General features: G+C 57.0%; 200 protein-coding genes, 4 tRNA genes and 1 pseudogene (2 of these 205 cut by a window edge). 104 read left to right on the plus strand and 101 right to left on the minus strand.

Features of this window, described 5'->3' with window-relative positions; all coding sequences use genetic code 11:
• The 17 genes from rpoB to mnmG all read right to left on the minus strand — a co-directional run.
• On the minus strand, positions 1-2,822 hold the 5' portion of the coding sequence (gene rpoB, locus ACU6HM_RS14040; protein WP_022983337.1) for a DNA-directed RNA polymerase subunit beta. 1,291 nt of this gene lie to the left of the window's left edge; only the first 2,822 of its 4,113 coding nucleotides appear in the window; its start codon is at positions 2,820-2,822; the stop codon falls past the left edge of the window.
• A 162-nt stretch (positions 2,823-2,984) separates the two neighbouring features.
• Positions 2,985-3,362 carry a 50S ribosomal protein L7/L12 gene (gene rplL / locus ACU6HM_RS14045; protein ID WP_003800851.1) on the minus strand — a complete coding sequence of 126 codons (378 nt, stop codon included), beginning with the start codon at positions 3,360-3,362 and terminating at the stop codon, positions 2,985-2,987.
• Positions 3,363-3,441: 79 nt separating this feature from the next.
• Positions 3,442-3,966, minus strand: coding sequence for a 50S ribosomal protein L10 (gene rplJ, locus ACU6HM_RS14050; protein WP_009464320.1), 525 nt, complete (start codon positions 3,964-3,966; stop codon positions 3,442-3,444).
• A 233-nt stretch (positions 3,967-4,199) separates the two neighbouring features.
• Positions 4,200-4,895 (minus strand): 50S ribosomal protein L1, encoded by a 696-nt coding sequence (gene rplA, locus ACU6HM_RS14055; RefSeq protein WP_026484874.1) that lies wholly within the window; start codon positions 4,893-4,895, stop codon positions 4,200-4,202.
• A 3-nt stretch (positions 4,896-4,898) separates the two neighbouring features.
• Positions 4,899-5,333, minus strand: a complete 435-nt coding sequence (gene rplK, locus ACU6HM_RS14060; protein ID WP_009464323.1) for a 50S ribosomal protein L11 — start codon at positions 5,331-5,333, stop codon at positions 4,899-4,901.
• Between the two features lie 67 nt (positions 5,334-5,400).
• Entirely contained in the window at positions 5,401-5,934 is a 534-nt protein-coding gene (gene nusG / locus ACU6HM_RS14065; protein WP_009464325.1) for a transcription termination/antitermination protein NusG, read from the minus strand.
• Between the two features lie 9 nt (positions 5,935-5,943).
• Complete coding sequence (gene secE, locus ACU6HM_RS14070; RefSeq protein ID WP_009464327.1) at positions 5,944-6,324, minus strand: preprotein translocase subunit SecE; 381 nt, start codon at positions 6,322-6,324, stop codon at positions 5,944-5,946.
• Between the two features lie 45 nt (positions 6,325-6,369).
• Positions 6,370-6,445, minus strand: a tRNA-Trp gene (locus tag ACU6HM_RS14075).
• 95 nt (positions 6,446-6,540) lie between these two features.
• Complete coding sequence (gene tuf / locus ACU6HM_RS14080) at positions 6,541-7,731, minus strand: elongation factor Tu (protein WP_009462422.1); 1,191 nt, start codon at positions 7,729-7,731, stop codon at positions 6,541-6,543.
• Positions 7,732-7,774: 43 nt separating this feature from the next.
• Positions 7,775-7,849, minus strand: a tRNA-Thr gene (locus ACU6HM_RS14085).
• A 37-nt stretch (positions 7,850-7,886) separates the two neighbouring features.
• Positions 7,887-7,960, minus strand: a tRNA-Gly gene (locus tag ACU6HM_RS14090).
• A gap of 56 nt (positions 7,961-8,016) precedes the next feature.
• Positions 8,017-8,103: transfer RNA gene (locus ACU6HM_RS14095), tRNA-Tyr, on the minus strand.
• A gap of 132 nt (positions 8,104-8,235) precedes the next feature.
• Positions 8,236-8,538, minus strand: a complete 303-nt coding sequence (locus tag ACU6HM_RS14100) for a hypothetical protein (RefSeq protein ID WP_128831707.1) — start codon at positions 8,536-8,538, stop codon at positions 8,236-8,238.
• Positions 8,539-8,694: 156 nt separating this feature from the next.
• A complete protein-coding gene (locus ACU6HM_RS14105; RefSeq protein ID WP_009462421.1) occupies positions 8,695-9,633 on the minus strand; it encodes a ParB/RepB/Spo0J family partition protein in 939 nt (312 codons plus the stop codon).
• 29 nt (positions 9,634-9,662) lie between these two features.
• Positions 9,663-10,478 carry a ParA family protein gene (locus ACU6HM_RS14110; protein WP_021447168.1) on the minus strand — a complete coding sequence of 272 codons (816 nt, stop codon included), beginning with the start codon at positions 10,476-10,478 and terminating at the stop codon, positions 9,663-9,665.
• Positions 10,479-10,480: 2 nt separating this feature from the next.
• The gene (gene rsmG / locus ACU6HM_RS14115; protein ID WP_137431130.1) at positions 10,481-11,152 is read right to left on the minus strand and encodes a 16S rRNA (guanine(527)-N(7))-methyltransferase RsmG; all 672 of its coding nucleotides are present in this window, start codon (positions 11,150-11,152) and stop codon (positions 10,481-10,483) included.
• Positions 11,149-13,065: a tRNA uridine-5-carboxymethylaminomethyl(34) synthesis enzyme MnmG gene (gene mnmG, locus ACU6HM_RS14120; RefSeq protein WP_250756341.1), complete on the minus strand. Its 1,917-nt coding sequence runs from the start codon at positions 13,063-13,065 to the stop codon at positions 11,149-11,151. Before mnmG ends, rsmG begins: the two co-directional genes overlap by 4 nt.
• 888 nt (positions 13,066-13,953) lie before the next feature.
• On the opposite strand from mnmG, the gene ACU6HM_RS14125 reads away from it, so the two are divergent.
• Both ACU6HM_RS14125 and ACU6HM_RS14130 read left to right on the plus strand, forming a co-directional pair.
• Positions 13,954-15,126, plus strand: a complete 1,173-nt coding sequence (locus tag ACU6HM_RS14125) for a methionine aminotransferase (RefSeq protein ID WP_254500154.1) — start codon at positions 13,954-13,956, stop codon at positions 15,124-15,126.
• A 207-nt stretch (positions 15,127-15,333) separates the two neighbouring features.
• Positions 15,334-15,693 (plus strand): hypothetical protein, encoded by a 360-nt coding sequence (locus tag ACU6HM_RS14130; RefSeq protein WP_446763961.1) that lies wholly within the window; start codon positions 15,334-15,336, stop codon positions 15,691-15,693.
• Between the two features lie 601 nt (positions 15,694-16,294).
• On the opposite strand, the gene ACU6HM_RS14135 is transcribed toward ACU6HM_RS14130, so the two are convergent.
• A complete protein-coding gene (locus ACU6HM_RS14135; protein ID WP_446763962.1) occupies positions 16,295-17,353 on the minus strand; it encodes a metallophosphoesterase in 1,059 nt (352 codons plus the stop codon).
• A 1,520-nt stretch (positions 17,354-18,873) separates the two neighbouring features.
• On the opposite strand from ACU6HM_RS14135, the gene ACU6HM_RS14140 reads away from it, so the two are divergent.
• The 3 genes from ACU6HM_RS14140 (at position 18,874) to ACU6HM_RS14150 (ending at position 22,512) form a co-directional block, all read left to right on the plus strand.
• On the plus strand, positions 18,874-20,241 hold the full coding sequence (locus ACU6HM_RS14140) for a diguanylate cyclase (protein WP_009458322.1): 1,368 nt from the start codon (positions 18,874-18,876) through the stop codon (positions 20,239-20,241).
• A gap of 220 nt (positions 20,242-20,461) precedes the next feature.
• Complete coding sequence (gene asd / locus ACU6HM_RS14145) at positions 20,462-21,310, plus strand: archaetidylserine decarboxylase (RefSeq protein WP_009458320.1); 849 nt, start codon at positions 20,462-20,464, stop codon at positions 21,308-21,310.
• Between the two features lie 200 nt (positions 21,311-21,510).
• Complete coding sequence (locus tag ACU6HM_RS14150; RefSeq protein ID WP_446763963.1) at positions 21,511-22,512, plus strand: Lnb N-terminal periplasmic domain-containing protein; 1,002 nt, start codon at positions 21,511-21,513, stop codon at positions 22,510-22,512.
• 217 nt (positions 22,513-22,729) lie between these two features.
• On the opposite strand, the gene ACU6HM_RS14155 is transcribed toward ACU6HM_RS14150, so the two are convergent.
• The gene (locus tag ACU6HM_RS14155; protein WP_009458318.1) at positions 22,730-23,647 is read right to left on the minus strand and encodes a pyridoxal-phosphate dependent enzyme; all 918 of its coding nucleotides are present in this window, start codon (positions 23,645-23,647) and stop codon (positions 22,730-22,732) included.
• A 562-nt stretch (positions 23,648-24,209) separates the two neighbouring features.
• On the opposite strand from ACU6HM_RS14155, the gene ACU6HM_RS14160 reads away from it, so the two are divergent.
• The 4 genes from ACU6HM_RS14160 to ACU6HM_RS14175 all read left to right on the plus strand — a co-directional run bounded on the left by ACU6HM_RS14160 (position 24,210) and on the right by ACU6HM_RS14175 (position 27,838).
• Positions 24,210-24,563, plus strand: a complete 354-nt coding sequence (locus tag ACU6HM_RS14160) for a MarR family transcriptional regulator (RefSeq protein ID WP_021447165.1) — start codon at positions 24,210-24,212, stop codon at positions 24,561-24,563.
• A 269-nt stretch (positions 24,564-24,832) separates the two neighbouring features.
• A complete protein-coding gene (locus ACU6HM_RS14165; RefSeq protein ID WP_060186807.1) occupies positions 24,833-25,621 on the plus strand; it encodes a PhzF family phenazine biosynthesis protein in 789 nt (262 codons plus the stop codon).
• Positions 25,622-25,779: 158 nt separating this feature from the next.
• A complete protein-coding gene (locus tag ACU6HM_RS14170; protein ID WP_446763964.1) occupies positions 25,780-26,805 on the plus strand; it encodes a hypothetical protein in 1,026 nt (341 codons plus the stop codon).
• A gap of 280 nt (positions 26,806-27,085) precedes the next feature.
• The gene (locus ACU6HM_RS14175) at positions 27,086-27,838 is read left to right on the plus strand and encodes a DUF4880 domain-containing protein (RefSeq protein WP_250756353.1); all 753 of its coding nucleotides are present in this window, start codon (positions 27,086-27,088) and stop codon (positions 27,836-27,838) included.
• A gap of 27 nt (positions 27,839-27,865) precedes the next feature.
• On the opposite strand, the gene ACU6HM_RS14180 is transcribed toward ACU6HM_RS14175, so the two are convergent.
• Positions 27,866-31,168, minus strand: coding sequence for an autotransporter outer membrane beta-barrel domain-containing protein (locus tag ACU6HM_RS14180; RefSeq protein WP_446763965.1), 3,303 nt, complete (start codon positions 31,166-31,168; stop codon positions 27,866-27,868).
• A gap of 280 nt (positions 31,169-31,448) precedes the next feature.
• On the opposite strand from ACU6HM_RS14180, the gene ACU6HM_RS14185 reads away from it, so the two are divergent.
• Entirely contained in the window at positions 31,449-31,871 is a 423-nt protein-coding gene (locus ACU6HM_RS14185) for a hypothetical protein (RefSeq protein ID WP_250756355.1), read from the plus strand.
• Between the two features lie 126 nt (positions 31,872-31,997).
• Here the strand turns inward: ACU6HM_RS14185 and ACU6HM_RS14190 are convergent, their stop codons facing one another.
• The 4 genes from ACU6HM_RS14190 to ACU6HM_RS14205 form a co-directional block, all read right to left on the minus strand.
• A complete protein-coding gene (locus tag ACU6HM_RS14190) occupies positions 31,998-32,387 on the minus strand; it encodes a DUF6180 family protein (protein ID WP_137431124.1) in 390 nt (129 codons plus the stop codon).
• A gap of 189 nt (positions 32,388-32,576) precedes the next feature.
• A complete protein-coding gene (gene dinD, locus ACU6HM_RS14195; protein WP_009461412.1) occupies positions 32,577-33,452 on the minus strand; it encodes a DNA damage-inducible protein D in 876 nt (291 codons plus the stop codon).
• Positions 33,453-33,553: 101 nt separating this feature from the next.
• Positions 33,554-34,927 (minus strand): tRNA uridine-5-carboxymethylaminomethyl(34) synthesis GTPase MnmE, encoded by a 1,374-nt coding sequence (mnmE, locus tag ACU6HM_RS14200; protein ID WP_336973753.1) that lies wholly within the window; start codon positions 34,925-34,927, stop codon positions 33,554-33,556.
• A gap of 252 nt (positions 34,928-35,179) precedes the next feature.
• A complete protein-coding gene (locus tag ACU6HM_RS14205; RefSeq protein ID WP_022983402.1) occupies positions 35,180-35,782 on the minus strand; it encodes a helix-turn-helix domain-containing protein in 603 nt (200 codons plus the stop codon).
• Between the two features lie 109 nt (positions 35,783-35,891).
• On the opposite strand from ACU6HM_RS14205, the gene argE (ACU6HM_RS14210) reads away from it, so the two are divergent.
• Genes argE (ACU6HM_RS14210) through ACU6HM_RS14225 form a run of 4 tightly spaced genes read left to right on the plus strand, consistent with a single transcriptional unit; the run spans position 35,892 to position 40,102 of the window.
• The gene (gene argE / locus ACU6HM_RS14210) at positions 35,892-37,088 is read left to right on the plus strand and encodes an acetylornithine deacetylase (RefSeq protein WP_324577809.1); all 1,197 of its coding nucleotides are present in this window, start codon (positions 35,892-35,894) and stop codon (positions 37,086-37,088) included.
• A 30-nt stretch (positions 37,089-37,118) separates the two neighbouring features.
• On the plus strand, positions 37,119-38,093 hold the full coding sequence (locus tag ACU6HM_RS14215) for a threonine ammonia-lyase (RefSeq protein WP_446763966.1): 975 nt from the start codon (positions 37,119-37,121) through the stop codon (positions 38,091-38,093).
• Between the two features lie 2 nt (positions 38,094-38,095).
• Positions 38,096-39,100 (plus strand): ornithine cyclodeaminase family protein, encoded by a 1,005-nt coding sequence (locus ACU6HM_RS14220; RefSeq protein ID WP_446763967.1) that lies wholly within the window; start codon positions 38,096-38,098, stop codon positions 39,098-39,100.
• A 30-nt stretch (positions 39,101-39,130) separates the two neighbouring features.
• Complete coding sequence (locus tag ACU6HM_RS14225) at positions 39,131-40,102, plus strand: tripartite tricarboxylate transporter substrate-binding protein (RefSeq protein ID WP_254500147.1); 972 nt, start codon at positions 39,131-39,133, stop codon at positions 40,100-40,102.
• Positions 40,103-40,271: 169 nt separating this feature from the next.
• Here ACU6HM_RS14225 and ACU6HM_RS14230 read toward each other — a convergent pair whose 3' ends face one another.
• The 6 genes from ACU6HM_RS14230 to rpmH all read right to left on the minus strand — a co-directional run bounded on the left by ACU6HM_RS14230 (position 40,272) and on the right by rpmH (position 45,124).
• Entirely contained in the window at positions 40,272-40,661 is a 390-nt protein-coding gene (locus ACU6HM_RS14230; protein ID WP_250756358.1) for a VOC family protein, read from the minus strand.
• A gap of 105 nt (positions 40,662-40,766) precedes the next feature.
• Positions 40,767-42,209, minus strand: a complete 1,443-nt coding sequence (locus ACU6HM_RS14235) for a catalase (protein WP_009461427.1) — start codon at positions 42,207-42,209, stop codon at positions 40,767-40,769.
• Between the two features lie 331 nt (positions 42,210-42,540).
• On the minus strand, positions 42,541-44,208 hold the full coding sequence (gene yidC, locus ACU6HM_RS14240) for a membrane protein insertase YidC (protein ID WP_009461429.1): 1,668 nt from the start codon (positions 44,206-44,208) through the stop codon (positions 42,541-42,543).
• 107 nt (positions 44,209-44,315) lie between these two features.
• Complete coding sequence (gene yidD / locus ACU6HM_RS14245) at positions 44,316-44,558, minus strand: membrane protein insertion efficiency factor YidD (protein WP_021447161.1); 243 nt, start codon at positions 44,556-44,558, stop codon at positions 44,316-44,318.
• A complete protein-coding gene (gene rnpA, locus ACU6HM_RS14250; protein ID WP_009461433.1) occupies positions 44,555-44,920 on the minus strand; it encodes a ribonuclease P protein component in 366 nt (121 codons plus the stop codon). The genes yidD and rnpA overlap by 4 nt, the downstream gene beginning before the upstream one ends.
• Positions 44,921-44,989: 69 nt before the next feature.
• Positions 44,990-45,124: a 50S ribosomal protein L34 gene (gene rpmH, locus ACU6HM_RS14255; protein ID WP_003800771.1), complete on the minus strand. Its 135-nt coding sequence runs from the start codon at positions 45,122-45,124 to the stop codon at positions 44,990-44,992.
• Between the two features lie 224 nt (positions 45,125-45,348).
• On the opposite strand from rpmH, the gene dnaA reads away from it, so the two are divergent.
• The 4 genes from dnaA to ACU6HM_RS14275 all read left to right on the plus strand — a co-directional run bounded on the left by dnaA (position 45,349) and on the right by ACU6HM_RS14275 (position 51,529).
• A complete protein-coding gene (gene dnaA, locus ACU6HM_RS14260; RefSeq protein WP_009461437.1) occupies positions 45,349-46,746 on the plus strand; it encodes a chromosomal replication initiator protein DnaA in 1,398 nt (465 codons plus the stop codon).
• Positions 46,747-46,748: 2 nt separating this feature from the next.
• Positions 46,749-47,858, plus strand: coding sequence for a DNA polymerase III subunit beta (gene dnaN, locus ACU6HM_RS14265; RefSeq protein WP_009461439.1), 1,110 nt, complete (start codon positions 46,749-46,751; stop codon positions 47,856-47,858).
• Between the two features lie 76 nt (positions 47,859-47,934).
• A complete protein-coding gene (gene gyrB, locus ACU6HM_RS14270) occupies positions 47,935-50,388 on the plus strand; it encodes a DNA topoisomerase (ATP-hydrolyzing) subunit B (protein ID WP_009461441.1) in 2,454 nt (817 codons plus the stop codon).
• A gap of 439 nt (positions 50,389-50,827) precedes the next feature.
• Positions 50,828-51,529 carry a pseudouridine synthase gene (locus ACU6HM_RS14275; protein WP_009461443.1) on the plus strand — a complete coding sequence of 234 codons (702 nt, stop codon included), beginning with the start codon at positions 50,828-50,830 and terminating at the stop codon, positions 51,527-51,529.
• A 170-nt stretch (positions 51,530-51,699) separates the two neighbouring features.
• On the opposite strand, the gene ACU6HM_RS14280 is transcribed toward ACU6HM_RS14275, so the two are convergent.
• The gene (locus ACU6HM_RS14280; protein WP_254500144.1) at positions 51,700-52,167 is read right to left on the minus strand and encodes a GNAT family N-acetyltransferase; all 468 of its coding nucleotides are present in this window, start codon (positions 52,165-52,167) and stop codon (positions 51,700-51,702) included.
• Between the two features lie 238 nt (positions 52,168-52,405).
• Here ACU6HM_RS14280 and ACU6HM_RS14285 point away from each other — a divergent pair, with 238 nt between their 5' ends.
• Entirely contained in the window at positions 52,406-52,861 is a 456-nt protein-coding gene (locus ACU6HM_RS14285; protein WP_254500143.1) for a GFA family protein, read from the plus strand.
• A gap of 46 nt (positions 52,862-52,907) precedes the next feature.
• Here ACU6HM_RS14285 and ACU6HM_RS14290 read toward each other — a convergent pair whose 3' ends face one another.
• The 3 genes from ACU6HM_RS14290 to ACU6HM_RS14300 form a co-directional block, all read right to left on the minus strand.
• Positions 52,908-53,600: a GntR family transcriptional regulator gene (locus ACU6HM_RS14290; RefSeq protein WP_324577794.1), complete on the minus strand. Its 693-nt coding sequence runs from the start codon at positions 53,598-53,600 to the stop codon at positions 52,908-52,910.
• A gap of 68 nt (positions 53,601-53,668) precedes the next feature.
• Positions 53,669-54,766 carry a porin gene (locus ACU6HM_RS14295; protein ID WP_446763968.1) on the minus strand — a complete coding sequence of 366 codons (1,098 nt, stop codon included), beginning with the start codon at positions 54,764-54,766 and terminating at the stop codon, positions 53,669-53,671.
• Positions 54,763-56,121 carry an MFS transporter gene (locus ACU6HM_RS14300; RefSeq protein WP_052159254.1) on the minus strand — a complete coding sequence of 453 codons (1,359 nt, stop codon included), beginning with the start codon at positions 56,119-56,121 and terminating at the stop codon, positions 54,763-54,765. The genes ACU6HM_RS14295 and ACU6HM_RS14300 overlap by 4 nt, the downstream gene beginning before the upstream one ends.
• Positions 56,122-56,378: 257 nt before the next feature.
• Here ACU6HM_RS14300 and argE (ACU6HM_RS14305) point away from each other — a divergent pair, with 257 nt between their 5' ends.
• The 11 genes from argE (ACU6HM_RS14305) (at position 56,379) to ACU6HM_RS14355 (ending at position 68,069) form a co-directional block, all read left to right on the plus strand.
• Positions 56,379-57,548, plus strand: a complete 1,170-nt coding sequence (argE, locus tag ACU6HM_RS14305) for an acetylornithine deacetylase (protein ID WP_446763969.1) — start codon at positions 56,379-56,381, stop codon at positions 57,546-57,548.
• 58 nt (positions 57,549-57,606) lie between these two features.
• Positions 57,607-58,788 (plus strand): pyridoxal phosphate-dependent aminotransferase, encoded by a 1,182-nt coding sequence (locus tag ACU6HM_RS14310; RefSeq protein ID WP_446763970.1) that lies wholly within the window; start codon positions 57,607-57,609, stop codon positions 58,786-58,788.
• A 337-nt stretch (positions 58,789-59,125) separates the two neighbouring features.
• A complete protein-coding gene (locus tag ACU6HM_RS14315; protein WP_009461449.1) occupies positions 59,126-60,283 on the plus strand; it encodes an ABC transporter substrate-binding protein in 1,158 nt (385 codons plus the stop codon).
• A 79-nt stretch (positions 60,284-60,362) separates the two neighbouring features.
• Positions 60,363-61,208 (plus strand): branched-chain amino acid ABC transporter permease, encoded by an 846-nt coding sequence (locus tag ACU6HM_RS14320; RefSeq protein ID WP_021447158.1) that lies wholly within the window; start codon positions 60,363-60,365, stop codon positions 61,206-61,208.
• Entirely contained in the window at positions 61,205-62,185 is a 981-nt protein-coding gene (locus ACU6HM_RS14325) for a branched-chain amino acid ABC transporter permease (protein WP_021447157.1), read from the plus strand. Before ACU6HM_RS14320 ends, ACU6HM_RS14325 begins: the two co-directional genes overlap by 4 nt.
• Complete coding sequence (locus ACU6HM_RS14330; RefSeq protein WP_446763971.1) at positions 62,182-63,789, plus strand: ATP-binding cassette domain-containing protein; 1,608 nt, start codon at positions 62,182-62,184, stop codon at positions 63,787-63,789. The genes ACU6HM_RS14325 and ACU6HM_RS14330 overlap by 4 nt, the downstream gene beginning before the upstream one ends.
• Positions 63,782-65,299, plus strand: a complete 1,518-nt coding sequence (locus ACU6HM_RS14335) for a class I adenylate-forming enzyme family protein (protein ID WP_446763972.1) — start codon at positions 63,782-63,784, stop codon at positions 65,297-65,299. Before ACU6HM_RS14330 ends, ACU6HM_RS14335 begins: the two co-directional genes overlap by 8 nt.
• Complete coding sequence (locus tag ACU6HM_RS14340) at positions 65,299-65,670, plus strand: hypothetical protein (protein WP_021447155.1); 372 nt, start codon at positions 65,299-65,301, stop codon at positions 65,668-65,670. Before ACU6HM_RS14335 ends, ACU6HM_RS14340 begins: the two co-directional genes overlap by 1 nt.
• Positions 65,671-65,672: 2 nt before the next feature.
• Positions 65,673-66,473 carry an alpha/beta fold hydrolase gene (locus tag ACU6HM_RS14345; protein ID WP_115634699.1) on the plus strand — a complete coding sequence of 267 codons (801 nt, stop codon included), beginning with the start codon at positions 65,673-65,675 and terminating at the stop codon, positions 66,471-66,473.
• A gap of 12 nt (positions 66,474-66,485) precedes the next feature.
• Positions 66,486-67,253 (plus strand): GntR family transcriptional regulator, encoded by a 768-nt coding sequence (locus ACU6HM_RS14350; protein ID WP_446763973.1) that lies wholly within the window; start codon positions 66,486-66,488, stop codon positions 67,251-67,253.
• A 27-nt stretch (positions 67,254-67,280) separates the two neighbouring features.
• The gene (locus tag ACU6HM_RS14355) at positions 67,281-68,069 is read left to right on the plus strand and encodes an enoyl-CoA hydratase/isomerase family protein (RefSeq protein ID WP_021447154.1); all 789 of its coding nucleotides are present in this window, start codon (positions 67,281-67,283) and stop codon (positions 68,067-68,069) included.
• 389 nt (positions 68,070-68,458) lie between these two features.
• Here the strand turns inward: ACU6HM_RS14355 and ACU6HM_RS14360 are convergent, their stop codons facing one another.
• The 3 genes from ACU6HM_RS14360 to ACU6HM_RS14370 are packed head-to-tail and all read right to left on the minus strand — an operon-like array spanning position 68,459 to position 70,978.
• A complete protein-coding gene (locus ACU6HM_RS14360) occupies positions 68,459-69,214 on the minus strand; it encodes an arylmalonate decarboxylase (RefSeq protein ID WP_446763974.1) in 756 nt (251 codons plus the stop codon).
• 17 nt (positions 69,215-69,231) lie between these two features.
• Entirely contained in the window at positions 69,232-70,200 is a 969-nt protein-coding gene (locus ACU6HM_RS14365) for a Bug family tripartite tricarboxylate transporter substrate binding protein (RefSeq protein WP_446763975.1), read from the minus strand.
• 49 nt (positions 70,201-70,249) lie between these two features.
• On the minus strand, positions 70,250-70,978 hold the full coding sequence (locus tag ACU6HM_RS14370; RefSeq protein WP_009461474.1) for a GntR family transcriptional regulator: 729 nt from the start codon (positions 70,976-70,978) through the stop codon (positions 70,250-70,252).
• A gap of 209 nt (positions 70,979-71,187) precedes the next feature.
• Here ACU6HM_RS14370 and ACU6HM_RS14375 point away from each other — a divergent pair, with 209 nt between their 5' ends.
• Entirely contained in the window at positions 71,188-72,114 is a 927-nt protein-coding gene (locus tag ACU6HM_RS14375; protein WP_257723313.1) for a DMT family transporter, read from the plus strand.
• Between the two features lie 28 nt (positions 72,115-72,142).
• Here ACU6HM_RS14375 and ACU6HM_RS14380 read toward each other — a convergent pair whose 3' ends face one another.
• Complete coding sequence (locus ACU6HM_RS14380; protein WP_009461478.1) at positions 72,143-73,024, minus strand: LysR family transcriptional regulator; 882 nt, start codon at positions 73,022-73,024, stop codon at positions 72,143-72,145.
• A 120-nt stretch (positions 73,025-73,144) separates the two neighbouring features.
• On the opposite strand from ACU6HM_RS14380, the gene ACU6HM_RS14385 reads away from it, so the two are divergent.
• The 6 genes from ACU6HM_RS14385 to ACU6HM_RS14410 all read left to right on the plus strand — a co-directional run bounded on the left by ACU6HM_RS14385 (position 73,145) and on the right by ACU6HM_RS14410 (position 80,306).
• Entirely contained in the window at positions 73,145-74,128 is a 984-nt protein-coding gene (locus ACU6HM_RS14385) for an ABC transporter substrate-binding protein (protein ID WP_250756389.1), read from the plus strand.
• A gap of 11 nt (positions 74,129-74,139) precedes the next feature.
• On the plus strand, positions 74,140-75,204 hold the full coding sequence (locus ACU6HM_RS14390) for an ABC transporter ATP-binding protein (RefSeq protein WP_021447151.1): 1,065 nt from the start codon (positions 74,140-74,142) through the stop codon (positions 75,202-75,204).
• The gene (locus tag ACU6HM_RS14395; RefSeq protein WP_446763976.1) at positions 75,201-76,859 is read left to right on the plus strand and encodes an ABC transporter permease; all 1,659 of its coding nucleotides are present in this window, start codon (positions 75,201-75,203) and stop codon (positions 76,857-76,859) included. The genes ACU6HM_RS14390 and ACU6HM_RS14395 overlap by 4 nt, the downstream gene beginning before the upstream one ends.
• The gene (locus ACU6HM_RS14400) at positions 76,856-78,082 is read left to right on the plus strand and encodes a pyridoxal phosphate-dependent aminotransferase (RefSeq protein WP_009461480.1); all 1,227 of its coding nucleotides are present in this window, start codon (positions 76,856-76,858) and stop codon (positions 78,080-78,082) included. The genes ACU6HM_RS14395 and ACU6HM_RS14400 overlap by 4 nt, the downstream gene beginning before the upstream one ends.
• 20 nt (positions 78,083-78,102) lie before the next feature.
• Positions 78,103-78,981: a phosphonopyruvate hydrolase gene (locus ACU6HM_RS14405; protein WP_009461482.1), complete on the plus strand. Its 879-nt coding sequence runs from the start codon at positions 78,103-78,105 to the stop codon at positions 78,979-78,981.
• Positions 78,982-79,049: 68 nt separating this feature from the next.
• Positions 79,050-80,306: a CobW family GTP-binding protein gene (locus ACU6HM_RS14410; RefSeq protein WP_446763977.1), complete on the plus strand. Its 1,257-nt coding sequence runs from the start codon at positions 79,050-79,052 to the stop codon at positions 80,304-80,306.
• 214 nt (positions 80,307-80,520) lie between these two features.
• Here the strand turns inward: ACU6HM_RS14410 and ACU6HM_RS14415 are convergent, their stop codons facing one another.
• The 3 genes from ACU6HM_RS14415 to ACU6HM_RS14425 form a co-directional block, all read right to left on the minus strand.
• Complete coding sequence (locus ACU6HM_RS14415; protein ID WP_009463834.1) at positions 80,521-81,498, minus strand: tripartite tricarboxylate transporter substrate binding protein BugD; 978 nt, start codon at positions 81,496-81,498, stop codon at positions 80,521-80,523.
• A 222-nt stretch (positions 81,499-81,720) separates the two neighbouring features.
• Positions 81,721-83,241, minus strand: coding sequence for an MFS transporter (locus ACU6HM_RS14420; RefSeq protein ID WP_021447148.1), 1,521 nt, complete (start codon positions 83,239-83,241; stop codon positions 81,721-81,723).
• A gap of 84 nt (positions 83,242-83,325) precedes the next feature.
• Positions 83,326-84,027 (minus strand): glutathione S-transferase, encoded by a 702-nt coding sequence (locus tag ACU6HM_RS14425; RefSeq protein ID WP_031232823.1) that lies wholly within the window; start codon positions 84,025-84,027, stop codon positions 83,326-83,328.
• Positions 84,028-84,154: 127 nt separating this feature from the next.
• On the opposite strand from ACU6HM_RS14425, the gene ACU6HM_RS14430 reads away from it, so the two are divergent.
• A complete protein-coding gene (locus tag ACU6HM_RS14430) occupies positions 84,155-85,156 on the plus strand; it encodes a 5'-nucleotidase (RefSeq protein WP_115634711.1) in 1,002 nt (333 codons plus the stop codon).
• A gap of 35 nt (positions 85,157-85,191) precedes the next feature.
• Here ACU6HM_RS14430 and ACU6HM_RS14435 read toward each other — a convergent pair whose 3' ends face one another.
• Entirely contained in the window at positions 85,192-85,932 is a 741-nt protein-coding gene (locus ACU6HM_RS14435; protein ID WP_031232822.1) for an IclR family transcriptional regulator, read from the minus strand.
• 253 nt (positions 85,933-86,185) lie between these two features.
• On the opposite strand from ACU6HM_RS14435, the gene ACU6HM_RS14440 reads away from it, so the two are divergent.
• Positions 86,186-87,781 carry a sulfatase-like hydrolase/transferase gene (locus ACU6HM_RS14440; protein WP_446763978.1) on the plus strand — a complete coding sequence of 532 codons (1,596 nt, stop codon included), beginning with the start codon at positions 86,186-86,188 and terminating at the stop codon, positions 87,779-87,781.
• A gap of 62 nt (positions 87,782-87,843) precedes the next feature.
• A complete protein-coding gene (locus ACU6HM_RS14445) occupies positions 87,844-88,827 on the plus strand; it encodes a Bug family tripartite tricarboxylate transporter substrate binding protein (RefSeq protein WP_009463828.1) in 984 nt (327 codons plus the stop codon).
• Between the two features lie 227 nt (positions 88,828-89,054).
• On the opposite strand, the gene ACU6HM_RS14450 is transcribed toward ACU6HM_RS14445, so the two are convergent.
• On the minus strand, positions 89,055-89,513 hold the full coding sequence (locus tag ACU6HM_RS14450; protein WP_009463827.1) for a MarR family winged helix-turn-helix transcriptional regulator: 459 nt from the start codon (positions 89,511-89,513) through the stop codon (positions 89,055-89,057).
• Between the two features lie 200 nt (positions 89,514-89,713).
• On the opposite strand from ACU6HM_RS14450, the gene ACU6HM_RS14455 reads away from it, so the two are divergent.
• From ACU6HM_RS14455 to ACU6HM_RS14545, 19 genes are all read left to right on the plus strand, one after another.
• Positions 89,714-91,924, plus strand: a complete 2,211-nt coding sequence (locus ACU6HM_RS14455) for a thiamine pyrophosphate-dependent enzyme (protein WP_009463826.1) — start codon at positions 89,714-89,716, stop codon at positions 91,922-91,924.
• 23 nt (positions 91,925-91,947) lie between these two features.
• The gene (locus ACU6HM_RS14460) at positions 91,948-93,453 is read left to right on the plus strand and encodes an indolepyruvate oxidoreductase subunit beta family protein (RefSeq protein WP_009463825.1); all 1,506 of its coding nucleotides are present in this window, start codon (positions 91,948-91,950) and stop codon (positions 93,451-93,453) included.
• Between the two features lie 230 nt (positions 93,454-93,683).
• Positions 93,684-94,199, plus strand: a complete 516-nt coding sequence (locus tag ACU6HM_RS14465) for a MarR family winged helix-turn-helix transcriptional regulator (RefSeq protein ID WP_009463824.1) — start codon at positions 93,684-93,686, stop codon at positions 94,197-94,199.
• A 95-nt stretch (positions 94,200-94,294) separates the two neighbouring features.
• Entirely contained in the window at positions 94,295-94,738 is a 444-nt protein-coding gene (locus ACU6HM_RS14470) for an acyl-CoA thioesterase (protein WP_009463823.1), read from the plus strand.
• Positions 94,739-94,868: 130 nt separating this feature from the next.
• Positions 94,869-97,205 carry a bifunctional salicylyl-CoA 5-hydroxylase/oxidoreductase gene (locus ACU6HM_RS14475; protein ID WP_250756398.1) on the plus strand — a complete coding sequence of 779 codons (2,337 nt, stop codon included), beginning with the start codon at positions 94,869-94,871 and terminating at the stop codon, positions 97,203-97,205.
• Between the two features lie 21 nt (positions 97,206-97,226).
• On the plus strand, positions 97,227-98,351 hold the full coding sequence (locus tag ACU6HM_RS14480) for a cupin domain-containing protein (RefSeq protein WP_083055160.1): 1,125 nt from the start codon (positions 97,227-97,229) through the stop codon (positions 98,349-98,351).
• 95 nt (positions 98,352-98,446) lie between these two features.
• The gene (locus ACU6HM_RS14485) at positions 98,447-99,370 is read left to right on the plus strand and encodes a fumarylacetoacetate hydrolase family protein (protein WP_009463820.1); all 924 of its coding nucleotides are present in this window, start codon (positions 98,447-98,449) and stop codon (positions 99,368-99,370) included.
• A 15-nt stretch (positions 99,371-99,385) separates the two neighbouring features.
• Positions 99,386-100,414, plus strand: coding sequence for a carbon-nitrogen hydrolase family protein (locus ACU6HM_RS14490; protein ID WP_009463819.1), 1,029 nt, complete (start codon positions 99,386-99,388; stop codon positions 100,412-100,414).
• 188 nt (positions 100,415-100,602) lie between these two features.
• Complete coding sequence (locus tag ACU6HM_RS14495; RefSeq protein ID WP_009463818.1) at positions 100,603-101,391, plus strand: cyclase family protein; 789 nt, start codon at positions 100,603-100,605, stop codon at positions 101,389-101,391.
• Between the two features lie 330 nt (positions 101,392-101,721).
• On the plus strand, positions 101,722-102,690 hold the full coding sequence (locus ACU6HM_RS14500) for a PDR/VanB family oxidoreductase (RefSeq protein WP_009463817.1): 969 nt from the start codon (positions 101,722-101,724) through the stop codon (positions 102,688-102,690).
• A gap of 23 nt (positions 102,691-102,713) precedes the next feature.
• Positions 102,714-104,048, plus strand: a complete 1,335-nt coding sequence (locus ACU6HM_RS14505; protein WP_009463816.1) for an aromatic ring-hydroxylating dioxygenase subunit alpha — start codon at positions 102,714-102,716, stop codon at positions 104,046-104,048.
• 2 nt (positions 104,049-104,050) lie between these two features.
• The gene (locus tag ACU6HM_RS14510; RefSeq protein WP_009463815.1) at positions 104,051-104,533 is read left to right on the plus strand and encodes an aromatic-ring-hydroxylating dioxygenase subunit beta; all 483 of its coding nucleotides are present in this window, start codon (positions 104,051-104,053) and stop codon (positions 104,531-104,533) included.
• A gap of 19 nt (positions 104,534-104,552) precedes the next feature.
• Positions 104,553-106,184, plus strand: a complete 1,632-nt coding sequence (locus ACU6HM_RS14515) for an AMP-binding protein (protein WP_021447146.1) — start codon at positions 104,553-104,555, stop codon at positions 106,182-106,184.
• A 4-nt stretch (positions 106,185-106,188) separates the two neighbouring features.
• A complete protein-coding gene (locus ACU6HM_RS14520; protein ID WP_083055163.1) occupies positions 106,189-107,373 on the plus strand; it encodes a thiolase family protein in 1,185 nt (394 codons plus the stop codon).
• Positions 107,370-107,771: a Zn-ribbon domain-containing OB-fold protein gene (locus tag ACU6HM_RS14525; RefSeq protein WP_026483927.1), complete on the plus strand. Its 402-nt coding sequence runs from the start codon at positions 107,370-107,372 to the stop codon at positions 107,769-107,771. Before ACU6HM_RS14520 ends, ACU6HM_RS14525 begins: the two co-directional genes overlap by 4 nt.
• Before the next feature lie 21 nt (positions 107,772-107,792).
• Entirely contained in the window at positions 107,793-108,524 is a 732-nt protein-coding gene (locus tag ACU6HM_RS14530) for an SDR family NAD(P)-dependent oxidoreductase (protein ID WP_009463811.1), read from the plus strand.
• Between the two features lie 772 nt (positions 108,525-109,296).
• Positions 109,297-109,800, plus strand: coding sequence for a TRAP transporter small permease (locus ACU6HM_RS14535; protein WP_009464436.1), 504 nt, complete (start codon positions 109,297-109,299; stop codon positions 109,798-109,800).
• 15 nt (positions 109,801-109,815) lie between these two features.
• Positions 109,816-111,105 carry a TRAP transporter large permease gene (locus ACU6HM_RS14540; RefSeq protein WP_021447142.1) on the plus strand — a complete coding sequence of 430 codons (1,290 nt, stop codon included), beginning with the start codon at positions 109,816-109,818 and terminating at the stop codon, positions 111,103-111,105.
• 141 nt (positions 111,106-111,246) lie between these two features.
• Positions 111,247-112,284 (plus strand): TRAP transporter substrate-binding protein, encoded by a 1,038-nt coding sequence (locus ACU6HM_RS14545; RefSeq protein WP_250756400.1) that lies wholly within the window; start codon positions 111,247-111,249, stop codon positions 112,282-112,284.
• Positions 112,285-112,694: 410 nt separating this feature from the next.
• Here the strand turns inward: ACU6HM_RS14545 and ACU6HM_RS14550 are convergent, their stop codons facing one another.
• Entirely contained in the window at positions 112,695-114,083 is a 1,389-nt protein-coding gene (locus ACU6HM_RS14550; RefSeq protein WP_446763979.1) for a DUF6056 family protein, read from the minus strand.
• Positions 114,084-114,413: 330 nt separating this feature from the next.
• On the opposite strand from ACU6HM_RS14550, the gene ACU6HM_RS14555 reads away from it, so the two are divergent.
• The 5 genes from ACU6HM_RS14555 to ACU6HM_RS14575 are packed head-to-tail and all read left to right on the plus strand — an operon-like array spanning position 114,414 to position 119,638.
• Positions 114,414-115,301 carry a SphA family protein gene (locus ACU6HM_RS14555; protein ID WP_035269964.1) on the plus strand — a complete coding sequence of 296 codons (888 nt, stop codon included), beginning with the start codon at positions 114,414-114,416 and terminating at the stop codon, positions 115,299-115,301.
• A gap of 22 nt (positions 115,302-115,323) precedes the next feature.
• A complete protein-coding gene (locus ACU6HM_RS14560; RefSeq protein WP_009461225.1) occupies positions 115,324-116,106 on the plus strand; it encodes an SDR family oxidoreductase in 783 nt (260 codons plus the stop codon).
• 56 nt (positions 116,107-116,162) lie between these two features.
• A complete protein-coding gene (locus ACU6HM_RS14565) occupies positions 116,163-117,407 on the plus strand; it encodes a styrene monooxygenase/indole monooxygenase family protein (protein ID WP_009461224.1) in 1,245 nt (414 codons plus the stop codon).
• A gap of 25 nt (positions 117,408-117,432) precedes the next feature.
• Complete coding sequence (locus tag ACU6HM_RS14570) at positions 117,433-118,044, plus strand: flavin reductase family protein (RefSeq protein ID WP_026483919.1); 612 nt, start codon at positions 117,433-117,435, stop codon at positions 118,042-118,044.
• Position 118,045: 1 nt separating this feature from the next.
• The gene (locus ACU6HM_RS14575) at positions 118,046-119,638 is read left to right on the plus strand and encodes a phytoene desaturase family protein (protein ID WP_009461222.1); all 1,593 of its coding nucleotides are present in this window, start codon (positions 118,046-118,048) and stop codon (positions 119,636-119,638) included.
• 22 nt (positions 119,639-119,660) lie between these two features.
• Here ACU6HM_RS14575 and ACU6HM_RS14580 read toward each other — a convergent pair whose 3' ends face one another.
• Positions 119,661-120,638, minus strand: coding sequence for an AraC family transcriptional regulator (locus tag ACU6HM_RS14580; RefSeq protein WP_254500122.1), 978 nt, complete (start codon positions 120,636-120,638; stop codon positions 119,661-119,663).
• Between the two features lie 161 nt (positions 120,639-120,799).
• On the opposite strand from ACU6HM_RS14580, the gene ACU6HM_RS14585 reads away from it, so the two are divergent.
• Positions 120,800-121,417: a flavin reductase family protein gene (locus ACU6HM_RS14585; RefSeq protein ID WP_446763980.1), complete on the plus strand. Its 618-nt coding sequence runs from the start codon at positions 120,800-120,802 to the stop codon at positions 121,415-121,417.
• Between the two features lie 134 nt (positions 121,418-121,551).
• On the opposite strand, the gene ACU6HM_RS14590 is transcribed toward ACU6HM_RS14585, so the two are convergent.
• The gene (locus ACU6HM_RS14590; RefSeq protein WP_009461219.1) at positions 121,552-122,331 is read right to left on the minus strand and encodes an ABC transporter ATP-binding protein; all 780 of its coding nucleotides are present in this window, start codon (positions 122,329-122,331) and stop codon (positions 121,552-121,554) included.
• Here ACU6HM_RS14590 and ACU6HM_RS14595 point away from each other — a divergent pair.
• Positions 122,330-122,509: a hypothetical protein gene (locus ACU6HM_RS14595; RefSeq protein WP_021447139.1), complete on the plus strand. Its 180-nt coding sequence runs from the start codon at positions 122,330-122,332 to the stop codon at positions 122,507-122,509. The two genes, ACU6HM_RS14590 and ACU6HM_RS14595, sit on opposite strands and share 2 nt — an antisense overlap.
• A gap of 83 nt (positions 122,510-122,592) precedes the next feature.
• Positions 122,593-123,153: an aspartate 1-decarboxylase gene (panD, locus tag ACU6HM_RS14600; RefSeq protein WP_009461218.1), complete on the plus strand. Its 561-nt coding sequence runs from the start codon at positions 122,593-122,595 to the stop codon at positions 123,151-123,153.
• Between the two features lie 241 nt (positions 123,154-123,394).
• On the opposite strand, the gene ACU6HM_RS14605 is transcribed toward panD, so the two are convergent.
• The 8 genes from ACU6HM_RS14605 to ACU6HM_RS14640 all read right to left on the minus strand — a co-directional run bounded on the left by ACU6HM_RS14605 (position 123,395) and on the right by ACU6HM_RS14640 (position 133,525).
• Positions 123,395-125,932 carry a TonB-dependent siderophore receptor gene (locus ACU6HM_RS14605; RefSeq protein ID WP_446763981.1) on the minus strand — a complete coding sequence of 846 codons (2,538 nt, stop codon included), beginning with the start codon at positions 125,930-125,932 and terminating at the stop codon, positions 123,395-123,397.
• Between the two features lie 255 nt (positions 125,933-126,187).
• The gene (locus tag ACU6HM_RS14610) at positions 126,188-127,195 is read right to left on the minus strand and encodes a FecR domain-containing protein (protein WP_446763982.1); all 1,008 of its coding nucleotides are present in this window, start codon (positions 127,193-127,195) and stop codon (positions 126,188-126,190) included.
• Positions 127,196-127,213: 18 nt separating this feature from the next.
• The gene (locus ACU6HM_RS14615) at positions 127,214-127,774 is read right to left on the minus strand and encodes a sigma-70 family RNA polymerase sigma factor (RefSeq protein WP_035269335.1); all 561 of its coding nucleotides are present in this window, start codon (positions 127,772-127,774) and stop codon (positions 127,214-127,216) included.
• Between the two features lie 142 nt (positions 127,775-127,916).
• The gene (locus tag ACU6HM_RS14620) at positions 127,917-128,921 is read right to left on the minus strand and encodes an ABC transporter ATP-binding protein (RefSeq protein ID WP_446763983.1); all 1,005 of its coding nucleotides are present in this window, start codon (positions 128,919-128,921) and stop codon (positions 127,917-127,919) included.
• Positions 128,918-129,892: an ABC transporter ATP-binding protein gene (locus ACU6HM_RS14625; RefSeq protein ID WP_250756410.1), complete on the minus strand. Its 975-nt coding sequence runs from the start codon at positions 129,890-129,892 to the stop codon at positions 128,918-128,920. Before ACU6HM_RS14625 ends, ACU6HM_RS14620 begins: the two co-directional genes overlap by 4 nt.
• A gap of 3 nt (positions 129,893-129,895) precedes the next feature.
• Complete coding sequence (locus ACU6HM_RS14630) at positions 129,896-130,810, minus strand: ABC transporter permease (protein ID WP_009461211.1); 915 nt, start codon at positions 130,808-130,810, stop codon at positions 129,896-129,898.
• A gap of 1 nt (position 130,811) precedes the next feature.
• Positions 130,812-131,798 (minus strand): ABC transporter permease, encoded by a 987-nt coding sequence (locus tag ACU6HM_RS14635; RefSeq protein ID WP_009461210.1) that lies wholly within the window; start codon positions 131,796-131,798, stop codon positions 130,812-130,814.
• A gap of 155 nt (positions 131,799-131,953) precedes the next feature.
• Complete coding sequence (locus ACU6HM_RS14640) at positions 131,954-133,525, minus strand: ABC transporter substrate-binding protein (RefSeq protein WP_446763984.1); 1,572 nt, start codon at positions 133,523-133,525, stop codon at positions 131,954-131,956.
• A 214-nt stretch (positions 133,526-133,739) separates the two neighbouring features.
• On the opposite strand from ACU6HM_RS14640, the gene dinB reads away from it, so the two are divergent.
• Positions 133,740-134,909: a DNA polymerase IV gene (gene dinB / locus ACU6HM_RS14645; RefSeq protein ID WP_276607168.1), complete on the plus strand. Its 1,170-nt coding sequence runs from the start codon at positions 133,740-133,742 to the stop codon at positions 134,907-134,909.
• 273 nt (positions 134,910-135,182) lie between these two features.
• Positions 135,183-136,373, plus strand: a complete 1,191-nt coding sequence (locus tag ACU6HM_RS14650; protein WP_035269332.1) for an acetylornithine transaminase — start codon at positions 135,183-135,185, stop codon at positions 136,371-136,373.
• Between the two features lie 116 nt (positions 136,374-136,489).
• On the opposite strand, the gene ACU6HM_RS14655 is transcribed toward ACU6HM_RS14650, so the two are convergent.
• From ACU6HM_RS14655 to ACU6HM_RS14665, 3 genes are read right to left on the minus strand one after another with little or no spacing between them, the layout of a single operon-like run.
• Positions 136,490-136,816, minus strand: coding sequence for a helix-turn-helix domain-containing protein (locus tag ACU6HM_RS14655; RefSeq protein ID WP_250756412.1), 327 nt, complete (start codon positions 136,814-136,816; stop codon positions 136,490-136,492).
• Positions 136,800-137,063 (minus strand): type II toxin-antitoxin system RelE family toxin, encoded by a 264-nt coding sequence (locus tag ACU6HM_RS14660; protein WP_446763985.1) that lies wholly within the window; start codon positions 137,061-137,063, stop codon positions 136,800-136,802. Before ACU6HM_RS14660 ends, ACU6HM_RS14655 begins: the two co-directional genes overlap by 17 nt.
• 30 nt (positions 137,064-137,093) lie before the next feature.
• A complete protein-coding gene (locus ACU6HM_RS14665) occupies positions 137,094-137,390 on the minus strand; it encodes a hypothetical protein (protein ID WP_446763986.1) in 297 nt (98 codons plus the stop codon).
• A gap of 8 nt (positions 137,391-137,398) precedes the next feature.
• Here ACU6HM_RS14665 and ACU6HM_RS14670 point away from each other — a divergent pair, with 8 nt between their 5' ends.
• The 10 genes from ACU6HM_RS14670 to ACU6HM_RS14715 all read left to right on the plus strand — a co-directional run bounded on the left by ACU6HM_RS14670 (position 137,399) and on the right by ACU6HM_RS14715 (position 148,122).
• On the plus strand, positions 137,399-138,226 hold the full coding sequence (locus ACU6HM_RS14670; protein WP_446763987.1) for a MetQ/NlpA family ABC transporter substrate-binding protein: 828 nt from the start codon (positions 137,399-137,401) through the stop codon (positions 138,224-138,226).
• On the plus strand, positions 138,226-139,068 hold the full coding sequence (locus ACU6HM_RS14675) for a MetQ/NlpA family ABC transporter substrate-binding protein (RefSeq protein WP_254500115.1): 843 nt from the start codon (positions 138,226-138,228) through the stop codon (positions 139,066-139,068). Before ACU6HM_RS14670 ends, ACU6HM_RS14675 begins: the two co-directional genes overlap by 1 nt.
• Position 139,069: 1 nt before the next feature.
• Positions 139,070-140,275 carry a methionine ABC transporter ATP-binding protein gene (locus ACU6HM_RS14680; protein ID WP_446763988.1) on the plus strand — a complete coding sequence of 402 codons (1,206 nt, stop codon included), beginning with the start codon at positions 139,070-139,072 and terminating at the stop codon, positions 140,273-140,275.
• Positions 140,247-140,909, plus strand: coding sequence for a methionine ABC transporter permease (locus ACU6HM_RS14685; protein WP_026483900.1), 663 nt, complete (start codon positions 140,247-140,249; stop codon positions 140,907-140,909). The genes ACU6HM_RS14680 and ACU6HM_RS14685 overlap by 29 nt, the downstream gene beginning before the upstream one ends.
• Positions 140,910-140,987: 78 nt before the next feature.
• Positions 140,988-142,253: an SfnB family sulfur acquisition oxidoreductase gene (locus ACU6HM_RS14690; RefSeq protein ID WP_446763989.1), complete on the plus strand. Its 1,266-nt coding sequence runs from the start codon at positions 140,988-140,990 to the stop codon at positions 142,251-142,253.
• Positions 142,254-142,257: 4 nt separating this feature from the next.
• Positions 142,258-143,457 carry an SfnB family sulfur acquisition oxidoreductase gene (locus ACU6HM_RS14695; protein WP_446763990.1) on the plus strand — a complete coding sequence of 400 codons (1,200 nt, stop codon included), beginning with the start codon at positions 142,258-142,260 and terminating at the stop codon, positions 143,455-143,457.
• Between the two features lie 165 nt (positions 143,458-143,622).
• Positions 143,623-144,447 carry a MetQ/NlpA family ABC transporter substrate-binding protein gene (locus ACU6HM_RS14700; protein WP_009461199.1) on the plus strand — a complete coding sequence of 275 codons (825 nt, stop codon included), beginning with the start codon at positions 143,623-143,625 and terminating at the stop codon, positions 144,445-144,447.
• Positions 144,448-144,463: 16 nt separating this feature from the next.
• Positions 144,464-145,891: an LLM class flavin-dependent oxidoreductase gene (locus ACU6HM_RS14705; RefSeq protein ID WP_060186585.1), complete on the plus strand. Its 1,428-nt coding sequence runs from the start codon at positions 144,464-144,466 to the stop codon at positions 145,889-145,891.
• Between the two features lie 71 nt (positions 145,892-145,962).
• Positions 145,963-146,808 (plus strand): MetQ/NlpA family ABC transporter substrate-binding protein, encoded by an 846-nt coding sequence (locus tag ACU6HM_RS14710; RefSeq protein ID WP_446763991.1) that lies wholly within the window; start codon positions 145,963-145,965, stop codon positions 146,806-146,808.
• Between the two features lie 12 nt (positions 146,809-146,820).
• Positions 146,821-148,122 (plus strand): acyl-CoA dehydrogenase family protein, encoded by a 1,302-nt coding sequence (locus ACU6HM_RS14715; RefSeq protein ID WP_446763992.1) that lies wholly within the window; start codon positions 146,821-146,823, stop codon positions 148,120-148,122.
• Positions 148,123-148,245: 123 nt separating this feature from the next.
• Here the strand turns inward: ACU6HM_RS14715 and ACU6HM_RS14720 are convergent, their stop codons facing one another.
• The 6 genes and pseudogenes from ACU6HM_RS14720 to msuE all read right to left on the minus strand — a co-directional run bounded on the left by ACU6HM_RS14720 (position 148,246) and on the right by msuE (position 151,985).
• A complete protein-coding gene (locus tag ACU6HM_RS14720) occupies positions 148,246-148,803 on the minus strand; it encodes a recombinase family protein (RefSeq protein ID WP_009461194.1) in 558 nt (185 codons plus the stop codon).
• Positions 148,797-148,982: pseudogene (locus ACU6HM_RS14725) on the minus strand (HepT-like ribonuclease domain-containing protein); the annotation flags it as partial. The pseudogene ACU6HM_RS14725 and the gene ACU6HM_RS14720, both read right to left, overlap by 7 nt.
• Positions 148,983-149,014: 32 nt before the next feature.
• Complete coding sequence (locus ACU6HM_RS14730; protein ID WP_250756423.1) at positions 149,015-149,305, minus strand: nucleotidyltransferase family protein; 291 nt, start codon at positions 149,303-149,305, stop codon at positions 149,015-149,017.
• A gap of 84 nt (positions 149,306-149,389) precedes the next feature.
• Entirely contained in the window at positions 149,390-150,244 is an 855-nt protein-coding gene (locus ACU6HM_RS14735; protein ID WP_446763993.1) for an amidohydrolase family protein, read from the minus strand.
• Entirely contained in the window at positions 150,241-151,401 is a 1,161-nt protein-coding gene (gene ssuD, locus ACU6HM_RS14740; RefSeq protein ID WP_021447128.1) for an FMNH2-dependent alkanesulfonate monooxygenase, read from the minus strand. The genes ACU6HM_RS14735 and ssuD overlap by 4 nt, the downstream gene beginning before the upstream one ends.
• Positions 151,398-151,985 (minus strand): FMN reductase, encoded by a 588-nt coding sequence (gene msuE / locus ACU6HM_RS14745; RefSeq protein WP_429587726.1) that lies wholly within the window; start codon positions 151,983-151,985, stop codon positions 151,398-151,400. The genes ssuD and msuE overlap by 4 nt, the downstream gene beginning before the upstream one ends.
• A 432-nt stretch (positions 151,986-152,417) precedes the next feature.
• On the opposite strand from msuE, the gene ACU6HM_RS14750 reads away from it, so the two are divergent.
• Entirely contained in the window at positions 152,418-152,930 is a 513-nt protein-coding gene (locus ACU6HM_RS14750) for a 2,4'-dihydroxyacetophenone dioxygenase family protein (protein ID WP_009461189.1), read from the plus strand.
• Here the strand turns inward: ACU6HM_RS14750 and ACU6HM_RS14755 are convergent.
• Positions 152,927-153,934, minus strand: coding sequence for an AraC family transcriptional regulator (locus tag ACU6HM_RS14755; protein WP_250756427.1), 1,008 nt, complete (start codon positions 153,932-153,934; stop codon positions 152,927-152,929). The two genes, ACU6HM_RS14750 and ACU6HM_RS14755, sit on opposite strands and share 4 nt — an antisense overlap.
• A gap of 328 nt (positions 153,935-154,262) precedes the next feature.
• Between ACU6HM_RS14755 and ACU6HM_RS14760 the strand changes: the two genes are divergently transcribed.
• On the plus strand, positions 154,263-154,811 hold the full coding sequence (locus ACU6HM_RS14760; protein ID WP_446763994.1) for a LysR substrate-binding domain-containing protein: 549 nt from the start codon (positions 154,263-154,265) through the stop codon (positions 154,809-154,811).
• Between the two features lie 247 nt (positions 154,812-155,058).
• Here ACU6HM_RS14760 and modD read toward each other — a convergent pair whose 3' ends face one another.
• The 4 genes from modD to ACU6HM_RS14780 form a co-directional block, all read right to left on the minus strand.
• A complete protein-coding gene (modD, locus tag ACU6HM_RS14765) occupies positions 155,059-155,961 on the minus strand; it encodes a ModD protein (RefSeq protein ID WP_446763995.1) in 903 nt (300 codons plus the stop codon).
• Positions 155,958-156,611: a molybdate ABC transporter permease subunit gene (modB, locus tag ACU6HM_RS14770; protein ID WP_446763996.1), complete on the minus strand. Its 654-nt coding sequence runs from the start codon at positions 156,609-156,611 to the stop codon at positions 155,958-155,960. Before modB ends, modD begins: the two co-directional genes overlap by 4 nt.
• Before the next feature lie 11 nt (positions 156,612-156,622).
• Positions 156,623-157,333, minus strand: a complete 711-nt coding sequence (gene modA / locus ACU6HM_RS14775) for a molybdate ABC transporter substrate-binding protein (RefSeq protein ID WP_446763997.1) — start codon at positions 157,331-157,333, stop codon at positions 156,623-156,625.
• Between the two features lie 271 nt (positions 157,334-157,604).
• Entirely contained in the window at positions 157,605-159,770 is a 2,166-nt protein-coding gene (locus tag ACU6HM_RS14780; protein ID WP_009461182.1) for a malate synthase G, read from the minus strand.
• Between the two features lie 1,001 nt (positions 159,771-160,771).
• Here ACU6HM_RS14780 and ACU6HM_RS14785 point away from each other — a divergent pair.
• Both ACU6HM_RS14785 and ACU6HM_RS14790 read left to right on the plus strand, forming a co-directional pair.
• Positions 160,772-162,274, plus strand: coding sequence for an AMP nucleosidase (locus ACU6HM_RS14785; protein ID WP_026483878.1), 1,503 nt, complete (start codon positions 160,772-160,774; stop codon positions 162,272-162,274).
• Between the two features lie 147 nt (positions 162,275-162,421).
• Complete coding sequence (locus tag ACU6HM_RS14790) at positions 162,422-162,880, plus strand: PaaI family thioesterase (RefSeq protein ID WP_203145230.1); 459 nt, start codon at positions 162,422-162,424, stop codon at positions 162,878-162,880.
• A 291-nt stretch (positions 162,881-163,171) separates the two neighbouring features.
• Here the strand turns inward: ACU6HM_RS14790 and ACU6HM_RS14795 are convergent, their stop codons facing one another.
• The 4 genes from ACU6HM_RS14795 to ACU6HM_RS14810 all read right to left on the minus strand — a co-directional run bounded on the left by ACU6HM_RS14795 (position 163,172) and on the right by ACU6HM_RS14810 (position 167,191).
• Positions 163,172-164,197, minus strand: a complete 1,026-nt coding sequence (locus ACU6HM_RS14795) for a DctP family TRAP transporter solute-binding subunit (protein ID WP_009461178.1) — start codon at positions 164,195-164,197, stop codon at positions 163,172-163,174.
• A gap of 45 nt (positions 164,198-164,242) precedes the next feature.
• Positions 164,243-165,544 (minus strand): TRAP transporter large permease, encoded by a 1,302-nt coding sequence (locus ACU6HM_RS14800; protein ID WP_009461177.1) that lies wholly within the window; start codon positions 165,542-165,544, stop codon positions 164,243-164,245.
• Positions 165,541-166,062, minus strand: coding sequence for a TRAP transporter small permease (locus tag ACU6HM_RS14805; protein WP_009463614.1), 522 nt, complete (start codon positions 166,060-166,062; stop codon positions 165,541-165,543). Before ACU6HM_RS14805 ends, ACU6HM_RS14800 begins: the two co-directional genes overlap by 4 nt.
• 328 nt (positions 166,063-166,390) lie before the next feature.
• Positions 166,391-167,191, minus strand: a complete 801-nt coding sequence (locus ACU6HM_RS14810; protein WP_035269291.1) for an SET domain-containing protein — start codon at positions 167,189-167,191, stop codon at positions 166,391-166,393.
• 56 nt (positions 167,192-167,247) lie between these two features.
• Between ACU6HM_RS14810 and ilvB the strand changes: the two genes are divergently transcribed.
• The 5 genes from ilvB (at position 167,248) to ACU6HM_RS14835 (ending at position 172,429) form a co-directional block, all read left to right on the plus strand.
• Entirely contained in the window at positions 167,248-169,017 is a 1,770-nt protein-coding gene (ilvB, locus tag ACU6HM_RS14815) for a biosynthetic-type acetolactate synthase large subunit (RefSeq protein WP_324577719.1), read from the plus strand.
• Between the two features lie 110 nt (positions 169,018-169,127).
• Complete coding sequence (locus ACU6HM_RS14820; protein WP_446764026.1) at positions 169,128-170,093, plus strand: TRAP transporter substrate-binding protein; 966 nt, start codon at positions 169,128-169,130, stop codon at positions 170,091-170,093.
• Positions 170,094-170,105: 12 nt separating this feature from the next.
• Positions 170,106-170,603, plus strand: a complete 498-nt coding sequence (locus ACU6HM_RS14825) for a TRAP transporter small permease (RefSeq protein WP_009463607.1) — start codon at positions 170,106-170,108, stop codon at positions 170,601-170,603.
• An 84-nt stretch (positions 170,604-170,687) separates the two neighbouring features.
• A complete protein-coding gene (locus tag ACU6HM_RS14830; RefSeq protein WP_083055207.1) occupies positions 170,688-171,965 on the plus strand; it encodes a TRAP transporter large permease in 1,278 nt (425 codons plus the stop codon).
• A 29-nt stretch (positions 171,966-171,994) separates the two neighbouring features.
• Positions 171,995-172,429, plus strand: a complete 435-nt coding sequence (locus ACU6HM_RS14835; protein WP_009463604.1) for a CopD family copper resistance protein — start codon at positions 171,995-171,997, stop codon at positions 172,427-172,429.
• Between the two features lie 972 nt (positions 172,430-173,401).
• Here ACU6HM_RS14835 and ACU6HM_RS14840 read toward each other — a convergent pair.
• Positions 173,402-175,993: a DNA topoisomerase III gene (locus ACU6HM_RS14840; RefSeq protein WP_446763998.1), complete on the minus strand. Its 2,592-nt coding sequence runs from the start codon at positions 175,991-175,993 to the stop codon at positions 173,402-173,404.
• A 113-nt stretch (positions 175,994-176,106) separates the two neighbouring features.
• Between ACU6HM_RS14840 and ACU6HM_RS14845 the strand changes: the two genes are divergently transcribed.
• Complete coding sequence (locus ACU6HM_RS14845; RefSeq protein ID WP_446763999.1) at positions 176,107-178,617, plus strand: GDYXXLXY domain-containing protein; 2,511 nt, start codon at positions 176,107-176,109, stop codon at positions 178,615-178,617.
• 245 nt (positions 178,618-178,862) lie between these two features.
• On the opposite strand, the gene ACU6HM_RS14850 is transcribed toward ACU6HM_RS14845, so the two are convergent.
• The 8 genes from ACU6HM_RS14850 to ACU6HM_RS14885 all read right to left on the minus strand — a co-directional run bounded on the left by ACU6HM_RS14850 (position 178,863) and on the right by ACU6HM_RS14885 (position 189,096).
• A complete protein-coding gene (locus tag ACU6HM_RS14850; RefSeq protein WP_009463598.1) occupies positions 178,863-179,321 on the minus strand; it encodes a DUF494 family protein in 459 nt (152 codons plus the stop codon).
• Between the two features lie 341 nt (positions 179,322-179,662).
• Complete coding sequence (gene gluQRS / locus ACU6HM_RS14855) at positions 179,663-180,571, minus strand: tRNA glutamyl-Q(34) synthetase GluQRS (RefSeq protein WP_250756438.1); 909 nt, start codon at positions 180,569-180,571, stop codon at positions 179,663-179,665.
• A 110-nt stretch (positions 180,572-180,681) separates the two neighbouring features.
• Complete coding sequence (locus tag ACU6HM_RS14860) at positions 180,682-182,694, minus strand: acetyl/propionyl/methylcrotonyl-CoA carboxylase subunit alpha (RefSeq protein ID WP_009463593.1); 2,013 nt, start codon at positions 182,692-182,694, stop codon at positions 180,682-180,684.
• Between the two features lie 14 nt (positions 182,695-182,708).
• Positions 182,709-184,316 carry a carboxyl transferase domain-containing protein gene (locus tag ACU6HM_RS14865; RefSeq protein WP_446764000.1) on the minus strand — a complete coding sequence of 536 codons (1,608 nt, stop codon included), beginning with the start codon at positions 184,314-184,316 and terminating at the stop codon, positions 182,709-182,711.
• Positions 184,317-184,388: 72 nt separating this feature from the next.
• Positions 184,389-185,570, minus strand: coding sequence for an acetyl-CoA C-acyltransferase (locus ACU6HM_RS14870; protein WP_446764001.1), 1,182 nt, complete (start codon positions 185,568-185,570; stop codon positions 184,389-184,391).
• Positions 185,563-187,374, minus strand: a complete 1,812-nt coding sequence (aceK, locus tag ACU6HM_RS14875; protein ID WP_446764027.1) for a bifunctional isocitrate dehydrogenase kinase/phosphatase — start codon at positions 187,372-187,374, stop codon at positions 185,563-185,565. Before aceK ends, ACU6HM_RS14870 begins: the two co-directional genes overlap by 8 nt.
• Positions 187,375-187,443: 69 nt before the next feature.
• On the minus strand, positions 187,444-188,622 hold the full coding sequence (locus ACU6HM_RS14880) for an isovaleryl-CoA dehydrogenase (protein ID WP_009463589.1): 1,179 nt from the start codon (positions 188,620-188,622) through the stop codon (positions 187,444-187,446).
• A gap of 81 nt (positions 188,623-188,703) precedes the next feature.
• The gene (locus ACU6HM_RS14885) at positions 188,704-189,096 is read right to left on the minus strand and encodes a MerR family transcriptional regulator (RefSeq protein ID WP_009463587.1); all 393 of its coding nucleotides are present in this window, start codon (positions 189,094-189,096) and stop codon (positions 188,704-188,706) included.
• A gap of 115 nt (positions 189,097-189,211) precedes the next feature.
• Between ACU6HM_RS14885 and ACU6HM_RS14890 the strand changes: the two genes are divergently transcribed.
• Both ACU6HM_RS14890 and metC read left to right on the plus strand, forming a co-directional pair.
• Positions 189,212-190,288, plus strand: a complete 1,077-nt coding sequence (locus ACU6HM_RS14890; protein WP_035269270.1) for an MBL fold metallo-hydrolase — start codon at positions 189,212-189,214, stop codon at positions 190,286-190,288.
• 113 nt (positions 190,289-190,401) lie between these two features.
• On the plus strand, positions 190,402-191,598 hold the full coding sequence (gene metC / locus ACU6HM_RS14895; protein ID WP_254500097.1) for a cystathionine beta-lyase: 1,197 nt from the start codon (positions 190,402-190,404) through the stop codon (positions 191,596-191,598).
• 16 nt (positions 191,599-191,614) lie between these two features.
• On the opposite strand, the gene ACU6HM_RS14900 is transcribed toward metC, so the two are convergent.
• Entirely contained in the window at positions 191,615-192,523 is a 909-nt protein-coding gene (locus ACU6HM_RS14900) for a LysR family transcriptional regulator (protein WP_250756445.1), read from the minus strand.
• Between the two features lie 107 nt (positions 192,524-192,630).
• Here ACU6HM_RS14900 and ACU6HM_RS14905 point away from each other — a divergent pair, with 107 nt between their 5' ends.
• Positions 192,631-193,809: an MFS transporter gene (locus tag ACU6HM_RS14905; protein ID WP_250756447.1), complete on the plus strand. Its 1,179-nt coding sequence runs from the start codon at positions 192,631-192,633 to the stop codon at positions 193,807-193,809.
• A 117-nt stretch (positions 193,810-193,926) separates the two neighbouring features.
• Here the strand turns inward: ACU6HM_RS14905 and ACU6HM_RS14910 are convergent, their stop codons facing one another.
• The 4 genes from ACU6HM_RS14910 to ACU6HM_RS14925 form a co-directional block, all read right to left on the minus strand.
• Complete coding sequence (locus ACU6HM_RS14910) at positions 193,927-194,568, minus strand: thiol:disulfide interchange protein DsbA/DsbL (RefSeq protein ID WP_009463582.1); 642 nt, start codon at positions 194,566-194,568, stop codon at positions 193,927-193,929.
• An 89-nt stretch (positions 194,569-194,657) separates the two neighbouring features.
• On the minus strand, positions 194,658-195,401 hold the full coding sequence (locus ACU6HM_RS14915; RefSeq protein ID WP_021447119.1) for an SPOR domain-containing protein: 744 nt from the start codon (positions 195,399-195,401) through the stop codon (positions 194,658-194,660).
• A 14-nt stretch (positions 195,402-195,415) separates the two neighbouring features.
• Positions 195,416-197,101, minus strand: coding sequence for an arginine--tRNA ligase (gene argS, locus ACU6HM_RS14920; RefSeq protein WP_446764002.1), 1,686 nt, complete (start codon positions 197,099-197,101; stop codon positions 195,416-195,418).
• A 121-nt stretch (positions 197,102-197,222) separates the two neighbouring features.
• Entirely contained in the window at positions 197,223-200,978 is a 3,756-nt protein-coding gene (locus ACU6HM_RS14925; protein ID WP_446764003.1) for a phospholipase effector Tle1 domain-containing protein, read from the minus strand.
• Between the two features lie 97 nt (positions 200,979-201,075).
• Between ACU6HM_RS14925 and ACU6HM_RS14930 the strand changes: the two genes are divergently transcribed.
• From ACU6HM_RS14930 to ACU6HM_RS14940, 3 genes are all read left to right on the plus strand, one after another.
• Positions 201,076-201,423 (plus strand): DUF1840 domain-containing protein, encoded by a 348-nt coding sequence (locus ACU6HM_RS14930; protein ID WP_009463576.1) that lies wholly within the window; start codon positions 201,076-201,078, stop codon positions 201,421-201,423.
• Positions 201,424-201,508: 85 nt separating this feature from the next.
• Positions 201,509-201,829: a hypothetical protein gene (locus ACU6HM_RS14935; protein ID WP_009463574.1), complete on the plus strand. Its 321-nt coding sequence runs from the start codon at positions 201,509-201,511 to the stop codon at positions 201,827-201,829.
• Positions 201,830-201,964: 135 nt separating this feature from the next.
• Entirely contained in the window at positions 201,965-202,729 is a 765-nt protein-coding gene (locus ACU6HM_RS14940; protein ID WP_446764004.1) for a YwqG family protein, read from the plus strand.
• Positions 202,730-203,116: 387 nt separating this feature from the next.
• Here ACU6HM_RS14940 and leuA read toward each other — a convergent pair whose 3' ends face one another.
• From leuA to ACU6HM_RS14955, 3 genes are all read right to left on the minus strand, one after another.
• On the minus strand, positions 203,117-204,811 hold the full coding sequence (gene leuA, locus ACU6HM_RS14945; protein WP_031232806.1) for a 2-isopropylmalate synthase: 1,695 nt from the start codon (positions 204,809-204,811) through the stop codon (positions 203,117-203,119).
• A 138-nt stretch (positions 204,812-204,949) separates the two neighbouring features.
• Positions 204,950-205,102, minus strand: a complete 153-nt coding sequence (locus ACU6HM_RS14950) for a hypothetical protein (RefSeq protein WP_155624357.1) — start codon at positions 205,100-205,102, stop codon at positions 204,950-204,952.
• 39 nt (positions 205,103-205,141) lie between these two features.
• Positions 205,142-205,696, minus strand: coding sequence for a hypothetical protein (locus ACU6HM_RS14955; protein ID WP_009460264.1), 555 nt, complete (start codon positions 205,694-205,696; stop codon positions 205,142-205,144).
• A 16-nt stretch (positions 205,697-205,712) separates the two neighbouring features.
• Here ACU6HM_RS14955 and rpoN point away from each other — a divergent pair, with 16 nt between their 5' ends.
• Positions 205,713-207,098 (plus strand): RNA polymerase factor sigma-54, encoded by a 1,386-nt coding sequence (gene rpoN / locus ACU6HM_RS14960; protein ID WP_009460262.1) that lies wholly within the window; start codon positions 205,713-205,715, stop codon positions 207,096-207,098.
• A 147-nt stretch (positions 207,099-207,245) separates the two neighbouring features.
• On the opposite strand, the gene leuD is transcribed toward rpoN, so the two are convergent.
• From leuD to ACU6HM_RS15000, 8 genes are all read right to left on the minus strand, one after another.
• Positions 207,246-207,884, minus strand: a complete 639-nt coding sequence (leuD, locus tag ACU6HM_RS14965; protein ID WP_250756455.1) for a 3-isopropylmalate dehydratase small subunit — start codon at positions 207,882-207,884, stop codon at positions 207,246-207,248.
• Positions 207,881-209,293 carry a 3-isopropylmalate dehydratase large subunit gene (gene leuC, locus ACU6HM_RS14970; RefSeq protein ID WP_446764005.1) on the minus strand — a complete coding sequence of 471 codons (1,413 nt, stop codon included), beginning with the start codon at positions 209,291-209,293 and terminating at the stop codon, positions 207,881-207,883. Before leuC ends, leuD begins: the two co-directional genes overlap by 4 nt.
• Positions 209,290-210,195, minus strand: coding sequence for a hydroxymethylglutaryl-CoA lyase (locus ACU6HM_RS14975; RefSeq protein WP_021447115.1), 906 nt, complete (start codon positions 210,193-210,195; stop codon positions 209,290-209,292). The genes leuC and ACU6HM_RS14975 overlap by 4 nt, the downstream gene beginning before the upstream one ends.
• Positions 210,192-211,403 (minus strand): CaiB/BaiF CoA transferase family protein, encoded by a 1,212-nt coding sequence (locus ACU6HM_RS14980; RefSeq protein WP_254500093.1) that lies wholly within the window; start codon positions 211,401-211,403, stop codon positions 210,192-210,194. Before ACU6HM_RS14980 ends, ACU6HM_RS14975 begins: the two co-directional genes overlap by 4 nt.
• Before the next feature lie 127 nt (positions 211,404-211,530).
• Positions 211,531-212,829: a TRAP transporter large permease gene (locus ACU6HM_RS14985; RefSeq protein WP_021447114.1), complete on the minus strand. Its 1,299-nt coding sequence runs from the start codon at positions 212,827-212,829 to the stop codon at positions 211,531-211,533.
• Position 212,830: 1 nt separating this feature from the next.
• Positions 212,831-213,349, minus strand: coding sequence for a TRAP transporter small permease (locus ACU6HM_RS14990; protein ID WP_250756457.1), 519 nt, complete (start codon positions 213,347-213,349; stop codon positions 212,831-212,833).
• Positions 213,350-213,407: 58 nt separating this feature from the next.
• A complete protein-coding gene (locus ACU6HM_RS14995) occupies positions 213,408-214,409 on the minus strand; it encodes a TRAP transporter substrate-binding protein (protein WP_009460256.1) in 1,002 nt (333 codons plus the stop codon).
• 35 nt (positions 214,410-214,444) lie between these two features.
• Complete coding sequence (locus ACU6HM_RS15000) at positions 214,445-215,065, minus strand: isochorismatase family protein (RefSeq protein WP_009460255.1); 621 nt, start codon at positions 215,063-215,065, stop codon at positions 214,445-214,447.
• Between the two features lie 173 nt (positions 215,066-215,238).
• Here ACU6HM_RS15000 and ACU6HM_RS15005 point away from each other — a divergent pair, with 173 nt between their 5' ends.
• From ACU6HM_RS15005 to bfr, 3 genes are all read left to right on the plus strand, one after another.
• Positions 215,239-216,123, plus strand: a complete 885-nt coding sequence (locus tag ACU6HM_RS15005; protein ID WP_009460254.1) for a LysR family transcriptional regulator — start codon at positions 215,239-215,241, stop codon at positions 216,121-216,123.
• Positions 216,124-216,254: 131 nt separating this feature from the next.
• Complete coding sequence (locus ACU6HM_RS15010) at positions 216,255-216,524, plus strand: (2Fe-2S)-binding protein (protein WP_009460253.1); 270 nt, start codon at positions 216,255-216,257, stop codon at positions 216,522-216,524.
• A 270-nt stretch (positions 216,525-216,794) separates the two neighbouring features.
• Complete coding sequence (gene bfr, locus ACU6HM_RS15015) at positions 216,795-217,271, plus strand: bacterioferritin (RefSeq protein ID WP_009460252.1); 477 nt, start codon at positions 216,795-216,797, stop codon at positions 217,269-217,271.
• Between the two features lie 136 nt (positions 217,272-217,407).
• Here the strand turns inward: bfr and ACU6HM_RS15020 are convergent, their stop codons facing one another.
• The 4 genes from ACU6HM_RS15020 to ACU6HM_RS15035 all read right to left on the minus strand — a co-directional run bounded on the left by ACU6HM_RS15020 (position 217,408) and on the right by ACU6HM_RS15035 (position 222,002).
• Positions 217,408-218,031, minus strand: coding sequence for a hypothetical protein (locus ACU6HM_RS15020; RefSeq protein WP_250756458.1), 624 nt, complete (start codon positions 218,029-218,031; stop codon positions 217,408-217,410).
• A gap of 108 nt (positions 218,032-218,139) precedes the next feature.
• Positions 218,140-219,753: a peptide chain release factor 3 gene (locus ACU6HM_RS15025; protein WP_009460250.1), complete on the minus strand. Its 1,614-nt coding sequence runs from the start codon at positions 219,751-219,753 to the stop codon at positions 218,140-218,142.
• A gap of 97 nt (positions 219,754-219,850) precedes the next feature.
• A complete protein-coding gene (locus ACU6HM_RS15030) occupies positions 219,851-220,474 on the minus strand; it encodes a LysE family transporter (RefSeq protein WP_009460249.1) in 624 nt (207 codons plus the stop codon).
• Positions 220,475-220,538: 64 nt separating this feature from the next.
• Positions 220,539-222,002: a DEAD/DEAH box helicase gene (locus ACU6HM_RS15035; protein WP_009460248.1), complete on the minus strand. Its 1,464-nt coding sequence runs from the start codon at positions 222,000-222,002 to the stop codon at positions 220,539-220,541.
• Positions 222,003-222,428: 426 nt separating this feature from the next.
• Here ACU6HM_RS15035 and ACU6HM_RS15040 point away from each other — a divergent pair, with 426 nt between their 5' ends.
• The 5 genes in view from ACU6HM_RS15040 to ACU6HM_RS15060 are tightly spaced (at most 20 nt apart) and all read left to right on the plus strand, a layout consistent with a single transcriptional unit that may run on beyond the window.
• Positions 222,429-223,049 (plus strand): LemA family protein, encoded by a 621-nt coding sequence (locus ACU6HM_RS15040; protein ID WP_009460247.1) that lies wholly within the window; start codon positions 222,429-222,431, stop codon positions 223,047-223,049.
• A 20-nt stretch (positions 223,050-223,069) separates the two neighbouring features.
• The gene (locus ACU6HM_RS15045; RefSeq protein ID WP_009460245.1) at positions 223,070-224,029 is read left to right on the plus strand and encodes a TPM domain-containing protein; all 960 of its coding nucleotides are present in this window, start codon (positions 223,070-223,072) and stop codon (positions 224,027-224,029) included.
• Between the two features lie 17 nt (positions 224,030-224,046).
• Positions 224,047-224,544, plus strand: coding sequence for a TPM domain-containing protein (locus ACU6HM_RS15050; protein WP_021447113.1), 498 nt, complete (start codon positions 224,047-224,049; stop codon positions 224,542-224,544).
• Between the two features lie 15 nt (positions 224,545-224,559).
• The gene (locus ACU6HM_RS15055) at positions 224,560-225,966 is read left to right on the plus strand and encodes a DUF2868 domain-containing protein (protein WP_021447112.1); all 1,407 of its coding nucleotides are present in this window, start codon (positions 224,560-224,562) and stop codon (positions 225,964-225,966) included.
• A protein-coding gene (locus ACU6HM_RS15060; RefSeq protein ID WP_250756461.1) for a DUF3482 domain-containing protein crosses the window boundary here: on the plus strand, positions 225,963-227,354 show its 5' portion. It continues 57 nt past the right edge of the window; the window shows 1,392 of its 1,449 coding nt (coding positions 1-1,392); its start codon is at positions 225,963-225,965; its stop codon lies off the right edge, out of view. The genes ACU6HM_RS15055 and ACU6HM_RS15060 overlap by 4 nt, the downstream gene beginning before the upstream one ends.

The raw sequence follows: 227,354 nt of genomic DNA on the forward strand, positions 1-227,354 counted from the left end.
GTAAAGACTTGAACGTCGATCACCGTACCGACCATGCCCGAAGGCACGCGCAGGGAGGTGTCTTTAACGTCAGAGGCTTTTTCACCAAAAATGGCGCGCAGCAGCTTTTCTTCCGGAGTCAGCTGAGTTTCACCCTTGGGTGTCACTTTACCGACCAGCACGTCGTCGGCACGCACTTCGGCACCGATGTACACAATGCCGGAATCGTCCAGACGGTTCAGCTGAATTTCGGACAGGTTGCTGATATCGCGGGTGATATCCTCAGGTCCCAGCTTCGTGTCACGGGCAACAACCGTCAACTCTTCGATGTGAACCGACGTGTAGCGATCGTCAGCCACGACCTTCTCGGAGATCAGAATCGAGTCCTCGAAGTTGTAGCCGTTCCAGGGCATGAAGGCGATCAGCATGTTCTGACCCAGAGCCAATTCGCCCAGGTCAGTCGATGCGCCGTCAGCCAGCACGTCACCACGAGCCACGATATCGCCACGTTTGACGATAGGACGCTGGTTGATGTTGGTGTTCTGGTTGGAACGGGTGTACTTGGTCATGTTGTAGATATCTACACCGACCTCGCCAGCCACGTTCTCGTCATCGTGTACGCGAATAACCACGCGCTGTGCGTCAACGTCTACAACCACACCGCCACGACGGGCCTGTACGGTGGTACCCGAGTCAACAGCAACAGTACGTTCGATACCGGTACCGACCAAAGGCTTCTCAGGGCGCAGGCACGGAACTGCCTGACGCTGCATGTTGGCGCCCATCAGTGCTCGGTTGGCGTCATCGTGCTCCAGGAACGGAATCAGCGAAGCAGCCACAGACACGATCTGCGAAGGAGCAACGTCCATGTAATGGATGTTCTCTGGCGCAGTCATCATGGTTTCGCCAGCTTCACGGCAGGCAACCAGATCGTCAGCAAAGGCACCGTCTTCGGTCAACTCGGCGTTAGCCTGAGCGATGACGTAATTGCTTTCTTCAATAGCCGACAGGTAATCGATCTGTTCACTGACCTTGCCGTCAACAATCTTGCGGTAAGGCGTTTCCAGGAAACCGTACTCGTTCAGACGAGCGTACAGCGCCATGGAGTTGATCAGACCAATGTTTGGACCTTCAGGCGTTTCAATCGGGCACACGCGACCGTAGTGGGTTGGATGCACGTCGCGCACCTCAAAGCCCGCACGTTCACGAGTCAGACCACCAGGGCCCAGTGCCGAAACACGACGCTTGTGCGTGATCTCGGACAGCGGGTTGGTTTGGTCCATAAATTGCGACAGCTGGCTGGAACCGAAGAACTCCTTGACAGCCGCAGAGATGGGCTTGGAGTTGATCAGATCGTGCGGCATCAGGTTTTCGGTCTCGGCCTGGCCCAGACGTTCCTTGACGGCACGTTCCACACGCACCAGACCGGCGCGGAACTGGTTTTCAGCCAATTCGCCCACGCAACGAACACGACGGTTACCCAGGTGATCGATATCGTCGATCTGACCGCGGCCGTTACGCAGATTCACCAGCACCTGAATGGTGTCCAGAATGTCTTCGTCGGTCAGGGTCATGGGACCTTCAATGCTGTCACCACGGCCCAGACGGCTGTTCACCTTCATGCGACCCACGCGCGACAAGTCGTAGGACTCTTCGCTGTAGAACAGACGGTTGAACAAAGCCTCAACCGCTTCTTCGGTTGGTGGCTCGCCGGGACGCATCATGCGATAGATCGCGATGCGGGCAGCATTGGAATCCGCTGTTTCGTCCGTGCGCAGGGTCAGGGAGATAAAGCCGCCCTGATCCAGTTCGTTGACGTACAGGGTCTCGAAATCACGCACATTGGCTGCGCGCATTTCAGCCAGAATGGATTCGGTAATTTCGTCGTTGGCGTTGGCAATCACCTCGCCGGTTTCGGCGTTGATGATGTTCTTGGCCAGCACACGACCCAGAAGGAAATCTTCCGGGATGGAAATGTATTCGATCTTGGCTGCTTGCAGGTCGCGCAAATGCTTGGCATTGATACGCTTGTCCTTTTCAACCAGTACGCGACCATCACGGTCGGTAATGTCGAAACGGGCAACCTCGCCCTTCCAGTGTTCTGGAACGAATTGCAGCTTGCCACCTTCCTGGTGCAGTTCGATGTGATCGAACTCGAAGAAGTGGGCCAGGATCTGTTCTGGCGTCAGGCCAATGGCCTTCAGCAAGATAGTCACAGGCATCTTGCGACGACGGTCGATACGGAAGAACAGAATGTCCTTGGGATCGAACTCGAAGTCCAGCCAGGAACCACGGTAAGGAATCACGCGAGCCGAGAACAGCAACTTGCCCGAGCTGTGCGTTTTACCGCGGTCGTGTTCAAAGAACACGCCGGGGGAACGGTGCAGCTGGGAAACGATGACTCGTTCGGTACCGTTGATCACAAAAGAGCCGTTATCAGTCATCAGGGGCATTTCGCCCATGTAGACTTCTTGCTCTTTTACTTCCTTGACGGTAGGCTTGCTCACCTCGCGGTCCATGAGGACCAGACGAACCTTCGCCCGCAAGGGGGAAGCATAGGTCAAACCACGAAGTTGACACTCTTTGACGTCGAACACCGGCTCGCCGAGCGTATAGCTCACGAACTCTAGCCGCGCCATTTGGTTATGGCTTACTATTGGAAATATGGAACTGAAAGCTTCCTGCAAGCCTTCAACCTTACGCTGAGAAGGCAGCGTGTCCTTCTGCAAGAAGGTTCTGAAAGAATGCAGCTGGGTAGCCAACAGGTAAGGAACCTGCTGTACGTCTTCACGTTTGGCGAAGCTCTTGCGTATGCGCTTTTTTTCGGTGTACGAATAAGGCATGAGCACTCCGACTCAAGGGTTACACGGACCGTCAACCACGGCCCTGGTTTACGACTCTAAAAAACCCGACTTTCTACAATACTAATTAAAAATCATGGGTTTTCTGGAAACGCAAAAGCCCGGGAAGGCTTGAAACGCATTCCCGGGCATCTATCGATACTCTTACTTGAGCTCGATCTTGGCGCCAGCTTCTTCCAGCTTCTTCTGAGCGTCTTCAGCATCAGCTTTGGACAAGCCTTCTTTAACAGCCTTAGGAGCACCGTCAACCAGGTCTTTGGCTTCTTTCAGGCCCAGACCGGTGATTTCGCGCACGACTTTAATGACGCTAACTTTGTTTGCGCCAACGTCAGCCAGGAACACGGTGAACTCGGTTTGCTCTTCAGCGGCAGCAGCAGCGCCACCAGCAGCAGGAGCTGCAACAGCAACAGCGGCGGCAGCAGCCGACACACCGAATTTTTCTTCCATTTCTTTGATCAGCTCGGACAGTTCGAGCACGGACATTGCGCCGATGGCGTCAAGGATTTCAGCTTTAGTAGCCATTTTTAAGAACTCCAGATATTAGGTAAATGCCAGGTTTGGTTGTCGTTCGCAACGACGAAGTTTCCTGAAGGAAAACTGCTTACGCAGCTTCTTTCTGATCGCGCACAGCCGCCAGGCCGCGAACAAACTTGGTGGGAACTTCGTTAAGCGTACGCACAAAAGTAGCGATAGGTGCTTGCATGGTGCCCAGCAGTTTCGCCAGCAATTCTTCGCGCGAGGGCATTGTGGCCAGAGCCTTAACACCATCAGCATTCAGAACGCTATTGGGCAGCGCACCGCCCATGATGACCAATTTGTCATTGGTCTTGGCAAAATCTGCAACGACTTTCGCCGCAGCAACGGGATCTTCACTGATGGCGTACATCAGAGGACCCACGAGCTGGCTGGAGATACCGTCAAACGAGGTACCTGCCAACGAACGACGAACCAGGGTGTTTTTCAACACACGCAGGTAGACGCCAGACTCACGCGCTTTTTTGCGCAATACGGTAGCAGAAGCGACGTCCAGACCACGGTACTCGGCGATAATGATCGATTGGGCCTTTGCCAGTTCGGCAGTGACTTCTTCGATGACTACCGCTTTCTCTTCACGATTGAGACTCACGGTTGAACACTCCTTCAAACGATGTCGGGAAGGCTTCCCAACATCAACCGAATGCGGCGCACCTGGACGAGTTCTATAACGAATTCTTCCACGGGCGCCGTCTACGTTGGATGGGACGTTCTGCCCCGATTAAGCAGTGAGATGACAAGTCAGCCAACTGCTCCAACGGTCTTTGACAGCAGTGACCCTGTAAACAGGATCACAGCCCAAAGTTCTTTTTTTCTAACTGTTGATTAAACAGTCAGAGATGCAATTTCAACACGTGCACCGCCACCCATGGTGGAGGACACGGCAACCTTGCGCAGGTAAACACCCTTGGCAGCGGCTGGACGAGCCTTGTTCAAGGCGTCAACCAGGGCAACCAGGTTGGTCTGCAGCTGTTCAACGTTGAACGAAGCGCGACCAATGGTGCTGTGAATGATACCGGCCTTGTCAGTACGGTATTGAACTTGACCAGCCTTGGCGTTCTTAACAGCCGTAGCAACGTCAGGAGTCACAGTACCAACCTTGGGGTTTGGCATCAGGCCACGAGGACCCAGAACCTGACCCAGGGTACCGACAACACGCATGGTGTCAGGCGAAGCGATCACAACGTCAAAGTCCATTTGACCGGCCTTGATTTGCTCAGCCAGGTCGTCCAGGCCCACGATGTCAGCACCCGCTTCACGAGCGGCGTCGGCTTTTTCGCCTTGGGCGAAAACGGCAACACGCACGGTTTTACCGGTACCAGCAGGCAGAACCACGGAACCACGGACCAGTTGGTCGGACTTACGAGGATCGATGCCCAGCTGAACAGCGATATCGATGGATTCGTCGAACTTGGCAGTGGCAGTATCTTTCACCAGGGCCAGAGCTTCGGCCACAGGGTAGAACTTGTTGCGGTCGATCTTGGCAGCAATAGCGGCTGCGCGTTTGCTTACTTTAGCCATGACTTACACCACCCCTTCAACGTTGATGCCCATGCTGCGAGCGCTACCAGCGATGGTACGCACAGCGGCGTCCAGATCGGCAGCGGTCAGGTCGGGTTGTTTGGTCTTGGCGATTTCTTCAGCCTGAGCGCGGGTCAGCGTACCGACTTTATCCACGTTAGGACGTGCAGAACCGGATTTGATACCAGCAGCCTTTTTGATCAGGATGGTTGCTGGAGGAGTCTTCATGATGAACGTGAAGCTCTTGTCAGCAAAAGCGGTGATCACCACAGGAATTGGCAGACCGGGTTCCAGACCCTGTGTCTGGGCGTTGAACGCCTTGCAGAATTCCATGATGTTCAGACCGCGCTGACCCAGCGCTGGACCGATTGGAGGGGATGGGTTTGCCTTACCAGCTGGGACTTGCAGCTTGATAAAGCCGACGATTTTCTTCGCCATGCTTAGCTCCTTGCGGGTGATGACGCCTGGCACATGATGCGACAGGCTTCCCGGGGGTTGTAATTAATCAGGTCTTTTCGACTTGATCGAAATCGAGTTCAACGGGGGTGGCGCGACCGAAAATAGTAACGGTGACACGAACCTTGTTTTTCTCGTAGTTAACTTCTTCGACGTTACCGTTAAAGTCTGCAAACGGACCGTCCTTGACGCGTACCAGTTCGCCAACCTCGAACAGCACTTTGTGCCGTGGCTTCTCAACGCCCTCTTCCATTTGCGACAGGATTTTTTCCACTTCGCGCTCGGAGATGGGAGCGGGACGGTTACCGGAACCGCCCAAAAAGCCGGTGACTCGCGGCGTACTTTTTACCAAGTGCCAGGTTTCGTCGGTCAAGGCCATCTCGACCAGAACGTAACCAGGGTAAATACGTCGCTCTGTAATTGATTTCTTGCCGTTCTTTACTTCAACGACTTCTTCCGATGGAACCAGAATGCGACCAAACGCTTCTTGGAGATCAGCGCGTTCAATGCGCTCCACCAGAGCCTTGTGCACGCTTTTTTCCATGCCGGAATAAACGTGAACCACATACCAGCGTTTGCTCATGTGTGCCCTTTATTTCCAGCCCAGCAACAGGCCATAAATGATCCAGCCGAGCCCTTTGTCAATCAGCCACAACAAGATGGCCATAACGGCAACAAACACAAAGACGATACCCGTCATTTGCGTTGCTTCTTTACGGGATGGCCAGTGAACGCGACGCACTTCCGTGTAGGCATCACGAGAAAAAGCGACCAGGCGGCGGCCTGTATCGCTAAACCAGATGATCAATACGGCGACGATTAAGCTGGCAACAAATACCCCAGCGCGAACCAGTGAATTTTGGCCATCCAGAACGGAATAGCCAACAATACCGGCGGCGACGACTAGGACCGCTAGGCCCAGCTTGATGCGCTCGGAACCTCGGTTAACGGTTTCTACGTTGGTATTCGACATATTCCGACGAGTGACGCCACGCGAGGTGGTGGCGAGTGACTGTGGTGGCAGGGGCAGAAGGAATCGAACCCTCAACCTTCGGTTTTGGAGACCGACGCTCTGCCAATTGAGCTATACCCCTATACCTTGACAAACCGTAGCGCGCTACTTTGCTACGTTTGGCTTTTAGGCAAAAGAGGATATTAACCTCTTTCGCCCAAAATTACTACTCTTTTTTTACTTGATGATTTTTGCAACCACGCCAGCGCCAACGGTACGGCCGCCTTCGCGAATAGCGAAGCGCAGACCTTCTTCCATGGCGATAGGAGCGATCAGGGACACTTTCATCGAAATGTTGTCGCCTGGCAGAACCATTTCCTTGTCTTCTGGCAGCTCGATGGTGCCGGTCACGTCAGTCGTACGGAAGTAGAACTGAGGACGGTAGCCCTTGAAGAAAGGAGTGTGACGACCACCTTCTTCTTTGGACAGAATGTACACCTCGGCATCGAAGTCCGTGTGTGGCTTGATCGAGCCTGGCTTGGCCAGAACCTGACCACGTTCCACGTCTTCACGCTTGGTACCACGCAGCAGCAGACCGACGTTATCGCCAGCTTCGCCCTGGTCCAGCAGTTTGCGGAACATTTCAACGCCGGTACAAATGGTCTTGACCGTGTCTTTGATACCCACGATTTCGATTTCTTCGCCGACCTTGATGATGCCGCGCTCAATACGACCGGTCACAACCGTACCACGGCCGGAGATCGAGAACACGTCTTCAACAGGCATCAGGAACGTACCGTCAACGGCACGCTCAGGCGTAGGAATGTAGCTGTCCAGCGCTTCGGCCAAAGCCAGAACGGCTTGGCTGCCCAGTGGGCCTTCGTCGCCTTCCAGAGCCAGTTTGGCCGAACCCTTGATGATCGGGGTGTCGTCGCCAGGGAAGTCGTACTTGGACAACAGTTCACGAACTTCCATTTCAACCAGTTCGATCAGCTCTTCGTCATCAACCATGTCGGCCTTGTTCAGGAACACGATGATGTAAGGAACGCCAACCTGACGGCTCAGCAGGATGTGCTCGCGAGTCTGGGGCATTGGGCCGTCAGCAGCCGAGCAAACCAGAATAGCGCCGTCCATCTGGGCAGCACCGGTAATCATGTTCTTGACGTAGTCAGCGTGGCCGGGGCAGTCAACGTGAGCGTAGTGACGGTTAGGCGTTTCGTACTCAACGTGCGACGTGCTGATGGTGATACCACGTGCTTTTTCTTCAGGGGCGTTGTCGATCTGCGAGTAATCGCGCGCTTCGCCGCCGTATGCCTTGGACAGAACCGTGCAGATTGCAGCGGTCAGAGTGGTTTTACCGTGGTCAACGTGACCGATAGTACCGACGTTGACGTGCGGTTTAGTCCGTTCAAACTTGCCTTTAGCCATGGCAGACTCCTGAAGGGATAGAACGATATAGAGAAGAGAGATGTGGTGCCCATGACGCGGATCGAACGCGTGACCTCTCCCTTACCAAGGGAGTGCTCTACCACTGAGCCACATGGGCATTCAACTTCAGCCGAGAGTGGCTAAAGATTTTTACCTGGAGCGGGTGAAGGGGATCGAACCCTCGTCTTAAGCTTGGAAGGCTTCTGCTCTACCATTGAGCTACACCCGCAGACTTTTCTTCACCCTCTCCTAAAGTCGCCTTGCTGGCTGACTCTAGAAAAGTGCTGGTGGTGGGAGTTGGATTCGAACCAACGTAGGCGCAGGGCCAACAGATTTACAGTCTGCCTCCTTTAACCACTCGGACATCCCACCCGAAGCGAAAATCGAATTATGGACATGTTTTAAGAGGTCGTCAAGCCTTTTGGGAATAAAACTGAATAATTCGATGAATTTTTTAAAAAAACTGGATTTTGGGTGCTTTTCTTACTGGTTTTGTCACTGTTTTCAGGCGTCAGACATGCCGCTTTTGAATGCTTTCAAAACTGGGAAATCACGGTGAAATACGGGTAAACACATAGATTTTTTTCTGTTTTCAGCGCTTATTTTTGTAAGCAAAAGATACGAAACCGGATTTTTCACTTTTAATCCGGCTCTCGGACGTCTTCCCTGCTCTGTTCCCTGACTTGCTTGGAGTTCCTCTTGCTGTTTTCCACTGGCCGGGGCACAAGCACCATGCAGCCATGAACTACCTCCAGAAAGAAGCTTGGATTGCTGATGAACTTTACTTAGGAAGGAGCAATCCATCATTCCAGAAGTTGTTCCAGTTCAGCTCCCACCAACTGCTTCTTTTTTTTCAGCCAAATACTGCTCAGTAGCAGAACACGGGGCATGGCAAAGAAAAAGCCGACCTCAGGTCGGCTTTCTACATCAACTGCATCGCTTTCAGCGTGGCGCGGGCCTGACTTAATCGTCCGTTTGCTCCAACAAAGACGACAGCCCCTGCTTTTCCAGCAAAGCATTCAAATGCTCCCAGCCATGGAAAGCAATCTGCAACTGGCCCTTGTCCTTGGCACCGACCTTCAAGGTCACCTTGGTACCCAGGTGGTCAGACAGCACCTTTTCAAAGCGCTGTACGTCGCCATTGCGGTTCGCCTTGCTCTGGGCCTGCTTGCTGGCAGGCTCGTCATCCTCGTGCAAAGCACGGGCGACCAGCTTCTCGGTTTCACGCACCGACAGACGGCGGGCAATCACCTCGTTGGCCAACATGATCTGACGGGCAGCGTCCACAGCCAGCAAGGCACGAGCGTGACCCATATCGATGTCGCCGGCCAGCAGCATGATCTGCACAGGCTCTGCCAGGTTGATCAGACGCAGCAGGTTGCTGGTAGTCGAACGCGAGCGGCCAATCGCCTGAGCCGCCTGCTCATGAGTCAGACCGAACTCGTCCAGTAAACGCTTCACACCTTGCGCCTCTTCCAGCGGATTCAGATCTTCACGCTGGATGTTCTCGATCAGTGCCATGATGGCGGCGTTCTCGTCGCCTACCTCGCGCACCAGAACGGGCACTTCTTCCAGACCAGCAATTTGCGACGCACGGAAACGACGTTCACCGGCGATGATTTCGTATTTGCCCTTGTCCTTACCAGACAGAGGACGCACCAGAATAGGCTGCATCACGCCTTGTGCGCGAATGGACTCGGCCAGCTCGTTCAAGGCGCCCTCGTCCATGCGAGTACGCGGCTGATACACCCCAGCCTTGAGCAGTTTGACGGGCAGGTTGGAAGGTGGGCCATCGCTCACCGTCGCTTCGCCCTTTTTCCCGATGGTTGCGATAGCGCCTGCGTCTGCGCCGAGCAAGGCATCCAAGCCTCGACCTAGACCTTTTGGTTTTCGTGTAGCCATGCTTACATTCCTATTGATTCTTGTGTGCCTTATGCCTTGTCGCTGCGGGATTCTTTCTTCAAGCGCTTGATCAGCTCTTTACCAAAGTCCATATAGGCCTTGGCACCCCGGGAGTTCTTGTCATACACAATACCTGGCATACCGTGGCTTGGCGCTTCAGCCAAACGTACGTTACGTGGCACCACCGTCTTGAACACCTTATCGCCAAAGTGTGTCTCGATCTGATTGGAGACTTGCTGCTGCAAAGTTACGCGGCCATCAAACATCACCCGCAGCAAACCAATCAACTCCAAATCCGGGTTGATATTGCGATAGACCCGTTTAACCGTGTTGACCAGATCCGACAGCCCTTCCAGCGCAAAGTACTCGCACTGCATGGGGATGATGACCCCGTGAGCACTGGCCAAACCATTTAACGTCAGTAAGGACAAGGTAGGCGGGCAGTCGATCAGCACAAAATCGTAATCGTCCAACACCTGAGCCAGAGCCTGTTTAAGTTGTTGCTCACGCTCTTGCATCTGGATCAGGTCGATTTCTGCGCCCGACAGCTCCCTATTGGAAGGCAAGACGTCATAGCCACCTGTTTCTGAATGTATCTTTACGTTAGCAATGCTTTCGTCGCCAATCAGCACTTGGTACAAATTACCAGACAGGCTGTTTTTATCAATACCACTACCCATGGTGGCATTGCCCTGAGGATCCAGGTCAATCAATAAAACCTTTTTCTTCAGCACAGCAAGAGCAGCTGCCAAATTAATTGCTGTGGTCGTCTTGCCAACCCCGCCCTTTTGGTTCGCAATACAAAACACATAGGCACGGGGAGATTTATCGTCTTTTTTACTCATGATTATCCTTGCTGCACCAACCACACTAGACAACGCTGTGCCTCTAGCTCCGGTACGGTTAATGATTCTATTCGTTCGACCCGCCAGTTACTTTCAGATTGCAATGCCGCTATTTCTTGATCAGGTTCTTTACCCTTCATAGCCGCAATGCGTCCACCTGGACGAACATGCCTGCCTGCCAAATTTACGAAATCAAGCAGCGAAGAAAAAGCTCGGGAAACCACAATATCTGCCTGCATGGGTTCCAGCTGCTCTACACGCACATGCATCGCCGACAAATTGGGCAAGGCCAAAGCACCAACCATTTGTCGAACAAATGCCATTTTTTTCTCGACAGCATCAATACAGCTAATGTTCCACGTGGAACATGATGCTGCCAAAACAACTCCCGGCAAACCTGCCCCTGAACCTACATCTACAATCTTTACCGATTCTTGTGTCTGTGTATTGTTGCCGGCCAGATAGTTCTGAAAAGGACGGACAATCGACAGGCTATCAAAAATGTGTTGCACCAGCATTTGATCTGGGTCACGCAGGGCGGTCAGATTATAGGTACGGTTCCAACGCTGCAACTGATTTATATAATCCAGTAGCTTGCGTACCAGGACAGGGTCCTGATCCAGACCCAAATCCAGCAGGGCCTGATTCAGGCGTTTTGAAAAAATATCGCTCATGCCGTTTGTTTGTTCTTTTGCTTGCGCTTCAGGTGTACCAACAATAAAGAAACCGCCGCAGGTGTCACACCTTGAACACGCCCGGCCTGGCCAATGGTTAAAGGCTTGGCAGCCTTCAAGCGTTGGCGCACCTCAATCGACAATCCCTTGATGTCGTCGTAATCCAGGTCCTCTGGAATGGCTTGCTCTTCCAGTGCTGCCTGACGAGTCACCTCATCCTGCTGACGCGCCACATAGCCCGCATACTTCACCTGAATTTCCACCTGCTCAACATGCACCGGATCTTCCAGACCTGGGCCTGCTACAGGCATGCCTTGATCATTCAGCACGGCCATCAACTTGGCATAGTCCACTTCGGGACGTTTGAGCAAATCGAAGAAGGAGTACTCCCGTTCGATACTTTTACCTAACAGTGCATTTGCTTGTTCGGCAGGCAAATTGCGGGGGTTCACCCAAGTGCCCTTCAAGCGTTCAATTTCACGTGCAACCGCATCGCGTTTGCGATTGAAATGATCCCAACGGGCATCATCCACCAGGCCCAACTCCCGGCCAATTTCAGTCAATCGCTGGTCGGCATTATCCTCCCGCAGACTCAAACGGTATTCGGCACGAGACGTGAACATACGGTAAGGCTCGGTCACCCCACGGGTAATCAAATCGTCTACCAACACACCCAGATAGGCTTCGTTGCGACGTGGATACCACTGCTCTTTCTCTTGTGCCAAACGCGCTGCGTTCACCCCGGCCAACAAGCCCTGAGCGGCGGCTTCTTCATAACCTGTCGTGCCATTGATCTGACCGGCAAAGAACAAGCCACGAATCTGTTTGGTCTCCAGCGTGGGGTACAGGGATCGAGGGTCGAAATAATCGTATTCAATCGCGTAACCTGGACGCATGATGCGGGCATTTTCCAAACCAGGCAGGCTGCGCACCATAGCCAACTGGATATCGAAAGGCAAGCTGGTCGAGACACCATTAGGGTAGATCTCGGTCGTGCTCAAACCTTCAGGCTCCAAAAACACTTGATGGCTGCTCTTGTCCGCAAAGCGATGAATCTTGTCTTCAATAGACGGGCAGTAACGCGGACCAATGCCCTCGATAGTGCCCTGGTCGCTATACATGGGCGAGCGATCCAGCCCGGAACGGATGATGTCGTGGGTACGCTCGTTGGTATGCGTAATCCAGCACGGCATCTGTTGAGGATGCATGGAAACATCGCCCATATAAGAGAACACCGGAATCGGATCGCTGTCGCCAGGTTGGACTTCCAGGCGGGAGAAATCGATGGTGTTGGCATCAATGCGCGGAGGGGTTCCTGTCTTCAACCGCCCTTGCGGTAACTGCAGTTCCCGCAAACGATGCGCCAAGCTGATGGACGGCGGATCCCCTGCCCGGCCCGCAGAATAATTATTCAGGCCTACATGGACCAGACCATTCAAAAAAGTTCCTGCTGTCAGAACCACAGATTTGGCTTTGAATTCCAAGCCGATCTTGGTCACAGCACCCACAACCCGATCTCCTTCCACAATCAAGTCTTCGACTGATTGCTGGAACACCATCAGGTTGGCTTGGTTTTGTAGAACCTCGCGAATAGCCTTGCGGTACAAAGAGCGGTCCGCCTGAGCACGAGTGGCGCGCACGGCCGGGCCTTTGGAGCTATTCAGAGTACGGAATTGAATACCGGCGTGGTCGGTAGCCAACGCCATTGCCCCGCCCAGCGCATCCACTTCCTTGACCAAATGCCCCTTCCCAATCCCCCCAATAGAAGGGTTGCAGGACATCTGCCCCAAGGTATCCATATTATGGGTTAACAATAAGGTAGACACGCCGGTTCGAGCTGCCGCTAAAGCCGCTTCGGTACCAGCATGTCCGCCGCCTATGACAATAACGTCAAACTCTTCGGGATAAATCATGTCAGAACAGCTAAAAAATAAAAATCAATTATACGATTACCAGCGGAGTATGTTCCACGTGAAACACATGGAACCAATATCTGTTCCACGTGGAACACAGTTTTTTGCGTAAATACCACTGTGGATAACTTTGTGGAGAAAGGGACGCTTTTTTATCCCCAGGCCACCTTGGGAAGCACAGGCAGCGCTTGCAAAGATTTTCTTCAGCCAGAAATCCCTAGGGAGCGAAGCCATAAAAGGCGCGCTTATCACTCTTAAATCCCCTAAAAGGGGCTATCTAAGCCAGTACCTCACAACAGGTGGATAAAAGCAGCCCAAGCAGGCAGCAAAATTGTGGATAACAGAGCAATAAAAAGAAATACTGCCCGAGGACCACATCCACCGTTCTACGGTGTGGCGATAAGGAAATTTCCGCTGGCCTGCGGAGAATATAAGGTGTCGATTATGTAATCCGACTACCTTGGCTACAAGAAAAAAGTGTCCTATGCGCAAAAAGACAGCTACCCAGATAGAACAGGATTTACTTGAGACGACAGATACTTTGAAGAAACAACAGCAGCACCTTTAACGCCTAGCTTAAAACCTGGGACTTAATCGAGAGGCCGAAGTTAAGACACAGGTCTAGCCAGAAAACTCCCGCAGCTACAACACGAACCTGCAGCGCGAGAGCTGAGGAAGGAAAACAGCAGGAGAAGCCGGGCTCGGAACCTATATAGGCAATAGATATATCAATGTAAGAAACCGATCCTGAGTGCTCAGTTCCACGATCAACAGATACGCGCAGAATCTATGGTATTTTCGACAAGAATTTGTCTGATACTTCGCCACCCAACTTTTTACTCAAATCTGAAGCGCGGGTGCATTTTTATTATTCATATCAGTAGACCCATGCAGATCACATCCAAGCTCCCTTCTGTGGGCACCACCATCTTTACAACCATGAGCCAGCTGGCTCTGGAGCATAAGGCCATTAACCTGGGACAGGGCTTTCCAGACTTCAATCCGGATCCAGCCCTGATTGAGGCTGTGCACCAGGCCATGCTGGATGGCATCAACCAATACCCTGCCATGGCTGGTTACCCTGCCCTGCGAGCCGCCATTGCAAGCAAGACGCAGGCTCGGTATGGCCACCTTTACAACGTGGATACGGAAATCACCGTCACCAGTGGCGCTACTGAGGCCTTAATGGCCAGTTTCCAGGCCTTTGTGCACACAGGCGATGAGGTCGTCGTAATCGAGCCCTTCTACGATCTGTATATCCCCGCCATCGAGCTGGCCGGAGGTACCCCTGTTGCTGTCCCCATGACAGCACCTAGCGAGGCTGTACCCTACTACCGCGTCGACTGGGACCGTGTGGAACAAGCCATCACCAGCAAGACCCGTATGCTGGTAATCAATTTCCCACACAACCCAACCTGCACCATCTTGCAGCCCCAGGATCTGGACGCGTTAGAGCAGATTGTAGAAAAGCATCCTTCCTTGATCATCTTGTCCGATGAGGTCTATGAACACCTGACCTTCGATCAGAAAGAGCATCTGAGCCTTGCTACCCGCCCTCTCCTGGCAGAACGAGCAGTAATCGTTTCTTCCTTTGGCAAAACCTTCCACGCCACAGGTTGGAAAGTAGGCTACTGCTGTGCTCCTGCCAGTCTCAGCACGGAAATTCGCAAGGTCCACCAATACACCGTCTTTACCGTTCCTAGCCCCTTACAGGCTGGTTTAGCCACCTATATGCAGGATCCAGCCACCTGGGAGAGTCTGCCCGCGTTCTACCAGGAAAAACGCGATCATTTGCATCAAGGTCTGCAGAACACCCGTTTCACTCCTATGCCCAGTGAAGGGACTTTCTTCTTGCTAGCCAGCTACGAACACATTTCGGAGCTGTCCGAGCTGGATTTTGCCAAGCATCTGAACCAGAACTATGGCGTAGGCGCGATCCCCGTGTCTGCCTTCTACCTGAATCCCAATTCTGAGCAGGCTAACCATCGTTTGCTGCGTTTTTGCTTTGCCAAGCAGCTCAACACCCTGGACCAGGCTATTGAACGCCTGAAAAAGGTCTAAAGGCTCTTTTCCCTACCTTCATCAAACCGCCGTCAGGCGGTTTTTTTGTGTCCTGATTTTTGTGGACAAGTGCAGTCGTCGCAATCTTGCCTAAATCTGTCACACAAGCCCTGCAACGGCGACGTAAAACAGCAAGCATTGTCCGAAGCACAAACCATCTGCCGTAAACCACAAAACCCGCACCTTGTGCCCCACAGAACACCAAACATGAAACAGGCAATACAGCCTTCCAGCGCTGTCCTGTTGATAACTTTGGGGGTAAACCTGATTTTTTGCCCAGTTATCGCTTCTTTTCCTTTAAGAAAAGTAAAAATCAGCCAGCTCGCAGGCCTTCCTGTTTCAGTTCATGTGGCTTGCAAAAAAACAGGCCTCAAAGTTAAAACCACAAAAAATATAAATATAAAACAAGGACTTATTTCAATATCACAAGCTTCGAACAGACTTTGCAACTGTGAAAATACACAGGTCACCAAGCCTCTTCGAGCACCACAAGATACGAGCAAGCACAAACCAACGCTTTACCCACAAAATGTGGATAAGTCAAAAATTCAAACAAGATTGACCTAGTACAAGCTCCAGGCGCAACAATCCCTGCAGCCATAGCAAACTCTTGGCCAAACATGTTGTCCAGGTAGAACACCCCTCTTTTGCCACCCCGTTCCTTTGTTTGAGTTTTTCTCATGTTGAAAGAAAGCTCTGGGAACAGACGACAAAGTCGATCTTGTATGGTTCTGAAAATAAATTTTCAGCCTTTACCGCTCATATTTCTGTATGCAAAAGCCGCATAAGCCAGCTTTGAGAGAGATCGTGATTTTTGTTCATGGACTGCATCTTAGTCGAGAACTTTTAGCTTGCAAAGGGCATGGAGCTGGCCTGCAGAGAGTTGAACTTATCTTATATAACAAGCACTTAAATCTTTTATTGGAATTATTGGATGGAGCCCTGTTGATAAGTCGAACAAGTGTCTTTAGCAGCGTTAAAACAAGAGCTTAGCGCTTTTTTTTCCGGGGATAGATCTAACGCTTACCGGTGGATGGTTTAGGTACAACTTTTAGACTTCACAAAGAAGTACCTACTTATGCCTTATGTATCCACACCCTGTTCACAATGCTCTTCCTAGAGCTTATCCACAGCAAAGAAAATTGTAACAGCGGAATATAAAGTGAATTTATCGGGTTGCTTGGGTAAATCCGGTGTCTGTCATGATGATTTTCTCTGGCCAACGCAAAGCGGCCAGGTGAAAAGCGGAGCCTTCAGGTGCCTGGTCCTTGCGGCGATCGCGCCAACGAGCCCCTACGGAAAAATCCACGCAAAACGTGTTTTTCTTTGCTCCATGCCAGGAAAATGGATCTATATCCTTGAATAATAAGGAATATTTAGACATTTTCGCTGTTGGTTGAGGGAAAAGCTGGCGCCAATAGTGGCCAAAAACGACAGGAATATCGTCCTGGTAGCTGTTCCACCAAGGAGTTCGGTCGGAAAAACGCCAACGGTTGCCAGCAAAAAACGGACGATCTGCGGGTCCTTCAGTGCCGGAAGTCAGCAAACGGATGGGGTTGAAGTCATTTTTGACCAAATCGTAGTCAATGTAGGCCTGCAACAAAGGCATCAAGGCCTTTGGGTCTTCAATTTTTTCTTTCCATTCTTGTTTTGCCGCTAGATATTTATTCAGAATTCCTTTTTTTTCTGCATACGTATCAGCTTTACGCTCACATTCAAAGAAAAAATCAAGAAAATCTTCGCTTTTAACCGATCTAATTGCATCAATAGCAGGATTATTCCAGGCTGCATGCACAATTCTCAGATCATTTCTTTCCAATGCAATGGGTAGTGAGCTTAAAAACTTCCGGATTTTATCTCTATTTTGAGGTTTTGCACGCGTAAATGGAGAGTAATTCTTTAAATCTGATTGATAACGCTGATCAAAATACCAACCTGATCCATCTTTTGCATCGTCTATCAGTAGATTGATTTCATGATTACCTAATATTCCTTTTGCTTTATTATTATTTATCAAGTACTTAAGGTATTCAATTACAGCAGGGCTATCAGGACCTCGGTCACAATAATCTCCCACAAATATCAGGCTACGTTTCTCTGGATGAGAGCCATCTTCCTGGTAACCCAAATTTTGGATCAGTTGTTGCAAGGCCTGGAGCTCTCCGTGTACATCACCGATGATGTCTAAAGAACCAGCAGGTAAAGGCTGTACAAGAAAGTTGGGCATGGGTGAAGAGATCTTTATTTAATAATAACTATATATATAACTGGTAATGGATAATGGGTGTCTGTGGATAAGTGGCATAGATAGAAATTAACCTTTAATTTCAGCAACTTATTGATTACTTCTGCCTGTGCACCACCCCGATGGAGTCGGTGGACCGAAACTGGACAAGATTTGAGGCCTGGCCAGACAGGCAACTTATCCCCCTTTCATCCACAGCAGGTCCACAGCAGGCCTTCTTGGAGCTTATCCACAGGGGCCCAGAGCCAGTAGCTGCCTCAAATATAGCTTTTTTGCCCAGTCCCTGACCGATTTTCTGGCCGGATCTCGCCCGCCTGGAGCATCTGGATGAGCGGATGTCGGTGTTTGCACCAACATCATGTTGAAGTGCGAATTAAGCCCTTATAATATCCACAAATTATTCACTTTCTTATTAACCGCTGATTTCACCAGGTTTTATATTTCCATTTCTGGTTTAATCTGTTTTGTTAATAAAATTGTGGATTTCTTTGTTATCCAAACCCTGTGGATAAGTTTGATTATCACGATTGTTATCTGCTTTCTCGATCTAAACAAAACCCTGTTTTTGTAATTCAATATCGTGGTTTTGTTTTTATTTCAGTCTTTATTTCTTTTTTCAAATAATAAAAAATTATCAATCCGAATTTTTAATTTTTGTCTGGATTGCTTTCTCCTTATTTATCTATCTTTTATTTGGAATGGCCTCTTTTTTTATTAATGGGCTTCCTTAGAAAAAACAGAAACTAATCAATCATTTGAGTCTGTTTATCTCTATTCTCCAGTCGCTTTCTTTAAGTGTTTCTTGATTCCTTCCCGAGTTTTTTAGCTAAAGTTTGCTTATTTTTAATAAAAAATGACTTCAAGCAGAGTAATAAGTATTGAATGATCGGGTTTAGCGGTGGAACCTATCTGCCGACCCGACCCGACCCGACCCGACCCGACCCGACCCGACCCGACCCGACCCGACCCGACCCGACCCGACCCGACTGCGGCGGCCAGGCTGTCTTATGGAAGTCTGGGTATTTGCTCAGTATTGGATATAAACCCAGTCCTATGTGCCTGTTTCCCGGCACTCCCTCCCCTGCCCAAGCACTAGCACGCTTTATTGATCGTTCTCTGTCCGTATGCCAAACGTGGCTTTTTGGCGATAGTGGGCAATTCGTTTTGTCAGCTATCGACTTTGATAGGACAATCTGCTCACCGTGGAACTTTCGGGGCGTTTAGGTCGACAAAGCCATGGGTTTGAATCGCAAACTGCTGTCAAAGTGAGGCGAAACCGGCACTTGCTTCAGTACATGGACAACGTAATTCTGCCTTGGCCCGTGGAATCACCCACTTATCTTCAAGGGGTATGTTTTTTCCTTGTGGGCAGCAAGGGTATTCTCCTGCTAGCCCGTGGCTTGTATCGCTATAAGAAATAGCGCGAAATCTCCCCTCATGTAACAATTGCCGCCAAGGCTGTTTAATCCTTAAGTATCGTCTCGCTACTCTCCCTGTACTTCATGTCTCAACCGAATATCGAAGAAGCCGCTCAGGACTGGCACGGCTTGCTCCAGAAAGTGCCCCTGGCGGTCCGTGCTCATGTGCTGACTATCACTCAAGATAATCAGGACGAGCTTGCGACCCACTTTTATACGCATATGCTCAAGCACCCTGCCGCACAGGTGTATCTCTCGCATGATCAGGTACACAAGCGCTTGCATCGCTCCTTGCGCAGTTGGTTGGTACAGCTGTTTTCGGTGGATGAGCACAGTGATATGCAAGATCAGGTCAAGCTGCAAAATCAGGTTGGCGAGGTCCATGCTCGGGTTGGGGTGCCGGTTCACCTGGTGCTGCGTGGTGCACGCTTGCTCAAGGGGCGTTACGCCCGCTTCCTGTTTGAATCTTCGACTATTAGTTCCGAGCAGGCCTGGGAGTGCTATCGCTACATTCAGAACTTCATTGATCTGGCGATGGAGCTGATGAGCCATGCCTATGCCAATTCGCGTGAGCGTAAATCCCGTGCTGAAGAGTCCTATCGCCTGTTTGCCATTGTGCAGAACGTAGCGGCCGAGCGTGGTCGACAGCGAGCCGCGCTGCTGGATTGGGAAAATCTCTTCATGTTTGCGATGGCGGTCAACAATGGTGTGACGCCTGCCCCGCGAATCGGAGATTCGGACTTCGGTATCTGGTTCAAGCACAAGGGCGCGCATGCCTTTCAGGGCACGGTAGAGAGTCGTGAGATCCTGGACTTGATGAACCTGATTGATACCGAGCTGATGCCGGCTTTCGAGCAAGGGGACGCGAAAGGACAGGTTCTACGCTTGCATGAGCTGCGTGATCGAACCCGAGCCATTGGTTTGCACCTGGATCGCTTGTTCGAGCAGCAAAACGAGCTGGAGTCGGGCCGGGACGTGCTGACCCGCCTGTTAAGCCGTAAATACCTGCCTGTCGTGCTTAGCCGTGAAGTGGGCTATGCCCAGCAGCGGGGATCGCGTTTTGCGCTGCTGGCCGTGGATATAGACTTCTTCAAGCGGGTTAATGATACCCATGGCCATGATGCCGGTGATCGTATCCTGCGTCAGTTTGCTGAACTGCTCAGCAATAGCGCGCGTGCCGGTGACTACGTGTTCCGCCTTGGGGGCGAAGAGTTCCTTCTGGTCTTGGTCGACGTGGATGCGGATGGTGCGATGCGTGCCGCCCGTAATTTGCGTCTACGTATTCATGCGGAGACCTTCCGGGTTGTGGATGGCGAAAGCATGAGTATCACCGCCAGTATTGGTGTGGCCTTGTACGACGGACACCCGGATTACGAGCGTACGCTGCGCCGGGTTGATCGCGCCTTGTATCAGGCCAAAGAAGAAGGCCGCGACCGGGTTGTATACGTCTGATGGGACGGGCTTGCCCGCCCTTTTATGTCGTATGGCGGCAACCTGTGCTACAAGTGCGTATTGTTTTGTTCCTGCCAGTGTTTGGTGCCTGATTCCTGACAGTTGCGCGGCCTTTGAAGTGGTGGCCCCGGCCGGATGTGGCGCGTGAAACACAATTACATTGAATGGCATAAACGCTTTGGCCCCAGGCTGAAGCAGGATTTGTTTGCGAGCTGATTTTATGCATCCCCGTTTGGCTGTTCTTCCCCAGTACCTGCTCCCTAAACAGGCTCTGACCCAGTTTCTAGGCGGTTTGGCCTCCAAGCCCATGGGCGGGCGCACGACCTGGGCTATCAAGCGTTTTATCGACCGTTATCAGGTCGACATGAGCGAGGCAGAAAACTCCGACCCAGCCAGCTACGCCACCTTTAACGAGTTTTTTGGTCGTGCCTTGCGTCCTGGTGCCCGCCCTATCGCGGAGACGGCCTTGGTCAGCCCGGTTGATGGTGCCATCAGCCAGTTGGGGCCTATCCAGGGTGCCGAGGTGTTCCAGGCGAAGGGGCATAGTTACTCGACGACGGCTTTGGTAGGCGGAGACGCTCAGGAGGCTGCCCGCTATCAGGATGGGCTGTTTGCGACCCTGTACTTGAGTCCTAGCGACTATCACCGGGTACATATGCCTTGTGCGGGTGTGCTCAAGCGCATGATTCATGTACCGGGCGATTTATTCTCGGTCAATCCGACGACGGCGCGCGGTGTTCCCGGCCTGTTTGCCCGTAATGAACGTGTGGTCTGCTTTTTTGACTCCGAGCAAGGCCCGTTCGTGTTGGTGCTGGTGGGGGCGACGGTGGTGGGCAGTATGGTCACGGTTTGGCATGGTGTGGTAAATGCCTCGCGTGACGGCAAGATCCACGAGTGGAACTACGAAGGTCAGAATATCGCCTTGCAAAAGGGGCAGGAAATGGGCCGATTTCTGCTGGGTTCCACGGTGGTGATGCTGTTCCCCAAAGAAAGCGCCTATCGTTTTGATCCGAGCTGGCAGCCGCAAGGCGTAATCCGCCAAGGTCAAGCGATGGGCTATCAGGGCTAAACCCTGTTTTCTAATGAATAAAACCTGTGTTCAAGTGGACACAGGTTTTTTTTTGTCGTCGGGTCGCCTAAAGGCTCGGCGCCTCCGGCAAAAATTCCCCCTTTTTTGGGGGGGCAGCAAGCCGAAGGCGTTGTGCGGGGCTTTTTTTGACGGTTCAGCGCTTAAAAGTAATCTGTATTCAAGAGGTCTGTGGAGTGAGTATGAAAAGGTGGGGGGCGATAGTGATCAAGATTTTGGTCCTGTTATTGGTCTTGGCGGTAGCGGCCTGGGGCGCGCTGGCACTACAGTTTCAGTTGTCAGCAGGTCTGGGGCGCTGGCTGGCATTGGCTGGCTGGGTAGCGGTGGCTGGATTGAGCCTGTATGCCTTGAGCAAGGGCAAGAACTGGCTCTTTGCACCCCAGGCGTTGGGCTTTCTGGTGCTGGTAGTCTGGTGGAGCAGTATTGCGCCCAGCAACGACCGGGAATGGGCGCCTGATGTGGCCAGAATGAGTTACGGCGAGGTAAATGGTTCCGTGGTGACTCTGCACAATGTGCGTGACTTTAACTGGCGCAGCGAGACCGATTTTGATGAGCATTGGATTAGCCAGGACTACGATCTGCAGACGCTCAAATCGGTAGATATGTTCCTTTCGTACTGGATGGGCCCGGTGATCGCTCATACCCTGGTGTCTTTCGGGTTTGAGGATGGCCGCCATGTGGTGTTTTCGGTAGAAATACGCAAGGAAAAGCACGAGGCATTTTCTGCGATAGGCGGTTTTTTCAAAGAGTTTGAGTTGAGCTTGATTGCGGCAACAGAGCAGGACATTGTGCGTACCCGTAGCAATGCGCGCGGCGAAGACGTGTATATGTACAGCGTTGAATTGGCAAAACCTGCCATGCAGGCCTTGTTCTTGTCTTATGTGGAGCAGGGCCAGCAATTGCAGACTACTCCCCGTTTCTACAACACCTTGACGGCTAATTGCACCACCATTGTTTACGACATGGTCTCCAGGATCGTGGACGGCATACCGTGGGACTGGCGTGTGCTGGCTTCGGGCTATTTGGCCGAGTATGTGTATGGTCTGAATGCTTTGGCACCAGGCCATAGTTTCCAGGAACTGAAGCAACTGGGCTACATCAACCCGAGAGCCTTGTCGCAGCAGGAGGGGCAGGATTTTTCTGCTTTGATTCGAAAGGATTTGCCTCTCGTAAAGCCTTTTTAAGGCTGTTTTAGGCGCTTTTGTTCCACGTGGAACATATGTTTTACTTTATACGCTCTGAAAATTAGAGCGTATCAGGAATAAAAATAATAAATAAAAACCCCATCATATGAAAATCATGTGATGGGGTTTTTTAATCCCTGTACCCTGTTTTCCAGATTGCAGATGCGATAGAAAATAATTATTTTTGCCAAATGCGTCAGGGCCGTTCATGGACAGCTTAAGGAGTGGCCCGCCACTGCACCAACTGCTCCAGCGTCGTGGTGTTGCCACCACACACAACGACCAGAATGTTGCTGTACGGAGCCAGGGCCTCATGATCCAGGTAGAGAGTCGACAAAGCCGCGCCACATGCGGGTTCCACCAGAACGCGATGATCGGTCAGAAAGCGCAGGCATGCGCTGACGGCCTGAGCATCGCTGACCTGAACGCAGGTGGTGGGATGAGATTGGCTAATGGCGTAGGCCTGATCGCAGACGCGTGGTGCAGCCAAGGAGGTGGCAACCCCACTGACTTCGCCAAGTGTGATGTGCTGGCGCTGCCTTACCGACTCGCCCAGGCTGGCGGTGCCCTGGGTTTCTACCGCAATAATCGGGGTTTTGTCCCAACCCTGCTCCCGCAGGCCTTGGGCCATCCCGCATAGCAAGCCACCTCCGCCTACAGCCAGCAAGACGGCATCCGGCTGTACGCCCATTTGGGCCACTTCTGCGATCAGGCTGGCGTGGCCTTCCCAAAGCAAGGGGTCATCAAATGGGTGAATCAGGGCGTCGTCTTCTTGCACCAGGGTCAGCGCATACTCATGAGCTTCCTGCCAGTTCTTGCCGATTACGTGCAGCTCGGCTTTTTCCCGTTGAATCAAGCGTCTGGCGTGTTCGCTAGTGGTTTCGGGGACGACAACAAGGGTGGGCATGGTCAGGCGGCGTCCGGCATAGGCAACGGCAATTCCGGCATTGCCTCCCGAAGAAATGATAAAGCGCTTCTTTCCTTGCTGGGCATGGTGCTGACACAAGTGGCCAATACCGCGAATTTTGAATGATCCGCTAGGTTGCAGCGCATCCATTTTTAACCAGATTTGTTTGCCAAGCTGCTCGCTCAAGGCGTGTGAAAAAATGAGCGGTGTCTCAAGGTGAAGAATCATTTCTTATCGTTCCAGATTTTATAGTGATCTGAGGGGGCGCGTTAGGCGCTCCGAGCGCTGTTCACCACATTTTATCGGTCTGAAACACGTGTGGCTAAAGATCCTGGGCACGGTTTTGTGACGACCAGGACAAGCGGGCGGAAAATTGTTTGGAAAGGATGCTTATATCATCGGGCCTGGATTTTGTAACTGTTCTTGTTCTCTGCGCTAAGTCCCTTTATTAGCGTTTAATGTGAGGCAGCTTACTAACTAACTACGTGTCTGCACCTACTTACAATTTTGCTTCGTCTGGACTGTAGTGTTCAAGCTAAATCAAGGGCTTATCTGATAAAATTCCAGATAAATCGCCCGACTCAAGACCCCTTTCCGTACGGAATTCAGGCCCGGTCTTAAGCGTTTAATTTTAAGTGCATGATAAGCACCGAAACTCATTCCAATCACTCGGGCCATAAAGCAGTGTTGTTTTTTGCTTTACCTGGGCGGAATAAAAACAATAATAACCAGAACTTATTTCTAGAAAGGACGCTGTGGTAGCGGTTCTTAAAGGAATAAAGATTTTGTTATGAAAACTGCCACCAGACCTGCTGATATTTATATGCGTTTTTTGCAGCTCGCCGATTCGCTGCATACCCTGCCTTGCTTACCTTGCCTGGACCCTCTTGAAGAGCGGATCCTGGTGCTGGTTGCCAAGGCATCGAAAGACTGTTTGCGTTTGTCGGTGCGCGATGTCATGGCCGTAGAACGGCTGGGATCGCCCGCGACTATTCATACCCGCCTCAAATCCATGCGCGAGAAAGGCTGGATCGTCCTTAGTGATACGGAGGACACTCGCCGCAAACAAGTGGACTTGAGCCAGGCTGCCCTGCTGCATTTTGATCGTCTTTCCGCCTGTCTTTTAGAGGCGGCAAATGTTTGATTGATCAAATGGCGCGGCCTTGCACCCGATGTAATTGCTGAATCCGCAAAAAGAAGCGTGTGGCATCAGGTAAATAAGCGGGAAGCGCTCGGGTCCAACTAATGGAATGCAAACAGGCGTTTGCAAAAAGCGCTCGCGTGTCTGGTGCTTTAAAAATGGAAAAGATAGGCGGCATTAAAACAATGCCCTGTTCCGCGGATTTACCTGCCTTCAAAGAGTCTATTTTTCTATACTGGGGACTCACCTTGAATTCCATGCCTGGAGGCAGAATGCGCTTACCCATCTATCAGCTTGATGCCTTTACTGACACCTTGTTTGCAGGCAATCCTGCCGCCGTGGTGTTGTTACCCGAGTTCCCTGACGATGCCTTGATGCAGTCGATTGCGCAGGAGAACAATCTTGCCGAAACCGCCTTTCTGGTGCCACAAGGCCAGGACTTTCGCCTGCGCTGGTTCACCCCTACGGTAGAAGTGCCCTTGTGTGGACACGCAACATTGGCCAGCGCCGCCGTTGTGCTGCAGCATGTGCGTCCCCAGGACAGCCAGGTGGTGTTCCATACGCTAAGTGGTGCTTTGACGGTGCGTCGTGACCAAGACAGCTATGTCATGGATTTGCCTGTGCGCCCGGTTCACCGTGTGGATGACAATCCTTTGCTGGAGCAAGCCTTGGGCACCAAGATTACGCAACTGTGGCGTAATGACTTCACCCATCTGGCTGTATTGGAAACGGAAGAGCAAGTGCGACAGCTGCAGGTGGATGCGGCAGCCATGCTGGCCAGTGGCTGTGACGGATGCATTGTGACAGCGCCGGGCTCGGGCCAGTTTGATATTGTCAGCCGCTTTTTTGCTCCTGGTCACGGTATTGAGGAAGATCCGGTTACGGGCTCGGCCCATTGTGCTTTGCTGCCGTACTGGGCTCCTATCCTGGGCAAAACTCATTTGCTGGCGTATCAGGCTTCTGCCCGTGGTGGTGTATTGGATTGCACCTTAACGGGTGACCGCGTGTTCTTGAAAGGCCAGGCCGTCCTGTATATGGAAGGACACATCCAGATCGCCTGAGACGATGCCAAGCGGTTTAAACGGGCATGGCGGTGCCGTGCCTGTATTGGTAACTCCCTTCCCTTGTTTTTGGCCGATCAGCGCAGTAGTCAGCAAGACAGGCTGTACATTTTTTTTGGCCTTCTTTATTGCGACTTTTTATGGTTTTTTGATCTCTTATGATTCCTGTCGCTCCATTTTCTTTGCTGTTTCTGCTGATTATTACGCTCGGGCCGCTTGCCTTGATTATTGTGCTGGTCTGGGTGGTTTTGCTTTTAGTACAGCCACAGAGCCGGGCAAACTTTAAGAAAAACCCCTGGCCACGCGTACTTGTTTTGCTTCCTTTGCTTGTATTGGCGCTCTATTACAGTTATTTCCAATGGGAGGTCTATCAGTTCGATAAACGTCAGGCACAGGAGCTGGCTAGTCGGCAGCATGTTTTAAAAGAGCCTGGCCGTTTTGCCGGAATTGATATGCCAGCCGGAACAGAGCTGGAGTTGAGTGTGTGGGGCGACCCGGACAGCGTGTCCTGGGCTCGTTTCCCGGAGGCGGTCATGGTAGGCAATGCTCCAGTCCTGTCTTTCAAGCGCCTCCGGCCCGATTTGCAGAACTCCAGCTGGAAGCTGCATCTGGCAGGCGATACGGAATTGGAGGGCTGGCAATGTGATGGCAGCCAAGTGCTTGAAATGGAACAAGATCCCATGGCAGAGCACGGTTTTCGTTTTGTCAGCTGCTTTTTGGCTAAAGGGAATCAGATCAGGGGCTGGAGTCCCTATGCGGCGGCTTCCAATATGAACACAGCCCCGGATTTTGTTCTGGATCTACCTGCCGGCACTTTGGTTCAGGCAAGGCCGGATGGGACTTTGTATGTCAACGGTGAGCGGGATCAGGACCGTTGGATGGTACGTGTAGAGGAAGAGGGTTTACAGGTTCAGGCATGGAATCTGCCTTTGGAGCGTGCTTATTTCTCAGTCGATAAAAATAAAGATCTACTTTATCTCTCGCATGCTCAATTGGCTCGAGAATTTCAATTCGGCGGATTTAGTTATCCAGCCGGTACGCGTGTGTCGACGCCCAACTATCGCTTTTACCCGCAGTGGCCACTTTTATTGAGAATGGTATTGCCTGCGGATGACGAATCGGATCAAAGAAAAGAACAGGTTCATGACCTGCTTAGTGGCCAAGTTTTGGACGGTTTTCACTAGTTAACGACCTGATTCCGGCTTTTTTTACCTGTAATCTGCAGTTTTTCTGTGGTGAGTGTAATTAAATAAGGCGAATTTGTTTGGAATGGGTCAATTTGAGTTAATGTAAGCATTTGAAGCGAATGTATAAAATAAAAACGTATCGTTTTCAAAGGTGGAATTTAGAGGGTTGGTGGCTGCTGGTTTCGTTTTTTAAGGTTTTGGCCTTGAGCGGAAGGGACAATCCGTCGGACTGAAACCGCCCTATTGCTGGCTTAACTGAACAAGGTTAGATGCCGCTATGACGACATATCAAGGGGAACTGCTGGAGCATACGCAGGCCCACGCACAGGCTGCTTACTGGTTTACTCGCTTGAACTCGGGCGAGGCTACCGCAGCTGAATTACGGGAATTTGAGGATTGGCGCCGTGACAATCCTGAAAACGAACGTTCATATCGATATATTTGCTATTTTTGTGACGCCAGCCTGGATGCGCCCGAGCATGAGATACGCCGTTTATTGGCTGGCTCGGGGGAAAAGCCAGCGTTGCTCAAGCCCTATCACCGTGGTTTGCTGGCGGGTTTACTGGTGTTGGCCTTGGCGCTGACCGTGTTTTTCTCCTGGCCCGAGCCGATATTGCGAGAAGAGCACCTGGTATCGGGGGCTCAAATGCTGGAGCAACGGTTTGTTGATGGGGCCGTGCTGCGCTTGGGCCCGGATTCAGCCCTTGAAATCCGTGAATACGAGGACAGATTGAATCTGCAGCTTTTACGTGGACAGGTCACGCTGTTGCTGGCTGATCCCACACCAAAGAGTGTGACGGTCTTTTCCAGCTTTGCGCAGGCTCGCAGTAACAAGGGGCAGTTTTCGGCTTTTCTGGACAGCGATCAAATGAAATTTGCTGTGGATACTGGATCGGTCGAAGTATCTAGCGGGACATGGTGGCGTCGACAGACTCGGGTCTTGATTCCCGGTCAACATATTGATGTGGATCGATGGTCTGGAATGAAACGGGTTCAACCCGCTCCTGTATCTCCGAATGAGGCCGACTAACAGTCGGCCTCTTACGTTTCAGAGCGTTTAGAACATCCAGTTCAGGAATAATTTACCGTTTATATCGGCACGGCTATCCCCTAATAAACGGGTACTGGCCGACAGACCTAAACGCAGACGCTCGGATTGCTGCAAGCTGATGCTGGTGCCCAGCGCCAAAGCATGGCTATCTACCCGCGCGTAACGACCATCAAAACTCACGGATTGGGCACTGGCAAAGGCCGCTTCCTGGGTCTGGTTACGGCTTAGCAAAGCCTGCTCCCAAGCAATCGATAAGGACGTTTGCAGTTGGCGATCCTGGCTTAAATTCCAGTTTTGACGCAGGGCCAGGCCAATGGAAGCCTGCAAGGCATTTTGGCGGCTGGCGTCCAGGCGCAGACGGCTGGCGGCATCGCCGCTCTCTTCCAGTCCAGGGCGCCGGTAATGGAGGTAATCCAGAGCCAGAACCGGCCCGATGCTGCCGTTCTCGCCCAGCGTCCAGTTGTAGCCAGTCTGTACACCGAGCGAGAAGGTATGCCCTGTCCAATCCGAGGAGGGACGTGCTTGATAGCCCGCAAAGCTGATGTTGCGGTTCATCTTGCCCTGTTCGATACCCAGACGTAGTTGGGCCAAGCCATTCCAGCCTTCCTGGCTGTAGCCACGGTAGCGGGCATGCACCCCCAGGCCCAGACCGGTCAGCTTGCTCTTGGCCTGGAAGGGGGCGTCTACGTTGACGCGCTGCTCGTTGGCATTACCATGCACCCCCAGGCTCCAGTCACTGCCTTCAGCCCGGTGTTCCGCCCCCAGCATTACCCCATAGGTCTCGCTGCGGTGGTCAACATCGTTGTTACCCAGTTGCCAGTGGTAGCGGCCCCCATAGGTCTGGATGAAGCTTTGCCAGCCGCTCTTGTTGATACCGTCGGTTTGGCGCAATTGTTCGGATACCAGTTGTTCGCGACGCAAGGCGGCAGCGGTTTGGGCAGCGTAAGATCCTGCACTTAATTGGTCCAAAGCCAGGCCAATATCGCTGCCATCAGTCCGAGAGAAGTCCATGGCCTGATACACCGCTGCCAGGGACTGATTGCCCGAGGAGGCTTGTGCCAGGCTGGTACCTACCGAGGCTGCATTGGGCGAAGCAGCATATTGCGCATAAGCGTCCTGATTACGGCTGACGGACCAGCCATTGCCCGTGCTTTGTACATTCAGGGTGGGCGATGCCAGCGTGGCATTGAGCGCAGCAAACTGCCCTTGTGTTTGGCTGGCAGTGAACACCTTGTCCTGGTTCAGTGTCCAGCCGTTCTGATACCAGTCTGGTTGCAAGTCCACGTGCAGTTCACCATCCAGCTGCGCCAAACCTTGCACATCAATATGATCGTTCTGCGTGGTCGAGGCCTCCACCAGAATCCGGCCATCGGCACCTTGGACAAAGTTGCCCTTGATCGTCATGTTCCCGTAGGAATTCCCAGGGCTGAGTGTGCCGTTATTGGTGAAGTTGTATTCAGGGTTGATCGTGAATTCGCTATTGCCGTACAGGGTGGCACCCCGATCTACTCGCAAGCCATACAACTCGTGTTGTCCATTCAAGGAGGTTGCGCCCCCGGCAATGACAACAGCCAGATTGTTTTGACCTTTGATATTGCCGTCATAACGCATCTGGAAGTTAGGATCAGCCGCCTTGGTGGCACGACCGTTTTCATCGGCCTTTTGACCGAAGCTGATGCGGGTCAGGAGCAGTTGCTGGTCAGAGTCGCGACGGTTGTAGTCCGAGGTGATGTCACCAGTAATTTGCGCGCCCTGCAAGATATTGATGTTCTGCACCCAGGCATTGTCTGCGATATGGATGGCTGCTTTCTGGCCCGACAAGGTGCCGGACAGATCGTAATTGCTGATCAAGGCACCTTGCAAAATGGTCGGTACAGCTTGTAGCTGGCCATCCACTACGACTAGCCAGGAGCCGTGATACTCATCGTCGCTACCCATGGCGTTCTGGCCGAAGTCAAACAGGGCTCCGATGCCAGCTTGGCCATCTGCCCGGACCTCACCTTGCTGAACAATATTGTGATGACGACCATAGCTGAATTGCAGGCCGCGGCCATACCAGCCCTGGGCATGAACACGCGTGGCTTCGGGGATAAGGAGAGTGTTTTCGCTACCATCCACACGTACGCCTACGCCTCCTGGCCCGGCTGTCAGTAAATCCGCCGCCTGGGTAATGATGTTGCGTTCGCCATAAATGTGCAGCCCCAAGCCTTGCGTGGCCATATTGTATTGACCGGGCAGGTAGGCCGTGCCGTTTGCATTGCGGGCAAAGTAGCCATTGGTATTGTTCAGGGTGACACCGTCCCCATAGACCGAATAGCCAAAGAAGTTGCGACGATCAATGCTCAGCCCAATATCCTGCAGGGCGGCAAGCTCGGCTTCCATCAGATTCACATAGTTGCGATAGGTCTGATGGCTCATCAAGCTGTTGCGCAGCTCGGTGTGGCTCATGTAGTTGCGATCCACTCCGTATCGCGGTTGGTCATGAACGTTCAGGATGCTGACGGGGATGCCCGGCATGGCGCCATTCAGGACTTCCTGTACATGATCTCCAGTGAAGTAGCCCTTGTCTTCGCGCAGGTCAAAAGCGGCAGGATCATATGGGTTGGTGCAGACCGAGCACAGGATTTTCTGTCCAGGGCTGGGGGCTCGACCCTGGTCATCGCGCAAGCCCAAGGCCCAGGGGCTAAGGTCATTCAGGAAAAAGGGATCGGGTGGATCAAAGCTGTTTTCAGGCAGGTTGTCGGTGACTGTATTGCTGATGCCCAAAGCATGCGCCAACTCGTGGAAAATGACTGCGTTGTAGTCCGCCTTGCCAGTTAAGGGCAGTTGGCTTGGATTGACGGGGGCGGTATCCAGATCCAGCTTTCCGACGCTGATAACCGCATCGGGGTTGTTTGGGTCACCCTGGAAGATTCCGTGCAAGCGTGCTTGCAAGGCCGACAGGACGAAGTTGGGATGATCAGGGTTACTTAGTTGGGCACCATAGGCATTGGCGTTCTTGTCATTCATGGTGCCCAAGTTGATCACAGCCGGTGTGTAGCCCGCCGGCAGGTCAAGGATTTCGGCCCAGCGCTCCAGGGCGGCACGAATTTTCAGCCGACCATTCTCGTCAATATTCCAGGGGGAAACGCGTGGATTGGATTGATCCGACGTATCGTAACCGCCATCATCCGGCCCATAGATCCGCAACTCAAAGGCTTGTTGACCTTGTTTGTTCAGAATGAATTCTGTCTCGTAGGCATAAGCGCTGCCGGCCCAGCTCAAGGCCAACAGGGTGTGGCCTAGTAGTGCTTTGATTTTGAAGTCCATGGGGTTCAGATAAAGAGAAGACAATGGTTAGGAGGCACTTTTCGTATAAAAGTAAATAAAAGTGTCTTTTCTTGCTACTTATTTCTGAGTTGTGCCGAACAGCTGAGTAAAAGGCGCAACACTTGGTGAACACATCACGGTAAAGAACTACCGGGTTTCAGCCGTAACCCTCTAGGGGATGATGTGTACAAGAGAGGAAAGTATGACCATAGAGATCAGTGGACAGGGTTTAATACATAAACAAACTATGCCCGTGGCTGAACCATTAAACGCGTCGGCCATGACGCCCCCTGTGGTGCCCGAGCAGGAAGAGTCTGGTTCCATAGACTCGTCGGGACGTATCAAGGTGCACCTGTCTCCCATGGGAAAAGATCTGTCGTTGACCAGTCAGCAAGCTCAGAAAAAAGGCCGCGACAAGGACATTGATGACAGCTCTTTGCCTGACGGAGTCAAGGACATACTTAAACGTATCCGCGACCTGAAAGAGCAAATTCAGCAAAAACTGATGGAGTTGCAGCGTATCCAGGCCAGCGACAAAGGTAGTGAAGCGGAAAAGAAACAGGAGCTGGAGCGCGTGCAAGGCGAGCTGACCAGTTTGAACGGTGCTCTGTCCAGTGCCCACGCCATGTTGAACAAGGTTATGGACGACATTGAGCTGGATGGAGATAGCCGTATGGAAGTGGCAGATTTGTTGATGAAGTAAGAAGCCGTTCGACTGGCTTCGGGAGTCCTTGGGGGCGCGGGCGGTTTGTTCGGGCGCAAGCCTGTATGAACCAGTGACTGCGCCCTTTTTTGACTCGGGACAGTCTGGGGCTGCCGTCACTGATACTCAGGGCTGGTTTGCCACCGTCAAGGCCTGCGTAATTTTGTGGTTGAGCTGATGTGGAGACATCAAATCCGCCGTGACCTGTGCTTTGGTGCGAATGATGTAGGCAGTCGATGGATTCAAATCAATGCAATACACCACCAGCGATCCGCCCCCTAGGGGAGCCGCACCAATATAAACCCCTAACTGTTCGCTGGCTGCCGAGTCATTGCGCTGCTGGTAGCCTTCGCCCGCGGCGGTTTGCTGAACGGTATCCAGGCACTGGGCCACGCTGAGACGGGAGATGGAGCGCTGTTCCGCCTCCAATTCCAGAGGCATCCATTCTTGAGCTTGTGCTGCCCAAGCGCCATGAAGCAAAGCTGCCATCAAAACCCACTTGTTGAGTGTGTGCATGATGTCCTCCCGCAGGAGACGATGGAATACCCAGCATAGTCCTGATCGATGAGGACGAGCTTTGATAGGGCTTAATTCAGGGATGAATTTCGGGTTTTTACTGAGGTGGGGGCCTGCTCGCAGTAGTAGGGGTAGGCAAGTATCCGGCAGTCGGCTTGAAGAAGGTTCCAGGCCTTCTTCCTTTAGCTGCTAGTGTGGCTCTTGGTCTTTCTGCTTGTGGGCTGGAAGTTTCCCTGTTTGTTTCAGCAGTTTCTTTTCTTCTGTTTTGACGCGACGTTCCAGCTTTTTAATATCTTCCTCGGCAGGGAGCTGCTCAGGCTGGATACCGCGCTGACCCAGCATATCGCGCACGCTGCGGTTGTTCTGTTCATGCTCGCGGGTGATCGACGTCTCGCCATGTAGCTGCTCTTGCGTGACGTTGTGATTCGTCATTTCCGTGGCGAGGTTCTTGGCGGCAATGGTTAGCGTAGGCAGAAAGTCAGCCAAGGGGCGGGTTTGAATAATGCCGTAGCGGTCTTTCATCATCTGGGTGGTGTGCCCACCAAATAGCGCCGCATCCCCTTTTGATCGGATGCGGCCAAAGCCTTTGTCGTCTACCCCATGTTCATAGAGGTTTTGCGATAGTGTCCTTTCGGACTCGCGAAGGCGTTCGCGGGCATCCAGTCTGGCTTGCAGACGCATGCGATCTTCAATCAGCTCCTGCTTGCGGGTCTGGATGGCGAAGTAGCTTTGAGCAAAGGCAATCGCCGGCTTGCGTGGGTCGCCGTTCTGGGCGATGAGGTAACAGGCATAGCGGGTGAGCATGATGTCTTCTATCGAACGATCTGCTCCGCTGCCAATCTGGACCATTTTCGTGACGCCACGAAAATGGTCCCCTTCTTCGTAACCCGTTGTTTTACAAGACTCTACCGCCCGGTCGATCGCCGTCTTGAAGTTCTCCCAACGCACATAGCCTAAAGGCTCCATCAAGTCGCGGGCGAACCAGAACTCCACGCCCTCTTCTGGGATGGTGTGGCTCAAGCCGTCGAACTGGTTTGTTAGCTGCGTAATGTCTTGAGATTCCACTTGATGTCTCCGGGTTGTATGACACTTGCCATCACGTCGCCAAAAGCCTTGTCTGGTTCTGGGGCCAGTGCGATGAGACACCGAGGACGTTCAGGCCTGCATCACTTCCCAATACAAAAACTGGAGAAAATCTCCCCCAGCAAATCATCGCTGCTGAACTCGCCGGTAATCGAGCACAGATCCAGATGTGCCAGGCGGAGCTCTTCTGCAAACAGATCCAATACCTGATCGCTGTGTGTGGCGTGTTCCGCAGCCAGGCCCAGGTGGTACTCCGCGCGCTCCAAGGCCCGCAGGTGTCGTTCTCGTGCCAGCCAGGGGGACTCACTGCCGGGGTTCCAGCCTGCGATATCCAGCAAGGTGCGGCGCAGCGTGTCCAGACCGATGTCCTTACGGGCAGAAATCGGCAGCACGGTGGCGCCGCTTTCTTGTGCCGGCAAGGCCGCCTGTTGCTCAGCTGTCAGCAAGTCTATCTTGTTATAGACGCGCAGCACGGGTACGTGTGATGGCAGGCGAGTGGTAATGGCACTATCGAGCTCGTCTTGCGGGTTGCGAGCATCGAGCAGGTGCACGATCACGTTCGCCTTGGCGATTTCGTCCCAGGTTCGGGCGATACCGATGCGCTCTACGGTGTCCTCGGTTTCACGCAGACCAGCGGTGTCCACGATATGTAGCGGGATGCCATCGATGTGGATCAGCTGCATGACGCGGTCGCGGGTGGTGCCGGCGATGTCGGTCACGATGGCCACATCTTCACCGGCCAGGGCGTTGAGCAGGCTGGATTTACCCACATTGGGCTGGCCTGCCAGTACAACGTGCAGGCCCTCGCGCAGGATCGCCCCTTGACGCGAATGCTGCAGGATGCGTTCCAGCTCGTCCTGTATGCCTTGCAGGGTGGCCGCCGCCTGATACTTTTCCAGGAAGTCGATTTCTTCTTCGGGGAAATCCAGCGTAGCTTCTACCAGCATGCGCAGGTGAATGATACGGTCGGCCAGGGCGTTGACGTTGTTGGAAAACACGCCGGATAGGGACGCGACGGCACTGCGGGCCGCGGCTTCCGATGAAGCGTCAATCAAGTCGGCCACGGCCTCGGCCTGGGCCAGGTCCAGTCTGTCATTCAAGAAGGCGCGCTGGGTGAACTCGCCAGGCTCGGCCAGGCGCAGGCCCTGATCTTTACCCGCTTCCAGGCAGCGATCCAGCAGGCGGCGCAGAACAGCCGGGCCGCCGTGGCCCTGCAGCTCCAGCACATCTTCGCCGGTATAAGAATGCGGGCCTTTAAAGAACAGCGCGATGCCCTCGTCGATTGCCTCGTCTTGTGCGTCCTTGAAGGGCAAAAAGTGCGCATGACGCGCTTGCAGCGTACGGCCAAACAGGGTCTGGATCAGAGCATCAAGCTCCTTGCCGGACACACGGATGACACCAATACCACCCCGGCCGGGGGCGGTGGCAATAGCCACAATAGGGGAAGAGCTGGACATGGGCAGATCGATCAAAGAGGCAGAACAGAGCCGTATTGTAATGGAGCAGGTGGATGGTTCGGACTTGGAGCGTTAGCCCTTGTTGGTATCTGAAACGCTTGTGTTTATCTACTTGTGGCCCAGGGTCTTGAGAATCAGGCAATCAGGCAATCAGGCAGGCATCTGGGTTATCTAACCGGGGCCAAAGCAAATAAACAAGCTCTTGGGTATGTCACCACAGCGGCAAAAGTTAGCTGTCTACGCCTCTTGAGCCTAATGATTGTTCACACAAACCACCAAGATCTCCACGCTTTCCCCGTGTTCGCACAGGTACAAGTGGCCCAGATTGCTTTTGAAGTAGATGCTGTCGCGCGCCTGCAGCACGTGGCGGCGCCCGTCCTGAAACTGCATGGTCAACTGCCCTTCGATCACAAAAATAAATTCTTCGCCTTCGTGCTGGCTGAAGTCGCTGGCATCGCGTGGTTTACCGGCCAGGACACGCCCGTGCATGGGCGTCATTTTCTTGTTGATCCATTCTGATGCCAGCATGCCGTATTCATAACGATGCGCATGGTAGGTCACGGTACGTGAAGCCCGTCCCACCAGAATATCCATGCCGGATTCATTTTGATCGCGAGGTGTCTTGAACAGGTCGGACAAATCCATCTTCAAGGCCCGGCTGACGGCCAGAAATTTTTCGTAGCTCAGGCCAATCAGGCCGCGCTCTGCCTTGGACAGGGTGGACAAAGACACATTGGATAAGCGTGCCAACATCAGCAGGGTCAGGCCCTGTCGTTTGCGTTCATCACGTATGCGCGCCCCCATGGCTGTTTTGCTCAATAAGTTGGGGGCGGTGTTGGCTAAGTCTTTTGTCATAACCTAAAGAAGTAAAAAGCCATCTTCTTATAAATAATATTAATTTTCTTATAGGAAAACTCTGTCCTATTGTATAGAACTACACGTTTTACGCTGGGAGAAAGAAGGCATGACTGCGTTGTTTGATCCTACTGCTTATCCCTCTACCTCGGTGGAATGGATACAGAAACTGATTGCTTATGATACGACAAGCCGGGAATCCAACCTGGAACTGATTCATGACGTGCAGGCCTATTTGCAGCAGCAAGGGCTGGAAACTGTGCTGACGCATGACGCCGGCGGCCGCAAGGCCAATCTGTTCGCTACGATTCCGGCTGCTGATGGCACGCGTACTGGTGGCATTGTTTTGTCGGGCCATACCGATGTGGTGCCTGTCGATGGCCAGAACTGGAGCAGTGACCCTTTCAAAGCCGAGATTCGCGACGACCGCCTGTATGGCCGCGGTACTTGCGACATGAAAGGCTTTGTCGGTGTGACCTTGCAATTGGTTCCTGAAATGCTGGCGACCAAGCTGTCCAAACCCATCCACCTTGCCTACTCCTACGACGAAGAAGTGGGATGTGTGGGCGCGCCAGTCATGATTGATGACTTGGTCCGCCGTGGCGTGAAACCGGAAGGTTGCGTGGTGGGTGAACCCACCAGCATGCGCACCATCGTGGCGCATAAAGGCATTAACGCCTATCGCTGCCGGGTGCACGGTCATGCCGCGCACTCCTCGCTGACCCCCAAGGGTGTGAACGCGATTGAGCATGCCGCCCGCATCATTACCGCCATCCGTGATCTGGCCGACGACTACAAGAGCATGGGCCCTTATGACCATGATTTTGACGTGCCCTTCACCACTTTGCAGACCAGCATGATTCGTGGCGGTATCGCCTTGAATACCGTACCTGACCTTTGCGAGTTTGAATTTGAATACCGCAATCTGCCCGGCGTGGACCCTGAGCCGATCTTGCAGGAAATCCGTGAGTTCATTGACCTGAAAGTCCTGCCTGCCATGCGCCGCGAGCATCCGGATGCTTTGGTGGAGCTGGAGAAACTGGCCAGCGCTCCCGGCCTGAATCCTGAAGAACAAGCAGCCATTACCAAGCTGGTGCGTGAACTGACGCGGGACGACACGGTGCGCAAAGTGGCCTATGGCACCGAGGCAGGTCTGTTCCAGCAAGCCGGTATCCCTTCGATTATCTGTGGTCCCGGCAATATCGAGCAGGCCCATCGTCCCGACGAGTACGTAGAACTGGCGCAAGTGGAGCAGTGCGAGCAGTTCTTGCGCGCTCTGATTCGCAGCCAGGCTGTGGCCTCTTAAAAATAGACAAACAGGTTTCAAGGCAAACCCATGACAACAGAAAAAGTTACCAAGGAAAATGTGGTGCAGGCGCATGAGCGTCTGCGTCCCTATGTGCACCAGACGCCCGTGTTCGATTACCAGACCGGGCGTCTGGACAGCGCCGTCAATTTCAAGTTCGAGCATTTGCAGGCCTCGGGCACGTTCAAGGTACGCGGTGCTTTCAACAACTTGTTGAGCTTGTCCGAAGAAGCACGCCAGCAAGGGGTGACTTGCGTTTCTGCAGGTAACCACGCCGTGGCCGTGGCCTATGCCGCCCATCAAATGGGGGTGAAAGCCAAGACCGTGATGATCAAGACGGCCAGCCCGGCGCGCGTAGCGCTGTGCCGCGAATATGGGGCCGAGATCGTCTTTGCTGACAATGGCGAGCAGGCGTTTGAACTGGTGCGTCATATAGAGAAGAACGAACAGAAGACCTTCATTCATCCGTTCAGCACCTACCCCACCGTGCTGGGAACCGCCACGCTGGGCTACGAATGGTTGCAGCAAGCGGGCAAGCTGGACGCGGTGCTGGTGCCCATTGGGGGCGGTGGCTTGGCCGCCGGTGTGTCGGCTGCCGTCAAGCTGTGGCAGCCTGATTGCGTGGTCTATGGCATCGAGCCTGTGGGAGCAAACGTCATGGCGCTTAGCCGCCAGGCTGGCGAGCCGCAAAAAATCGGCGCCATGCAGTCCATCGCAGACAGTCTGATGGCTCCGCATACTGACGAGTTCAGCTTCCGTGTGTGTCAGGACAATATCGATACGCTGGTGACCGTCAACGACGACCAGATCCGTGCAGGGATGCACTTCCTGTTCAACGAATTCAAGATGGCCACTGAACCGGCTTGCGCTGTGGCAACGGCTGCCTTGATGTTCCCCTTGCGCAAACATCTGGCCGGGCAACGAGTGGGCGTGTTGTTTTGCGGCTCCAATACGGATACCGACACCTTTATCCGCCATATCACCACGCCACTGGCGCAAGGCTAATCATGCAGCTAAGCGTTTATGTAGCAAAAGCCCAGGAAGTGTATGAAGGGTTGGATATGGGGGCGGCGATTGATCTGATGCGCCAGGGTTTTATCGCCATGCAGCAAGGGCGTATTGACCAGCCCTTGCGTACGATTGTGCGCAGCCATTTGTCCAGCGGCTTTCTGGGCATGATGCCTGCCTGCATCGACATGCCGGAGATTTATCCCGAGCCTTTGTACGGTGCCAAGATGGGCACCCTGTTTCCAGACAATGTGCGCTTGGGTAAGGACCCCCATCAAGGCTGCGTGCTCTTGATGAGCGGCTTGACCGGCGAAACACGTGCCATTCTGGATGCCAGCAGCGTGACGGCCTTGCGTACCGCAGCGGTCAGTGGCCTGGCTACCGACATGCTGGCGCGCCCGGATGCCAGCGTGCTGACCTTGTTTGGTGGCGGGCATCAGGCCTTGTGGCAGTTGCGTGCCGTGGCGCAAGTGCGTCGCTTGAGCAACGTATTTGTGATTACCCGCTCCGCACAGTCGGCTCAGCATTTCATTGAAGAAGCCCAGGCGTATCTGGATTGCCCCTTGATAGCCGGAGTCTCGGCCCAGGAAGCCGTGTCCCAGTCGGATATGGTACTGACGGCCACCAGCTCTGCCACGCCTGTCTTGCAGCGCGAATGGCTGCGCCCTGGCACGCACATCACCGCCATGGGTTCCAGCATACCCGCCAGCAGTGAACTGGATGGCCCCACCATGACGGCAGGCCGTTTGTTTGTGGACCGTGCGCAATCCACTCGTAACGAGTCGGGCGAGTTCTTGAATGCGTGCAAGCAGGGCTACTTGTCGGCGGATACCGAGCTGAACGAGCTGGGCGCCGTTCTGGAGGGGCAAGCCGCAGGCCGCATCAACAATGAAGAAATCACGATTTTTAAATCCTTGGGCTTGGCATTCGAGGACGTATTGACGGCGGCCGCCTTGTTAAGCCGTCATGCCGCACAAGGAAATGGACGAGTAGTAGAACTTTAATAGCGTCATCAAGAGGTAGGGAGACAAGTAATGAAAAAGAAATGGGCGCAGGTGTTGCTGGGAACGGCGTTGGCCTTGGCAACAGGCATGTCTGTTGCCAGCAAGTTGCCGGACACCATACGTTTGGTCGTAGGTTATCCGGCCGGAGGAACAGCGGATGCCGTCGCGCGGGTGTATGCCGAGCAATTACGTGAAAAGCTGGGTGTGAATGTGGTGGTGGATAACCGCGCAGGCGCGGGCGGGCAGGTTGCCGCTCAAGGCTTTTTGCGCTCGCCTACCGATGGCTCGGTGCTGTTGGTCGCCAATAATCACATGATGACCACCCTGCCCCTGACCGTAAAAACGGTCAGCTACGATCCAATAAAGGATTTTGCGCCGGTAGCCGTGATCGCCAAGTTCGAACATATCTTTGTGGTCGGTAAAACCACGCCTGCCAATACCTTGCAGGAGTACGTGGAGCTGGTGCGCAAAGAACCGGAAAAGTACGGCCACTATGGCATTCCCGCCCCCGGCAGTGCCCCTCAGTTCATTGGCTACAGCATCGCCAAGAAGAACGATATCCAGATGTCCCCCGTGCCTTATAAAGGGGGTGCCCCTTTGATCAACGACCTGCTGGGTGACCATATACCCGCTGGCGTGGATGCGGTGGGCATGATTACCGAACACGTTGCCGCCGGTTCGGTGCGGGTGCTGGGGATTACCGGCGCGGAACGCCTGCCTATCTTGAAAGACGTGCCCACCTTTGCAGAAATGGGCTATGGCGACCTGAAAGCGTCGGGCTGGATGGGGATTTTTGCCCCGCTGGGCATGGAGCCGGAGATGGTCAAACAGTTCCAGGACGCCTTCAATGAAGTGGCCAAGCTGCCACGCATTGAAAGCGCGATTGTGCCCATCGGCTTCCGACCCGAGTCGGGCGATGCGCAGGAGCTATCGCGCATTGTTCAGAACGACCTGGACACTTGGGGACCCATCATCAAGGAGTCGGGGTATTTGCAGCAGTAAAACTCAAGGATGTGGAAAAACGCCCCGCAAGTTTGAGTGTGGGGCGTTTTTGCTTCTACGTGTAGTTTTCTAACCGCTCTGAACAAGTCGATGTTAGCAAGACCCGGACACGCCCCTGTCAGATTGCGCTTGAGGTGCACGGAATGCATATCCCGAATCCAGCACAAACTTAATTAACCGGCGTACACAACTCCACCACAATGCGCTCCGGTGTTTGCACATAAGACACCACCTGTCCCCAAGGCTTGTCCTGCGGCGGTGCCAGTTCCGTGCCCCCTTCTGCCAGCGCCTTGGCATGAGCGGCAGGTACATCATCGCAGACCAGGGCAACTTCGATGCCCAGCGGCACTTCTGACGCGTGCGGTGACAAATGGCCTTTTGGGTAGTTCATGTAGGCCAGCATTTCCCCCGCAAAGGCCAAGGTGGTTTGGCCGGTTTCCAGCTCGCCGTACAAGCCGGTTTCATGCAGCATTTTGGTGGTCAAGCCAAACGCGCGGTTGAAGTAATCCAGTGCCTGGCCGACGTCGGGAACGTAGATGATGGTGTAGCCAAATTTCATGGTGGGGCTCGGTAGGAAAACGCAGGGCCAGTGCAAAAAAAAATCGGCTCCCCGATTGTAGATGGGGAGCCGATTCTTTGATGGCTTAAACAGCCCAGTCAGGGTTTAAAGCTGACCGCGTTTTGTCAGTTCTGCTTTGACACCTGCACCGTAGGCAGGATCTGCCTTGGTGAAGTGACCCAGCTGACGCTCGATGATTTCCTTGGGAACACCGGCCATGGCGTCGGCAATATTGCTGAACAGACGCTGCTTTTCTTCGTCGTTGAACAGGCGGAACAGATTGCCGGGCTGCGAGTAGTAATCATCATCCACGCGGTGATCCCAGTGATCTGCCGGCTGGCCGTCCAGCGCCAGAGGCGGTTCGCTACGGGGAGCCTGTTGCCATTCGCCCTGGCTGTTGGGCTCGTAGTTGATCGTGCCGCCGTTATTGTCGCCAGTACGCATGGCGCCATCGCGGTGGTAGCTGTGGAACGGGCAACGCGGTGCGTTCACTGGCAGCAGCCCGTGGTTCACGCCCAGACGGTAACGCTGGGTGTCGCCGTAGGAAAAGATACGACCTTGCAGCATGCGGTCGGGCGAGTGACCAATGCCGGGCACCAGGTTGGCAGGCGTAAAGGCGGCTTGCTCCACTTGGGCAAAGTAGTTGGTGGGGTTCTCGTTCAACTCCAGCATGCCCACATCGATCAGCGGGAAGTCGCCATGTGGCCAGACCTTGGTCACGTCAAAGGGGTTGATGTGGTAGGTGCGCGCCTGCTCTTCGGTCATGATCTGAATGCGCAGCGCCCAGCGTGGGAAGTTGCCCTTTTCAATGTTCTCGTATAGATCGCGCTGCGAGCTCTCGCGGTCCTGGCCCACGACTTTGGCGGCTTCTTCATTGGTGTAGTTGGCAATGCCCTGCTGGGATTTGAAGTGGAACTTCACCCAGTGGCGCTCGCCCTTGTCGTTGATCAGGCTGTAGGTGTGCGAACCAAAGCCGTGCTGCTGACGAAGGTTACAGGGCAAACCGCGGTCGCTCATCAAGATGGTGACCTGGTGCAAGGACTCGGGCGACAAGGACCAGAAATCCCAGGCGGCGCTCATGTTGCGCAGGTGGCTGCGCGGGTCGCGTTTCTGTGTGTGGATGAAGTCGGGGAACTTCAGTGGATCCCGTATAAAGAAGACAGGAGTGTTATTGCCCACGAGGTCCCAGTTTCCGTCTTCTGTATAGAATTTGAGGGCAAATCCTCGAACGTCGCGTTCTGCATCGGCGGCTCCTGCTTCACCTGCTACGGTGGAAAAACGTAAGAAAACGGGTGTCTTGCTGCCTGGCTTGAAGACCTTGGCCATGCTGTACTTCGTGATGTCGTGCGTGACGGTAAAGGTACCGAAAGCGCCCGAGCCTTTGGCGTGTACGACACGCTCCGGGATGCGTTCTCGGTCAAAGTGAGCCAGCTTCTCCAGCAGCCAATAATCCTGCATCAGGACGGGACCACGAGGGCCTGCCGTCATGGAGTTCTGGTTCTCCTCAACCGGGCGGCCAGCGGCGGTTGTCAGGGTTTTGTTGCTCATTGTGTTTCTCCGTTGAAGCTGACCCGAACCGAGGGGGCGGGTCGTTTTAAGAAGTTGAGATCAGTCTACTTGCCTTGGTCGAAATAGTTAAATCAAATGATTTTAGTGAACAAATAGCTTTTTGCTATCAAGACGGTTTTCATCCCGATCATAGCGGTAAGTAGAAACGCTGCGCATGAATTTTCTATGAGCAGAATCTGAAAAGTTAATCAATGTTTGTAAATACGGGTCTTTAGCGAGGTTGGGCAGGATCGTTCCGAGTGATCTGGCATGGGTAGCAGGCAAAAAAAAACCCCGCTAAACGTAGCGAGGTTTTTTGTGTCAGAGCGAATTAGCTGTTGGCTGCTTTCGCGCTGTTCTTTTCGATCTGCACCATGATGTAGCGCTGCTGGGCAATGGACAGGATGTTGTTCACGCACCAGTACAGAACCAGACCGGCGGGGAAGAAGAACATCATGCCACCAAAGACCAGAGGCATCAGCATCATGACTTTGGCTTGCATTGGATCAGGCGGGGTGGGGTTCAGCTTGATCTGCAGGAACATGGTACCCATCATGATGGCGGGCAGAATCATCCATGGGTCGCGTGCGGCCAAGTCGTGAATCCACAGAATCCAGGGTGCACCGCGCATCTCGACGCTGCCCAGCAGCACCCAGTACAGTGCAATGAACACAGGGATCTGAACCAGCATGGGCAAACAGCCACCCAGCGGGTTGATCTTCTCGGTGCGGTACATCTCCATCATGGCGGCGTTCAGCTTGGCCTTGTCGTCGCCGAACTTCTCGCGCAGGGCTTGCATGCGTGGCGCAAATTGCTTCATCTTGGCCATGGAGCGGTAGCTGGCGGCCGACAGCGGGAAGAACACCAGCTTGATCAGCACGGTCAATGCCACAATGGCCCAGCCCCAGTTACCCAGCAGGGAATGCAGCCAGGTCAGCAGCTTGAACAGCGGCTTGGAGATGATGGTCAGCCAGCCGTAGTCCACCACCAGATCCAGACCGGTAGCCAGTTGCGACATGGCTTTCTGGTCTTGCGGGCCTACCCACAGGGAGGCGTCCACAGCCTTGCTTTGGCCAGCGGCGATCGAACCGACCGATTCCAGCGTGCGCACGGCGTACAGATTGTTGCCCAGCTTCAGGATTTCGTTGGTGCGTTGCAGATCCTGGGCAGGAACCCAGGCGGTTGCAAAGTAGTGCTGCACCATGCCGATCCAGCCGTTATCCACGCTGCGCGCGTAGGTGGCCTTGTTCTTGTCAATGTCCGAGAAGGTGATCTTCTGGAATTTGTCGCCGCTGGAGTAAACCACAGGACCGGTAAAGGTGCTGTACAGGCGGGAAGAGTCGGGTGGGTTGTTGCCGTCGCGAGTCAGTTGCAGGTACAGGCGTGGGTCAATCGCGGCGCCGGTATTGTTCTGGATGTCGTGACGAACCTGGATGTCGTAGCGACCCTTGTGCAGCGTGTAGGTCTTGGTGACTTTCACGTCGTCCGAAGTCGCTTCAAACACCACGTCCAGCGTATCGCCCGTCATGCTGCGCTGGCTCGAGACCAGGGTGAACGGGGTCAGGTGGTTGGGCAGGTTCTGGCCAGAGGCACCCACAATACCGGACTGGGCCAGGTAGGTGGAGGCGGGCGAGTTATCCAGCAGCACCATGGGCTGCTCGGGGTTCTCGGGCGAACCGTACTTCAACAGCTCGGCCTTGATCAGCTGGGCACCTTCGGTGCTAAAGCCCAGCTTGTAGACGTCTGTCGTGATGTCGATAGTTTGCGCTGTGGCAGACACCGCGCTGTTGCTCGAAGGCAAGGCAGCAGACGCAGTCGGCTCTTGAGCAGCGGGAACACCACCGTTTGCGGCAGGTTCGTCGGAGGCTGCTGGCGCTTGTGTGGTGGCTGGGGTGGAAGCGAACAGCGATGGTTTGCCGTTGTATTCCTGCCAGTTGTTCCACAGCAGCAGCAGTGCAAAGGAGAAGATCATCCATAGGATGGTGCGTCGGATATCCATAGCGCCTGTATCACATTTATAAAGCTGAGCAAAAGCTTAGCAGTTTAACGTAGCTGGTCAGCAAACAGGGGGTTGCCTTGAAAAACAAGGCGCAGACCAGGACGATTTCAGAAAGTGTTGCGGTCTTCGGGCGTGCGAGCGGGCACAGGATCATGCCCTCCCTTGCACCAGGGATTGCAGCGGCAGATGCGTACACCACCGAGCCATAGCCCTTTGAGCGGGCCATGAATTTCAATGGCCTGCAAGGCATAGTTGGAGCAGCTGGGAGTAAAGCGGCAGTTTCTACCGATCCATGGACTCAGAAAAAACTGGTAAAAGCGGATCGGTGCCGAAGCCAGTTTGCGCATCATGGCCGTACCTTGGAGAACAAGGTGTCGGCCTCGGTGCGAACCAGTTGCTTCAGGGCAGTCAGCGACACCTGGGGTACCTTGCTGTGCAGCCTAAAGACATAGGCGGCATTGGGCAAGCCTTCACGTTTGTGGCGGAAGGTTTCGCGCAAGATACGCTTGATGGTGTTGCGGGTGACGGCACGGTTGGCAAAGCGCTTGGGGACGATCAGTCCCAGACGGGCGCCTTCGGTCTGGTGTGGATCTTCGCCACGAGAGCGAGTGACCACGAACAAAGCCCCGCGACCTACGCGTTGCCCTTTAAGAGACTGTGCGTATTCGGTGGGGCTATGTAAGCGAGCCGTAGCTGGAAAGGAGGCACGCATGATGCGTATCGTGGGAGTCGGGCTTTAGATAATAGATCCATCACCCTGGGCCCCGCATCCCGACATGGCTTATACAGCCAGACGTTTGCGACCTTTAGCGCGACGTGCGTTCAAAACAGCGCGGCCACCGCGAGTTTTCATGCGAACGCGAAAACCGTGGGTACGCTTGCGACGGGTAACAGAGGGTTGGTAGGTGCGTTTCATGGTGTATCCAAAAAAATGAGCCGCCAGAAATCGCAGAAAATCTCCACCCCGACAGCGCAAACGCTTGGGATCTGGCAACAGAAAATCGTGTTAAGCCCGTCATTTCAGCAAATTCTTTCTGTTGTGTCAATTATTTAGCCCGATATTACGCAACTAAATTTGTTAGCCTGTGGATAACTTGGCACAGCTCAGGGTAGAATCGAGGTTTACAGAAGTGATGACCGATGAATGAATTCTGGCAGTCCTGCGTTCAGAAATTGGAGCAGGAGCTTCCCCCCCAACAAATAAGTGCGTGGATACGTCCACTGGTTCCCCTGGACTTCGACAGCGAAGCCGGGGTGTTGCGCGTTTCTGCTCCTAATCGTTTCAAACTGGATTGGGTCCGCAAGAATTTCGCCACTCGCATAGAGGAACTGGCTTCGGATTTCTACGAATGTCCCGTAACGGTTCAGTTCGAGCTGCCCTCGGCCAGCGCGGCGCCTCGTCGCGCCCTGGCCGATCGTGCCGCTCCTGCGCCTGCAGGCAGCCCCGCCGGTGAAAACCTGGCCCCTCCTGTTGCCAACCCGGCCATGACGGCGGTGGTGGATGCGGTACAGGATCGTTCGCGCCTGAACGCCGAACTGACTTTCGACAACTTCGTGACGGGTAAAGCCAACCAGCTGGCACGCGCAGCGGCCTTGCAGGTGGCCGAGAACCCCGGTGTCTCCTATAACCCACTCTTTCTGTATGGCGGTGTGGGTTTGGGCAAGACCCACCTGATTCACGCGATCGGCAATGCGCTGGTCGCCAATGGCAATGGTGTGCGGGTACGTTACGTCCATGCCGACCAATACGTGTCGGACGTGGTCAAGGCATACCAGCGCAAGGCGTTTGACGAGTTCAAGCGCTACTACCATTCGCTGGACTTGCTGCTGATTGACGATATTCAGTTTTTCGCCGGCAAGAACCGTACGCAGGAAGAGTTTTTCTACGCCTTTGAAGCGATGGTGGCTCAGCGCAAGCAGATCATCATCACCTCGGATACCTATCCCAAAGAGCTGGCCAATATTGATAGCCGCCTGATCTCGCGCTTTGACTCCGGCCTGACCGTGGCCATCGAGCCGCCCGAGCTGGAAATGCGCGTGGCAATCTTGTTGCGCAAGGCTCAGGCCGAAGGCATTGCCATGCCCGAAGAAGTGGCTTTCTTCATTGCCAAGCATCTGCGCAGCAACGTGCGCGAGCTGGAAGGGGCGCTGCGCAAGGTTTCGGCCTACGCGCGTTTCCATGGCCGCGATGTCTTGACGGTGGAAGTGTGCAAGGATGCACTGAAGGATTTGCTGTCGGTCTCCAATGGGCAGATCACAGTGGAAAATATTCAGAAAACCGTGGCCGATTTTTATAAAATCAAGGTCGCGGATATGTACTCCAAGCGCCGCCCCGCCAATATCGCCATGCCGCGCCAGGTGGCCATGTATCTGGCCAAGGAACTGACCCAAAAGAGTTTGCCGGAAATTGGCGATCTTTTCGGTGGTAGGGACCACACTACGGTGCTGCACGCGGTGCGCAAAATCTCGGATGCACGCACCAAGCAAGCCGAACTGAATCACGCATTACACGTACTGGAACAAACTCTCAAAGGATGACCATGCAACTCGTTCAAGCTACTCGCGACGCATTGCTAAAGCCCTTATCCACAGTAGTTGGCATTGTGGAGCGCCGCCATACTTTGCCGATTCTGGCCAACATCCTGCTGCGTAAAAACGGCTCTGATGTCTCTTTCCTGGCAACCGACCTGGAAGTGCAGATCACCACCAATGCCGACTTTGGCGTGGGTGAGGACAATGCAGCCACCACGGTGGCGGCCCGCAAGCTGCTGGACATTCTGAAAGCCCTGCCCGACTTTGGCGATGTGCGCCTGGGCCTGGACAGCGGCAAGCTGACCATCCAGTCCGGCAAGAGCCGCTTTCAGTTGCAGACTCTGGAAGCCGCTGATTTTCCAGTGCTGAACCTGCCAGAGCAGTGGGACGTGTCCTTGAGCATGCCTCAGCGCACTTTGAAGCACCTGTTCAATACGGTGCACTTTGCCATGGCGCAGCAAGACATTCGCTACTACCTGAACGGTATGTTGCTGGTGTTTGAACCCGGCCTGGTACGTACGGTTACCACGGACGGTCACCGTCTGGCTCATAATGCCACCGCAATTGACGGCGTGCAGGAGCGTCACGACATCATCGTGCCGCGCAAGACGGTGCTGGAAATGCAGCGTTTGCTGGGCGATACCGACGATCTGGTCAACATTGATGTGTCCAGCCGTCAGATTCGTTTCCGCTTTGGCGATGTGGAGTTGGTCTCCAAACTGGTTGAAGGCAAATTCCCCGACTTTGCTCGTGTGATTCCTTCCAACTACACCCGCCACTTCGATGTCAGCCGTGAAGTGCTGCAAGGCAGTTTGCAACGTGCTGCCATTCTGACCACCGACAAACTGCGTGGCGTGCGACTGCAACTGTCGCAAAACCAGCTCAAGATCTCCGCCTCCAACGCTGAACAGGAAGAAGCCGTCGAAGAGCTGGATATTGATTATGAACACGAAAGTCTGGACGTTGGCTTTAACGTCAGCTACCTGCTCGATGTGTTGGCCAGCATCAAGGACGAAACGGTCCGCTGGTCTGTGCAGCCCGATGCCAACGCCTCTGTGTTGATGACGCTGCCCGAGCAAGAAGACTTCAAGTACGTGGTCATGCCGATGCGCATTTAATGCAGCATGTTTGACCGGTATGGCCCGCCGGGCCATACCCGCTTGAAGCAGACAGGCTATTACAAGGTTTTATGCTATGACCGATCAAACCACGACCACCCAGCCAGCCGATTACGGCGCTGATTCCATCAAAATGCTCAAAGGCCTGGAGGCCGTGCGCAAGCGTCCAGGCATGTACATCGGGGACACCTCCGATGGCACCGGCCTGCACCACATGGTTTTCGAGGTGGTGGATAACGCGATTGATGAGGCCTTGGCCGGTCATTGCGACGATATCGTCGTCACCATCCACTCCGACAACAGCATTTCGGTGTGCGATAACGGCCGCGGTATTCCAACCGATATCCACAAGGACGACGAACACCAGCGCAGCGCCGCTGAAATCGTCATGACCGAACTGCACGCCGGCGGTAAATTCGACCAGAACTCCTACAAGGTGTCTGGCGGTTTGCACGGTGTGGGTGTGTCTTGTGTGAACGCCCTGTCCGAATGGCTGTTGCTGACCATCTGGCGCAATGGCAACGAACACCAGGTCGAGTTCCGCCGTGGCGAGCGCACTGCGCCCCTGGCGGTGACCGGTCCTGCAGAAGGCCGCACGGGTACTTGCGTGCGTTACCTGGCCGACGTGGAAATTTTCAGCAATATCGAATACCACCACGAGATCCTGGCCAAGCGCCTGCGCGAGCTGTCCTTCCTGAACAATGGCGTGAAGATCCGCCTGGTTGACGAGATTCAGGGCAAGGAAGAAGACTTTGCCTTCCTGGGCGGCGTCAAAGGTTTTGTGGACTTCATCAACCGCAACAAGACCCCGCTGCACCCTAACGTGTTCAGCGTGGCAACCGAGTCCAATGCCGGTGGTACGCCAGTATCGGTTGAAGTGGCCATGCAGTGGAACGACAGCTACGCCGAAACCGTGCTGTGTTTCACCAACAATATTCCCCAGCGCGACGGTGGTTCCCACCTGACCGGTCTGCGTGCGGCCATGACCCGCGTGCTGAACAAGTACATTGCCGACAACGAACTGGCCAAGAAAGCCAAGGTCGACACCTCCGGTGACGACATGCGCGAAGGCCTGGTCTGCGTGCTGTCGGTGAAGGTGCCCGAGCCCAAGTTCAGCAGCCAGACCAAAGACAAGCTGGTGTCCAGCGAAGTGCGTCCCGCCGTGGAAGAAGCCGTTGCCCGCACCCTGGAAACTTGGCTGTTGGAAAATCCGAACGACGCCAAGGCCTTGTGCGGCAAGATCGTGGAAGCAGCCCGTGCCCGTGAAGCGGCCCGTAAAGCCCGCGAAATGACACGTCGCAAGAGCGTGCTGGAAGGCGCTGGCCTGCCCGGCAAGCTGGCCGACTGTCAGGAAAAAGACCCGGCCCTGTGCGAACTGTACATTGTGGAGGGTGACTCCGCAGGCGGCTCGGCCAAGCAAGGCCGAGACCGTAAATTCCAGGCCATTCTGCCGTTGCGCGGCAAGGTGCTGAACGTAGAAAAAGCCCGTTTCGATCGTCTGATTTCCAGCGAGCAGATCACCACCCTGATCACCGCCCTGGGTACCAGCATCGGCCCGGACTTTGATATCGACAAGCTGCGTTACCACCGCATCATCATCATGACTGACGCGGACGTGGACGGTGCTCACATTCGTACCCTGCTGCTGACACTGCTGTACCGTCAGATGCCCGAGCTGATCGAGCGTGGCTATGTGTACATCGCGCAGCCGCCCTTGTTCAAGGTTAAGGTTGGGCGTGAAGAGATGTACCTGAAGGACGAGGCCGAGGAAGCGGAGTTCATGTTGAAGCTGGCCCTGCGCGATGCAGTGCTGACGCCATCTGAAGGTGCAGCTCCCATCACAGGCGAAGCCTTGTCCGACTACGCTCATCGCTACGTGAAGGCCAAGGCCGTGATTGAGCGCCTGTCGCGTCATATGGACGGCGATGCCCTGTCAGCATTGGCTGAAGGCGTGAAGTTGAACTTGGACTCGCAGGAAGCCGCCGAACAAACTGCTAAGGATTTGGAGAAGGCCCTGTTCGACGAAGCTGCCCCCACCGTCGTCAAAGTCTTTGCCGCCTTTGATGAAGGGAGCGAGTCCTGGCGTGTGGTGGTGCAGCGTCTGCACCATGGCAACATCCGTGTCACGGTGTTTGACCGCAACTTCGTGCGTGGTGGCGATCACCAAACTCTGGCCCGCGCTGGCGAGACCTTTGCCGGTCTGATCGGTGATGGCGCCATGGTGGCTCGTGGTGAAGGCGAGAAGCGTCGTGAAACCGCCGTGGATGACTTCCGTGAAGTCATGCAATGGCTGTTGACCGAAGCTGAACGCGGGCTTAGCAAGCAGCGCTACAAAGGTCTGGGTGAGATGAACCCCAGCCAGCTGTGGGAAACGACCATGGACCCCACTGTACGTCGTTTGCTGCGTGTGCAGATTGCTGATGCTATCGATGCGGATCAGATCTTCACCACGCTGATGGGTGATCACGTTGAGCCACGTCGTGCCTTTATCGAGTCCCATGCCTTGCAGGCGGGGAACCTGGATATTTAAGGCTGTCGGTGTTCACAGTTCCTGAAAGCTGTTCGGTTTGATGAAAACTGATCTCAGAAATTTGTGGAAAACCTCGCAGTGATGCGGATAAGAAAAATGGGCTCCGGCGTTCTTGCTGGGGCTCATTTTTTTGGTGATGACTGATGAGCTCTGAGTCTTAAAGATTCAGCGTCTTTCGGCAGGCTTAATTAATTTTTGTCAGTAGACACTGACTGATCAATTGCCAGGTGGGTTGGTGGCAATGGCGTCACGCGCCAGGAATGGAAAGGTGCGGAATCAAGCTGATGTGGTCTACTTGCAGTGATAACCCTGCTTCAGAACGAACTAAAAGAAGGGGCGTGGGGATCTGATGGTGGTACCTGACGTCGGCCTTGCAAGGCCTCTTGATCGATCGTAAAGACGCTGTAAATTATTCAATAATTCTTTGTTTGGAAATGGAATGCGACTGGACAAGTTTCTTGGTGAGAGCACGGATCTGAGTCGCTCAGATGCGCGTAAAGTGCTTAAAAGCGGAGAAATCACCGTCAATGGCGAGGTAGTGACCAAAGGCACTCACGTTGTACAAGAGGGTGATGTAGTGTGCTGGGATGATGAGCCGCTTGCCCTGATTGGCCTGCGTTACATCATGCTCAACAAGCCCGCCGGTTACGAGTGCAGCCTAAAAAATAGTGCTTACCCGTCTGTGATGATGCTGATCGATGTAGAAAAGCGCGAGCGCTTGCACACCGTCGGTCGATTGGATGTGGATACCACCGGGCTGATTTTGATTACGGATGATGGCCAGTGGACGCATCGTATTATTTCGCCCCGCCATCAATGCGATAAGGTCTACGTGGCGACCTTGGCAGAGCCTTTGCCTGATAATGCAGAAGAACTGTTCAAGGCCGGTATCTTGTTGAATGGCGAGGACAAGCCGACGCTGCCAGCCGTGCTGGAACGCATTGATGAACGTACCGCAAGGCTAACCATCCAGGAAGGGAAATACCATCAGGTGAAGCGTATGTTTGCTTCCCTGGGGAATCTGGTTCAGACCTTGCATCGCGAGCGTATAGGCTCCCTGTCCTTGGACGACAGCCTGGAGCCAGGCGAGTCGCGCTACTTAACGCCTGCCGAGGTGCAGCAGTTTGTAGAAGAGGGCTGAACTCCTGGCCCTTGGGTCTGGCTTTGATAAGTCAAAGGTGTATCAAGCCCAAGGCTTTGATGTCCTGACACTGGGAAACCAGTCAAAAAAAGCGCTCAAACACATTCTGTTTGAGCGCTTTTTTGTACCTGAATTAATTGTCAAAGTGGCTGGTGGCGCGGTGTCCTGCCTTATTTAAGCGCCTTGCGCATGATGCTGGTGTTGTGTTCATAACCCAGTTGCTCATACAGAGCGATAGCACCCCGATTATTGCTCAAGACTCCCAGCTCGATGTAGTCCAGTCCACGCACTTGTGCCCACTCCTGGGCGGTCTGCATCAGCAGTTTGCCCAGTCCCATGCCTCGTGCCGATTCCGTCACGACAAGATCAATCACATAGGCAAAGTCATGCGGCGTGATGCAGTTGTACGGCGGGGTCTTTTGCTGCTGAACAATAATAAAACCCAGCGCCTGATCGTCCTTCTCGGCCACAAACAAGGCTGCCTGGTCCGACTCGATCATGGACTGGATAAAGCCCTCGTCCTGCCGTGCTTGCAGGTAGTAGTGCGGCTGCAAATGATGCATGTGGGCGAATAGCTCGGCGTACATATCTCCAATCTTGCCAATGTCAGCAAGTTGGGCGGGACGTAGTGTGGGCATGGTTCGGGCTTGTGATAAGTAGGAAAAGACAGAAGTGCTTCAATGCTAGGTCGACAAGAAAAGAGGGGCAAGTCTTATGGTCATGAATATCCTCGTAAGGGCCAAGGCTAATTAACGTTGTTCCTGTACTGCTTGCCCTCGGGGTGGCGTTTGACAGCGTGGTCTTTGTAGCCATCTTTAGAGCGTTGATTTAGCATAGTGCTTGTTTTATACGAATCTACTTAGCGTGAAATTGACCATGACTGAAAGTGCGACCGATGCCCGTCGTGTTTACAAGGCCGCCTGCCATTGCGGTACGGTTCGTTTTATGGTGAAGTTAAGTGATGGGTTGCGTTCCGCACGTCGCTGTAATTGCTCTTATTGTCGTATGCGAGGTGCTGTGGCGGTATCGGCCGATTTGGCGGATATTCAGGTCGAGCAAGGTCAGGATGCGCTGACGCTTTATCAGTTCAACACGGCGCAGGCCGAGCATTTTTTCTGTTCGCATTGCGGCATTTACACCTTTCATCAGCGTCGCTCGAATCCTGAGCAATACGGTGTCAATGTTGCCTGCATTGAAGGTATGAGTCCTTTTGATTTTGCAGAGGTGCCTGTCAATGAAGGGCGCAGTCACCCTAAGGATCGTCCGGGCGGTGGCAGCCTGATCGCAGGGTGGTTACGCTATGAGGCCAACCCAGACTTGCCCGAGGGCTGATCACCCACCCCTACCTGTGCGGGTGTTTCGTCACGGCATAGGTCTTTCAGGCCGCAGGCAAATCCATCTGCTGCCTACGCAAGAAATACGAAGCCTCCGCCAGTTTCAGGAACCCCACCATCTCATTACGCGCATACTCCGGATCCCCGCTGGTCAGGGCCTTGCCCAGCTTTTCCAGCGCCTCTACCGTGACCTGATAGTTATCGGTATCGCTGGTATTGGCAAAGCGCACCTGGTTGGCGTGGTCGGCGGACATGGCGATGGCGTCCAGCAGGCGCTCGTTGTGTACGCATTGCAGCCAGGCTTGGCGAAAGCTGGCGTTGGCACTGAACATTAGCGCTGCGTCTTTGTGCACCATGGCCACTTTGGCCAGATCAATGGCTTTGCTAAGACCGGCATGGAGCTGATCGCGGTCGGCAATGTTGACGGCCAGTGCGGCAGCAGCCGGCTCCAGAATGCGGCGTAACTCAAAGATGTCGCGCACCATGGCGTCGGTCAGCACCGGGACCTGAAACCCCCGTGTGGTGCTATTCAATAAACCTTCGTTGACCAGTCGCAGCAGGGCCTGGCGCACGGGCATGCGGGTGCAGCCAAAGCGCTCGGCCAGCTCGTAATCCAGCAGGCGGTCGCCGGGGTGCCAGTCGCCTGCATTCAAACGCTTGCGGGTGTCCCGGTAAATGGTGTCTACCAGCGTTTCCGCCTTGCTTGCCTGTGTGGATTTACCAGTCGAAGTCGCCATACGAAACCGATCAGAAAAGAATGGATGATTGTATCGTACAGACCCTGCTGCGCTGATCGGGTTTGTGCCTAGAACTTGGTTCGTATCCCCACCCTTAACAAGGTCTGGTTACGCCCCGTGGAGCTGGGCATGCTGATTACGTTGGCCGTCGCGCCCTCGCCTTGCGCGTGCTGGATGATGGCCTGGGTATAGATATCCGTACGCTTGGACAGGAAGTAGTCGGCCGTCAGGTTTAGTTGGTGGTATTTGTTCGATCCCAGGGTGGTCAGCCCATAGCCCGGTCCCAGTACCAGATTGGGTGCCGCGCGCCAGGCAAAACCCAGCTGATAGTTGCGGAAGGTATGGTTCTTTTGCTGGCCATCGGGAGCCACGTACAGGGCTTGTGAAAACACACCGTAGATAGTCACTTTATCGAAGGCGTAGTTTGCTCCTATGCCCCAGTCGCGCAGGTAACGGCCACCAACTCGATTGGGTGCACCACCGCCTGTCAGCGGGCTGATGTCCAGGCTGGCTTCCTGCACTTCGGTATAAGCGGCACCGGTCGCAAAGTTGCCGTTCTTGTAGTTGGCCGTAAAGCTGATGGTGCGCCCGGTTTGTGCCTGCCCTTCGCGTCGTTCCGGGAAGCCGTACATGGCACCCAGTTCAACACCGGCAAAGGAAGGCGTTACGTATTTCACCGATTGATTGACCCGCTGGCCGCTCATGCGGTCGTTGTCCAGAGGGCTATTGGAATAGCCGCCTGCCGACCAGGTGGGGGTGTAAAAGGCCTGCAAGGTGTCGGTGAAGAAATCGTATTGTCTGCCGAGCTTGATGCTGCCCAGATAATCGGATTTCAGGCCCACCCAGGCTTGTCGGCCCCACAGGGCGCCGCCTTGCCCTGCTTCCCCAGTCGCCACGGAAAAGCCGTTTTCCAGTTGAAAGATGGCAGTCAAACCATTGCCCATCGACTCGGAGCCACGCAGACCCAATCGGTTGCCTTGCATGACGCCGGTATCCAGCGTGGTTTTGGAGGGGCCGTTGGCATTGCTGATCCAGGTCAGGCCCGCATCCAGAATGCCGTACAAGGTGACGTTGTTGCCGGTTTGTGCCGTGGCGCTGGAGCTGGCGATCAGCGTAGCCAGTCCAACACAGCCAGCCAAGGCGATTTTGACGTGACGGCGCATCATTGGGCACCGCCTTTGCTGGGGACAGCGTGTAATTTAGCGGCCTGATCCAGGGCGTTTTGCTGGCGGGCAGATGGCAGGGCAAAGACGCACAAGCCACCCAGCACGGCCAGACCGGCAATGGTCAATACAGCGGTGCTGGTGCTGCCGCTCATTTCTTGTGCCAGACCCATGGCGTAGGGGCCAAATAAACCGCCCAAGGCTGCTACTGCATTGATCAGGGCATAGCCGGTTGCAGCGGCGCGGCCACTCATGAAATTACCGCCCAAGGCCCAGACCAGGGGTGTGCCGCCAATGAACATGGCCGTGGCGATGATGACGCCAATAATGCGCACGGTCGGGTCCGGTGCCAGGGCAGTCATCAGCAGGCCGATAGCACCGCCTGCGCAGGCAAGGGCCAAGTGCCAGCGACGTTCCCCAAAGTAGTCGGAAGAGCGGCCCAGAATCAGCATGGCCAGAGCCGAGGCAGCATAGGGCAAGGCGGCAATATAGCCAATGTGGGTCAGGTTCTTGATACCGGCTTCCTGAATGATGGTGGGCGTCCAGAAGATCACCGCATAAATGCCCAGGTTCAGGGACAGGAGCACGCAGGCTAGCCACCACACATTGGGTTTGCCCAGCACTTCAGCAATTTTGTCCTTGCGTGGCAGCTCGCGTTGCGCGTCCTGGTTCAGGGTGTGCAGCAAGGTTTTTTCTTCCTGGCTCAACCATTTGGCGTCTTCAGGGCGGTTGGGCAAGGTCGCCCATAGCAAGGCCGCTACAAAGACAGCGGGCAGCCCCTGCAAGAGGAATAGCCATTGCCAGTTATGCAGGTGCTGGGACTCCGAAAACACATCCATGATCCAGCCCGAGAGCGGGCCTACGATCATGCCGCCCGCAGCAGCGGCAGTAACCAAGGTCGCCATGACGCGGCCCTGGCGTTGTGGGGGGAACCATTGCGCCAGGTAATACACCACGCCAGGCAGAAAGCCGGCTTCCGCCACGCCCAACAGGAAGCGGACGATATAGAACTGTGTGGGGGTGGTGACGAACATGGTCAGCACGGACAGGATGCCCCAGGTAACCATGATGCGTGTCAGCCAGGCGCGGGCACCAAAGCGGTACAGCAAGAGGTTGCTGGGGATCTCGAACAACAAAAAGCCCACAAAGAAGATGCCCGAACCCAGGCCATAGACCTCGGCCGAAAAATTCAGGTCTTGCAGCATTTGCAGCTTGGCAAAGCCCACGTTGACGCGGTCGATGTAGGCAACGATGTAGCTGATGAACAAGATGGGCATCAGCCGCCAGAGGATTTTGCCGAAAAGCAGATCCTCGGCCTTGGAGGGAGCCGGGTCCGCGGGGCGCGATTGTTGTCTCATGATAGTCCTTATTGGTAATCGCAGTAAGTGAATTCAGTTGAACTCATTTTTTGTGAATATATTCATTTTCATACTTGATGGTCAATAAGTGCTATAGGTATAAAACAAGTTAGAAATTATTTAATTTATTGAAATTAAACGAATTTATAAAAATTAAAAATCCAATTTCTAGTACAAACACCTAGACTCGTTGACAGCGATATACCCGCTCTATAAACTGAATTCAGTTTTGAATAATAGCAATAAGGAGCTGGCATATGAGCAGGCAGGAGGCCCTTTCGGCCCAGGTGATCGAGCATGTTTCGTCCCTGATTGGCTTTGATACGGTAAGCAGAAACTCCAATCTGGCATTGATTGAATGGGCCGCCAACCGGCTCGAAGCGGCGGGCGCGCAAGTGCGTTTTGATTACAACGAATCGCGCTCCAAAGCCAATCTGCTGGCAACCTTCGGTCAGGGGCCGGGGGGCGTGGTCTTGTCTGGCCACACCGATGTGGTGCCGGTCGACGGGCAGGTATGGTCCAGTGATCCTTTTGAAGCCCAGATTCGTGATGGCCGCTTGTTTGGCCGTGGCGCTTGCGACATGAAAGGCTTTATCGGCGTGGCCATGGCGCAGGCGCAACGCCTGGGTTCCATGACACTGCGCGAGCCCGTGCATCTGGCCTTGAGCTACGACGAAGAAGTGGGCTGTCTGGGCATTCCCGGCCTGATCGAGGAAATGCGTAAAGCCGGCATCCAGCCCAGCGGCTGCATTGTGGGTGAACCCACCAGCATGCGCGTTGTGGCGGCCCATAAAGGCGGCCGCATTTATCGCTGCCGCGTCAAAGGCTGCGCCGCCCATTCTTCTTTGACACCACACGGTCTGAACGCAATCGAGTACGCCGCCAATCTGGTTTCGCACATTCAGCATCTGGCGGATGAAGAGGCCCAGGTCGGCAAGCGCATTGAAGGCTTTGATGTGCCTTTTTCCACCATTTCCACCAACACGATTTCCGGTGGCAATGGCATGAATATTATCCCGGCCCATTGCGAGTTCTCCTTTGAATACCGCTATCTGCCTGGCGTGGACCCGGATGGCTTCATCGGCAATTTGCGCCGCTTTGCCTATGAGCAGGTCTTGCCGCGCATGCAGGCACGCCATGGTGATGCGGCGATCGAGTTCGAGTGTCTGGGCAGCATTCCTGCCCTGGATGACGAAGACAGCCAGGAGCTGAAAAAAATGGCGCTGGCTTTGCTGGGTGAGTCCGCCGCACAGCGTGTGGCCTATGGCACCGAAGCCTCGTTTTTCCAGGAAGCGGGCGTGCCCAGCATTGTCTGCGGGCCTGGCTCCATCACCGTGGCACACAAGGCCGATGAGTACGTCAGCCTGGAGCAGTTGGCCGCCTGCGAGTCCTTTCTGGGCAAGGTGATCCAGTCCTTGGCTGCTTAGGGCGGGATGGTTTCCGGCAGGTCTGGGGGCCTGTCTTATTTTGAAGGAATAATTTTTCATGAAGCTAGCAAAACGCATTACCGGCACCTCCCAAAAATCCTTTGGCATGTACGAGCAGGCGGCTCGCCTGCAAGGCGATACCTCGGACCTGATTCATCTGGAAGTTGGCCGCCCGGACGCGGATACGCCAATGGCGATCAAGCAGGCGGCAGCCGATGCCTTGATGCGCGGCGAGGTGCATTACAGCGATCTGCGTGGGGTGCCCGCCTTGCGTGAAGCCTTGGCCGCCAAGCTGCGCAAGCAAAACAAGCTGGATGTCGGGCCGGATGATGTGCTGGTCACCAATGGGCTGACGCATGCTTCCTTTGCCGCTTTCTGCGCCATTCTGGACGAGGGTGATGAGGTGATTTTGCTCTCGCCGCACTACCCGCAGCACATAGGCAAAATCGAGCTGGCCGGGGCGCATCCGGTGCTGGTGCCGCTGAACAAGGAACAGGGTTTTGCCATTGATGCGCAGGCCATCGAAGCGGTGATTACGCCCCATACCCGTATGGTGGTGCTGGTCAATCCGGCCAACCCCACGGGCCGTGTGTATCGCCGCAGCGAGCTGGAAGCTCTGGCGCAATTGGCGATCAAGCACGATCTGATCGTGGTCTCTGATGAAGTCTACGAGGACATTACCTACGACGATGCCGAGCACATCAGCATTGCCTCCCTGCCCGGCATGCAGGAGCGCACCGTGTCCATGTTTGCCTTCACCAAGTCCTACGCCATGGATGGCTGGCGCATTGGGTATCTGGCTGCGCCTGCCTGGTTGATGCCCGGCTTGTTGAAGATCACCGCTAACGATGTCACCCATGTGAATACCTTTATTCAGGCGGGCGCGCTGGAAGCCGTGGTCGGGCAGCAAGAAGCCTTGCGCGGGATGATTGCGGACGACGATGCCAAGCGCCGCCTGATGCTGCAACGTCTGAATGCCATGGCGAATGTCAGCTGCGCCCATGTGGAAGGCACGATTTATGCCTTTGCCGATGTACGTGCTACGGGTGTGCCTTCGCAGGAACTGGCTGAGCGCTTGCTGAAGGAAGCCCGTGTGGTGGTCGAGGCAGGCAGCTTCTACGGTCCGCAAGGTGAAGGTTTCTTGCGCCTGTGTTTTGGTTCTGCCTCGTATGAGCAGATCGAACAGGCCATGGATCGCTTGCAGGTATTCTTTGCTCAATTGGAGACTCAGGCCAGCTAAACCGCCGCTTGATCGGGTGAACTGGCAGGACCTCGGGGCCGCTTTCTGTTATGGAAAGCGGCTTTTTTTGTGTCTGGGAGCAGGTGGTTTCAACCCCACTATTTAGCGGAATACATGCCCAGGCCATGATTTTTTTATATAAATGTATAGATTAACGTCCGTACAAATAAACCGACAGACTGCGTCGGTGTTTTCCCTTAAATTCAGGCGTATTCCCCTGTGGGCGCTGGTTATAAGGTCATTATCAATCCATATTTCCATAGACAAGTATCGGCTCCTTATTATATTGTTCGTATCAAACAACAATTATGTCCGGTCAATTAATAGGAGCAGGTCCATGAAAAACGGGATACGGGGTGTACTGGCAGCAGCAGGGATGGTGGCCGCGCTGGGCGCGCAGGCTCAAACGCTCAAGCTGGGTGTGGTAGGAGGCATGACAGGTCCAGGCGCGCCCTGGGGGCTGGCTATTGATGGTGGCGTGAAAATCGCCGTGGATGAAATCAATCAGGCCGGTGGCCTGGAAGTGGGCGACAAGAAGTACAAGGTTGAAGTGCTGACTTACGACGACCACTACAAGGCAGCGGATGCAGTAACCGCCACCAACCGTCTGATCGATCAGGATGAAGTGAAATACATTATCGGTCCTATTGGCTCGGCCTCGGTCATGGCCATGAAGCCGATTACCGAGCGCAACAAGGTCATCATGCTGTCCAACAGCTACTCGACCGAAGTGCTGGATGCGAACACGCAATACATGTTCCGCGTGCTGCCTACGCAGTACGAATACAACCGTCAGCTGATTGGCTGGTTGAAGCAGGAGCGCCCCGAGCTGAAGCGTCTGGCGATCCTGTCGCCTAACGATGCGACCGGCTGGAGCACGCAAAAGATCCAGACCGCTGCCTATAAGGACGCCGGTTACGACGTGGCTGAAACCAAGTTCTTCGAGCGCTCGCAAAACGACTTCCGCACCTTGCTGACCAGCATTCTGGCCAAGAACGTGGACTTCATCGAACTGGACACCGTGCCACCCGGCCCGGCCGGTATTGTGATACGTCAGGCACGTGAAATGGGCTTCAAGGGCCAGTTCACCAAGTTTGGCGGCAATAACGTGGCTGAAACCGTGAAGTCTGCCGGTGCGGACAATGCGGAAGGAACCTTGGTGTATTTGTCTGCCGATCCGTCCAGCGAGCCCTACCAGAAGCTGAGCCAGGCTTACGCCAAGGTCCACAGCAACAGCATGGATGACTTCGTTTTCTACTTCTACGATGCCACCCGCCTGCTGTTCAAGGCCATTAACGAAGCTGGCACCGTGGACGATACCGATGCCGTGCGTGCCCGCATTGAAGCCAATAGCAGCTTTGACGGTATTCAAGGCGCGATTGTGTGGGGCGGAAAGGATGTCTATGGCGTGAACCACCAGATCGCCACCCCGGCCTACCTGGGTGTGATCGAGGGCGGCAAGGCCAAGGTCATCAACAAGTTCGACGCCCGCTAATTACCGGTTTTGTTTCAGTACGCACTCCGCCACGGCGGTGGAGTGCACCTTGATACGGTTAGCAATTATGCAGATCGCAATGCAAATCGCCATCATCGCCCTGATGTCCACGTTCGTGTACGCCCTGGTTGCCCTGGGTTTCACGCTGGTGTTTGGCATCTTGCGGGTGGTGAACTTCGCTCACGGCGAGTTCTACATGCTGGGCGCTTACGCCATGTATGTGTTTTATGGTCAGTTTGGCTGGCCCTACCTGCCCTCTATCGCGGCCGCTGCCGTGCTGGTGGGATTTCTGGGCTTACTGGCTGAACGCGGCCTGTTCCGTCGCTTTGTGGGCGACGAGATGGGCGGCATGATCATGTCCCTGGCTTTGGCGATTACCTTGCAGGCGGGGATCTCGCTGCTGTTCTCGGTGGACGAGCAATCGGTACGCCGTCCGGTGGAAGGTGCATGGCAAATTGGCCAAGCCTTTTTCGCCAAGGATCAATTGCTGATCGTAGGCATGAGTGTGCTGGCGCTGGCCGCCTTCTATTTTCTGATCGAGCGCACCCGTATCGGCATGACGATACGTGCGGTGGCGCAGGATCGGGAAGTGGCACGTCTGCAAGGCGTCAGTTCCTGGAAGATCATGGCCTTCACCTTTGCCTTGAGCTGCGGCCTGGCCGGCTTGTCGGGTGCCCTGATGGCGCCGGTTTACACCGTGCACCCCTATATGGGCGAAGCCGTGGTGGTGAAAGCCTTCATTATTGTGGTTCTGGGTGGTCTGGGCAGCTTGCCCGGTGCGGTGGTTGCCGCCCTGATTCTGAGTGTTACCGAGGCCGTGGCGTCCACCTTCTATAACGCGACCGTGGCCACCATGCTGTCCTTCCTGATCGTGATGGCCGTGTTGCTGGTCAAACCCAGCGGTTTGATGGGGAAATCGTCATGAGCGCGATCAAAACTGCTTCTTTCTATCCGCGTGATGGCGCCCTGCAATGGGTCTGGCATGCCGTCGTGGTCGCGGTGCTGCTGGGCTGGCCCGTGTGGGCCGGACAGCCTCGCTTTGCCCTGCATCTGGCCATCATGGTGTCGCTGTACGCCTGCCTGGCCATGAGCATGAATCTGGTTTTGCGCATCGGCCAGCTCTCGCTGGCGCATGGCGCCTTGTTCGGGCTGGGGGCGTATGCCTCGGCCATTTTGAGTCGAGATTATGGCTGGTCCTTTCCAGCCGCATTTTTGGGCGCCGGAGTGCTGACGGCAGCATTAGCTGTGATCACCGGCCCTATTTTTATGCGTATCAAGGGTGTGCATTTCGCACTCTTGACCTTCGCCCTTGGCGAAGCCGTGGTGCTGTGCTTTATCGAGTTCCACGAACTGTTTGGCGGCAATAACGGCTTTGGCCAGATTCCGGCCCTGCAAGCCAGTTTGCCGATTCCTGAAGGGCGTTACGGCGTTTATCTGGTGACGGTCAGCTTTGCCTTGGTGGTGTATTTCGTGCTGCGGGCCTTGTACCGCCGCGAATGGGGCATGGTGGCGGACTCTTTGCATCAGAACGAGCAGTTGGTGCGCTCCGGTGGTTTGAATGTGCTGCGCTTTCGGGTCAGTGTGTTTGTCCTTAGCGCCCTGATTGCCGGCTGGACAGGCAGCTTGTATGCCCACTACCAAGGCTATATCTCGCCTGATTCCTTCGGTTTCTGGACAGCGGTGAATGCCGTCATCATGAATGTGCTGGGTGGTGTGGGTGCCCTGGCTGGTGCCGTGGTGGGGGCCGCAATCCTGATCCCCCTGCCCGAGTTGCTGCGCGACTTGCAGCAGTATCAGCGCCTGATCTATGGCCTGACTTTGATTTTGCTGCTCTTGTTCATGCCGCAAGGTTTGGCGGGTCTGTGGCGTAAGTGGCGCGGCGCGCGCAAGGAGGCAGCATGAGCGTGCAATTGAATGTTCAGGGTCTTAGCCGACATTTTGGTGGGATCCGCGCGGTGGACGAGGTGTCCTTCAGCACGGCTCCCGGTCAGATTACCGGCGTGATCGGCCCCAACGGCGCCGGTAAAACCACGCTGTTCAATCTGATTGCCGGTACGACCAAGCCCAGCGCGGGTGCTGTCACCATGGATGGTGCCGCGATTACGGGTCGCCCGGCCGCGTCCTTGGCGCGCCAGGGTCTGGTGCGTACCTTCCAGATGACGCATGTATTTGCAGGCCACACGGTATTTGAAAACCTGTATCGCGCGGCTCTGTTCCGTCAGTTTCCTTCGCCCTGGTCGCTGTTCAACCCTTGGGGTGTGCGTCGTGGCCGCGAAGAGGCCGCGCGACAGGCAGAACAAGCCTTGGCCTTGATTGGCCTGGAGTCTGTAGCGGATGAGCAGGCCGATTCGCTGGCCTATGGCTTACAGAAGATTTTGGGTGTGGGTATGGCCCTGACAGCCATGCCCCGCCTTCTTTTAATGGATGAGCCCGCTGCTGGCCTGAACCCGGTGGAAACCGTGGCTATGGCCGACCTGATTGAACGCATCCACGCCAGTGGCATTGATGTGGTGGTGGTCGAGCACGATATGGGCCTGGTGATGCGCCTGTGCCAAAAGCTGGTGGTGCTGGTTAACGGTCGTTTGCTGGCCGAAGGCCCGACCGCACAAGTGCGTCAGGACCCGCGGGTGATTGAAGCCTATCTGGGTGCGGATCTGGATAAGGAACCTGGTCTGGAGCCAGCCGTGGAAGCCCGCGCAGCGCAAAACGGGAAGGGACACTCGGCTTCGGTCTCTACGACTGGTCAGGGAGCTGCCAAGGTCAGCAAGCCTGCGCCCATGCTGGAAATCAAGGACTTGAGCGTGTCCTATGGCGCAGTACGGGCCTTGGACAAGGTCAGTTTTGCGGTGGAAGAAGCCAGTGTGTGCGCCGTGATCGGAGCCAATGGAGCGGGTAAATCGACCCTGATGAAATCTATTAGCGGTCTGGTGCCGGTTGCTGGGGGAGAAATCCTGCTGGAAGGCCAGCCTATCCAGAACTTGAGCGCAGAACGCCGTGTGAATCTGGGTATTGCCCTGTCGCCTGAAGGTCGTCGCCTGTTCCCGGAACTGACGGTACGCGAGAACCTCTTGATGGGGGCCTATCTGCGTCGCGATCAGGTCGACATTACGGTGGATCTGGAGCGTATTTATGGCTACTTTCCGCGCCTGTTGGAGCGCGAGCAAAGCCAGGGGCGTCATCTCTCGGGCGGCGAGCAGCAAATGTGCGCGATTGGCCGTGCCTTGATGTCCCGGCCCCGCCTGCTCTTGCTGGATGAACCCTCCCTGGGTCTGGCCCCGGCGGTCACTTTGGAAGTGGCGCGCGCAATTCGCCAGATCAGCCAGGACGGCACCACGATTGTGCTGGTGGAGCAGAACGCTCGCCTGGCGCTGAAGTTGTCGAATCACGCCGTTGTGCTGGAAACCGGGCGTTTAAGCCTGGCGGGCGACAGCAAAGACATCATGAATAACCCACAAATTGCAGCAGCCTATCTGGGCCACGCCGCAGAGGCTTCGCATCATGCCTAATATTTACCAGGTCGCCATGTTCAATGCCGAGCGCTACCCCGACAAGGTAGCGGTTTCGGACGAGCGCCAGGCCTTGTCCTTTGGCCAGTTCTGCGCTCGTGCGCGCGCCTTGTCGGCTTATTTGAAAGGTTTGGGCGTACAGCCGGGGGATCGGGTGGCCATCATGACGCCCAATTCCATCGACTATCTGGCCTTGCTGCATGCCACAGCCGTAGGCGGTTTTGCTTTGGTGCCAGTGAACACCCGTTACGGTGCTGCTGAATTGCGCTACTTGCTGGACGATGCCCAGCCTACCGTGTGTATTGTGGACCCGGCCTACCGTCCTTTGCGCGAGCAGATCGAGTCCGAAGGTGGTTTGAACAGTGCTGTGCAGTGGCTGGAGCATTTGCCTGAGTCCTTGCCCGATCACCGTGCGGATGATCCGGTGCAGCACCGCTTTGGCCGTGTGGGGGATGAAGATGTAGCCATTATCATGTACACCTCGGGTACGACCTCGGCCCCCAAGGGAGCCATGCTGACACACGGCAATCTGTCGGCCAATGCGGTGAACTACATCATGGAGCTGGGCATTGATGCCAACAGCCGCTCCTTGCTGGCGACACCCTTGTTTCACATTGGCGGCTTCGGGGTGGTGAATGGCCCCATTCTGTATGCCGGTGGCAGCTTGCACGTGGTGCCACGCTTTGAGGCCGATGCCGTCATGGACGCGCTGCGTCTGTACCAGCCTACGCATGTGTTCCTGTTGTCGGCTATGTGGGTAGGCTTGACCGATCACCCTGAGTTTAAAGAGCTGTCCCTGCCCGGTGCCCAGTTTGTGCAAACTGCGGCTGCGCCTTTGGGCCAGTGGCGTCAGGACTTGATCCGAACCGTGTTTCCCAATGCTGAATTCAGCTGGGGCTTTGGCATGACGGAAAGCTGTGTCACCACCATCAAGAATCGCTACACGCAGGAGATTCTGGAGCATCCCGGTTCCATCGGTTACCTGTGGCGGCATGTGCAGTATCGACTGGTTGATGCCGACGGCAAGGTGCTGCACGATCAGCGCGGGCCGGGCGAAATGCAGGTGCGTGGCCCGACTGTGTTCAAAGGCTATTGGCGGCAGCCCGAGCTGACCGCCCAGGTGTTGGATGCCGATGGCTGGCTGCACACGGGCGATTTGATTCGGGTGGACGATGAAGGCTTTGCCTATTTCATGGGCCGCAGCAAAGATATGATCAAGACAGGTGGCGAGAACGTGGCCGCGCTGGAAGTGGAAAACTGTCTGGCCAGCCACACCGATGTGCGCGAGGCCGCCGCCTTTGGCCTGCCCCACGAGTATTGGGGCGAAGAGCTGGTTGCCGCGATTGTGCCCGCTAATGGCCGTGAGCCGGATGTGGAAGTCTTGCGCGAGTTTTGTCGGGAAAAACTGTCCGGCTTTAAAGTACCCAAACGCATCTTTATTGTGGATTCCCTGCCCCAGTCCTCGTCGGGCAAAGTGCAGAAGTTCCTTCTTCGACAAAGGTATGTCTGATGCTGACTTCTTTATCTCTGTTTGACCCTGCCGTGCTGGCTGCCTGGGCCAAGCGCGCCCGCGCCGATGATTTTGTACGGCAGCACAGTGTGCTGGCCGATGTTTGCGTGGCGCTGCGCAATACCGACACCGGCGAGCATAGTTGGCTGGCCGTGTCAGAACAGGATGTGCAGGCGGGCACAGGCCCGCGTGAGGTGCCGTTCTGGCTGGAAGGCGATAGTGCTGCCTTTGCGGATCTGGCCCAGGGCTTTCCATTTAACCGCTTGGTGCGTCAGCACCGTCTGGTTGTGGGAGGCGATTTGCGCGCCTGCGTGCAGAACTGGATGTTGTTGTACGCCCTGACCCGCCTGACGGGCGAGCTGGAGGTCTGAGCATGCCTTATGTGACAACCGCGGATGGTATCCGCGCCTATTACGATCTGGCTGGTTCCGGTCCGGCCTTGGTGATGGTGCACGGCGCCAGTCAGGACAGTCTGTCCTGGCAATATGTGCTGGACCACTTTGCGCCCTTTTACACGGTGTATGCGCTGGATTTACCCGGTCACGGCAAGAGCGGCATGCCATTGGGTGGCCCTCATACTGTCACCCCGCAAAATGCTCAGTATTTGCTGCAGTTTCTGGATGCGGCAGGTATCCAGAATCCGGTCTTGATGGGACACTCCATGGGCGGGGGTGTTGTCGCCCAGGCCGCTGCCATGGCGCCCGAGCGTATTCGTGGCCTGGTGCTGGTCGATGGCGCTTCGGTGAACGTAGTGAAATCCTCCGGCTATAACCCGCGCATTCTGGAGATGGCGCGTATCAATCCGGGCGACTGGTTTGAAGTGACCTTTCGCACCTTGATGGGCACCCTGTCCGACCCGGCCCGTGCGCTGGAAGTGGTGACGGATGCCCGTCGTTGCATTCCGGCGGTGGCCTTTGCGGATATCTGCGCTTTTGGTGGTTTTCGCATGGAACAGATTCTGGACGATATCCGCTGCCCGGTGGTGATCGTGGAAGGCAGCGAGGACTGGTCCGTGCCGCCAGAGTCCGCCAGAGAGGTCGAACGCTTGCTGCGAGAAGGCAAAGTTCCGGTGGAATATATAGAATGGCCGGGCATCGGGCATTTTCCCCAAAGTGAATGTCCTGAGCAGTTCACCCGCGACACCCTGGCTGCGATGCGCCGCCTGTCTCTTTAAGCTGAAAACCGTATGGCAAACACCGAATCCCAGTCCAGCGCCAAGCCAACCCTGTATCAGAACATGAGCGATCGCTTGTTGGAGCTGATCCGTTCGGGCTATTACCCCGTCGGCTCCAAGCTGCCCACCGAGATGGAGCTTTGCGAGATGTACGGGGTCGGTCGGCACACGGCGCGTGAAGCCATACGCAAGCTGACCGATCTGGGTTTGATCGAGCGGCGTCGCCGTGCCGGTACCACCGTGATACGCCAGCATCCCAAGCCGCAATTTGGCCTGGCGCTGGACACCACGGACCAGTTGCAGCGCTATCTGGAATTTACCGATTTGCACGTGCATAAAAAGGCGGTTTGTGTGGATAAGCAGCCGCCTGAAACCGCGCTGGACGGTGAGCCGGCAGATTGGGTGAAGGTGGAAACCTACCGTAGTGTGCCGGGCAGCAAGCGCGGCATTTCCTGGACAGATATTTATCTGCGCAAGGAATACCAGGCGGTGGCTGACCTGATTTCCACCCAGCCCGGTGGTGTGTATCCGCTGTTGGAGGAGCACTGTGGCGAAGTGGTGGAAACCATCGAGATGGAAATCTCCGCCTCGCGCTTTCCCCCGCATGTTGCCCGCTTTCTGGGCTACGAGGACTCCGACCCGGCGCTGCTGATTATTCGTACCTTCCGCAATCTGGCGGGCAAGGTCATGGAAGTGGCGGTCAGCTTTTACCCACCTTATGAATTCCGCTACGTCACGCGCCTGTCGCGCAGTGATGGGAGCCACCGCTCGCAGAGCTGATTTTTCCGAACCTTTGGGGAGACATTCATGAAACGCAAATATGGCCGCAGTGTGACGGTCAAGGTGACGGGCGACCATGCGCTGGTGCGCTTTGATCGCGGCGTGAACCGCAATGCTATTGATCAGGACACCTTGCTGGCCTTGACGCAGGTGGCGCAGGATCTGGCCTTGTCGCTGGAGATTCACACCGTGGTGCTGACCGGGGCCAAGGATATTTTCTCGGCCGGGATTGATCTGAAAGACCCGCAAAAGTGGAACGACGAGCAGGCAGGCTTGCTGGAACGCCGTGATGTGGCCCAGCGTGGTGCACGCTTGTGTCGCCTGTGGGAGGAACTGCCTCAGTTGACGATTGCCGCCATTGAAGGCGCCGCCGTCGGTGGTTCGGTTGCTCTGGCGCTGGCGTGTGATTGGCGTGTGGCATCGCAGTCATCCTTTTTGTATCTACCTGAAGCCAAGGTGGGCCTGAACATGGGCTGGGGCGCCATTCCACGCATGGTGAACATGCTGGGTGCCGCTCGCACCAAACGTGCCATCTTGCTGGCCGAACGCTTCGGTGCTGAACAGGCGCTGGACTGGGGCCTGCTGGATGAGGTCTGCGAGCCTGGTCAGGCCGTGGCGGTGGCACAGTCTTTGGCCAAGCGGGCTTCGGAGTCGCCTGCGGCGATTATCCGCATGACCAAGGAGTCGGTGAATCAGGTCGCCAATGCCATGAACCGTCTGGGCATTTATATGGATGCCGATCAGGCGCTGGTGTGTCGCGACAGTGTAGAAGGAGCCCAGGCGCGTGCGGGTTTTTTGTCCGCTGGTCGAGCCTAGATAAAACGGCTCTGCTTGGGGGCGGTCAGCGGACCGGCGACCAGGGCGGGAGAAGGTATTTTGTCGGACCGCGCTTGAGTGCGCTGCGGGCGCATCGCTTTTGATGTTGCAGAGGTCTGAACAATAAGTCCCACACCCAGCTTGGCTTGCAACCCAGAAGTTGGAGACTGCTCCAACCTTTGGGGGGGCATGACTACGTATGATGAGCAACATAAGCTGGACGTGGCCCAGCCCGAGCCTTGGTGAGACAGCCCTTTGCCTTGTTTTGATGCCAAACAGGTCACGACGGCCTGTGGGGCGGCACAATCTGCGTGGCGTTACTGTGCGCAAATAGTGTGTTACGTGCCCCTATCCGCGTTTGCGGACAAGGGGCTATCTACATCGAGGTATCAGGCGGTTTGACGCTCTTGTGCCAGTCGTCCCATCCCTTGCGGAAATAAATCCAGGCCAGCTGTCGCCACCAGATCCCAGAAGCCAGCAGGCGAGCTGGACACGACAGTGACGCCCAGTTTGTCCTCGACCTGACGTACGGCTTCCAGCGATACCAGGCCTCCGCAAGACAGCAGCAAACCTTGTGCCTGACCGGGGGCCTGCTCTTGGGCGATGTCCCACGTCTTCAGACACAGGTCTACCAGCTCCTGCGTGCGGATTTTCGACATGGCCGTGACGTCGTTAACGCCTAGTCCATAAGCGCAGACGGCCTGGATCTGGTTCTGGCCCAGAAATCGGACCAGGCGCTGGTTTACGTCATCAATATAGGACGAGGCCACCGCTACCCGTTCGATGCCGCTGACACGCAGACCGCGCAAGATGGCATGGCTCATGGTGGAGCATGGCAAGCCGGTGGATTCATGCAGGCGGGCCACCAGTTCTTCGTTAAAGTCCGAGCCACGGTAAAAGCTCAGCGATGTTCCCATCAAGGACACGGCCTGGGCGCCACGGGCAGCCAGTTTCTGGGCTGCTTCCACCACCTGGTCAATAACCTGGTCATAGCCTTCCTTGTCCACCGAACTGAGCGCCAGACCTTGGGCGATGAAATCGATTTCCGGGTACATTTCCGGACCTTCCGGAGGCACCAGACCGGCGGCTGGCGGCACGATCAGGCCAAGTACGGGGCGCTGGGCGCCAGAGTTGTCAGTCGTCATAACAGTAGCTGCTTGTTTCATTGTTTAAAGTCGAGTTGGGCGGTCTTGATGACATTGGCCCAGCGTTCTGTTTCTTCACCCAGCCATTTTTCGGTGGCCTGGGCATCTTGATAACCGGCTACCGAACCTTGGGCCAGAAAGGCATCCTGTACTTGCTTTTGCTGCATGCTGTTTTCCAATGCCTTGCTGACGGTGGCGATCAAGGCCGGGTCCACGTTTTGTGGGGCCAGCATGAACAGCGACGGTGTCACGCTATAGCCAGGAATGGTTTCCGCGACGCTGGGCAGATCGGGCATGCCGGGGAAGCGGCGTTCGGACAAGGTGGCCAGCAGACGAATGCGGCCGGAGTTGGCCAGGCCAATCGAGGAAGCCAGGCTGGCAAAGGACATGGATACTTCACCGGATGCCAGAGCCTGACTGGCGGGGGCGCCACCGCGGTAAGGAACGTGCACCAGTTCGGTTTTGGTCTGCAAGGCGAACAGTTCACCACCCAGATGGTGCACCGAGCCTACGCCCACCGAGGCGAAGGTTTCTGTTTGAGGAGGTGCCTTGCGAATGGCTTCGATCAACTCGGCCACGGTTTTGACAGGGCTGTCACCCGGAACGGCCAGCGCCAGATCAGACTGGCCCACCATGCCGATAGGGGCGAAGTCACGCTGCAAGTCGTAGCGCAGCGCCGGGTAAATATAGGGGGCGACCAGCAAGGAGGTATCGGCAAACAGCAGCGTGTTGCCATCGGCCTGGGATTTGGATACGTAGTCGGCAGAAATGGTGCCGCCTGCGCCGGATTTGTTTTCCACAATCACGGTGCGGTCCAGCTCCTTGCTTAGCGCCTGAGCGGTGACGCGGGCCAGGGTGTCGACCCCGCCGCCGGGGGCAAAACCCACGACCAGGCGAATGGGTTCGGCAGCGTGTAAAGCGGCCACAGGGCTTAATGTCAGGGCGAGCGCAGCCAGCGCACGCCGTGTGAAACGGCTTGCAAACATGAGAAAGTCTCCTCGGTATGAGTGGTAGTTTTTTTAGCTAATTATTAATTCAGTGCCGCATATAAAACCCGGCTAAAGGGTTGAGCTGGGCGTTTAGCCAGCTATAGCGCTCGCGCTTGTCGAACTCCCATTTCTCGGGATGGGCTTGGGCGACACGACGCAGGGATTCGGCCCCGGACAGCACATGGCTGGCCGCTGCCTGCATGGCGCTGGGGCCGTCACGTTGGGCCAGGGCCTGGGTCAGTGCCTGATGTTCATGCCAGGACTGCTCCATGCGGTTTTCCTGATCCAGATGGCGGTGGCGGTAAGGGTTGGTCAGACGGCGCAGATGTTCAATTTGCTGCACCATGAAGGTATTGCCGGCAATGCTGTGAATCAGGGCGTGCAATTCGGCGTTGTACGTGGCGTAGTCAGCCAGGCTTTTGTCCTGCAGGGCCTTGGCACCGCGCTTTTGCAAACGCTCCAGTTCGCGAATCTGGGCATTGCTGATGCGGTAGGCCGCCAGTTGCGTACAGGCACCTTCCAGCAAGGCCAGGGTTTCCAGCATTTCTTCCAGTTCTTCAATGGTGTGCTGGGTGACAAAAATCCCGGCGCGCGGGGCGATGCGCACTTGCCCGGTGGCCGCCAGTTGCAGCAAGGCTTCGCGCACCGGGGTGCGTGATACCCGGAAAAACGTGCACAGCAAGGATTCATCAATGGCGCTGCCCGGCGGCAGATCACCGCTGGCAATGCGGTGCTCCAGTTCGATTCGTACCCGGTCGGTATTGCTAAGCGTCATGTCTGTCTCCCAAGCCTTTTCCTGTTTTTTAGGCTTAAATGATTCTAGGGAGGGGTTTTTGATATATCAATTAAGGCTTATCCGAGGGTAAAGAAAGTTTTGCCCCGTTTTGATTCGGGAAAATTTCACGGATAATCATTTTTTGCCCCCCCCCCTCTGCCCCTGTTCGGTCATAGGGGAAAGCACGCTATTTTTCGGATAAAAAAACCATGAGCGAAGAACGGAAACCGCTGGATGCGTTGGCCAGCGGCGCCATGCTGGTCCTGTGCCTGATCTGGAGCTTTCAGCAGATTTTGCTCAAGGCCACGGCCAATGACATGGCGCCTATTTTTCAGATCGGTTTGCGCTCGGGTGTGGCCTGTGTGCTGGTGGCTTTGCTGGTTCTGGTGCGCACGCACAAGCTGGCCTTCACCGAAGGGGCCTGGAAGCCGGGGCTGATGGCCGGTTTGCTGTTTGCGCTGGAGTATTTGCTGCTGGGTGAGAGCCTGCGTTTTACCTCCGCAGCGCACGTGGTGGTGTTTTTATATACCGCGCCCGTGTTTGCGGCTTTGGGCCTGCATATTCTCTTGCCGTCCGAGCGTCTGGCCCGCTTGCAATGGGTAGGGATCGGGCTGGCGGTGGCGGGCATTGCCATTACCTTTCTGGGGCCAGCCAGTATGGATGGGGCCAATCTGGGACGCATGTTGATCGGGGATTTGATGGCCTTGGCCGCCGGAGCCTTGTGGGGCTTTACCACCGTACTGATCCGCAGCACGCGCCTGTCTGCTGTGCCGCCTTCGGAAGCCTTGCTGTATCAGCTATTCAGCGCTTTTGTGATTTTGATGGTGGCCGCTGTCGTGACCGGGCAAACCGATATTAATTGGTCCGGCTTGCTGGGCGCCAGCCTGGTGTTCCAGTCTGTGGTGGTGGCGTTCTTGAGTTTTCTGGTCTGGTTCTGGTTGCTGCGTAATTATCAGGCGTCGCGCCTGGGGGTGTTTTCCTTCGCAACCCCTTTGTTCGGTGTTTTATTCGGCGCTTTCCTGCTGGGCGAGGCCATAGAACCCCGTTTTGTGATGGGCGCTTTACTGGTGTTGATGGGCATTACCCTGGTCAGTGCCTATAGCTGGATCAGTCAACTGCGACGTCGCAGAGCCTGATTGAAGCAGCGAAATGATGCGAACGGTCTCAAGGCGCAATGCGTTGTCGCAAGCTGCTCTTTAACCATCGGCAAAACTGGCGGGCCTCACTTTGCTGTGGTGATTGTGCGTTGACATAGGCCATGTAGCTTGCGCCCGTGGCCACCTGGCCAGGGCCGAATTCTCGCAGGACGCCATCGCGTAGATGATCCATCACCAGTAAACGCGGCACAACCAGAAATCCGGAACCGGCAATGGCCCCGGCAATCGCGAAAAACAGGTGATCGTAGGTGGCGCTCATCAGTAGCCGCGAAGGCTCAATACCCTGATCCAAAGCCCATAAACCCAACATGTCCGGTCGTGAGCGCGCGGTCACCATAGGCCAGTGTTCCCAGGCCTGCCCGCTGTGCTGCTGGATCAAGGCAGGTGCTGCCACGCATACCAGCTCTTCGCGTATGAGCTCCCAGCTTTCGCTGTCGGGCAGGCTCAAGTCACGGCTGATCAACACATCAAACTCTTCATTAGGACGGGGTGGCGACAGATTGGTGATCAGATCAATTTGCATATGGTGCTGGGCGGTGAACTGGCCAAGCATGGGCACCAGCACCGTCATTGAAAAGCTGGGCATGGAGGTGCGGACTCGCAGCCTTTCATGCTGATCCTGTTGATGGGTGATTTGCTGAATGGCCATCTCCAGGGTAGCCATGGCATCTTTGACCGTGTCATACAGCTGCAGGCCGGCTGCCGTCAGCTCAATATAGGGGCCGCGCCGAATGAACAGAGCCTGTTTGCTGACTTTTTCCAAGGTGGCGATATGTCGGCTAACTGCGCTTTGGGTGATCCCCAGGCTTTGGGCCGCTCGGGTGAAATTGCCTTGTCGGCCCACCGCGACAAATACGCGCAAGGGAACCAGAGGAACATTCTCAAGCATGATTAAAACTCATGATAGGGTCACGGTTAGCAGGGGGTGGAAGTAGGGTGTAACAGAACGGTCATCTAAGATAAATACCATGATTTTCATGCAATTTTATTGAAATTACAGGAAATAATCATGCAAAACCGTTTCCCTTATCTATCCGCTTTGCTCATGCTTTCCTGCTTGGGTACGGGGGCTGCCAAGGCGGATGAAGTGGTGTTGTACTCCTCCAATAACATCGATGTGGTGAACACGGTGATCGAGCAGTTCCGTCAGGTTCACCCCGAGATATCGGTGTCCGTGGTGCGGGCTGGTTCCGGTGCCTTGATGCAGCGTATCAAGGCCGAAGCAGAGCAACCCTTGGGCGATTTGTTCTGGTCCGGTGGGTTTTCCACCTTGTCGCAGTATGCCGAGTACCTGGCGCCCTATTCGTCGCCCGAGGCCAGTGCTGTAGGTGCCCAGTATCAGGGAGCTGAGCAACGTTGGTTGGGTACCAATACCCATGTCACGGTGTTGATGCTTAACGAGCGGCAGTTGGGCAAACTCAAGGCGCCTGACAGCTGGGCGGATCTGGCTGATCCGGCCTGGAAGGGCAAGATCGTGATTCCAGATCCGGAGCGCAGCAGCTCTTCTTATGTTGCCTTGTATGGCCTGCAGGATTTGATGGGCCAGGAGGTGTTTGAGAAGGTTGTGCGCAATGCAGTGGTGGTCGGAACCACCTCCGGTGCCTACGAGGGCGTTGCCAATGGCGAGTTCGCGGTTGCGGTAACGATGGAATATGCCGCCTATCAATATGTGGCCGGTGGTCTGGATACGATTGACCTGGTCTACCCCAAAGAGGGCACTTTCCTGTCGCCGGAAGGCATGGCCTTGATCAAGGGCGGGCGTAACCCCGAATCCGCTCGCAATCTGTATGACTTCCTTGCCTCCCGCCCTGCGCAGGAAGAGGTGTTCAAAAGCGCGTTCCGTCGCCCTTTGCGCAGCGATATTGCCGTCAATACGCTGACAAGCTTGCCTGCCATGGATCAGATCCGTGTGCATGCGCTGGATGATGATCGTATGGGTGCGGATCGTGAAGACTTCCTGGCACGTTGGCGTGCACTGGTTTCCCAACGCTAGGCGGGACTGGTATGCAGATACATCTATCAGGTATTGAGCAAAGCTACGGCTCGCAAACTTTGTTTCACGGCTTGGATCTGGACATCCCCAGTGGCTCCTTGTTTACCCTGCTGGGGCCATCGGGTTGTGGCAAGACGACCTTGCTGCGCATGCTGGCCGGGTTTGTGCGCCCTGATCATGGCAAGGTGCTGTTCGGCCAAACAGACATGACGCGAGTGCCTGTGCATAAACGCAATGTGGGCATGGTGTTTCAGGATTACGCGCTGTTTCCGGATCGCAGCGTGCTGGATAACGTCAGCTACGGTTTGCTGGCGCGTGGCCAGTCTCGCTCCCAGGCTCGTGTCCCCGCGTTGGAAATGCTGGCGCGCGTGGGCTTGAAGGACAAGGCAGATGCTTTGCCGTCGGCCTTGTCCGGTGGGCAGCGACAGCGAGTGGCCATGGCACGCGCTTTGGTGATCAAGCCCGATCTGCTCTTGCTGGATGAGCCCTTGTCTGCCCTGGATGCAAAGCTGCGCACCGATCTGCGCGAGATGCTGCGGGACCTGCAGCAGGAAGCCGGCATTACTACCGTGTTTGTGACGCATGATCAGGAAGAAGCGCTGAGCGTGTCTGATTACATTGCCGTCATGGATAGAGGCTGCGTCCGCCAGGTCGGGACGCCCGAGCAGATCTACCGCTGCCCTGACAACAGTTTTGTGGCTGATTTTGTGGGAGGGGCCAATCTGATCGAGCTGCAGGAGGAGCTCGGCCAGGCTGCAGATGGCTGCCGCCGGTTCCGTACGGCGGGGGGCATTGTGCGTATTCAGTCTGTCGGACGTTTTACCGAGCGGACGATGTTGGCCTTGCGGCCTGAAACTCTGAGTGTGGATGCTGTGCGCCCGCTGGGCGAGGGTGACATTGCGGCGCGGATTGAGAGCGTGGATTACCGGGGTCCCAGCACGGCTTATCAATTGCGCACGGAGTTCGGTTTCCTGAGGGCAGTGGTCTGGAATACCGGTGTCAGTCAGAGTTGGGCCCGGGGCGATGCGGTGGTATTGCGCGTTCCCGAATCGGCTCTCTTGGTGGAGCGCACATGATGCTGGGTTCTTTGCGACGCGATCCAGCCTGGCTGATGCTGGCCCTGGGTGCAGTGGCTTTGCTGGGCTACTTTTTGCTATGGCCAGTCCTGTCCATGCTGACCAGCTCCCTGTTCAACAAGGAAGGTCAGTTTGGTTTGCACGGCTACGTGCAGTTTTTCTCCGAGCCTGCTTATCGGGAGAGTTTGTTCAACACCTTGTGGCTGGGTGGGGCCGTAACCGTGTTTAGCCTGGTGCTGGGCGCTGGTTTGGCTCTGGCTGCGGCTCGTTTTTCCTTCCCCTTGGCTACTTGCCTGGGCGTCTTGCCTTTGCTGACCTTGGTCATTCCGGACGTGGTGGTTGCAGCAGCCTGGATTGTGGTGCTGGGTAAACAAGGCGTGCTCAATAGCGTGCTGGCTCCTTTGGGCCTGGAGCTGCCTTCTTTGTATTCGTGGTGGGGTCTGGTGTTTGTGATGACCTTGAACAACTACGTGTACGCCTATGTCGCTGTGCTGGTAGGGTTGAAGTCCATGGACCGCAACCTGGAAGAGGCGGGGCTTAGTCTGGGTAGCTCCCCGGCTCGCACCTTGCGCACGGTGACCTTTCCTTTGATGATGCCGGCTTTATGCGGTGCAGCGGTGCTGGTCTTCATGCACGTTATTGGGGATTTTGGCGTTCCGGCCATTTTGGGAGCCCGTACCCCCGTGCTGGCGGTCAAGACTTATAACGAATTTGTCAGCGAAATGGGCGGTAACCCGCAAATGCAGACCACCATGGCTTCTTTGCTGGTGTTTCTGGGTTTGGCCTTGCTGCTGATTCAAAAGTGGGTTGTAGCCCGACGCACCTACCAGATGGAGTCTGGACGAGCTCCGGAGCGCGTGCCCTTGCGTGCCTGGCAGGCCGCTGTGTGCGCCTCTTTGGTATCGATCCTGATTTTGCTGTCAGTGCTACCCGTGATGGTGGTGATTGTTACCGCATTTACGCCCTCTATTGGACCGGTGCTGAAGTATGGCGGCTTTACCTTGAGCCATATGCAGCAAGCTTTGGTGCAGGCACCCGGGCCTTTGTACAACTCCTTGTTGCTGGGTGCTGCGGCAACCAGCGCCGGTGCTGTGTTTTCCATCGTGGCCGCCTATCTGATCGTAAAGCGTCCTTCCGGTCTGAGTACAGGTCTGGATGTGCTGGTCATGTTGCCCTTGACGATTGCGGGCACCGTATTGGGCATTGCCTTGATCAATGTGTTTAACAGTGGCTGGCTGGTGCTGACCGGCAGTTGGGTCATTATGGCGCTGGCTTACTTTTTACGCCGGGTGCCCACCAGTGTGCGGGCGGCCATGGGGCCTTTGCATAACTTGCGTAGCTCCATCGAAGAGGCTTCCATCAGCCTGGGCGTAGCGCTGATGCCAACCTTTGCGAAGGTCGTTTTGCCGGTGGTATGGCCTGCCGTGATTGCCGCCACGGTGTTGATGTGGATCACGACCCTGTCGGAATTATCCGCCACGGTGGTTCTGTATTTTGGCGGGATGAGCACCCTGCCTATCGAGGTTTTTCAATTGGTGGACAGTGGGCGTTTGGCACAGGCCAGTGCATATAGCCTGGTGCTGTTGATGGCGATATTTTTGCCGTTGCTGCTGACCCGTTTCATTTTCAAAGTAAAAGTAGGATGGACACAATGAGCTCTGTGCAATGTCAGGAAGAGATCGCGCTAGCCCAGCGCGTGTTGGGAGCCAAGGCATCGGCCACCAAAGAGATGACGCGTCTGGCCAATCAAATGCGGCAACAGGGGCAGTCTGTGATTACCCTCAGTCAAGGCGAGCCGGACTTTGCGACCCCCGAGCATGTGCGTCAGGCGGCTAAAGAAGCAATTGATCGTAATGAGTCCCGCTATACCGAGGTCGCTGGCACCCTGGCCCTGCGTGAGGCCGTGGTGCGCAAGTTCGAGCGTGACAATGGCCTGCATTTCAGCCCGGATCAGATCCAGGTGGGTTGCGGGGCCAAGCAAGCCTTGTATAACGCCTTGCAGGCCACCGTGCAGGACGGGGATGAGGTCATCATCCCTACCCCTGCCTGGGTGTCTTACCCTGAAATGGTCTTGTTGGCAGGTGGCCAGCCGGTCATTGTGCGTTGCAGTGCCCAAGCCGGTTTCAAGCTGCAAGCCGACCAGCTTGAACGTGCCATCACCCCCCGTACCAAATGGCTGATGCTCAATTCTCCCTCCAATCCCAGTGGTGCCGTGTATTCACGCCACGAACTGGAAGCGTTGGAGCAAGTGCTGTTGCGCCATCCGCATGTCTGGGTGATGGCTGATGATGTATACGAAAAAATCCGCTATAGCGACGAACCCTTTGCGACGCCTGCCGCCTTGTCCCCGTATATGGCAGCGCGCACATTGACCATCAATGGTGTCTCCAAGGCCTATGCAATGACCGGCTGGCGGGTAGGGTTCGCCGCTGGTCCGCTGCCTTTGATCAAGGCCATGAATCTGGTGCAGTCGCAAGCGACCTCCCATACCAGCTCCATCAGCCAGGCAGCGGCCGTGGCCGCATTGGATGGCCCCATGGATTTTCTGCCCGAGTTTGTGGAAGCGTTCCGCCGTCGCCGTGACAAGGTGGTAGCCGCGCTCAATGCCATGCCGGGCATTGAATGCGATCTTCCCATGGGCGCGTTTTACGTGTTTCCCAGTTGTCAGGGCGTATTGGGTTTGCGAGACCCTTCCGGTCAGTTGATCAGTACCGACAAGGACCTGTGCATGTACTTCCTGCGCAGTGCAGGGGTGGCTGTGGTACCAGGGTCGGCATTTGAACTACCCGGTCACTTCCGGGTGTCTTATGCCTCCAGCGATCAGGAGCTGGAGGAGGCGATGAGCCGCATTGCCCAGGCCATTGCTCGACTGAGCTGATCCCCTTACGGAGAAATAGTGTGAATAGCAAAAAAAATCAGGTGTTGAAAGAAGCCTTCTCCCAAGGGCGTTTGATGACAGCGATGGCCGCACATAACCCGCTGTCTGCTCGGCTGGCGCAGGATGCCGGTTTCGGAGCGATTTGGGGTAGTGGTTTTGAGTTGTCAGCCAGTTATGCCGTGCCCGATGCCAATATTCTTTCGATGGGAACTCACCTGGAGATGATGCGGGCGATTGCCTCAAGCGTGGATATTCCTTTGATTGCCGACATTGATACCGGCTTTGGCAATGCGGTGAATGTCAGTTATATCATCCCGCTGTATGAAGCGGCGGGTGCCAGTGCCATTGTGATGGAGGATAAAACCTTCCCTAAAGACACCAGCTTGCGAGCGGACGGGCGTCAGGAGCTGGTACGGATTGAAGAGTTCCAGGGCAAGATTGAAGCGGCTTGTGCTGCGCGCCATGACCCTGATTTCTTGATTATTGCGCGAGTCGAGGCCCTGATCGCTGGCCTGGGGCAGGAGGAGGCCCTGACGCGGGGGCTGGCTTACGAGCAGGCGGGTGCAGATGCCATTCTGATTCACTCCAAACAAGCTACGCCAGATCAGATTCTGTCTTTTGTTCAGGCCTGGACCGGCAAGGTGCCGTTGGTGCTGGTGCCAACAGCCTACCCTCAACTGACCGAGGCGGACATTGCACAACTGGGCAAAGTGGGCGTGGTGATTTACGGCAATCATGCGATTCGTGCGGCTGTAGGGGCCATGCAAGCGGTGTTTGCCCAAATTCGTCAGGATGGCGGCATTCAGAATGTGGATTCCGGCCTGCCTTCCGTCAAAACCATTATTGGCTTGCAAGGCGATGCCCATATGCGGCAGATCGAGGCTCGGTTTCTGCGCTAGAAGGGACAGTATTGGGCTTCGTATAATGGCTGATGGCCCGACGGCGGGCCATTAGCCGGATGAATACGATGCCCAAATCTGCACAAGGCCCTATCCCGGTCACATTGTTGACCGGTTTTCTGGGCAGCGGGAAAACGACTTTGATCAATCGCGCTTTGCGAGAAGCGCAGATGGCCGACACCCTGGTCATCATCAATGAGTTTGGGCAGACGGCGCTGGACCATCATCTGGTGGCGCATAGCCAGGAAAATGTGATCGAGGCTATGGGTAGTGGTTGCTTGTGCTGCACCATACGGCGCGATCTGGTACAGACCTTGCGCGACATTACCTGGCGTTTTTCGCGGGCAGGCCAGAGACAGTTCCGACGGGTTCTGATTGAAACGACCGGGCTGGCCAATCCTGCCCCTATCTTGCATACCTTGTTAAGCGATCCGCAACTGACCGGGAAGTACAGCCTGGCGGGTGTGGTGACGGTGGTGGATCTGGAGCATGGGCTGGAAACGCTGGCGCGCCATGCCGAAGCGCGACGGCAGGTGGCCGTGGCAGACCTGCTGCTGTTCAGCAAGCGCGACCGGGTGGATGCAGGGGCGGAAACGGCGCTGCGTGAATACGTGTGCGGTTTGAATCCTTTGGCGCAGCAGCAGATTTTGTCGGCCGCGCAGCCCGTTGCGCCCAGTTTGTTGGGCTTGGGCGAGCAAGCCGGACAAGGTCGGGCCTGGAGCTTGGAAGCGTTCGAGGCATTGGGGCAAGATACTGGCGATCACGATCACGATCACGATCACGATCACGATCACGATCACGATCACGATCACGATCATGTGCATAGCCATAGCCATAGCCATAGCCATAGCCACGGCACGTGTACCCTGGCTGGCAGCGGCAGCGGCAACGGCAACGGCAACGGCAACGGCAACGGCAACAGTCAGCCCAGCAGTCTTGAGTCTGCTCACTTGCATGGAGCAAGCTCCAACGAGTCCGCGGTCGGCCTGCCTGATGTTTCCCGCCATGGAGATTCCATCTACTCGTCAAGCGCCCTGTTCCCCCAAGCTCTGCCCGCCGACAAACTGCAATCCTGGTTGTCGGATCTGTGCCAGTGGGCAGGCCCTCGCCTATTGCGCCTTAAAGCTGTTCTGCCCGTCCAGGGCATGGACCAGCCGCAGGTGATTCATGCCGTGCAACATCAGTCCTATCCTTGGCAGGCCGTGCCGCAGTGGCCCTGGCCGGATCAACAAGGGCGCATGGTAGTGATCACACAGGATCTGGATTTCCAGGAGCTTTGGGCGCGGTTGCAGGCTTTGGATACGGCGGTTCGAAAGACGGATTGATACTCGCAGAGTCCGAGCCTGTCTTGGCCGGATTTTCTCTAGTCGTTGACTTCGAGCCTTTTTTGATCGGATTTTCCTGAGTCGCCGGGAGCTTGCTGGAGCATTGTCTCCTGGTTATCCGAACCGGCTTTCCACCGCTGCGGCAGACAGCACCCCAAAGCCGAAAAAAAGGACGCCTAAGCGTCCTTTTCAAAAGCCTTTGGGCTAACAGAGTTTATTGGGGCTCTACGCCCACTTTCTTGAACAATGCGGCCCACTGGGGCACTTGTTGCTCCACCTTGGCTTGCAAGGCAGCCGGGTTGGCTTCTTTGTCCATGACCGTTGCGCCCAGGGTGGCCATGCGGCTTTGGAAGTCCTTGTCGGCCATGCCGGCTTGAAGCGCTTTTACCAGGGTATCCACGACAGGCTGGGGTGTATCTTTTGGTGCCCACATGCCGTGCCAGATGCCTACTTCAAAGTCCTTGAAACCAGACTCCTGCATGGTGGGCACGTCCGGGAAGGTCGGGACGCGCTCGCGGCTGGTGACAGCATAGACCTTCACCTTGCCGGATTTGATTTGCTGGGTGGTGTTGGTGGTTTGGTCACACATGATGTCCACCTGCTTGCCCATCAAATCCGCGATGGCCGGGGCGGTGCCTTTGTAGGGCACGGTCAGCAGTTCAATACCCAGTGCCTCGGTGAACATGGTGCCGCACAGGTGGCTGGCCGCGCCAATCCCGGCGTTGGCCAGGGAAACCTTGTCCTGGTTGTCCTTCAGGTACTGCACCAGCTCCTGAATGTTGTTGGGTGGGAAGTCCTCACGGGCAATGATGGTCATGGGAACGTCAACGACCAGACCGATGGGAGACATGCCGTTGATGGCGTCATAACCGGGCTTTTTGTACAGCGAAGGGGCGGTGGAAAAGCCGATGTGCATCAGCAGTATGTTGTAGCCATCCGGCTTGGCGCGGGCGACCTGGGAAGTGCCAATGGAGCCACCTGCCCCGCCTTTGTTTTCCACCACAATGGTTTCACCCAGAACTGGGCGCATGGCTTCGGCCAGAGCGCGTGCCACGTTGTCCGTGGGACCGCCCGCCGCAAAAGGTACCACCATATTGATGGGGTGGTCCGGATAACCGGCTGCCTGTGCGGTAACCGAGCAGGCCAAGGCCGCGCCCAGACTGACAAACAGCTTGTTTAATGCAACAGCCATAATGCCTCCTTGATAAGGATTACTTATTCTTTTGGGAGATACTTGGGTCCGGTCGCTCTGTGTTGCGAAGCGTTGCAGGAGTGGCTTTATTCTACTGAGGGTGGACGTGTTTCTTTTTCAGGTCTAACCCTAGTAAGGGGCGTGAATGGACTAGGGGAATATACGGGGGCTCGCATGGCGAGCAAGCCACAGCCAGAGGTTGTGGCTTGCCAAGGTGCCTGCTCAGGCAGAGGCTGGTTTATGCAGTACCGGCGTCAGATAGGCGATGATGGAAACAGTCAGTGCGGCGGTGGCGATCAGACTGCAGAAGATCATCAGGCCCTGGTCCAGACCCAAATGGTCGGCCAGCCAGCCCAGACCCAGAATAGGCAGGATGGCACCCAGATAGCCGGTGATCAGGTAGGTAGACGTCAGGCCGGCACGCTGATGCGGGGGCGAGACACGCTGCACGATGGACATGCCGCCGTACATGCACAGGCCGTGGCCAAAGGCGGTCAGCAGCACGCACAGGATGAATAACAACGAGGAACTGGCCCACAGATTGATCAGCAAGGCGATACAGGCCAGGGTAAAGGACAGCAGACCCACGATGACGCTGCGCTTGGCGGGCCAGCGGCGGATCAGCAGCTGGAAGCCCGAGGACAGAAACAGAATAATCCCGATGGAAAAGCCGCTGGTGGCCGGGCCGTGCCAAGGCACCATTTGTGCCATGAAGCTGGGGGCCAGAGAGGCGAACAGGCTGAACATGGCAAAGGCGCAACAGGCGGACAAACAGCCAATCAGATAGGGGCGGCGCAGATGGGTGGCGGGCAGTGTCAGGCGCGGCATCCAGGTGCGCCAGTTGGTCTTTTGCGGTACCGGCTGTTTGCTGGCAATAGGCTTGATCTGAAACAGGGCATAGATGGCCAGCACACCCAGGGCCATGGAGGGGATATAGCTGGAGAACAGTGGATTTGGCACCCACTGTGCAATCAGGCCGCCTACGACCGGGCCCAGGCCAAAACCAAAGGCCAGCATCAGTGAGGTGGTAGCGGCAGCACGTTGCACGTCTCCGCCCCGGTTAAATTGCCCCAGACCGATGGAGGCTGAAGTCACAATCATGCTGGAGGCCATCCCGATCATGATGCGGCTGAACACAAAGCTGCCTACATCCCAGGCAAAGGCGGACAGGGTTACGCCGCTGGTCACCAGAATCAGGCCGGTACGCAGCACGGGCATAAAGCCTTTCATGTCGCTCAAGCGGCCCAGAAACAGCAGGCCCGTCAAACCAGCGGCCATATAGGCCACGTACAGTTGGGTAATGTGACTGGCGTTCAGGTCCCAGCGGTCCTGATACAGCGGGTATAGCGGGCTGGCCAGGGCCGTGCCCATCACCCCGATACACATGGCGATACTGATCCACACGTAGGGGTCCCACTTGCTCTTCTTGCACGCCGGGCGCGCAGCCGCAGGCTTGTCAGCAGCCTTTTGCTGGGCTGGATGGTTCAGGTTCTGTTCGACCCGTGCTTTTTGCAGGGTCCGAGCGGGGGCGCTGGCGTGAAAGTCCTTGCAGCTTTGGGAGTCTCGCCAGCTTTCATGCAGCACCCATTGTCCTGGGGGCTGGTCTTTGCGCAATACATCGAAGCGTAAACAGGCGCTGTTGGCCCGGGCTTGTCCAGCCAGCGAGTCTACATAAGCGGCCTGTGCCTGAGGGTCCAGATCGGTGAAATGGTAGTTTGTAGTGCGAAAGTACGTATCGCCCATACGGCGCAATCCTTGACAGCGAAATCATTCGGGACCATCAAGGATACTCTTTCGTGTCTGCACTGACATGGCAATTCGCTGACACTAGGCTGGCTGGCGTAAATCCAGATGTATATCAGCTACACGCACAATTTCGGCTTCGTGGTCCGGGTCGCGCCAGGTGTCCTGACAGGCCATCTGGTGCCAGCGCTGCATGGCAGGCAATTCCAGTATGCGATTCATGTAGTCCTGACAGGTTTCGTCCAGTTTCAGACCATAGGTTTGCAGGCGAAATACCACGGGAGCGTAAAAGGCATCGACGGCGCTAAAGCGCTCTCCGGCCAGGAAAGGGCCGCCAAAACGGCTCAAGCCTTCTTGCCAGATGGTTTGCAGGCGTTCCAGCTCGCCTTGCAGACGCATGTCCTGCTGATGGTGGTGGGCGCGCAGGGCGACGGCAAAGGGGCAGAGATTTCGCAAGGAAGAAAAGTTGGCGTGCATTTCTGCACTGGCGCTGCGCGCCCAGGCGCGGGCAATGGGGTCTATGGGCCAGACGCCGGGATGCTGTTCGGCCAGGTATTCGGCAATAGCCAGACTGTCCCAAATGATCTGCCCATTGGTATGTAGCACAGGTACTTGGCCCGCCGGTGCCATTTCATGGAAAGCCAGGGTGCTGAAGGAGGGGCCAAAATTGAACCAGCGTGCGTCAAAGTCTATGCCCAAGTGGCTCATTAATAACCAGGGGCGCAAGGACCAGGACGAATAATGGGGATTGCCCAGAACAAGGGTATAGCTTTTTGAGGGTTGCATGGCGGCAAGCTTTCACGAAGGTGATGGTGTTTGCACTTTAGTAGGCTTTGTTCTGCTTGGGTAGTACCAGTGCCGGCTGAGCGTTTTGGTATGCTGGTTTTTTTTGCGGATTTGGGGAGCGGTGTGCATGGCGTATGACCTGGAGAAACGGCTGGTGATTGGGCTGGCTTCCAGCGCTTTGTTTGATCTGAGCCAGTCCCATCAGGTCTTTCTGGAGCAAGGTGAGGCGGCGTATCGTGATTACCAGCTGGCGCGCGAGCATGAGCCCCTGAAGCCGGGCGTGGCTTTTTCCTTCATTCGGCGCTTGCTGGCCCTGAATGATCTATCGCCCGACGATCCCTTGGTCGAGGTCGTGCTGCTGTCCCGTAATGATCCCAATACAGGCTTGCGGGTGATGAATTCCATTCGCCATCATGATCTGGACATTACGCGGGCGGTGTTTCTGCAAGGGGGCGACCCCAGCCCTTACATCCAGCCGCTGTCCATCAGCCTGTTCCTGTCGGCCAATCAGGAAGACGTGCATCGGGCGGTGCAGCAAGGCTATCCCGCAGGTCAGGTTCTCAATTCCTCTTACGAGGATGCTTATGACGACCAGCCCATTCGCGTGGCTTTCGACTTTGACGGGGTGATCGCGGACGACGAGTCCGAGCGCGTGTATCAGCAGGAAGGTGGTTTGCCGGCCTTTTTCGAGCATGAAGTGCGTTTGGTGCAAAAACCGCATAATCCCGGCCTGTTACAGGCGTTTTTGCTGAAATTGGCGCACATTCAGGAAGTGGAGCAATTGCGTCAGGAGCAGGATGCCAGCTATGTGCCGCGCCTGCGGATTGCGATTGTGACGGCGCGCAATGCGCCGGCTCACGAACGCGTCATCAATACCATCCGCAGTTGGGGTATCGAAGTGAACGAGGCCTTCTTTCTGGGTGGCATTGAAAAACGTCGGGTGCTGGAGGTTTTGCAGCCCCATATTTTCTTTGATGACCAGACCACCCACCTGATTCCCACCGCGCAGACTTTGCCGTCCGTGCATATTCCGTTTGGGGTGGTGAACCATCCGCCAGTGAAAGTGGTGGTGCCGGAGAAAAAGAAAGGGCGGAAACAGGCCAAGACAAAGCCGCGAACTGATGCTTGATCAGGCGCGGCTTGGTTCCTGGGGGCACCCAGTCCTCAGACTTGGGCCAGGGCGCGGCTAACGGCGCGTGCAGCGGGCTGGATCAGGCTGGCTAGCGCTTCGGGGCTGATCGCCTCAAAGCGTTCCAGCGTACCCAACAAGGTCAGGCTGCCGAAGATACGCTTGGCATCATCAAAAATAGGCGCGGAAATACCGCCTATGCCCGGATTGATCTGCTCTTTGGTGATGCAATAGCCTGCACGGCGCAGTTCCTGCATATGGGCGGAAAATGCCGGCCACTCCCTGCCCAGGCGCTGTACATAATCAATTTCCTGGTTTTTCTCGTACAAGCGGCGCAGATGGCGGGTGGGCAGGTAAGCCGTGACGATACGGGCTGTGGAGCTGCGGAACATATCCATGGTGCGGCCCCGGCCAAACAGCAGCTCGAAACGCTCCGGCCCGGTTTCCTGATGGGTGGTCAATATGCGTTCGCCATATTGCTGGCCGATCAGGACATCCAGTCCGGTCTGCTCGACCAGCGAACGTAGCAAGGGGCGGCAACGGCTGACCAGCGGATCAAATTCGCGGATCAGCAGATCCATTTCTATAAACCGGGGCCCCGGCGCGTAACCTTCGGGACTGCGTATCAGCAGGCCGCTAGTGCATAACTCTTTCAGGTAGCGATAGGTTGTCGCGGGAGGGTAATTCAAGCGAGCGCAGATGGTTTCCACATCCAGAACCGGAGTGTCTGCACCGTACAAGTCCAGAATTTGCAGCATGCGTCTTAGACTATTCATGTGCCCTCGTAGAAGCGGAGTTGTTGGTTCTCTATTCTAACCATGCTGCGGCGTGTCAGTGGAGCGCAACATCGGGCATTGGCCGGGTCTACTGGTTTATACCTAAACCATCAGATTATTCGAAAATTATTCTCAGACTGCGGTAATAATCTGAGGCATAAGCGGGTCTGTTATGCATTTGCTTACACATGGCCTACTCCTTTTGTGGCGTCGGGTTCTACGCGGGCCCGGACCCGGTTTTTTTGAGGCGGACATGGATCAGGCTCAGCCCAGTCAGGTGTCTTTAGAGATCAAGAATGTGTTGTTCATCATGTGTGACCAGTTACGTGCAGACCACCTGTCCTGTTATGCCCCTAGGGGCGCATTAAAGACCCCCAATCTGGATCGTCTGGCCGCCATGGGTGTGCGCTTTGATCGTGCCTATGTGAACTCTGCCGTCTGTGGCCCGTCGCGGGCCTCGTATTACACCGGCCGCTATCCCTTGTCGCACCGGGTCACCTGGAATCGCGTTCCCCACCCCATCGACGAGCTGTATCTGGGAGATTATCTGGCCCAGTCCGGGCGAGACTGCCATCTGCTGGGCAAGACCCATCACGTGCCGGACCCGGCCGGGGCCAATGCCCGACGCTTCCAGGTTCAGCCCGAGGCGGCCGAGCGCTTCTGGCAAGGCGGCTTTACGGCGATTGAACGCTATGACGGTCACTTTGAAATGGGCCCGGATAGTGAATACCGCCAGTATTTGCAGGCTCAGGGTTACGACAGCGAGCGTCCCTGGGAAGACTATGTGATTGGCAGCCAGGATGCCCAGGGTCAGTTTGCCTCCGGTTGGTACATGCGTAATGCCAGCCTGCCAGCACGGGTACAGGCGCAGGACTCTGAAACCGCCTACTTCACCCAGCGGGCCATGGATTTCATCACAGCCAAGGACGAAGAGCCCTGGGCCTTGCATCTGTCTTTCATCAAACCGCACTGGCCTTATAAAGCGCCAGCGCCCTACCACGATCGCTTTGGCGCGGAAGACGCCTGTACGCCCCTGCGTGCAGAGCACGAGCGCCAGAATGCACACCCCGTGCATGCGGCCTATCAGCAGCATGAAGAATCCCTGTCTTTTGCTCAGGACGAGGTCTGGCGCACGATCAAGCCTGTCTATATGGGCCTGGTTCAACAGATTGATGATGAAGTCGGCCGTTTGCTGGACATGCTGGAACAGCAAGACCGCCTGAAAGACACCCTGATTATTTTCAGTTCTGATCATGGTGATTTGCTGGGCGACCACTGGCTGGGAGAGAAAGAGTATTTCTTTGAAAATGCCATACGCGTTCCGCTGATCGTGGTTGATCCACGGACTTCAGCAAATGCCACACGTGGTCAAAGCAGTGATGCCTTTGTCGAGTGCGTGGATGTCACCCCCACGATTCTGGATGCCTTGCACCTGCCCGCCCAGGAACACCGGGTGGAAGGCCGTTCGCTGATTCCCCTGTTGCACGGCCAGTCCGACTGGGCACGTGAGTACACCGTGGCCAGCCTGGATTACGCCTATCGGGAAGCCCGCCAGATTCTGGGCCGTGGCGTGGATGAATGTCGTGGCCTGATGCTGCGCGATAGTGACTATAAATACATACATTGGCAAGGCTATCGGCCACAATTATTCGACTTGAAGCAAGATCCTGACGAGCTGCACGACCTGGGCGCAGACCCGGCGTATGCAGCGGTTTGTCGGCGGATGAAAGAAGGCCTGCTGGACTGGCATGACACCCTGAAAGGGCGTGCCAGCGAGAGCTGGGCTGCGGTAGAGGATCGTACCAATGCGCATGAGCGCATGATGAATATCTTGATTGGACGATGGTAAATGCGCTGCGGGGGGCTACCAGTCGGTGGCGGGCCGCAATCAATAACGATAAGGAGTGGACAATGAAGCAGCTTAAAAATACGACGCTGGCCCTGTTGTTGGCAGGTGTGGGTGCTTTGGCCCCGATGATGGCTCAAGCCGCCTGGCCGACTACGGACCAGGTGCGTATTGTGGTCCCCTACCCACCCGGCACCGAGCCTGACATTCTGGCCCGCGATCTGGGTGTGCATCTGAACAAGGCCACCGGCAAGGTCTTTGTGATTGAAAACCGTCCGGGCGCCAATGCCATTATCGGTACTGACAATATCGCCAAAGCCAAGGGGGACGGCTCGGCCCTGCTGATGGTCGATAGCCTGGCGGTATCGACCAACCCGCTGCTTTACAGCAACCTGCCCTACAAATGGGAAAAGGACCTGAAGCCGGTCACCACAGTCGCTGGCGTGAACCTGTATCTGCTGGTGCGTAATGATTTCCCGGCCAAGGACTACAAGGAATTTATCGCCCAGGCCAAGAAAGCCAATGGTGATACCAATGTGGGCACCGGTGGCCGTGGACACGTCACGCACCTGGGCATGGGCTTGCTGGCCCGTGAAGAAGGGGTGAATTTCACCTACATCCCCTACAAGGGTATGGCCCCGGCGACAAACGCCATTCTGGGCGGTGAGACAGATGCCATGCTGGTCGGTGGCATTCTGGCATCCCAGCACGTAGATGGCGGCAAGGTGCGAGTCTTGGCGGTAGGCGCTGACAAGCGTACTGAACTGCTGCCAAATGTGCCGACGGTGCAGGAAGCAGGTGGCCATGCCAACAGCATTCCGACGACGACTTTTGCGCTGTTTGCCCCCGGCACCACGCCGGATGACACCGTGAAAGAAATTCAGGAAAAGGTGGATGCTGCCCTGAAGACCCCCGAAATGCAGGCTGCCTTCAAGAGCCGTGGTCTGGCCCAGTTCTTCACCACCCCGGCCCAGACGCTGGAGCGCGTGCAGAACGACTCCAAGGTCTATTCCGAGCTGATCCCTACCCTGGGCATTCAGCCTGAGTAATGGGCTATCTGGCAGAGCCATACATCTGATCAGTAGCCTGGCTGCTGACGGTTATGGCTCTGTGAAGCCTCAAGGTTGGAAAGGATAAAAAAACACCACACACGCCCCGTTCAGGTGAGGCGTGTGTGGTGTCTCTTGAATCTGGAAGTCGCTACAGACCAGGTTCAGAACGCCAAGCCCGCGCCATGCAGGGTTAGAACCGATAGTGTGGCCGGGCGGGCTGCGTTTTACTGATCGTTGTAGTCGTGCTGCTCGGAGATCAGACGCCGCAAGGTGGTTTTGAGGGCGCCGACATCCAGCGGTTGCAGGCGCTGCACCACTTCCTGCTCGTGCAGGCGAGCCTTGGCAATCAGGCCGGAGATCAGCGTCTGGCCTTCTTCGGTGATGCGTACCAAGGTGATGCGTCGGTCCACATCGTGGGCCACGCGGCGCAGCAAACCTTGCTTTTCCAGGCGATCGAGCAAGCGCGTGACGGTGGGTTGCTTGGTGGTGGCAATACGAGCCAGATGGCCGATGCTCACTTCGCCCGCGCCGGACAGGGTGGACAGCACACGCCATTCGGAAATGGACAAACCGTTGCTTAGCACCACTTCATGGAATTCGGCAGAGATCAGCTGGCTTGCCTGGGCCAACAAGGCGGGCAGGTAGTTTTCGACAAAGACGGTGTCGTGTTCGGTGGGGCTCATGGTGCTTATTGTCATTACAGGCTAATGGGTGCCGCAAGGCAGCAACAGGGCTCACTATAACCAAGCTGTCCGCTCGCGTGTCGCAAATAATTTAGCTACTTTACTAGGGAAAACCATGAGAATGGATATGTTGAGATATAAACATATTCCGATGAAAATAAATACCATGTTCACAATGAGCGGTAAGTAAGGAAAGAAAAATGGCTGAGCGATCGTTTGTCGAAGAAGTCAAAAAGCTGCGCCTGGGTGATGGAGACGTATTCAGTGGCGAAGGCATCCTGGCGGTGACCAAGGCCCTGCTGGAATCGGGCGTGTCCTACGTGGCCGGTTACCAGGGTGCGCCTATCTCGCACTTGATGGACGTGCTGGCCGATGCCCAGGACATCCTGCAAGAGAACGGAATCCGTTTTGAAAACAGTGCCAGCGAGGCAACGGCGGCGGCAACGCTGGCTGCGTCGGTTAACTACCCGCTGCGTGGCGCCATCACTTTTAAAGCAACCGTGGGTACCAACGTGGCCTCGGACGCGCTGGCCAACCTGGCCTCCGGCGGGGTCAAGGGCGGTGCGCTGATCATTGTGGGGGAAGACTACGGCGAAGGCTCGTCCATCATGCAGGAGCGCAGCCACGCTTTTGCCATGAAATCGCAAATGTGGATGCTGGACCCCCGTCCCAACCTGCCCTGTATTGTGCAAGCAGTTAAAGACGGCTTTGATCTGTCCGAAGCGTCCAACACCCCCGTGATGTTGCAGCTGCGTATTCGCGCCTGTCACGTGCATGGTCAGTTTGTGGCCTCGGATAACCGCCGCGCCAAGTTCACTATCAAAGAAGCCATGGAGCAGCCCACACGCGACATCAATCGCATTGTGTTGCCGCCTGCCAGCTTCCTGCATGAAAAAGAAAAGATCGAACAGCGCTGGCCTAATGCCGTCAAGTTCATCGAAGAGCGTCAGTTGAATGAATTCTTTGCTGATGGCGCCGATGACGTCGGTCTGATCGTTCAGGGCGGTGGCTACAACACCGTGATCCGTGCTCTGGAACACCTGGATATGGCCGACGTGTTCGGCGAATCCAAAGTGCCGATGTACGTGATGAACGTGGCCTACCCGCTGATCGAATCTGAAATCGTCCGCTTCTGTGAAGGCAAGCGTGCGGTGCTGGTGCTGGAAGAAGGTCAGCCCAACTTTGTTGAACAGAACATCTCCGACATCGTGCGCCGTCACAATGTGGATGTGACCTTGCACGGCAAGGATCTGTTGCCTCTGGCCGGTGAATACAACACCGCCACCATGTTGAAAGGCCTGCGTGCCTTCATGGAAAAATACGAGCGCATCGAGCCCCTGCCAGCCCGCAAACCACGCGTGATCCCGATGAAAGTCGAGACCGTGGAGCGTCCCAAAGCTGAGCAAGCCAGCCTGGTGGAAGTGGAAGCGGCTGAAGTCAAACCCTTGGGCAGCCTGGACGAGAACGTTCACGCCCGTCCGCCAGGGTTTTGTACCGGCTGTCCCGAGCGTCCTATCTTTACCGCTTTGAAGCTGGTGGAGCGCGAGCTGGGCGAGCACCACGTGTCGGCTGACATTGGCTGCCACCTGTTTTCCATTCTGCCGCCCTTCAACCTGGGTAACACCACCATGGGTTACGGCCTGGGTGGCGCCGGTTCGGCCGCCTTGAACGTGGATTCGGACAAGCGTGCGATCTCGGTCATGGGTGACGGTGGTTTCTGGCACAACGGTTTGACCAGTGGTATTGCCAACGCCGTGTTCAACCGCAGCGACAACCTGACCATTGTGATCGACAACAGCTACACCGCGGCTACCGGTGGTCAGGACATTCTGTCCTCCAAGGCCAAGAACGAAACGCGCAGTACCGGTCACCTGATCGAGAAAGCCGCGCGTGGCGTGGGTGTGGAATGGCTGCGCATGATACGTCGTACCTACGACTTGAAGACCATGACGGCAACCCTGCGTGAAGCCCTGACGACCAAGGAAAAAGGTCCCAAGGTGCTGGTGGCGCAAAGCGAATGTATGTTGAACCGTCAGCGCCGCGAGAAAGGCCAGGTGCGTAAAGCCGTGGCGGCGGGCGAACGCGTAGTGCGCGAGCGTTTTGGTGTGGATCCGGATACGTGTACCGGCGATCACTCCTGCATCCGCTTGTCCGGTTGCCCGTCGTTGTCGATCCGCCCCAATCCGGACGCCCTGCGTCAGGACCCAGTGGCGAACGTGATGAACAGTTGTGTGGGTTGCGGTCTGTGTGGTGAGGTTTCCCACGCCGCGATTCTGTGCCCGTCTTTCTACCGTGCACAAGTAGTCAGCAACCCGACTGGCTGGGACAAGTTCCGCGAAAAAACCCGCCGTAGCTTTATCGGCTGGTTGCAGCGTCGTGACGCTGCCCGTCGTGAACGTCTGGCCTTCTAAGCACACCCGTAGAGATTTTTATCATGCAGATCAAACCAATCAAGATTGCTATTTTGGCCATGGGTGGCGAAGGCGGCGGCGTGTTGGCCGACTGGATCGTCAACCTGGGCGAACAAAACGGCTACTTTGCACAGACCACCTCGGTGCCGGGCGTGGCCCAGCGTACCGGCGCCACGATTTACTACGTGGAACTGTTCCCGCACTCGGCCGCCGTGGATGGCAAAAAGCCTGTGCTGGCCCTGATGCCCATGCCCGGTGACGTGGATGTGGTGCTGGCTTCCGAGCTGATGGAAGCCGGTCGCGCCGTACAACGTGGCCTGGTCACAGAGGACCGCACCACGCTGATCGCTTCGACTCACCGTGTCTATTCCATTGCCGAAAAATCGGCCATGGGTGATGGCCGTGTGGACGACAATGCCCTGATTGCGCACGCAACCCAGGCTGCCAAGCGTTTTGTGTATTTCAATATGGAAAAAGCGGCCGAGGATTCGGGCAGCGTAATTTCCGCCGTGCTGTTTGGCGCATTGGCCAGCACTGGTGTGCTGCCCTTTAGCCGCTCGCAGTTTGAACAGACCATCGAACGCGGTGGCGTGGGCGTCAAACCCAGTCTGAAGGCTTTTGGTGCAGCTTACGCCCGTGTCGCTGAAGGCGATGCTGGCAAGGCCGATTCGGAAAACAAGCCGGTTGATATGGCGACGCTGGCCCCCCGCGACCCTGCAGTGGCCAAGCTGATTGACCGCGTCCGTGCCGAAGTGCCCGAGCAGGCCCAGCCTATCGTGGTGGAAGGTGTGCGCCGTGTGCTGGATTTTCAGGACGTGGCCTACGCCAATCTGTACCTGGACCGCCTGAAAAAGATCAGCCAGTTTGCCCGCCCTGACGATGTGGCCCTCATTCGCGAAACCGGCCGCTACCTGGCGCTGTGGATGTCCTACGAGGACGCCATTCGCGTGGCCGAACTGAAAACCCGCTCCAGCCGTTTTGACCGTGTGCATAAAGAAGTGCGCGCTGCCGACGGCCAGATCGTGGCGATCAACGAATACATGCACCCCCGCGTGGAAGAAATCAGCGAGATCCTACCGTTTGCCAGCGTTGGCCGTTGGTTGATGCGTCCTACCTGGGGCAACAAGCTGGTGAAATCGCAGACCAAATCCGGTCGCGTGATTCAAACCAGCTCGGTGCGCGGCTTCATTCCTTTGTACCTGCTCTCGGGCTTCAAGCGCTGGCGTCGTCGTACGCTGCGCTACCAGGCTGAGCAGCAGCGTATTGAAGGCTGGTTGAAGCAGATCGAACAGGCTGCCGATGCTCATCCGGCCCTGGCTCTGGAAATTGCTCAGTGCCAGCGTTTGGTCAAAGGGTATGGTGATACCCATGCCCGTGGCTTGCGTAACTACCAGACCGTGATGTCGGCTCTGGAGCGCAACCCCAGCACCCTGTCACCTGCCATTTTGGGAGCCTTGCGCGATGCGGCTTTGGCCGACGAGCATGGCGTCAAGCTGGAGGCTGCACTGCGCCAGTACGCACTGGTGTAAGGGCGACACCGGGCCGCTTTCGGGCGGCCTTGGTGAAAACCCTTGAGGAAGCGTTTTTATCCCGCCAAATACTTTATTTCTAAAATATTCATAGTAGAATATAAATTCGGATTGGCACTGCGACCAAGGCCCTGAAAGCCAGACATCCCGTGTCTACTTGGCCACTTGTTCAAGCAAGAATATCCCGCCTGTTGGTCAAACTGAATTAGCCAAAGCTTGGGGGAAAAAATATGAATCAAAGCGAAGCAGCACTCGAATTTTTGGTAGAACCGGCCGATGCCGGCTTTGAAGGCCGCGTCGGTCCCAAGGACCCCGCCAGCCTGAAATTGTGGTTGCGCATGCTGACCTGCACCAAGCAGATCGAAGACGAAATTCGTCGCCGCTTGCGCCAGAATTTTGATATTTCGCTGGCCCGTTTCGACTATATGGCCCAGCTGTATCGTTACCCGCAGGGCCTGAAGATGGGCGAATTGTCGCGCTATCTGATGGTAACCGGCGGCAATATTACCGGACTGACTGATGAGCTGGCCCGCGAGGGCATGGTGTCTCGCCAGAGCAGCCCCACCGACCGACGTGCTTGGGTGTTGCGTCTCACCCCCAAGGGCAAGAGCAGTTTCGAGGCGATGGCCCAGGCCCACAGCGACTGGATTGCGGAAATGTTTGAAGGTCTGGGCACGGAAGAGGTCGTGCACATCCATCAGCATCTGGGCCTGTTGCGGGTCCATCTGCAAAGCGCTGCTGGCTAGCATAAGGTGCATCCTGCCAGGCCTGTAAGCCAGGCAGGATGCGGATAGCGTCACGAACAGGCGCACAAAACACTTGCTAAAAAGGTGTCTACAACATGGTTTCCAAGCTGTACGAACAAGAACATCGCATCCGTTTTTCGGAATGCGATCCAGCGGGTATCGTTTTTTATCCGCAGTACTTTGTGATGTTTAACGACCTGATGGAAGCATGGATCGACTCCATGACCCCCGAGGGTTTTCACAACATGATCGCCAGCAAACGGGTGGGCATGCCCTCGGTGCATATCGAAGCCGAGTTCAAGTCCATCAGCCGTATGGGTGATGATGTGGTGATGAGCCTGGGTGTGGAACGCATTGGCAATAGCTCCTTGACGCTGCTGTTGCGCTGCATCGGTAAAGACGGTGTGTTGCGTATGCAAGTGCGCCAGACCGTGGTGACCACCTCGCTGGAGACGCACCTGGGTATTCCTATCCCTGATTTCCTGCGCAACCCCATGCAAGAGTATGTGATTGCCCAGCCAGAAAGCAGCAAGGCTTGATCTAGTTTGAAGTAGTAGCAGGCAGTGTGCAGGTCAGGTATTTTTTTTGATTTAAATAGTTGACTTGTATAATATTTATTAATAAATATACTATGCTCAGAAGCATGTATTCAGACCATACGGACATATCATGAATATCGTATGTATTGGCGGAGGCCCAGCCGGCTTGTATTTCGGTTTGCTGATGAAGTTGCAAAACCCTCAGAACGAGGTTTTTGTCGTCGAGCGCAACCGACCGTACGACACCTTTGGCTGGGGTGTGGTGTTCTCGGACGCGACCATGGAAAACCTGCGTGAAGCTGACCCTGTGTCCGCGCAGACCATCGGTGACGCGTTCAACCACTGGGACGACATTGAGTGCCATTTCAAGGGTAGCGCAGTGCGCTCCAGCGGTCATGGCTTTATCGGGATTGGTCGCAAGAAATTGCTGAACATCCTGCAGGCTCGCTGTGAAGAAGTGGGCGTCAAGCTGGTGTTCGAGACCGTGGTCACGGACGAAGCTGAACTGGCCCGCAAGTACAACGCCGATATCCTGATCGCTTCTGACGGCATCAACAGCGCCATTCGTACCCGCTACGAAGACGTGTACCAGCCCGATATCGACACCCGTAACTGCCGCTTTGTGTGGCTGGGTACGGAAAAAGTGTTCGACGCCTTCAACTTCATTTTTGTTGAAACCGAACACGGCTGGTTCCAGGCTCACGCCTACCGCTTCCAGGATGGCCTGTCCACGTTCATCGTGGAAACGCCTGAAGAGACCTGGCAGAAAGCCGGTATTGGCGAAATGTCGCAGGAAGAGGCCATTGCCTACTGCGAGAAGCTGTTTGCCGACCATCTGGATGGCAACAAGCTGATCAGTAACGCGACTCACCTGCGCGGTTCGGCCATCTGGATCCGCTTCCCACGCGTTATCTGCAACAAGTGGGTGCACTGGCAAGATTACGGCACCGGCAAGAAGGTTCCTGTGGTGCTGATGGGCGATGCCGCTCACACCGCTCACTTCTCCATCGGTTCCGGCACCAAGCTGGCTCTGGAAGATGCCATTACGCTGGCTCAGCACATGGACCACGAGTCCATGGAAGAGGCCCTGAAAGATTACGAAGCCGCTCGTAGCGTGGACGTATTGCGCATTCAGAACGCCGCCCGCAACTCGACCGAATGGTTCGAGAACGTGGCCCGTTACGCCAATATGAAGCCCGAGCAGTTCACCTACTCCATGCTGACCCGTTCGCAGCGCATCTCGCACGAGAACATGCGTATGCGTGACGCGGCCTGGCTGGAAAAATACGAGCGCTGGATGGCGACCGAAGCTGGCATGAAGCTGGCCGACGGTGAAAAGGCTCCCTCGCCCATGTTCACGCCCTTCAAGCTGCGCGACATGCAGTTGAAGAACCGTGTCGTGCTCTCGCCCACGCTGATGTACAGCGCCAAGGACGGCATGCCCGGTGCTACACACCAGGTGCATTACGGCAGCCGCGCCATGGGTGGCGCTGGCCTGATCATGGCTGAAATGACGGCCGTGACGCCTGAAGGTCGTGTCACTCCCGGTTGTACCGGTCTGTGGAACGATGAGCAGGCCAATGCCTGGAAACCTGTGGTGGCTTTCGCCCACGAACAGGGTGCCAAGATCGGTGTGCAACTGGGCCACGCTGGCCGTCGCGGTTCGACGCAGCTGGGTTGGGAAAAAGCCAATCAGCCGCTGGCTGAAGGCAACTGGCCTTTGGTGTCGGCCTCCGCCCTGCCTTACCAGGCTGGCGTCACTGCCGTGCCTGCCGAGATCACCCGTGCCCAGATGGACGAAATTCGTGACGCCTTTGTGGCCGCCGCCAAGCGCGCTGACCAGGCTGGCTTTGACTGCATCGAATTGCAAGCCGCCCACGGTTACCTCTTGTCCAGCTTCATCTCGCCGCTGACTAATCAGCGTAGTGACGAATTTGGTGGTAGTCTGGAAAATCGCATGGCTTACCCGCTGGAAGTGTTTGCCGCTATCCGTGCCGTCTGGCCAGAGAACAAGCCCATCCTGGTGCGTATCTCGGCAACAGACTGGGCCGAAGGTGGCAACACGGCGGACGACGGTGTGGAAATTGCCCGCCTGTTCAAGCAAGCCGGTGCCGATCTGATCGACGTGTCCTCGGGTGAAGTGGTGCTGGAGCAGCAGCCAATTTACGGCCGCATGTACCAGACGCCATTCTCCGACCGTATCCGTAACGAAGCCGGTATCGCCACCATGGCGGTGGGTTCGATCATGGAAGCGGATCACGCCAACAGCATTATTGCTGCAGGCCGTGCTGACCTGTGCGCCCTGTCGCGAGGCTTTCTGGCCGATGCGAACTGGCCACAACGTCAGGCTGCGGAGCTGGGTTACACCGACCTGGCCTGGCCCGTTCAGTACGAATGGGGCAAGGACTGGTTGCAGCGCCAAATCAAACGTGCGCCAGTGGCCCAGGACGGCCCTGCCAAGTCATAAAACACGAAAGGAGACAGCATCATGTCGGAAGAACGTTTTGACACCCACCGCGAAAGCGTGCTCGGTCGTGCAGATGTTGAGGACACGCCCGAACTGGTGAAGTACTACCAGGATTTGACTCAGTTTGAGGCCGGTGCCCTGTGGACCGTGGCCAACAAGATCGAGCCCTGGGAGCCCAAGTCCGAATCCGTGCCTGTGGTGTGGCGCTACCGCGACCTGCGCGATTACGTGTTGCGTTCGGTGGATCTGGTCAGCCCTGAAAAGGCCGGTCGTCGTGTGATTTACCTGAACAACCCCGGTCGCCAGGAAGTCTCGGCGGCGGTGGGCTGGCTGTACTCCGGTTTGCAGGTCATGAAACCGGGTGAAGCGGCTTCCGCACATGCGCACTCCTCCTCGGCCCTGCGTTTCATCATGGAAGGCCGCGGTGCCTACACCATCGTGGACGGCCACAAGATGACCTTGGGCGCCAACGACTTCGTGCTGACGCCTAACGGTTGCTGGCACGAGCACGGTGTGGAAGCTGACGGCCTGCCTTGCATCTGGCAAGACGGTCTGGACATTCCGCTGGTCAACGCCCTGGAAGCCGGTTTCTACGCGGTTCACCCGGATCTGACCCAGGCCATTACGCACCCCGTCAACGACGCGGTGGGTATCTGGGGTGGTCGTGGTCTGAAGCCCACCTTGCACGACTGGCAAAAACCGTACTCGCCCCTGCTCAAGTACGAGTGGGAGCCCACCTACGAAGCCTTGTCGGCCTACGCCAAGGTTACGGACGGCAGCCCCTTTGATGGCGTCATCATGGACTACATCAACCCGCTGACCGGCGGTCCTGTCATGGCCACCATTGGTGCCAGCATGCAGATGCTGCGCCCCGGTGAACACACCAAGGCCCACCGTCACACCGGCAGCATTATTTACCAATGCGCCAAGGGTGAAGGTTATTCCATCATCAATGGCAAACGCTTTGACTGGCGCGAACGCGACATTTTCTGCGTACCATCCTGGATGTTCCATGAGCACGTGAACGGCTCCTCGTCCGAGGACGCTTGCCTGTTCTCGTTCCATGACCTGCCCGTGATGCGCGCCCTGAATCTGTACCGCGAAGAAGCGCTGGCAGAGAACGGCGGCCATCAGGTCCTGCTGTAAGACTACTTGTTTAACTTATTTGGACGGCCTGCCAAGGCGGGCCGACCCGATTTATTCAAGCCATCTGCACAAGATGGCCCAATCTGGAGATAGAAATGCGTCTTGTAACGTACCGTAGTGAAGTTGCTGCCGCTGGCCGCTTGGGTGCCATTGTGGGTGATTTGGTGGTTGACCTGGGTTACCTGGGCGACGCCACAGGCCACATGCTGCCTGACAATATGCTCGATTTCATCGACCTGGGCCCAGCCGCTGTGACTTCCACGGCTCGCTTGCTGGAAACCTACGCCGACGATATGCCTTTCGGTGTGGCGCTGCCCCTGGCCAACGTCAAGCTGTTGGCTCCTATCCCACGCCCACGCAAGAACATCTTTGGTATCGGCTTGAACTACGTGGAACACGTGGCCGAATCCAGCCGTACTCTGGACACCTCCAAAGAGCTGCCCAAGCAGCCCGTGATTTTCTCCAAGCCACCAACCACCGTGGTTGGCCCTGGCGATGCCATCGAGCACAACAAGAACATCACTCAGCAAATGGACTGGGAAGTGGAACTGGCCGTGATCATGGGCACCCGTGCTCAGCGCGTGGCCAAAGAAGATGCCCTGAAGTACGTGTTCGGTTACTCCGTCATGATCGACGTGAGCGCCCGCGACTGCCGTCGTGCCGGTCAGTGGATCTACTCCAAAGGCCAGGACACCTACGCTCCTTTCGGCCCCGTGATCGTGACCGCTGACGAGCTGACCGACCCGCACAACCTGAACCTGAGCCTGACTCTGAACGGTGTGACCAAGCAAAGCTCCAACACCAAGCACATGCTGTTCAACGTGAACGACCTGATCGCTGACATCAGTGCCGGTATCACGCTGGAACCCGGTGACATCATCGCTACCGGTACCCCAGAAGGCGTGGGCGCTGGCCGTGATCCTCAAGAGTGGATGTGGCCTGGTGACGTAGTGCACGCTGTGGTTGAAGGCATTGGCGAACTGCGCCACCCCATCGTGGACGTCACCCCCCAAAACTAAGTAAAGGAGAGCATGATGCTGGAATTGCGTCAGTTCAAGGCCGCCGCCGTTCAGGCAGCGCCCGTGTTCCTGGATACGAATGCGACTATTGAAAAAGTATGTCGCCTGATCAACGAAGCGGCCGATAACGGTGCCGAGCTGATCGCCTTTCCCGAGGTGTTCGTCTCCGGTTACCCCTACTGGAGCTGGGTGATGAACCCGATCGACGGTAGCCCGTGGTTCGAGCGCCTGTGCAAATCGGCCATCGAAGTGCCCGGTCCCGAGATCCAGAAGGTTGCGCAGGTTTGTCGCCAGCGCAAGGTCAACGTGGTGTTGGGTGTGAACGAGCGCAGTCCCGTTGGCATCGGCACCATTTACAACACGCTGGTTACCATCGGCGCTGACGGTCGCATTCTGGGCCGTCACCGCAAACTGGTTCCCACCTGGGCTGAAAAGCTGACCTGGGCCAACGGCGATGCGTCCTCGATGCGCGTGCATGACACCACTATTGGCCCTCTGGGTGCCTTGGCTTGCGGTGAAAACACCAACACGCTGGCTCGTTTCAGCCTGTTGTCGCAAGGTGAACTGGTACACGTTGCCAGCTACATCGCCTTGCCCGTGGCACCGAAAGACTACGACATGGCTGAAGCGATTCGCCTGCGTGCTGCTGCTCACTGCTTTGAAGGCAAGGTGTTTACGGTGGTAGCTTGCTCGACGGTTTCCGAGGAAATCATCGAAGCCATGTCGGCCAGCCATCCTGAAGCACGTGATCTGCTGGCTCGTCCCAACAGCGCGTTCTCGGGCATTATTGGCCCCGATGGCCGCGTTCAGGGCGAAGCACTGATCGACAAGGAAGGCATTGCCTACGCCGACATCGATCTGTCGCGCTGCATCCAGCCGCGTCAAATGCACGACATCACTGGTCACTACAACCGTTTTGACGTGTTTGACCTGCGTGTGAACCGCAAGGCTTTGACTCCTGCCCGCTTTTACGAAGGCGACGCAGCGTCCCAGCCAGACCTGAATCCTGCCGAGTTCTCCGTTCTGGACGACAAGGAAGCGTAAGAAGGTTCAAGACGGTCCCTTTCCCCCAGTGGATGAGACCGGACATAGGGTAGTCCCTGCGGACTACCCTATGCCTGTCGAATCGGAGCGGCTTGCAAGCCGCGACGTGGACGGCGCAAGCAACAGTAGGCACGTGTGCGCCATACAGGCACTCATAACAACGACATAAGACCCAAGTAGGAGATGAAATGAGCGACAAGAACCCATTGGCAGCCTTTATCCAGGCGATCGACAGCAAGCAGGTCCGTTTTGTGGATCTGACCCAGACTCTGTCTCCCAGCTTCCCCGCCTTGCAACTGCCCCCCCAATTTGGCCAGACTGCCGGTTTCTCGATTGAGCGCATCAGCCAATACGACGAGAACGGCCCAGGCTGGTACTGGAACAACTTCACCTGTGGCGAACACACCGGTACCCACTTTGACGCGCCTGCGCACTGGATTTCCGGCAAGGACCATCCAGACAACACGGTCGACACTATTCCAGTGGACAACTTCCTGCGCCCTGCCGTGGTAGTTGATGCTTCTGCTGAAGTGGCCCAGAACGAAGACTTCATCCTGACCTCCGAGTTCCTGTTGAACTGGGAAGCCAAGCATGGCCGTATCCCTGAAGGCGCCTGGGTGCTGTTTCGCACCGACTGGTCTAAACGCGTGAACGACGCCGAGGCCTTCCTGAACATGCGTGAAGACGGTGCTCACACGCCTGGCCCAGCTCAGGAAGCGGTAGAGTGGATGATTCACGAGCGCAAGGTTCACGGTTTTGGCGTTGAAACCATCAACACCGATGCTGGCCAATCCTACTCCTGGCCTATTGGCTACCCTTGCCACACTCTGATGCACGGTGCCAACCGTTACGGTCTGCAGTGCCTGTGCAACCTGGATCAGCTGCCCCCTCAGGGTGCGCTGATCATGTCGGCCCCGTTGAAGATTGAAGGCGGTTCCGGCAGCCCATTGCGCGTGGTCGCACTGGTTGCTCAGTAAGTAGAAAACGGTGGGGAAGTGGCAGAACTGTGTACCATGCGGTTCTGCTGTTTTCTCACCTAGTGGTTTTCCATTATATTCGGCAGTATATATTTATCCGTAAACTATTCATCAATAAAATAAATTCACAAAAGAATGAATAGAGATCCAGCCATACAGCCAGTCTTGGTGTCAGGCAGCCGGTTTTAGCGGAGACAGTAGACGAGCCTTACGCAGCCTTTTTCAGGTTACGCGATACCGTCCCATTGCCCCCTGCGGCGCTACATCATGCCACGGCTTGGCCTTTTTGGCTGGGTAATTGATGTAGTCATGCTCAATGGTAGGCACATGATGGATACTTTTGAACTCGTTATCCGGGACATCCAGAACGCATCCCCGCTGATTCGCAGTTTTACGCTGGAGCCTGCCCAGGCCGGTTCCCTGCCCGCGTTTGCGCCGGGTTCGCACCTGCAGGTACAGATTCCTGATCTGAACGATCACCGCTGCTATTCCCTGATTTCGCTGGACGCCGACACGGCACAGGGCCCGACCTGTTACCGTCTGGGCGTGCGCCTGGAAGACAACAGCTCGGGTGGTTCGCGCTTCATGCACAGCCTGAAAGTAGGCGATACGCTGCGCGTGGCTGGTCCCAAGAATGATTTCCCCTTGCATGCTGCCGCTGAAGGCGAAACCGAAACCGTGCTGATTGCCGGTGGTATCGGTATCACCCCCATTGCCAGCATGGCCGCTGCCTTGCATCACCAGGGCCGCCCTTATCAGCTGCACTATGCTGGTCGCAGTGTGGAACAGTTGGCCTTTCTGGATGAGCTGAGCGCCCTGTCCGGCCCGGCTCTGCGTCACTACGCGGACGACAGCGAAGGCCGTTTCTGCCTGAATACCCTGCTCGACGGTCTGTCTAAAGACCAGCACATTTACGTCTGCGGCCCCAAAGGCATGATTGATGCCGTGATCGAAGCCTGCAAGCAACGTGGCTGGCCTGGCGACCATGTGCACTTCGAGCTGTTTGTGACGGCTGCTCCCCAGGAAGGCGACCAGCCGTTTGAAGTGGAACTGCGCCAAAGCGGCGTGACCCTGCAAATTCCCGCTGACAAGACCATTGTGGACGTGATGGAAGAGCAGGGCCTGGACCCCATGATCGACTGCAAACGCGGCGAGTGCGGCGTCTGTACCTGTGATGTGATCGAAGGCGAGGTTGACCACCGCGACTACTTCCTGAGCGACTCGGAAAAAGCCAGCAACAAGGTCATCCAGATCTGTATTTCCCGCGCCAAGACCCCGCGTCTGGTGCTGGATCTATAAGCCCAAGGGCGACGGAGAACATGATGGAAAAGTATCGTGATAATCCCCAGGCCATCCGCGAATTGGTACGCGAGGCCGAGGTCCACAAGGATTTGTACATCAACCAGGAGCTGTTTGAACTGGAGATGGAGCAGTTGTTCGTCAATACCTGGGTCTACGTTGGCCATGCCAGCCAGGTGCCCAATAAAGGCGACTTCTACACCACGACGGTCGGCACTGAATCGGTCATCATGGTGCGCCATACCGATGACAGCATCCGTGTGCTCTACAACCGCTGCCCGCACAAAGGTGTGCAAGTGGCGGGCGAGACCTGTGGCAACACGGGCAAGTTCTTCCGTTGCCCCTACCACGCCTGGACGTTCAAGACGGACGGCTCCCTGTTGTCCATCCCTTTGAAGAAGGGCTACGAGAACACCGGCTTTGAATGCACCGAAGGCAGCAAGGGCATGGCCGCAGTACAGAACGTCAAGGTGTACCGCGATTTCGTGTTCTGTCGACTGGCCGATGAAGGCATTGGCTTTGAGGAATTCTTTGGCGAGTCCCTGAGCACCATCGACAATATGGTGGATCGCTCCCCCGAAGGCCGTCTGGAAGTGGCCGGTGGCGTGATGCGTTACATGCACCAGTGCAACTGGAAAATGCTGGTTGATAACCAGACCGATACCTGTCACCCCATGGTGGCGCACGAGTCCTCGGCGGGTACTGCTGTGAAAGCCTGGGAAGCGGCCCCTCCGGGTACGCCCAAGCCCATGGCCGTTGAATTGTTTGCCCCCTTCATGTCGCCTTACGAGTTCTACGAAGGCATGGGCATTCGCGTGTGGGAAAACGGTCACGGCCATACCGGCGTGAGCAATTCCATTCACGCTGATTACTCCGAAATTCCGGGTTACTGGGACCAGATGGTCGAAGCCTACGGTGAGGAGCGCGCCAAAGCCATTTTGGGCGATACGCGTCACAACACTTGCTACTTCCCCAACATCATGGTCAAGGGCCCGATCCAGACCTTGCGTTTGTTCAAGCCGCTGGCCGCTGACAAAACCCTGGTGGAATCCTGGACCTTCCGCCTGGTGGGTGCACCCGACACCTTCCTGGAACGCACCCTGATGTACAACCGCCTGATCAACGCACCGACCTCCATGGTCGGTCACGATGACCTGGAAATGTACGAGCGTGCCCAGCACGGTTTGCAGTCGCGTGGTCGCGACTGGATGAACCTGGCCCGTCTGGTGGAAAAAGATGAAGACCAGCAAAAGAACGTGGTGATCAACGGCACCAGCGAAATGCAGATGCGCGCCCAGTTCCGCGCCTGGTTGAAGTTCATGCTGCCCGAGCAGCAGGCCAAGAAAGAAGAGGAATAACCATGAGCGAAATCAGCCGTCAGGCCCTTATCGATTTTGTGTATGCGGAAGCCCGCCTGCTGGATGAACAGCGCTACGAGCAATGGCTCGACCTGTTCACCGAGGATGGCTACTACTGGATGCCGCTGGTGCACGATCAGCAGGACGCCCGTTTGCACGCGTCCCTGATGCACGAGGACAAGCTTTTGCTGCGTATCCGTGTGGAACGTCTGGCAGGCCGCCGTACCTTTTCCCAGCAGCCCAAGAGCCGCAGCCATCACCTGCTCCAGCAACCCACTGTGGAAAGCATGGACGAGGAAAAAGGCGAATACACCGTGCGTTGCGCCTTCCATTACACGGAAACGCGTGGCGACAACCAAGATATCTATGTGGGTTGGAATACCTACACCCTGGTGCGCCAGGACGACGCCTTGAAGATCCGTCTGAAACGGGTGGATCTGCTCAATTGCGACGCGCCTTTCGGCAATATCCAGTTGTTTATGTGACAGGACAGGAGAATTTTTGATGGCCAACACCACGGTCTACCAGGCTTTTCGAGACACCGCCCAGAAATGGGGCGACAAGCCCTTTGTATGTACCCTGCCTGAGACCGCCGAGATCTACGGTATTGAAGCGGGCGAGCTGACTTATGGTCAGGCGCTGGAGCGTATCGACGCCTTGCGCGCCGGCTACGCCGCTGCTGGCTACGGCCACGGCCACCGCGTCGGCATCCTGCTGGAGAACCGCCCCGTGTTCTTCCTGCACTGGTTCGCACTGAACAGCCTGGGCGTGTCGATTGTGCCAATCAATCCTGATTTGCGCGCTGCCGAGCTGGAATACCTGATCGGCCATTCGGAAATGATCATGGCCATTGCCCTGCCCAGCCGTCACCAGGATCTGGTGGAAGCAGCTCAGCGTGCAGGCCAGCCCTTTGCCATCATGGCCGACGGCGATGTGCCACCCATGGTAAGCCGCGCCGCCGCCCGTTCCTGTGACATTCCTGACGAACACAGTGAATGTGCTCTGTTGTACACCTCCGGCACCACAGGCCGCCCCAAGGGCTGCATGCTGTCCAACCAGTACTTCCATTACGCCGGTGAGTGGTACCGCGACATTGGTGGTCTGGCTTCGCTGGAGCATGGCAAAGAGCGCATGCTGACTCCGCTGCCCCTGTTCCACATGAATGCCATGGCCTGCTCGACCATGGCCATGGTCAAGACCGGCGGTTGCCTGATCTCCCTGGACCGTTTTCACCCACGCAGCTGGTGGGATTCGGTGCGCGAATCCGGCGCAACCGTGGTGCATTACCTGGGTGTGATGCCTGCCATCCTGATGAAGGCCGAGGCCAGCGAAAAAGACCGTCAACACAATGTGCGCTTTGGTTTTGGCGCTGGTGTGGACCGTGGTCTGCATCCTATCTTTGAAGAACGCTTTGGTTTCCCGCTGCTGGAAGCCTGGGCCATGACGGAAACCGGCGCGGGTGCCAGCATCATCGCCAATCACGAGCCGCGCTTTATCGGCACCTCCTGCTTTGGCAAGGAAATGCCCGTGGTGGAAGTGCTGTTGCGCAAGGACGATGGCGAACCCGCTCAAGCCGGTGAAAACGGCGAACTGCTGGTGCGCTCGGCCGGTGACAACCCACGCTACGGCTTTTTCTCCGGCTACTGGAAAGACCCGGCTGCAACCGACGAAGCCTGGGAAGGCGGCTGGTTCCACACGGGCGACATTGTGTGCCGTGACGAACAAGGCTATCTGCACTTTGTGGACCGCAAAAAGAACGTGATCCGTCGTAGTGGCGAGAACATCGCTGCCGTGGAAGTGGAAAACATCATGCAGCAGCACCCGCTGGTGCGCTCCATTGCCGTGGCCGCCGTGCCCGACGCCATCCGTGGCGATGAAGTGATGGCGCTGGTGGTGCCGCACAATCCTATCGAAACCCAGGAACAGCGTGAACAGGCTGCCCAGGAAATGGTGCAGTGGGGTCTGACCCAGCTGGCCTATTTCAAGGTGCCCGGCTACGTTCTGTTTGTGGATGCTTTGCCGCTGACTTCGACCAACAAGATCCAGCGCGGTGAGCTGAAAACGGTTGCTCTGGCTGCGCTGGAAAACCCGGCCTGCGTGAACACGAATCACCTGAAAAAACGTCAGGAGGCCTAAGCCCATGGCCTTGCCGCAAGCAGCCCGCCAGGGCTATGACGATGTGGTGCTGGTCGCCCCGGTGACCATCCCCTACGAGCGCCATTCCGAGCAGACCGCGCATTGGTGGCTGGGTGCGGCATTGGGCCAGTTGCTGGCCCAGTCCGGCCTGAAAAAAGCCGACGTCGATGGTGTGTGTGTATCCAGCTTCACGCTGGGTTCGGACACTGCCGTAGGCGTGATGCAGCATTTTCAGATGAGCCCACGCTGGCTGGACCATATCCCCATGGGTGGGGCCAGCGGTGTGGTGGCCATGCGTCGTGCGGCCCGCGCCGTGCAGTGTGGCGATGCGTCCATCGTGGCGTGTATTGCGGGTGATACCAACCACCGTGAATCCTTCAAGAACACGGTGTCGGGCTTTTCCCGTTTCTCCCAGGATGCCGTCTACCCCTACGGTGCCGGTGGCCCCAACGCCAGCTTTGCGCTGCTGACGGACTACTACATGCGTCACTACGGTGCCACGCGTGAAGATTTCGGCAAGCTGTGCGTTGCCCAGCGCGATAATGCACTGCGCAACCCGCATGCCCTGATGAAAAAACCGCTGACGCTGGAACAGTACATGGAGGCGCGCGTCATTGCCGATCCCATCCACTTGTTTGACTGCGTGATGCCGTGTGCCGGAGCCGAAGGCTATCTGGTCATGCGCCGTGAACAGGCCGAAGCACTGGGCCTGCCTTATGTCCGTATCCGTTCTACCATCGAGCGTCACAACGCTTTCCCTGAAGACCCTGTGCAGCATCGCGGTGGCTGGGCCATGGACAAGGATGCGTTCTACGAACATGCGGGCCTCACCCCGGCAGACGTGGATTTCATGGAAACCTACGATGACTACCCCGTCATCAACGTCCTGCAGTTTGAAGACCTGGGATTCTGCGCCAAGGGCGAAGGCCCGGAGTTCATCCGCAAGAACACTTTTACGGTGGACGGCAGCTTTCCCTTCAATACCAGTGGCGGACAGCTATCGGTAGGCCAGGCCGGTGCAGCAGGCGGCTACCTGGGTCTGGTTCAGGCCTTGCGCCAATTGACGGATACCGCAGGCGACACGCAAGTGGCCAATGCCCGCATCGGCCTGGTGTCCGGCTTTGGCATGATCAATTACGACCGTGGTATTTGTACTGCTGCGGCCTTGCTGGAACGGGGGCAGTCATGAGCGACACCCAAATCTTGCCACCGGGTGCACGCAGCGCCACGGCAGCCGGACTGACCGAAGCCGCCCAACGCGGCGAATTCGCCCTGCAAGTGTGCCCGTCCTGCGGCACGGTGCAGTATCCCGCCCGCGATGTGTGCGGCCATTGCCTGCACACGACGCTGAACTGGCAGGCCGTTGCCGACACGGGTGTTCTGCAGGCCACGACCACCTTGCATCACAGCAACGAACCCTACTTTCAGGCACGACTGCCCTGGCGTATCGGCACAGTTGCCCTGGATTGCGGCCCTTTTGCCATCGCCCACTTGCCCGAAGGCGGGCAGGCGGACGAGAAAGTGCGCCTGAGTCTGGAGTTGGATGCTGGCGGCGTAGCCGTGCTGGTGGCGCGCCCTGCGCCCTGAATTAGCCTGGAGACAATCAAGATGACACAAGCTCAATACACCGCCATTGTGACGGGCGGCAGCACCGGTATTGGTGAAGACATTTGCCGCAAGATGCTGGATCAGGGTTACACCGTGATCAGCATGGCGCGCAATGTCCTGCCCTGGACGCACGAGCGTCTGCACTGCGTGCAGGTGGATTTGCTGGATGCAGCAGCAACCGAAAAAGCCGCCAAGGATATTGCCGAGCGCTTTGAAGTGACCCACTTCATCCACAACGCAGGCGTGATCTGGCCGGCCTTGCTGGACGAGGTCAAGCTGGAAGATTTGCAGGGTCTGACCCAGATTCACCTGGGTGCTGCCTTGCAGATTACCCAGGCGGTCGTTCCTGGCATGCGCGAGCGCCACTTTGGCCGCATCGTGCTGATGTCTTCGCGTGGCGCGCTGGGTCTGCAAACCCGTACGGCTTACGCCGCGACCAAGGCGGGCATGTTGGGCATGGCCCGTACCTGGGCGCTGGAACTGGCGGACCAAGGCATTACCGTCAACGTGATTGCCCCCGGTCCCATCACTACCAATATGTTCTACGACGTGGTTGAAGCCGGTAGCGAGCGCGAAGCCAAGCTGGCTGCTGCGATCCCTGTTAAGCGTCTGGGCCGTGCGGATGACATCAGTCGCGCAACCATGTTCTTCTCGGACCCTGAAAACAGCTTTATCACCGGCCAGACGCTGTATGTCTGCGGTGGTGCCAGCGTGGGTACGCTGACGATCTGATTGACGGGCAAGGGGACTGCCCGTGATCGCGCTTTGAGTGCGTTCAGGAGCGAGTCCATTTGCTTGGCGGTATATAAAACCCCCTTGGTTTTCCAAGGGGGGTTTTTGCTTTTGGATGGCACAGCCCCCTTGATGGACTATCTGTTCCAGCATGTCTGGCGGCGAGTGTCGTTTAAACAAACGGCTGAAGGGACCGTCTTGATTGGTGGCGGCTGGTCAGCGGTGCCGGGATTTTTTGCTGCCTAAGTTTTTTTCTTTGTCGCAGAGGCCGATTTTGGCTTTTTATCCCCGGTTTTTGGTGTCAAAAGTTGCTGTTTCAGACCTGCTCGCATCGCATGGAAGTATGTCCAACACGTGAGGGGCCTGTTCATTTTCGACTCTTTTTTTGTCACATGAAACACCTGGGCCTCAGGGTTTGGCTACCGGTCTGGATGCTGCCTGATTGCTAGTGGGCTGATTCTTTTATTGCCCTTCTTAAAGCCAATGTTCGCCTGCTCGACATTGCGCCAAGCCAGTACTCGCGCCTGTTCCAGCAATTTTTATCAGCTCTTGCACAGGACAAGCGAGGCAGTTTGTGACCGTATTTCTTGCCATGTGAGATAGAAACCACGAATCCATGATTTTGGATGGAATTAAGGGTTTCTTTCTATTTACCTGGATTTGTTCATCTATAAACTATTTAGAACAGAAATATAACAATGCGCGTCGATTTTTCGAGGTGCATGATGACCCAAAAAACGGGCCTTCGCCGGCCAAAAAGAGTGGAGCTGTAATGAACGACGATCTGCCAGGAATGGAGCTGGTGCGTTCACGTGGAGTAGTACGAGTTGTAGAGACAATTCTGGATGCTGCCTGTGTGGTCATCTTGATCCTGATGACAGGGATCACTACCGTGGACGTGATAGGCCGGTACGTATTTCACGCCCCTTTGCTGGGCGCTTATGAAGCCAGCGAACTCTTGCTGGGTGTGCTGATTTTTGCGGCCTTGCCGCGTGTTACCTGGCACCAGCAACATTTGACCGTCAGTCTGATTGACGCCTGGCTAGGTCCAGTGGCGCGTCGTATCCAGCAATTCGTGATCAATGTGGTCTCTACCGTCATGTTGGCCGTGTTGACTGTCTACCTGTGGAGTCACGCCAACGAGCTGGCCGACTACGGCGATATGAGCAACGCCTTGCAAGTGCCCATTGCCCCGTTTGCCTACATCATCGCCACCATGACCGGCATTGCCACTGTGGCTTCCCTGTTCAAGATTTTTAGCTCTCCAAGCCGATAAAGACGGAGTTTTTTCATGTTGATTTCTATTATCGGACTGGCTGTCCTGCTGGGTAGCTTATTTCTGGGTTTGCCCATTGCCTGGGGCATGTTGCTGGTTGGTACGCTGGGTTTTGCCTTCTTTACCGGCATGGAAGCGGCCTTGACCATGGCGGCGCAGACCAGCTACGACACGGCCATGAGCTACAGCTTTACCGTGCTGCCGCTGTTCATCTTGATGGGTAATCTGGTCAATGCCTCGGGCTTGTCCAAGGACCTGTACAAAGCCGCTCACGCCTTTATTGGTCACCTGCGTGGTGGTCTGGCGATGGCCACGATTGTTGCCTGTGGTGCCTTTAGTGCACTCTGTGGCTCCAGTATGGCCACCACAGCGGCCATGGGTCGTGTGGCCATGCCCAATATGCGCAAGTACAACTATGACGATCGTCTGGCTACCGGCAGTATTGCGGCAGGCGGCACCCTGGGCATTCTGATTCCGCCCAGCGTGATGATGGTGGTCTACGGGATCTTGACCGAAACCGACATTGGCAAGCTGTTTGCCGCCGGCTTCCTGCCCGGCATGATTGCCATGCTGATGTACCTGATCACGGTGATGATCATTACCGCGATCAACCCGAATCTGGGCCGTCCTGGCGAAAAAGCTAGCTGGCGCGAGCGCTTTGAGGCGACCAAAGGCGTGATGGCCATTACCGTGCTGTTCATCGTCATCATGGGCGGTATTTACGGGGGTGTCTTCACCCCGACAGAAGCGGCGGGTATTGGCGCTGCAGCGACCTTCTTGCTGACCCTGAAGCGTCGTGGCTGGCAGCCTCGCATGTACCTGACGGTGCTGATTGAAGCCGCTCAAACCACGGCCATCATGTTTGCTTTGGTGATTGGTGCGCTGGTCTTTACCAACTTCCTGACCGTGGCTGGTTTGCCTAATCAGTTGCTGGGTTTCATCCAGGGCATTGATGTGTCGCCCATTGTGGTGATTCTGATCATCTGCGCGATTTACCTGGTTCTGGGTTGTTTCCTGGAAACCATGTCCATGGTCATGCTGACGGTGCCTATCTTCTACCCGATTGTGGCCTCTCTGGGCTTTGATCTGGTGTGGTTCGGCATCATCGTGGTGGTGGCTGCTGAAATCAGTCTGATTACCCCTCCGTTGGGTCTGAACATTTTCATGATCAAGAACGTGATGCCCGATGTTCCTTTGGGCACCATTATTCGGGGTGTGACTCCCTTTGTAATGATGGATATCGTGCGTTTGCTCTTGCTGGTGTTTGTCCCCTGGATTGTTCTGGTTGTCCCGAACAGTATGTAAACCCGGCCCGGATGCAGTTGTGATCCGGGCAGCAGTAAAGCCGCTGGGTGTGCAGGTCCAGGACCTGTTTACTGTCCCATCAAGTGGCCTGGACGCCGGGCTGTAGTGGCCCGGCAGCAAAATAATTTACGAGGAGTCGAGATGCGTGTTTTCAAAAAATTGGCCTTGAGCCTGGGCCTGGCTGCAGCAGCCCTGGCACCGACCATGCCTTCGGTTGCGGCTGAAGTTACCACCCTGCGTTTTTCCCAGTGGATGCCTCCAGGCCACTTTATTGTGACCAATATGTTTGAGCCCTGGGCTCAGGAAGTGGAAAAAGCTACCGAAGGCCGCGTGAAGGTGGAGTTCATCAACGCGCTGGGCAAGCCGCAAGCTCACCTGGATCTGGTGCGTAACGGTATTGCTGATATGGGCATGTCGGTACACAGCTACACGGCTAACCGCTTCCCGCTGATCGAGTTTGCCGAACTGCCCTTCACCACTGATGACGGCGGCGTGAACTCGGTGGCTTACTGGCGCACTTACGAAAAATTCATGATGGGTGCCAACGAGCACAAGGGCGTGAAACTGCTGGGTATGTGGACCAGCCCTGCCACCGTGATCTTCACCAGTCAGGACAATGTGCAAAGCATTGACGATCTGAAAGGCAAGAAGCTGCGCTCGCCTAGCCCTTTGTTTGATGCGATTGGCAAGGCCCTGGGCATTGTGACCGTGAACGCGCCTGCTTCGGACAGCTACGAAATGCTGTCGCGTGGTGTGATCGACGGTATGTACTTCCAGTACGACCAATTGGATAACTGGAAACTGGACAAGCTGGTCAAGACTGCCGTGTCGGTGCCCGGTGGCTTTGGCAAATCCAGCCAGTACATGTTCATGAACGAGCGCAAGTGGAAGAGTCTGTCGGAAGCCGACCGTGCTGCTATCGAGAAAATCAGCGGCGAATGGATTGCCAACGACTTCGGTTCCAAATGGCAGGCTGCCGAACAGCAAGCCATTGAGAAGCACACCGCAGCTGGCCTGAAAACACTGCGCATCCAGGGCGAAGCTGCAGACCAGATGAAAGAGCGTCTGGCCTTTGTTGAAGAGGACTGGATCAAGGCTGCCGACAAGAAGGGCATTGACGGTAAAGCCGCTCTGGCCTACTTCCGCGAGCAGATCAAAGAGCTGAGCGCTGCCAAGTAATCCGCAGTACTACTACAGTTTTGGCCCCGTTTTTCTTTGGGAGAGCGGGGTTTTTTTATGTTTTTGGGAGGGGCTGTTGTAAGGGCAAAGGATAGGCAATCGGGCCCATGCTTTAGCCCTGATCGACGTTTCTCCCTGTAAAACGCCGCTTCAGGCCCTGGGGGGGCTGGCAGGGCTGACCACTTGCCGGTGCTGCGCACCGGTGCCCTGGTCAAGAAAGAGCTACGGGCGCATCCTGAACTCGCCGGGTACTTGGTCCCCCGGACCAAGTACAAGCGCCCGGCTCAAACAGCAGGATGCTTGCATCCCTACGCTCTCCCTTGCCTGCGGCAAGTAGTCTGACTCGCCCTGCCAGACCCCCCAGGGCCTGAAGCGGCTTGCAGCGGAGGAAATACTCAAGTCCTCAAGCTTTAAGGCGGGGGTGGTGGTGCCCCCGTCTCCTGGTCATAGTGCTGATTGACGGCATATTCATTGATCACCACCTTGCTCCGGAAGTATCGGGCTATGGCTTTGGGGTCAAAGTGCATATCGAAGCGATCCCGCGAACGCAACGTGGGCAGGAAAAAATACTTGGGTAGCTTTACGTGATGACGCTGATGCTTGTGGGCATCGGCCAAGATAGCGCGTCGTACCTGATCCTGCTCCCAGGTGCCGTGATAGCTGCGCAACATTAATCCGCTGGATACCAGCCATAGCGTGCCGCAGGCACCCAAGGTTACTAACAGGTTGCGCTGCATGGGTATAACGCGTTGCCCTTGCGCCAATAAATCATGTCCGTAAATAGACAAGGCCACCAGCAGATACATCAAGCCGCCATTCAAGGCTCGCTTGGGGATATTAGGTGCCAGAACCAGAATGGCGTTGGCCAGAAGCGATGCGCCAATGAGCAGCCACATTGCCCGGCGTACAGATTCAGAAGACGCAGGCCCTATGGCAAAACGCCAAACCAGCATCATTAGAATCACCCCCCAGTACCGCAATAGGGCGTCCGGGAAACGACGACCAAAATGCTCCCCAATGCGCCATAACAAGGGCTGGTCATACCAATGAGCAAAGACCTCTGCGCGTACTTGATTGCCCGGAGCCAGGACCAGCACGGCGACTCCCAGCCCCATACAGAGCAACCAAACCAGATGCCATGAACCGAGCGAACCTGTGCGCTGAAAGTGCCTTAGGCCCAGATACGCCAGCAAACACCAGCTGATAATGCCGGTGTTTTCATTGGAACAACCGGCTAGCAGGCCCAGAAGGCAGAGCGCCAAGCCTGTGATCACAGAGGGCTTGTCCTTTTGCAAGTAGTAAATAAAGGCCAGCACAAAACCGAAGTTGAACAGATTGGGCCACAGGTAGTTGGCGGCGCCTACCAACCAGAATGTGGTTTGCCCCAGATGGGGGTTGACCAGCCAATACAAGGTGAACACCAGCAGCAGTAAAGACGGGCGCAAAGCTCGTCCGGCCAGTTGGGCCCCCAGTGCTGTCAGTACCGTGACCAGGCCAAACAGGGCCGCTGTATTCAGTGTGGCTTTCAGCCATCCCGGAGCCAGCGTGAGCATGGCGCTGGAGAGCGTATCCGAGACCAGACGACCGCTCCATTGCAGGTAATGTTGCTTGATCGACGTCCATGCAATGCCTTTGTTGGCGTAGTTGAAGTCGTCCGAGATCATGGGGGTGAGCCAATAAATGGCCCACGTAGCCATCACGGCCAGCACCGCAAAAGTAATAAAGGCCCAGGCACCAAAACGGTGGCCGAGCAGGGCCTGGCTGAATCGGGATTCAGCAAAAGAGAGAGTTGGGCTCATCGAGATGAAGCGGCGTGTTTGTGGCCAGGCCAATGACGACGGTATTACACATCGCTCGCCGTCCTGGGTGTTCAGGCCCAGGTGATATTGATTATTCACTTGGCGGGAAGCGAGGAATTATCTCAGATACCCGTTGAAACACAGCGTTTAACCACTTTGCTGATCGTCATCCTTTAAATCTAAACCAAATCGGGGTTTTCCCTGCTTTTGCGGCTTCTTGCGCTTATTGGCTAGGCGCTGCGCAAAGTGGATATACCGACAAAAAGAGCACTTCTACCATTGGCTCCATCGTCATACCTAAAAAACAAAAGGAGAACGGACGTGGGGGACATCAATAAAAAAATAGCAGCAGTGGTTCTGGGTGCAGGGGTATTGGGCGCCGGCCCGGCCTGTGCCATTGAAGGTAATGGTCTGCCTATTTATCCCGATGGTTTGGAAAACTTCATGAGTGGCGCCCTGCCGCCGCCCGGTGTGCACTTGCTGATGTACGGCGGTGCCATGCGTTACGACTCGGTGCGTGACAAGAATGGCGACAAGTTGCCTATTCCTGACTTCAAGGTCGATGTGGCAATGGTTGCGCCGCGTCTGGTCTGGGTGACGGACCAGCAGGTGTTTGGTGGCCAGTTGGCATTTCATGCCCTGGCTCCCCTGCTGACCGTCAAGGCACAGGCCGCTGGTCAGTCCCAGCGCCGTAGCGGTCTGGGTGACGTGGTGTTTGGTCCGGCCTTGGGCTTTCACCCCAGCGAGAAAATGCACTACATCCTGGGAGTGGATTTTGTCGCCCCGACTGGTCGCTACAAAGTGACCGACAGCGCCAACCTGGGCCGCAACTACTGGGCCATTCAGCCCGCTGCTGCATTCAGCTACATGCAGCCCAGCGGCATCAACCTGGATTTGAAGATGATGGTGGACTTCAACTTCCGCAACAGCGACACCGAAACCCGTACGGGTAAAGCCATTCACGCCGATTACGCCGTGGGTTGGGGTTTTGGTAATGGCCTGGTGCTGGGGGTGGGTGGTTACGCCTATCAACAGATTGAAAGCGACCGTGGCCCCATGGCCGGTGACAGCAAGGCCCGTGCCTTCGCCATTGGTCCCAGCCTGCGTTACGCCAATGACAAGGGGCTGCTGATTACGGCCAAGTACCAGCAGGACCTGGGTGTGCGTGGCCGTCCTGAAGGAAAACAATTTTTTGTAAAAGTAGCGGTTCCGTTCTAAGGGCCCGCGGCAGGAGAGCGAGATGAAAGGATTGAAAGACAAGGTAGTCATCGTCACCGGCGGCGCAACACGTGTTGGCGCAGGCGTGGTCGAGGTGCTGATGGGCTATGGCGCACGTGTGGCCGTGTTTGATATTGATGCCGCAGGTGGTCAGAAAGCCGTAGGCAACGATGCTGCCAAAGCCAAATTCTGGGAAGTGGACATTACCAGCGATCAAAGCCTGAATGCCTCCATCGAGCAGGTGAAGGCGCATTTTGGCCGTGTGGATGGTCTGGTCAATCTGGCTTGTTCCTATCTGGATGAAGGCATGGCTTCCAGCCGTGAAGATTGGCTCAAGGCCTTGGATATCAACCTGGTCAGCGCGGTGCAGGCTGCCAAGGCTGTGCGTCCCTTGCTGCCGCGTGGCGGCTCCATCGTCAATTTCACATCCATTTCCTCGTCGATCGCTCAAACCGGGCGCTGGTTGTACCCGGTCTCCAAGGCCGCCTTGTTGCAACTGACACGCAGCATGGCGCTGGACTTTGCTCCTGACGGTATCCGTGTGAACTCGGTCTCGCCCGGCTGGATCTGGTCGCGTGTGATGGACGAGCTGACTGGCGGCGATCGCGCCAAAACCGATCGCGTGGCCTCGGCATTTCACATGCTGGGCCGCGTGGGCGATCCCCAGGAAGTGGGCGAAGTCGTGTCCTTCCTGCTCTCGGATTCCGCCAGTTTCGTGACCGGTGCCGATTACGCCGTTGATGGCGGCTACTCGGCCATGGGACCCGAGCAAGGTGTACCCGCCATTCCAAAGTTGGCTGAATAAGAAAAACCGGGACGCCGCCGCAGTGGCGTCCTTAGCTCCCTCAGAAGGAAAAAATCATGCGTAAAGTTGCTATTGTGGGCGCTGGCCAGGCTGGCATGCCCGTTGCATTCGGTCTTTTGGCCAAGGGCTACGACGTAGCCGTTTTCACCAACCGCAGTCCCGACGATGTTCGTGGTGGCCGCGTGATGTCCAGTCAGTGCATGTTTGCCGAGGCGCTGGACGTAGAGCGCCGTCTGGGCCTGAATTTCTGGGACGACGAGTGTCCGCCTGTACAAGGCATCGGCTTTGCTCTGCCAAATCCTGAACAGCCTGACACCAAAGCCGTGGACTGGAGCGGCCGTCTGGATCGTGAAGCGCAGGCAACTGACCAGCGCGTGAAAATGCCTTACTGGCTGGAACTGTTCGAGCAACGCGGCGGCAAGCTGATCATGGAAGACGTGGGCGTGGCCGAACTGGAGCGCATCACCCAGGAATACGACCTGACCATGCTGGCTGCCGGTAAAGGCGAAGTGGTCAAGCTGTTCGAGCGTGACGATCAGCGCTCCATGTACGACAAACCTCAGCGCGCCCTGGCCCTGACCTATGTACATGGTCTGGAGCCTACGCCTGAGTACTCGCGCGTGTCCTTTAACTTCATCCCCGGTGTGGGCGAATACTTTGTGTTCCCCTCGCTGACCCTGTCCGGTCCCTGCGACATCATGGTGTTCGAAGGCGTGCCCGGTGGCCCACTGGATCGTTTCCGCGATGCCAAGACGCCCGAAGCTCATTTGGAGCAAAGCGTTTCTTTCCTGCGCGAATTCCTGCCTTGGGAAGGCGACCGAGCCCGTAATGTGGAACTGACCGACGCCCAAGGTTACCTGTCCGGTGCTTTCCCTCCCACAGTTCGCAAACCTGTGCTGACGCTGCCTTCGGGCCGCATGGTGCTGGGTCTGGGTGATGCCGTGGTCGTGAACGACCCTATTACCGGCCAAGGTTCCAACAACGCCGCCAAAGCCGCCCAGGTGTATCTGGACAGCATTTTGCAACGTGGCGAAGGCGCGTTTGACCGTAACTGGATGCAGGAAACGTTCGAGCGTTACTGGGATTACGCCAATCTGGTGGTGCGCTGGACCAATTCCATGTTGAAGCCACCAACCGACTCTTCTTTTGCCTTGTTGACCTCGGCTCAACAATCGCCTGCCCTGGCTCATTTCCTGGCCAACAGTTTCAACCACCCACCGGTTCTGTTCCCGGCCTGGGAAGATCTGAGTGCCGCTCAGGCATTGATCGAGAAGACTCGTAGCCAATCTGTGGCTGCCTGATAGATAGTATTCAAGGAGACGTATCATGACCCCCACCGCAACGCTGCAAGACTCCCCGTCCCAAACCGCTGCCCAGCGGCAGGCCGTGTCTGCCCAAGCGTTGGCAGCCGCTGACGCCAAACCCACACCGTCCAATCTGAATGTGGTCGATAGCCGTGCGTTTCGCCAGGCACTGGGCCATTTTCCAACGGGTGTGGCCATTGTCACGACTCGTTGTCCCGATGGCCGGGCGGTGGGTCTGACCATCAACTCCTTTACGTCCCTGTCGCTGGAGCCGCCCCTGGTGATGTGGAGCCTGGTGAATCACTCGCCCAGCCTGGAAATTTTCGAGAAGTGCAGCCACTTTGCGATCAACGTGATCAGCCAGGAACAAGTGCCCGTGGCCCTGGGGTTTGCCAACTCCCAGGTCAAGGACAAGTTTGCCCTGGTCTCGCATGTGGATGGTGAAGAAGGCGTGCCGTTGCTAGACGACTGTGTGGCGACCTTTGTGTGCGAGAACTACCGTCAGCACGAGGGTGGTGACCATACCTTGTTTATTGGCCGTGTGGTGCGCCACACCACGCTGACCGAACACGAGCCTGCGGTGTTTCATCGTGGCCGTTTCGCCAACCTGACCACGCCTAGCGGAGACCGTTGAAATGAGTGATGCGCACAGCGCTGATGTAGTCATTGTCGGCAGCGGGATGAACTCCCTGACCTGTGCCGCCTTGTTGGCCCAGCGGGGTTTGTCGGTGACAGTGCTGGAGCGCAATGCGGTGGCCGGGGGCTGCATCCGTACGCAAGAGCTGTTCCCCGGTTTTACCCATGATGTTCTGTCCAGTTGGTATCCCCTGTTCATGGGTGGCGCGTCGTATGCCGCCCTGGCAGAGCCCTTGGCCAAAGCCGGTCTGGAGTTTGTCAAAGGCGAGTACAGCACGGGTCTGGCCATTCCTGGTGGCCCGTCGCTGGCCTTGCGTCAGGATATGGACGACACTGTACGTCGCTTCAATGACTTGATGCCGGGTGAAGGCGATGCCTTGGGTGCCATGGCGGCTCGCATGTTTGGCCCGGATGCCGGTTTGGTATTTGGCTTGCTGGGCGGTGAGCCTTACCGTTGGCCCATGGCCAAACTGGCCTTTGGTGCCTGGCGCGAACGGGGTCTGGATGGCTTGATGTCCTTTGGCTCGCAAGCGCTGGAAAGCTTTCGGCGCTGGGCCATGCGCGAACTGCGCAGCGACCTGGCCCGCGCCATGATTGCTCCCTGGGTGCTGCATAGCGGTTTGGGCCCGGATGAAGCCAGCTCGGCCCTGATCGGCAAGCTGACGTTCAGTGCCGTGGTCAGTGGTGGTATGCCTGTCGTCAAAGGCGGCAGTTATCAGATCGTGAAAGCCTTTACCCGCATCATCGAAGAAGCTGGTGGCGCGGTACTGACCAATTCCCATGTGGATCGCGTGTTGGTGGAAGGCAATAAGGCGACGGGCGTGTGCGTCGGTACGCAGCGCTACCTGGCGCGTCGTGCCGTGGTGTGTAACGTGACGCCGGGTCAGTTGTATGGCGACCTTTTGCCTGAAGTTGAACCCGAGTTGTTGAAGTCCGCCCAGGATTATCACTATGGCCGTGGCGGCATGCAGATACACTTTGCCTTGAATTCCCCGCCCGACTGGGTGGACCCGGAGCTGCGCCATGTCCCTATGGTGCATGTGACGGAAAGCATGGAGCAGGTGTGTTCCTCGGTGGTCACGGCCAGCAATGGCTACCTGCCTGCCAAACCGACCTTGGCCGTGGGCCAGCCGGTAGCGGTGGATGTGACTCGTGCACCGGAAGGTCACTGGATTCTATGGGTACAAATGCAGGAGCTGCCGCGTCACATCAAAGGCGATGAAGCGGGCGAGATTCCTGTGCCAGCGGATGGACGCTGGAACGAAGCCGTGCGCGAGGCTATGGCCGATCGCGTTCAGGCTCGTCTGGAAACCGTCATGCCTGGCTTGGCCGCCAAGATTATCGGGCGTCGTAGCGTCAGCCCGGCGGACCTGGAAGCCTTGAACATGAATCTGGTGGGGGGCGATCCGTATAGCGGGGTGTGCTCGCCCGATCAGTTCTTTTTCATGCGTCCTTTTGCAGGACACAAGAACGCGCGCAATGGCAACACGCCCTGGCGCAATCTGCATCAAATTGGTGCGTCGGTGCATCCAGGCCCTGGCTTGGGTGGTCAATCCGGCTATCTGGCAGCCCAGCGTATCTTGAAGGGGTGAGAGGACGGGTGAGGCGGTCAGCTTAGTGCTGGCCGCCGCGCACTCGTTGCAGGGTCTCGCTAGGCGTTTCGCCAAAGCGGCTGCGGTATTCGGCGCTGAAACGGCCTTGGTGGGCAAAGCCCCAGCGCATGGCCAGGTCGGCCAGCGTCAGGTGAGGCTCGTTGGAATGGATCAGTTCGTGGCGCAGACGGTCCAGACGAACCTGGCGCAGGTACTGCATGGGGCTGACGCCGTAGTGGTCTCTGAAGGCTTGCTGCAAGGTGCGGGAGCTCACGCCCGCAATGGTGCTGAGTTCGTCTACCGTGACCGGCAAATGGGCCTGCTCATGCAAGTGGCTGGCTACTTTCTTCAAGTGGCGCGGCAAGATGCGGGCGGGGTTCAGGGCCTGAATCTGAGCCGGTGGGTGCAGATCCAGCAAGGTTGTCACCGCCAATTGCTCCAGCTGGTTGATAATCAACGGCGAGCGCCGGATGTCTTCGTAGTTGCGTGCACAGTCCAGCACGTAGCGCAGCATGATTTGCCAGGAAGGCTGGGTGTGAGCTTCCAGGCGTACCGGAAACAGCAAACCTTGCGGGCCTACGTCCAGGCCCATGCCACGGGCGGCCTGTTCCACCAGATTGCGGTCTATCTTGAGCATTAATTGCTCATTATTGGCGTGCCAGACCATGTCCACATCCTCGTTGGGATTCAGGATCGTGGCGGCGTAGGGACTGGAGTCCACAGTCTGGCCACCGCAGCGAATTTTGGCGGTGCCGTATTGGGGCATCTGGACCAGGTAGAAACCGGCCAGGTGATCGGGTTGTATGTGTACGTCGGCGCCATAGCCCAGGCGGCTCAAGGCGACCTGACCAAACTGGGCGTGTCGCAGCCGGGTTTGCAGGGTCTGATCGGCACGTAGCTGCTTGAGCTGGTGCGACTTGAACATATCGCTGACAGATTTGCGCACGTGTTCCAGGTCAGCAGAAGCTACACGTGCCCAGTGATCGGGCTTATTTTCCATGTTTCATGTGCCTAGATGGTTCTGAAAGGCAGGAAGGATACGTAAAACCTTGAGTTTCAACGGTTTGCAGCGGCTTTATTTTAGTTGTAAAGTATATCAGTGGGCCACCGGGATTTCCCGCAGTCCCGTTTAGTTTGTTGTGTTTATTAACAGAGAGAACCGTGCAGAAAGACTTTCACTTCTACGAACCCACACAAGGCCATGGACTGCGCCACGACCCGATCAGTTCTATTGTGGGTCCCCGTGTCATCGGCTGGATTGGCACCAAAAGCAAGGAAGGTGTGCTGAACCTGGCTCCATACAGCTTCTGCAACGTGTTCAACTACCGCCCGCCTGTCATCGCTTTTTCCAGCGTGGGCTACAAAGACAGCGTGCGCAACGCAATTGAAACCGGCGTCTTTACCTGGAACCTGGCTACCCGTGATCTGGCCGAACCCATGAACATGACCAGCCTGGAACAAGATGTGCGCGAGTTTGAAGTCGCGGGCCTGACGCCTGTGGATTCCCGCCTGATTGATGCCCCCCGCGTGGGCGAGAGCCATGCCTCGCTGGAGTGCAAGGTGACGACGCACTTCCAGTTGAAAGACTCGGAAGGCAAGGATCTGAACACCTGGATGGTGCTGGGTGAAGCGGTCGGCGTGCATGTGTCGCCCAACAGCATCGTGGACGGCATTTACCGTACCGCGATCCCACGTCCGATTCTGCGTGGTGGTGGTCCTGGCGATTACTTTGAGATTACGGACCTGGCCTTGTTTGATATGCCACGTCCCAAGTCCTGATAGCAGGGCTGTAGTCAGAAGCCGCTGGTTGGCGGCTTCATTAGGATGGTTGCAAATGCATAACGGCGCCGCAAGGCGCCGTTTGCTTTATGTCTGCTCAGAGTGTGGCCGAATTCTTTGGGCGGTTTTGCCTTTTAGCCTTTGGACGAACCGCCCGCTGCCAGGAATTGTGCCAGACGAGGGCTGCGTGGCGACACCAGCACTTCTTCTGGCGGGCCTTCTTCCTCGATTTGACCTTCGTGCAGATACACCACCTTGCTGGAGACGTTGCGCGCAAAGCTCATTTCGTGCGTAACCACCACCATCGTGCGCCCTTCTTCGGCCAAATTCTGCATAACGCGCAGAACCTCGCCCACACGCTCGGGGTCCAGCGCCGAGGTTGGCTCGTCAAACAGCATCACTTCAGGTTCCAGCGCCAGCGCACGGGCAATCGCCACACGTTGCTGCTGGCCGCCCGACAAGAAGGCCGGGTATTGTTTGGCCAGATCGCGCGACAGGCCCACCTTGTCCAGATACAGCTCCGCTTTGGCAATGGCCTGCGCCTTGTCCATGCCCTGTACATGAATGGGCGTGGCGGTAATGTTTTCCAGCACCGTCATGTGGGACCACAGATTGAAGTGCTGGAACACCATGGCCAGGCTGGTGCGCAGGCGCTTGAGCTGTTGTTTATCTACCGCAACCAGTTCGTCCGTTTTGGGGTCCAGACGGGTTTTCAGTTCCTCGCCCTTGATGACGATACGGCCGGAATTGGGCGTTTCCAGAAAGTTGATGCAACGCAGAAACGTACTTTTGCCCGAACCACTGGACCCGATCAGGCTGATGACATCGCCCGGCTCCGCGCTGAGAGAGACTCCCTTGAGGACCTCCAGGGAACCATAGCGTTTGTGAATATTCTCGATGAGCAGGTTGGGCATGGAAAACGGTATCGTATTGAAAATAAAAAAGACCGGCGCGACGCGGCAGAGGGGATTACAGCACAGACTGGCCGTCAGGCAAATCATTGATGCTGTGGTTTTCCCGTACAAATCTGTGGGTCTAAACGGATTTGCGCGCATTTCTGGGTTTATGATGCAGTCTTTCCCGCAGCCCTGATCGGGCTAAGGGCGCAGCGCAAGCCGCGTTTTAGCCAAGCTTAGGTGTCCGTTACAGGGGACCTGTTTCTAGAGAGTGTTGTCATGAAAAAAGTGGTCCGTGCCAAGCTGCATGGTATCAAGGTGACCGGTGCCGACTTGAACTATCACGGCTCGATCACACTGGATCCTGAAATCTGCGAACAAGCGGGCATTTTACCCATGGAGTTTGTGGAAATCTGGAATAAGGACAGTGGCGCCCGTATTTCTACCTACGTGATCTTCGGTGAACCCGGCTCGCGCTGTGTGGTCCTGAACGGCGCGGCGGCCCGTACCTGCCAAAAGGGCGACACCGTCATCATCTGCGCAACCGAATACGTGATGAACTCCGAAGACCTGTATTCCCTGCGCCCTACCGTGCTGACCTTCACGCCGGAAAACGAAGTGGATGAAGTCATGCACTACGAAGTGGCCAAGACCGCCCAGCGCGATTACGACTTCCGCGTGGTACGCGACGACCGCCCTCGTGGTGCCGAGCGTCCACTGGCTCGTGTGGATGTGGACGCCCTGTCCGCAGACCTGCGCTCCCGTGGCCTGGATGATCGTGCCATTGCCGACATCCTGTCCTGCCACCTGGCCGATTTCGCGCCTGCGAACCAGAACTGATTGAATGTCACCGGGCCGCATCAGGCCCGCTGATGGCTTTATTGAAAAACGCGGTGTTCACTGCCTCTGGCAGCAAACACCGCGTTTTTTGCTTTAGCCCGTTCGTGGCCCAATGACTTCTGGCGCTCCAGCCTGAATATGGCATTTGGTGCAGTGCCGTAGTGCAGCGTATCGTCAGATCACAAGATACCCAGAGCGCTGCGATCAGAGCGCTTGAGTACCTTGTTCATCACGTTCAGCGTCAATATTGGGCGCGCAGCGTCAGCATCACGTTGCGTGGGTCGCCGTAGTAGTTGTAGGCGCGTTCGTGGGCAATATAACGGTAGTACTTCTTGTCGAACACGTTGTTCAGGTTGAGGGTGGCTGAAACCTTGGGCGTGAAGTCGTAGCGCACCATCAGATCAGCCACGGCGTAAGGATTTTGTTCGATACGGATCGTGCCTGCCGTGTTCTCGTACAGGAACTTGGTCTGCCACGTAAAGCCACCCCCCACTGTCCACTGGCGCAACGAGCCTGGCAGGCGGTAAGAGGTAAAGAGCTTGAACATATGTTCTGGCGTGCGCGTGTTGAAGGGCTTGCCCTGGTTGGCCGCATCTTTCACGTACTTGGTGGTGTTGTAGGTATAGCCAGCCGTCAGATTCCAGCCTGGGGCCAGTTCACCTGTCAACTCCGCCTCAATCCCTTCGCTGCGCACTTTGCCTGAGGCAATCGAGCAGTAGTCGCTGGTGGTGTAGGGGCACGGTTTGGGGCCGTCCAGATCGGTCTGGGCGCGGTTGGTTTCTTCGATACGGAAGGCCGCCAGCGAAGCCTGCACGCGGCCATCCTGGAATTCACCCTTGATACCCGCCTCGTAGTTGGCACCCACGATGGGCTTGAGCAAGGAGCCGTTGCGATCGATGGCGTTTTGCGGACGGAACACGTCGGTATAGCTGGCGTACAGCGAGTAGTTATCGTTCAGATCGAATATCAGACCGGCGTACGGTGTGAACTCGCCACTGACCTTGTAGCTCGAGGAGGCCGTGTTGGCGCCGGTGAGCAGATTGGTGCTGTCGCTGCTGTAGTCCCACCAGCTCCAACGACCACCCACGATCAAGGTAAGCGGATCGGCAAGACTTAGACGAGCAGCAGTATAGATGCCCGACTGCTTGGTGGTGGTGGCGGTGCGCGATTCATAAGGCCCAATATTGGGCGGAGGCAGCGAGGTGGGGTCCCAGTTAAAGACATCGGGCCGGATGCGGGCGTATTCACGCAGCGGCACCTGGTCTGTTTCGGTGGGATTGCGGCGCATGTTCGCACCTACTACCAGCTCATGCTTGCGGCCCAGTAAGGAGAATGGGCCCGAGGCGTACAGGTCCACGCTGGTCTGGGTGCGGTTCAGGCTGCTGGCTCGTGCGTAGTTCAGGAGTGGGCCCTGGTGCGTGTTGCGGTCCACGCCCGCGCCCGAGGCGGACAGAAACACCGTGTCTACGTCGTAGTGCTGGCGGTTGGCCGACAGCTTGGTCTGCCAGCCGTTGTCCATCTCCCAGGTCAGGTCGCCGAACACGGTGGTGCTGCGGGTGGCCCGGTGGTTCCAGTCGGCACCCAGGTAAGTGCTGCGTGGCAGTTCGAGATCGCCGCCATCGTCAAAGAAGACGACGCCAGTGCCGTTGGGCGTACCCTTGGTGCGCTGATGATCCACCCCCACGGTGGCCGTGATGGAGGGAGTGAAGTCGTATTGCAAGACGCCATACAGCACTTCCTTGCGTTCCTTGACGTGATCCACGAAGGAGTCGCGGTCGTCGTGCACGGCCACCACCCGCCCGCGCAGATCGCCGTTGTGGTTGAGCGGACTGGAGACGTCGGCTTCCACACGGTAGCTGTTCCACGATCCCACCATCGCGCTGCCGCTGGCGGCAAATTCACGGGTGGGTTGCTTGCGCACCAGATTGAGCGTGCCGCCCGGGTTGCCGGCCCCCTGCAACAGACCCGCCGCGCCGCGTACCACTTCCACACGGTCGTAGATGGCCATGTCGGCGGCCGCTTCCGAGCCGCCTGCGCCCAGCGAGACAGGCACGCCGTCAAGCTGTGCCGTATCCAGCGAGAAGCCGCGGATCTGATAGGTTGTGCCCAGCACTTCGCCTTCTTGTACCTTGACGCCGGTGGCCTGCTTGAGTGCGTCATTAAGCGTGAGCAAACCCTGGTCGTCGAGCCGCTGGCGCGTGATCACGCTGACCGACTGCGGGGTTTCACGTGCAGACAGGTTCATGCGCGTGGCCGAGTTTGCCGATGCGTTGGTGTAGCTGCCTGTGCCTTCGGTTCTGGGATCGAGTTGTCCCCGTACGGTTACGGTGCTCAGCTGGGTGACGTCACCGGCAGGTGCCTCTGGGACTTGGCGCAGATGGTAGCTGCCATCCGAGCTGGCAATAGCAGTCAGGCCAGTACCGGCCAACAGTGCATCCAGCGCGGCCTGGGGCGAAAACGTGCCGGAAACGCCTGGGCTGTTTCGGTCCCTGGCCAGCTCACCGGCTCCAGCGACCAGTACGCCGGATGCGCTTGCAAAGCGAGCCAGCGCTGTGCTCAAGGGGCCAGCTGGAATGCTGTAGCTTTGTTGTTTGGCAGACGCACTGTTGATCGTTTGGGCGTGGGCTTGAGGATGCCAGCTTGCCAGGCTCAATGCACCGCTGGCCAGGGCGAGTTGCAGCACGCAGGCCAAGGGGCTTAGTTTGAAACCGGGTCGGAAAAAGTGCATGGCACCAAAAGAGTTCGCCCCTCGGGCGACAGGCTGGGAATAGCCGGGCATGATGAATTCTGCTCCTTGGAAGCGGTGTAGTCGGCGAGAGCGAGCCGGTTTGCATGTGTCCTGGTCAGATTCTGGTTTTGTGCCAGGAGACGGGTAAAACGATGCCCTCATCAGGTATATCGAACACGCCAAGGAAAAGCGGAACTCGGAAAAGTGGAAATAGCCGGTTTGAAGCATTGGGCCGCTTGAATAGGCCCGTAAACCGGCTTGTCATGCACGGCGGCTGATGCCCGTGAATGTGTGTCTGAATCAAGGTCAGGGCTCGGCAAGTTCAATGCTGACCCACCAGGGCAGGGTTCGTTTGATGCGAATCGGCAGCACCCCCTCCAGCATTCTCAAGGCCCGGTCCGGATCGGTGGAGGGATAGCTGCCAATCACAGGCAGCTGGGCCGCCTCGGGTGAAACGCTAAGGTGGCCGCCGCGATAGCGCTGCAATTCGCGCACGACCTCGATCAAGGGTGTGTTGTCGGTGACGAGGATGCCTTTGGTCCAGCTTTGTCGCTCGGGCAGGACAGCAGTGGTAGCCGCAATCTCGGTACGCGAAAGCTGTGTCTGCTGACCGGCATGGACAATGTGCTGCTGGCGCTTGTTTGCCGTATCCACCTGTACCGCGCCTTGATACACCGCCAGAAAAGTTTCCTGACCGTCCAGTCGCACCGTAAAGCGTGTCCCCAAGGCACGCAGCAAGCCTTGACGGGTTTCGACCAGAAAGGGCCGTGCAGGATCGGCCGCTGTATCGATCAGAATTTCACCCTGAACCAGGGAGAGCAGCCGTTGATTGCCTCGGTAGTCGTGGTTCATTGCAGTGTCGGAGCTGAGCCAAACGGTAGAGCCATCGGGCAAAGTCAGTTGGTGGACTTCACCACGGGCGGTGCGATGCTCGGCTGACCAGGCCATTACTGTGCCGGGCAAGGACGTATGCTGCCAAGCCAGCCAACTGCCCAAACTGCTGCCTGCCAGTGTGCCCAGGCCCAGCAGCAATTGGCGGCGGCGTCCCATTCGTCGGTTGGCCAGGCAATAGCTTTGGACGGCAGCCTGGCGGCTGTCGCTGCTTTGGATCGGTTCAAAGCGGCCACTGATGCGCTCTACATACTGCCAGGCCTTGCGATGCTCGGCCTGAGCGGCCAGCCAGCCTTGCCAGCTTTGTCGGTCCTGGGCCGAGGCCTCGTCCGAGCGCAGCAGGGCAAACCATTCGGCGGCCTGCTCCAGCGCGTCAAATGAAGGCTCCAGCGTATCGTCGGGATGCAGTTCGGAAGTGCTCATAGGGGGGCGTACAGGCAATCAGCGTGGCTCGGGCAGGCTGGACGCCTGATGCACGGGCATGTCAGCGGCGGTATGGCGGGCTTCCAGTTTCAGGCAGCACAGCATGGCCTGGCTAAGATATCGGTGCACCATGCGTGTGGACACGCCCAGCGCCTCTGCAATTTCCCGGTTGCTCATGCCGTCGGCCATGGCCATGAAAAAGGCATTGCCCACTTTGGCAGGCAGGGTGCGCAACATGCTGTCTATCTCTTGCAGGGCTTCCAGCACCAGGGCCTGGTGTTCGGCAGAAGGAACCAGGGCGGCCGGGCGGTTGGCCAGCTCTTCCAGCCAGGCTTGTTCAATCTGACGGCGTCGCCATAAGTCCACGCACATGCCATTGGCCATGAGCCGCAAATACACACGGGCTTCGGGTTCGCTGCCGAATTGACGGGGTTTTTGCAGCAGTCGGACAAAAACGTCTTGGGCCAGATCGGCCGCATCGAAGGAATTACCTAGCCTGCGTCGTAGCCAGCTATGCAACCAGCCGTGGTAATTTCGGTAGAGCGATTCCGTGTCGGGTGAGAAGGCGGCATTGTGCATGATGCGTTCCAGTGGTGCCTGCTCGACCAGAAAAATGGTAGAGAATCGGGCAATGAGAACTGAGAATAATTCTCAATTATCAGAAAAAACCGCCCATTCGGCAAGTTGCCGTGGGCGGTTTTACTGTTGGCATCGCAAGCGATCAGGCCTGATCGCGCCCTTCTTCTACAGCATGACAAGCCACTTCGTGCGGCCCGGTTTGCAGCAAAGCCGGGGCTTCGCGGCGGCAGCGATCATTGGCCAGCGGGCAGCGTGGATGGAAGGTACAGCCGGATGGCGGGTTCAGTGGATTAGGCACTTCACCAGCGACCGGGATGCGGCTTTTGCCCGCTCCGCTCATGTCGGGAATGGCTCCCAGCAACATGCGCGTGTAGGGGTGGCGAGGCTGCGCGAACAAATCGTCGCGTGGCGCAATTTCCACAATCCGGCCCAAATACATGACGCCAACCCGGTCGGCCACGTGATGCACCACGGCCAGATTGTGCGAGATGAACAGATAGGTCAGTCCCAGTTCGCGCTGCAAATCCTTCATCAGGTTCAGGACCTGTGCCTGCACCGACACGTCCAGCGCCGAGGTCGGCTCGTCACAGACGATGAATTCGGGTTGCAGAGCCAGAGCACGGGCAATGGAAATACGCTGGCGCTGGCCACCGGAGAACTGGTGCGGGTAACGCTGGGCGTCGCTGGGGTTCAGGCCCACTTGCGTCAGCAGCTCGGCTACTTTGGCCTCTTGCTGGGCGCGGCTCATGTCCGTGTGGGTGACCAGTGGTTCGGCAATGATGCGGCCCACGCGCCAGCGAGGATTCAGGCTGGCATAGGGGTCCTGAAAAATCATCTGACGGCGTTTGCGCATGGCCTTCTGGCTGGCTTTGTCCATGGTTTTCAGGGACTGGCCATCAAACAGAATCTCGCCGCGTGTCAGCGAATACAGGCCCGTCAGCAAACGGGCCACGGTGGATTTCCCGCAGCCGGATTCGCCTACCAGGGCCAGGGTTTCACCCTTGTTCAAGGTGAAGCTGACGCCATCGACCGCGCGCAGGTTTACTTTGGGTTTGCGGTAGACCAGGCGCTCCAGCAAGGGCGGGGACACATCAAACCAGCAGGCAGCGTCCTTGACCTGGACCAGGGCTTGTTTAGGGGCGCTCATGCGGACTCCTGTGCATGCAGCCAACAGGCCGCCTGTGTTTGTGGGGGAACAGGCATCAGCTCGGGGCGTTCGACCAGGCAGCGATCAAAGCGACGATCACAACGCGGATTGAAGGCGCAGCCGGGCGGGATGGCGTTCAAGCGTGGCATGCTGCCGGGGATTTGCTCCAGACGCTCCAGCCCCGCGTGCAGATTGGGAATGGAACGCATCAAGCCACGGGTATAAGGGTGGCTGGGTTTCTGGATCACATCCTGTACAGGGCCGATCTCGATAATGCGACCGGCGTACATCACGGCCACACGGTCGGCGGTTTCCGCAATCACCCCCATATCGTGGGTAATCAGCATGACCGAGGTGCCTTGCGAGCGACAGAGTTTTTTCAGCAGGTCGATAATCTGCGCCTGAATGGACACGTCCAGTGCCGTGGTGGGTTCGTCCGCCACGATCAGCTTGGGCTCGGCCGCCAGGGCCAGCGCAATCACCACCCGTTGGCGCATGCCGCCGGAGAACTGGTGCGGATAGTGGTCGATACGCTCGCGCGCTGCCGGAATGCCGGTAGCTTCCAGCAATTCGATGGCGCGTTCCTGTGCCTGTTTCCAGGACAGAGGCAGGTGCGTGACGATGGTTTCAGCCAGTTGATGACCCACGGTATAGAGTGGGTTCAGCGAGGTCAGCGGGTCCTGGAAAATCGCGCCAATCTTGCGGCCACGAATCTTGCGCATCTGGTCCTGGTTCAGATTGTCGATGCGCTCGCCTTCCAGCAGAATCTGGCCGCCGCTGATGCGACCGGGGGCATCGAGCAAACCAATAATGGAGGAACCCGTCAGGGATTTACCGGCACCGGACTCCCCCACCACTCCCAGCACTTCGCCGGGGGCGATGGAAAAGGACACATGATCCAGGGCTTGGAGCACACCACGCCGGGTCGGGAATTCGACACACAGGTCTTGGACAGTTAAGAGTGCAGTCATGGCTTAGCTCAATTTGGGGTTCAGGGCGTCACGCAACCAGTCGCCCAGGAGGTTGACCGACAGCACCAGCAGCACCAGCATCAGGCCAGGGAAAATCGTGATCCACCATTCGCCCGAGAACAGGAAGTCGTTACCGATCCGGATCAGGGTGCCCAGAGAGGGTGAGGTGGCCGGAACGCCGACGCCCAGAAAGGACAGCGTGGCTTCGGTAATGATGGCGGTGGCCAGATGCACGGTGGCCAGCACCAGCACGGGGCCCATCACATTGGGCAGCACATGACTGAACATGATGCGCGGCGAAGACACGCCAATGACGCGGGCAGCCTGCACGTACTCACGGTTTTTCTCCACCAGCGTGGAGCCGCGCACGGTACGGGCATATTGCGGCCAACCGGCCAACGCAATCGCTCCGATCAGCACCGGAAAGGCGACCACATCGTGCATGTTCAAGGGGAACACAGCACGGGCTACACCGTCGATCAGCAAGGCAATCAGGATGGCCGGGAAGGACAGCTGCACATCGGCCACACGCATGATGAAGGCATCCACACGGCCACCGGAGTAACCGGCCAGCAGGCCCAGCACAATGCCGACCACCATGGACAGGGCTACCGAGGCCAGACCGATCAGCAAGGAGGTGCGCGTCCCGTACAACAGGGCCGAATACAGGTCACGGCCCTGGCTGTCTGTTCCCAACCAGTATTGGGGTGAACCGTTTTCCGACCAGGCCGGGGCCAGCAAGGCATCCATCAGGTCGATGGAGGTCAGATCGAAGGGATCGTAAGGAGCCACCCAGCGGGCACCCAGCGCGCCGATAAACAGCAGCAAGGCCATGATGGTGGCCGCAATGGCGACGGGAGAGTGGCGCCAGGACCAGACCAGATCGCTATCCCAGGCGGTTTTCAATTTAGCGAACATATTAGTGCCCCTTGGCGCCCGACAATTGGGTGCGCAGACGTGGATCGACCAGGAAGTACAGCAGGTCTACCAGCAGGTTGATCACAACAAATACCAGGGCAATCAGACAGAGATAGGCCGCCATCACGGGGATGTCGGCAAATTGCACGGCCTGGATAAACAGCAGACCCATGCCCGGCCATTGGAAAACGGTTTCCGTCACGATGGCAAAGGCGATGATGCCGCCCAGTTGCAGCCCCGTGATGGTGATAACCGGCACCATGGTGTTTTTCAGGGCGTGGCCAAAGTGGATGGCGCGTTGCGACAGGCCACGGGCACGAGCAAATTTGATGTAGTCGGCGCGCAGTACTTCCAGCATCTCGGAGCGCACCAGACGCAGGATCAGCGTGAGCTGGAACAAACAGAGCGTGATGGCGGGCAGGATCAAATGCTTGATCCCGTCCCAGCTAAGCAGGCCGGTACTCCACCAGCCAAACTTCAGGACTTCGCCCCGGCCATAGCTGGGCAGCCAGCCCAATTGCACGGAGAAGATCAGGATCAGCAAGATACCGATCAGGAAGGTGGGCAGAGAGATCCCCAGCAATGAAAAGGCCAGAATGCTCTGCGCCATGAACCCATTGCGCTTCAAGGCGGTGTACACCCCTAGCGGCAGGCCTATCAGCAAGGCCAGTATGGCGGCCACCACGGACAGCTCTACCGTGGCAGGCAGGCGGTCTTTCAGTAGCGTGGAAACCGGTTGGGCTTGCCGCAGGGACAGGCCAAATTCGCCTTGTACGGCCTGGGATACAAAGCGTCCGAATTGCACGGGAGCGGGTTGGTCCAGCCCCAGGCTGGCACGCAGTTCCACGCGATCTTGTTCGGTGGCGTCCTGTCCCAGCATGATGGTGACCGGGTCACCAATGTAGCGGAACAGCACAAAAGCCAGAAGGCTGACCGTCAGCATCACCAGAACAGCCTGGATCAGACGGCGAATAATAAATACCAGCATAGGCGGTCTCCTGGTAGAGCGCGAGGATCACTCGCGACCAGTGTCGTCCTTAATGTGTAAAAAGGGCCCGGCAAGGGGGCTGGTGTAGAAACGGATGACTACAGCGTAATGGGAACCAGCCCCGCACGGAGGCGGGGCTGGGGTATGAAAACAACTTAGTCGATGGTGGTCCATTGGGCCAGCATGCGGTTGTCCGCACGATGAATCACGTTGACCTTCTTGGCCATGGCCCAAGGAATGATCTGGTCATGCAGGGGAATGTGGCCCACTTCCTTGGCATGAATTTCCAGAACCTTGTGGATGGCCGCATCGCGCTTGGCGGTGTCGGTTTCGGTCTTGATCTGGTCGATCAAGGCGTCCACTTCGGCGTTTTCGTAGCCACCAAAGTTAAAGGAGCCGTCTGCGCCCTCGCCCTTGCTGTGCATCAGGCTTTGCAGGGTGTACAGCGCATCAAAGGTCGGCACGCCCCAGCCAAACATGTAGGCGCTGGAGTCAAAGCTTTGTACTTTGGGGAAGTAGGTGGCGCGTGGCATGGCGTTCAGGTTGGCTTTCACGCCGACCTTGGCCCACATGCCCACGATGGCCTGGCAGATGGCTTCATCGTTGATGTAGCGATCGTTCGGGCAATCCAGGGTGAAGGTCAGGGAGTTGTCGTAACCGGCTTCTTTCAGCAGTTCCTTGGCACGATCCTGGCTGTAAGGCAGGCGCTGGGCCAGTTCCTTGGTGTAGCCGTGAACCTGAGGGGCCACCATGGTGCCGGTGGGGGCGGAAGAACCGCGCATCACGGCTTTCTTGATGGCTTCAATGTCGATGGCCACGTACAGGGCTTCACGCACACGCTGGTCAGCAAAGGGGTTCTTGCCCTTGATGCTGCTGTACTTCAGTTCCGGATTCTTTTGGTCCAGACCCAGGTAGATGGTGCGGTACTCGTTGCCTTCCACAATCTTGGTTTGCTGGCGCAGACGCTGCAAGTCCTGCGCAGGCGGGTCCAGAACCAGGTCCACTTCGCCCGACAGCAAGGCGGCGGTACGGGTGGCGTTCTGCTTGATCGGGACGTAGATCACTTCGGTGACATTACCCACCTTGTTGCCCTTGTTCCACCATTCTTCGTTTTCGACAAAGACGGTGCGTACGTCCACTTCACGTGACTTCAGCTTGTAAGGGCCAGTACCGTTGGTGTTGCGAGCCGAGAAGGTTTCTTCGTTCTTGTTGAAGTCCTGGGGCTGGGTCACATTATTCTTTTCCGACCAGGCCTTGTTCATGATGAACACACTGGTCAATTGGCGCAGCAGAACCGGGTTGGGAGCGGCAGTAACAATGTCCACGGTCTTGTCGTCCACTTTTTCAGCCTTGACGATGCCGTTCACGTAGGCCTTGAAGTTGGACGTAGGGGCCATGGCGCGTTGAATGGAGAACACCACGTCATCGGCGGTAAAGGGAGCGCCGTCGTGGAATTTCACCCCTTCGCGCAGCGTAAAGCGCCACACAGTAGGTTCACGTTGTTCCCAGGCCGTGGCCAGGCTGGGCACAATCTGGAAATCCTTGTCGTAGTCCACCAGCGCCTCATAGACATACATGCTGCCTGTGATCGTGAGGTTTTCGTTCTGTGCGTGTGGGTCCAGCGTCATGAAGTCGCCCTGGCTGGACCAGGTAAGCGTTTTGCTGTGGCCCACCAAGGGCAGGGCGACCAGAGCTGCCAGCGCAGCAGCCAATACTGTTTTTTTCATGAAAACCTCCTGTTGGGGTGCTGGGAGTCAGCTGATAATGAGGCTGCATAGTAACCGGGCGCTTGCTACCGATTCAATACGTAGTTTCAGCCTGCTGTCAGCTTAATGATGTTTAGTGATTTATATCATCCCGGCGCTTATTCAGTGGCTCTCGGTGCACCGCTGACTTGTCGCTATAATGGTGTACATATATACAGTTAACAGGCTGATCAAGGTGGCGGCACAAGAAGAAAAACCTCTGGAGCGGCGTATCGCTCATGTGGATATGGATGCGTTTTATGCCTCGGTGGAGCTGTTGCGCTACCCGCATTTGCGCGGCAGTCCCGTGGTGATTGGCGGGCGCAGTGCTGATGCGCCCAGGCAATTGCCCGATGGCAGCTGGCAACATGCCCGTCTGGCCGATTATGTTGGGCGCGGGGTGGCCACGACTTCGACCTATGAAGCGCGTCAGCTGGGTGTGTTCTCGGCCATGGGTTTAATGAAGGCGGCCCAACTGGCCCCTGATGCCATCTTGCTGCCTGCCGATTTTCAAGCTTACCGCCATTATTCGCGCTTGTTTAAACAGGCCGTAGCCACGGTCTCGGACCATATCGAGGACCGGGGTATCGACGAGATCTATGTGGACCTCAGCCATAAAACCGAAGACAGTCACGAGCTGGCTGAGCAGATCCGACAAGCCGTGAACCAGGCTACGGGCCTGACCTGTTCGGTAGGCATCACTCCCAACAAATTGCTCTCCAAAATTGCCTCGGAACTGAACAAGCCCAATGGAGCCTGTGTGCTGACCATGGACGATGTGCCTACCCGCATCTGGCCGCTGGCTGTGGGCAAGATCAATGGCATTGGTCCCAAGTCGGTCGTGAAACTGACGGAAATGGGCATTCAGAAGATCGGGGAACTGGCCGCCACACCTGCAGAAAAATTGCAGGAACATTTTGGCCTGCGCTACGCGCAATGGCTGATGGCCGTGGCTCAAGGCCAGGACGAGCGCCCCTTATCCACCGACCGCACGCCTAAATCCATCAGTCGTGAAACCACCTTCGAGCGTGATCTGCACGTGCGCATGGATCGGTCCCGCCTGTCTGCCGTGCTGGAGTCCCTGTGTGAAAAGCTGGAGCAGGATTTACGCAAATCCGCCATGTGCGCCCAAACCATAGGCATCAAGCTGAAGTTCGAGGACTTCAAAACCGTGACGCGCGACCTGTCCCTGCCCGCTCCCGTGCTGGCGGCGGATGCCATTTTGGCCGCCGCCCGCCAGAATCTGAAACGCGCCGTGCTGGATAGACGCCTGCGCCTGCTGGGTGTGAAAGCCAGCGCTCTGCTGCCCATCAGTGAAATGCCGCAGGAGCAGCCTCGTCAACTGGATCTGGACGGTTTGTTTTAGGCAGGCAGATCTTTGGAAGGCTGCTTGGATGACAGGTTTTATACAAACGCGTCCCGGCGACTCCCACCCCGATACCGTGCAAAGATTTCAGGCTTAAAACGCTTTGGCGCCTGCCAGGGCGCGGATGTGTACCAGAAAAGGGACAATCCACGGCCAGATGGCCATTGTCCCAGGCATAAGCGTCCTGCTGGGGGTGTGCTGCGTTAGAATTAATTGTCCAGCCGCCGGGCTGGTTTATTTTTTCTTCTTTCATTTTCATCAAGGTTTGCCGTTATGGAATTCGATCGGGCCGGTGTACGTGCATTAATGGAAATTACCCAGCGTCCGGAGTTGGTCTTTGTGCGAGGAGAAGGTTCCTGGCTGCAAGATCACAACGGCAAGCGATACCTGGACACCGTCCAGGGCTGGGCCGTGAACGCGCTGGGCCACAGCCCTGCCAACGTGATCAAGGCGATCACCGAACAAGCGTCCAAATTGATCAACCCCTCGCCTGCGTTCTACAACGAGCCCTCTATCGAGCTGGCCAAACGCATCGTGGAGCACTCCTGCTTTGACCGCGTGTTCTTTGCCAACAGTGGTGGCGAAGCCAACGAAGGCGCCATCAAGCTGGCGCGCAAATGGGGTCAGATCAACAAGAACAACGCTTACAAGATCATTTCTTTTGAGCACTCTTTCCATGGCCGTACCCTGGCCACCATGTCCCTGTCCGGCAAGCCCGGCTGGGATCGCATGTTTGCTCCACAGGTCGACGGCTTTCCTAAAGCCAAGCTGAACGATCTGGAATCCGTGCGCGCGCTGATCGACGATCAAACCGTGGGCATCATGCTCGAACCCGTACAGGGCGAGGCCGGTGTTATTCCTGCGACCGTGGAATTCATGAAGGGTCTGCGCGCTCTGGCCGACGAGCACAAATTGCTGCTGATCGTGGACGAAGTGCAAACCGGCATGGGCCGTACTGGCACCATGTTTGCCTACGAACACTCGGGCATCCGTCCTGACATCATGACCCTGGGTAAAGGCATTGGTGGCGGCGTGCCTCTGTCGGCATTGTGTGCTCGCGAAGAAGTATCCTGCTTCCAGCCAGGCGACCAGGGCGGTACCTACAACGGTAACCCCCTGATGACCGCTGCTGGCGTGGCCGTGTTCGACGAACTGGCTGCTCCTGGCTTCCTGGCTTCGGTCAACGCCCGCGCCAAGCAGCTGTCCGAAGGCCTGCTGGCCATCAGCGCCAAGTGGGGCATGAACGGTGAGCGTGGTGAAGGCCTGCTGCGTGCTCTGATCCTGGATCAGGACGACGGCCCGGAAATCGTGGCTGCTGCTCGCGACCGTGCTCCAGAAGGCATGTTGCTGAACTCGCCACGTCCTAACCTGCTGCGTTTCATGCCAGCTCTGAACATCACGGCCGACGAAATCGACCTGATGTTGGCCTGGCTGGACGAAATCCTGGTCAAGGTTCGCGGCTAAGCGGCCAGCTTGCTGTAAAGAAATCCGCCTTCGGGCGGATTTTTTTTGGTCTTTGAATTTTTGTAGCCCTGCGGGTCTGGCGGCTTGGAGGGGACCTGCAAGCTGCCGTTCCTGGCTTAGAAGTCGAGTTGCTCAGGTGTAATCCCAAGCGCAGCTGCAATGCGCTCCAGGCTGCTTTTTCGCAGTCGTTCGCTGCTTTCCTGCTGTGCATAGGCAGATTGGCTGATACCCAGACGAGCGGCCAGCTCTGCCTGTGTCAGCCCAAGGTGTTCACGCCATGCCCGAACCGGTGTTGCACCGTCGATCGTGCTGCTGACGACGGCGTGGGGGATCAGCCCGCCGTCTTGGGTCTGGCTGGCGATGTAGTCCTGGTAGGGAATCACGACAAAAGCGGGATTGCCGTCCGGGCCATTGATGATCTGAATATTAGTACGTGCGTTCATCGCGCTTTCTCACTTCCTGGATGTCGATAATTCTTATCTCTACGTCCCAATCAAACAGGACGCGATAGTTTCCGATGCGCAGGCGATAGCCATACTGGTGATTCGTCAGCGCTTTGATGTTCTGCGATCCGGAGCAATTGGGCATGTCAGCCAAGTTGCAGACACCGTCGCGGATAGCGCCCTGGTGTTGCCTGTCGATCTTGCGCAGTTGTTTGGCGGCTTTGGGTGTCCAAAATATCGAGTTCATGGACAAAATATAAGTTAATTATAAGTTAAGTTACTTGATATAAGTTTGGAAAAATTGCGCGGAGGACGGCAAAAAACCATTTTTGACTCCTGTTCTTGCACTCCCACGGCTAACTTGAAACGCGCATGAAATATCACAAATGCCATCGTTGGCAGTATTTAGTTTATTTTCAAAAATAATATAAATATCAATAACTTGAAGTAATTTTATCCAGCAGTTAGCCAGCATAAGTAAATGATTGTTCTGTTGTGGTGCCAGGGGAATGGAGTCGATGTAATAGAAGCTTCCAAGATTTGCCTGCAAGCGCAGGCCCACCCCGTGAGGCACTGTTTACCATGCTCCAGCAACTGTCCAAACTCATCGTAGCTAGTGCCCTTGTGCTGGCTGTTTCTCCGGCCATTGCCGCCGATTCTTTACGCATTGGCGTGGTGCCGGGCGCCTATGCCGATTCCATCAATGCCGCGGCCCAGGATGCCAAGGCCCAAGGCATTAATGTCGAGGTGATCGAGTTCACCGACTGGACCACGCCCAATGTGGCGGTGGATAACGGCGATATTGATATCAATTACTTCCAGCATCAGCCTTTCCTGAAGAACGCCATCGAGAAAAACGGCTACAAGCTGGCCAGCGCGGGCACGGGTATTCTGGCCAATGTGGGAGTGTATTCGCTCAAGCATCAGGCGGTGGACCAGGTCCCTCAGGGCGGCAAGGTAGGCATTGCCAACGACCCCGTGAACCAGGGGCGTGGTCTGCTCTTGCTGCAAAAAGTCGGGCTGATCAAGCTCAAGCCAGAGGTCGGTTATCTGGGCAGCCTGGATGACATTGTCGAGAACCCCAAAAAGCTCAGCTTTGTGGAAGTAGAAGGCCCGCAACTGGTGCGTATTACGGGGGATGTGGATATTGCCCAAGGCTATCCGCATTTCATCGTAGCGGCCAAAGCCTTTGATCCTTCCAGTGGTCTGGCCTACTCGGGTATTGAAGATGCGCAGTTTGCCATTCAGTTCGTGGTGAACGCGGACCGTACTAACGATCCTGTCATTCAAAAGTTCATTTCCATCTATCAAAACTCGCAGTCTGTGCGTGACGTGTCGCGTGCGGCATTCAATAACGACGAGCGCCTCTACACCCTGGCCTGGCTGAATGCACAAGGAGGGGCGAAATAATGGCTGCGATCTTCTCCTCTCGCCTGCAGCGTTGGGCGCTGGGCATTCTGTTTGCCGCTGCCCTGCCGTTCAGCAGCTCTGCCGCCGTGATCAAAGTGGGCTCCATTCCCGGTGCAACCTCGGATGCGGTGCAAGCGCTGATCCCGGAAGGCAAAAAGCAGGGGCTGGATATTCAGTTGGTGGAATTTACGGATTGGACGCTGCCCAATGAGGCCGTCAACAACGGCGATATTGATGTGAATTTCTTCCAGCACCAAGCCTTTCTGAACAATGCCATCAAAGAGCGTGGTTACGACCTGGAACTGATTGGTCTGGGCTTGCTGCAAAACATTGGCCTGTACTCGAACAAGTATCAGTCTCTGGACCAGGTTCCCAAGGGCGCAACCGTGTCCTTGCCGAATGATCCGGTCAATCAGGGCCGTGGCCTGTTGCTGCTGCAAAAAGCGGGCCTGATCACCTTGCGTCATGGTCTGGATACCGGAGCCACGGTCAATGATGTGGTGGACAACCCCAAGCAGCTCAAGCTGGTGGAAATTGAAGGCCCGCAACTGATCCATTCCTTGCCGGATGTGGATTTGGCTGTCGTCTGGCCCAGCTATTTCGTCAGCGCTGGCCGCAAGGCGGATGCGGGCAAGGCCCTGGTCTATTCCGGCATTGCCGACACCTTTTATGCAATGGGTTTTGTCACGCGTAAAGACCGCGTCAACGACCCTGCCCTGAAACAGTTCGTGGAGCTGTTCCAGCAGTCGCAAGCGGTACGCAACACGATTGCAGACCGCTTTGATCACAACCCCCATCTGTACACCTTGCCCTGGCAAGGCAGCAGCACAGCGAGCAAGTGATATGGCATACACATCAGCACTACGGCGTAATTTGGACGAGCTGCGGGACACCGCCGAACAGGCCGCAGGACAGCGCGAGGTTCATAAGGCCAGTGCGTCTGCCAAAGCGGAACTGGAACAGCAACCCAGCGTCGTCAAGGCAGGCAGCGTGGCTTTTCGCAATCTGTCCAAAATCTATCAGTCCTCGGCAGGCGCCGTGCCTGCCTTGCAGGACATTGATCTGGACATCGCGCCAGGCAGCATCTTCGGCATTATTGGCCGTAGCGGCGCGGGTAAATCCAGCTTGCTGCGCACCATCAACCGGCTGGAGCGCCCGAGCAGCGGCCAGGTACTGGTGGATGGCGTGGATATTGCCCGCTTGAATGAATCGGAACTGGTGCAGCTGCGTCGCCGCATTGGCATGATTTTTCAGCACTTCAATTTGTTGTCTGCCAAAACGGTGTACGAGAACGTGGCTTTGCCCTTGAAGGTGGCCGGGGTGTCGGCACAAGACATTGCTCAGCGTGTTCAGGAACTGCTGCAACTGGTCGGCTTGCAAGATAAGGCCGATACCTATCCCAGTCGTTTGTCGGGTGGGCAAAAGCAGCGCGTGGGCATTGCTCGCGCCTTGGCAACCGGCCCGGAGATTTTGCTGTGTGACGAAGCCACTTCGGCGCTGGACCCGGAGACTACGCAATCCATTCTGAGTTTGCTCAAGGACATTAACCGCCGCCTGGGCATTACCGTCGTGCTGATTACGCACGAGATGAGCGTGATCCGTGAAATTGCCGACCGCGTGCTGGTGCTGGAAAAAGGCCGCATTGCCGAACTGGGCGAGGTCTGGCGTGTGTTTGGCAAACCGCAGCATGACGCCACCAAGGCGCTGCTGGCCCCCTTGCAGCACACACTGCCGGAGGACTTGCAGGCACGTCTGGTACAGCAGCCTCCTGAAACTGGCACGTACAGCCGCATCCTGCAATTGAGCTATAGCGGCGAAGGTGGCTGGGAGCCGGATTTGCTGCGCATTGCCCGCAGCCTGCCCGGCCAGCCGCAGCTGGTTCATGGTGGCGTGGACCGCATTCAGGGCCATGCACATGGACGTTTGCTGGTCGCCATTGAGGGGCATGTGAGCCTGCCCGATTTGACATCTTTGACGCAAGGCCCGGCGGCCATCGCGCATCACATTGAGGACATTGGATATGTTGTGGAATCTGAGTATCCCCGCTGAGCGTTATTGGCAGGCTTTTCTGGACACGTTGATGATGGTGGGCGTGTCTGGGGGCATTGCCTTTCTGGCCGGTATTCCGCTGGCAGTGCTCTTGATTGTGACGGCCCCCCATGGCTTTTGGGAGTCGCCCAGGATCAACCGGGCGGTGGGTAGCGTGGTCAATGGTTTCCGGGCCACGCCCTTCATTGTTTTGCTGGTTGCGCTGATTCCTTTCACGCGCTTGCTGGCAGGCACCACGATTGGGGTGTGGGCGGCCATTGTGCCCCTGGCAATCAGCGCCACGCCTTTCTTTGCCCGTATTGCCGAGGTCAGCCTGCGCGAGGTGGATTCGGGCCTGATTGAAGCGGCTCAAGCCATGGGCTGCAAGAAGTGGGACATCGTGCGCCATGTCTACTTGCCCGAGGCGCTGCCCGGCATTGTGGGTGGCTTCACCATCACCATCGTGGCCTTGATCAGCTCCTCGGCCATGGCCGGTGCGGTCGGTGCCGGTGGCCTGGGTGACTTGGCGATCCGCTATGGCTATCAGCGTTTTGATACGCAGGTGATGTTGATCGTGATTGCTGTGCTGATTGCTTTAGTGACTGTGGTGCAGTTTGCCGGCGACCGCTACGTGCAGTGGCTGCGCGCACGTTGATCCGAGTTCAGCCAAGGGCTGGCGCACTTAGTGGCGTCGCCTATCCCTACCGTTTTTAGTCATTGAAAAGAGTGCCGTATGAATGATCGGATTACTCAGGGCGGAGCTTTGCCCGAAGCATCTGCAAAGCCGCGTCTGCCCTTGCCCCCCCAACAGCCTCATGTGATTGGCAGTGAGGCCGAAGCCCTCGCCATTGCTCGGCAATTGGCCACTGAATTTGCTCAAACCGCTGCCGAGCGCGACCGCCTGCGCCAGCTTCCCTGGGACGAGATAGAGCGCTATACCGCCAGTGGCCTGGGTGCCATCACTATCCCCAAAGCCTATGGCGGTCTGGAAGCTTCCAACGAAACGCTGGTGCAGGTGTTTGCCATCATCAGCGCGGCTGATCCTTCCCTGGGTCAGATTCCGCAAAACCATTTCGCGCTGATCCAGAACCTGAAAGACACCGGCACTGAATCTCAAAAGCAGCGTTGGTTCAAGGCGGTGCTGCAAGGCGCGCGTTTAGGTAATGGCGGACCGGAAAAAAAGGGCAAGGCAGCGGTGATTACCGACATCACTGCCCATCTTGCGCGGGCAGCGGATGGCCGCTTGCGCGTTAGCGGCACACGCTTTTATTCAACCGGCGCCTTGTTCGCGCATTGGATTCCTTTCCGAGCTGCGGATGAGCAAGGCCGTGGCGTGCAAGTCTGGGTACGCCGCGATGCGCCTGGTGTGCAGGTGATTGATGACTGGAATGCCTTTGGGCAACGCACCACCGCCAGTGGCAGTGTGGTGTTCGAGCAGGTCCTGGTCGAGGAAGACCATGTGCTGGAAAGCTGGCGTTTTGTGGACAAGCCTTCCCTGTCGGGTCCTATTTCTCAACTGATTCAAGCCAGTATTGATGCCGGTATCGCTCAGGGGGCCTTGCAGGATGCACTGGAATTTGTCCGTAATCGTGCGCGCCCCTGGACCGATTCGGGTGTGGCCAGTGCCACGCAGGACCCTCATATCATTCAGGAAGTCGGGGCCTTGCAGATTGAGGTGGATGCCGCTCAGGAAGTTTTGCTGGAGGCAGCGCGTTTGCTGGATGAGTTGGCCGCCAAGCCCGTGGATGCAGACAGCAGCGCCCGTGCTTCTGTAGCCGTTGCCGAGGCCAAAATCCTGACGACGGAAGCGGCCTTGAATGCCAGCGAACAGCTCTTTGCCTTGGCCGGCTCGTCGTCCACCCGTGCGGCTCATAATCTGGATCGCCACTGGCGCAACGCCCGCGTGCACACCTTGCATGACCCGGTGCGCTGGAAATATCACTTGCTGGGCAATTACCTGCTCAATGGCGCCTCGCCGTCTTATCACCAATGGAACTGAGGCCATGACAACACAGCTTTCTACATTCGTACACATCATCACGTCCGAGCCCGAAGCGCTGCAAGCCGCCGAGCAGTTTGCACAATCCATTGCCCAACATGCGCTGGAGCGTGATCGCGACCGTATCTTGCCGCATCGAGAGGTGGAGCAATTCAGTCAAAGTGGCTTATGGGGCATTACGGTCCCCAAAGAATACGGCGGCGCGGGCGTTTCCGCCGATGTGCTCACCCGTGTCGTGCAGCGCATTGCCAAGGCCGATGGCAACTTTGGCCATATCCCGCAAAACCACTATTACGCGTTGGAAGTGTTGCGCGTGGGGGCGACGCACGAGCAAAAAGCCTTTTTCTACGATCAAGTGCTGCAAGGCAAACGCTTTGGCAATGCATTGGCAGAGATCGGCAAGAAGGACTTTGTCCGTCGCACGCAGTTGCTGAAAGAACCCGATGGCTGGTTTGTGGATGGCCGCAAATTCTATTGCACGGGCTCGCTGTTTGCACACTGGATTCCCACGTTGACGACCTCGCCTGATGATGGCCGCCTGTATCTGGTTTTTGTACCGCGTGGGGCTGCAGGCGTCACGCTGACGGACGATTGGGACGGCTTTGGCCAACGTGTCACAGGCAGCGGCTCGGTGGAGTTCACACGTGTTCCTGTGCAGCCGCAATGGGTCGTGCCGTTCACGGACTCCTTCGAGCGTCCGACCACTATTGGTCCCTATGCCCAGATCATCCATGCAGCACTGGATTTGGGCATAGGCCAAGGGGCTTTCGAGGCCACCTTGCCCTTTATCCGCGAGCACAGCCGCCCCTGGATTACCGCTGGCGTGGATACCGCCGCACAGGACCCCTTGCTGCTGCAGGAGGTGGGCAATGTGCATGTGCGTTTGCGTGCCGCGCAAGCGCTACTGGCCCGCGCCGCCCGCTTTGTGGACGCCGCCCAGCAAGCACCGGATGAGGACAGTGTCGCTCAGGCCTCCATTGCCGTTGCGCAGGCCAAAGCCCTGGCGACCAGCGCCAGTGTGCTGGCAGGCAGCAAGTTGTTTGAACTGGCAGGCACCAGCGCTACGCAGGCCCAGCATGGGCTGGATCGCTACTGGCGTAACGCCCGAGTCCATACCCTGCATGACCCGGTGCGCTGGAAGTACCACGCCATTGGTAATTACGCCCTGAATGGCGTGCGCCCGCCGCGCCATGGTGCTTTGTGATGCCACCTGGAAAGCTGTGTTTAGGCATGGCTGCAGGGGTGAAGAAGCGTTGCGCAGTATGGCTCAAAGCATGTCAGTAAATACGTTCTAGCAAGACACATATGCGCTTCGATATGGCCTGTTTTCCAGGCCACGAGCCTTTCTCTTTTATCTGGATGTTGATTGATGACTATCTCGAAGATTTTGAAAAAACTGACGGCGTTTAGCCTGGTTTCTACTGCTGTTTTGTTGAGCAGCACAGCGACCGCTGCGCCATTGAAAATCGGCGTTGTTCCCGGCATTTTTGCGGACTCGGTGGCCGTTGCCGCGCAGGAGGCCAAGAAGCAGGGTGTGGATGTGCAGGTGATCGAATTTACCGATTGGGCCACACCGAATGTGGCGCTGGATGCGGGCGATATTGATCTGAACTACTACCAGAACAGTAATTACCTGGCCAATGCGGTGCGCGACAAGGGCTTCAAGCTGGTCAGCGTGCAGCCGGGCATTTTGTCTTACCTGGGCCTGTATTCTCTCAAGCACGCCACGCTGGCCGATTTGCCCGATGGCGCAAAAGTGGCGATTGCCAGTGACGCCGTCAACGTAGGCCGTGGGTTGCGTCTGTTACAGCATGCAGGTTTGATCACGCTGCGCCCCGAGACCGGCTTGCTGGGCACTCCCGATGACATTGTTTCCAACCCCAAGAACCTGAAGTTTGTGGAAGTGGAAGGCCCGCAATTGGCACGTGCCACGCAGGACGTGGATCTGGCTCAAGGCTTTCCGTATTTCATCCTGGCCTCCAAAGCCTTTGATGCTACGAAAGCCTTGTCCTTGACCAGTTACGAGGACGACTCCTGGGCGATTCAGTTTGTGGCCCGTAGCGACAAGACGAAAGACCCGCGCATTGCCCAGTTCCTGGAGGTCTACAAAACATCGCCTGCGGTGCGCGAGGCAATCGATCAGTTCTACCAGGGCGAGAAAAAGCTGTATCGCCTGACCTGGTTGCCGCATTAAGCAAGGAGAATGCCCCATGACGCAGCCCAAGAAACACATCCATATCAACGCTTTCAACATGAATTGCGTCGGCCACATCCACCATGGTTTGTGGACGCATCCGCGTGATCAATCCACGCAGTATCACACTCTGAAGTACTGGACGGATCTGGCCCAAACGCTGGAAAAAGGCTTGTTCGACGGCATCTTTCTGGCGGATGTGGTCGGCTATTACGACGTTTACCAGCAAGGTGTGGACTTGACGCTGCGCGAGGGTATTCAACTACCGGTGAACAACCCCTGGCTGCTGGTCTCGGCCATGGCAGCCGTCACGCAACATATTGGCTTTGGTCTGACAGCGTCAGTGGCGGCGCATCACCCTTACACCTTCGCACGCGATGTCAGCACGCTGGATCAGCTAAGCAATGGCCGCATAGGCTGGAACATCGTGACTGGCTATGTGGATAGCGGGGCGCGGGGTTTGGGGCAGGATGGTCTGGATGCACACGACAGCCGTTACGACCGGGCCGAGGACTTTCTGCAATTGGCTTACAAGCTGTGGGAAGGCAGCTGGGAAGATGGCGCGCTGATTGCCGACAAGCAGCGTCGTATCCATGCCCTGCCCGAGAAAGTGCATACCGTGCATCACGAAGGGCCGTTTTATCGCAGCAATGCAATTCATATGAGCGCGCCCTCTCCTCAGCGCACGCCTCTGCTGTTCCAGGCAGGCACTTCGGCGCGGGGGCTGCAGTTTGCCGGGCAACATGCTGAAGGGGTTTTCATCGGTGCGCGGGACCCGGAAGCGGCCAGGGACTCGTCCCGCAAGCTGCGTCAGGCAGCGGTCAATGCGGGACGGCAAGCGCAGGACCTGAAGATTTATGCGGGTGTAGCGGTCGTTACGGGTGCTACGGAAGCCGAGGCTAAAGAGAAGTATGCCGACTATCTGGCCCATGCCAGTTCCGAGGGCGGCCTGGCGCATTTTGCGGCCAGTACCGGCGTGGACTTTGCCCAGTATGACCTGGATGAACCCATCAGCTTTGGCCCCAGCAACGCGATTCAATCCGCAGCGGCCGCAGCCCAGAAACAAGGCTGGACGACGCGCCGCAAGCTGCTGGAGCAATTCACGCTGGGTAGCCGCTACAAAACCATTGTGGGCGACCCGCAGCAAGTGGCGGATGCGCTAAGCACCTGGATTGATGAAGGCGAGATCGACGGCTTCAATCTGACCCGCATCGTTGTGCCTGAAACCTGGGAAGACTTTGCCAGCTACATCGTGCCCGAGCTGCAAAACCGGGGCCGCTATCGCACGGCGTATGAAGGTGGAACCCTGCGCCAGCAATTGTTTGGACAAGGAGATCGGGTATCTGCCACGCACCCTGCCGCGCAGTGGCGGCATTTGGTGCCCGGTTCGACCCCGGAGGCGGGATCGGATGAGGCGGCTACCTCTGCCTTGCAGGCAAGCTGATTAGGGCGAGAAAGAGCCAGTATCTGCTGCGTTGGATCATTTTTTACGACCCCTTTTTTAAGGTCAGGATCATGTTGTTTGCCCGTTTTTCTATTCGTGCCGTGTTTGCCTTGGCAGCTTTGAGCCTAGCGGGCCATGTGTCTGCTGCTGCATTGAAAATCGGCGTCACGCCCGGCTCTTTGGCCGATTCTGTTGCCGTGGCAGCCAAGGAGGCCAAGAAACAGGGCCTGGAGGTCGAGGTGATTGAGTTCACCGACTGGACCACGCCCAATACGGCCTTGGCCTCCGGGGATCTGGATTTGAATTACTTCCAGCATCAGGCTTTCCTGGACAATGCCGTCAAGGAAGGCGGCTATGCCATTGAAAGTGTGGCTTACGGTTTGCTGCCCAATATTGGCTTGTATTCCAAGCAGTATTCGTCCTTGGATGCGCTGCCCGAAGGCGCTTCTGTTGGGGTGGCGAGTGATCCGGTGAATCAGGCGCGCGGCCTGCTGCTTTTGCAGACGGCTGGCCTGATTCAGCTGAAAGAGGGGGCAACTGCGCGTGCCTCGATTCATGATGTGACGGCCAACCCCAGAAAGCTGCGCATTGTGGAAGTCGAAGGGCCGCAATTGGTGCGCGCAGCCGATGACCTGCCCTTGGTCCAAGGTTATCCAGCCCATTTTGTGAACGCCGGGCAGTCCGATCTGGCCAGCAAGGCCTTGCAGTATTCCACAGTGGATGACCTGTACTACGCCATTCGCTTTGTGGCGCGAAGCAGCCATAGAGAGGATCCGCGCATACGCCAGTTTGTGGATCTTTATCAAAACTCCCCTGCCGTGGCCGCGCAGATCGACACGTCTTTTGCGGGAGACAAGAAGCTGTATGCCTTGCCGTGGAAGACGGCGGGTCATGCCTCCATTACGCAGGTTCCTTGAGGGCTGCACATCATGATGACTGACACTGCCGTTTTTACCTCTGATGTTGCGCCACGCCGGACTGTGCCAGAAAGGGGGGCAGCGCCAGCAAGTGCACGAGCTTCCGATCTGGGCGCCTTGCGTGCCCGTTTCAGCGCCCTCTTTCAGCGCATTGCCGATACTGCGGCGGAGCGCGAGCATACCCGTACCTTGGCCTATGCGCCCATTCTGTGGCTGAAAGACAGCGGTTTTACGGCTCTGCGTGTGCCGCCTCAATGGGGTGGCAGCGGTGTCTCCATCCCGGTGTTCTTTGAGCTGTTTCAGGAGCTGGCTGCGGCGGATTCAAATGTCGCCCAAATTCTGCGCCCTCATTTCGGTTTCATCGACCGATTGTTGATTGATCGGGATGAGGCCACGCAAGCGCAGTGGCTGCCGTTGGCAGGCCAAGGAGCGATTTTTGGTAATGCCACGACCGAGACTGGTTTGGGCGCTGTAGGCCAGTTGCAAACCACGCTGGAGCCCGATCCAGAGCAGGCCGGTCAATGGCGTCTGAATGGCCGCAAGTTCTACAGCACGGGCACCTTGTACGCGGATTGGGTCACGGTGGTGGCTCGCAGCACAGGAACGGAGAAGGAGGATGAAACGGTACATGCCGTGGTCGCCACCGATCAGGAAGGGGTGGAGCGTCTGGATGACTGGCATGGCTTTGGCCAAAGGCTGACGGGATCTGGCACGACGGTGCTGACGGATGTGCTGGTGCCCGAGAGCGCTATCATCCGCTTTCCGCGTCAGGAGCCCACACCCTTGGTGGCTTATTTTCAGCTGGTGCATTTGGCGACCTTGGCGGGTATCGCCCAAGCCTTGCAGCGTGATGCAGTGGCCTATGTGCAGGCGCGCAAGCGTGTCTTTAGCCATGGTAGTGCCGCGCTGCCCAAGGACGACCCCTTGGTGCAGCATATTGTGGGAGAGCTGGCCAGTACGGCTTATATCGCCCAGCTGGCGGTACGTGATGTGGCGGCTCATTTGCAAAGCATTGCGGATCAGCGGCAGGCGGGTGTGGAGGTCTCCCGCGAAACTTTGGACGCTCTGGAGCTACGCACTGCACAGGCGCAAGTAGCCGTGGTGGAGCCCGTCTTGCGGGCGGCCACGCGCCTGTTTGATGTGGGTGGCTCTACGGCCCTGGAGGAGTCCCGTCGTCTGGATAGACATTGGCGTAATGCGCGAGCCCTGGCCTCGCACAATCCGGTGATCTACAAGGCTCGGTCGGTGGGGGATATTTTGCTGAACGAGGCCGAGCCTGTGTACTACTGGCATGTGGGGACAAAGGAGAGTTGAGCCGATGCGGTCAGAGACGGGGTCGCCTCTTGGAAACATACAGGGCACGAATTAATCGTGCCCTTTATGTTGTCAGCCGTGAGCGCGCAGCCTCTCAGGGTAAATCAACGACAAAATAGTACGTTAAGCGCGTGATGAGGCTGGCACCCAGCGATAAAGCGTAGGAACGGATACGTCCAGGTTCTTGGCCACGTCCTTGAGTGGTACACCGCTGGCCAGCAGCTTCTTGGCTGACTTGATTTTGTTGTCGTTCATCTTGGGTTTGCGACCACCCTTGCGGCCAAGCTGCTTGGCGACTTCCAGCCCGGTACGGGTACGTTCGACTGTCAGTTCGCGCTCCATCTCGGCCAGGCTGGCCATGACGTGGAAGAAGGACCGACCAGACGGCGTGCTGGTGTCGATGGAGTCGGTGAGGCTTCTGAACTGGATACCTTGTGTGCGCAGTTCGTTGACCAGATCGACCAGTTGCTTGACTGAGTGGCCCAAGCGGTCCAGCTTCCAGACCACCAATGTGTCGCCCTCGCGCAGCATTTCGAGCGCTTTGACCAAGTCTGGACTATTTGCTCGCGTGCCACTTACCTTGTCTTCAAAGACCCTCTGGCACCCGGCCTGAATCAAAGCTTCGCATTGCAATTCAAGGTTCTGATCTTGCGTCGAGACGCGCGCATAGCCGATCAGCATGGCGTGTCGCCGTCTGCATCCTGACGAACGGCAAGTAACTGTTGAAGCAATTCCGGTAGTGCTGTCTGCACGGTGTCCCACACGACATCGAGGTTGACGTCGAAGTAGCCGTGGGCGATGCGGTTGCGCATACCGCGCATATTACGCCACGGCACTTGTTCGTGTGTCTGAGCGAACTCGAGGTCAAGGTAATCCGGAAGACGGTACTTGCTCATACTGGTTGCGCCTCTGCAAGCACTTGGGCACGGACTTTAGGTGGTAGGTCACCGGGCGTCAGCAAATCGACTTGAATACCGAGCAGTGATTCCAGCTCGTCTTGCAGGCCTCCCAGGTCAAACAGCGTCGCACCAGGCAGTGCGTCAACCAGCAAATCAATGTCGCTGCCATCCTGGTCGGTGCCATGTAGTACCGAACCGAAGACGCGTGGATTCGCCGTGCGAAAGCGGCTTACGGCTTCACGCACTGCATCTCGGTTCATGTCGAGCACAACAGATGGACGCATGGTCATCCCTTCTTATCAAAACTCATCAAAACGGTAAGTTATCGAGAATGGGATTTCAAGGCCTGGTTCCTCAGATCGAAATTATTACGAGAGTTGAAACAGCCTGGCCGCATTGTCATAAAACAGCTTGTCCAGAATTGCATCCTTGAAACCCAGCTGCTGGAAGTCCTCAATACTCTGGCGAATCGGGCGGAAGGTATAGGACGAACCAAACAGCAATTGCTCGGACAGGAAGCTATTGGCTGCCTGCACATAGCCCTCGTTTCCCGGCTGGAAAATGTACATATCCGGCACCAGATGCACGTTCTCGTGCAGAAAGGCCAGGCCTATGGCCTGTTGCACATTGGGCCAATAGCCGTGATAGACCACTAAAGGCAGATCCGGGAAGGCTTTGGCCACTTTGGCCAGCCCGGCCGGGTCGTTGTAGCGCGGGTCCGGCGTGGTGGGGCCACTCATCAAAAAGACGGGTACTTTCAGGTGGCGCGCCAGTTCGTAAACGGGCCAGTAAACCGGGTCATCGGGGTGACGTGCTGGAACACCAAAACCCGGCTCGATATCAATGCCGGACAAGCCCAGCTCCTTGATGGCGCGTTCTGCCTCGGCCAGGGCTTGCTGCTCGCCTTGCAGAGCCGGATCAATACCGGCAATGCCCAGCAATTCATCGTGTCCGTGCACGATCTGATGAATGGTGTCGTTGGGCAAATGTTGCGACGGTGTGTGGCGGCCTACGACGACCGCTTTACTCAGTCCGGCCTGGCGCACTTCTTCCAGAAAGCCTTCCTGACTCAGCGACTTTTCAAAGTGGATATCGCTGCCACGAGTGCCTACGCGGCGATTCAGCCAACGCGCGGTGGCATGTTCTGGCGAGCCAGGTTCGGCTCCGAAGAATTTGTGCAGAAAGGCAGGTCGGCAGCGTAGATCGATTATTTTTTGGCTCATGATGCAGAAGAAAGTTGCTGGTTTTGAACACCGCGCGCGTCAAAGGCGCCGCCGGTCTGGGCGCGATCACTGACGGTGACGGCGCGTTTGCCCAGAAGGGGAAATACCAGCTCGGCAAAGCGGATGGATTCTTCCAGATGCGGATAGCCCGAGAGCACGAAGGAGTCCGCGCCCAGGTCTATGTATTCCTGCAAGCGCTGGGCCACGGTTTGGGCGTCGCCCACCAGTGCGGTGCCTGCCCCGCCCCGTACCAGCCCCACCCCTGCCCACAGATTGGGTGAGACTTCCAGTTGATCGCGACGGCCACCGTGCAAGGCGGCCATGCGTTTCTGGCCTACCGAGTCCATGCTGGCGTAATTGGCCTGCGCCTTGGCAATGTCCTCGTCCGTCAATTTGCTGATCAGACGATCCGCCTCGGCCCAGGCTTCTTCATTGGTTTCACGTACGATCACGTGCAAGCGCACCCCCAGCCTCAATTTGCGACCACGGGCGGCGGCACGGCGGCGGATGTCCTCAAATTTCTTGCCCACAGCAGCCGGTGGTTCGCCCCAGGTCAGGTAGGCATCGACATGCTCGGCAGCCAGTTCATGGGCGGCGTCTGAGGAGCCGCCAAAGTACAAGGGCGGATAGGGTTTTTGCACAGGCGGGAAAAAGTTGCGGCCATTCTCTACCTTGAAATGCTTGCCCTGAAAATTCACGGTGTCGCCAGAGAGCAATTGACGCCAGATCGTCAGGTATTCATGGGCGTATTCATAACGGGCATCGTGGTCCAGAAACACGCCTTCGGCGGCCAGTTCGGTGGCATCGCCGCCGGGCACCACATTCAGCAGCAAACGGCCATGCAGGGCCTGGTCCAAGGACGCTGCCTGACGTGCGCTGGAAACGGGTGCGCCCAAGGAGGTACGCAGTGCCACCAGCAGCTTGATGCGCTGGGTAACAGGAACCAGGCTGGCCGCCACTACCCAGGGGTCCAGGCAGGAGGCGCCGGTGGGAATCAGCAAGCCGTCATAACCCAGGTTCTCGCTGGTGACGGCAATGCTGCGCAGATACTCGTTGGTGGGCGCGCGGCCAAAGTCGGATTTGCCCAGATAACGGGTATCGCCCGAGGTGGGCAGGAACCAGAAAATATCGGGTGTGGTGGAGGTGATTTGGCTCATGCTGCCTGCGCCTCCAGAACAGAGTTTCGCAGCGGCAAACGCGTTTGAAGACTGTGCAGTACCGGTATGGCCAGATCAACGGTGCGCTGGATGTGCTGTTGCAGGGCGGCGCTGGTGACTTCGCCGTCCTGAATCTCCTCGGGCGTGGCATAGACCCCGATGGGCAAGGTCAGAGCCTGGAAGAAGCTGAACAGGGGCCGTAGCTGATGTTCGATGACCAGGGCATGGCGTTGGCTGCCGCCAGTGGCGGCCAGCAATACGGGGGTGCCATTCAGGGCATTCATGTCGACCAGATCGAACAGGTGCTTGAGCAAGCCCGGAATGCCCGCGCGAAAGATGGGCGAGCCCACGATCAGAAAGTCGGCCTGCTCAATGGCGGTGATGGCCTGATGCGCATGGGCGGGCAAGGCGTCGGTGGACAGGGCCGCGCCAAGTTCGGGCAGCAGGCTGACCAGCTCGATGTTTTGCACGTCCAGTGCCAGTTGGTCGTTCAGTGTGTCGCGTAGCGCATCCAGCAGCACTTGCGTGCGGGAGGGACGGTGCAAGCTTCCATTCACAATAACGGTTTTCAGAGGGCGGCTCATGGCAATTCCTTGCAGTGAAATCAGAACAAGGTGCCGCCAGAAAACGGGGGCACCTGTGCGAGTCAATGCCTTGTATTACATGCCTGATCGCCGCTGCCACGAAAGACAATTCGCTCATGTGTTTATGGTCGATAAGCGTCCTTACTCTTTTGATTTGCTTATGAAAATCAGTATTGTTGAATGTGAAAAAATGAGCTGCCAAATGGCATGGGCATGAACTGTGTCAGGAGTTCGTCGCCGGTCTTTTTCGGGGTCAAATAAAGCGATCGGAGCGGGAGTGCCAGAACTGGATAGTGCGCCGCTACGTTGTGCCAAAGCTGGATAGTTCGGCGCCAAATGGCTTCATAGAATGAAACCAGGTCAATCCGGGGGGATTGGCATCCGACTGTGTGGGAAACACAGCGGCTTTTATTTCTATGAGAGAGACAAGTCATGACTCAAAACAGCACCCCACCCTATATCGACATTGAAAAACGCATCGACAAGGTACGCGACGAATACGCGCTGGTTGAAGGCCACTTCGATACGTCCGAGGAAACCTCCCCCTGGATTCCTTTCGGCCCCAATATCTGGCTGCGTCACCTGAGCTTTGATATTCGCAACAACACCTCGGTGCACATCATGCGCGCTGACAAAGGTGGTTCTTTGGGGCGTCATCGCCACCGCGCTGTGGTGACCGGCTACATTCTGTCCGGCAGCCTGCGCTACGAGGAATACGATTGGGTGGCCCGCGCCGGTCATTACATCCACGAAAGCCCCGGTCGCACGCACACCCTGGTGTCCGACGAAGGCATGGAAACCCTGTTCCACCTGGGCACGCCCATCGAGTTCCTGGACGAGAACGACAACATCCTGGAAATCATTGATGTGTTCTGGATGATCGACCACTACACCAGCTACTGTAAGAAGCACAATCTGCCCATCAACAAGTCCATGTTCATCTAAGACTGTTTGATGCTTGTGTGCCGTGTCTGCCCCGTTTGATGGGGCAGTTCCTTGAAGCGTTGCTGGTAGTAGGCAGAAAACCGCCCCAGATGCCCAAAACCATGCGCCAGTGCCACCTCGGTGACGTTGGGGCGGGGCCGGCTTTGCAGCACCTGATGGGCGGCGTCCAGACGCAGATTGCGTACCCAGCTCATGGGGGACTGTTTGTAGTGACGACGGCACAGCAGATGCAGGAAGCGGGGACTCACACCCGCTGCCTGCGCCAGATCATCCAGTGAGATGTTGCTGTGCAAATGCGCCAGCACATAGTTCCTGGCCTGGAGCAGACGCATTTGCCCTGCCCGGGCTGCGGCTCCCATGGATTCATCCACCAGAGCCTGCACAGCCTGTTCGTCGGCGGGATGACACAGCAGGAATAAAGCCAGGCTGCTTTCAATATGCTGCGTCCAGTTGGCTGGACGGTCGCCATGTTGCGCCGGTAGCAGAAGCAGGTGTTGGATGAGGTTGGCCCATTGCGGGCCCATACAGGGGTCTAGCTTGTAGACACAGCCTCGGGTCATGCCCTCTTGTGCCAGCGTCTGATGGCCCACGCCATCAAACAAGCTGTAGGGGATCTTCACGATCAACTGTTCGCAACCGGCTTGCCACAAGGTGCGCACATGGTGGCGAGGGGATACCACCGCAATATCGCCGGGATAGGCGGTTAATCTGTGATGGCCATCGCTGATGAATTCGGCCGTGCCTTGCAAGGGCATTTGCACCAGACAGAAGTCGCCGAAAGCATCGGCCTGGATTTCCACTTCGGCACCGTAGCCCAGCCGCATCAGGCTGATCTGATCAATATCGCGGCGGTACAAGCTGGTGTTGATGCGCCCGCGACCCCAATGCAGGGCATGCCGGGAAATGGCCCGACTCAGTGGCTGATGAGACAGCTCGGCGCTGTGGGAATGAAAGACTGGATGACGGTACAACACCGACAGATCCAAGCCATTTTCTGCCGACATTGGGAACCCCTTGTTCCAGAGCATAAGGATGCGCGTGACCAGTGCCTAGTGTAAAAGTTGCGCGGCTGGGCGGGCATGGGGGCTATCCCTGATCGGGGCTGGTCGGTTTCAGAATATTATTTATTTACAGATAGATAGCCAGTTTTCTATTTTATTTAAGTTTAAAAGAGGCTGTCTGCTTCTTGGTGCTGTGGTTGAGGCTTGAAGAAGTCTGCAGCAGGAGTTTTAACGCCCCTGGGCCCGATCCCCTTTCAAGGTCATGACGGCGCTTTCCACTGTCGCAATCATCTTGCCGTCTTCTCCCTGGATTTCACAGTGGTAATGGCTGATGCTGCGTCAGCATGCTCTGCTGAAAGGCGAATTGCAGGATTTCGCTGTTGGAGCGCGGGGGACTTTGCATCTGTATGCGAATACGGCGGCCTTAACCGAGTTTCTACCGTCGCGCTTGGCTCCCTGGCTGGCACGGTGCCCCAATCTGCATATCGAACTGAAAGAGCGTACCAGCGCAGATATTGTGCGTACGGTTGCCGCCGGTTTGGCCCAGGCCGGTGTGGTGTCGGATGCAGTGCAGGCACCGGGGCTGATGCTGGAGCCGGTGGCCAAGGATCATCTGGTACTGATTATGGCTGCGGCTCACCCTTTGGCGGCACACAGCAAATTGAGCTTGCAGGATGTTCTGCATGAGCCCTGCGTGGGCCTGGGGATTGTGCCGCAAGGCGTGGCCAGCCGCTACAGGCGTCGCCATGGCTTTGTGGCGCGGCCTTTGAGTGACGCCTGGGCCAAGCGCTCCTTGTGCCTGTGTTATCAGGACTGGGGCGCCCTATCCAAACCCATGCAGCGCTTGTTGCAGCATTTGGGGTCTAAGGAGACTGTCTGAGCCCACCTTTTTTGTGAAAACGTGTTCACGGAGCTGCATGCTTTCCAAGCCGCCAGGGGGCAGATGCCAGGCGTAAGGTTCATGCTGATTTCCGCATTTTTTGTCGGATTCAGCGATCTGTTTTTCTATTGGTGGTGCTTTGCAACTCTGTCGTTTGATGACTGGCTCTAATGCCGGAGCTCACCTTCTTTGTTTTCGCTTAACACCCTAGTGGGTCAGGCTGACAAACAGTGAGCGGCCGGTGACCTTATTCCAGCCCTTCCAGTTTGCTGGCAACAAGCGGCTCTTGCGATTCTGCTGGCTCTGCCAAGTTGATCTTCACTCCAATATCGGCCGGTTTCGCGTAGTGCAGGCTGCTGGTCACCAAGGCATTGACACCTGTTGCGGCATAGGCGGCTGCGTTACCTGCATGAATCCCACCCGCTGCCAGAATGGTGACGTTGGGATGCGCGTTGCGCAGCGCAGGCACAATTTGTGCCAGGGTCTCGGGCGGGACTTTGTCGAACTGCACCACGTCCGCACCCGCCTGAGCCGCGCTATAGGCTTCATCCAGATCTGTCGCTTCGATCACGATTTTCTTTTCGCACAAGGCGTATTTGTGACGGGCAATCGCATGGCCCACCTCCTCCCAGCCACCCATCAGCGCGCGGTGCTGGGGGAAGATCAAAATGGTTTCGCCCAGTCCCAGCCGATGCGGCATGGCTCCGCCCGATAGTGTGGCTTTCAAGGCCAGCTTGCGTACCCCAGGCGCATGTTTGCGAGTGGTCAGCACAGCCACCGAGGCATCTACCGTTTGCACGGCTTGCACGACTTGATGTGTCAGGGTGGCGATGCCGCAGGCAAACTCCAGCAGGTTCTGGCCGACCTTCCAGGCGCGCAGCAAGGCTTTGGCGGGGCCTTGTGCCAGCAAGATGGTCTGACCGGGCATGGCCGCCACACCGCTGGGGGTGTAGTGCTGAGTCTGACCGCCGCAAGAGCGCACAATCTCGGCCACCTCCTCAGTGCCTGCCACGCGGATATGGTCACGCACGACGTAACGCAGTGTGGTGTTCTGGTTGTGCAGTCCCAGCATGTGGCTGGTCAGATCCAGGTAGGAGGCATCCTCGCCAATCCATTGGTCGATTTGGCTTTGTTCAAAAAAAACCGTCATTTTTGATTCCCGTAGCGCCGCAGCGCCCAAAAGCAGGCTAATGCCGTCAGCCCCAGCAAGCAGGACAGCGCATTGGCACAGTCTGTGTCGCCATCCAGGACGGCGTTGTAGATAGATAAAGACAGGGTTTCGGTACGACCCGCGATATTGCCACCCAACATCAGCGAAATGCCCACTTCTCCCATGGCCCGTCCGCCTGACAGAATCAGTCCGGTGGCCAAGGCAGGACGCAGCAAGGGCAATTCCACCCGGAAGAAGTAGGACCAGGTGCCGTGGCCCAGTGTGGCTGCTGCTTCACGCAGCCGTGGCGACAGGCTGTTCATGCTGTTTTGTACGGGTTTGACCATCAATGGCAGCCCGGCGATAAAGGCGGCGATCAGCAAGGCTGCGGGCTGAAAAACAATATTGGGTGACCAGCCGGTGGCACTGGCCAACCAGCCCTGTCTACCCAAGGCAAGCAGCAGCAAGTAACCGATAACAATCGGTGGGAAAACCAGCGGCAGGCTCACCAGTGAATCGAGTAATCCGTGGCCTGGAAAGCGCTTTCTGGCCAGTACCCAGGCCAGCGCTACCCCCAGAACCAATTGAGCCACCAAGGTGGCGGCCAGCACATATACACTCAGGCCCAGCGAGCTACTGGAGCAGCTCATCCAGGCGGACATCACAGGCCGTGACGCTCAAGAATGGATTTGGCCTTGTCCGAGCCCAGGAACTGGGTCCAGGATTGCAAGGCAGGGCTTGCAGGACGGTCCTTGAGCACGGCAAGGCTCAGATCAATCGGGTCGTGACATTGGGCTGGCATGGGCAGGATGGTACCCAGCTTGTCCTTGTGGGCCAGCGCTTCGCTGCGGTTGATGAAACCGGCGTCCACCTCGCCATTGAGCAGGTAGGTGGATACCTGCGGCAGCTTGGCGACTTCAATGCTGCGACCCTCGGCCTGGATTTTTTCGCGTTCCATGCAGGTGGTGGCGGCGCGGCCGTAGACAGTTTTCTTGGCATCACCAATGGCAATGCGGGCATAGCTGGGCTGCTGCAAGTCCTGGATGGAATCAATGGTCTTGCCCTTGGGCACGGCCAGCATCAGGGCACCCTGGCTGATGTTCACGAACTGCTGGGCAATGCCCATGGGCTCCAGAAAAAAGCGGTCGCCAATAATGGCAGCAATGTCTGGATTTTGCTCGCTCTGGGCGCGGACCTGCTGCATATTGCCAAAGCTGCTCTCTACCGTCAGGCCTGTTTCTTTATTGAAGGCTTCCATCAATTCCGTGACGGGCTTGCGGTAGCCTGCACCAGTAGCGATTAGCAGGTCGGAAGCGTGAGCGGTGGTGGTGATGGCCAGCAGGCAAGCGGCGGAAAACAGCAAAGATTTCATGGGGTTTCCTGTCGGTCAAAATCGTTATGAGTTCGAGTTTATAACGAGATGAGGCAAACAGGGATGTTCGCCAAGCTCCGAAGCCGGAGCCCCGAGACTCAAACCTGCTTGAAAACTTGGAAATGCTGCTTGTGCCGAGCGACGATTCAAATTCCTCTTTGCCGCAAAGCTGGAAACAGGAGACGAAAAAAAATCCCCATCCTGAACCAGCAAGATGGGGATTTTGGGGGTACTGTTACCCGGAGGTGAACTCCGGGCAGTATGGTGTGCTTCAGGCTTGAGCGGCTTTGAAAGCCAGACGCCATTGGTGCAGCAAAGGCTCGGTGTAGCCGTTAGGCTGTTCCAGACCCTTCAGAACCAGATCTTGAGCAGCGCGGAAGGCAAAGGAGCCTTCAAAGTTGCCGGCCATGTTCTGGTAGGCTGGGTCACCCGCGTTTTGCTGGTCCACCACAGCAGCCATGCGCTGCAGGGTTTCAACCACTTGTTCGTGGGTGACGATGCCGTGCAGCAGCCAGTTGGCGATGTGCTGGCTGGAGATACGCAGGGTAGCGCGGTCTTCCATCAGGCCCACGTCGTGGATGTCCGGTACTTTGGAGCAGCCCACGCCCTGGTCAATCCAGCGCACCACGTAACCCAGGATGCCCTGAGCGTTGTTGTCCAGTTCTTCCTGGATTTCCTTGGCGGACCAGCTGGTGTCAGTGGCCACAGGAATGGTCAGGATGCTGTCCAGGTAGTCGTTGGTGTCGCCTTCCAGACCCTTCTGGACGTCGACCACATTGACTTGGTGGTAGTGCAAGGCGTGCAGCGTGGCAGCGGTAGGCGATGGCACCCAGGCGGTGTTGCCACCGGCCTTCACGTGACCAATCTTCTGTTCCAGCATTTCAGCCATCAGGTCAGGCATGGCCCACATACCTTTACCGATCTGGGCACGACCACGCAGACCGCATTGCAGGCCGATCTGAACGTTGTTGCGCTCGTAGGCAGGCTGCCAGTCAGCTTGTTTCATGTCGGCCTTGCGCACCACGGCACCCGCTTGCATGCAAGTGTGGATTTCGTCGCCCGTGCGGTCCAGGAAGCCGGTGTTGATGAACACGACACGCTCGGTGGCCTGGGCAATAGCTGCTTTCAGGTTCACGCTGGTGCGGCGCTCTTCGTCCATGATGCCCAGCTTGACGGTGTTGGGAGCCAGACCCAGCAGGCTTTCCACACGGTCAAAGATCTCGCTGGCAAACGCCACTTCGTCAGGACCGTGCATTTTGGGTTTGACGATGTACAGCGAGCCGCTGCGCGAGTTTTTCTTCAGTTCCAGATCGCGCATGCCGATCAGGGTGGTGATCACGGCGTCCAGAATGCCTTCAGGGATTTCGCGACCTTCGCCGTCAATGATGGCGGGGTTGCTCATCAGGTGACCGACGTTACGCACGAACATCAGGGAGCGGCCAGCCAGAGTCTGGGTAGCGCCTTTCAGGTCGGTGTACTGGCGATCGTCAGCCAGGCGGCGGGTAAAGACCTTGCCGTCTTTCTTGATTTCTTCGGTCAGCGAACCGGTCACCAGACCCAGCCAGTTGCGGTATGCCAGGACCTTGTCGTCGGCGTCCACGGCAGCCACGGAGTCTTCGCAGTCCATGATGGTGGTCAGTGCGGCTTCCAGAACGATGTCTTTCACGCCAGCCGGGTCGGTCTTGCCGATGGGGCTGTTGGGGTCGATCTGCAGTTCAAAGTGCAGGCCGTTGTGCAGGAACACGATGGCTTCAGGCGCATCGGGCTGACCGCGGTAACCCAGCAGGGTCGAGGCGTCTTTCAGACCGGTGGTGCCGCCGTTTTCCAGGGTGACGCGCAAAGCGCCGTCAGTGATGGTGTAGGAGGTAGCCTGATCGTGGCTGCCTTGAGCCAGAGGAATGGTGTCGTTCAGGAACTGACGGCCAAAGGCGATAACCTTGGCACCGCGCACGGCGTTGTAGCCACCGCCACGCTGAGCACCGTCAGTGTCAGGGATGGCGTTGGTGCCGTACAGCGCGTCGTACAGGCTGCCCCAGCGTGCGTTTACGGCGTTCAGCGCGTAACGTGCGTTCATGATGGGCACAACCAGCTGAGGACCACCTTGTTCGGTGATTTCGGTGTCGACGTTGGTCGTGTTGACCTTGACGTTGGCAGGCGCTTCTTTCAGATAGCCGATGGAGCTCAGGAAGCTCTTGTAGGCAGGCATATCGGTGATGGGGCCTGGGTTGGCCGTGTGCCACTTGTCCAGTTCGACTTGCAAGCGGTCGCGTTCGGCCAGCAAGGCGCGGTTTTTAGGTGCCAGATCATGGACCAGCTTATCGAAACCAGCCCAGAAGGCTTCGGAGGAGATACCTGTGCCGGGCAGGGCTTCTTGTTCGATGAACTGATGAAGCACCTCGGCGACTTGCAGTCGCTGGCAGGAGATTCGAGTGGTCATGTGTACCCTTGCTGATAGTTAAAAGTGATTCGGTACAGTGGCAGGCCAAAACGGCCTTGCTAACTGCAATTACCTGGTCAAGAGCACTTTCAGATCTTGCTGAAATCGCGGGTGACAAGACCCACGCGGCGCCAAGACACAAATGACATCAGAGGGCGAGCAAATGCTTGAAGCGAAAATCATTAAAATACGCTAACCCATTGTAAATTAGCCTAAATACAAGCTAATTTGCGCGATGACGAGCTATGTCTCACACGCATGCCGAGCACACTGCCAGGTTGGATAACTTAAATTATGAAGGACTGACGCTAGCTGGATTTAATACTAAAAGTATTAAGACTACATACTTAATGTATTTACTGGATTTGGGCAAGTCTTATATATGAGGTAGAAGACGTGCCTGACTTCCACTTGCCATCATAAGCTGCCTCATCTGGTCCCGCTTGAAATACCTGATATGCCCGCCAAGCCGCTTGTCTAGCGCCATTAGCATAAAAACAGGGTCTTGGGTCAAGGGCTTGCGCCAGGGCTCGACCTGCCTGATCCCGGAAAAATGGAATTTGCCCAAAACCGGGGTAAAGCTGCCTGTTTAAATGGGGCCTGTGAGTAAATTCAGTCTCAAAACCAACGATAGTCGTGTCCATTGTGCGGACAGTAGGGCTTGTGATTCAGTCAAAAACCAGTAACGACATTTGCTTTGAGTGGGACTGGGTCTGGGTTGCCTTGCTCGGATATGGCAAGACGCTGGGGCGCTAGGCGAGCCATTGCAAAGGTATATGGTTGATGGCTTTAAGCGCAGGCGAAACCGATAGCCGAACATCTGTATTGGGGAGCGATGGTTCGCGAAAGCGGCAGACGGTCAGGCCTGTCTGTTCGGCTGGTACATGAGCGTCAGAATCAGGCGGCTGAATTTGTCATGGAGTCGTGTAGGAGGCGGAACAATAAACAGCTTATGATGCTTGCAGATCTGCTTGTCTTTGTTTCCCCTTGGAATACTTGTTATGTCTGATCCCAGCGGTTTTTCTCGTATCACGTCCACGCCGGAGCTGATTCCATTCAATGGCTATCAGGATGCCGGCCAGGCTTTGGAGCAGCTGCGCCATATTTACGACCGCAACACCGCTTTTTTGCGCGACTCTTTTGCCCAGTGTCTGGAAACCGGATTTCCACGCGGGCAGCGCTTCAGAGCCTGCTACCCTGCAGTGCGTTTGCGCGTCGATACCTATCAGGAAGTGGATAGCCGCCTGTCTTATGGGCATGTGGTCGAGCCCGGCGTGTACATGACCACCATTACCGCTCCTGGCCTCTATCACGATTACTTGCTGGAGCAACTGGAACTGCTGCTGCGCAATCACGGTGTGCAGGTGGAAGTGGGGGAATCCTCCGTGCCTATCCCGCTGCATTTCGCCCTGAATAATGGTGTGCAGTCCACGGTGACAACCGTGCCTGAATCGCCCGGTGACACCTTGCGCGATCACTTCGATGTACCGGATCTGGCGTATATGGACGATGCCATCGTCAACGGTACGTGGGAGCGCGTGCATAACGAACCCTTGCCGCTGGCGCCTTTTACTGCGCCGCGTATCGATTACTCCTTGCATCGTTTGCAGCACTACAGCGCTACTCGTCCCGAGTACTTTCAGAACTTTGTGCTGTTCACCAATTATCAGTTTTATGTGGACGAGTTCTGCCAGTGGGCGCGTGAAGTGCTGCAGGCGGATGATCAAGGCTATATAGATCTGGTGGAGCCGGGCAACATCATCACTCCGGCGGGTGCGAATGCATCGACAACCGGTTCGCCTTTGGCTCGCGCGCCGCAAATGCCCTCGTATCACTTGCGCCGTGCCGATCATTCCGGCATCACCCTGATCAATATCGGCGTGGGGCCATCCAATGCCAAGACCATTACCGACCACGTTGCCGTTCTGCGCCCTGCTGCCTGGCTGATGCTGGGCCATTGCGCCGGTTTGCGTACTACTCAGCGCTTGGGTGATTACGTACTGGCACATGGCTATGTGCGTCAGGATCACGTGCTGGACGAGGATTTGCCCACCTGGGTGCCTATCCCTCCTCTGGCGGAAATTCAGGTCGCCCTGGAGCAAGCCGTGGCCGAGGTGGCCGGGCTGTCCGGCTGGGAGTTGAAACGCATCATGCGTACAGGCACGGTGGCGTCCATCGATAACCGTAATTGGGAATTGCGTGACCACCACGAGCCGGTGCGGCGCTTGTCGCAGTCGCGGGCGATTGCGCTGGACATGGAGTCCGCCACCATTGCTGCCAATGGTTTCCGCTTCCGTGTCCCTTATGGCACCTTGCTGTGCGTGTCGGACAAGCCTTTGCATGGCGAGCTGAAACTGCCGGGTATGGCCAGCGAATTCTATGCACGTCAGGTTGGCCAGCATCTGCATATTGGCATCCGGGCGCTGGAACTGCTGCGCGAGATGCCCAAAGAAAGGCTGCACTCGCGCAAGCTGCGCAGCTTCCTGGAAACGGCGTTTCAATAAGATATTGCAGGCCTTGTTAGTGCCTACGCTCCTGGGTGGGTTGTTGGCTCGTAGCGCTGACAAACTACCTTTAGTGGCTTAAGAAATAGGCCGTGCTACCAAGTGGAGCACGGCCTCTTGGTTTCTTTGAGGACAGCAGATACTCATATGGTTAAAGCGTTTCAAGATTTTTATGCCGACAACTTCAGCCATTGCTACGGTTGTGGCAAACATAATCCCGACGGGCATCAGCTTAAGAGCTACTGGGACGGCGACGATACCGTGGCCCGCTACACCCCCAAGCCGATTTACAGCGGTGGCGTGCCCAACCATGTATACGGCGGCTTGATTGCTTCCTTATTGGACTGCCACGGTACTGCTTCTGCGGCAGCCTTCATCTATAGGGATCTGAATATCGAGATGGGCACCAGCGAGGAGCCGATCCGTTGCGTGACAGCCTCCCTGAAAGTGGAGTTTCGGCGTCCCACTCCAATGGGGACAGAGCTGACGGTACAAGGCAAGCTGCGTGAGCTGGATGGACGCAAGGTCTGGGTGGACCTGTCGCTTAGCGCGAATGGCGAAGTTTGTGCGACGGGTGAAATGCTGGCGATACGCTTCAAGGAATAAGCGGGATTTTTTTGGGGCTCAGCGGTCAACGTGCCTTGACACGGTGTCTTGGACTTGCTGATCGCTCAGAAGGAAGCTGGTTTTTGATATGTGTAGGCTGTAAAGAATGCCCTCAGGTTGTGCCGCCGATTTATGGCATTTCTTTCTTCGAGGGTAACCCGGAGGTTGAAAGTATCCCCACGCTGCGCTCGTAGGCTGCTGCTTTCATGAGGTTTGTTTTGTGCGGGGCAGCCAGACAATAAAAAGCCGGGCCCATTCAGGCCCGGCTTTCAGTCTTTCAAACCCAGCTAATTAGCGGCTGGCAGCAATCGCGTCGCGTGCCTTCTTCACCAGATCCTCACCAATGGTCTTGGTCCACTTCTCGACCACCCCTTCGGTTGCCTTGGCAAAGGCAGCATGTTGCTCTGGAGTCAGGCTGGTGACCTTCACACCGTGGCTTTCGATCTCTTTGAGCAAGGTAGGATCTTCCGCCGTGATGCCGGTACGGGCAATCACGATTTCACGTTTACCGGCTTCAATAGCGGCTTCACGCACGATCTTCTGGTCTTCCTCGCTCCAGGATTTCCACACGTCGCGGTTCACCACAAACACCAGTGGGTCAGACACGTAGTTCCACAGGGTCAGGTACTGCTGCTGCACGTCGTACAGCTTGGCACCGGCGTAAATGGACAGGGGGTTTTCCTGGCCGTCTACAGCCTTATTAGCCAGTGCAGGTTGTGCATCTGCCCAGCTCATTTGCGTGGGGTTGGCACCCAGGGCGCTGAAGGTGTCCATGTACAGCGGCGAACCGACCACGCGCAGTTTCAGGCCCTTCATGTCTTCAGGCTTGGTCACTTCGTGCTTGGAGTTGCTGAGCTGACGGAAACCGTTTTCACCCCAGGCCAGAGGCACCACACCGGCTTTCTCGATGTAGCCAAACAGGTCCTTGCCCACTTCGCCGTTGATCAAAGCGTCGGTGGCTTTGGCATCCGGTTGCAGGAATGGCAGGGAGAACAGGTTCAACTGCTTGATCTGGGGGGACCAGTTGATGGTGGAGCCCACGGCCATATCAATCATGCCTTGGCGAATGGCAGTGAACTCGCGTGTCTGGTCGCCTTGTACCAGCGAGGTGCCGGGGTAGATCTTGATATTGATGCGGCCATCGGTGCGCTCGCGCACCAGGTCGGACCAGATCACCGCCCCTTGGCCCCAAGGGAAAGTGGTACCCACCACGATGGACAGCTTGTACTCGGATTTGTAGGCGGCTTGGGCAGCGGGAACCACGGCCAGGGTGGCGGCTGTACATGCCAGAGCGGCCAGAATGTGACGTAATTTCATGGGTCAGGTCTCCCTTTCTATGAGTTGTGTTTCAGTCTTGTGGTTTTAGTTAAAGCCCAGGTAGCGCGGCAGCCACAGGGCAATCTCGGGTTGTGCGATAACGAGCAGCATGGTCGAGCCCATGCCCAGTAGCAGCCAGCCTACCCAACGCAGGGTGCTTTCCATGGGGACGCCCGCGATACGGCAGGCGACCATCAGGTTGACGGCGACGGGTGGAGTGAACTGGCCCAGAGCCACGTTCAAGGTCAGCAGGACCCCGAACCAGACGGGGTGCCAGCCAAAGTTGTAGGCAATAGGCATGAACAGCGGCACGAAGATCAGGAAGATCGAGATGCCATCCAGGAACATGCCCAGCACAATCAGCATGACAATCATCAGCGCCAGAATGCCGTACTCGCCCAGACCGGAATTGATGATGGCATTGGTGACGGGGTCAATAATGCTCAGGGTGGACAGCGCCCAGGCAAAAATACCGGCCAGTGCCACAACCATCATGATGACGGCTGATAATTCGGCGGCTTCTCGCAGGATCAAAAACAGATCGCGGAACTTGATGGTGCGATGGATGACCATGCCCACGAACAGGCCGTAGAACACGGCCACAACAGCCGCTTCTGTGGGAGTGAACAGACCCAGGCGCATCCCGCCCAGAATGATGACCGGGGCAATCAGGCCCCAGGCAGCTTCTCGCAGGCTGCGCCAGAATGGCGGACGTGGCAGCTCGGCTTCGGCCAATCCCAGCTTGTGACGGCGCGATAGCCAGATGGCCGGAATAATCAGGCCAATCCCCGCCAGAATGCCGGGGAACATACCAGCCGCAAACAGCGCGGGTACGGAGGCTTCGGGCACCAGCACCGAGTAAATAATGAAGGCGATGGAAGGGGGAATCAGAATGTCGGTGGCAGCACCCGCGCCCACAATACTGGCCGCAAAAGGACCGGGATAGCCCGCGCGTTTCATGGCGCCGATCATGACCGCGCCCACGGCAGCGGCGCAGGCCGGGCCGGAACCGGAAATGCCACCCAGGAACATGGCCACGCCAATGGCAACAACGGGCAGCATGCCAGGGCCGCGGCCAACCAGCGCTACCGCAAAGTTCACCAGACGGCTGGCTACGCCCGAGCGGTCAAAAATGGAACCCACCAACACGAACATGGGAATGGCCAGCAAGGGGTATTTGGCCAGACCGGCATAAAAGCTTTGCGGCACGGCCATCAGGCCAAACCAGTGCGTATCCAGGTTGGACATCAAAATCGCAAAGGCACCACCTATACCCAGGGACACGCCCACCGGCACGCCCACCAGCATCAGGCCGATGAAGATGACAAACAGCAAGGTTGCAATCATGATTTAGCCTGCCAACGACGCACCCACATGCCCAGCAAACGCAGGCTCAGGGTAGTGGACAGGATGGGCAGCCACATGCTGTACCACCAGGTCGGGACACCAATGGAGGGCGAGGTATCGCCCCACTCGAACTCGTCCAGGGCCATGCGGCCGGACAGAATGGCCATGCCGACAAAGAACAGCAGGCTCATGCCAATGCCAAACAGGGCCAGGCGGCGTTGACGACGCACCGTGCCCGCATCGGCAAAGACTTCAATACGAATGTGCAAGTGGCGCACACAGGCGCTGGCACCGGCATTCATGGTCAGGACCACCAGCAGAAAGATGGAGATTTCCTCGGTCCAGGCAAAGGAGCTATCGGTCAGATAGCGCACAAACACGTTGGCAAAGGTAATTAAAGCCAGGGTCGCCATGATCAGGACCGAAGCCCAGTCCTCTATTTGCAAAGGAATACGCAGGCCGGATTCGGCGGGCGAGGCGGCGTGATTATCGGGTGTATCTGTAGAACTTGAATCCATGAGGTCTGTCAGATTTGGCAATAAAGCTACATGCTAGCGGTCAAAGACGGGGCTGGCAGTGAGTAATTTCCCCCGGTGCAATAGCACCCGCGGGCCATCATTGGCCTGGGGAGAGACGATAGGGATGGGGGCGAGGGCACACGCAATATGGGGGTTGGTGCTTCGCCTAGCTGATGAGGTGTGAAACCTGGCCCGGCACGACAGATGGGCCTGTGTGTGGCGCTCTGAGAGGCCCGGCTGGGGTGTTGCCGGGCTTGCTGTGCGGGTGATTAGCAAGGGTGCAGGCTGCCGGTGAGGCAGCCTGGGCTAATGCAAGCTGGGGGACAGCTTACTCTTTTTTACGGTCCTTTTTCCCTTTTTTGCCTTCTTTGTCCTTTTTGGAAGGCTTTTTGTCTTTATTTTTATCCTTGTTTTTGGCTTTTTCTTTTTTCTTCTTTTTGCTCTTCTTATCCTTTTTGCCTTTCTCGCTTGAGGATTCTTTATCGCTATCCGCGTCCTCATCTTTATCCTGATCGGACTCGCCCTTTTCTGCTTGCTTAATGGCAGTAGCCTTCAGATCAGCGGCTTTTTGTTTGGATGAAACCGGCGTTTTGCGGGCCTGTTCCATTTCCGCATCCAATTCTGCGGCCACTTCGCGTAGCTCGTCGGCAACAGCCTGGGAGCGATCTGATTGCAGGGCAATCATGGTGCCACGGCACTGGGGAGCGCCACACAGGCAGCGGTAGTTCTGCTTGAGCTCCTCGGTAATTTCATCGTCGATGACCAGCGAGTAGTCATACAAAAGCTCTTCCCCGGCAGGAATATCGCGCATGGCCACAATAAAGACGCGCGAGCCATCGGCGTTCTCGTGACCTTCACAGTTGGGGGCGCAAGAGTGGTTGATCCAGCGTGAATCATTGCCTCCCTGACCACCGTCCACGATTTTGCCATTGCTCAGTGCAAAGAAAAAAGTGTGGAAAGGCTCATCCGGATTGACGGGGAACAAGGCATCGGCCTGTTCCGGCGTAAGCCGCTTGCCAGCATATTGCAGGATGCGCGTTCCGGCTGGAATATCGCGTAGCGCAAAGACGCCATTGCCATGCAGTTTGGATGGTTTGACGACGTGCCAGGGTTGGCGTTGAGTGACCATGGGGAATCAGCCTGTAAAAGGGGATAAACTGGACGGCGATCTCTATCTTACAAAACATGCAGGGCTACGCAACCATGTCACTTGAAACGACCGCCCACAACGGCGCGCAAATCTTGCTCGAAACCTTGATCGCTCAGGGTGTAGATACCATTTTTGGTTATCCTGGCGGAGCGGTGTTACCGCTCTATGATGCTCTTCATGCCCAGCCGCGAATTCGTCATATTTTGGTTCGTCACGAGCAAGCTGCCGTACATGCGGCCGAAGGCTATGCCCGCAGCACCGGCAAACCTGGCGTGGTGCTGGTGACATCAGGCCCCGGTATGGCCAATACCACCTCCGGTTTGCTCGATGCCTTGTGTGATTCTATTCCTGTCCTGTGTATTAGTGGTCAAGTAGCGACCACCGCAATTGGTACCGCCGCTTTCCAGGAGTGCGATGCGATTGGCATTTCCCGCCCTGTGACCAAGTGGAATGCCCAGGTTCGTCGTATTGAAGACGTGGCCTCCCTGACGGCCAAGGCCTTGCGCCTGTGTACCCAGGGTCGCCCCGGTCCGGTGCTGCTGGACTTCCCCAAAGATATTCAGATCGCCACCCTGCCCGCTGCCAGCAGCGACGCGCCGGCCCAGGACGAGGCTGACAGCCTCTTGGCTCCTCCCGCTCCGGCCTCTGCCCAGGAAGCGGCGATCAAACGCGCCGCCGCCATGATTGCGCACGCTCGCCGCCCCGTGTTTTACGGTGGTGGTGGCCTGATCAACTCCGGGGCCGATGCCAGCCACGCCTTCACCAGCCTGGTTCAGGAAACTGGCGCACCTTGCACACTGACCTTGATGGGCCTGGGTGCCTACCCTGCACGTGATGAGCAGTTCGTGGGCATGTTGGGCATGCACGGCACGCTGGAAGCCAACTTGGCCATGCACCATGCGGATCTGATTATCTGTGTGGGCGCTCGTTTCGACGACCGCATTACCGGTCGACTATCTGATTTCTGCCCGCATGCCAGCAAGATTCATATTGATATCGACCCCGGTTCCATCGATAAGGTGGTGCGTGCTGATGTGGCTTTGGTGGGTGATTGCTATCCTTTGCTGCGCGCCCTGCGCAAAGAGCTGTCGCATCACGAATTGCCCGAAGGTCGCTTGAAAGATTGGTGGCAGCGCATTGGCGTGTGGCGTGCTCAAGAGTGCTTGAAAGTGACGCCTCATAGCGACGCCATCTTGCCGCAGCACTTGCTGCAACGTCTGGACGCGCATCTGGAAGGCCGTGATGCCATCGTCTCTACCGATGTGGGCCAGCACCAGATGTGGGCTGCGCAGTACATCAAGTTTGATCGTCCTCGCCGTTGGCTGACTTCCGGCGGTGCGGGCACCATGGGTTACGGCGTACCTGCTGCGTTTGGGGCGCAGATTGCGCATCCGGACAAGCTGGTGGTGTGTGTCAGTGGTGACGCGTCGGTACTGATGAATATTCAGGAACTGGCCAGCGCTGTGCAGCATCGCACGCCGATCAAGGTGATTCTGTGCAATAACCGCCACATGGGCATGGTGCGCCAGTGGCAAGAGCTGATTCACGATGGTCGTTACAGCCACAGCTACAACGAAGCCATGCCCGATTTTGTGGCCTTGTCGCGCGCCTTTGGTTGGGAAGCCGAACGCGTGGAGCATCCCGATCAGCTGGATGCGGCGCTGGAGCGTTGTCTGGCCCACGATGGCCCGTTCTTTCTGAACGTGGAAGTGCTGGCGCTGGAAAACTGTTTCCCCATGATGCCAGCAGGCTATGGCCATCAACAGGTCATGTTGTCCGAAGATAACTGGTACGTAGAAGAATAAGGTGCCCGGCTGGGACACAGGCGTAAAAACCCCTATGTCCCAGCCCGAGCACTACGCATTAAATACACTGATCCATTCAGACAGGAGGGGCATGCATGATGTACCGTCACATGAAGAACCGTCTTTTGGCCGCAGGTTTGATGCTGGGCTTGGGCCTGGCGGCGGGAGCGGCCACGGCCCAGACTTCCTTGAAGCTGGCTTACGCTTTGTCCACCAGCTCTCACTATGGTGCGGGTGCAAAAGCCTTTGCCAGTGCCTTGGAGAAGGACGGCAACTACACCATCGAGGCCTTTCCCAACAGTGCCTTGGGCGGCGAGCGTGAAGTTATTGAAGGCTTGCAATTGGGCACGATTGATCTGGCCATTGTCTCTACCGGCGCAACCCTGAACTTTGTGCCCAAGACCGGCGTGTTCGATATTCCTTTCCTGTTCCGCGACCTGCAGCATGCCCGCCATGTACTTGATGGCAAGATCGGTCAGGACATGCTGGCTGAATTTCCCAAACGCGGGATTGTGGCGCTGGCCTGGGGCGAGCAAGGTTTCCGTCACCTGACCAATAATGTGCGTCCTGTCACCACCCCGGCTGATGCCAAGGGCCTGAAGATTCGCACCACAGAGAACCCCATCCATATTGCCGCTTTCCGTGAAATCGGCATTCTGGCTACGCCTATGGCCTGGCCGGAAGTGGCGACCGCCCTGCAACAAGGCACCATCGACGGCCAGGAAAATCCCTTGTCCGTGATTGTGTCGGCCAAGCTGCCGCAGCTGCAAAAGTACCTGTCGCTGACGGCTCACGTGTATGGCCCGGCCTTGGTGCTGATGTCTCCGGCGGTGTATGACGGCCTGTCCGATCAGGACAAGCAGTTGATGAAAGATGCCGGCGTAACGGCTGCCCAGGCCATGCGTGACTACGTGGACGATATCGAGAAAACCGGCGTGGATGCGGTCAAGGCCGAAGGCATGCAGGTCAATACCGTTGACCATGCCGCGTTTGCCAAAGCGGTAGAGCCTGTCTATCCCCAGTACTACAAACAGTTCGGCCAGGCACTGGTCGAATCTATCCGTCAGACTCAGTAAACGGCATTCATCATGAAAGCTCTGTTGTCCGTTCTGGATAAGGGCCTGTTTCGTCTGGTGTCCTGGGTGACGCAGTTGCTGCTGCTCTCGGCAGTGGCGGCTGCGTTCTATCAAGTGATCGCTCGTTTCGTGCTCCAGTCGCCCGCCGACTGGAGCGAGGCCTGGTCACGTGCCGCTCTGATCTGGACAGTCATGCTGGGCCTGTGTCTGGCCTTGCGTCAGGGTGCCATGCTAAGCGTGGATGTGCTGCGGCTCTGGGTCGGCAAGCGGACGCAGCATTGGCTGGATGTGGCCGTGCTGATTACGTGTCTGGCTTTTTTCGGCCTGTTGACCTGGGTCGGCATTCAAATGACCTGGCGGGTGCGGTTTCAGACCATGCCTAGTCTGGAGTGGTCCATTTCCTGGGTGTATATCGCGATCCCGATTGGTGCCGTGCTGGCCATTTTGGGCCTGTTGGCCCGTTGGCTGGAGAAACCTGCGCCTGCTGTGGTCGATAACACGCAGCTCTAATTCTCAAGACCTGATTCCGTGCCTGTAAAGCACCACCGAACTCTGGATGCCCTACGGGCATCTGTTTAGACCGGAGACCGTATCGTGTCCCAGATCATGCTTGTGTCCATGCTGCTGTTTTTTGTATTGACGGTGCCCGTGGCGATTGCCGTGGGGCTGGCCAATATGGCGGGAGTAGCCTGGGAGGGGCGCATGACTTTTCTGGTCATCGCCCAGCAGTTGTATGCAGCTCTGGACAAGTACCCCCTGGTGGCGGTGCCCTTCTTCATTCTGGCAGGCAACCTGATGGAGTCGGGCGGCATGTCCAACCGTATGGTGGAGTTTGCCAAAAGCCTGGTGGGTGGTGTGCAGGGTGGTCTGGCTTGCAGCTGTGTGCTGACCTGCATGATTTTTGCGGCGGTGGCCGGTTCCAGTGTGGCAACCACTTTTGCGGTCGGGGCAATTCTGATCCCTGCCATGGTCCGGCATGGCTACCCGGCACCGTTCGCGGCATCCTTGCAGGCCTCAGCGGCGGAGTTGGGGGTGATCATCCCGCCGTCCATTCCCATGATTCTGTTTGCCGTATCCACGGACACGTCGGTAGGCGAGCTGTTCGTTGCGGGTATTGGCCCTGGCTTGTTGATCGGCGGCGCCTTGATGCTTTATGTGTGGCTGTATGCACGTCGCCATGGTCTGGGTTTGCAGGACGGCGTGGGTCGTTTGGGTGTCTGGACGGCATTCCGTCAGGCGTGGCTGGCCTTGTTGATGCCGGTGATTATTCTCGGCGGGATTTACGGGGGTATTTTCACGCCTACCGAGGCTTCGGCGGTGGCGGTAGTCTATGCCTTGATCGTGAGCATGTTTGTCTACCGCAGCGTTAAATGGGGCGACCTGTCCAAGGTGCTGCATCGTTCCGTGGTGTCCACGGCGGTCATCATGTTCATCATCGCCAATGCGGGTGTGTTTGGTTTCCTGCTCAATCGCACCGGCATTCCGGCTGCCATGGGGATCTGGCTGGGGGAGTTGTTCAGCAGCCCCATGATGTTTTTGCTGGGTGTGAACGCGGCCTTGTTTGTGGTGGGCATGTTTGTCGAAACCTCGGCCTCGATTGTGGTGTTGGCTCCGCTCTTGCTGCCGGTAGCCATGCAGTTTGGCATTGATCCGGCGCACTTTGGCATCATCATGGTGGTCAATCTGGCCTTGGGGATGGTGACACCGCCCTTTGGCGTGAATCTGTTTGCCGCCTGTTCAGTGGCCGGGATTTCTTTGGAAAAACTGATACGTCCACTGCTGCCTTTTGTAGTCGTCATCCTGGCTTGCTTGATGCTGATCAGCTATGTGCCAGAAGTCAGTTTGTGGGCGCGAGACCTGGTGTACCGTTGATGGATCGTCTGCTTTCCTGAGCGCTGTTCATGAGCTATTTCCTCTTGTTGTTGGTTCACCTTCTGGCTGCGATTTTCTTTATCGGCACTGTGTTTTTCGAGGTGCTGATGTTGTCGCCTTTGGCGCGTCAGGTTTCCCGCCCATCGATGAGGGAGTTCGAGTATGCCCTGGGGCGGCGGGCGCGCCGCATCATGCCTTGGGTTCTGTTATTGCTCTACGGTGCGGGCTTGAGTCTGGCCTGGCAGCATCGGGCCTTGTTTGAGGTTGGTGGCGCTCGTGCCTGGATACTGGGTGTAAAGATCACCCTGGCGCTAAGCGTATTTGGGCATTTTCTATCCGTGATGGTAATGAGCCGACGCAAGACCATGACAGCGCGGCGATCACGGATTATTCACCTTAGTGTTTTTGCACACGTGCTGCTGATTGTGGTGCTAGCTAAGGCTTTGTTTTATTTGCCGCTTTAGTTGCGGTTTTGATGCTGCTGCATTGTTGGTTAGAAGGGTTTTGGGCTTCGGAGTAGTGCTTGGGACGGAGTTTGGCATAGGAGAGGTGATTAAAAGCCAGGCTCGAGTCCGTGGGGCGCTGGGGGTGGGCTGAGCACTTGCCGGTGCTGCGCACCGGTGCCCTAGTCAGGAGATAGCGCAGGGCGCATCCTGAACTCGCACGATGGTTTGTCCACCGGACAAACCATAAGCGTCGTGCTCAAACAGCAGGATGCTTGTACCCCTGCGCTATCTCCTGCCCGCGGCAAGTACTCTGACCCGCCCACCCCCAGCGCCCCACGGCCTCGAGCCTTCACACCGTTCTAATACCTCGGCCTTGCAACACTGTTTCGGTTGGGTTTGCATTGGCTGTGGCTGTGGCTGTGGCTGTGGCTGTGGCTGTGTGTCGTGTGCTATGCACTATGCGTTGTTGTTGTTGTTGTTGTTGTTGTTGTTGTTGTTGTTGTTGTTAGCTTTTCGATGCTTATGCTTGCTTAGCAGCCTATGTTTCGGTCGTTTCTTTATGTCATGTCCAGGGGCATACATAAGTATTTGGGTGGAATTGAGGTCATAAGGGTAAGAAGCCTTACAGCTTCTGGGCAAAGAACTATTGTGAGCCGTTCAGGGACCGGGTTTGGGTCTCGGGGCGGTTCAGAGTACTTGCCGCAGGCGAGTGCGGGATCCGGGATGCAAGCGCCCTGCTGTTTGAGCCCGGCGTTTGTGGTTTGTCCGGGGGACAAACCACCGGGCGAGTTCAGGGTGCGCCCGGAGCCTGTACTCGACAAGGGAACCGGTGCGCAGCACCGGCAAGTGCTCAGCCCGGAGACCCAAACCCGGTCCCTGAATGGCGTTTTCACAGAGACTCTCTTCCCCAGCCTGCAAGCCCTACACGACTACCCATAAAAAAGGCCCCCCCAAAAAAGGGAGGCCATTCTTTCAAACAAGCCGAGCTTTTTACTCCGCCTTGCTGGCCGTCTTTTTAGCAGCTGTTTTTTTAGCTGCCGTCTTCTTGGCCGCCGTCTTCTTCACTGCTGTCTTTTTAGCCGCTGCTTTAGTGGCCGTTTTCTTGGCGGCTGATTTGCGTCCTGGCTTCTCTGGACGAGGCTCGAACTCAAAACCGATCTTGCCGTCTGCCTGACGCACCAGGAAGGCCTTGAACTTGCGGTTGGTACGCGAGGACACGAAACCATCCAGCAGGTCTGTCTTGCCTTCGCCCAACAGCTTGGCCATCTGTTCGCGGGTAATTTCCTGCTGCAGAATCACCTTGCCGCTACGGAAGTCGCAGCTCTTGGAGGGGCCAACGGACTTCTCGCACAAATAACGCAAGCCGTGCTCAAAGACGGGAGACTGGCACTTGGGGCAGGGGCCGACCGGGGTCTGGCCGCTGAAATCCAGGGCTTCGTCATCATCGTCGTCGTTCTGGCCGAAGTCGAACTCCAGCTTGTACTCGTCGGTAATGCGTAAAAGTGCCGCAAAGGGACGACCCATCTTGCTGATGAAACCAGGCAGTGGGCCCAGTTCTTTCTTGGCCAATAGATCTTCAACTTCAGGCAGCTCAAAGGTGCGACCACCTGGATGCTTGCCGATAGAGAAATCGCAAGCCGTGCAGGCATAACGACGGTAATTTTCTTTGACCACGCCACCACATTTAGGGCATGGCGTCTGCAAGGTCGCGTAATCACCCGGAACCGTGTCGCGCTCATATTCCTTCGCGCGCTTGACGATAACTTGCGTCATCTGCGCGATTTCACGCATGAACACGTCGCGGTCCAGCTGACGTTGCTCGATCTGCTTGAGCTGGTGCTCCCACTCGCCAGTCAGTTCGGGCGAAGTCAGTTCGCTCACGCCCAGACCGGACAATAAAGTCATCAGCTGACGTGCCTTGGCGCTAGGCACCAGCTCGCGGCCTTCACGACGCAAGTAGGCTTCGTTCAGCAGACCTTCAATAATGGCAGCACGAGTGGCTGGCGTACCCAGACCGCGCTCGGACATGGCTTCGCGCAAGGCTTCGTCATCTACCAGTTTGCCGGCGCTTTCCATGGCCGACAGCAGGGTCGCTTCCGTAAAGCGTGCAGGTGGCTTGGTAGCCAGGGCCTTGGTGTTCACATCTTCGGTGCGAACCTTCTCGCCGTCAGCAACCGGCACCAGGGACGCATCTTCACCTTGGGCATCGCGGCCATAAATAGCCAGCCAGCCCGGTTTGACCAGCACTTTGCCTTCCGTCTTGAAGTGGTGACCGGACACCTGCGTAATACGCGTGGTGACGCGGAATTCTGCAGCCGGGAAGAACACGGCCAGGAAGCGACGGCTGATCAGCTCGTAAATCTTGTGTTCGGCATCGCTCAGCTCCCGAGGCACCTGCAAGGTGGGGATGATGGCAAAGTGATCCGAAACCTTCTTGTTGTCGAAAATCCGACGGTTGGGCTTGACCCATTTCTGCTCGACCACTTCCTGCGCAAACGGTTGCACCGAAGCGCTGGCAGGCGTGCCGCTGTCAGCCAGCGCACGCATGGTTTCTTGCACCGTACTTATATAGTCTTCAGGCAGATAGCGCGAATCGGTACGGGGGTAAGTCAGCGCCTTGTGGCGTTCGTATAGCGTCTGCGCCAAGGACAAGGTGGTCTTGGCAGAGAAGCCGAAGCGCGAGTTGGCTTCGCGTTGCAGCGAGGTCAAATCAAACAAGGCGGGCGACATCTGCGTGCTGGGCTTGGATTCCTCGGTGACTACGCCGGGTTGCTCGCGGCACGCGGCCACAATGGTTTGGGCCGCCGTCAGGGACCACAGACGCGAGTCTTTTTTCTCGGGGTCATGCTCGTCTTTGACGAACTTGGGATCGAACCAGCGGCCGGTGTACAGGCCTGCAGCGGCAATAAAGTCTGCATGTACTTCCCAGTAATCGCGCGACACGAACTGGCGAATGCGGTTCTCGCGCTCGTTCACGATAGCCAGCGTGGGGGTTTGCACACGGCCCACGGGGGTTTTGAAAAAACCGCCATCCTTGCTATTGAAAGCCGTCATGGCACGCGTGCCATTAATGCCCACCAGCCAGTCCGCTTCGGCGCGCGAACGAGCAGCCGCTTCCAGCGGTTTCATGTCTTCATCGTCGCGCAGGTTTTCAAATGCTTCACGGATCGCCGATTGTGTCATCGAACGTAACCAAAGCCTTTTTACCGGTTTTTTCGCACCGGCGTACTGCATAATGTAGCGAAAAATCAGCTCACCCTCGCGCCCCGCGTCACAGGCATTGATAACAGCGGTGACATCCTTTCGTTTGATCAGCTTGACCAGCAGTTTCAAGCGCTCAGTCGATTTCTTGTCAGTCGGGTTGAGCTCAAACTGAGGGGGAATAACAGGTAGATGTGTGAAGCTCCACTTGCCGCGGACCGGATCATTAGGGGCCACCAGGCCCAGCAGATGGCCGATGCTGGAGGCCAGCACATAGCGATCGCTTTCGAAATAATCACCTTCTCGAGTGAAACCGCCCAATGCCCGCGAGATATCTACGGCGACTGAAGGTTTCTCGGCAATGATTAGTGTTTTATCCATATGATTCCAGTGACAGCAACTGCGCTGCAATGCGCGAAATGATACGAGGTGCTTATCCCTCTATGCAAGTTATGAGACCTGACAAGACTAACGTATGGCCCACAGACTGGCGAGTGTTTCTGACAAAACTGGCCTGGGGTTTGGCCGTTTTGCTGCTCGCTAGTGGTCTGGTGACCTGGATTGCGGCCAATTGGGAAAACTGGGGGCACGTAGCCAAATTTGCCCTGGCTCAAGGCGCCGTGCTGGTTTCTGCAGGGCTGGCCTTGCTGTTTCGCCGACGTTCCGGTGGCTGGGGTCATGATCTGGGAGTGCCGGCTGCCTTGACCGGCCTGGCCGCCGTGGCCACGGGCGGTTTGCTGGCGCTGATTGGCCAGACTTATCAGACCGGCGCAGACCCTTGGCAGCTTTTCGCATTGTGGACTGTGCTGATCATACCTTGGGTATTCACAGTGCGCAGTGTCTTTCTGTCGGTGCTGTGGCTGGTACTGATCAATACCGCCTTGTACTTATGGATAGATGTTGCCCGCTTGGGCTGGTTCGGGCGCAGTTACACCACGCAGACCTTGCTGGCTCTGGCAGTCAATGTGCTGCTGTTGCTGGCAGCCGAAACCATCTGGCGTGCGCGTCATGACCCGTGGCGCATCGTGCCGCGTGTGGCAGCAATTGCGGTGGGCTTTTTCATCGGTGCCCAGGTCATGGAAGGCAACTCCTTGCTGGGACTGGTCCTGTTCCTGGTGCTGTACGGTATTTATCACTACCGCCGCCCGGATTTGCTGATCATGTCCTTGGCCTCGTTCGGCGCGTATGGCTCCTTGAGCATGCTGATTATCGAGTATGCAGGCGATGCGTTCCTGCTGATCGTGGTGGTTATTGTGGGTCTGGGCCTGGGCTTGCTGCGCTTCCTGCAGCAACAGGTCGTCCATTGGCGACGGACTCATGCTGGAGCTGAAGCGGCTGCAACCCAAGCATCAGTGAACGCAGCAAGGACAACAAGTCCTGCCGCCCCAACAGCAGAGATCCTGGCCAACGCACAGGCTAGTGTTCAAGCTGACGCTCAGGATAGTGACGAGCATCACCCCTGGTATCTGCGCGTGATCAAGCTGTTCTTATACCTGCTGTTACCGCTGATTATTCTGCTGTACCTGGGTGTTTCTCTGGAATTGAGTCTGGAAGCGTTGGGTGTACTGGGCGGCATCATGGCTCTGGTGTCCCCCGTGCTGTTTGCCAAGGCTCACACAGTACCCAGCCAGGATCTGGTCGGCGGCTGGGTTGCGTGTGCGTTGCTCTTGCTGAGCGTGCCGGTTATGGACTTGCGCTACCCCTGGCCACTTGAGGCCAGCGCCATGATAGCCGTCGTGATCAGTACCTTGCTGTACAGGCTTGCCAAAGGCCAGTTCGTATTGCGCATGTTGCTGGTGATTTGGGCACTGGCCGCGATCGAGTTTCTGGTGATCGAGCGCTTGTTTGAACGCTGGACCATGATGCCTTATTGGGTGCTGGAAATGCCCGCGGCATTCATGTTTTTTGCCGCCTTGTGGCTGGGGCATCTTTATTTGCGTGGTGAGCGCAAGCCGCATTTCTGGCTGCCCTTGTTCTGGTCCTTGCTGCTCGCTTCCCAGATTCATCTTATTTGGGCGGGCACACTGTTTTATTCCATGCCCTTTTGGGACGAGTCGCGGCCGTACCTGACCGTAGCTGGCTTTCTGCTGGCCATGGCTCCTTTGGCAATACTGGCGTTTTATTGGCGCGGTTGGCGTGACCAACCCCTGGTCTATGGCATTGCCTTGCTGGGGATGGCCGCTTTGTGCGCAGTCTGGACTCCCTATCCGCCGGTGGCCCTGGCCTTGAGCTGGATTCTGGTAGCTTATGCCTGGCGTTATCTCAGCTTGTTGGCGGTGGCCGTGGCAATGGGCCTGTTCTGCCTCTGGCGTCTGTATTACATCCTGAATATCAGTTTGCTGGACAAGGCCGAGCTGTTGCTGGCAACCGGGGTGGGATGTCTGGTCTTTGCCTATTTGGGTCAGTTGAGCCGCAAGAAGGCAGGGACGGCAGCAAGCTTGCAGGACGCGCCCAAAGGTATGGTTGCCAGCGTTCTGCTGGGGACCATGCTGGTGCTGGGTGTGGCCAACGTGGCCATCGTGCAAAAAGAACGTATCTTGAGCGATGGTCAGACGGTGTTGCTGGAACTGGCTCCGGTGGACCCCCGTTCGCTGATGCAGGGCGACTATATGTCCTTGAACTTTGCCCTGTCGCAGAACTTGTCTGCCCTGTCCTGGGGCTTGCCCAAGGATGCGCTTGCCAAGATGGACGCTCAGCAATGGGTTGTTGTGGCGGTGCAGCTGGATGAGAACAAGGTGGCGCAGTTCAAGGGTGTTTATCTGGAGCAGGACGGCCAGGAGCGTCTGTGGAGCGAAGAAGGCCCTGTGGCTGAACCTTCCGATGTGATGCGCTTGCGCATGCGTCGTCACCGCAGTAACTGGACGCCTGGAACAGATGCCTGGTTCTTCGCTGAAGGCTCGGCAGATCGCTTCGATGCCGCCCGTTATGGCGAGTTTGCGGTGGTCGAGGATGGCCAAAGCCTGCTGCGCGCGATGCTGGACAAGGACAGAAAGGAAATCAAGTAAGCCTGAGCTGAACAACTGCGTTCAATAGCCTGTAGCCGGATTGTCTCTAATAAAGACAATCCGGCTTTTTTGTATCTGGGGTTTGTTTCGCTAGAGGCAGCCAAGCCAGAGCCAGTCAGCAGCAAGCCTAATCAAAAAGGCCCGAGTCCGATGTGGCGTCGGATTCGGGCCTTGGCTTTTTGTGTTGAAGGACCCTCTTTATCGGGGCCGGTTCTTGAACAAAAAATAGGTTCCTGTGTATCAGCTTAGTGGGACTGACGGGTGGAGTCGTCGCTGAGCAGCTCTTCAAAGATCAGGTGATCGATTTCGGCTTCGTGGCTCCACAAAACCATCAGGGCGACAATTTTTATTTTGTCCAACGAGACCGGGCTTTCGTCCACCGTCATGGCGCTTTCAATCAGGATTTCGCGCAGGTGGGCGGTAAGAGCGCCGGAATTCTGCAAAAAGGTGATGAAACCCATGGCATCAGCGCCCAGCACATGTTGTTCGTGCTCAGAAAAAATACGCTGACTGTTGGGACTGAGTTGAGCCGTAGGCTGACACTGCTGCGAGGTCTCGCCCAGTGCATGTAACCAGCCCAGTGCGTCGTTGATGTCCTCGTCTTCAAAGCCAATAGCGGCCAATTTGTGGGCCAGAACCTCCGCCTTGGGACAGGACTGGGGGTTGTAATACGTCTCGAATAGATAAACCAGGATATCAAACATGGGTATAAGGTTGCCGTCCTAAGTGATTAAAAAAACTGCGTGATTTCGGTAACCAGTGACCAAACTTTACGCTGATTTGCGGTAGGGGGCAAATGGGGTGTTCAGGGGATGGATGGGTCTTGCCTTGCGCATCCAGACTGCTTTTTGCCTGGGTCTGCTCTGGCAGACGCCCTTTGCGGCGGGGCGTCTTTATGATTGAAACATAAATCGATTGTTGGGGCAGAAACTGTCGTTTATTTGAAACCCTGCAAGTGGGACCGCAGCGGTTGAAAGGCCACTAAACTAGCTGGCATCCGCATCCGCATCCGCATCCGCATCCGCATCCAGCCTCGGCTCGTGGCTCAACTGTTCGGGCTTGGCTCCGCAGGCAGCGGGAAGCGCTGCGCCCACGCACTGATGGCCTGGCTCCAGAACTCGTCCAGGGTGTTCGCAGCCACGGGAGCAAACCCCAGAAAGGCCCAGACGCGTTGCAGTGTCTCCATAGGATGCTCCAGGTCAAAGGCCGGGGCATGGTTCTGTTTGGAGAGCTTGCGGCCTTGCTCATCGCAGGCCAGCGGCACGTGCAACGTGCGCGGTACAGGCAGGCCCAGGACTTTTTGCAGTACGCGTTGGCGGGCGGTGGAGCTGAGCAAGTCGGCACCGCGTACAACATCGGTGATCTGGCTGTCTGCATCATCAATGACCACAACAAACTGGTAAGCCCAGAGCTTGTCGGCGCGCTTAAGGATGTAGTCCCCTACTTCTTTGGCTACGTCCTGTTGCTGCGGCCCGGCCCAGCGATCGGTGAAGTGTTCCACCCCTTCCGGGACACGCAGCCGCCAAGCACGGATGGCACGGTCTACCGGGATGCCGTGGCGGCAGGTGCCTGCATAGGGATATTCGTGCGAATCCGGCGCGACTGGCAGGGAAGCCGCCAGAATTTCCTGACGGGTGCAGGCGCAGCCGTAGACAAGATCTCGCTCGCGCAGGCCATCAAACACTTCTTGATAGCGTGCCTGCCGCTGGCTTTGCCAAAGCACCTCGCCATCCCAGCGCATGCCCAGACCTTGCAACTGCTGCATGATGATCTGGTCAGCCCCTGCGACCACGCGTGGCGTGTCTATGTCTTCAATGCGTAGTAACCAGCGCCCGTTCTGGGCGCGTGCATCCAGGTAGCTGGCCATAGCGGCCACCAGTGAACCCTCGTGCAAGGGACCACTGGGACTAGGCGCAAAGCGACCACAGTAAGGGGTAAGGGGCTGGGCGGTCATGAGTCGTTCTTAACGGCAAGAGCCCCTGGACGGGGGCTCTTGTTAGTGCGACTTTACGCCTATTTTTCCAGCCCGGCAATGCGTTTTACACGGGCTGGAAGGGAGGAGTTTCAGCTCTCCATGGTGACCAGTTCTGCGCCCTCGGGCACTTGATCTCCCACGGCAAAGAACAGCTCGGCCACGGTGCCATCAGCCGGTGCCTGAATGGAATGTTCCATCTTCATGGCCTCCATGACCAGTAGCACATCACCCTGCTTGACGCTGTCACCAGCGCCCACGTTCAGGGCAATGATCTTGCCGGGCATGGGAGCGGTCAGACGGCCGCCGTGGGCTTCCTGGCTGTTGGTACCGGCGCTGGCCAAGGTGTCGATCACGGCCAGAGTCCAGTCCGAACCGGCCTGGGCAACTTGTAGATGGTCGCCATCTTGCAGCACCTGGGCGCGATATTCGACCTGATCCAGCCACAGACGTAAGGTCAGGGTTTTGGCCAGACCAGCGGTTGTCTCGGCTTGCCAGCGCAGCACGTGTTGAGCTTCGCCCAGTGTGATCTGCCACTGGTTTTCACGACGTTGTAGTAGTACTTCGTGAGTTTGTTCGCCTAGTTGCAAGGCTACTTTCTGATCGTAGTCTCCGCTTAGACGCCAGGCGTCATGCACCGCCCAGGGGTCGGAGTTGGAGGCTTGTCCGCTCAGACCCTGGTGAGTCAGCACGGCGCAGGCGGCGAAGGCCAGCACAGACGCTGGAACGTCCTGATTGCTGGGGAACAGCGCATCGTGACGGCGTGGGATCAGACCTGTATCCAGATCGGCCTGGGCAAAGGCTTCATCGCCCAGCAGGCGTTGCAGGAAAGTCTTGTTGGTGTGTACGCCGGCCACTTGAGTATCGGCCAGCGTGCGAATCAGGCGACGACGGGCCTGCTCACGATCAGCACCATGGGTGATCACCTTGGCAATCATGGGATCGTAGAAGGGGCTGATGACGCTGCCTTCACGCACGCCGCTGTCGATACGCACATCACCGGAGGTGAAGGACGCATGGGCGGGGTACTGCAAGCTGCGCAGTGTACCGATGGAGGGCAGGAAGTCCTTATCGGGGTTTTCTGCGTAAATGCGAACCTCAATGGCGTGACCATTGATGCTCAGTTCTTCCTGCTTGGCAGGCAAAGGCTGGCCATCGGCCACACGCAGCTGCCATTCCACCAGATCGTGGCCCGTAATCAGTTCGGTGACGGGGTGCTCCACTTGCAGGCGGGTATTCATTTCCATGAAGTAGAAACGCCCGTCCTGCTCGGCAATGAACTCCACCGTGCCTGCACCCACATAGTTCACGGCGCGTGCTGCTGCAATGGCCGCTTCACCCATGGCCTGGCGACGCTCGGGCGTCATGCCGGGGGCGGGAGCTTCTTCAATCACTTTCTGGTGACGGCGCTGTACCGAACAATCGCGTTCGAACAAGTACACGTACCCACCGTGCTGGTCACCAAAGACCTGGATTTCGATGTGGCGTGGCTTGGTGATGTAGCGCTCGATCAGCACGCGGTCGTCACTAAAGCTGCTGGCAGCTTCGCGCTGGCAAGAGCGCAAGGCCTCCAGGAACGCGCCGGACTCTTCCACAATGCGCATGCCCTTGCCGCCACCACCGGCACTGGCCTTGATCAGCACGGGGTAGCCGATCTGGTCGGCTTGTTTGTGCAGAAAGTCGGGGTCCTGATTGTCGCCGTGGTAACCGGGCACCAAGGGTACACCGGCTTTTTCCATCAGGGATTTGGCGGCGGACTTGCTGCCCATGGCCGCAATGGCTTGAGCGGGCGGGCCTACAAAAATAATGCCGGCTTCTTCACAAGCGCGAGCAAAGTGCTCGTTCTCGGACAGAAAACCGTAGCCAGGGTGGATGGCATTCGCGCCAGTGGCACGGGCGGCTTCCAGAATGGCGTCGATCTTCAAATAACTGTCGCGTGGCTCGGGGCCACCGATGCGCACGGCTTGATCACAAGCACGTACGTGCTGGGCGTCGGCGTCCGCGTCGGAGTAAACCGCAACGGTACGCAGCCCCAGGCTGCGGGCAGTGGCGGCCACCCGGCAGGCAATTTCACCGCGATTGGCTATCAGCAGGGTCTGAAACACAGTGTCTCCTTGTCTTACATGCGGAACACGCCAAAGCGGGTGTCTTCAATAGGGGCGTTCAAGGCGGCGGACAGGCCCAGGGCCAGAACGCGCCGGGTATCCGAAGGCTGGATGATGCCGTCATCCCACAGACGCGCGGTGGCGTAGTAGGGGTGGCCTTCATGTTCGTATTGCTCACGGATGGGGGCCTTGAAGGCTTCTTCTTCCTCGGCACTCCAGGTCTGACCACGGGCTTCCAGGCCATCACGGCGCACGGTAGCCAGCACGCTGGCCGCCTGTTCACCACCCATGACCGAGATACGGGCATTGGGCCAGAGGAACAGCAGGCGTGGGCTGAAGGCGCGGCCACACATTCCGTAGTTACCGGCACCAAAGGAGCCGCCCAGAATCACGGTGAATTTGGGCACGGCCGCGGTAGAGACAGCAGTCACCAGCTTGGCTCCGTGGCGAGCGATCCCTTCGTTTTCGTACTTGCGGCCCACCATGAAGCCGGTGATGTTCTGCAGGAACACCAGAGGCGTCTTGCGCTGGCAGCACAGTTCGATGAAGTGGGCGCCCTTCTGGGCCGCTTCGGAGAACAGAATGCCGTTGTTGGCAATGATGCCTACAGGCATGCCGTGGATATGGGCAAAGCCGGTCACCAGCGTGGTGCCAAAGCGGGCCTTGAATTCATCAAAATCCGAGTCATCCACAATGCGGGCGATGACTTCGCGCACATCGTAGGGTTTGCGGGTGTCGGCAGGGATGATGCCGTTCAGCTCTTGCGGGTCGTAGCGTGGCTCGCGCACTTCTTTCAGCTGCCAGGGCAGTTTCTTCTCACGGTTCAGGCGGCCTACGCAGCGGCGCGCCAGCTCCAGCGCATGCAGATCGTTTTCCGCCAGATGGTCAGCTACGCCGGACAGACGGGTGTGTACATCGCCACCGCCCAAGTCTTCGGCGCTGACCTCTTCACCGGTTGCGGCTTTGACCAGTGGAGGGCCACCCAGGAAGATGGTGCCCTGGTCGCGCACGATGATGGATTCATCACTCATGGCTGGAACGTAGGCACCGCCAGCGGTACACGAACCCATCACGACAGCAATCTGGGCAATGCCCTGGGCCGACATATTGGCCTGGTTGTAGAAGATGCGGCCAAAGTGGTCACGATCCGGGAACACGTCTTCCTGGTTGGGCAGGTTGGCCCCGCCCGAGTCCACCAGGTACACGCAGGGCAGATTGTTCTGTTGGGCAATTTCCTGGGCACGCAAATGCTTCTTCACCGTCAGTGGGTAGTAAGTACCGCCCTTGACTGTAGCGTCGTTGCAGACCACCATGCATTCAATGCCTGCAATGCGGCCAATGCCCGTGATGATGCCGGCACCGGGAGACTCGTTGTTATAGACGTCCTGGGCAGCCAGAGGCGAGAGCTCCAGAAAGGGAGTACCGGGATCAAGCAGACGTTCGACGCGTTCACGGGGCAGCAGCTTGCCGCGACCCACATGGCGTTGCCGGGAGGATTCGGACCCACCCAAGGCGGTTTTCTGTAGCTTTTGGCGCAGATCAAGGATCAGGGCCTGCATGATCGAGGCGTTGTCCTGAAAGTCTTGGGAACGCGGATTGATGCGGGATTCAATAACTGACATGGCGTGCCTGGAAAGAGAACAGAGAAAAGCCCATAAAATCAGCCGGGCCGCAGCCCGGCTGATGAGCTTGCTTTAGACCAGCTCGACGGCCAGGGCGACAGCTTCGCCACCGCCAATGCACAGCGAGGCAATACCGCGCTTGCCGCCGGTCTTGCGCAGTGCGCCGATCAAGGTTGCCAGAAGGCGAGCACCCGATGCACCGATGGGGTGACCCAGGGCGGTAGCACCACCGTGGATGTTGACCTTGTCGTGCGGGATGTTCAGCTCTTTCATGGCGGCCATGGTGACCACGGCAAAGGCTTCGTTGATCTCGAACAGGTCAACGTCAGCCACGCTCCAACCGGTTTTATCCAGCAGTTTCTGGATAGCAGCGACTGGAGCGGTCGTGAACCAGGCCGGTTCTTGCGCGTGCTGGGTGTGAGCCACAATGCGGGCCAGCGGTGTGGCACCCAATTCCTTGGCTTTTTCTTCGGTGGTGATCACCATGGCGGCGGCACCGTCCGAAATGGACGAGGCGTTGGCAGCGGTAATTGTGCCGTCTTTCTTGAAAGCGGGACGCAGCGTGGGGATCTTCTCGGGCATGGCTTTGGTGGGGGCTTCGTCCTTGGCAACAACGACATCACCCTTGCGGCCAGCGATGGTGACTGGCGCAATTTCCCATTCAAAGCTGCCGTCATCGCTGGCTTGGCGAGCGCGGCGCAGCGACTCCAGCGCGTAGGCGTCCTGCTCTTCGCGGCTGAACTCGTATTTGCTGGCGCAATCTTCGGCAAATACACCCATGGCGGTGCCACGGCTGTACGCGTCTTCCAGGCCGTCCAGGGCCATGTGGTCATACACGGTGGAGTGACCGTAGCGGTAACCTTCGCGGCCTTTCAGCAGCAGGTAGGGAGCATTGCTCATGCTTTCCTGACCGCCGGCCACCACCACGTCCACGCTGCCTGCCTTGAGCAGGTCGTGGGCAAACATGGCGGCTTTCAGACCGGAACCGCAAACCTTGTGAATGGTGGTGCAAGCTACACCCTGGGGCAGACCGGCGCCCAAGGCAGCCTGGCGTGCAGGAGCCTGGCCCTGACCGGCTTGCAGCACGTTACCCATGATCACTTCGTCGACCTTGTTGGCCTGAATGCCCGAGCGCTCCATGGCCGCCTTGATGGCGACGGCGCCCAGTTCGTGGGCGGCCAGATCGGACAGGCTACCCATCATGCCGCCCATAGGGGTGCGGGCGATCGAGACGATGACAACGGAATTAGTCATGAAAGACTCCTGGTTGCAAAGAGGAGACCGGCGCGCGTTTGGCAAACTCGTGCAGCTGCCGATCTTTGTTATACGGAAAAATATTTTCGATCCGACCTTGCGTCACTCGCAAGCGGCACTGAGTCCACCATTCAGGCTCCAGCAGTTCTGCATGGTGGGCCATGAAGGCTTTGCGAATACGAGGGTCGGTCAATAGAAAGTAGCCGAATTCTTCGGGAAATACATCGTTCGGGCCGATGGGATACCAGGGTTCGCTGGCCATTTCGGCTTCTTCATTTGGTGCAGGCGGAATGGCGCGAAAGTTCATCTCGCGCATGTGCTGGATTTCGTCGTAGTCATAGAAGACGACGCGGCCCAGACGAGTCACACCAAAGTTCTTGAACAACATATCGCCGGGGAAGATGTCGGCGGCGGCCAGTTCCCGGATCGCCTTGCCGTATTGCTCCACGGCGGCATTCAGGGCGGGGTCGCTGGCTTTGTTCAGATACAGGTTCAGCGGGGTCATGCGTCGTTCAATGTAGACGTGGCGCAGCAAGATGGTGTCCTCGGACTCTTCCAGCAGGCTGGGCACTTCGCGGCGCAACTCTTCCAGCAAGGCTTCGGAAAAGCGTGCCTTGGGCAAGGCCACCTGAGCGTAGTCCCAGGTGTCGGCCATGCGTCCGACACGATCATGTTTTTTGACCAGCTGGTATTTGCTGCGCACCGTGGCGTGGTCCATGCCCTGCTTTTGAATTCGGTCGCGGATTAGCTTGAACACATAGGGGTAGGACGGCAAGGTAAATACCGTCATCACCATACCGGCAATACCGGGAGCCAGATCAAAGTGATCGTGCGAGTGCGACAGGTGGTGCAGAAAGTCGCGGTAGAACAGCGTCTTGCCCTGCTTTTGCAGACCGATGGCGGTGTACAGCTCGGCCTTGGGCTTGCGGGGCAGCAGGCTGGACAGGAAGTCCACATAGGCCGACGGTGCTTCCATATCGACCAGGAAATAGGCGCGAGTAAAGCTGAACAGCGTGGACAGGTCGTCCGTGGTGTGCAGCAAGGCGTCTATATACAAGTGTCCCGAGGGCCGATGCAAAATAGCGATCGAAAACGGCAGCACTTCACCCTGATTGATCAGGCGGCCCACCACATAGGCACCCTTGTTACGAAAGAACAGGGAGTTCAGCACCTGAATCTGGCAGTCCGAGCCAATGCGCGAGCCATAGCCACGTGGCAGGCGGCGGCATAGCTGACGTACCGCCATGCGGGCCAGTGTGCGTACATCGCGCGGCAGGTCGGCAAAGGGGGCGGCCAGACCAAAGTCGGCCAGCATATTGGTCAGGCTGGTTTCCAGACCTTCCTCAGTGGGGTAATAGACCCGATACGAAGGCAGCGCGCCGTCCAGATAATCCGTGGCAACGGCTGGACGCACGAAAATAAATTCGTTGCGAAAGTAGTGCCGGTGCAGCACGCGGCAGGAGACGGAGTTGAAGAAAGTCTCGGCACATTCCGGCTGACGGTGGCCCGACAGCAAACGCACAAACTCAGCCTTGGCTTGCAGCCACAATTGCTGCTGGGCCTCGTCCAGATGCGCCGGATCGGAAGGCGTGGGCTGATGCAAACGCAGATTCTGGCTAAGCACGGCCGCACATTCACGCACCCGTGTCGCGTAGTACTCGATACGTTCGCGCGAGAGCTGCTGAATACCATGCCAGTCGCCCGATTCGTACAAAGACTTGGCGCGCTGGGCACTATAGCGAAACAGCGCGTAGTGGCGATTGAAACCATCCAGCATGGCCTGAGCCACCTGGATAGCCGTCATCCCCGGTTTTTGAACCGGGGTGATGACGGTGGTTTCGCCAAAATCAGGGTTGGACATGCCTTTGCCTTTTTAGGCGGTTTCGGCGAACAATTCGCGGCCGATCAGCATGCGGCGGATTTCACTGGTGCCCGCGCCGATCTCGTACAACTTGGCATCGCGCCACAGGCGGCCTGTGGGGAATTCGTTGATGTAGCCGTTGCCGCCCAGAATCTGGATACCTTCACCAGCCATCCAGGTGGCTTTTTCAGCGCTGTACAGGATGGCGGCTGCGCAGTCTTTACGCACAGAACGTACATGGCCTGCACCCAGACGGTCCAGATTCTTGCCCACGGCATAGCACAGGGCGCGGCTGGCTTGCAGGGTGGTGTACATATCGGCCACCTTGCCTTGAATCAGCTGGAATTCGCCAATGGCCTGGCCGAACTGCTTGCGGTCGTGGATGTAAGGAATCACCACGTCCATGACGGCTTGCATGATGCCCAGCGGACCACCGGCCAGCACGGCGCGTTCGTAGTCCAGGCCGGACATCAGCACTTTGACGCCACCATTGAGTTGGCCCAGCACGTTTTCTTCAGGGACTTCACAATCCTGGAACACCAGCTCGCCTGTGTGGCTGCCGCGCATACCCAGCTTGTCCAGCTTTTGGGCAACGGAGAAACCGGCAAAATTCTTTTCGATCAGGAAGGCGGTAATGCCGCGTGCGCCGGCTTGCGGGTCCGTCTTGGCGTACACCACCAGGGTGTCAGCGTCCGGGCCGTTGGTAATCCACATTTTGGAGCCATTGAGCACGTAGCGATCGCCCTTCTTTTCGGCGCGCAGCTTCATGCTGACCACGTCCGAACCGGCACCGGGCTCACTCATGGCCAGAGCACCGATATGCTCGCCGCTGATCAGTTTGGGCAGGTATTTCTGCTTCTGGGCTTCTGTACCGTTGCGGTTGATCTGGTTCACACAGAGGTTGGAGTGCGCGCCGTAGGACAGGGCCACCGAGGCGCTGGCACGGGAGATTTCTTCCATTGCGATCATGTGGGCCAGATAGCCCAGGTTCGCACCACCGTATTCTTCGCTGACGGTCATGCCCAGCAAACCCATCTCACCGAACTTCTTCCACAAGTGCATGGGGAACTGGTCATCGTGATCCAGTTGAGCCGCTAAGGGGGCAATTTCGGCCTGGGAGAAGTCGGCGACAGCGTCGCGCAGCATGTCCAGGTCGGAGCCAAGATCGAAATTCAGGCCGGGCAGGCTCATGAGACACTCCGTGGAAATAAATGGGTTGTGGAATTGTATTTATATTACGTTTACGTAAACGTCATATATATGGGTTTTCCCTTATCGGGACTCCAACTTCAACTGTTCGCTCATGGTGTGACAGATGTCGAGCTGGTCCTGAATCTCCTGCAAGGTCTGATCCAGGTCCTGCCGCTGACGCTCCAGGCGCAGGCGGTGCTCGTTCAGGACTTCCTGATAGTGCTTAAGCTGGGAGGCCGTGTCCATCGGGGATTCATACATATTGATCAGCCGCAGAATCTCCGATAACTGCAGCCCCAGGCGCTTGCCACGCAGAGCCAGCTTCAGGCGGGCACGATCGCGGGGCTGATAAATGCGCTGTGTACCTTGGCGCAGCGGGCTCAAGATCCCTTGGTCTTCATAGAAGCGCAGGGTACGAGGCGTGATGCCAAACTCGTGCGCCAGATCCGATATTGTCCAGGTTGTCGTTGTCATTTTTAGTGTGATTTACGTAAACGTAAACTATCATGCCATAGAGCTAGAGAGGGAACTAGGGCCTTTTAGTATGGACAGCCCTTACGCCCTACAAGAGCCATTCATTGGAGCGAGCATGAATCCTAACGAACAAAAATTGAATTATCCCTGGGCAGATACCCTGCCCCCAGCGGGTGGCAGCCTGGAAGTCGCGCCGGGGGTGCGTTGGCTGCGTATGCCTTTGCCTTTTGCGCTGGATCACATCAATTTGTGGCTATTGCGCGACCAAATCGAGGGGCGCGAGGGCTGGACCATTGTGGATTGTGGCGTCGCCCGTCCCGAAGTGCGCGAACTGTGGGAACAGGTCTTCCAGAGCGAGCTGGAAGGCTTGCCCGTGCTGCGCGTGATCGTTACTCACATGCACCCGGATCATGTCGGTTTGGCGGACTGGTTGTGCCAGCGCTGGAATGCACCTTTGTGGATCAGCATGACGGACTACGCGACCGCCAGGCTGTGGTCGGGGACAGGTGGACGCCAGACTGGTGCAGAAGCCGGTGGCCCGAATGGTGTGGCGGCAGAAGCGCATTTTGTCCGTCATGGCCTGCAAGATGAGAAAGCCAGAGAGCAGATTCGCAGCCGTGGGGATTACTACCCTTCGATGGTGCCTTCGGTGCCCGAGCGTTTTGTGCGCCTGATGGATGGTCAGCGTGTGGTGATTGCCGGTCGCCCCTGGCGCTTGATTGTGGGTTACGGCCATGCCCCCGAGCATATGTCCCTGTACTGTGAAGAGCTGAAGGTGCTGATCTCCGGTGACATGCTTTTGCCGCGTATCTCCACCAATATCAGCGTGTTCGATACCGAGCCCTTTGCGAATCCTTTGCCGTTGTACCTGAACTCCCTGCTCTCCTATCAGGATCTGGCCCCGGATACTTTGGTGTTGCCTTCGCATGGCAAGCCTTTCCGTGGCATGCACGAGCGCATTCGTCAGCAGCAGGAACATCACGCCGAGCGTCTGGAAGAAGTGTTGGAAGCCTGTGCCCAGCCCTGTACCGCCGCCGATATTCTGCCTGTGCTCTTTCATCGCAAGCTGGACTCGCATCAGATGACCTTTGCCATGGGCGAGGCCATTGCTCACCTGCACGCCTTGTATTTTGATGATCGTTTGCGTCGTGAGATGGGCGAGGATGGGGTTTACCGTTTCCAGCGCATTTAAACACTGGGGCGCCTCTTAATAAGAAGGGGCAATATAGCGACTGTTGGCGGAGGCGACCGGGCCCGCTCGCCTGTGGTAGCGTAGAGCTTTTCTTGCTACCGCCTGCCAACACTATGAGCTCTGATCTCGCCCTGGACACCGCCTTGCAACATACGGGTCTGGCCCCGTTCGATCCGCATACCGATGCGGCGCCGGTGGCCGTGCCCATCATGCGCACCAGCACGGTGCGCTTTCGCAATCTGGACGCTCTGGATCGAGCCCAGGCGGACAAGGCAGATCCTGAAAAACGCTCGGTTACCTACGGGCGCTCGGGCATGGATACCCACGCTGCACTGGAGCAGGTGTTCTGTCAGCTGGAATCTGCCACCCAGGCTTTGCTGGCACCGTCCGGCATGGCAGCGATTACCTTGGGTTTGCTGGCACTGCTGGATTCTGGCGATCACGTGCTGATTGCTGACAGTGCTTATGGTCCGGTGCGTTATCTGGAAAAGACCGTGTTGCGCCGGATGGGCATACAGGCCACGTTCTGTGCACCGACCCCCGAGGAAATGGCCCGTCATCTGCAGGACAATACCCGCATGGTGTACGTGGAGTCACCCGGCTCCTTGTTGATGCAAATGCTGGATATGCCCGCCTTGGCGGAGTTTGGTCGCAAGCACGATTTGCTGCTGGTTACTGACAACACCTGGGGCTCGGGCTATATCTACCGTCCCTTGGAATTGGGTTTTGACGTGTCTATCGTGGCTGGGACCAAGTATGTGGCAGGCCACTCCGACTTGATGTTGGGTGCTGTCATGTCTGCAGATCCAGCAATCAACAAACGCTTGCACGACAACCACTATGCGCTGGGTTTTTCCATCAGTGCCGATGACGCCTGGTTGGCCTTGCGCGGTGTGCGTACCCTGCCTATTCGTATGCGTGAAAGCGCCGCCAATGCGCTGGCCGTGTGCCAATTTCTGGATAGTCGCCCTGAAGTTACCCGTATCTATCATCCCGCTTGGCCACAAGATCCTGGCCATGCCTTGTGGCAACGTGACTGCACCGGCTCTAACGGCATGTTGTCGGTGCAGCTACGACTGAACAATGCGCAGGCACGCGCATTCGTAGATGCCCTGACCCTGTTTGGTATCGGCTTTTCCTGGGGTGGTTTTGAAAGCCTGGTGCAGTTGGTGGATACGGCGTTTCTAAGTGGTCATAGCTACTGGCAGGACAGCCAGGACAGTCTGGTGCGCCTGCATATCGGTTTGGAATCGACCAAAGACTTGTGCGCTGACCTGACGCAGGCTTTTGAGACGGCGGCGCAGGTTTAACGCTTTAACTGACTAGTCAGGCAATGCACAAACCCTGGCTTAAATGAGCCAGGCTTGCACTGACTTTGGGCAGCAGCTGTCGGCCTATGGGCCAGATCAGACTCAGCGGTAGCCCCTCGGTATCGAGTTGCGGCAGCACGGCGATCAATTCACCGTTATCCAAATGCTCCTGCACCAGCCAGGTGGCTAGCTGAGCGATGCCGCCGTGTGCCAATACAGCCATGATCTGGGCCTCGGCATTGCCTACGACCAACCCCCCTCTTTGTTCCTGTCGTTCTGTCAGGCCGTTGTCATGCAGGATGCGCCAGGGGCCGGTACTGCCATCGGCCCGACCATATAGAACCTTTTCGTGGTGCTGCAGGTCGGCTAAGGCTGAGGGGACCCCTGCACGGTTCAAATAAGTGGGTGAGGCGCAGAAAATCAGGCGCTCGCGGCCTAGATGCTGATAGCCCAGGTGGGGTGAGTCCGGTGCCGGACCACCAATGCGCACGGCCAGATCGATGCCTTCTTCCACAACATCCACAAAGCGGTCTGACAAGGACAGGTGCATGTCCAGACGCGGGTATTGCTGTCGGAGCTGCAGCAACAAGGGCCATACCTTCAAGCGCCCGAATGTGGCCGGGGCATCAATACGCAGCTTGCCTAGCGGGGCCTCATGACGAGAGGCCAAGGATTGCTCGGCCTGTTCCAGTTCAGACAGAACGCGTACGCAACTGTGATAGAACGCCGTACCGGCATCGGTCAGCGCCAAGCGCCGGGTACTACGCTCCAGCAGGCGTGCACCCAGGCGCTCTTCCAGACGAGCCACGCTTTTGCTGATGGCTGAACCGCTCAAGTTCAGCGCCTGCCCGGCGGCGGTAAAACTGCCGGCATCAACGCTGGCGACAAAAGCGGCGATGCCTTTCAGTCGTTCGGATGGGATCATGGCGAATCTATTCTGGAATATTTGTCATTAATAGGAGGAAAATTTACCAGAGATAGGATCTATAGTCTTGAATAGACTGGGGTTTCCTTGATTGCTGGAAGTTGAAGATGTCTACCCTGGTCCACTCAAGCCGGCCTGCCCATGCAGGCAGTGCCTTGGCAGTCGTGATTCTGGCTGCAGCCGCCTTTGTTATTGTCACCACCGAATATTTGATTGTTGGCCTGTTGCCCGCCTTGTCCCGAGATTTGGGAATCTCAATCTCCCTGGCAGGGCAGTTGCTGACCCTGTTTGGCTTTACCGTGATGCTGTTTGGGCCGCCCCTGACGGCCCTGTTGGCGCATGTGGCGCGCAAACCCTTGTTTATCAGTATCTTGCTGCTCTTTGCGGCAGCGAACGCTTTGGCCGCTGTGGCCCCCAATATCTGGGTTCTGGCTTTGGCGCGGTTTTTGCCAGCCATGGCCTTGCCCGTATTCTGGGGCATGGCCAGTGAAACAGCGGGCCGTCTGGCGGGACCGGAAGCCGCGGGGCGAGCCGTCTCCAAAGTGTATTTGGGCATTTCAGCCGCCCTGCTGTTTGGCATTCCTTTAGGAACGCTGGCCGCTGACACAATGGGCTGGCGGGGAGCGTTCTGGATGTTGGCGGCCTTGTCCTTGTTGATGGCCTTGTTACTGGCCGCGTGGATGCCAGCAGTACCGGGAACGGCACGCGTGCGTTTGGCTGAACAAGCCCGCTTGCTGCGCGATAGCCGAGTCATGGCACATATTGCCTTGTCGGTATTGGTCTTTACCGCCATGTTTACCGCCTATACCTATCTGGCCGAGGTGCTGGAGCGTGTCATGCAGGTGCCTGCCGCTTGGGTGGGTTGGTGCTTGATGGGCTTTGGCGCGATAGGGCTGGTGGGCAATTACTGGGGCGGACGTCTGGTGGATCGGAGTGCCTTGCGCAGTACGGCTTTGTTTGTCGTCTTGTTGGGCGTGGCGATGAGTCTCGCGGTGATGGGGGCTTCGTCCTTGTATCTTTGGGTACCTGCCTTGGCCTTGTGGGGGCTAGCGTATACCGCGCTGTTTCCGGTGTGTCAGGTACGAGTCATGCAGACTGCGCCGCAGGCTGAAGCCCTGGCAGGAACCTTGAATGTGGCGGCAGCCAATGCGGGAACCGGTTTTGGGGCGATTCTGGGTGGAGCGATGATTGCGCAAAGTGGTTTGCTGGCTGCTGTGTTAACGGCGGCGATCCTGGCCTTGTTGAGCGGTGTTCTGGCGATGCTCTGGAGACGACTACGCGCTTGATCGGGCGAGGTTGAGGTTTATGCCTGGGAACCGCAAGCGGAAACGCCAAGGGCCCTCAAAACCGGAACGAATCCAGTCTTGAGGGCCCTTGGCGGTATGGCTCTGCCAGATCGCTAATTAGCGATTAGTGACCATCTTCACCAGCTCTTGAGCTTTGGTGATGCTTTCGTCGTAACCATTGGCCAGTGCAGGTGAAGTCACAAACTTGCCGCCCACGGCCAGGCTAGGTGTGCCCTGGATCTGGTAGGTGTTGGACAGTTCGTTGGCTTTATTGGCCTTGGTCTGCACACCAAAGGAGTTGAAGGTCTGCTCGAAGCGAGCCTTGTCTACGCCTTGTGCGGCTGCCCAGGCCGTGATGGTCTTGGCATCAAAAATGCGCTCACGTTTCTGGTGGATGGCTTCAAACACCTTGGGATGCAGGTCCAGACGGTCCATGGCTTCCAGGGTGTAGTACAGCTTTTGCAGATCAGTCATGCCGGCATTGAAGGCAACAGGCACACGGCGCAGTACGACGTTGTCTGGCAGGGTCTTGGACCAGGCTTCGACCTTGGGTTCCAGGATGGCGCAGTGTGGGCAGCTGTAGGAGAAGAACTCCAGCACTTCGGTTTTACCGACGCTGTCCGAGGGCTGAGCCGCAGGCAGGGTAACGTAGCCTTGGTCGGCTTGTTGAGCCAGCGCGCTGGTGGCGGGCAACAAGGTCGCCCCAGCCAAGAGACTGGCACCGACCAGGGATCGTACAAACAATGCGTTCAGCTTCATGAATCAATTTCCTTAATGGGGAAGATGAGGTCTATGACCTGTGCAATGGCGGAAAAGTTCACCTTGGGGCTGCCTTTGGCACAAATTGCTTAGGGCCGGACCACCGAAGTATCAATTTTTTCCTCGGCCAGACGGCTGCGTGCCCGGTTCATTTCGTCTATGCCCTTGAAGGGGCCCATGCGTACCCGGTTCACCGTGCTGCCATTGACCTGTGCACTTTGCACTGAAGCGTCAAAGCCTAGCATCAACAAGCGGGCCTTCATGGCTTCGGCGTCCGCATTGTTGCGAAATGCGCCTGCTTGCAGGTAGTAGGGGGTGGAGGTGGTGGCTGGCTTGGTCGCCGCCGGGGGCGCAGCCGGAGCTGGTGTGGCGGGTTTGCTGGTGGCCGGTGCCGGGGTGCTTGGAGCGGCAGGCGTTGTGGCCGGAGGCGTTACCGCAGGAGCGGTATTGCGGGTCTCTGGCTGGCGAGCTGGTTCCGTACCCATGGCGGGCAAGGTGGCGATCAGATCACCCAAGGCGTCCGGTGCAGCAGGCTTGGACGGGATGCTGGGCAAATTCACGGGGGGCAAGGTCAAACCGGGAATGGTGTCGCCCGGCGGAGGAGTTTGTCCACTGGAGCTGCCATACAGGTCCCGGTTCGGGTCCAGCAAGTCTCGCCCTTCAGGCAAGGCAACGGTAGGTTTGTCCCGGCTGGCCTTGTCCACAAAGGGCATGGGCACTTTGGTGACAAACAGGGCAACGGCGACCGCCGCGCCCAGACCCAGAATCAGGCCAATCAGAATGCCGGTATACGTACCGCCGGAACTACTGGATTTTTTACGTGCTCTTGCCATATCTGCCTATGGGTTTACATACGTTCGGGTGCGGACACACCCAGCAGGTTCAGACCATTGCGAATGACTTGGGCGCAGGCCTGGGCCAGACGCAGACGGGCCAGACGCAAGGTGGTGGCGTCTACTGACACGCGCTCGGCGTTGTACCAGGAGTGGAAGTCCGCCGCGCAGTCGCGCAGCCAGAAGGCAATGTGGTGAGGAGCCAATTCGCGAGCGGATTGGGCCAGCACATTGGGGTATTCGGACAGGCGTTGCAGCAGGGCGATTTCGGTGGGGGCGGTCAAAGGCGTGATGTCGGCCTGAGGAACCTGATCCAGCAGTTCTGCCGACTGGTTCAACACGGAGTTGATACGGGCATGGGCGTACTGGATGTAGTAAACCGGGTTTTCTTCGCTCTTGGACAGGGCCAGATCGATATCGAATACAAATTCGGAGTCGGCACGGCGCTGGATCAGGAAGAAGCGCACGGCGTCCTGGCCTACCCATTCGATCAGGTCACGCAAGGTGACGTAGCTGCCTGCGCGCTTGGAAATTTTCACTTCCTGGCCATTGCGCATGACTTTGACCATCTTGTGCAGGATGTAGGCCGGGAATTCCTTGGGGATACCCAGACCCAGACCTTGCAGGCCAGCGCGTACACGGGCAATGGTGCCGTGGTGGTCGGAGCCTTGAATATTGATGGCGTGGTGGAAACCGCGTTCCCACTTGGCCACGTGGTAGGCCACGTCCGGCACGAAGTAGGTGTAACCGCCTTCGGATTTGCGCATTACGCGGTCTTTGTCGTCGCCTGTGCCCAGTTCCGTGGTGCGCAGCCACAGCGCGCCGTCCAGCTCATAGGTGTGACCGGCGTCGATCAGGGCCTGCACGGTTTTTTCAACCTTGCCGGAGGTATACAGCGAGCTTTCCAGGTAAAAGTTGTCGAACTTCAGGCCGAAGGCTTGCAAGTCCAGATCCTGCTCGCGGCGCAGATAGGCCACGGCAAAGCGGCGAATGTCTTCCAGATTGTCCAGATCACCACTGGCGGTGACGGAAGCACCATCGGCAGCCTGAACGGTTGCGCCGGCCAGATAGTCGCGGGCGATGTCCAGGATGTAGTCGCCTTTGTAGCCGTCAGCAGGGAATTGCTCGCTGTCGGGCTCGATGCCACGGGCACGGGCATGCACGCTGGTGGTCAGGTTGTCGATCTGGTTACCGGCGTCGTTGTAGTAGAACTCGCGGGTTACGTCGTAGCCTTGGGAGCTGAATACGCGGCACAGCGAGTCGCCCAGCGCGGCTTGGCGGGCGTGGCCCACGTGCAAGGGGCCGGTCGGGTTGGCCGACACGAACTCCACCATCAGCTTTTCCTGAGTAGGAGCAAGGTGACCGAAGTTATCGCCCTGTTCAGCAATGGTCTTCAGGACAGCCTGGTGCGTGGCGGTGGACAGACGAAAGTTGATAAAGCCCGGACCGGCAATTTCCGCGCCTGCCAGCAAAGCGGCGGCGTTCGGATCCGCCAGGAGGGTATCGACGATTTGCTGAGCCAGCTCGCGCGGGTTGCGACCGGCTGGTTTGGCCAGTTGCATGGCAATATTGCAGGCAGCATCACCGTGCGCAGCCACTTTGGGGCGCTCCAGCGTGATGTTGGGTTCAGCCTGGGGCAAGATGGCACGGACGGCAGCCTGGAGGCAGGCGATTAATTGAGATTGTTGCTCAGCAAGCATAGGAAAGGTCTGGATTGGTAGAAAGACAACTGCGGCGTGTGGAACACGCCCCAGATGGAAGGCGCGACATTGGCCCGCCGGATAGCCCCACATGATAGCGTGATTTGACGCCAAATTCTTTTCAAGAAGCCTGTCGCTCCCATCCCAGGTGGTTATGTAACCACGTATCGTAAGCGTCCATGTCTACCCAACCCACTTGATTTCCGGGACGGATGCGCCAGCTGTTATGGCGTTTGATCACGGTTTCAATGGATTGTTGGGTAGCCTGCCCCAGACGTGGATGCAGGTCCTGATACATCAGGTTTCGACCCGCTCCGTGATAGTCCACACCCCGCAAACTGCCTTTAGTCAGTCGCAGCCCAGGCAGGCGCATGTCCAGTAATACAGGGTGAAGGACGCTAAGGTCTGTGTGCGCCAGTTCCGCCAGCGTCAGGCCCGTCGCCCTGGCCTGCCAATGCATCCAGGCCAGCGCTACCTTATCCAGATCGCTGATGGTTTCTTCGTCTTCATCAGGCAGCACACCGCCGCCAATTTGGCTGTGCGCGCCGATAAAAGGCATTTCCACGGTATTCATGGCCTCTGCCAGGGCGCTTAAAGGGAAGTAGGCGCGGTGTTCATGCATGGCGACGGCATGAGCAACCCAGCTCCAGGCGTCAGACACACCCAGGCGGTATTGGGAGTTGCTGCCGCCTCCCAGCCCGAACTGGGCCACGGTGTCGAACAGCCCTAAAAAACGGGGCGTGATGCAGGCACGGATGGCGCCGCGCTGCGGATCATTCAGCACAAACCAGCCCTGCTGCACGTGGTCCAGAATTCGATTGGAAAAGTCTCGTGCCAGTGCCGCTCCCCGAGAGAAACCCAGCAAGTCCACGGGTACAGCGTTAGGAGCCGGGCCTTGTTCCTGCATGCGATTCAGAAAATTGTTCCATTGCGACTCCAGAATCTGCCCTGCTCGCCAAGCAGTCAGTGCATCCCAGTTCAGGGTGACTGGATCACCCGGCCCTGCGGCATAATGCACCGCCCCATCCTGATACAACTGCGACAGTTTCCACACATTGCTATTGGTAATAGGAGCCTGTCGTGTGCCATCAAAGGCGAACAGGAGCAGGCCGGTGGGATCAATATGACGCAAAGGCTGTTGCTGTGCGTAACCCACGGCCTGGGTTTGTGGCCAGGGCCCCAACGGGTCCGCTTCCAGATACTGTCCGTGATCGGGTAGATAGGTACGCAAGAGATTGTCGTGCCAGCCGGTAGCCGATTCCGCGTACTGCCCCGGCAGACGTAGATTGAATTCCAGGGTTTCAAGCAAAGGTTCGGCCTGTCCTAAAGGGTTCAGGTCGGCAGCCCAAACCGGCTGGGTTTGCTGATCGCTAATCAGCCGCACAGCTCCCATCAAATCACTATGCAGGTAATACAGCTGCCCTTGTCCGTCTGGCTGATAAACAATCATGCCTATTGGTGTCAGCCCGGCATACAGATAGCGCCGGGAGATGAGCTGGCCGGGTGTAGCTGGTAAATCCAGCTCAGCCATTAATTGCTGGCCGTGAAAGAAGAAGGCACGCTCCTGATTGCCTTGCTTGCGCCAGATGCGTTGGCCAAAGGCATCGTGCCGGTATTCGACCAGTGTGGAGCTTGCTGTTTGCACACGCTTCAAGCGACGGTTGGGGCCGTAGTCCAGATTCAGGTTTCCGACGGCTTTCGCCGTGCCGGAGGATGAACGCTGAATGGAGGCGGTTGGCCTCGGGTGGCGTGCAGCCAGTTCACCGTTGTGGCTCCAGGCCAGCCACTGTTCGGGTTCTGTCTGGTCCTGGCGGAAAGCGATGAGCCGGCTTTGGGCGTCGTAGTGCAACAGCCAATGACGGGTTTGCTGTAGCAGCGGGTATTCATGACGATCCTCCAGCACCCTGCCTTGGGCATCCAGACGGCGGGCTTGTGTCCAGGCAGGTTTGCCATCCGGCTGCAAAAGCATCAAATCCACCGCCTGCCCGGTGCTGTTCGCATGGCTGATCAGTTGAAGGCCATTGCCCCAGGCATAGCCCACCTCTTGTGCGTGGATCACGGTCTGGCTTTGCCCGGTTTGCTTGATCCACTCCAGAGACAGCAATCGTCCGCTTTTGTCCCAGTGATAGCGTAGCTGGCCACCTTCCGGCAGGGTGTGCCGCGTCAGCTTGCGCTGCTCGTCGTACTCAAAGCGCTCGGTCCAGCGTTGGCCGGGACTATGGCGGCGTTCCAAACGGCGCTCTTGTAGTAAACCGGCCCGCAATTTGAGCCATTGCGTTTCTGTGGGATGAAGAATGCGCAGCGCGCCAGGCCCGAGCCAGTCCAGCTCACTGCGTTCAGTGTCCTGACCTTGCTGATGTTCAAGACTGCTCAGGCGTCCCTGTTGGTCGTACTGAATTTGGAGCGCGCCTCCTTCGGCATATTCGAGGTGCGTCAGTTTGCCATTCGGGTTCCAGCGCCGTGTTTCGCTTCCATGCTGGCTGGTTGCCCAACTTTGCAAGCGCCCTTTTTCATTCAGCTCCAAACGTAATGCTCCCCAGTCGCCCTGCCTTTTCTCCAGTCGAGAGAGCGTTCCATTTGCCCGGCGTTGCGCTGTCCAAGGTCCGGCCTGCAACCAGCGCCCTTGCGGGTCATATTGCCATTCCGTGCTGTGGACCGGGCAGTCCCTACACAAACGACTTTCCAGTTTTTGTAGCCGCTGCAGGCCTTGATAGTCTCGGTAATGGAAGCGATGTCGCTCCGTACCTATGGACCATTCGCTCAGACCCGGCTCATAGCGTGCCGTCCAGTCTTGCTTGAAGGCGTGGGAGATCAACCTATTGACTCGGCCTTGGGCGTCGTACTCCCATTGTTGGATTGGCTGAGGGGCTTGCCCCGGTGCTTGCAGGCTGCTGCCACCCAAACGGTGCGACCAAGGTGTGGGGGCTGGATGATAGAGACGTTGCATGCCGTCCGGACGGCTGACGCTGGCCAGCCAGATTTGTTGATCCTGCTGTTCCAGAAGCAAGCGAAACGGCCCGGCCGGGGTTTTAATATTGATAGCCGTAGCCGTAGCCGTAGCCGTAGCCGTAGCCGTAGCCGTAGCCGTAGTTGCCTCCGTCGTCGCTGCTGCTACTGCGGCCGTTCCCGCTGCCCTTACCGCCCTTGTGACATGGGTCAGGGAACTGGTTTTAGTTTGGGATAGAACCTGTCCTGAAGCCTGAATTTGAGTTTGGTTTTGTCCTGGTTCTTTGCTCTGTTCTAGCCCTGGTAGCGACACCGTCTTTTGCGCTTGGCTTTCCCAGTCAAACACCAGCGCTTGGCCCAAATGATTACGCACAGTGTTAACCGCATACGCCTGTGGATGCGTACCTGCAAAACGTTCTATATCCAGCCACTGCTGAGTAGATATACGCGCATGGATTAACCAGCCCTGCTCATCAAACCGCAGAATCAAACCATTCGGCCCTTGCCAGAACCAGCCCGAACTTTGCCGCTGTGCAGGTGGGTACAAGCGCGTTTGTCTTCCATCCGGCATGAACAAGGCATGGCCTTGCTGCCGCAATTGCAGGTCGTAATTCAAGGCCCAGCCAGTTTGCCCAAGTGTCGGTGTGGGGTTTTGCCCCTGCCCATTCCAATGACGCTGTAATTGCAGCAAAGGCCAGGCCTGGCTTAGCGGCAGGTCTGTATCACTTTGGTATTTTTGTCCGCTGAGCAAATCCACGGGATTGAGCAAACCCATATCCGTTGCGGGCTCGGCCTGTTCTCCCAAGGCGGCCGCTGGTGCGCAGCGGGTGGAAGATGGAGGCAATGGACATTCAAGCGAGCTTTGTGACCAGACCAGGGACGGCAAGGTGGTCAAGAGCAAGATTAACCATGGCAGAAACGCGGCAGGCATGAAGGACTCTCCAAGACGGGGAAAATCCTGCTATCTTGCAGGGGTGTGTATCCTGAAAGTCGAATCGGAAACACAAAGATCCATAAGGAGAAACCGTATGCTAGTCGTCTTTAAAAGCAAAGCCGCCGCCGATGTTCTGATGTTCTCTGAACATGCCATGCCTATTCTCCGGGCCGCGGGGCGTTCCTATCCTGATGGTTTGCCCGAGCGTGGCGTGTTCACGGCAGAGCAACTGTCCGAAGCTATTGGCAATATTGAGCGAGCGATCGGGCAGGACCGGGAAAACAAGCATTCGCCCCACGAGGACGAAGACGATGAAAAGGAACACCCGATTTCACAGGCCGTGAGTTTCAGCCAACGCGCCTATCCTTTGCTGGATATGTTGCGCCAGGCGAATAACACTGGCGTGCCGGTGATGTGGGAACCGGCTGATAGCTCCTGGTAGTCCCTGGAATGTCGGCCTGCCGACAATTTGGCAGGCCTTCTTTGCTTAAGCTCCAAAGTTGATCTATTTTTTTCGGAGATCGTCTATGAGCGCTATGGTGCTTGTGATCTTTAGTCCTCGCCAGCACATAGAGCTGGTCACTCCTATACAAACCATTGACGCGGACAGCGGCAAGCAATCGCGTGACTGGTTTGATCGCACCTGGCAAGAGCTTGGCTGTGAACCCCTGCGGGCCAGCGGCAAAGTGCTGTTGCTGGACAAGATTATGGGCGTGGCCGATGCCCTGGGTTACACGCTGCTGTCGCAAGATGATGAGCGCGCCCAGGAATTTGCACGCCATTGCTTGCAAGCGGTGGGCTCCATGCAAGTTACTGTGGATTTGCCGGGTTTGGCGGTCACGTACTGATCTGCGGCAAGGCAAACAAAAACCGGCTCTTGGGCCGGTTTTTTTTCTTTCTGATTCTTCGGCAAGGGTTGCCGTGTGTGCTGTGACACCCTTATCCTTGCCTGCACCATCTTCAACTTCTTCCTTCCCAGCGCCATGGATCTGAACACGCTAGAAAAGTACCTTGATGCCTCGCCTGCGCTGCAAGCGCATAAACAGTATTTCCTGGACCTGGCGCAACCGGCGGTTGCCATCCGTTTGGGGAAAGACCAGGGTCAGCCTTTGCAAAGCCGCTTTGGTGGCCAACCTATGGTTCCTCCAGGCTTTACTTGGCCCGAGCATCCGGACGGTGAGTATTTATTTGTCGGCCAGATCAATTTTGCGGAGCTGCCGGAAGGACCGGATCGCCCAGCGAATTTGCCCACGAGCGGGCTGCTGTCGCTGTTTTACGGTATGGATCAGGAAGACGCCATTTTCTGGCGCGATGAGGACTATCTGAAGGCTTTTTACTGGCCGGACACCACTGATTTTCACGAGCTTCAGGCCCCTCATGACTGGGGTACAGCAAGTCGGGAAGTGCTGTTCGAAAACTGCATTGATATTCCTCGCCATGAAGAGCTGCGCAAGGATTGGCCAGTGGATATGGACGAGCTGTATGACTGGTTTGAGGAGCTGGAAGAAAGCGGCGACTTGCCGCGCGACTATCTGCTGGGTCGCCCCTCTTGGGACAGCCTGGGCTATGACCCTACGCCAACGCAGGACGAGTATCCCAGTCAGTCGCCATGGCGTTCACTGCTGACCTTGCAGTCCCATGATGAGTTGAACTGGTGCTGGCAGGATGGTGCCCGCTTGATGGCCTTTATTGAGGAGGACAAGCTGCGCGCCAAAGACTTCAGCCGTCTTCAAGTGGATTGCGGCTAAACAGGGGGCAAGCTCCGTGTGGTGAGATTGGCCGTTTAGAGGCATATTGGCACAGCCATCTGTACTGTGCCGCGAGCATTGGCTTTACGCTCTGGTGCCGAACAGCCGAACAGCCGAACAGCCGAACAGCCGAACAGCCGAACAGCCGAACAGCCGAACCAACCGGGCTATTCCAACTGACCAGGTCCAGTCCGACCTGGCCCAGTCCGGTTTACCTACGGCGGGGGGCCACAATCTAATGGCCCGCCCACGAAAAACCCGCCTTGTGGGCGGGTTGCGGGCAGAGCGACGATAAGCCGGGCTGCGAAAGCGGGTCAGGCGCGGTTATGGTGAACCGGGCGGGCGCTTGGGTGGGATCACCACCCAAGTCGCGACATGAAGACGGTATTAAGCCGTGGTGGCTTCAGCTTCTTGCTGGGCGATGGTGTGGCGGTTAACCGCACTCAAGATCGCCAGGAAGGAGGAAGTCACGATGTCGGCGTGGATGCCCACACCAAAGCCCGATGGGCTGTCGCCGATACGCATTTCCACGTAAGCGGCAGCGCGGGTTTCAGCACCGGAACCGATGGCGTGCTCGTTGTAGTCCATGATCTTGATAGACAGATCCAAGGCATTCACAAAAGCAGAGATCGCACCTTCGCCCGAACCCTTCAGGGTGCGAACCTGGCCGTCGTGCTCCACATCCACTTCAATCGTGAATTGCTGGCCGCTGTCGGCGTGAGGCTGGCTGATGATGTTGTGCTTGAGCAGCTTGTAGTGCTTCTTGCAGTTCAGGTATTCAGATTCGAAAATGCCGTACACATCTGCAGGCGTCACTTCCTTGCCGGAAGAGTCGGTGACGCGCTGAATGGCGCGGCTGAATTCGATTTGCATGCGGCGTGGCAAGACCAGACCGTGCTCTTGTTCCAGCAAGTAGGACACACCGCCCTTGCCCGACTGGCTGTTGACGCGGATCACCGCATCGTAGCTGCGGCCCAGATCGGCCGGGTCGATAGGCAGGTAAGGGACTTCCCAGATTTCGTCGGCTTTTTGCTGGGCCAAACCTTTCTTGATGGCGTCCTGGTGGGAGCCGGAGAACGCGGTAAAGACCAGGTCGCCTGCGTAAGGGTGGCGTGGGTGCACGGGCAACTGGTTGCAGTACTCGGCGGTGCGACGCACTTCGTCGATGTCCGAGAAGTCCAGTTCAGGGTCCACGCCCTGGGTGTACAAGTTCAGGGCCAAGGTCACCAGGCAAACGTTGCCGGTGCGCTCGCCGCTACCGAACAAGCAGCCTTCGATACGGTCCGCGCCAGCCATCACAGCCAGTTCAGCGGCAGCGACCGCAGTGCCACGGTCGTTGTGCGGGTGCACGCTCAAGGTGACGTTGTTGCGCTGTTCCAGATTGTTGTGCATCCATTCGATCTGGTCGGCGTACATATTGGGCGTGGTGGCCTCAATCGTAGCGGGCAAGTTCAGGATGACACGTTCGTCGGCGGCTGGACCCCAGGCTTTCACGACGGCGTTGCACACCTCCAGAGCAAATTCGGGCTCGGTAGTGCTGAACACTTCGGGCGAGTATTCGTAACCCCATTGGGTTTGCGGATACTTGGCCACTTCGTTCTTGACCAGGCGTGTACCGGTCAAGGCAATTTCCTTGATCTCGTCCTTGCTCAAGTTGAAAACAATCTTGCGAAAGGCGGGGGCACAAGCGTTGTACAAGTGAATGATGGCGCGTTTGGCACCGGCAGCCGCTTCAGCCGTGCGCTTGATCAGGTCTTCGCGCGACTGCGTCAGGACGATGATGGTGACATCTTCAGGAATGCGGTTTTCGTCGATCAGCTTGCGAACGAAATCGAAGTCGGTCTGCGATGCGGATGGGAAACCGACCTCGATTTCCTTGAAACCGATTTTGACGAGTTGCTCGAAAAAGCGCAGTTTGCGAGCCACGTTCATGGGCTCGATCAGGGACTGATTGCCGTCACGCAAGTCCGTGCTCATCCAGATGGGCGCTTTGGTAATGCGCTTGGAAGGCCAGGTGCGTTCAGCGAAGTCGCGATCAAAGGCGACAAAAGGACGATACTTTTGAGAGGGGTTTTTCAGCATTGCCATGGGGATACCTGTCGGACAAAAAGTGTTGATTACTTCTTGCCGTCACCAGCGATTGCAGCATTTACGTAGGCCGGTGGCGGCACAAATGACGTAGATGTGGCTGAGTATTGGCTGCCGAACTGCCACGGGACACTAGGCCCGGCAACCGGACGCTAGTAGTAGCAGCTGGGATAGGCTGGAGGCAGGGGCCGAAGAACGGCCTTCACGCACGGAACGCGACAAGGCTGCTTCAGCGGCGGGGCTGAAACCTTGGCAGGCGTAGGAGAATTGGCGTGCGTGAGTCATGACCGTTAGTCAAACACAAAAAAAACAGGAAGGCAAGCTTTAGGCTTGTGGCTCGTGACGTTCGTAGTCGGCTTGCAGCAGGCGGCTTTGCTGCTCGGCCAGTTCGATTTTGCTAAAACGTCCGGAGCGCAACTCGCTATGGGCTCGTTGTAAATCGCCCACAGTCAACGGGCTGCGCTGGTCGGGCCAGCACCACAAAATCACTTCACGGGCCGGACGGCTGAGTGATCGGGCCAGTTGAGCCACCGTGGACTCGTCGATAATGCGTTGCTGGTTGCGTCGCATGACCCCTTGTACGAAGCCATACAAAAGATAGGCAATAATGAGGGTTATGACGCCCACTACCGTCCACCAGAAAAACGGGTTGTACTGCTTGATCAGCGCCAGGTTTTGAATGCTCAAGGCCTGCAGGCCGGAGTAATCCAGGCCACGCCCAAAGCTGATAAGACGGTTGAGCAGGTCCCACCAGATAATGGCGACCACGATAGTGACTACGGTGCAGATAATAGTGGCCGTGGCGCACAGCTTGAACAGTGTGCTGCGCAGAGCCTGACTATCGTTGGCGGTGGGTGTCTGGGCGTTGTCAGTTTTCATGGAAACGATTGTACCTATGCTTACGCGTCAGTCACTAGATTTACGCCAGCAGCAAACGCTGGTTTTGACGCCGCAATTGCAACAGTCTATTAAAGTGTTGCAGCTATCGGGGGCCGAGCTGGAGCAGGAGTTGGCTCAAGCTTTGCTGGATAACCCCTTGCTGGAACGTCTGGACGTGCAGACGGATGTCGCCGCCGAGCCATTGCCCGAAGCCGCTTCGGGCGAGGCGGAATCCTCGTGGGCGAGCCTTGAGTTTCCCAAACATCAGGGAGATTCGGACGACCCTGACTGGACTCCCGAATCGGCCATTGCCCAGGACCTGGCTGCTTATTTAAGCGAGCAGCTGGGACTGTTGCGTTTGAGCGACCGTGACCGCGCTTTGGCCCAGTTATTGATCGATGAGCTGGACGATAACGGCTACCTGCCCGTCTCGCTGGAAGAGGTGCTGGACTGCCTGCCCGACGAGCTGGATATTGATGAAAGTGATTTGCGCTGTGCGCTGGCCCAGGTGCAGTCCCTGGACCCGGCCGGTGTCGGTGCGCGGGATCTGGCCGAGTGCCTGGACTTGCAACTGATGCAACAGGCTCAGCAATTGGAACCCGCCTTGCTCGATTGCGCCCGCTATCTGGTGCGCGAGCATGTCGGCATTCTGGCCTCTCCCAGTCAGTTGCGTCAGCGTTGTGCCGGTCGCTATTCGGCCGAGCTGGTCGAGCGCGCCCATCATCTGGTCTTGAAGCTGGACCCCAAGCCGGGGCGGGCCTGGACGCAGGACGTCTCGGCTTATGTGGTACCCGATGTGCTGTTGATTCGCGGCAAGGACAATTGGCAGGCGGCCTTGAATCCCCTGGCTGTGCCACGCCTGCAATTGGTGAATCTGCACGATTACGAAATTGAAGCGCACCCTGCCTTGCTGGCAGAGCGCCAAAAAGCGACTGGCTTGCTGCGCAGCGTTAACAGCCGTTTCGTGACGATTTTGCGGGTGGCCCAAGCGATTGTGCAGATGCAGCAGGACTTCTTCACGCAAGGTGTGTCGGCGCTCAAACCCATGCAATTGGCCGATCTGGCAGCCGAGCTGGATTTGCACGAGTCCACGATTTCTCGTGCAACGCGGCAAAAGTACATGCAAACACCGCATGGAGTGATGGAGCTTAAACAGTTCTTTACCGTGGCCTTGGCCAGTGCTGATGGCAAGGCTGATCTGTCGGCGGCTTCGGTACGGGCACAGATCGCACAGATGATTCGTGACGAGTCGCCAGCCAAGCCTTTGTCGGATCAGCAGATTACCGATCTCTTGCAGGCTCAGGGCCTGACTTTGGCGCGCCGTACGGTGGCGAAGTACCGGGAAGCGGAAGGTTTGGCACCGGCTTCACAACGCAAGATGCGGGCGGCGGCTGGGGTCTAGGAAAACGGGCCACAGCAGGTCAAAGGTTCCTGGCGAGCCTGGCCGAGCAACTCGCAGCCTTGGACGTCAAAACAATAAACAAACAGGGCCTGCGCGCACATATGAACAGGCCCTGCAAAAGCCCTCCTTTGCAGCCATCTGCTCCGCTCAATTAAATAGCCAAGGCTCCTGCTTCTTGCGCTGCTGTTCGTAAGCCCGAATAGTTTCCATCTTTTGCTCCGTCACGCTGACGTCATCCAGCGCTAGCAGCAAACGGCGTCGGCGTTCCGGTTCTATCTGGAAGTGAATGCGCTGATCGGGGCCGATCAACATGCCCGCCTCCAGATCGACCATCCATTCAGCCCAGGGATGATTGGTGGCGGTGACAAACAGGGCATCTACCTGGTCGGTGTTGAGTTGTAATGGCAACAGACCGTTTTTAAAGCAGTTATTGCGAAAGATGTCTGCAAATGAAGTGGCGATCAGCACCGAAATACCCAAATCCTTCAGTGCCCAAACTGCGTGTTCGCGGCTGGACCCGCAGCCGAAGTTCTCGCGTCCGAGCAGAATCCGGGCTCCCTGGGCGTGCGGCTGATGCAGGCAGAAACTGTTGATGGGTTCACGCTCGTCCAGTGGTTTGCCGGGGTAGCCAATGTCCGCGTACCGCCAGTTGTCGAAGGCATATTGTCCAAAGCCAGTGCGCGACAAGGATGTCATGTACTGCTTGGGCAAGATAGCGTCGGTGTCTACATTGGCACGGTCCAGCGCAATCAGGCGCGAGCGCACGGAAGTAAAAGGTGTGTTCATGCGGCGTCCCAGTTACGGATATCGACAAGATGGCCCGCAATTGCAGCGGCAGCAGCCATGGCGGGGCTCATCAGGTGTGTACGTCCCAAGGCGCCCTGCCGGCCTTCGAAATTGCGGTTGGAAGTGGAGGCGCAGCGCTCGCCCGGGTTCAGGCGGTCTTCGTTCATGCCCAGGCACATGGAGCAGCCCGGCTCGCGCCATTCAAAGCCGGCTTGCGTGAATATCTGGTCCAGGCCTTCCTGCTCGGCCTGACGGCGTACCAGACCCGAGCCGGGTACGACCAAAGCTTGCAGCACTGTGCTGGCTACGCGTTTGCCTTTGACCATGGCAGCGGCGCTGCGCAGGTCCTCAATACGCGCATTGGTACAGGAACCGATGAACACCCGGTCTACGGTGATGCCTGCCAACGGCTGCCCGGCCTGCAAAGCCATATAGTTCAAGGCGCGTTGGGCATCAGCTTGTTTGCCCGTGGCAGCGGCTAATGGATCAGGTACAAGCTGGTCGATGGCCGCCGCCATATCGGGCGATGTGCCCCAAGTGACTGTGGGGGCAACCTGCGTGGCGTCGATCAGCAAATGCTGATCGTATTGGCAGCCTTCATCGCTGATCAGCGTGCGCCAGTACTGCTCTGCCTTGTCCCATGCCTCTCCTTTTGGTGCCAAGGGGCGGCCGCGCACATAGTCCAGGGTCTTGTCGTCCACAGCGACCAGACCAATACGGGCCCCCGCTTCGATCGCCATATTGCACAAGGTCATGCGCCCTTCCATGGACAAGGCACGGATGGCGGGGCCGGTAAATTCGATGGCACAGTCCCGTCCTCCATCCGCACCCATGCGGGCAATGATGTGCAGGACCAGATCCTTGGCGGTGCTGGTGGCAGGCAATTCACCTTGCACATCGACCTGCAGGCTGCGCATGCGTTTTGCGGCCAAGCATTGCGTGGCCAGAACATGCTCCACTTCGGAGGTGCCAATGCCAAAGGCCAAGGCCGCAAACGCACCATGCGTGCTGGTATGGGAATCTCCTGCCACGATGCTGGAGCCGGGCAAGGTCATGCCCTGCTCGGGTCCGATCACGTGGATGATGCCCTGGCGCTCGTCATCCAGGCCAAAGTAGCGCAGGCCAAACTCCCGGCTATTGATCTCCATCTGGTCGATCTGTGCCTGCGCCAACGGGTCTTCCAGACGCTGATTGCGGCGGTGCGTGGGCACGTTGTGGTCCACCGTGGTCAGCGCAGTTTCCGGGCGACGCACTTGGCGTCCGGCCAAGCGCAAACTCTCGAAGGCTTGCGGACTGGTGACTTCGTACAACAACTGGCGGTCTATGTAGATCAGATCATGCTCATCGTCTACCGTCGCAACGCGATGTGCATCCCAGAGCTTTTGAAAAAGGGTGCGGGCCGTGCTCATGGTTGGCACACCTTCAAGGCGTAGGCTGGTCCTGCTTTGTGCAGGCGACTTTGAACGGGCTCTTGCGTCAGGGCTGCGATTTCTTCGGCCAAGGGCTGGAGCGCTTCCAGACTCAAGCCTGTTTCCACACCGCTGATTTGGAACATATGGGCCAGATCTTCCAGGCTGGCATTGCCGCTGGCACCGGGGGCGTAAGGGCAACCGCCCAAACCGGCCAAGGCTGCGTCAAACCGACGCCCTCCTTCGCGATACGCGGCCCAGGCATTGGCCAGGGCCAGCCCGCGGGTGTCATGGAAATGGGCGGTGACGCCTTGTTCACCATACAAGCTCAAGGCAGCCTGGGTCAGACGTTCCACATCGGCGGGCGAGCCCATGCCGGTGGTATCGCACAGGCTGACGGAGCTGGCTCCCATGCGTTGCACTTGTTGCATCAGTGCAATCACGTGCGCGGGGGCGACGGCGCCGGTAAAGGGGCAGCCAAAAGCGGTGGACAGGGACACGTTGACTGGCGTTTTGCCCGCCGCTTCCAGCACTTGCTCCAGCTGGGCCAGTGATTGCGCAATGTTCATGCGCAGATTGGCCAGGTTATGCGCTTCAGAGGCCGAAAATACAAAGTTCAGCTCGTCCATATTGGCCGCTAAAGCACGCTGTGCACCGCGCAGATTGGGAACCAGGGCGGTGTAGCAGACTTGGGGCGCGCGCGCGGTCAGGCTAGCCAGCTCGTCGGCATCCGCCAGGGATGGGATGGCTTTGGGCGAGGTAAAGGACGTCAGCTCTATCTTGCGCACGCCGCATCGAGGCAGTGCTTGCGCGATACGCAGCTTGTCCGGCGTAGGCACCCAGCGTGGCACAATTTGCAGGCCGTCACGCAAGGTGACATCAGTTAATAACACGGTACTCATTCCACGATTCCTTGTTCACGCAGAGCTTGGCGGCGCTCCGGGCTCATGCCCAGTTCTTGCAGGATGCTGTCTGTGTGTTCACCCAACTCCGGCCCCAACCATTGGGTGGCACCGGGACTGCGGCTTAGCTTGGGGACGATGCCGGGTATGGTCAGTTCCTGGCCGTCCTCCAAGGTGTGTTTCTCCAGCATGCCGCGGGCCTGGTAATGCGGGTCATCAAGAATGTCGGCGGCGGTGTAGATGCTGCCGCTGGGGACTTCAGCCTGATCCAGCACGCTCAACACCTCTTCCAGGCTGCGGGCCCCTGTCCAGTCGCCAATCGTCTGGTCCAGCATGGCGCTGTGTTCCACCCGTCCGGCGTTGTCGGACAGGTGCGGATCGCTGGCCAGATCAGGACGGTTCATGGCCTGCATCAGACGGATGAAAATGGCGTCACTATTGGCGGCAATCACTACCCATTTGCCGTCGCCGGTGGGATAGGTGTTGGAGGGGGCGATGCCGGGCAGGCTGGCCCCGGTACGTTCGCGCTGATGACCGTTCAGTTGATAGTCTGGAATCAGGCTTTCCATGATGGCAAAGACAGATTCATACAAGGCCACATCAATCATCTGCCCCTGCCCGCCTTCCTGACGTAGATGGTGCATGGCCAGCAGCGCGCCAATCGTGCCGTACAGCGAAGCCAGCGTATCGCCCAGGCTGACACCGGCTCGTACAGGGGGCCTATCCGGATAGCCGGTGCCATAACGCAGGCCACCCATACATTCCGCGATGGCGGCAAAGCCGGGGCGACGGTGATAGGGGCCGTCCTGTCCATAACCGGAGACGCGCACCATGATCAGGCGTGGGTTCAGTGCGTGCAGCGTTTCCCAGCCCAGGCCCCAGCGTTCAAGCACGCCGGGGCGGAAATTTTCAATGACGATGTCGCTTTGCAAGGCCAGTTCACGGGCAATTTCCTGGCCCTCGGGCTGGCGCAGATCCAGCGCAATGGAGCGCTTGTTGCGACTTTGTACGCGCCACCACAGGGAGGTGTCCTTGTGCAACTGCCGCCAGCGGCGTAGCGGGTCGCCCTTGCCAGGCGGTTCGATCTTGATGACATCGGCCCCGAATTGGGCCAGCAGGCTACCGGCATAGGGGCCGGCAATCAAGGAACCCAGCTCCAGGACTTTGATGCCTTTGAGCGGGGGTTCGGTAAAGCTGTTCTTATCCATTTCTGTTTCCTCCAGTTATTGATTCTGGGATAGAAAAAGAAAGTAGAAAAGCAATCAAATATTATGCTGCCATCGTAAAAAACGTGGATGGAAAATAAAAAAACCCGCATGAAGCGGGTTTTATTTTTTAAAGCGTTCTGGGTAACCAAAGAATGATTTCGGGGAAGATTGTCAAAATCACAATCGCCAAAATTTCCAGTGCCACAAAGGGCAGAGCCCCGCGTGTAATCTGCTGTAGCGATATTTGTGGGGCAATGCCCTTGATCACATACAGGTTCAAACCCACCGGCGGCGTAATGACGGCCATTTCGCAGGCAATAATCATCACAATGCCAAACCATAATGGATCGTAGCCCAGCGCCACAATAACAGGCAGTAAAACAGGTGTGGTGATCAGGATAAGAGAAACAATATCCAGGAACATGCCGATCACAATAAGAAATAGTAGAACGAATATCAGAATGACCCACGCCGGTTGAGACGAAGCCGTAATCAGCGTGACCAGCTTTTGCGGAATCATCAGACGCGTCATGATGTAGCCAAACAGCAGCGCGGCGGCCAGAATCAGCAAAATCATGCCACTGGTGACGGCGGTGGAGCGCAGAATCTGCAAGGCCGTGCGCCAGTTCATTTCCTTGTAGGCAATGGCAATGATGAATGCCCCTGCAGCACCAATGCCGGCCGCTTCTGTCGGAGTAGCAATACCCAGATAGATCGTGCCCAGCACCAGCAGAATCAGCAAGGAAGCGGCCCAGATGTCTTTCAGGGCGGCCAGTTTCTGTGCCCAGGTAACGACTTCCGAATTGCGCGGTGCGGACTTTGGTTTGAATATCGCAACCAGAGCGACATAGATCACCATCATGACGGTGACCATCAAGGCGGGTAGCAAGGCACCAATGAACAGCTTGCCGATGGATTGGTCAGCCATTTCGCCATACAGCACAAAGCCAATGCTGGGTGGAATCAGCAAAGCCAGGGCACCGGCCGCAGCAATCGTGCCGCCAGACAGGCTGGGCGAGTAACCACGCTTGAGCATTTCTGGAATGGCAAAGCGACCAATCGTGGCGGCACCCGCCACGCTGACCCCGCTCATGGCACCGAAAACGGCCGAGCTGCCCACACTGGCTACAGCCAAACCACCGGGCAGGCGGTTCAGCCACAGATAGAACAGCTGATACAACTTGCCGCCGATACTGGTGCGGGCGATGACCTCACCCATCAGAATGAACAGCGGAATGGCGATCAGGGAATAGCTGGCCATGCCGCGGTGCAAGGTGGCGGGAATGACGTCCAGGCCGCCCAGGCCGGATTTCATCAGAATGCCGGAAACACTGGCGACACCCAGTGCGGCAAAAATGGGGGTGCCGATAACCATCAGGATGGCAAAGCAGGCCATCATCAGGCTGAAAATGAGCATGGAATCCATGTCAGAACTCCTTGATGCTGTCGTTGGATTCCACACTGTTCGGGATGAACAGCTGGCGCAGAGCAGCCAGGCCCAGCAAGGTGCCACCCAATGGGATCATGCCGTAGGCAATCCACAGGGGGAAACGCAGCATGGAGGCCGAGCGGTAGTTACGGGCAATCGCGGTTTCCACCACGGAAATACCCGCCCACAGCAGCACCAGGCAGAAGAACAAGATGCACAGCTGCGAAATGCAGGTGGCCAGGCGCTGGCCGCGTGGCGAGAAGCGCATGTGGAAGGCTTCCACGCTGACGTGGCGGTTTTCCAGGTGAACCCAGCCGATGGACAGCCAGGAGCAGACCAGCAGTAAGTACACGCACACTTCGGTGATGTAGATGCTGGGGCTATTAAAGACGTAGCGTGCAATGACGCCGTAGGTGCAGGCAATCATCAGAGCGGCTAGTGCAACTTCGGCCACCAGAATGGCGAGCCGGTTGCTACCGCGCGCAAATGCGCCCAGAAAATGAATAAGTGGATTCATGGTGTCTCCACACGAGGGATGCGCGCCGGCTGGTGGTCCGGCGCGCAGTCACGCGTGATCAGGGCTGGCGGGTTTTTTCGATCAGTTCCAGATAAGCGGGACCGTTTTCAACCTGCTTGCTCCATTCATCAATGGCGGCTTGGGTTTGCTGACGCATTTCGGCCAGTTGAGCGGGCTCAACACGATTGATGGTCACACCGGCTTGCTCGTAGCGTTGCAGGGCCTGGCCTACAAAGGCGTTCACGCGCTCAAACTGTTCTTCGTCGCGCTGGTGGGCGGCCTTGCTGATGATTTCTTGCAGATCAGGTGGCAGGGATTCCCACTTTTTGCGGTTGATGGTCAGCACGGACACATCGATACCGAAGTTGGCGATGGACAGGTACTTGGCCACTTCATACAGGTTGCGGCCAATGCCGGTTAGCAAGGGACGTGGGGTGGCGTCGATCACGCCACGGTCAAAGGCCAGGTACAGCTCGGAAGACGGCATGCCGGTAGGTGAGCCCCCCAGCAGTTGCAGGGCGCGTGCGTCCATGGAGCTGGTCGATGCCCAGACTTTGCCCTTGATGTCCGCGGCCGAGTTGATCGGTGCCTTGCGGCTGTAAAACTCGTACGGGTCCCAAGGGGCCAGGCCCAGCACCACGGCATCGTGGGTGTCACGCAGTTCCTGCTCGGCACCCAGCTTGAACAGACCTTGATCCAGGGCACGCTTCAGGTGGGCCGTGCTGTCAAACAGGAATGGCAGGGTAAAGATGTTCAGCGCTGGCACGGTGCCGCTGGGGTACGTGCTGGTCATGTTGACGATATCCACGTCACCGCGCGACAAGGCTGGCAGCTCCTCGTAGCCATCGAACAGCTGACCGGAGTGGAACACGTTGATCTTGATGCGACCCTGGCTTTCTTTTTCCACGGTCTGAACGAAGTTCTCGATGGGTTTCCAGGCGTATTCGTAGGCCGGGGGCAAATAGGTTGAGAAAGTCAGCTCAACTTCTTGGGCTTGGGCGGGCGAGATGCCCAGCGCCAGGGTGCAGGCGGCCATCGCCGCTGTCAGGGCTTTTTTCATGAGAGTCTCCTGTGGTTTCTTTTTTTGTTGCGCGTTTAAAGCGTGTGTAGATGAGCGATCAAGTCTGCCGAGGGCAGGACTTCGGCGTACTTGCTGGCCATATCGATCAGATTGCTGCGATGTTGGGCTGCCGAGCGGTCAGCCACCGCATCTTCAGCCACGAACGGGGCAAATCCCGACTGCAAGCTGTCCACCACGCTGGCACGCACGCAACCGCTGGTGGTGGCACCGGCCACAATCAGCATGTCGCAGCCCTGATGGGCCAGCAAGGCGGGCAGCGGCGTGCCGTAAAAGGCGGAAGCCTGGGTCTTGTACAGGATGATGTCTTGTTCGGGGTCGTAGTCCAGCCGTGGGTCCAGCTCACAGGCAGTCGAACCACGCAGCAGGCAGCGCAAGGACGAGGCCTTGGTCAGCCACAGATTGGCGTCGGCCAGATGGGCTTCGTAGCCGATGATGGTGAAAATAACGCGACCCTTGCCACGCATGGCGCGAATCAGGGTGTTGGTTTGTTCGATCTGGCTGTCGCAGTTCGAGGCCAGTGGCGTCAAGCCAGGCTCGGTAAAGCCGCGTTGAAAATCGATAACGACCAAAGCCGGCTGTTGCCCCATGGGCAGGGTGCCGTCAAAGCCCCCTTTCAGATTGTCGCTGTCGCGCATCTTGTTTCTCCCCTCACTCTCTATTCCTGACTTAAATAATCAGGTTCCGTATTATGTGCGTAGTCTGTCATCGCTAATGACGTGAGTACAGCGTCAAATTGCGATGGTGCTATCGCAATTGATGATGGCAGAGTGCTTGTCGACCCGCCCTTCCTAGGATGGAATACTGGCTTATGAACATCGATCCCAAATCTTTACGGCTGTTTTTATTGGTGCTGGAACGCGGCACCATCTCGGGGGCGGCCGAGCAGTTTCATATTGCGCCTGCCGCGGTCAGCAAGCGCCTGAGCGATCTGGAGCAGCAACTGGGCGCAGCCCTGATTGAGCGCAGCAACAAGGGTGTGTATCCGACGGCAGCGGGCAAATCATTGGCGGCCATGTCCCAGCGCCTGCTGGACGATATGGATGCCATGGGCGCGCTGATGCGCGACTTTGCCGGCGGGGCCACTGGGCATGTGCGGATTGCGGCCAACCTGTCGTCCATCACGCAGTTTTTGCCGCAGGCTTTGAGCTCTTTTATGGCGCGTCACCCCAAAGTGCGGGTGTCCTTGGAGGAACGTATCAGTGCTGGAGTCGCCCAGGCGGTGGCCGATAATAATGCTGATCTGGGAGTACTGATTCGAGGCGTAGGCAGTGCCGAGGTGGAGTACTACGACTATCGCCAGGACGAGCTGGTGTTGCTGGTGCCTGCTACCCATCCTTTGGCAGGACGGGGGGAGTTGGCCTTTGCCGACACGCTGGATTTCGACTATGTGGGGATGCACACTGGCAGTCACCCCAATTTGCTGCTGTTACGTGCCGCCAGCGAACTGGAGCGCACCTGGCGTTGCCGCGTGCAGGTGACCAGTTACGATGCCCAGTGCCGCATGATTGAGGCGGGGCTTGGAATTGGCATGTTGCCGCGTTCTGTGGCCGAGTCCTATGTACAAAGCCTGGGCCTGGCCTTGTGCGTGATCAAGGAGCCCTGGACCTCACGTCGCGTGGCCTTGTGCGTGCGTAGCCGCTATAGCTTGTCGCCCGCCGCGCGCTTGTTGATGGACCATCTATTGCAGAATTGATGCGACTGTCGTTTTCAGGCCAAGACCGCAAGGGCAGGCTGCAAGCCATTCCCAGGGCTATATCGAGGAAAGACAGTTCTTAATGAGAATGACTCTTGATATTTTCAGGTTTCTTGATAATAATAGTTCTCATGTTTATCTGCATATGTAACGCGATCACCGAGCGTCAAGTACAAGAAGCAGTACGTGGCGGCGCTTCCAGCCTGGCAGACCTGCAAGGTCAGCTTGGCGTGGCGTCTTGCTGTGGCTGTTGCGCGGAGACGGCTCAGGACTATTTGCCCGGCGGACGCTATGCCAATCAGACCATGATTGCCAGTCTTGAAACCGCCCGGGTGGATTACGCTGCCAACGACAGCCTGATCCCTGCCCCTGAGTTCGGCCGTCTTGTTTGTCGCGCCTAAGCGCGTGTTTTTGATCAGGATTTTCCATTCCCGCTATTGTTAGTGGGAATGATTGTTATTGGTCCTGTTACTAACCCAAAAGTGCAACGCTTTCTGGGTGTTTAGCTGTTTTTTAAGCCATGGCACATGCGTGCATGGTAGCCTGTCACATTCATCCCCCATTGTGTTTTTGCCTGCATCGCGCCTGAGTGCGATCTGTGGCGTGAGCAGCATTTGTGGGGGCTCGGCGGCTCCTTGGGGGGAGCGCCGTCAGATTTACAGGAGAACAGCATGTTTGGCGATAAAGTGGTAATTCAGCATCTGAACAAGCAGCTAAAGAACGAACTAACAGCAATCAATCAATACTTCTTGCACGCTCGCATGTTGAACCATTGGGGCTTTAACAAGCTGGGCAAACACGAGTATGACGAGTCCATCGGCGAGATGAAGCACGCCGATATGCTGATCGAACGTATCTTCATGCTGGACGGCCTGCCCAACCTGCAGGACATGCACAAGATCATGATCGGTGAGAACGTGCCTGAACTGTTGGGCTGTGACCTGAAGCTGGAACAGGCTGCCCGTCAGACCGTGGTAGAGGCTATCGAGTACTGTGAGTCCACCCGCGACTACGTGTCGCGTGATTTGTTCTTGAAGATTCTGGACGACACCGAAGAGCACATCGATTGGCTGGGTACACAGCTGGAGCTGATCGAAAAAGTGGGCCTGCAAAACTACCTGCAATCGCAGATGGGCGACCACGAATAAGTCTTTGTGTGGTCAGACCAAAAAAAAGCACCCGTTACTAACGGGTGCTTTTTTATTGTCCTTGGCAGCTTCCTGCTCTGGAAACGAAGCCTTCAATTGCAAAGGCAGCGTAGCCTGGGAAGCGACTACAGACAGCTTAGAAGGACTTGCTTGGGCAGCCAGGCACCTTGCCCCAGGCATTGTTCGGACCGCAGTACTTGTTGCGGGCATCCCAGGAACAACTTGGGCGATCGAAAAAGCCTTTTTGGCTACAGGCATTCAACTCTTGCTGCAGCTGTGCCTGCCAGGCACCGTTATTGTTGCCGGCCACTTGAATATCTTGTGGTGGCGGTGGTGGGGGCGTGCCTATATCTACCGGCTGGATAGGCTCGGAGCCACCCAGGTTTACACGAGCAATCCCTTGCAACTCCCGGTTCTGCTCGGTCATGGCAATTTGAATGGCCTGCTCCAGCGAAATGGACGTGGTGGCCAAGGCAATAGGTGGCTTTTCTTCCGTCAGCGTGGACGTGTCAATTTCCCAAGCGATCGGTGTGGGTGCTTGCGGCACTCCCAGGCGGCCATTGGGTAAAGGCTGCGGCGGTTGCGCGGTAAAGGGTTTGCCATCGGCATCAAGCGTAGGCAAGTCTGACGGGTCGGGGGTGCTGACCGCCATGGACTTTTCAGGGCCGTGCGCGATTAGCCAGTTCCCCAGTTCCAGGCCGCCCCACACTGAAGCACCTGCGGCCAGCAGCAAGACAGCAATGATAAAACGCCAGGGCATAAGCGATGTCTCGGTTGAATCAGGGGCAATCCGGTCGGCCGGATGCGCGTAATTAAAAGAAAAGAGCCGTCATTGTAGCGAAATGTCGGCCCTGCTCTTGTGACAGAATTAGACGGCATCCCCGAAAACGTGTCCACCATGTTCACGTAATGCGTGGAATTCAATGCCCGGATTCAGCTCCTGAGCCACGCGCAACTGCGCAGGCGAGCTTGCTAAAAAGGCAGTGGCCTCGACCACGTCATAAGCAATATTGCCCGCGTTGGTCTCGATAAACTTCTTCATGTCCTTGGGGTCTTTGGCTGTTACCCAGCGAGCCATATTGAAGCGGCTGGACGACAGGCGCGCTTCCACACCGTACTCCGTTTTCAGGCGGTGGGCCACCACTTCAAACTGCAGTTGGCCAACCGCGCCCAGCAGCATCATGCCGCCTGCCATATGGGGACGGAACACCTGAATGGCGCCCTCTTCACCCAGCTGGGTCAGGCCGGTACGCAATTGCTTGGTGCGCAATGGGTCTTTGACCTCAATGGACTGGAACAGTTCGGGGGCGAAGAAAGGCAGCCCGGTAAATTGCAGGTTTTCGCCTTCGGTCAGCACGTCGCCCAATTGCAGGATGCCGTGGTTGGGCACACCGATAATGTCGCCAGCAAAGGCATCATCCAGCAGTTCACGGCGTTGCGACAGGAAGGACACCACGTTATTGGGGCGAATTTCCTTGCCGGTACGAGACACTTTCAGTTTCATCCCGCGCTTGAAATGGCCGGAGCTGACGCGCACAAAGGCCACGCGGTCACGGTGGGCGGGGTCCATATTGGCTTGCACCTTGAACACCACACCACTGAACTTGGGCTCGTCCGGCTGCACTTCACGCTGCAAGGCAGCGCGTGGGCCAGGAGAAGGAGCCAGATCAACCAGTGCGTCCAGCACTTCCTGCACACCAAAGTTGTTGATGGCCGAGCCAAAGAAAACGGGGGTTTGCTTGCCAGCCAGGAACAGGTCCAGATCGAATTCGGGGGCTGCAGCATTGAGCAGCTCGATTTCTTCCTGAGCCTTTGCAAAGGGCTCGCCAAAGCGTTCGGCAATCACAGGGTTGTCCAGGCCAGGGATGATTTCATCCTCGCCATGACGTTCCTGACCGGGCTTGAACACACGCATATGATTGGCGCGCAGATTGAACACACCGCCAAAGCGACGTGCCATCCCGATAGGCCAGGAAAACGGCACCACTTCCATGCCCAGGTGCGATTCGATTTCCGACAGCACATCCAGCGGCTCTTGAACTTCGCGGTCCAGCTTGTTCACGAAAGTGATGATGGGCGTATTGCGGGCCCGGCACACTTGCAAGAGGCGAATGGTTTGCGGTTCCACACCGTTGGCCGCGTCAATCACCATCAAGGCGGCGTCCACGGCGGTCAGCACACGGTAGGTGTCTTCGGAGAAGTCCTGGTGACCGGGGGTGTCCAGCAAGTTGATCACGCAGTCGCGGTATTCCATCTGCATGACCGAGGAGGCCACCGAAATACCACGTTGCTTTTCAATTTCCATCCAGTCCGAGGAGGCGTGACGGCTGGCTTTACGGGCCTTGACGCTACCTGCAATCTGAATCGCACCCGCGAACAACAGCAGTTTTTCTGTCAGTGTGGTCTTACCCGCGTCAGGGTGAGAAATAATGGCAAAGGTGCGGCGTTTCTTGACTTCAGAGCGTATGTCACCGGACGACATTGAAAATCCTTGTGGCAGCGCCAGTCTGGCGCGTGGAAAACAGTGAGCGAATTATCCGTAAAGCAGAGCTTGGGGGCAAGCTGATGCGTGCACAAGGCTAACGCGACACGCTGGCCAATACCGTCCCTGCCAGAATAAATAGCGAACCGAACACGCGGTTCAGCAGCCGGACATGGCTGGCCTGACGCAGCAAATGCAACATGCGAGCGGCCAGCGACGTGTAGCAACCCATGGCCACCAGATCCGTAAAGCACAGGGTCATGGCGATCAGCAGGTATTGCAGCGGCATGGGCCGATTCAAGTCCAGAAACTGGGGCATGATGGCCAGCAAAAATACCAGACCCTTGGGGTTGGTGATATTGATCAGGCAACCCCGTATCAACAAATCGCGAATACGAAAGTCGCTGGGTTCCTGACCTGTGACCTGCACCGGCATGGCGTCGGTGCGCAATTGCTTCCAGCCCAGATAAATCAGGTAGGCGGCACCCAACCATTTAAGCGTGGTGAACGCCAGTTCCGAGCGCGCCAGGACTTGGCCCAATCCCAGGCTGATGATGAATATCTGGATCATGATCCCGATATTCAGGCCTATAGCCATCCAGTAGCCACGCTTGAAGCCGTATTTCAGGCCGGAGGACATGGAGGAAATCGCACCTGGGCCAGGTGAAAACGAAATAACCCAGGAAGCCGCAAAAAAGGCGAGCCAGGTGCTCAGTGCCATGGTGTGCTCGGTTCAAAGGCGGGCGCTGTGCCCGCCTTTGGCAGGCACAGTCCCTTTGCAGGGTTTAGGCTTTGGCTTGTGCGGAACTGCGGTTGCTGCGGTTCGGGCCGCGGCTGTCTTGACGGCCACCGGGGCGACCTTGGCCAGCACGGGCTGCGCCACCGCCTGCACCGCCAGGAGCGGCGCTGCGACGTGGGCGGTTGTCGTTGCCAGGACGGCGCGGACGGCTTTCGCCATTGCCACCACGGCCTTCAGCGGAGCGACCTTGACCACCACCGTTAGGGCGACGGGCACCAGGAGCACGAGCGCCAGGAGCGCTGTTGAAGCGGCGCTCTGCGTAGGTGTCTTCCTTGGCTTCTTCAGCCAGAGCGGCGCGCGAAGGAGGCGTCCAGCCTTCCACCACGATGCGTTCGATAGGATTGCGGGTCATGCGCTCGATCTGCTTGAGTAAACGCATTTCGCTGCGATCCACCAGCGACAGAGCCACGCCTTCGCTACCGGCACGGCCAGTACGGCCAATGCGGTGAACGTAGTCTTCAGGAACGTTAGGCAGTTCGAAGTTGACCACGTAAGGCAGTTGATCAATGTCCAGACCACGTGCGGCGATGTCGGTGGCAACCAGTACCACAACCTTGCCGTTCTTGAAGCCGGCCAGCGCACGGGTACGAGCCGCCTGGCTCTTGTTGCCGTGCAGGGCTTCAGCGGCCATACCGTCCTTGGACAGTTTTTCGGCCAAACGATTGGCACCGTGCTTGGTGCGGCAGAACACCAGAACCTGGTTCCAGCCGCTTTCGCGGATGATGTGGCTCAGCAGATCACGCTTGTGTGCCTGGTCAGCCAGAATCACTTGCTGGGTAATCAGTTCGTTGGTGGTGTTGCGGGCAGCAACGGCCACTTCGTCAGGGTTGTTCAGCGAACCACGGGCCAGTTCACGGATTTCGTCCGAGAAAGTCGCCGAGAACAGCAGAGTCTGGCGATCAACCGGCATCAGGCTGATGATCTTGCGAATGTCGCGGATAAAGCCCATGTCCAGCATGCGGTCGGCTTCGTCCAGTACCAGGATTTCCACGCCGGTCAGGTCCACGGTGCGTTGACGCACGTGGTCCAGCAAACGGCCAGGAGTAGCCACCAGAATGTCCAAGGGCTTGCGCAGCGCATGGAACTGGGGGTTGATGTTCACGCCACCAAACATGACCATCGAGCGCAGACGGGTGTGCTGGCTGTACAAACGTACCGATTCTTCAACCTGGGCGGCCAGTTCACGGGTAGGGGCCAGGATCAGCGCACGTGGGCGGCCTGGTTTACGGTTTTGCTGAGGGTTGTTCAGCAGACGGTGCAAGATAGGCAGGGTAAAGCCTGCGGTCTTGCCGGTGCCGGTTTGAGCGGCAGCCAACAGGTCGCCACCTTCAATGACCTTGGGGATGGCCTGGGCTTGAATAGGGGTGGGGTGGGTATAGCCTGCGTCGGTTACAGCACGCAACAGAGGTTCTGCCAGCTCAAGAGAGGCAAAAGTGATTTGAGAGTCCAAGAATTTTCCAGTGACTAGCCCAAAAGCCCTCTTTGGGGCCCTACCAATCCAGGCTAAGGTGTTTTGTTATGGCGACAATGCCACGGCAGGGGCAAGAACGCCGCCTGCTGCAAGAGGCGCAGTGATTGGTGCGCTGCGCAATCTGCCATTATAGCGTGAAATTAGTAAAAATCCTCATTGACCATCTTGTATCATTTTGAGCGGTAGCGTTAAAACAACCTGCTTCAAACGTAAACGGTCAGGCGGATTGCCCTGCCGGATTTGACAGAAATTGTTAAGCGCCGCCATAGACGTACTTGTTATGCTGCGGTACGCGGTTTACGCTTGGCGTGCACGGACCGCCGGGCTCTGTTTGGCACGTGCCCGAGCAAATGGGTCGTAACCCGTTTTTGTTGTTTATCTGCTTATTTTTGCAGGAAAAAAATCATGACATCATGGATACGATGGGTCTTTATCAGCAGCGTGGCGGTTTTGCTGTCGGGTTGTGGGTATAACGAGATCCAGCGCCTGGACGAGCAGGTCAAGGCCGCTTGGTCGCAAACCTTGAATCAATACGAGCGCCGCGCCGAACTGGTGCCCAAGCTGGTCAGCTCGGTCAATGCCTATATGGTGAACGAGCGCGCGGTGCTGACGCAGGTTACCGAGGCGCGCGCCAAGGTCGGCACCATTCAGATGAAAGTGGATGATCTGGACAACCCCGAAGTGATGGCTCGCTTCCAGGAAGCCCAGAATCAGTTGTCTTCGGCGCTATCGCGTTTGATCGCCGTGTCGGAAAACTACCCGCAACTGAAAAGCGATGGCCTGTTCCGCGACTTGATGACGCAGCTGGAAGGCACGGAAAACCGTATTGCCACCGAACGCGGCCGTTATGTACAGACGGTGCAGGAATACAACCTGTTCATCCGTCAGTTCCCTACCCTGATTACCGCCAAGCTGTTTGGCTACAAGGTCAAGGAAAACTACGGTGTGGATCGTCAGAGCGAAATCACGCGTGACCCCGAGGTCAAGTTTGATATTCCTGCGACCCCCGCTCCTGCTGGGTATTGATTAATTCTGGAGGTGGAGTCATGAACGTGCACGATCTTGCACTGACTGCTGGGCCTGGGTCTGCACGTTCTGGCAGGCTGGTCTGGGCCTGTGGTTTGTTGATGGCCTTGTTATTGCTGTGCTGGCCCTGGACGCAGGCGCAGGCCAAACCTGAACCGATTCCCGCCATTGCGGGGTGGGTAACGGATACCACGGGCACCCTTAGCCCGGATCAAAAAGACGCCCTGAACCAGCAGCTCAAAGCCGTGGAACAGGAAAAGGGCGCGCAGGTCGTGATTCTGATGGTACCTACCACAGGCGAAGAAACCATCGAACAATACGCGTTGCGTGTCTTTGATCAGTGGGAAATTGGCCGCAAGAAAGTGGACGATGGCATCTTGCTGCTAGTGGCCAAGGATGATCGCCGTATGCGTATCCAGACCGGCTATGGTCTGGAAGGCGCGGTCACGGACTTGCAGGCGGGGCGCATCATCCGCGAACAGATGACGCCTCGTTTTATCGAAGGCAACTTCTATGCCGGTATCCAGGCCGCAGCCGATAGTCTGGTGGGTCTGGTCAACGGCGAAGAGCTTCCCCCTCCTCCTAAAAATGCCCCTGTCACCTCGTCGGGTGAAGAAGGTGTGTTCTGGGAGCCTTTGCTGGCTGTAGGCGCGATTGTATTTTTTGCTTCGCCTTTGTTTGCCGCCTTTGCTGCTGGTGTGTTCACGCTGGTGGTGTCGGGCAGTATTGGCCTGGCCCTGCTTGCCGCTGTTGTCGGTGCAGGCTTGAGCATGATTGGCCGACTCTTTGGGGCAGGCGGCAAGTCCAGTTCCGGGCGTGCCTCGCGCCGGGGTGGTGTCATTGGCGGCTTGGGCGGTTATTCCTCCGGTGGTTTTGGCGGGAATGGTGGCAGCAGTGGTGGTGGCTTCGGCGGTTTTGGCGGAGGCAGCGGCGGCGGTGGTGGCGGTAGCGGAGGCGGTGGCGCTTCCGGTAGTTGGTAAGGCCACAGGGGAGCGACATGAGTGTGAATTGGAAAGAATTGTCGGGTTGGGCATCGGTGCAAGGCCAATGGCTGCGCCGTCGTCATTTCAATGCCGAAATGTTGGGCCATCTGGCTGAGCAGATCCGCAAGGGTGAAGAGAACCATAGTGGTGAACTGGTCGTGGCGATTGAAGCGGTTTTGCCCGCCCATGAAGCCGATAGCGCCCAGCGTGCCCTTGAGGTCTTCGGTCGTTTGCGTGTCTGGGACACGCCCTTGAACTCCGGCGTCTTGCTGTATCTGGCCTTGGGTCAGCGCCGTATCCACATCATTGCAGACCGGGGTATCAAGGCCGATCAGGCTCAATGGGCGCAGATCTGTCAGCAGTTGGAAAAAGATCTGGCCTCGCGTGAGTATTTGTCTGGTTTGCTGGCCGCTGTCAGCGCGATTGAAACCGTCTTGCAGCAAGGAGCTCCAGCGCAGACTCCGGGCGCGGCGGCAGTCAATGCCTTGCCTGACGAACCTGTACTTCTTTAAGTGATGGCCAGTGCCATGAAACCGTCTGAATCCGTCGGCTCCTGGCAGCAGCAAACTCTGGTTGAAGCCATACGTTTGCGCGAGACCCTGTGGGGGCCTGTTGAAGACCTGTCTGAATCGCGCCGTGCGCGGGCTGCAGGCGGCCCCTTTGCCCAACGTGTGTCGGCTCGGGCCTTGGCGCTGGCGCGACGCGATGGGCTGGAACAAGCCTGGACGCGCTGGTGGCGTGTTGCCCGCCTTCTATTGATTGCCATGGCGGTGCTGGCTTTGCTGGCCGGGGCTGGTACAGCTGCGGGTGCATTGGGCGATGGCAGTCGAGCCGTGAATGTAGTGACGGCTTTGGGGGCGTTGCTGGGTCTGCACGTACTGACTTTTATTTTCTGGCTGTTCAGCCTGGCCTGGTCGGGCAAAAGTAGCGGCACAGGCAGTTGGGCCGGTGATGCCTGGTGGTGGCTTAGTCGCCGCTTCGTCAAAGGCGACGCCAGTCTGGTTCCCCAGGCTTTTGCCGCCGTGCTGGCGCGCCGGGGCAGCCAATCCTGGTTGGCCGGTCTGATCAGCCATAGCTTGTGGGTGCTGGCCTTTTTGTCGGCCCTGAGCACCCTGCTGCTACTGCTGGCCTCACGCCGCTATCACTTCAATTGGGAAACCACGCTTTTGACGCCGGATACCTTTGTCTGGCTGGTTGAAGGCCTGGGCGCCCTGCCATCCTTGTTGGGCTTTGCCCTGCCCGATACCCTCACCATACGTAGCAGCGATGGCCTGCAAATGCTCGATGCCCAGGCTCAGGCCCTGTGGTCCAGCTGGCTGTTGGGCGCGGTGGTGACTTACGGTTTGCTGCCTCGTGTGCTGGCTTTGGCCTGGAGCCTGTGGCAATGGCGTAAGCACACGGCTCGTCTGAGTCTGGACGACAGCTTGCCGGGTTTGGCAGAGCTGCGTCCTCGTTTGATGCCCGTTAGCGAGCCGACGGGTGTGGATGAATTGGCGTCGCCCGACAGAGTGGCGCGCATTCAAAACCAGCCAAGCACGCCTTTGGCGGCCAATGCACTGTGTGTGGTGGGGTTGGAGTTGCCACCAGAACATAGCTGGCCCCCTGCTTTCATGCAGGCGCAGATGCAGGATCTGGGGCGGGTGGACTCGCGGGCCGAGCGTCTGGATATTCTGGGCCGCTTGCAGTCTGCCAGCCCTCGTCATTTGTTGATGGTCTGTGATGCCGCTCAGACGCCGGATCGCGGGGTGGTGGCAACGCTGGTTGAATGGGCACAATTGGCCCAGCAGTCCGATGTGGTGTTGCTGGATGAAGCCATGGCCGATCCGGATCAAACGCGCCGTCGTAGCTGGCATGAGCGTTTGGTGGCGGCAGGCTTTGCGCCTGGGCAGATTCACGATCAATGGCCTGACTTGTCTTTGAAGGAGCCATCATGAGTGCTGCGGCTTTGACGCTGGCGGTGGTGGGTCACACCAATACGGGCAAGACCTCTTTGCTGCGTACCCTGACACGGGACACGGAGTTCGGTCAGGTCAGCAATAGCCCTGGCACCACACGGCATGTGGAAGGCGCCAGGCTGACGGTGGACGGCGAGGCTTTGGTGGAGTTGTTCGACACTCCTGGTCTGGAAGACAGCATGGCCTTGCTGGACTTCATGGATCAGCTCAGCCAAGCCGGTGAACGTATTGATGGGCCAGAGCGGGTACGTCGTTTTCTGGAATCCCCAGCGGCACAGGGCCGTTTCGAGCAAGAAGCGCGCGTGTTGCGCAAGCTGCAATCCTGCGATGCAGGCTTGTATGTGGTGGATGCGCGCGATCCGGTCTTGAGCAAGCATAAGGACGAACTGACCTTGCTGGCCTATAGCGGGCGGCCGTTGCTGCCTGTTCTCAATTTCGTTCGTAGCCCGCAGGCGCGGGTGCAGGAATGGCGCAGTGCCTTGGCGCGCTTGGGTCTTCATGCCTTGGCGGAATTCGATACAGTGGCACCGGCTTTGGATGGCGAGGCCTTGCTGTACGACAAGCTGGCGGTGCTGCTGGAGACGCATGCTGGGGTGTTGCAGCAGTTGAAGGTGGATTTGGCGCAGCAGGCAGTATTGCGGCGTCGGGATGCCTTGCGCTTGCTGGCAGAGCTGTTGATTGATGTGGCGGCCTGGCGTGTCAGTACACCCTCGGACAAGGAGTCCATGGAGCTGGCGGCACAGCAGCTAAGGGAGCCGGTGTTGGCGCGCGAAGCCAAGAGCGTGCAGGCTTTGCTCAAGCGCTACAGCTTTGGCCGTCAGGATGTGGTGGCGGATTTGCTGCATTTCGAGGGCGGCCGTTGGGGCATGGACTTGTTTGATCCCCAGGCTTTGAAGGAATTTGGCGTGCAGTTGGGCAAGGGTGTGGCTGCAGGTGCCATGGCAGGCGCCACGCTGGATGTGATGACAGGTGGCCTGAGCCTGGGAACCGGGACGGTTCTGGGCGCCTTGGCCGGTGGTTTGTGGCAAGGCGCGGATAAGTGGGGCCAGCGTTTGATGGGCAAGTTGCGGGGCGAGACGGAACTTAGCGTGGATGATGCCGTGCTGCGTTTGCTGGCTGTGCGGCAGCTAAGCTTGATTGCGGCTTTGGAGCGGCGCGGTCATGCCGCACAGACGCCGATTCGCCTGGGCGAGATTGATGCCGAGAATTTCGATCAGGCCTTGCAGCGGGAATTGAATGTCTGGCGGGCGCAAGGCCTGCCGGAGGAACTGGCGCAGGCACGGATACATCCGACCTGGTCTACCTTGCGCTCAGACTATGCGCCGGATTCGCGGCGGGAGACCTGTGTGCAGAGCTTGGTGCAGCGT

The organism is Alcaligenes sp. RM2 (genome assembly GCF_052931795.1).

What these genes read in the sequence shown, in the direction of transcription:
- ACU6HM_RS14465 (WP_009463824.1), top strand. Translation starts at nt 93,684, where the DNA reads ATGAATCAAAGCGAAGCAGCACTCGAATTTTTGGTAGAACCGGCCGAT.
- ACU6HM_RS14285 (WP_254500143.1), top strand. Translation starts at nt 52,406, where the DNA reads ATGACTGAAAGTGCGACCGATGCCCGTCGTGTTTACAAGGCCGCCTGC.
- panD (WP_009461218.1), top strand. Translation starts at nt 122,593, where the DNA reads ATGAAAAAAGTGGTCCGTGCCAAGCTGCATGGTATCAAGGTGACCGGT.
- rplK (WP_009464323.1), bottom strand. Translation starts at nt 5,333, where the DNA reads ATGGCGAAGAAAATCGTCGGCTTTATCAAGCTGCAAGTCCCAGCTGGT.
- ACU6HM_RS14325 (WP_021447157.1), top strand. Translation starts at nt 61,205, where the DNA reads ATGAGCGCGATCAAAACTGCTTCTTTCTATCCGCGTGATGGCGCCCTG.
- ACU6HM_RS14720 (WP_009461194.1), bottom strand. Translation starts at nt 148,803, where the DNA reads ATGCTGATCGGCTATGCGCGCGTCTCGACGCAAGATCAGAACCTTGAA.
- rpmH (WP_003800771.1), bottom strand. Translation starts at nt 45,124, where the DNA reads ATGAAACGCACCTACCAACCCTCTGTTACCCGTCGCAAGCGTACCCAC.
- ACU6HM_RS14330 (WP_446763971.1), top strand. Translation starts at nt 62,182, where the DNA reads ATGAGCGTGCAATTGAATGTTCAGGGTCTTAGCCGACATTTTGGTGGG.
- mnmE (WP_336973753.1), bottom strand. Translation starts at nt 34,927, where the DNA reads ATGTCCAGCTCTTCCCCTATTGTGGCTATTGCCACCGCCCCCGGCCGG.
- ACU6HM_RS14215 (WP_446763966.1), top strand. Translation starts at nt 37,119, where the DNA reads ATGACAACAGAAAAAGTTACCAAGGAAAATGTGGTGCAGGCGCATGAG.
- ACU6HM_RS14460 (WP_009463825.1), top strand. Translation starts at nt 91,948, where the DNA reads ATGCAGATCAAACCAATCAAGATTGCTATTTTGGCCATGGGTGGCGAA.
- ACU6HM_RS14985 (WP_021447114.1), bottom strand. Translation starts at nt 212,829, where the DNA reads ATGGATTCCATGCTCATTTTCAGCCTGATGATGGCCTGCTTTGCCATC.
- ACU6HM_RS14445 (WP_009463828.1), top strand. Translation starts at nt 87,844, where the DNA reads ATGAAGCAGCTTAAAAATACGACGCTGGCCCTGTTGTTGGCAGGTGTG.
- ACU6HM_RS14530 (WP_009463811.1), top strand. Translation starts at nt 107,793, where the DNA reads ATGACACAAGCTCAATACACCGCCATTGTGACGGGCGGCAGCACCGGT.
- ACU6HM_RS14335 (WP_446763972.1), top strand. Translation starts at nt 63,782, where the DNA reads ATGCCTAATATTTACCAGGTCGCCATGTTCAATGCCGAGCGCTACCCC.
- ACU6HM_RS14415 (WP_009463834.1), bottom strand. Translation starts at nt 81,498, where the DNA reads ATGGCTGTTGCATTAAACAAGCTGTTTGTCAGTCTGGGCGCGGCCTTG.
- ACU6HM_RS14180 (WP_446763965.1), bottom strand. Translation starts at nt 31,168, where the DNA reads ATGGACTTCAAAATCAAAGCACTACTAGGCCACACCCTGTTGGCCTTG.
- ACU6HM_RS14540 (WP_021447142.1), top strand. Translation starts at nt 109,816, where the DNA reads ATGTTGATTTCTATTATCGGACTGGCTGTCCTGCTGGGTAGCTTATTT.
- dnaN (WP_009461439.1), top strand. Translation starts at nt 46,749, where the DNA reads ATGCAACTCGTTCAAGCTACTCGCGACGCATTGCTAAAGCCCTTATCC.
- ACU6HM_RS14470 (WP_009463823.1), top strand. Translation starts at nt 94,295, where the DNA reads ATGGTTTCCAAGCTGTACGAACAAGAACATCGCATCCGTTTTTCGGAA.
- ACU6HM_RS14900 (WP_250756445.1), bottom strand. Translation starts at nt 192,523, where the DNA reads ATGATCCCATCCGAACGACTGAAAGGCATCGCCGCTTTTGTCGCCAGC.
- ACU6HM_RS14410 (WP_446763977.1), top strand. Translation starts at nt 79,050, where the DNA reads ATGCCCAAATCTGCACAAGGCCCTATCCCGGTCACATTGTTGACCGGT.
- ACU6HM_RS14880 (WP_009463589.1), bottom strand. Translation starts at nt 188,622, where the DNA reads ATGAGCCTGCCCGGCCTGAATTTCGATCTTGGCTCCGACCTGGACATG.
- ACU6HM_RS14280 (WP_254500144.1), bottom strand. Translation starts at nt 52,167, where the DNA reads ATGCCCACACTACGTCCCGCCCAACTTGCTGACATTGGCAAGATTGGA.
- ACU6HM_RS14225 (WP_254500147.1), top strand. Translation starts at nt 39,131, where the DNA reads ATGAAAAAGAAATGGGCGCAGGTGTTGCTGGGAACGGCGTTGGCCTTG.
- ACU6HM_RS14935 (WP_009463574.1), top strand. Translation starts at nt 201,509, where the DNA reads ATGAGCGCTATGGTGCTTGTGATCTTTAGTCCTCGCCAGCACATAGAG.
- ACU6HM_RS14455 (WP_009463826.1), top strand. Translation starts at nt 89,714, where the DNA reads ATGGCTGAGCGATCGTTTGTCGAAGAAGTCAAAAAGCTGCGCCTGGGT.
- ACU6HM_RS14690 (WP_446763989.1), top strand. Translation starts at nt 140,988, where the DNA reads ATGAATGATCGGATTACTCAGGGCGGAGCTTTGCCCGAAGCATCTGCA.
- ACU6HM_RS14620 (WP_446763983.1), bottom strand. Translation starts at nt 128,921, where the DNA reads ATGAGCGCCCCTAAACAAGCCCTGGTCCAGGTCAAGGACGCTGCCTGC.
- ACU6HM_RS14155 (WP_009458318.1), bottom strand. Translation starts at nt 23,647, where the DNA reads ATGATTCTTCACCTTGAGACACCGCTCATTTTTTCACACGCCTTGAGC.
- ACU6HM_RS15025 (WP_009460250.1), bottom strand. Translation starts at nt 219,753, where the DNA reads ATGTCGTCCGGTGACATACGCTCTGAAGTCAAGAAACGCCGCACCTTT.
- ACU6HM_RS15040 (WP_009460247.1), top strand. Translation starts at nt 222,429, where the DNA reads ATGACATCATGGATACGATGGGTCTTTATCAGCAGCGTGGCGGTTTTG.
- metC (WP_254500097.1), top strand. Translation starts at nt 190,402, where the DNA reads ATGAGCTCTGATCTCGCCCTGGACACCGCCTTGCAACATACGGGTCTG.
- ACU6HM_RS14135 (WP_446763962.1), bottom strand. Translation starts at nt 17,353, where the DNA reads ATGCCCAACTTTCTTGTACAGCCTTTACCTGCTGGTTCTTTAGACATC.
- ilvB (WP_324577719.1), top strand. Translation starts at nt 167,248, where the DNA reads ATGCAGGGCTACGCAACCATGTCACTTGAAACGACCGCCCACAACGGC.
- ACU6HM_RS14850 (WP_009463598.1), bottom strand. Translation starts at nt 179,321, where the DNA reads ATGTTTGATATCCTGGTTTATCTATTCGAGACGTATTACAACCCCCAG.
- ACU6HM_RS14425 (WP_031232823.1), bottom strand. Translation starts at nt 84,027, where the DNA reads ATGCAACCCTCAAAAAGCTATACCCTTGTTCTGGGCAATCCCCATTAT.
- ACU6HM_RS14955 (WP_009460264.1), bottom strand. Translation starts at nt 205,696, where the DNA reads ATGAAAACTGACAACGCCCAGACACCCACCGCCAACGATAGTCAGGCT.
- ACU6HM_RS15045 (WP_009460245.1), top strand. Translation starts at nt 223,070, where the DNA reads ATGAACGTGCACGATCTTGCACTGACTGCTGGGCCTGGGTCTGCACGT.
- ACU6HM_RS14670 (WP_446763987.1), top strand. Translation starts at nt 137,399, where the DNA reads ATGCTCCAGCAACTGTCCAAACTCATCGTAGCTAGTGCCCTTGTGCTG.
- ACU6HM_RS14825 (WP_009463607.1), top strand. Translation starts at nt 170,106, where the DNA reads ATGAAAGCTCTGTTGTCCGTTCTGGATAAGGGCCTGTTTCGTCTGGTG.
- ACU6HM_RS14345 (WP_115634699.1), top strand. Translation starts at nt 65,673, where the DNA reads ATGCCTTATGTGACAACCGCGGATGGTATCCGCGCCTATTACGATCTG.
- tuf (WP_009462422.1), bottom strand. Translation starts at nt 7,731, where the DNA reads ATGGCTAAAGGCAAGTTTGAACGGACTAAACCGCACGTCAACGTCGGT.
- ACU6HM_RS14105 (WP_009462421.1), bottom strand. Translation starts at nt 9,633, where the DNA reads ATGGCTACACGAAAACCAAAAGGTCTAGGTCGAGGCTTGGATGCCTTG.
- dnaA (WP_009461437.1), top strand. Translation starts at nt 45,349, where the DNA reads ATGAATGAATTCTGGCAGTCCTGCGTTCAGAAATTGGAGCAGGAGCTT.
- ACU6HM_RS14705 (WP_060186585.1), top strand. Translation starts at nt 144,464, where the DNA reads ATGACGCAGCCCAAGAAACACATCCATATCAACGCTTTCAACATGAAT.
- ACU6HM_RS14640 (WP_446763984.1), bottom strand. Translation starts at nt 133,525, where the DNA reads ATGAAAAAAACAGTATTGGCTGCTGCGCTGGCAGCTCTGGTCGCCCTG.
- ACU6HM_RS14715 (WP_446763992.1), top strand. Translation starts at nt 146,821, where the DNA reads ATGATGACTGACACTGCCGTTTTTACCTCTGATGTTGCGCCACGCCGG.
- ACU6HM_RS14635 (WP_009461210.1), bottom strand. Translation starts at nt 131,798, where the DNA reads ATGCTGGTATTTATTATTCGCCGTCTGATCCAGGCTGTTCTGGTGATG.
- ACU6HM_RS14170 (WP_446763964.1), top strand. Translation starts at nt 25,780, where the DNA reads ATGATTCCTGTCGCTCCATTTTCTTTGCTGTTTCTGCTGATTATTACG.
- ACU6HM_RS14175 (WP_250756353.1), top strand. Translation starts at nt 27,086, where the DNA reads ATGACGACATATCAAGGGGAACTGCTGGAGCATACGCAGGCCCACGCA.
- ACU6HM_RS14395 (WP_446763976.1), top strand. Translation starts at nt 75,201, where the DNA reads ATGATGCTGGGTTCTTTGCGACGCGATCCAGCCTGGCTGATGCTGGCC.
- ACU6HM_RS14440 (WP_446763978.1), top strand. Translation starts at nt 86,186, where the DNA reads ATGGATCAGGCTCAGCCCAGTCAGGTGTCTTTAGAGATCAAGAATGTG.
- ACU6HM_RS14535 (WP_009464436.1), top strand. Translation starts at nt 109,297, where the DNA reads ATGAACGACGATCTGCCAGGAATGGAGCTGGTGCGTTCACGTGGAGTA.
- ACU6HM_RS14840 (WP_446763998.1), bottom strand. Translation starts at nt 175,993, where the DNA reads ATGGATAAAACACTAATCATTGCCGAGAAACCTTCAGTCGCCGTAGAT.
- ACU6HM_RS14450 (WP_009463827.1), bottom strand. Translation starts at nt 89,513, where the DNA reads ATGAGCCCCACCGAACACGACACCGTCTTTGTCGAAAACTACCTGCCC.
- yidC (WP_009461429.1), bottom strand. Translation starts at nt 44,208, where the DNA reads ATGGATATCCGACGCACCATCCTATGGATGATCTTCTCCTTTGCACTG.
- ACU6HM_RS14295 (WP_446763968.1), bottom strand. Translation starts at nt 54,766, where the DNA reads ATGATGCGCCGTCACGTCAAAATCGCCTTGGCTGGCTGTGTTGGACTG.
- argE (WP_446763969.1), top strand. Translation starts at nt 56,379, where the DNA reads ATGAGCAGGCAGGAGGCCCTTTCGGCCCAGGTGATCGAGCATGTTTCG.
- ACU6HM_RS14205 (WP_022983402.1), bottom strand. Translation starts at nt 35,782, where the DNA reads ATGACAAAAGACTTAGCCAACACCGCCCCCAACTTATTGAGCAAAACA.
- ACU6HM_RS14390 (WP_021447151.1), top strand. Translation starts at nt 74,140, where the DNA reads ATGCAGATACATCTATCAGGTATTGAGCAAAGCTACGGCTCGCAAACT.
- ACU6HM_RS14275 (WP_009461443.1), top strand. Translation starts at nt 50,828, where the DNA reads ATGCGACTGGACAAGTTTCTTGGTGAGAGCACGGATCTGAGTCGCTCA.
- mnmG (WP_250756341.1), bottom strand. Translation starts at nt 13,065, where the DNA reads ATGATTTATCCCGAAGAGTTTGACGTTATTGTCATAGGCGGCGGACAT.
- ACU6HM_RS14630 (WP_009461211.1), bottom strand. Translation starts at nt 130,810, where the DNA reads ATGTTCGCTAAATTGAAAACCGCCTGGGATAGCGATCTGGTCTGGTCC.
- ACU6HM_RS14515 (WP_021447146.1), top strand. Translation starts at nt 104,553, where the DNA reads ATGGCCAACACCACGGTCTACCAGGCTTTTCGAGACACCGCCCAGAAA.
- ACU6HM_RS14625 (WP_250756410.1), bottom strand. Translation starts at nt 129,892, where the DNA reads ATGACTGCACTCTTAACTGTCCAAGACCTGTGTGTCGAATTCCCGACC.
- ACU6HM_RS14400 (WP_009461480.1), top strand. Translation starts at nt 76,856, where the DNA reads ATGAGCTCTGTGCAATGTCAGGAAGAGATCGCGCTAGCCCAGCGCGTG.
- ACU6HM_RS14735 (WP_446763993.1), bottom strand. Translation starts at nt 150,244, where the DNA reads ATGAGCCAAAAAATAATCGATCTACGCTGCCGACCTGCCTTTCTGCAC.
- ACU6HM_RS14835 (WP_009463604.1), top strand. Translation starts at nt 171,995, where the DNA reads ATGAGCTATTTCCTCTTGTTGTTGGTTCACCTTCTGGCTGCGATTTTC.
- ACU6HM_RS14375 (WP_257723313.1), top strand. Translation starts at nt 71,188, where the DNA reads ATGAGCGAAGAACGGAAACCGCTGGATGCGTTGGCCAGCGGCGCCATG.
- ACU6HM_RS14565 (WP_009461224.1), top strand. Translation starts at nt 116,163, where the DNA reads ATGCGTAAAGTTGCTATTGTGGGCGCTGGCCAGGCTGGCATGCCCGTT.
- ACU6HM_RS14685 (WP_026483900.1), top strand. Translation starts at nt 140,247, where the DNA reads ATGTTGTGGAATCTGAGTATCCCCGCTGAGCGTTATTGGCAGGCTTTT.
- ACU6HM_RS14975 (WP_021447115.1), bottom strand. Translation starts at nt 210,195, where the DNA reads ATGAGTACCGTGTTATTAACTGATGTCACCTTGCGTGACGGCCTGCAA.
- ACU6HM_RS14480 (WP_083055160.1), top strand. Translation starts at nt 97,227, where the DNA reads ATGTCGGAAGAACGTTTTGACACCCACCGCGAAAGCGTGCTCGGTCGT.
- ACU6HM_RS14220 (WP_446763967.1), top strand. Translation starts at nt 38,096, where the DNA reads ATGCAGCTAAGCGTTTATGTAGCAAAAGCCCAGGAAGTGTATGAAGGG.
- ACU6HM_RS14800 (WP_009461177.1), bottom strand. Translation starts at nt 165,544, where the DNA reads ATGATTGCAACCTTGCTGTTTGTCATCTTCATCGGCCTGATGCTGGTG.
- ACU6HM_RS14235 (WP_009461427.1), bottom strand. Translation starts at nt 42,209, where the DNA reads ATGAGCAACAAAACCCTGACAACCGCCGCTGGCCGCCCGGTTGAGGAG.
- ACU6HM_RS14430 (WP_115634711.1), top strand. Translation starts at nt 84,155, where the DNA reads ATGGCGTATGACCTGGAGAAACGGCTGGTGATTGGGCTGGCTTCCAGC.
- ACU6HM_RS14315 (WP_009461449.1), top strand. Translation starts at nt 59,126, where the DNA reads ATGAAAAACGGGATACGGGGTGTACTGGCAGCAGCAGGGATGGTGGCC.
- ACU6HM_RS14680 (WP_446763988.1), top strand. Translation starts at nt 139,070, where the DNA reads ATGGCATACACATCAGCACTACGGCGTAATTTGGACGAGCTGCGGGAC.
- ACU6HM_RS14320 (WP_021447158.1), top strand. Translation starts at nt 60,363, where the DNA reads ATGCAAATCGCCATCATCGCCCTGATGTCCACGTTCGTGTACGCCCTG.
- ACU6HM_RS14110 (WP_021447168.1), bottom strand. Translation starts at nt 10,478, where the DNA reads ATGAGTAAAAAAGACGATAAATCTCCCCGTGCCTATGTGTTTTGTATT.
- ACU6HM_RS14340 (WP_021447155.1), top strand. Translation starts at nt 65,299, where the DNA reads ATGCTGACTTCTTTATCTCTGTTTGACCCTGCCGTGCTGGCTGCCTGG.
- ACU6HM_RS14125 (WP_254500154.1), top strand. Translation starts at nt 13,954, where the DNA reads ATGCAGATCACATCCAAGCTCCCTTCTGTGGGCACCACCATCTTTACA.
- ACU6HM_RS14940 (WP_446764004.1), top strand. Translation starts at nt 201,965, where the DNA reads ATGGATCTGAACACGCTAGAAAAGTACCTTGATGCCTCGCCTGCGCTG.
- rplA (WP_026484874.1), bottom strand. Translation starts at nt 4,895, where the DNA reads ATGGCTAAAGTAAGCAAACGCGCAGCCGCTATTGCTGCCAAGATCGAC.
- ACU6HM_RS14710 (WP_446763991.1), top strand. Translation starts at nt 145,963, where the DNA reads ATGTTGTTTGCCCGTTTTTCTATTCGTGCCGTGTTTGCCTTGGCAGCT.
- argS (WP_446764002.1), bottom strand. Translation starts at nt 197,101, where the DNA reads ATGCTTGCTGAGCAACAATCTCAATTAATCGCCTGCCTCCAGGCTGCC.
- ACU6HM_RS14890 (WP_035269270.1), top strand. Translation starts at nt 189,212, where the DNA reads ATGAATCCTAACGAACAAAAATTGAATTATCCCTGGGCAGATACCCTG.
- ACU6HM_RS14885 (WP_009463587.1), bottom strand. Translation starts at nt 189,096, where the DNA reads ATGACAACGACAACCTGGACAATATCGGATCTGGCGCACGAGTTTGGC.
- gyrB (WP_009461441.1), top strand. Translation starts at nt 47,935, where the DNA reads ATGACCGATCAAACCACGACCACCCAGCCAGCCGATTACGGCGCTGAT.
- modD (WP_446763995.1), bottom strand. Translation starts at nt 155,961, where the DNA reads ATGACGGTTTTTTTTGAACAAAGCCAAATCGACCAATGGATTGGCGAG.
- secE (WP_009464327.1), bottom strand. Translation starts at nt 6,324, where the DNA reads ATGTCGAATACCAACGTAGAAACCGTTAACCGAGGTTCCGAGCGCATC.
- ACU6HM_RS14820 (WP_446764026.1), top strand. Translation starts at nt 169,128, where the DNA reads ATGAAGAACCGTCTTTTGGCCGCAGGTTTGATGCTGGGCTTGGGCCTG.
- msuE (WP_429587726.1), bottom strand. Translation starts at nt 151,985, where the DNA reads ATGAGCCGCCCTCTGAAAACCGTTATTGTGAATGGAAGCTTGCACCGT.
- ACU6HM_RS14980 (WP_254500093.1), bottom strand. Translation starts at nt 211,403, where the DNA reads ATGGATAAGAACAGCTTTACCGAACCCCCGCTCAAAGGCATCAAAGTC.
- ACU6HM_RS14130 (WP_446763961.1), top strand. Translation starts at nt 15,334, where the DNA reads ATGAAACAGGCAATACAGCCTTCCAGCGCTGTCCTGTTGATAACTTTG.
- ACU6HM_RS14545 (WP_250756400.1), top strand. Translation starts at nt 111,247, where the DNA reads ATGCGTGTTTTCAAAAAATTGGCCTTGAGCCTGGGCCTGGCTGCAGCA.
- ACU6HM_RS14730 (WP_250756423.1), bottom strand. Translation starts at nt 149,305, where the DNA reads ATGCGTCCATCTGTTGTGCTCGACATGAACCGAGATGCAGTGCGTGAA.
- ACU6HM_RS14930 (WP_009463576.1), top strand. Translation starts at nt 201,076, where the DNA reads ATGCTAGTCGTCTTTAAAAGCAAAGCCGCCGCCGATGTTCTGATGTTC.
- ACU6HM_RS14755 (WP_250756427.1), bottom strand. Translation starts at nt 153,934, where the DNA reads ATGTCGGCAGAAAATGGCTTGGATCTGTCGGTGTTGTACCGTCATCCA.
- ACU6HM_RS14590 (WP_009461219.1), bottom strand. Translation starts at nt 122,331, where the DNA reads ATGCCCAACCTGCTCATCGAGAATATTCACAAACGCTATGGTTCCCTG.
- asd (WP_009458320.1), top strand. Translation starts at nt 20,462, where the DNA reads ATGCATCCCCGTTTGGCTGTTCTTCCCCAGTACCTGCTCCCTAAACAG.
- ACU6HM_RS15050 (WP_021447113.1), top strand. Translation starts at nt 224,047, where the DNA reads ATGAGTGTGAATTGGAAAGAATTGTCGGGTTGGGCATCGGTGCAAGGC.
- ACU6HM_RS14310 (WP_446763970.1), top strand. Translation starts at nt 57,607, where the DNA reads ATGAAGCTAGCAAAACGCATTACCGGCACCTCCCAAAAATCCTTTGGC.
- ACU6HM_RS14160 (WP_021447165.1), top strand. Translation starts at nt 24,210, where the DNA reads ATGAAAACTGCCACCAGACCTGCTGATATTTATATGCGTTTTTTGCAG.
- ACU6HM_RS14990 (WP_250756457.1), bottom strand. Translation starts at nt 213,349, where the DNA reads ATGAATCCACTTATTCATTTTCTGGGCGCATTTGCGCGCGGTAGCAAC.
- rsmG (WP_137431130.1), bottom strand. Translation starts at nt 11,152, where the DNA reads ATGAGCGATATTTTTTCAAAACGCCTGAATCAGGCCCTGCTGGATTTG.
- ACU6HM_RS14650 (WP_035269332.1), top strand. Translation starts at nt 135,183, where the DNA reads ATGGAATTCGATCGGGCCGGTGTACGTGCATTAATGGAAATTACCCAG.
- rpoN (WP_009460262.1), top strand. Translation starts at nt 205,713, where the DNA reads ATGCTTACGCGTCAGTCACTAGATTTACGCCAGCAGCAAACGCTGGTT.
- ACU6HM_RS14100 (WP_128831707.1), bottom strand. Translation starts at nt 8,538, where the DNA reads ATGATGGATTGCTCCTTCCTAAGTAAAGTTCATCAGCAATCCAAGCTT.
- ACU6HM_RS14380 (WP_009461478.1), bottom strand. Translation starts at nt 73,024, where the DNA reads ATGCTTGAGAATGTTCCTCTGGTTCCCTTGCGCGTATTTGTCGCGGTG.
- ACU6HM_RS14505 (WP_009463816.1), top strand. Translation starts at nt 102,714, where the DNA reads ATGGAAAAGTATCGTGATAATCCCCAGGCCATCCGCGAATTGGTACGC.
- ACU6HM_RS14675 (WP_254500115.1), top strand. Translation starts at nt 138,226, where the DNA reads ATGGCTGCGATCTTCTCCTCTCGCCTGCAGCGTTGGGCGCTGGGCATT.
- ACU6HM_RS14780 (WP_009461182.1), bottom strand. Translation starts at nt 159,770, where the DNA reads ATGACCACTCGAATCTCCTGCCAGCGACTGCAAGTCGCCGAGGTGCTT.
- ACU6HM_RS14150 (WP_446763963.1), top strand. Translation starts at nt 21,511, where the DNA reads ATGAAAAGGTGGGGGGCGATAGTGATCAAGATTTTGGTCCTGTTATTG.
- yidD (WP_021447161.1), bottom strand. Translation starts at nt 44,558, where the DNA reads ATGATGCGCAAACTGGCTTCGGCACCGATCCGCTTTTACCAGTTTTTT.
- gluQRS (WP_250756438.1), bottom strand. Translation starts at nt 180,571, where the DNA reads ATGACCGCCCAGCCCCTTACCCCTTACTGTGGTCGCTTTGCGCCTAGT.
- ACU6HM_RS14475 (WP_250756398.1), top strand. Translation starts at nt 94,869, where the DNA reads ATGAATATCGTATGTATTGGCGGAGGCCCAGCCGGCTTGTATTTCGGT.
- ACU6HM_RS14510 (WP_009463815.1), top strand. Translation starts at nt 104,051, where the DNA reads ATGAGCGAAATCAGCCGTCAGGCCCTTATCGATTTTGTGTATGCGGAA.
- ACU6HM_RS14385 (WP_250756389.1), top strand. Translation starts at nt 73,145, where the DNA reads ATGCAAAACCGTTTCCCTTATCTATCCGCTTTGCTCATGCTTTCCTGC.
- ACU6HM_RS14950 (WP_155624357.1), bottom strand. Translation starts at nt 205,102, where the DNA reads ATGACTCACGCACGCCAATTCTCCTACGCCTGCCAAGGTTTCAGCCCC.
- ACU6HM_RS14490 (WP_009463819.1), top strand. Translation starts at nt 99,386, where the DNA reads ATGCTGGAATTGCGTCAGTTCAAGGCCGCCGCCGTTCAGGCAGCGCCC.
- ACU6HM_RS14695 (WP_446763990.1), top strand. Translation starts at nt 142,258, where the DNA reads ATGACAACACAGCTTTCTACATTCGTACACATCATCACGTCCGAGCCC.
- ACU6HM_RS14190 (WP_137431124.1), bottom strand. Translation starts at nt 32,387, where the DNA reads ATGCACACACTCAACAAGTGGGTTTTGATGGCAGCTTTGCTTCATGGC.
- leuA (WP_031232806.1), bottom strand. Translation starts at nt 204,811, where the DNA reads ATGCTGAAAAACCCCTCTCAAAAGTATCGTCCTTTTGTCGCCTTTGAT.
- ACU6HM_RS15055 (WP_021447112.1), top strand. Translation starts at nt 224,560, where the DNA reads ATGAAACCGTCTGAATCCGTCGGCTCCTGGCAGCAGCAAACTCTGGTT.
- ACU6HM_RS14995 (WP_009460256.1), bottom strand. Translation starts at nt 214,409, where the DNA reads ATGAAAAAAGCCCTGACAGCGGCGATGGCCGCCTGCACCCTGGCGCTG.
- ACU6HM_RS14750 (WP_009461189.1), top strand. Translation starts at nt 152,418, where the DNA reads ATGACTCAAAACAGCACCCCACCCTATATCGACATTGAAAAACGCATC.
- modA (WP_446763997.1), bottom strand. Translation starts at nt 157,333, where the DNA reads ATGAAATCTTTGCTGTTTTCCGCCGCTTGCCTGCTGGCCATCACCACC.
- ACU6HM_RS14805 (WP_009463614.1), bottom strand. Translation starts at nt 166,062, where the DNA reads ATGGATTCAAGTTCTACAGATACACCCGATAATCACGCCGCCTCGCCC.
- ACU6HM_RS14350 (WP_446763973.1), top strand. Translation starts at nt 66,486, where the DNA reads ATGGCAAACACCGAATCCCAGTCCAGCGCCAAGCCAACCCTGTATCAG.
- modB (WP_446763996.1), bottom strand. Translation starts at nt 156,611, where the DNA reads ATGAGCTGCTCCAGTAGCTCGCTGGGCCTGAGTGTATATGTGCTGGCC.
- ACU6HM_RS14365 (WP_446763975.1), bottom strand. Translation starts at nt 70,200, where the DNA reads ATGTTTGCAAGCCGTTTCACACGGCGTGCGCTGGCTGCGCTCGCCCTG.
- ACU6HM_RS14525 (WP_026483927.1), top strand. Translation starts at nt 107,370, where the DNA reads ATGAGCGACACCCAAATCTTGCCACCGGGTGCACGCAGCGCCACGGCA.
- ACU6HM_RS14560 (WP_009461225.1), top strand. Translation starts at nt 115,324, where the DNA reads ATGAAAGGATTGAAAGACAAGGTAGTCATCGTCACCGGCGGCGCAACA.
- ACU6HM_RS15010 (WP_009460253.1), top strand. Translation starts at nt 216,255, where the DNA reads ATGTTTATCTGCATATGTAACGCGATCACCGAGCGTCAAGTACAAGAA.
- ACU6HM_RS14605 (WP_446763981.1), bottom strand. Translation starts at nt 125,932, where the DNA reads ATGCCCGGCTATTCCCAGCCTGTCGCCCGAGGGGCGAACTCTTTTGGT.
- ACU6HM_RS14610 (WP_446763982.1), bottom strand. Translation starts at nt 127,195, where the DNA reads ATGAGCACTTCCGAACTGCATCCCGACGATACGCTGGAGCCTTCATTT.
- ACU6HM_RS15005 (WP_009460254.1), top strand. Translation starts at nt 215,239, where the DNA reads ATGAACATCGATCCCAAATCTTTACGGCTGTTTTTATTGGTGCTGGAA.
- ssuD (WP_021447128.1), bottom strand. Translation starts at nt 151,401, where the DNA reads ATGAGCCAAATCACCTCCACCACACCCGATATTTTCTGGTTCCTGCCC.
- ACU6HM_RS14915 (WP_021447119.1), bottom strand. Translation starts at nt 195,401, where the DNA reads ATGGCAAGAGCACGTAAAAAATCCAGTAGTTCCGGCGGTACGTATACC.
- ACU6HM_RS14760 (WP_446763994.1), top strand. Translation starts at nt 154,263, where the DNA reads ATGCTGCGTCAGCATGCTCTGCTGAAAGGCGAATTGCAGGATTTCGCT.
- ACU6HM_RS14485 (WP_009463820.1), top strand. Translation starts at nt 98,447, where the DNA reads ATGCGTCTTGTAACGTACCGTAGTGAAGTTGCTGCCGCTGGCCGCTTG.
- ACU6HM_RS14140 (WP_009458322.1), top strand. Translation starts at nt 18,874, where the DNA reads ATGTCTCAACCGAATATCGAAGAAGCCGCTCAGGACTGGCACGGCTTG.
- ACU6HM_RS14165 (WP_060186807.1), top strand. Translation starts at nt 24,833, where the DNA reads ATGCGCTTACCCATCTATCAGCTTGATGCCTTTACTGACACCTTGTTT.
- ACU6HM_RS14355 (WP_021447154.1), top strand. Translation starts at nt 67,281, where the DNA reads ATGAAACGCAAATATGGCCGCAGTGTGACGGTCAAGGTGACGGGCGAC.
- ACU6HM_RS14790 (WP_203145230.1), top strand. Translation starts at nt 162,422, where the DNA reads ATGGTTAAAGCGTTTCAAGATTTTTATGCCGACAACTTCAGCCATTGC.
- ACU6HM_RS14550 (WP_446763979.1), bottom strand. Translation starts at nt 114,083, where the DNA reads ATGAGCCCAACTCTCTCTTTTGCTGAATCCCGATTCAGCCAGGCCCTG.
- ACU6HM_RS14420 (WP_021447148.1), bottom strand. Translation starts at nt 83,241, where the DNA reads ATGGGCGATACGTACTTTCGCACTACAAACTACCATTTCACCGATCTG.
- ACU6HM_RS14575 (WP_009461222.1), top strand. Translation starts at nt 118,046, where the DNA reads ATGAGTGATGCGCACAGCGCTGATGTAGTCATTGTCGGCAGCGGGATG.
- ACU6HM_RS15020 (WP_250756458.1), bottom strand. Translation starts at nt 218,031, where the DNA reads ATGCCCTGGCGTTTTATCATTGCTGTCTTGCTGCTGGCCGCAGGTGCT.
- ACU6HM_RS14865 (WP_446764000.1), bottom strand. Translation starts at nt 184,316, where the DNA reads ATGTCAGTTATTGAATCCCGCATCAATCCGCGTTCCCAAGACTTTCAG.
- ACU6HM_RS14495 (WP_009463818.1), top strand. Translation starts at nt 100,603, where the DNA reads ATGAGCGACAAGAACCCATTGGCAGCCTTTATCCAGGCGATCGACAGC.
- ACU6HM_RS14810 (WP_035269291.1), bottom strand. Translation starts at nt 167,191, where the DNA reads ATGGTCACTCAACGCCAACCCTGGCACGTCGTCAAACCATCCAAACTG.
- ACU6HM_RS14870 (WP_446764001.1), bottom strand. Translation starts at nt 185,570, where the DNA reads ATGACTAATTCCGTTGTCATCGTCTCGATCGCCCGCACCCCTATGGGC.
- ACU6HM_RS14360 (WP_446763974.1), bottom strand. Translation starts at nt 69,214, where the DNA reads ATGACGACTGACAACTCTGGCGCCCAGCGCCCCGTACTTGGCCTGATC.
- ACU6HM_RS14185 (WP_250756355.1), top strand. Translation starts at nt 31,449, where the DNA reads ATGACGCCCCCTGTGGTGCCCGAGCAGGAAGAGTCTGGTTCCATAGAC.
- bfr (WP_009460252.1), top strand. Translation starts at nt 216,795, where the DNA reads ATGTTTGGCGATAAAGTGGTAATTCAGCATCTGAACAAGCAGCTAAAG.
- ACU6HM_RS14370 (WP_009461474.1), bottom strand. Translation starts at nt 70,978, where the DNA reads ATGACGCTTAGCAATACCGACCGGGTACGAATCGAACTGGAGCACCGC.
- ACU6HM_RS14655 (WP_250756412.1), bottom strand. Translation starts at nt 136,816, where the DNA reads ATGAACGCACGTACTAATATTCAGATCATCAATGGCCCGGACGGCAAT.
- ACU6HM_RS14580 (WP_254500122.1), bottom strand. Translation starts at nt 120,638, where the DNA reads ATGGAAAATAAGCCCGATCACTGGGCACGTGTAGCTTCTGCTGACCTG.
- ACU6HM_RS14290 (WP_324577794.1), bottom strand. Translation starts at nt 53,600, where the DNA reads ATGGCGACTTCGACTGGTAAATCCACACAGGCAAGCAAGGCGGAAACG.
- ACU6HM_RS14570 (WP_026483919.1), top strand. Translation starts at nt 117,433, where the DNA reads ATGACCCCCACCGCAACGCTGCAAGACTCCCCGTCCCAAACCGCTGCC.
- nusG (WP_009464325.1), bottom strand. Translation starts at nt 5,934, where the DNA reads ATGAGCAAACGCTGGTATGTGGTTCACGTTTATTCCGGCATGGAAAAA.
- leuD (WP_250756455.1), bottom strand. Translation starts at nt 207,884, where the DNA reads ATGAACACACCTTTTACTTCCGTGCGCTCGCGCCTGATTGCGCTGGAC.
- ACU6HM_RS14435 (WP_031232822.1), bottom strand. Translation starts at nt 85,932, where the DNA reads ATGAATAGTCTAAGACGCATGCTGCAAATTCTGGACTTGTACGGTGCA.
- ACU6HM_RS15000 (WP_009460255.1), bottom strand. Translation starts at nt 215,065, where the DNA reads ATGCGCGACAGCGACAATCTGAAAGGGGGCTTTGACGGCACCCTGCCC.
- ACU6HM_RS14615 (WP_035269335.1), bottom strand. Translation starts at nt 127,774, where the DNA reads ATGCACAATGCCGCCTTCTCACCCGACACGGAATCGCTCTACCGAAAT.
- ACU6HM_RS14795 (WP_009461178.1), bottom strand. Translation starts at nt 164,197, where the DNA reads ATGAAATTACGTCACATTCTGGCCGCTCTGGCATGTACAGCCGCCACC.
- ACU6HM_RS15030 (WP_009460249.1), bottom strand. Translation starts at nt 220,474, where the DNA reads ATGGCACTGAGCACCTGGCTCGCCTTTTTTGCGGCTTCCTGGGTTATT.
- ACU6HM_RS14925 (WP_446764003.1), bottom strand. Translation starts at nt 200,978, where the DNA reads ATGCCTGCCGCGTTTCTGCCATGGTTAATCTTGCTCTTGACCACCTTG.
- ACU6HM_RS14785 (WP_026483878.1), top strand. Translation starts at nt 160,772, where the DNA reads ATGTCTGATCCCAGCGGTTTTTCTCGTATCACGTCCACGCCGGAGCTG.
- ACU6HM_RS14700 (WP_009461199.1), top strand. Translation starts at nt 143,623, where the DNA reads ATGACTATCTCGAAGATTTTGAAAAAACTGACGGCGTTTAGCCTGGTT.
- argE (WP_324577809.1), top strand. Translation starts at nt 35,892, where the DNA reads ATGACTGCGTTGTTTGATCCTACTGCTTATCCCTCTACCTCGGTGGAA.
- rplL (WP_003800851.1), bottom strand. Translation starts at nt 3,362, where the DNA reads ATGGCTACTAAAGCTGAAATCCTTGACGCCATCGGCGCAATGTCCGTG.
- ACU6HM_RS14905 (WP_250756447.1), top strand. Translation starts at nt 192,631, where the DNA reads ATGTCTACCCTGGTCCACTCAAGCCGGCCTGCCCATGCAGGCAGTGCC.
- ACU6HM_RS14500 (WP_009463817.1), top strand. Translation starts at nt 101,722, where the DNA reads ATGGATACTTTTGAACTCGTTATCCGGGACATCCAGAACGCATCCCCG.
- ACU6HM_RS14520 (WP_083055163.1), top strand. Translation starts at nt 106,189, where the DNA reads ATGGCCTTGCCGCAAGCAGCCCGCCAGGGCTATGACGATGTGGTGCTG.
- aceK (WP_446764027.1), bottom strand. Translation starts at nt 187,374, where the DNA reads ATGACGGCTATCCAGGTGGCTCAGGCCATGCTGGATGGTTTCAATCGC.
- leuC (WP_446764005.1), bottom strand. Translation starts at nt 209,293, where the DNA reads ATGAGCACGGCCCGCACCCTTTTTCAAAAGCTCTGGGATGCACATCGC.
- ACU6HM_RS14300 (WP_052159254.1), bottom strand. Translation starts at nt 56,121, where the DNA reads ATGAGACAACAATCGCGCCCCGCGGACCCGGCTCCCTCCAAGGCCGAG.
- rnpA (WP_009461433.1), bottom strand. Translation starts at nt 44,920, where the DNA reads ATGCGTGCCTCCTTTCCAGCTACGGCTCGCTTACATAGCCCCACCGAA.
- ACU6HM_RS14910 (WP_009463582.1), bottom strand. Translation starts at nt 194,568, where the DNA reads ATGAAGCTGAACGCATTGTTTGTACGATCCCTGGTCGGTGCCAGTCTC.
- ACU6HM_RS14595 (WP_021447139.1), top strand. Translation starts at nt 122,330, where the DNA reads ATGGAAAACGGTATCGTATTGAAAATAAAAAAGACCGGCGCGACGCGG.
- ACU6HM_RS14230 (WP_250756358.1), bottom strand. Translation starts at nt 40,661, where the DNA reads ATGAAATTTGGCTACACCATCATCTACGTTCCCGACGTCGGCCAGGCA.
- ACU6HM_RS14660 (WP_446763985.1), bottom strand. Translation starts at nt 137,063, where the DNA reads ATGAACTCGATATTTTGGACACCCAAAGCCGCCAAACAACTGCGCAAG.